The sequence below is a fragment of the Archangium violaceum genome (genome assembly GCF_016887565.1).
Classification (GTDB): Bacteria; Myxococcota; Myxococcia; order Myxococcales; family Myxococcaceae; genus Archangium; species Archangium violaceum_B.
Map to the genome: position 1 here is coordinate 9,075,639 of NZ_CP069396.1, position 228,321 is coordinate 9,303,959.

The 228,321-nt window shown below is 68.8% G+C and carries 190 protein-coding genes, 4 tRNA genes and 2 pseudogenes (2 of these 196 running past the window's edge); 95 read left to right on the forward strand and 101 right to left on the reverse strand.

What is annotated here, in order from left to right; genetic code table 11:
- Nucleotides 1–225: the 3' portion of a peptide-methionine (R)-S-oxide reductase MsrB gene (gene msrB, locus JRI60_RS36155; protein ID WP_204220471.1), read on the forward strand. Its footprint begins 198 nt before the window's first position; 225 of the gene's 423 nt are visible here — the last part of the coding sequence; its start codon lies off the left edge, out of view; it ends in the stop codon at nt 223–225.
- 19 nt (nt 226–244) lie between these two features.
- On the opposite strand, the gene JRI60_RS36160 is transcribed toward msrB, so the two are convergent.
- The 14 genes and pseudogenes from JRI60_RS36160 to JRI60_RS36220 all read right to left on the reverse strand — a co-directional run bounded on the left by JRI60_RS36160 (nt 245) and on the right by JRI60_RS36220 (nt 14,417).
- Entirely contained in the window at nt 245–1,129 is an 885-nt protein-coding gene (locus JRI60_RS36160) for a DNA-methyltransferase (RefSeq protein ID WP_204220472.1), read from the reverse strand.
- A gap of 278 nt (nt 1,130–1,407) precedes the next feature.
- A pseudogene (rpmE, locus tag JRI60_RS36165) lies at nt 1,408–1,626 on the reverse strand (50S ribosomal protein L31); the annotation flags it as partial.
- Nucleotides 1,627–1,750: 124 nt separating this feature from the next.
- Nucleotides 1,751–2,671, reverse strand: a complete 921-nt coding sequence (locus JRI60_RS36170; protein ID WP_204220474.1) for a 5'-nucleotidase — start codon at nt 2,669–2,671, stop codon at nt 1,751–1,753.
- A 69-nt stretch (nt 2,672–2,740) separates the two neighbouring features.
- Nucleotides 2,741–2,872 carry a hypothetical protein gene (locus tag JRI60_RS54710; RefSeq protein WP_257455477.1) on the reverse strand — a complete coding sequence of 44 codons (132 nt, stop codon included), beginning with the start codon at nt 2,870–2,872 and terminating at the stop codon, nt 2,741–2,743.
- Nucleotides 2,869–3,720: a tetratricopeptide repeat protein gene (locus tag JRI60_RS36175; protein WP_204220475.1), complete on the reverse strand. Its 852-nt coding sequence runs from the start codon at nt 3,718–3,720 to the stop codon at nt 2,869–2,871. The genes JRI60_RS54710 and JRI60_RS36175 overlap by 4 nt, the downstream gene beginning before the upstream one ends.
- A 76-nt stretch (nt 3,721–3,796) precedes the next feature.
- Nucleotides 3,797–5,137, reverse strand: a complete 1,341-nt coding sequence (locus JRI60_RS36180; RefSeq protein WP_204220476.1) for a CheR family methyltransferase — start codon at nt 5,135–5,137, stop codon at nt 3,797–3,799.
- 69 nt (nt 5,138–5,206) lie between these two features.
- Nucleotides 5,207–6,268 carry a chemotaxis-specific protein-glutamate methyltransferase CheB gene (gene cheB, locus JRI60_RS36185; RefSeq protein WP_204220477.1) on the reverse strand — a complete coding sequence of 354 codons (1,062 nt, stop codon included), beginning with the start codon at nt 6,266–6,268 and terminating at the stop codon, nt 5,207–5,209.
- Nucleotides 6,269–6,337: 69 nt separating this feature from the next.
- Complete coding sequence (locus JRI60_RS36190; RefSeq protein ID WP_204220478.1) at nt 6,338–8,791, reverse strand: hybrid sensor histidine kinase/response regulator; 2,454 nt, start codon at nt 8,789–8,791, stop codon at nt 6,338–6,340.
- Entirely contained in the window at nt 8,788–10,611 is a 1,824-nt protein-coding gene (locus tag JRI60_RS36195) for a methyl-accepting chemotaxis protein (RefSeq protein WP_204220479.1), read from the reverse strand. Before JRI60_RS36195 ends, JRI60_RS36190 begins: the two co-directional genes overlap by 4 nt.
- Nucleotides 10,611–12,407, reverse strand: a complete 1,797-nt coding sequence (locus tag JRI60_RS36200; protein WP_204220480.1) for a methyl-accepting chemotaxis protein — start codon at nt 12,405–12,407, stop codon at nt 10,611–10,613. The genes JRI60_RS36195 and JRI60_RS36200 overlap by 1 nt, the downstream gene beginning before the upstream one ends.
- Nucleotides 12,404–12,781, reverse strand: coding sequence for a protein CrdC (locus tag JRI60_RS36205; protein ID WP_204220481.1), 378 nt, complete (start codon nt 12,779–12,781; stop codon nt 12,404–12,406). Before JRI60_RS36205 ends, JRI60_RS36200 begins: the two co-directional genes overlap by 4 nt.
- A gap of 3 nt (nt 12,782–12,784) precedes the next feature.
- The gene (locus JRI60_RS36210) at nt 12,785–13,222 is read right to left on the reverse strand and encodes a chemotaxis protein CheW (protein WP_204220482.1); all 438 of its coding nucleotides are present in this window, start codon (nt 13,220–13,222) and stop codon (nt 12,785–12,787) included.
- Between the two features lie 27 nt (nt 13,223–13,249).
- Nucleotides 13,250–14,011, reverse strand: a complete 762-nt coding sequence (locus JRI60_RS36215; RefSeq protein WP_204220483.1) for an OmpA family protein — start codon at nt 14,009–14,011, stop codon at nt 13,250–13,252.
- A 175-nt stretch (nt 14,012–14,186) separates the two neighbouring features.
- A complete protein-coding gene (locus tag JRI60_RS36220; protein ID WP_204220484.1) occupies nt 14,187–14,417 on the reverse strand; it encodes a hypothetical protein in 231 nt (76 codons plus the stop codon).
- 296 nt (nt 14,418–14,713) lie between these two features.
- Between JRI60_RS36220 and JRI60_RS36225 the strand changes: the two genes are divergently transcribed.
- The 3 genes from JRI60_RS36225 (at nt 14,714) to JRI60_RS36235 (ending at nt 20,030) form a co-directional block, all read left to right on the forward strand.
- On the forward strand, nt 14,714–17,029 hold the full coding sequence (locus JRI60_RS36225) for a PAS domain-containing sensor histidine kinase (protein ID WP_204220485.1): 2,316 nt from the start codon (nt 14,714–14,716) through the stop codon (nt 17,027–17,029).
- A 305-nt stretch (nt 17,030–17,334) separates the two neighbouring features.
- On the forward strand, nt 17,335–18,351 hold the full coding sequence (locus JRI60_RS36230) for a class I SAM-dependent methyltransferase (protein ID WP_204220486.1): 1,017 nt from the start codon (nt 17,335–17,337) through the stop codon (nt 18,349–18,351).
- Between the two features lie 125 nt (nt 18,352–18,476).
- A complete protein-coding gene (locus tag JRI60_RS36235; RefSeq protein ID WP_204220487.1) occupies nt 18,477–20,030 on the forward strand; it encodes a polysaccharide lyase in 1,554 nt (517 codons plus the stop codon).
- Between the two features lie 23 nt (nt 20,031–20,053).
- Here the strand turns inward: JRI60_RS36235 and JRI60_RS36240 are convergent, their stop codons facing one another.
- Nucleotides 20,054–21,091, reverse strand: a complete 1,038-nt coding sequence (locus JRI60_RS36240; protein WP_204220488.1) for a LysM peptidoglycan-binding domain-containing protein — start codon at nt 21,089–21,091, stop codon at nt 20,054–20,056.
- Nucleotides 21,092–21,291: 200 nt separating this feature from the next.
- On the opposite strand from JRI60_RS36240, the gene JRI60_RS36245 reads away from it, so the two are divergent.
- The 4 genes from JRI60_RS36245 to JRI60_RS36260 all read left to right on the forward strand — a co-directional run bounded on the left by JRI60_RS36245 (nt 21,292) and on the right by JRI60_RS36260 (nt 24,790).
- Nucleotides 21,292–22,779: a sigma-54-dependent transcriptional regulator gene (locus JRI60_RS36245; RefSeq protein ID WP_204220489.1), complete on the forward strand. Its 1,488-nt coding sequence runs from the start codon at nt 21,292–21,294 to the stop codon at nt 22,777–22,779.
- A gap of 17 nt (nt 22,780–22,796) precedes the next feature.
- Entirely contained in the window at nt 22,797–23,171 is a 375-nt protein-coding gene (locus JRI60_RS36250; RefSeq protein WP_239469921.1) for a DoxX family protein, read from the forward strand.
- Nucleotides 23,172–23,394: 223 nt separating this feature from the next.
- On the forward strand, nt 23,395–24,285 hold the full coding sequence (locus tag JRI60_RS36255) for a sigma-70 family RNA polymerase sigma factor (RefSeq protein WP_239469922.1): 891 nt from the start codon (nt 23,395–23,397) through the stop codon (nt 24,283–24,285).
- Nucleotides 24,286–24,370: 85 nt separating this feature from the next.
- Nucleotides 24,371–24,790 carry a CBS domain-containing protein gene (locus JRI60_RS36260; RefSeq protein ID WP_204220492.1) on the forward strand — a complete coding sequence of 140 codons (420 nt, stop codon included), beginning with the start codon at nt 24,371–24,373 and terminating at the stop codon, nt 24,788–24,790.
- Here JRI60_RS36260 and JRI60_RS36265 read toward each other — a convergent pair.
- Nucleotides 24,774–25,301 (reverse strand): YkgJ family cysteine cluster protein, encoded by a 528-nt coding sequence (locus JRI60_RS36265; RefSeq protein ID WP_204220493.1) that lies wholly within the window; start codon nt 25,299–25,301, stop codon nt 24,774–24,776. The genes JRI60_RS36260 and JRI60_RS36265 overlap by 17 nt on opposite strands.
- Nucleotides 25,302–25,371: 70 nt before the next feature.
- Between JRI60_RS36265 and JRI60_RS36270 the strand changes: the two genes are divergently transcribed.
- From JRI60_RS36270 to JRI60_RS36280, 3 genes are read left to right on the forward strand one after another with little or no spacing between them, the layout of a single operon-like run.
- The gene (locus tag JRI60_RS36270; RefSeq protein WP_204220494.1) at nt 25,372–26,250 is read left to right on the forward strand and encodes an ABC transporter ATP-binding protein; all 879 of its coding nucleotides are present in this window, start codon (nt 25,372–25,374) and stop codon (nt 26,248–26,250) included.
- Nucleotides 26,247–28,103: an ABC transporter permease gene (locus tag JRI60_RS36275; protein ID WP_204220495.1), complete on the forward strand. Its 1,857-nt coding sequence runs from the start codon at nt 26,247–26,249 to the stop codon at nt 28,101–28,103. Before JRI60_RS36270 ends, JRI60_RS36275 begins: the two co-directional genes overlap by 4 nt.
- Nucleotides 28,100–29,983 carry an ABC transporter permease gene (locus tag JRI60_RS36280; protein ID WP_204220496.1) on the forward strand — a complete coding sequence of 628 codons (1,884 nt, stop codon included), beginning with the start codon at nt 28,100–28,102 and terminating at the stop codon, nt 29,981–29,983. The genes JRI60_RS36275 and JRI60_RS36280 overlap by 4 nt, the downstream gene beginning before the upstream one ends.
- Before the next feature lie 311 nt (nt 29,984–30,294).
- Here JRI60_RS36280 and JRI60_RS36285 read toward each other — a convergent pair whose 3' ends face one another.
- The 4 genes from JRI60_RS36285 to xth all read right to left on the reverse strand — a co-directional run bounded on the left by JRI60_RS36285 (nt 30,295) and on the right by xth (nt 34,476).
- The gene (locus JRI60_RS36285) at nt 30,295–31,938 is read right to left on the reverse strand and encodes a GMC family oxidoreductase (RefSeq protein ID WP_204220497.1); all 1,644 of its coding nucleotides are present in this window, start codon (nt 31,936–31,938) and stop codon (nt 30,295–30,297) included.
- 163 nt (nt 31,939–32,101) lie between these two features.
- Nucleotides 32,102–33,031, reverse strand: coding sequence for an acyl-CoA dehydrogenase family protein (locus tag JRI60_RS36290; protein ID WP_204220498.1), 930 nt, complete (start codon nt 33,029–33,031; stop codon nt 32,102–32,104).
- A 79-nt stretch (nt 33,032–33,110) separates the two neighbouring features.
- Nucleotides 33,111–33,611, reverse strand: coding sequence for a hypothetical protein (locus JRI60_RS36295; protein WP_204220499.1), 501 nt, complete (start codon nt 33,609–33,611; stop codon nt 33,111–33,113).
- 94 nt (nt 33,612–33,705) lie between these two features.
- Entirely contained in the window at nt 33,706–34,476 is a 771-nt protein-coding gene (xth, locus tag JRI60_RS36300) for an exodeoxyribonuclease III (protein WP_204220500.1), read from the reverse strand.
- A 262-nt stretch (nt 34,477–34,738) separates the two neighbouring features.
- On the opposite strand from xth, the gene JRI60_RS36305 reads away from it, so the two are divergent.
- The 13 genes from JRI60_RS36305 (at nt 34,739) to JRI60_RS36365 (ending at nt 55,362) form a co-directional block, all read left to right on the forward strand.
- Nucleotides 34,739–35,734, forward strand: coding sequence for a tetratricopeptide repeat protein (locus tag JRI60_RS36305; protein WP_204220501.1), 996 nt, complete (start codon nt 34,739–34,741; stop codon nt 35,732–35,734).
- A 31-nt stretch (nt 35,735–35,765) separates the two neighbouring features.
- Nucleotides 35,766–38,375, forward strand: coding sequence for a penicillin-binding protein 1A (locus JRI60_RS36310; protein ID WP_430384337.1), 2,610 nt, complete (start codon nt 35,766–35,768; stop codon nt 38,373–38,375).
- On the forward strand, nt 38,372–39,745 hold the full coding sequence (locus JRI60_RS36315; RefSeq protein WP_239469923.1) for an FG-GAP repeat domain-containing protein: 1,374 nt from the start codon (nt 38,372–38,374) through the stop codon (nt 39,743–39,745). The genes JRI60_RS36310 and JRI60_RS36315 overlap by 4 nt, the downstream gene beginning before the upstream one ends.
- Nucleotides 39,742–41,118 carry an ABC transporter substrate-binding protein gene (locus JRI60_RS36320; RefSeq protein ID WP_204220502.1) on the forward strand — a complete coding sequence of 459 codons (1,377 nt, stop codon included), beginning with the start codon at nt 39,742–39,744 and terminating at the stop codon, nt 41,116–41,118. The genes JRI60_RS36315 and JRI60_RS36320 overlap by 4 nt, the downstream gene beginning before the upstream one ends.
- Nucleotides 41,115–42,764 (forward strand): sensor histidine kinase, encoded by a 1,650-nt coding sequence (locus tag JRI60_RS36325; RefSeq protein ID WP_204220503.1) that lies wholly within the window; start codon nt 41,115–41,117, stop codon nt 42,762–42,764. The genes JRI60_RS36320 and JRI60_RS36325 overlap by 4 nt, the downstream gene beginning before the upstream one ends.
- Before the next feature lie 281 nt (nt 42,765–43,045).
- Nucleotides 43,046–44,719, forward strand: coding sequence for a nuclease-related domain-containing DEAD/DEAH box helicase (locus tag JRI60_RS36330; RefSeq protein ID WP_204220504.1), 1,674 nt, complete (start codon nt 43,046–43,048; stop codon nt 44,717–44,719).
- Nucleotides 44,720–44,734: 15 nt separating this feature from the next.
- The gene (locus tag JRI60_RS36335; RefSeq protein ID WP_204220505.1) at nt 44,735–47,881 is read left to right on the forward strand and encodes a helicase-related protein; all 3,147 of its coding nucleotides are present in this window, start codon (nt 44,735–44,737) and stop codon (nt 47,879–47,881) included.
- Nucleotides 47,878–49,764 (forward strand): DUF1998 domain-containing protein, encoded by a 1,887-nt coding sequence (drmB, locus tag JRI60_RS36340; RefSeq protein ID WP_204220506.1) that lies wholly within the window; start codon nt 47,878–47,880, stop codon nt 49,762–49,764. The genes JRI60_RS36335 and drmB overlap by 4 nt, the downstream gene beginning before the upstream one ends.
- Nucleotides 49,761–50,285: an AAA family ATPase gene (locus tag JRI60_RS36345; RefSeq protein WP_204220507.1), complete on the forward strand. Its 525-nt coding sequence runs from the start codon at nt 49,761–49,763 to the stop codon at nt 50,283–50,285. Before drmB ends, JRI60_RS36345 begins: the two co-directional genes overlap by 4 nt.
- A 197-nt stretch (nt 50,286–50,482) precedes the next feature.
- Nucleotides 50,483–52,027 (forward strand): IS21 family transposase, encoded by a 1,545-nt coding sequence (gene istA, locus JRI60_RS36350; protein WP_204220288.1) that lies wholly within the window; start codon nt 50,483–50,485, stop codon nt 52,025–52,027.
- Between the two features lie 127 nt (nt 52,028–52,154).
- Complete coding sequence (gene istB / locus JRI60_RS36355) at nt 52,155–52,895, forward strand: IS21-like element helper ATPase IstB (protein WP_204220289.1); 741 nt, start codon at nt 52,155–52,157, stop codon at nt 52,893–52,895.
- 278 nt (nt 52,896–53,173) lie between these two features.
- Nucleotides 53,174–53,614, forward strand: coding sequence for a 3'-5' exonuclease (locus JRI60_RS36360; protein ID WP_239470878.1), 441 nt, complete (start codon nt 53,174–53,176; stop codon nt 53,612–53,614).
- A gap of 29 nt (nt 53,615–53,643) precedes the next feature.
- Nucleotides 53,644–55,362, forward strand: coding sequence for a hypothetical protein (locus JRI60_RS36365; RefSeq protein WP_204220509.1), 1,719 nt, complete (start codon nt 53,644–53,646; stop codon nt 55,360–55,362).
- A gap of 291 nt (nt 55,363–55,653) precedes the next feature.
- Here the strand turns inward: JRI60_RS36365 and JRI60_RS36370 are convergent, their stop codons facing one another.
- The 3 genes from JRI60_RS36370 to JRI60_RS36380 form a co-directional block, all read right to left on the reverse strand.
- The gene (locus JRI60_RS36370) at nt 55,654–56,328 is read right to left on the reverse strand and encodes an Eco29kI family restriction endonuclease (RefSeq protein WP_204220510.1); all 675 of its coding nucleotides are present in this window, start codon (nt 56,326–56,328) and stop codon (nt 55,654–55,656) included.
- Nucleotides 56,318–57,496, reverse strand: a complete 1,179-nt coding sequence (locus JRI60_RS36375; RefSeq protein WP_204220511.1) for a DNA cytosine methyltransferase — start codon at nt 57,494–57,496, stop codon at nt 56,318–56,320. Before JRI60_RS36375 ends, JRI60_RS36370 begins: the two co-directional genes overlap by 11 nt.
- Before the next feature lie 92 nt (nt 57,497–57,588).
- Nucleotides 57,589–58,011, reverse strand: coding sequence for a very short patch repair endonuclease (locus JRI60_RS36380; RefSeq protein WP_204220512.1), 423 nt, complete (start codon nt 58,009–58,011; stop codon nt 57,589–57,591).
- A 575-nt stretch (nt 58,012–58,586) separates the two neighbouring features.
- Between JRI60_RS36380 and JRI60_RS36385 the strand changes: the two genes are divergently transcribed.
- Entirely contained in the window at nt 58,587–59,783 is a 1,197-nt protein-coding gene (locus tag JRI60_RS36385; protein ID WP_204220513.1) for a hypothetical protein, read from the forward strand.
- 112 nt (nt 59,784–59,895) lie between these two features.
- Nucleotides 59,896–60,705 (forward strand): ribonuclease E inhibitor RraB, encoded by an 810-nt coding sequence (locus JRI60_RS36390; RefSeq protein WP_204220514.1) that lies wholly within the window; start codon nt 59,896–59,898, stop codon nt 60,703–60,705.
- A 35-nt stretch (nt 60,706–60,740) separates the two neighbouring features.
- Here the strand turns inward: JRI60_RS36390 and JRI60_RS36395 are convergent, their stop codons facing one another.
- From JRI60_RS36395 to JRI60_RS36415, 5 genes are all read right to left on the reverse strand, one after another.
- Nucleotides 60,741–62,015 carry a DEAD/DEAH box helicase gene (locus JRI60_RS36395; protein WP_204220515.1) on the reverse strand — a complete coding sequence of 425 codons (1,275 nt, stop codon included), beginning with the start codon at nt 62,013–62,015 and terminating at the stop codon, nt 60,741–60,743.
- A gap of 56 nt (nt 62,016–62,071) precedes the next feature.
- Nucleotides 62,072–62,743 carry a hypothetical protein gene (locus tag JRI60_RS36400; RefSeq protein WP_204220516.1) on the reverse strand — a complete coding sequence of 224 codons (672 nt, stop codon included), beginning with the start codon at nt 62,741–62,743 and terminating at the stop codon, nt 62,072–62,074.
- Nucleotides 62,744–62,790: 47 nt separating this feature from the next.
- Nucleotides 62,791–63,726, reverse strand: coding sequence for a PD40 domain-containing protein (locus JRI60_RS36405; protein ID WP_204220517.1), 936 nt, complete (start codon nt 63,724–63,726; stop codon nt 62,791–62,793).
- Nucleotides 63,727–63,825: 99 nt separating this feature from the next.
- Entirely contained in the window at nt 63,826–64,362 is a 537-nt protein-coding gene (locus tag JRI60_RS36410; RefSeq protein ID WP_204220518.1) for a hypothetical protein, read from the reverse strand.
- Nucleotides 64,349–64,897: an RNA polymerase sigma factor gene (locus JRI60_RS36415; protein ID WP_204220519.1), complete on the reverse strand. Its 549-nt coding sequence runs from the start codon at nt 64,895–64,897 to the stop codon at nt 64,349–64,351. Before JRI60_RS36415 ends, JRI60_RS36410 begins: the two co-directional genes overlap by 14 nt.
- Before the next feature lie 166 nt (nt 64,898–65,063).
- On the opposite strand from JRI60_RS36415, the gene JRI60_RS36420 reads away from it, so the two are divergent.
- The 3 genes from JRI60_RS36420 to JRI60_RS36430 all read left to right on the forward strand — a co-directional run bounded on the left by JRI60_RS36420 (nt 65,064) and on the right by JRI60_RS36430 (nt 68,448).
- Nucleotides 65,064–65,687 (forward strand): TetR/AcrR family transcriptional regulator, encoded by a 624-nt coding sequence (locus JRI60_RS36420; protein WP_204220520.1) that lies wholly within the window; start codon nt 65,064–65,066, stop codon nt 65,685–65,687.
- Between the two features lie 462 nt (nt 65,688–66,149).
- Entirely contained in the window at nt 66,150–67,322 is a 1,173-nt protein-coding gene (gene tuf / locus JRI60_RS36425) for an elongation factor Tu (protein WP_204220521.1), read from the forward strand.
- A gap of 313 nt (nt 67,323–67,635) precedes the next feature.
- Nucleotides 67,636–68,448 (forward strand): slipin family protein, encoded by an 813-nt coding sequence (locus JRI60_RS36430; RefSeq protein WP_204220522.1) that lies wholly within the window; start codon nt 67,636–67,638, stop codon nt 68,446–68,448.
- Between the two features lie 13 nt (nt 68,449–68,461).
- Here JRI60_RS36430 and JRI60_RS36435 read toward each other — a convergent pair whose 3' ends face one another.
- The 3 genes from JRI60_RS36435 to hpf all read right to left on the reverse strand — a co-directional run bounded on the left by JRI60_RS36435 (nt 68,462) and on the right by hpf (nt 71,952).
- On the reverse strand, nt 68,462–69,358 hold the full coding sequence (locus JRI60_RS36435; RefSeq protein WP_204220523.1) for an NAD(P)-dependent oxidoreductase: 897 nt from the start codon (nt 69,356–69,358) through the stop codon (nt 68,462–68,464).
- A gap of 111 nt (nt 69,359–69,469) precedes the next feature.
- Nucleotides 69,470–71,482 (reverse strand): MXAN_5187 family protein, encoded by a 2,013-nt coding sequence (locus tag JRI60_RS36440; protein ID WP_204220524.1) that lies wholly within the window; start codon nt 71,480–71,482, stop codon nt 69,470–69,472.
- A 125-nt stretch (nt 71,483–71,607) separates the two neighbouring features.
- A complete protein-coding gene (gene hpf, locus JRI60_RS36445; RefSeq protein WP_204220525.1) occupies nt 71,608–71,952 on the reverse strand; it encodes a ribosome hibernation-promoting factor, HPF/YfiA family in 345 nt (114 codons plus the stop codon).
- Between the two features lie 152 nt (nt 71,953–72,104).
- On the opposite strand from hpf, the gene JRI60_RS36450 reads away from it, so the two are divergent.
- On the forward strand, nt 72,105–72,461 hold the full coding sequence (locus JRI60_RS36450; protein WP_204220526.1) for a response regulator: 357 nt from the start codon (nt 72,105–72,107) through the stop codon (nt 72,459–72,461).
- Nucleotides 72,462–72,520: 59 nt separating this feature from the next.
- Nucleotides 72,521–72,964, forward strand: coding sequence for a DUF2007 domain-containing protein (locus tag JRI60_RS36455; RefSeq protein ID WP_204220527.1), 444 nt, complete (start codon nt 72,521–72,523; stop codon nt 72,962–72,964).
- A 121-nt stretch (nt 72,965–73,085) separates the two neighbouring features.
- On the opposite strand, the gene JRI60_RS36460 is transcribed toward JRI60_RS36455, so the two are convergent.
- The gene (locus JRI60_RS36460) at nt 73,086–74,009 is read right to left on the reverse strand and encodes an N-acetylmuramoyl-L-alanine amidase-like domain-containing protein (protein WP_204220528.1); all 924 of its coding nucleotides are present in this window, start codon (nt 74,007–74,009) and stop codon (nt 73,086–73,088) included.
- A complete protein-coding gene (locus tag JRI60_RS36465) occupies nt 74,006–74,992 on the reverse strand; it encodes a HEAT repeat domain-containing protein (RefSeq protein ID WP_239469924.1) in 987 nt (328 codons plus the stop codon). Before JRI60_RS36465 ends, JRI60_RS36460 begins: the two co-directional genes overlap by 4 nt.
- A 159-nt stretch (nt 74,993–75,151) precedes the next feature.
- On the opposite strand from JRI60_RS36465, the gene JRI60_RS36470 reads away from it, so the two are divergent.
- Entirely contained in the window at nt 75,152–75,469 is a 318-nt protein-coding gene (locus JRI60_RS36470; RefSeq protein ID WP_204220530.1) for a DUF4398 domain-containing protein, read from the forward strand.
- A gap of 18 nt (nt 75,470–75,487) precedes the next feature.
- Nucleotides 75,488–77,089, forward strand: coding sequence for an OmpA family protein (locus JRI60_RS36475; protein ID WP_204220531.1), 1,602 nt, complete (start codon nt 75,488–75,490; stop codon nt 77,087–77,089).
- A 22-nt stretch (nt 77,090–77,111) separates the two neighbouring features.
- Here the strand turns inward: JRI60_RS36475 and JRI60_RS36480 are convergent, their stop codons facing one another.
- From JRI60_RS36480 to JRI60_RS36495, 4 genes are all read right to left on the reverse strand, one after another.
- Nucleotides 77,112–78,368 (reverse strand): alpha/beta hydrolase-fold protein, encoded by a 1,257-nt coding sequence (locus JRI60_RS36480; protein WP_204220532.1) that lies wholly within the window; start codon nt 78,366–78,368, stop codon nt 77,112–77,114.
- Nucleotides 78,369–78,450: 82 nt separating this feature from the next.
- Nucleotides 78,451–79,473 (reverse strand): tRNA pseudouridine(13) synthase TruD, encoded by a 1,023-nt coding sequence (gene truD / locus JRI60_RS36485; RefSeq protein ID WP_204220533.1) that lies wholly within the window; start codon nt 79,471–79,473, stop codon nt 78,451–78,453.
- Nucleotides 79,470–80,876 carry a DUF4388 domain-containing protein gene (locus JRI60_RS36490; protein WP_204220534.1) on the reverse strand — a complete coding sequence of 469 codons (1,407 nt, stop codon included), beginning with the start codon at nt 80,874–80,876 and terminating at the stop codon, nt 79,470–79,472. Before JRI60_RS36490 ends, truD begins: the two co-directional genes overlap by 4 nt.
- Before the next feature lie 7 nt (nt 80,877–80,883).
- Nucleotides 80,884–81,864, reverse strand: a complete 981-nt coding sequence (locus tag JRI60_RS36495) for a DsbA family protein (RefSeq protein WP_239469925.1) — start codon at nt 81,862–81,864, stop codon at nt 80,884–80,886.
- Nucleotides 81,865–81,934: 70 nt separating this feature from the next.
- Here JRI60_RS36495 and JRI60_RS36500 point away from each other — a divergent pair, with 70 nt between their 5' ends.
- Complete coding sequence (locus JRI60_RS36500) at nt 81,935–82,981, forward strand: asparaginase (protein ID WP_204220535.1); 1,047 nt, start codon at nt 81,935–81,937, stop codon at nt 82,979–82,981.
- 76 nt (nt 82,982–83,057) lie between these two features.
- A complete protein-coding gene (locus JRI60_RS36505) occupies nt 83,058–83,975 on the forward strand; it encodes a GGDEF domain-containing protein (RefSeq protein ID WP_204220536.1) in 918 nt (305 codons plus the stop codon).
- Between the two features lie 44 nt (nt 83,976–84,019).
- Here JRI60_RS36505 and JRI60_RS36510 read toward each other — a convergent pair whose 3' ends face one another.
- Together JRI60_RS36510 and JRI60_RS36515 are read right to left on the reverse strand one after the other, a co-directional pair.
- Nucleotides 84,020–84,925: a GGDEF domain-containing protein gene (locus JRI60_RS36510; protein WP_204220537.1), complete on the reverse strand. Its 906-nt coding sequence runs from the start codon at nt 84,923–84,925 to the stop codon at nt 84,020–84,022.
- A 67-nt stretch (nt 84,926–84,992) separates the two neighbouring features.
- Nucleotides 84,993–86,588 (reverse strand): HEAT repeat domain-containing protein, encoded by a 1,596-nt coding sequence (locus JRI60_RS36515; RefSeq protein ID WP_204220538.1) that lies wholly within the window; start codon nt 86,586–86,588, stop codon nt 84,993–84,995.
- A gap of 120 nt (nt 86,589–86,708) precedes the next feature.
- Here JRI60_RS36515 and rpsU point away from each other — a divergent pair, with 120 nt between their 5' ends.
- The 10 genes and pseudogenes from rpsU to JRI60_RS36565 all read left to right on the forward strand — a co-directional run bounded on the left by rpsU (nt 86,709) and on the right by JRI60_RS36565 (nt 95,477).
- Nucleotides 86,709–86,903, forward strand: a complete 195-nt coding sequence (gene rpsU, locus JRI60_RS36520; RefSeq protein WP_002621505.1) for a 30S ribosomal protein S21 — start codon at nt 86,709–86,711, stop codon at nt 86,901–86,903.
- Nucleotides 86,904–86,990: 87 nt separating this feature from the next.
- Nucleotides 86,991–87,452: a GatB/YqeY domain-containing protein gene (locus JRI60_RS36525; protein ID WP_204220539.1), complete on the forward strand. Its 462-nt coding sequence runs from the start codon at nt 86,991–86,993 to the stop codon at nt 87,450–87,452.
- 283 nt (nt 87,453–87,735) lie between these two features.
- Nucleotides 87,736–89,592 (forward strand): DNA primase, encoded by a 1,857-nt coding sequence (gene dnaG, locus JRI60_RS36530; RefSeq protein WP_430384417.1) that lies wholly within the window; start codon nt 87,736–87,738, stop codon nt 89,590–89,592.
- A gap of 89 nt (nt 89,593–89,681) precedes the next feature.
- Entirely contained in the window at nt 89,682–91,838 is a 2,157-nt protein-coding gene (rpoD, locus tag JRI60_RS36535; RefSeq protein WP_204220541.1) for an RNA polymerase sigma factor RpoD, read from the forward strand.
- Nucleotides 91,839–92,053: 215 nt separating this feature from the next.
- Entirely contained in the window at nt 92,054–92,365 is a 312-nt protein-coding gene (locus JRI60_RS36540; RefSeq protein ID WP_204220542.1) for an MGMT family protein, read from the forward strand.
- Between the two features lie 95 nt (nt 92,366–92,460).
- Nucleotides 92,461–92,533, forward strand: a tRNA-Ile gene (locus JRI60_RS36545).
- 92 nt (nt 92,534–92,625) lie between these two features.
- Complete coding sequence (locus JRI60_RS36550; RefSeq protein WP_204220543.1) at nt 92,626–92,787, forward strand: hypothetical protein; 162 nt, start codon at nt 92,626–92,628, stop codon at nt 92,785–92,787.
- Nucleotides 92,788–93,047: 260 nt separating this feature from the next.
- A complete protein-coding gene (gene sitA5, locus JRI60_RS36555; protein WP_430384338.1) occupies nt 93,048–94,496 on the forward strand; it encodes a SitA5 family polymorphic toxin in 1,449 nt (482 codons plus the stop codon).
- Nucleotides 94,481–94,840, forward strand: a pseudogene (locus JRI60_RS36560) (DUF2019 domain-containing protein); the annotation flags it as partial. The gene sitA5 and the pseudogene JRI60_RS36560, both read left to right, overlap by 16 nt.
- A 7-nt stretch (nt 94,841–94,847) precedes the next feature.
- On the forward strand, nt 94,848–95,477 hold the full coding sequence (locus JRI60_RS36565) for a hypothetical protein (RefSeq protein WP_239470943.1): 630 nt from the start codon (nt 94,848–94,850) through the stop codon (nt 95,475–95,477).
- A 272-nt stretch (nt 95,478–95,749) separates the two neighbouring features.
- Here the strand turns inward: JRI60_RS36565 and JRI60_RS36570 are convergent, their stop codons facing one another.
- From JRI60_RS36570 to JRI60_RS36590, 5 genes are all read right to left on the reverse strand, one after another.
- Nucleotides 95,750–96,364: a hypothetical protein gene (locus JRI60_RS36570; RefSeq protein WP_204220547.1), complete on the reverse strand. Its 615-nt coding sequence runs from the start codon at nt 96,362–96,364 to the stop codon at nt 95,750–95,752.
- 156 nt (nt 96,365–96,520) lie between these two features.
- On the reverse strand, nt 96,521–97,729 hold the full coding sequence (locus tag JRI60_RS36575) for a putative sensor domain DACNV-containing protein (protein WP_204220548.1): 1,209 nt from the start codon (nt 97,727–97,729) through the stop codon (nt 96,521–96,523).
- Between the two features lie 360 nt (nt 97,730–98,089).
- Complete coding sequence (locus tag JRI60_RS36580) at nt 98,090–98,284, reverse strand: helix-turn-helix domain-containing protein (protein WP_239469926.1); 195 nt, start codon at nt 98,282–98,284, stop codon at nt 98,090–98,092.
- A gap of 199 nt (nt 98,285–98,483) precedes the next feature.
- A complete protein-coding gene (locus tag JRI60_RS36585; RefSeq protein ID WP_204220549.1) occupies nt 98,484–98,849 on the reverse strand; it encodes a cupin domain-containing protein in 366 nt (121 codons plus the stop codon).
- Nucleotides 98,850–98,999: 150 nt separating this feature from the next.
- On the reverse strand, nt 99,000–99,203 hold the full coding sequence (locus tag JRI60_RS36590) for a cold-shock protein (protein WP_204220550.1): 204 nt from the start codon (nt 99,201–99,203) through the stop codon (nt 99,000–99,002).
- Between the two features lie 242 nt (nt 99,204–99,445).
- Between JRI60_RS36590 and JRI60_RS36595 the strand changes: the two genes are divergently transcribed.
- Genes JRI60_RS36595 through JRI60_RS54715 form a run of 4 tightly spaced genes read left to right on the forward strand, consistent with a single transcriptional unit; the run spans nt 99,446 to nt 102,328 of the window.
- Nucleotides 99,446–99,931, forward strand: a complete 486-nt coding sequence (locus JRI60_RS36595) for a periplasmic heavy metal sensor (protein WP_204220551.1) — start codon at nt 99,446–99,448, stop codon at nt 99,929–99,931.
- A 43-nt stretch (nt 99,932–99,974) separates the two neighbouring features.
- Nucleotides 99,975–100,238: a hypothetical protein gene (locus JRI60_RS36600; protein ID WP_204220552.1), complete on the forward strand. Its 264-nt coding sequence runs from the start codon at nt 99,975–99,977 to the stop codon at nt 100,236–100,238.
- A 15-nt stretch (nt 100,239–100,253) separates the two neighbouring features.
- Complete coding sequence (locus JRI60_RS36605) at nt 100,254–100,934, forward strand: response regulator transcription factor (RefSeq protein WP_204220553.1); 681 nt, start codon at nt 100,254–100,256, stop codon at nt 100,932–100,934.
- The gene (locus tag JRI60_RS54715) at nt 100,931–102,328 is read left to right on the forward strand and encodes a HAMP domain-containing sensor histidine kinase (protein WP_275439046.1); all 1,398 of its coding nucleotides are present in this window, start codon (nt 100,931–100,933) and stop codon (nt 102,326–102,328) included. Before JRI60_RS36605 ends, JRI60_RS54715 begins: the two co-directional genes overlap by 4 nt.
- A gap of 61 nt (nt 102,329–102,389) precedes the next feature.
- Here the strand turns inward: JRI60_RS54715 and JRI60_RS36615 are convergent, their stop codons facing one another.
- From JRI60_RS36615 to JRI60_RS36635, 5 genes are all read right to left on the reverse strand, one after another.
- The gene (locus tag JRI60_RS36615) at nt 102,390–103,229 is read right to left on the reverse strand and encodes a carboxypeptidase regulatory-like domain-containing protein (protein WP_204220554.1); all 840 of its coding nucleotides are present in this window, start codon (nt 103,227–103,229) and stop codon (nt 102,390–102,392) included.
- A gap of 121 nt (nt 103,230–103,350) precedes the next feature.
- Nucleotides 103,351–104,247, reverse strand: coding sequence for an ABC transporter permease (locus JRI60_RS36620; protein WP_204220555.1), 897 nt, complete (start codon nt 104,245–104,247; stop codon nt 103,351–103,353).
- The gene (locus tag JRI60_RS36625) at nt 104,247–105,257 is read right to left on the reverse strand and encodes an ABC transporter ATP-binding protein (RefSeq protein ID WP_204220556.1); all 1,011 of its coding nucleotides are present in this window, start codon (nt 105,255–105,257) and stop codon (nt 104,247–104,249) included. Before JRI60_RS36625 ends, JRI60_RS36620 begins: the two co-directional genes overlap by 1 nt.
- Nucleotides 105,258–105,264: 7 nt before the next feature.
- Nucleotides 105,265–106,149 (reverse strand): heme o synthase, encoded by an 885-nt coding sequence (gene cyoE, locus JRI60_RS36630; RefSeq protein ID WP_204220557.1) that lies wholly within the window; start codon nt 106,147–106,149, stop codon nt 105,265–105,267.
- Nucleotides 106,150–106,282: 133 nt separating this feature from the next.
- A complete protein-coding gene (locus JRI60_RS36635) occupies nt 106,283–108,637 on the reverse strand; it encodes a tetratricopeptide repeat protein (protein WP_204220558.1) in 2,355 nt (784 codons plus the stop codon).
- 169 nt (nt 108,638–108,806) lie between these two features.
- Here JRI60_RS36635 and JRI60_RS36640 point away from each other — a divergent pair.
- From JRI60_RS36640 to JRI60_RS36655, 4 genes are all read left to right on the forward strand, one after another.
- Nucleotides 108,807–108,882: transfer RNA gene (locus JRI60_RS36640), tRNA-Ala, on the forward strand.
- A 94-nt stretch (nt 108,883–108,976) separates the two neighbouring features.
- Complete coding sequence (locus tag JRI60_RS36645; protein WP_204220559.1) at nt 108,977–109,576, forward strand: DUF2760 domain-containing protein; 600 nt, start codon at nt 108,977–108,979, stop codon at nt 109,574–109,576.
- A gap of 17 nt (nt 109,577–109,593) precedes the next feature.
- Entirely contained in the window at nt 109,594–111,444 is a 1,851-nt protein-coding gene (locus JRI60_RS36650; RefSeq protein ID WP_204220560.1) for an Hsp70 family protein, read from the forward strand.
- A gap of 37 nt (nt 111,445–111,481) precedes the next feature.
- Entirely contained in the window at nt 111,482–114,259 is a 2,778-nt protein-coding gene (locus JRI60_RS36655; RefSeq protein ID WP_204220561.1) for an Hsp70 family protein, read from the forward strand.
- Nucleotides 114,260–114,270: 11 nt separating this feature from the next.
- Here JRI60_RS36655 and JRI60_RS36660 read toward each other — a convergent pair whose 3' ends face one another.
- The 7 genes from JRI60_RS36660 to JRI60_RS36690 form a co-directional block, all read right to left on the reverse strand.
- Nucleotides 114,271–115,071, reverse strand: a complete 801-nt coding sequence (locus JRI60_RS36660) for an amino acid ABC transporter ATP-binding protein (RefSeq protein ID WP_239469927.1) — start codon at nt 115,069–115,071, stop codon at nt 114,271–114,273.
- Nucleotides 115,068–116,525: an ABC transporter substrate-binding protein/permease gene (locus tag JRI60_RS36665; RefSeq protein ID WP_204220562.1), complete on the reverse strand. Its 1,458-nt coding sequence runs from the start codon at nt 116,523–116,525 to the stop codon at nt 115,068–115,070. Before JRI60_RS36665 ends, JRI60_RS36660 begins: the two co-directional genes overlap by 4 nt.
- Before the next feature lie 5 nt (nt 116,526–116,530).
- Nucleotides 116,531–117,736, reverse strand: a complete 1,206-nt coding sequence (locus JRI60_RS36670) for a sensor histidine kinase (protein ID WP_204220563.1) — start codon at nt 117,734–117,736, stop codon at nt 116,531–116,533.
- Nucleotides 117,737–117,756: 20 nt separating this feature from the next.
- Entirely contained in the window at nt 117,757–118,590 is an 834-nt protein-coding gene (locus JRI60_RS36675) for an alpha/beta fold hydrolase (protein WP_275439047.1), read from the reverse strand.
- Nucleotides 118,591–118,840: 250 nt separating this feature from the next.
- Complete coding sequence (locus JRI60_RS36680; RefSeq protein WP_204220565.1) at nt 118,841–119,245, reverse strand: hypothetical protein; 405 nt, start codon at nt 119,243–119,245, stop codon at nt 118,841–118,843.
- 230 nt (nt 119,246–119,475) lie between these two features.
- The gene (locus tag JRI60_RS36685; protein ID WP_204220566.1) at nt 119,476–121,320 is read right to left on the reverse strand and encodes a bifunctional metallophosphatase/5'-nucleotidase; all 1,845 of its coding nucleotides are present in this window, start codon (nt 121,318–121,320) and stop codon (nt 119,476–119,478) included.
- Between the two features lie 45 nt (nt 121,321–121,365).
- Complete coding sequence (locus JRI60_RS36690) at nt 121,366–122,646, reverse strand: myxosortase-dependent phytase-like phosphatase (protein ID WP_204220567.1); 1,281 nt, start codon at nt 122,644–122,646, stop codon at nt 121,366–121,368.
- 192 nt (nt 122,647–122,838) lie between these two features.
- Here JRI60_RS36690 and JRI60_RS36695 point away from each other — a divergent pair, with 192 nt between their 5' ends.
- Both JRI60_RS36695 and JRI60_RS36700 read left to right on the forward strand, forming a co-directional pair.
- Nucleotides 122,839–123,534 carry a hypothetical protein gene (locus JRI60_RS36695; protein ID WP_204220568.1) on the forward strand — a complete coding sequence of 232 codons (696 nt, stop codon included), beginning with the start codon at nt 122,839–122,841 and terminating at the stop codon, nt 123,532–123,534.
- Nucleotides 123,535–123,629: 95 nt separating this feature from the next.
- Nucleotides 123,630–124,685 carry a patatin-like phospholipase family protein gene (locus JRI60_RS36700; protein ID WP_204220569.1) on the forward strand — a complete coding sequence of 352 codons (1,056 nt, stop codon included), beginning with the start codon at nt 123,630–123,632 and terminating at the stop codon, nt 124,683–124,685.
- Between the two features lie 15 nt (nt 124,686–124,700).
- Here the strand turns inward: JRI60_RS36700 and JRI60_RS36705 are convergent, their stop codons facing one another.
- A complete protein-coding gene (locus tag JRI60_RS36705) occupies nt 124,701–125,786 on the reverse strand; it encodes a Kelch repeat-containing protein (RefSeq protein WP_204220570.1) in 1,086 nt (361 codons plus the stop codon).
- 241 nt (nt 125,787–126,027) lie between these two features.
- On the opposite strand from JRI60_RS36705, the gene JRI60_RS36710 reads away from it, so the two are divergent.
- Both JRI60_RS36710 and JRI60_RS36715 read left to right on the forward strand, forming a co-directional pair.
- Complete coding sequence (locus JRI60_RS36710; protein ID WP_204220571.1) at nt 126,028–128,613, forward strand: AMP-binding protein; 2,586 nt, start codon at nt 126,028–126,030, stop codon at nt 128,611–128,613.
- Nucleotides 128,610–129,518 (forward strand): alpha/beta fold hydrolase, encoded by a 909-nt coding sequence (locus JRI60_RS36715; RefSeq protein WP_204220572.1) that lies wholly within the window; start codon nt 128,610–128,612, stop codon nt 129,516–129,518. The genes JRI60_RS36710 and JRI60_RS36715 overlap by 4 nt, the downstream gene beginning before the upstream one ends.
- Here the strand turns inward: JRI60_RS36715 and JRI60_RS36720 are convergent.
- Both JRI60_RS36720 and JRI60_RS36725 read right to left on the reverse strand, forming a co-directional pair.
- Nucleotides 129,496–129,744 carry an acyl carrier protein gene (locus JRI60_RS36720; protein WP_204220573.1) on the reverse strand — a complete coding sequence of 83 codons (249 nt, stop codon included), beginning with the start codon at nt 129,742–129,744 and terminating at the stop codon, nt 129,496–129,498. The two genes, JRI60_RS36715 and JRI60_RS36720, sit on opposite strands and share 23 nt — an antisense overlap.
- Complete coding sequence (locus JRI60_RS36725; RefSeq protein ID WP_204220574.1) at nt 129,737–131,527, reverse strand: fatty acyl-AMP ligase; 1,791 nt, start codon at nt 131,525–131,527, stop codon at nt 129,737–129,739. Before JRI60_RS36725 ends, JRI60_RS36720 begins: the two co-directional genes overlap by 8 nt.
- Before the next feature lie 207 nt (nt 131,528–131,734).
- On the opposite strand from JRI60_RS36725, the gene JRI60_RS36730 reads away from it, so the two are divergent.
- Complete coding sequence (locus tag JRI60_RS36730; RefSeq protein WP_239469928.1) at nt 131,735–132,508, forward strand: acyl-ACP desaturase; 774 nt, start codon at nt 131,735–131,737, stop codon at nt 132,506–132,508.
- Here JRI60_RS36730 and JRI60_RS36735 read toward each other — a convergent pair.
- Nucleotides 132,501–134,330, reverse strand: coding sequence for an acyl-CoA dehydrogenase family protein (locus JRI60_RS36735; protein ID WP_204220575.1), 1,830 nt, complete (start codon nt 134,328–134,330; stop codon nt 132,501–132,503). The two genes, JRI60_RS36730 and JRI60_RS36735, sit on opposite strands and share 8 nt — an antisense overlap.
- Before the next feature lie 241 nt (nt 134,331–134,571).
- On the opposite strand from JRI60_RS36735, the gene JRI60_RS36740 reads away from it, so the two are divergent.
- Entirely contained in the window at nt 134,572–135,459 is an 888-nt protein-coding gene (locus tag JRI60_RS36740) for an alpha/beta hydrolase family protein (RefSeq protein ID WP_204220576.1), read from the forward strand.
- A gap of 94 nt (nt 135,460–135,553) precedes the next feature.
- Here JRI60_RS36740 and JRI60_RS36745 read toward each other — a convergent pair whose 3' ends face one another.
- The 9 genes from JRI60_RS36745 to JRI60_RS36785 all read right to left on the reverse strand — a co-directional run bounded on the left by JRI60_RS36745 (nt 135,554) and on the right by JRI60_RS36785 (nt 144,529).
- On the reverse strand, nt 135,554–136,579 hold the full coding sequence (locus tag JRI60_RS36745) for a hypothetical protein (RefSeq protein WP_204220577.1): 1,026 nt from the start codon (nt 136,577–136,579) through the stop codon (nt 135,554–135,556).
- A 113-nt stretch (nt 136,580–136,692) separates the two neighbouring features.
- Entirely contained in the window at nt 136,693–138,066 is a 1,374-nt protein-coding gene (locus JRI60_RS36750; RefSeq protein WP_204220578.1) for a cation:proton antiporter, read from the reverse strand.
- Between the two features lie 43 nt (nt 138,067–138,109).
- Complete coding sequence (locus JRI60_RS36755; protein ID WP_204220579.1) at nt 138,110–138,412, reverse strand: 2Fe-2S iron-sulfur cluster binding domain-containing protein; 303 nt, start codon at nt 138,410–138,412, stop codon at nt 138,110–138,112.
- 25 nt (nt 138,413–138,437) lie between these two features.
- Complete coding sequence (locus JRI60_RS36760) at nt 138,438–139,490, reverse strand: diiron oxygenase (protein WP_204220580.1); 1,053 nt, start codon at nt 139,488–139,490, stop codon at nt 138,438–138,440.
- A gap of 16 nt (nt 139,491–139,506) precedes the next feature.
- Nucleotides 139,507–140,016, reverse strand: a complete 510-nt coding sequence (locus JRI60_RS36765) for an acyl-CoA thioesterase (protein ID WP_204220581.1) — start codon at nt 140,014–140,016, stop codon at nt 139,507–139,509.
- Nucleotides 140,013–141,032, reverse strand: coding sequence for an ABC transporter substrate-binding protein (locus JRI60_RS36770; protein ID WP_204220582.1), 1,020 nt, complete (start codon nt 141,030–141,032; stop codon nt 140,013–140,015). Before JRI60_RS36770 ends, JRI60_RS36765 begins: the two co-directional genes overlap by 4 nt.
- The gene (locus JRI60_RS36775; protein ID WP_204220583.1) at nt 141,029–141,301 is read right to left on the reverse strand and encodes an acyl carrier protein; all 273 of its coding nucleotides are present in this window, start codon (nt 141,299–141,301) and stop codon (nt 141,029–141,031) included. Before JRI60_RS36775 ends, JRI60_RS36770 begins: the two co-directional genes overlap by 4 nt.
- Before the next feature lie 39 nt (nt 141,302–141,340).
- Entirely contained in the window at nt 141,341–142,999 is a 1,659-nt protein-coding gene (locus JRI60_RS36780) for a fatty acyl-AMP ligase (RefSeq protein WP_239469930.1), read from the reverse strand.
- Between the two features lie 438 nt (nt 143,000–143,437).
- The gene (locus JRI60_RS36785) at nt 143,438–144,529 is read right to left on the reverse strand and encodes a glycosyltransferase family 4 protein (RefSeq protein ID WP_239469932.1); all 1,092 of its coding nucleotides are present in this window, start codon (nt 144,527–144,529) and stop codon (nt 143,438–143,440) included.
- 43 nt (nt 144,530–144,572) lie between these two features.
- Between JRI60_RS36785 and JRI60_RS36790 the strand changes: the two genes are divergently transcribed.
- Nucleotides 144,573–146,816: a glycosyltransferase family 4 protein gene (locus JRI60_RS36790; protein WP_204220586.1), complete on the forward strand. Its 2,244-nt coding sequence runs from the start codon at nt 144,573–144,575 to the stop codon at nt 146,814–146,816.
- Entirely contained in the window at nt 146,813–147,307 is a 495-nt protein-coding gene (locus JRI60_RS36795; RefSeq protein ID WP_204220587.1) for a hypothetical protein, read from the forward strand. The genes JRI60_RS36790 and JRI60_RS36795 overlap by 4 nt, the downstream gene beginning before the upstream one ends.
- 15 nt (nt 147,308–147,322) lie before the next feature.
- On the opposite strand, the gene JRI60_RS36800 is transcribed toward JRI60_RS36795, so the two are convergent.
- Nucleotides 147,323–148,081, reverse strand: coding sequence for a class I SAM-dependent DNA methyltransferase (locus JRI60_RS36800; RefSeq protein WP_204220588.1), 759 nt, complete (start codon nt 148,079–148,081; stop codon nt 147,323–147,325).
- A 131-nt stretch (nt 148,082–148,212) separates the two neighbouring features.
- On the opposite strand from JRI60_RS36800, the gene JRI60_RS36805 reads away from it, so the two are divergent.
- From JRI60_RS36805 to JRI60_RS36815, 3 genes are all read left to right on the forward strand, one after another.
- Nucleotides 148,213–150,414, forward strand: coding sequence for a YfhO family protein (locus JRI60_RS36805; RefSeq protein ID WP_204220589.1), 2,202 nt, complete (start codon nt 148,213–148,215; stop codon nt 150,412–150,414).
- A gap of 33 nt (nt 150,415–150,447) precedes the next feature.
- Nucleotides 150,448–151,212: a glycosyltransferase gene (locus tag JRI60_RS36810; RefSeq protein WP_204220590.1), complete on the forward strand. Its 765-nt coding sequence runs from the start codon at nt 150,448–150,450 to the stop codon at nt 151,210–151,212.
- A gap of 102 nt (nt 151,213–151,314) precedes the next feature.
- Nucleotides 151,315–155,103, forward strand: a complete 3,789-nt coding sequence (locus JRI60_RS36815; RefSeq protein WP_204220591.1) for an FAD-dependent oxidoreductase — start codon at nt 151,315–151,317, stop codon at nt 155,101–155,103.
- A gap of 70 nt (nt 155,104–155,173) precedes the next feature.
- Here JRI60_RS36815 and JRI60_RS36820 read toward each other — a convergent pair whose 3' ends face one another.
- Entirely contained in the window at nt 155,174–155,854 is a 681-nt protein-coding gene (locus tag JRI60_RS36820; RefSeq protein ID WP_204220592.1) for a hypothetical protein, read from the reverse strand.
- 222 nt (nt 155,855–156,076) lie between these two features.
- Between JRI60_RS36820 and JRI60_RS36825 the strand changes: the two genes are divergently transcribed.
- Nucleotides 156,077–156,589: a SixA phosphatase family protein gene (locus JRI60_RS36825; protein WP_204220593.1), complete on the forward strand. Its 513-nt coding sequence runs from the start codon at nt 156,077–156,079 to the stop codon at nt 156,587–156,589.
- 25 nt (nt 156,590–156,614) lie between these two features.
- On the forward strand, nt 156,615–156,947 hold the full coding sequence (cyaY, locus tag JRI60_RS36830) for an iron donor protein CyaY (protein ID WP_204220594.1): 333 nt from the start codon (nt 156,615–156,617) through the stop codon (nt 156,945–156,947).
- Nucleotides 156,948–157,017: 70 nt separating this feature from the next.
- Here cyaY and JRI60_RS36835 read toward each other — a convergent pair whose 3' ends face one another.
- From JRI60_RS36835 to secA, 6 genes are all read right to left on the reverse strand, one after another.
- Nucleotides 157,018–157,959 (reverse strand): response regulator, encoded by a 942-nt coding sequence (locus JRI60_RS36835; protein ID WP_204220595.1) that lies wholly within the window; start codon nt 157,957–157,959, stop codon nt 157,018–157,020.
- A gap of 1 nt (nt 157,960) precedes the next feature.
- On the reverse strand, nt 157,961–158,515 hold the full coding sequence (gene frr, locus JRI60_RS36840; RefSeq protein WP_204220596.1) for a ribosome recycling factor: 555 nt from the start codon (nt 158,513–158,515) through the stop codon (nt 157,961–157,963).
- Nucleotides 158,516–158,555: 40 nt separating this feature from the next.
- The gene (pyrH, locus tag JRI60_RS36845; protein ID WP_204220597.1) at nt 158,556–159,308 is read right to left on the reverse strand and encodes a UMP kinase; all 753 of its coding nucleotides are present in this window, start codon (nt 159,306–159,308) and stop codon (nt 158,556–158,558) included.
- Nucleotides 159,309–159,473: 165 nt separating this feature from the next.
- The gene (gene tsf, locus JRI60_RS36850) at nt 159,474–160,127 is read right to left on the reverse strand and encodes a translation elongation factor Ts (RefSeq protein ID WP_204220598.1); all 654 of its coding nucleotides are present in this window, start codon (nt 160,125–160,127) and stop codon (nt 159,474–159,476) included.
- A gap of 144 nt (nt 160,128–160,271) precedes the next feature.
- Nucleotides 160,272–161,237: a 30S ribosomal protein S2 gene (gene rpsB / locus JRI60_RS36855; protein ID WP_204220599.1), complete on the reverse strand. Its 966-nt coding sequence runs from the start codon at nt 161,235–161,237 to the stop codon at nt 160,272–160,274.
- A gap of 225 nt (nt 161,238–161,462) precedes the next feature.
- Nucleotides 161,463–164,303, reverse strand: a complete 2,841-nt coding sequence (secA, locus tag JRI60_RS36860) for a preprotein translocase subunit SecA (RefSeq protein ID WP_204220600.1) — start codon at nt 164,301–164,303, stop codon at nt 161,463–161,465.
- Nucleotides 164,304–164,677: 374 nt separating this feature from the next.
- Here secA and rlmM point away from each other — a divergent pair, with 374 nt between their 5' ends.
- Together rlmM and JRI60_RS36870 are read left to right on the forward strand one after the other, a co-directional pair.
- A complete protein-coding gene (gene rlmM / locus JRI60_RS36865; protein WP_204229250.1) occupies nt 164,678–165,700 on the forward strand; it encodes a 23S rRNA (cytidine(2498)-2'-O)-methyltransferase RlmM in 1,023 nt (340 codons plus the stop codon).
- A 41-nt stretch (nt 165,701–165,741) separates the two neighbouring features.
- Nucleotides 165,742–166,431, forward strand: a complete 690-nt coding sequence (locus tag JRI60_RS36870) for a diguanylate cyclase domain-containing protein (protein ID WP_204220601.1) — start codon at nt 165,742–165,744, stop codon at nt 166,429–166,431.
- 81 nt (nt 166,432–166,512) lie between these two features.
- Here the strand turns inward: JRI60_RS36870 and JRI60_RS36875 are convergent, their stop codons facing one another.
- From JRI60_RS36875 to JRI60_RS36890, 4 genes are all read right to left on the reverse strand, one after another.
- Nucleotides 166,513–167,430: a M23 family metallopeptidase gene (locus tag JRI60_RS36875; protein WP_204220602.1), complete on the reverse strand. Its 918-nt coding sequence runs from the start codon at nt 167,428–167,430 to the stop codon at nt 166,513–166,515.
- A gap of 253 nt (nt 167,431–167,683) precedes the next feature.
- Entirely contained in the window at nt 167,684–168,445 is a 762-nt protein-coding gene (locus tag JRI60_RS36880) for a Stp1/IreP family PP2C-type Ser/Thr phosphatase (RefSeq protein ID WP_204229251.1), read from the reverse strand.
- A 93-nt stretch (nt 168,446–168,538) separates the two neighbouring features.
- Nucleotides 168,539–170,278 carry a DNA repair protein RecN gene (gene recN, locus JRI60_RS36885; protein WP_204220603.1) on the reverse strand — a complete coding sequence of 580 codons (1,740 nt, stop codon included), beginning with the start codon at nt 170,276–170,278 and terminating at the stop codon, nt 168,539–168,541.
- 149 nt (nt 170,279–170,427) lie between these two features.
- Nucleotides 170,428–173,739 carry a DEAD/DEAH box helicase gene (locus JRI60_RS36890; protein ID WP_204220604.1) on the reverse strand — a complete coding sequence of 1,104 codons (3,312 nt, stop codon included), beginning with the start codon at nt 173,737–173,739 and terminating at the stop codon, nt 170,428–170,430.
- A gap of 161 nt (nt 173,740–173,900) precedes the next feature.
- On the opposite strand from JRI60_RS36890, the gene JRI60_RS36895 reads away from it, so the two are divergent.
- The 8 genes from JRI60_RS36895 to JRI60_RS36930 all read left to right on the forward strand — a co-directional run bounded on the left by JRI60_RS36895 (nt 173,901) and on the right by JRI60_RS36930 (nt 182,665).
- Entirely contained in the window at nt 173,901–174,887 is a 987-nt protein-coding gene (locus tag JRI60_RS36895; protein ID WP_204220605.1) for a 2-hydroxyacid dehydrogenase, read from the forward strand.
- Entirely contained in the window at nt 174,884–175,444 is a 561-nt protein-coding gene (locus tag JRI60_RS36900; protein ID WP_204220606.1) for an adenine phosphoribosyltransferase, read from the forward strand. Before JRI60_RS36895 ends, JRI60_RS36900 begins: the two co-directional genes overlap by 4 nt.
- A gap of 43 nt (nt 175,445–175,487) precedes the next feature.
- The gene (locus JRI60_RS36905; protein WP_204220607.1) at nt 175,488–177,593 is read left to right on the forward strand and encodes a WD40/YVTN/BNR-like repeat-containing protein; all 2,106 of its coding nucleotides are present in this window, start codon (nt 175,488–175,490) and stop codon (nt 177,591–177,593) included.
- 173 nt (nt 177,594–177,766) lie between these two features.
- A complete protein-coding gene (locus tag JRI60_RS36910; protein WP_204220608.1) occupies nt 177,767–178,372 on the forward strand; it encodes a TetR family transcriptional regulator in 606 nt (201 codons plus the stop codon).
- A complete protein-coding gene (locus JRI60_RS36915) occupies nt 178,369–179,613 on the forward strand; it encodes an MFS transporter (protein WP_239469935.1) in 1,245 nt (414 codons plus the stop codon). Before JRI60_RS36910 ends, JRI60_RS36915 begins: the two co-directional genes overlap by 4 nt.
- Nucleotides 179,613–180,107 (forward strand): pantetheine-phosphate adenylyltransferase, encoded by a 495-nt coding sequence (gene coaD / locus JRI60_RS36920; protein ID WP_204220609.1) that lies wholly within the window; start codon nt 179,613–179,615, stop codon nt 180,105–180,107. Before JRI60_RS36915 ends, coaD begins: the two co-directional genes overlap by 1 nt.
- Nucleotides 180,107–180,853, forward strand: coding sequence for an MBL fold metallo-hydrolase (locus JRI60_RS36925; RefSeq protein WP_204220610.1), 747 nt, complete (start codon nt 180,107–180,109; stop codon nt 180,851–180,853). The genes coaD and JRI60_RS36925 overlap by 1 nt, the downstream gene beginning before the upstream one ends.
- A gap of 165 nt (nt 180,854–181,018) precedes the next feature.
- The gene (locus JRI60_RS36930) at nt 181,019–182,665 is read left to right on the forward strand and encodes a bifunctional metallophosphatase/5'-nucleotidase (protein ID WP_204220611.1); all 1,647 of its coding nucleotides are present in this window, start codon (nt 181,019–181,021) and stop codon (nt 182,663–182,665) included.
- 36 nt (nt 182,666–182,701) lie between these two features.
- Here the strand turns inward: JRI60_RS36930 and JRI60_RS36935 are convergent, their stop codons facing one another.
- Together JRI60_RS36935 and JRI60_RS36940 are read right to left on the reverse strand one after the other, a co-directional pair.
- On the reverse strand, nt 182,702–183,472 hold the full coding sequence (locus tag JRI60_RS36935) for a YdcF family protein (protein ID WP_204220612.1): 771 nt from the start codon (nt 183,470–183,472) through the stop codon (nt 182,702–182,704).
- A 5-nt stretch (nt 183,473–183,477) separates the two neighbouring features.
- Complete coding sequence (locus JRI60_RS36940) at nt 183,478–184,329, reverse strand: NAD(+)/NADH kinase (RefSeq protein ID WP_204220613.1); 852 nt, start codon at nt 184,327–184,329, stop codon at nt 183,478–183,480.
- Between the two features lie 100 nt (nt 184,330–184,429).
- Here JRI60_RS36940 and JRI60_RS36945 point away from each other — a divergent pair, with 100 nt between their 5' ends.
- Nucleotides 184,430–185,761: a replication-associated recombination protein A gene (locus tag JRI60_RS36945; RefSeq protein ID WP_204220614.1), complete on the forward strand. Its 1,332-nt coding sequence runs from the start codon at nt 184,430–184,432 to the stop codon at nt 185,759–185,761.
- Here the strand turns inward: JRI60_RS36945 and JRI60_RS36950 are convergent.
- The 3 genes from JRI60_RS36950 to JRI60_RS36960 form a co-directional block, all read right to left on the reverse strand.
- A complete protein-coding gene (locus JRI60_RS36950) occupies nt 185,758–187,227 on the reverse strand; it encodes a sigma-54-dependent transcriptional regulator (protein ID WP_204220615.1) in 1,470 nt (489 codons plus the stop codon). The genes JRI60_RS36945 and JRI60_RS36950 overlap by 4 nt on opposite strands.
- Nucleotides 187,224–188,774 carry a response regulator gene (locus JRI60_RS36955; RefSeq protein ID WP_204220616.1) on the reverse strand — a complete coding sequence of 517 codons (1,551 nt, stop codon included), beginning with the start codon at nt 188,772–188,774 and terminating at the stop codon, nt 187,224–187,226. The genes JRI60_RS36950 and JRI60_RS36955 overlap by 4 nt, the downstream gene beginning before the upstream one ends.
- Before the next feature lie 210 nt (nt 188,775–188,984).
- The gene (locus JRI60_RS36960; RefSeq protein WP_343213355.1) at nt 188,985–189,899 is read right to left on the reverse strand and encodes a GGDEF domain-containing response regulator; all 915 of its coding nucleotides are present in this window, start codon (nt 189,897–189,899) and stop codon (nt 188,985–188,987) included.
- Between the two features lie 167 nt (nt 189,900–190,066).
- On the opposite strand from JRI60_RS36960, the gene JRI60_RS36965 reads away from it, so the two are divergent.
- The gene (locus tag JRI60_RS36965) at nt 190,067–190,861 is read left to right on the forward strand and encodes a glycosyltransferase family 2 protein (protein WP_204220617.1); all 795 of its coding nucleotides are present in this window, start codon (nt 190,067–190,069) and stop codon (nt 190,859–190,861) included.
- Nucleotides 190,862–190,865: 4 nt separating this feature from the next.
- Nucleotides 190,866–191,732, forward strand: coding sequence for a ChbG/HpnK family deacetylase (locus JRI60_RS36970; protein ID WP_204220618.1), 867 nt, complete (start codon nt 190,866–190,868; stop codon nt 191,730–191,732).
- Here JRI60_RS36970 and JRI60_RS36975 read toward each other — a convergent pair.
- Both JRI60_RS36975 and JRI60_RS36980 read right to left on the reverse strand, forming a co-directional pair.
- Complete coding sequence (locus JRI60_RS36975; RefSeq protein ID WP_204220619.1) at nt 191,687–192,373, reverse strand: class I SAM-dependent methyltransferase; 687 nt, start codon at nt 192,371–192,373, stop codon at nt 191,687–191,689. The genes JRI60_RS36970 and JRI60_RS36975 overlap by 46 nt on opposite strands.
- Complete coding sequence (locus JRI60_RS36980; protein ID WP_204220620.1) at nt 192,370–193,500, reverse strand: mannosyltransferase family protein; 1,131 nt, start codon at nt 193,498–193,500, stop codon at nt 192,370–192,372. The genes JRI60_RS36975 and JRI60_RS36980 overlap by 4 nt, the downstream gene beginning before the upstream one ends.
- Nucleotides 193,501–193,666: 166 nt before the next feature.
- On the opposite strand from JRI60_RS36980, the gene JRI60_RS36985 reads away from it, so the two are divergent.
- Complete coding sequence (locus JRI60_RS36985) at nt 193,667–195,598, forward strand: CocE/NonD family hydrolase (RefSeq protein WP_204220621.1); 1,932 nt, start codon at nt 193,667–193,669, stop codon at nt 195,596–195,598.
- A 64-nt stretch (nt 195,599–195,662) separates the two neighbouring features.
- Here JRI60_RS36985 and fadJ read toward each other — a convergent pair whose 3' ends face one another.
- From fadJ to hemE, 5 genes are all read right to left on the reverse strand, one after another.
- Nucleotides 195,663–197,903, reverse strand: coding sequence for a fatty acid oxidation complex subunit alpha FadJ (gene fadJ / locus JRI60_RS36990; RefSeq protein ID WP_204220622.1), 2,241 nt, complete (start codon nt 197,901–197,903; stop codon nt 195,663–195,665).
- A complete protein-coding gene (gene fadI / locus JRI60_RS36995; RefSeq protein WP_204220623.1) occupies nt 197,903–199,207 on the reverse strand; it encodes an acetyl-CoA C-acyltransferase FadI in 1,305 nt (434 codons plus the stop codon). Before fadI ends, fadJ begins: the two co-directional genes overlap by 1 nt.
- A 122-nt stretch (nt 199,208–199,329) precedes the next feature.
- A complete protein-coding gene (locus tag JRI60_RS37000) occupies nt 199,330–199,899 on the reverse strand; it encodes a hypothetical protein (protein WP_204220624.1) in 570 nt (189 codons plus the stop codon).
- Nucleotides 199,896–200,459, reverse strand: coding sequence for a hypothetical protein (locus JRI60_RS37005; RefSeq protein WP_204220625.1), 564 nt, complete (start codon nt 200,457–200,459; stop codon nt 199,896–199,898). Before JRI60_RS37005 ends, JRI60_RS37000 begins: the two co-directional genes overlap by 4 nt.
- A gap of 82 nt (nt 200,460–200,541) precedes the next feature.
- Complete coding sequence (gene hemE, locus JRI60_RS37010) at nt 200,542–201,579, reverse strand: uroporphyrinogen decarboxylase (protein ID WP_204220626.1); 1,038 nt, start codon at nt 201,577–201,579, stop codon at nt 200,542–200,544.
- A 192-nt stretch (nt 201,580–201,771) separates the two neighbouring features.
- On the opposite strand from hemE, the gene JRI60_RS37015 reads away from it, so the two are divergent.
- From JRI60_RS37015 to JRI60_RS37025, 3 genes are all read left to right on the forward strand, one after another.
- Nucleotides 201,772–201,843, forward strand: a tRNA-Val gene (locus tag JRI60_RS37015).
- Nucleotides 201,844–201,877: 34 nt separating this feature from the next.
- Nucleotides 201,878–201,954: transfer RNA gene (locus JRI60_RS37020), tRNA-Asp, on the forward strand.
- A gap of 411 nt (nt 201,955–202,365) precedes the next feature.
- Entirely contained in the window at nt 202,366–203,103 is a 738-nt protein-coding gene (locus JRI60_RS37025; protein ID WP_204220627.1) for a hypothetical protein, read from the forward strand.
- A 145-nt stretch (nt 203,104–203,248) separates the two neighbouring features.
- Here JRI60_RS37025 and JRI60_RS37030 read toward each other — a convergent pair whose 3' ends face one another.
- Nucleotides 203,249–204,034: an endonuclease/exonuclease/phosphatase family protein gene (locus JRI60_RS37030; protein WP_204220628.1), complete on the reverse strand. Its 786-nt coding sequence runs from the start codon at nt 204,032–204,034 to the stop codon at nt 203,249–203,251.
- Between the two features lie 68 nt (nt 204,035–204,102).
- On the opposite strand from JRI60_RS37030, the gene JRI60_RS37035 reads away from it, so the two are divergent.
- From JRI60_RS37035 to JRI60_RS37045, 3 genes are all read left to right on the forward strand, one after another.
- The gene (locus tag JRI60_RS37035; protein ID WP_204220629.1) at nt 204,103–205,047 is read left to right on the forward strand and encodes an aminoglycoside phosphotransferase family protein; all 945 of its coding nucleotides are present in this window, start codon (nt 204,103–204,105) and stop codon (nt 205,045–205,047) included.
- A 105-nt stretch (nt 205,048–205,152) separates the two neighbouring features.
- On the forward strand, nt 205,153–205,929 hold the full coding sequence (locus tag JRI60_RS37040; protein ID WP_204220630.1) for a zinc ribbon domain-containing protein: 777 nt from the start codon (nt 205,153–205,155) through the stop codon (nt 205,927–205,929).
- 286 nt (nt 205,930–206,215) lie between these two features.
- The gene (locus JRI60_RS37045) at nt 206,216–206,812 is read left to right on the forward strand and encodes a hypothetical protein (protein WP_204220631.1); all 597 of its coding nucleotides are present in this window, start codon (nt 206,216–206,218) and stop codon (nt 206,810–206,812) included.
- A gap of 33 nt (nt 206,813–206,845) precedes the next feature.
- On the opposite strand, the gene JRI60_RS37050 is transcribed toward JRI60_RS37045, so the two are convergent.
- Complete coding sequence (locus JRI60_RS37050) at nt 206,846–207,580, reverse strand: SDR family oxidoreductase (protein ID WP_204220632.1); 735 nt, start codon at nt 207,578–207,580, stop codon at nt 206,846–206,848.
- Nucleotides 207,581–207,713: 133 nt separating this feature from the next.
- Between JRI60_RS37050 and JRI60_RS37055 the strand changes: the two genes are divergently transcribed.
- Nucleotides 207,714–208,556: a helix-turn-helix domain-containing protein gene (locus JRI60_RS37055; protein WP_204220633.1), complete on the forward strand. Its 843-nt coding sequence runs from the start codon at nt 207,714–207,716 to the stop codon at nt 208,554–208,556.
- 25 nt (nt 208,557–208,581) lie between these two features.
- Here JRI60_RS37055 and JRI60_RS37060 read toward each other — a convergent pair whose 3' ends face one another.
- From JRI60_RS37060 to JRI60_RS37075, 4 genes are all read right to left on the reverse strand, one after another.
- Nucleotides 208,582–209,232, reverse strand: coding sequence for a hypothetical protein (locus tag JRI60_RS37060; protein ID WP_204220634.1), 651 nt, complete (start codon nt 209,230–209,232; stop codon nt 208,582–208,584).
- Between the two features lie 447 nt (nt 209,233–209,679).
- Nucleotides 209,680–210,327: a LysE family translocator gene (locus JRI60_RS37065; RefSeq protein ID WP_204220635.1), complete on the reverse strand. Its 648-nt coding sequence runs from the start codon at nt 210,325–210,327 to the stop codon at nt 209,680–209,682.
- A gap of 74 nt (nt 210,328–210,401) precedes the next feature.
- Nucleotides 210,402–210,902, reverse strand: coding sequence for a GNAT family N-acetyltransferase (locus tag JRI60_RS37070; RefSeq protein ID WP_204220636.1), 501 nt, complete (start codon nt 210,900–210,902; stop codon nt 210,402–210,404).
- Between the two features lie 103 nt (nt 210,903–211,005).
- On the reverse strand, nt 211,006–212,529 hold the full coding sequence (locus JRI60_RS37075) for a carboxypeptidase-like regulatory domain-containing protein (protein ID WP_204220637.1): 1,524 nt from the start codon (nt 212,527–212,529) through the stop codon (nt 211,006–211,008).
- 212 nt (nt 212,530–212,741) lie between these two features.
- Between JRI60_RS37075 and JRI60_RS37080 the strand changes: the two genes are divergently transcribed.
- The 8 genes from JRI60_RS37080 to sitI6 all read left to right on the forward strand — a co-directional run bounded on the left by JRI60_RS37080 (nt 212,742) and on the right by sitI6 (nt 222,925).
- Nucleotides 212,742–213,902, forward strand: a complete 1,161-nt coding sequence (locus JRI60_RS37080) for a serine/threonine-protein kinase (RefSeq protein WP_204220638.1) — start codon at nt 212,742–212,744, stop codon at nt 213,900–213,902.
- Nucleotides 213,903–213,957: 55 nt separating this feature from the next.
- On the forward strand, nt 213,958–215,943 hold the full coding sequence (locus tag JRI60_RS37085; protein ID WP_204220639.1) for a serine/threonine protein kinase: 1,986 nt from the start codon (nt 213,958–213,960) through the stop codon (nt 215,941–215,943).
- 102 nt (nt 215,944–216,045) lie between these two features.
- A complete protein-coding gene (locus JRI60_RS37090; RefSeq protein ID WP_204220640.1) occupies nt 216,046–216,975 on the forward strand; it encodes a DUF2381 family protein in 930 nt (309 codons plus the stop codon).
- 60 nt (nt 216,976–217,035) lie between these two features.
- Nucleotides 217,036–218,220: an alpha/beta hydrolase gene (locus JRI60_RS37095; RefSeq protein WP_204220641.1), complete on the forward strand. Its 1,185-nt coding sequence runs from the start codon at nt 217,036–217,038 to the stop codon at nt 218,218–218,220.
- Between the two features lie 26 nt (nt 218,221–218,246).
- Entirely contained in the window at nt 218,247–219,548 is a 1,302-nt protein-coding gene (locus JRI60_RS53750; protein WP_239469936.1) for a hypothetical protein, read from the forward strand.
- Nucleotides 219,549–219,629: 81 nt separating this feature from the next.
- Entirely contained in the window at nt 219,630–220,529 is a 900-nt protein-coding gene (locus JRI60_RS37105; RefSeq protein ID WP_204220642.1) for a glycoside hydrolase family protein, read from the forward strand.
- Between the two features lie 124 nt (nt 220,530–220,653).
- Nucleotides 220,654–222,096 carry a hypothetical protein gene (locus JRI60_RS37110; RefSeq protein WP_204220643.1) on the forward strand — a complete coding sequence of 481 codons (1,443 nt, stop codon included), beginning with the start codon at nt 220,654–220,656 and terminating at the stop codon, nt 222,094–222,096.
- A 103-nt stretch (nt 222,097–222,199) separates the two neighbouring features.
- On the forward strand, nt 222,200–222,925 hold the full coding sequence (gene sitI6 / locus JRI60_RS37115) for a SitI6 family double-CXXCG motif immunity protein (protein ID WP_204220644.1): 726 nt from the start codon (nt 222,200–222,202) through the stop codon (nt 222,923–222,925).
- Between the two features lie 23 nt (nt 222,926–222,948).
- Here sitI6 and pdxY read toward each other — a convergent pair whose 3' ends face one another.
- Complete coding sequence (pdxY, locus tag JRI60_RS37120) at nt 222,949–223,806, reverse strand: pyridoxal kinase PdxY (protein WP_204220645.1); 858 nt, start codon at nt 223,804–223,806, stop codon at nt 222,949–222,951.
- Between the two features lie 39 nt (nt 223,807–223,845).
- Nucleotides 223,846–228,321: the 3' portion of a trifunctional serine/threonine-protein kinase/ATP-binding protein/sensor histidine kinase gene (locus JRI60_RS37125; RefSeq protein ID WP_204220646.1), read on the reverse strand. The gene runs 810 nt beyond the window's last position; the window shows 4,476 of its 5,286 coding nt (coding positions 811–5,286); the start codon falls outside the window, past its right edge; it ends in the stop codon at nt 223,846–223,848.

The window sequence follows — 228,321 nt, forward strand, 5'->3', positions numbered from 1 at the left end:
GGCTGGCCCTCCTTCACCCGGCCCGTCCAGCCGGACGCGGTGACGGAGTACCAGGATCGCTCGCACGGGATGCTCCGCACCGAGGTGCGCTGCGGCCGCTGCGATGGCCACCTGGGACACGTCTTCCCCGATGGCCCTCCCCCCACGGGGCTGCGCTACTGCATGAACTCCGTGGCGATGAAGCACGTCCTGGAAGGTCAGCCCTTCCAGCTCGTCACCAAGTGAGCCCCGGCGCGCGGCGGGCTCAGCGCGCCGCGCGCTCGGCCTCGACGAGCCGCTTCTGCGACAGGCTCAGGTACTTCTCGTCCAGGTCGATTCCCACGTAGCGCCGGCCCAGCTTCAGCGCCGCCACGCCCGTGGTGCCACTGCCGTTGAACGGGTCCAACACCAGCGCGTCCTCGGGGGTGCTCGCCTCGATGACGCGCTCCAGCAGCGACACCGGCTTCTGCGTGGGGTGGCTGCCGTGCGCCTTCTCCTCGCGCCGCGGCGCCGTCATCGTCCACACCCGGCCCGACTCGTCCGCCGTCAGCTCCTCGTCGCCCGTGCGCGGCAGCGCCCACACGTCGCGCATCTGCTTGCCGCCGTTCTCCGCCTTCATCTTCGCGTAGTTGAACGTGTGCTGCAGCTTCGCGGCCGGCTTCGGCGAGGCCCAGATGAGCAGCTCGGAGGAGTGCGTGAAGTAGCGGCACGCCAGGTTCGGGCTGGCGTTCGGCTTGTACCAGGTCACCGTGTTCAGCAGCTTGTAGCCCAGCTTCTGCATCGCGAAGCCGACCGAGAAGATGACGTGCTGCGTGCCGCTCACCCAGATGGTGCCCGTGGGCTTGAGCACCCGCTGGCACGCCTTCAGCCACGCCGAGGTGAACGCGTGGTCCTCCTCCACTCCGCGCGACACGTCCCAGCCGCCCTTGTTCACCGCGGCGCGCTTGCCGTTCTTGCAGGTGAAGCCGCCGTTGGACAGGAAGTAGGGCGGGTCGGCGAACACCATGTCGAAGGTACCGGGCTCGAACTGCTCGAGCAGCGCCAGGCTGTCGCCCTGGTACAGCCGGAACGCATCGCTCTTGGCGAAAAGGCTCTCGCGCAGCGAGGGCTGAACAAGCTTCAGGGCAGGAGCTGCGGCTTCCGCGGACATCTCGCCTCCGTCAGGGGTCGTCGTGACGGGGCGGACTGTGCGGTCAACACGCTGCTACGTCCAATTTCTGGTCTGTAGCACCCTGAAACTTGACGTGAATCGCGAGCGCCAGAAACGCCGCGAGCACGGTGGGAGTGTCTCTCGGGGAGACCTCCGGCACCGTGCTCGGCGGGTGCTACGAAGCGTGACGGAAGAGACTAGGCCTTGGCCTTCTTGGCGGTCTTCTTCGCGGCGGGGGCAGTGCCCTCGGCGGGAGCGGCGGCGGGACCACCCTCGGCGGCGGCGGCACCCTCGGCGGGCTTGGCCGCGTACTTCTTGCGGAACTTCTCCACGCGACCGGCGGTGTCGAGCAGCTTGTACTTGCCCGTGAAGAAGGGGTGGCAGTTCGAGCAGACTTCCACCGTGAACGAGCCACGGGTGGACTTGGTCTCGACGACGTTGCCGCACGCGCAGGTGATACGAGCCGGCGGATAGACCGGATGCATTTCAGGCTTCATGGTCAACGACTCCCGCGCCTTGCCCCCACCCCAAGGTGGGAGGTCTGGCGTTCTAGAGGTAGGCCGGCGCTTATAACGGCGGACCGGCCCCGGCACAAGGCCCGCCTCCGGGCCCCGTCCAGGACTAATGAGATGCGGAACCGGGCGGTTCGATTCGCTCCACCCGCTTCTTCAGCTCGGCATCATCCGTGACATCGCTCCCCAGCTGGATGTACGTGAGGCGGTGGGTGCGCTTGACCCCTTGTGTGCCCCCCCCCGCCTGCGCCGCCAGCGCCTTGCGCCGGGACTCGAAGTTGGTCACGGCCTCCTGGAGCGCGTTCCGGGCCGCCTCGTCCTTCATGGACGCCAGGCGCTTCTTCGCCTGCTGGATGTTGTCGTCGAGGATCTTCAGGTTTTCCCGGGCGCGATCCGCCTCGGTGAGGTCCACGAAGGGCCCCTTCCCCCCATCCAGCGAGAGCTCCAGGCGGGCGAGCTGCCGGCCCCGCTCCCCCGGAGCCACCAGGGTGGCGTAGTCGTTGCGCTGCGCCACGCCCTGGCTCCGCCCCTCGTGCGACTGCACGATGAAGTCCATGGCATCGCCCCCCTGGGTGGAGAGCGTCACGGCATCCATGTAGGGCACCGCGGCGAGCACCACCACCACGTCCACCTTCTCCTTCTCCCGGAGACGGCGCGACTCGGCGATGGCCGCCGGCACCGGGGGCCTGCCCACCACGCCCTTCTGCGTGGCCACCGGGCCCTCGGGGGAGATGCCCACCAGGCCCACCTTCACGCCGTTCACCGTCTGCACGGTGGACGCCGGGAAGAGCGGCTTGCCGTTCGCGTCCACCAGGTTGGCGGACAGCAGCTTCATCTTCGCGTCCGGTCCCTGGGTGGCCTTCACGAGGAAGTCCGTCCCGAGCGTCAGGTCGCGCAGGCCCACGGCCATGGCCGCGGTGCCCAATGCGTTCATCTGCTCGAGCAGGAGCTGTGCACGTGCCTTCTCCGTCGGATCTCCGCCGGGGTTCGAGGACTTGAAGAGCGCATTGCCCGCATCCAGCAACAGCACCGGCCCCTTCGCGCGCTCCCGCGTGAGGGCCGTCTTTCGTCTGGCCAGACCGCCAGACGGGTTGTGGCGTCAACCACAGGGGGCGATCTCGCCCCCGTTGTCTCCGGTGAACAGGAGCACCACCTGCTTGGGCGCCGCGCCCGCCACCAGGGGCGTCAGCAGCAGCGCGAGCAGGGAGAGCAGCGTCAGACGCAGTCTCATTTCTTGGTTCCCTTCTTCTTCGCCTTGTCCAGCTCCGCCAGCCGGCTCTTCGCCGTCTTCGCCGCTTCCGACTTCGGATAGGCCTTCACCAGCTCCTCCAACGCCAGCCGCGACTCCTCCTGCATCTTCAGCTTCTTGAAGCAGTCCGAGGAGCGCAGGTACGCGTCCGGCGTGGGCTCCGCCTTCGGGTACTCCTGCAGCAGCTTGCCGTACTCGGGCAGGGCCTCGCGGCACTTGTCCTCGGCGAAGTACGTCTCGCCCAGCCCGTAGTGGGCCTCGGCCGCCAGCGCGTCCTTCGGCCACTTCTTGAGGAACTCCGTGTACAGCTGCCGGGCCACCGCCGTGTCCCCCGCCTTGGCCTTCTCCTGCGCCAGCGCGAGGAACTCCTTCTTGTCCGCGGGCCGCTTCAGCTCCTCGGCCTTCTTCCGGGCCTCGGCCTCCTTGAGGGCCGCCTCGCCCTTGAGGGCCAGCAGCTTGCTCTCCGTCTCCTCGTTCGTCTTCGCGAGCGCCGCCTCCAGCTCGCCAATCTTGTAGAGGTACGTCTCCACCTGGCCGCGCAGCTGCGCCAGATCCTCCACCGTCTTCTGCAGCTGGACGCTGATGTCCGCGCCCGTGCGGCGCGACGCCGTGTCCAGGCTCTGCAGGGCCTTGGTGACCTCGGCGACCTTCTCGTCGATGCGCGGCAGCGTGGCATCGAGCTGCGCGCGCGTCTGCTTCAGCTCCGCCTGGAGCTGGGCCTGGGTGGCATCGATCTTCTCGAGACGGGCCTCCAGCGCGCGCCCACGGTCCGCGGGGTAGAAACAGCCGGAGATCGCGAGCGGGAGGGCGATCAGTGCAAGCCTTCGCATAGGGGGCGCATCTTACGGGCAAACCCTCCGGCCCGCGTGGGCTTCTTCACGCTCCCGGAGCCAGCCCGCCTGCCCGTCAACGCGGCGGGGTGGAGGCGGCGCGCTCCAGCCGCTCGATGGCCCGCGCGCAGGCCACCTGGAGCCGGGCGTTGTTGAGGTAGAAGGGCGTGGCGCGAGCCCTCCCCTCCTCCAGCGAGCGCAGGGCCTTGCGGTACTCCGCGGCGGCCTCGGCCAGCGCGCCCCGCTGCTCCAGCACCATCCCCAGCAGGTAGCGCGCCGAGGCCAGGTCCGGATCCAACGTGAGGCAGCGCCGCAGCGTGTCCGCCGTCTGCGGGCTCACGTCGCTCGCCTCCGCGGCCCACTCCAGCACCTGGGCGAAGAGGGCCTCCGCCTCCGAGTGCGCACTGTCCGCCACGGGCGCCCCCAGCGCCGGGGGCCGCTCGGCGCCAATGGCCGGGAAGCGTCCCGAGTTGCGTGCCTCCGGGGCCCTGTCCACGGTGGCGGCCGGAGGCGTGCCCGCATCCGGGAACGGCCGCGTCCCCACCGCCGGAAAGCCACTGCCGCTCGGCGTCCTCGGCGCCACGGGTGGCCGTGACCCCACCGCCGGAAAGCCACTGCCGCTCGGCGTCCTCGGCGCCACGGGCGGCACCGGGCTCGCGGCGGGCGCGGGCTCCAGCGCGCGGGCATAGAAGAAGGCCTGGTCACAGCGCACGATGCGCAGGCCCGGCGGGGTGCGCAGCAGCGGCTCGGTGGCGGAGAGCATCAACAGCCCCTCGGGCGCGAGCCGCTCGGACAGCAACCCCACCACCCGGTCGAAGGACTGCGTGGTGAAATAGATGAGGACGTTGCGGCAGGCGATGAGATCGAACCCCTGCCCCTCCGCCGCCGTCGGGTACGGCGAGTCCATCAGGTTGTGACAGGCGAAGCTGGCCCGATCCTTCAGGTGGGCCACCAGCGTGAAGCGGCCCCCGCCCACCGGGACGAACCACCGGTCCCGCACCATGGGGTGCACCCGCTGGAGCTGCTCCGAGGTGAAGCACAGCTCCCGCGCCCGGGCGATCGCCGTCTCCGAGATGTCCGTGCCCAGCACCGTGCTGCCCGTGTCCGCCCCCATCTCGGCGAGCATCACCAGCAGCGTGGCCACCTCCTCGCCCGTGGCGCAGCCGGCGCTCCAGAGGCGCAGGGGCCGGCGCCTGCGCGCCACCAGCGGCTCCAGCACGTGCGTGCGCAGCGCCGAGAGCTGGGACTCGTCCCGGAACAGGTCCGTCTTCTGGACCGTGATGGCGTCGATGAGCTCGGCCAGGTCCCCGGCGCCCGCGGGCGACTGCAGGAACAGCAGGTACTGCGCGCTCTGTCCCCCCGGCCGCGCCGCCAGCTTCTCGTCGAGCCGGCGGCACTGCAGATCACTCAAGGCCATGCCCGTCCGCCGCGCCACCAGGGCGTGGACGGGACCGTAGCCAGGAGGAAACAGAGGGGGCACCGGGTGTCAGCGCCCGACGGCGAGGGACTCACCCCGGGCCAGCCGCACCAGCGCGCCCGCGATGTCGTCGCCGTGGATGATGTGGTCCACCGCCTTGCGCGCCACCGCCGTCCCCGGCATTCCGAACACCACGCAGGACTCCTCGTTCTGGGCCACCGTCACGCCTCCGGCCTGCTTGATGGCCACCATGCCGTCCGCGCCGTCCTCACCCATGCCGGTGAGGATGAGCCCCATCGTGCGCCGCCCGTACGCCTTGGCCGCGCTCTCCAGCAGCACCGTCCCCGACGGCATGTGCCCGTCGCGCTCCACGCCCGGCTTGAGCGCCACCCGTCCCCGGAAGGGAATCACCAGGTGCTGCCCCGGCGGGGCGATCAGCACGTTGCCCGGCAGCAGCTGCTCGCCGTCCTGCGCCAGCCGCACCTTCAGCTTCGACGAGTTGGCCAGCCAGCCCGCCAGCGACTCGGAGAAGGCCGCGTTGATGTGCTGCACGATGACGATGGGCGTGGGGAAGTCCGCCGGCAGCTCCGACAGCATCCGGAAGAGCACCTGCGGGCCTCCCGTGGAGCTGGCCACCGCCAGCACCCCGTATGGCATCCCCATCACCGGGGCCGGTGTCGGCCCGGCGGTGCCCGGCAGCGGCGGCCGCCGCTTGCTGTGGATGTGCCGGATGACCCGCACCGAGGACAGCAGCTTCACCTCGCGCGACAGGTTCCACGCATCCGTCCCCGCATCGATGGCGGGCTTTATCTGCAGCGCCAGCGCGCCCAGCTCCAGCGCCCGGCACGTCAGCTCCGGCGCCTGATGCCGCGGATCCGCCGTCAGCATGAGGATGGGCGTGGGCACCTCCGCCATGATGTGCTCCACGGCCGTGAGCCCGTCCATCACCGGCATCTCCACGTCCATGGTGATGACCTGCGGGCGCAGCTCGCGGGCGGCGTCGAGGGCCTCCTTCCCGTTGTTCGCGGTCCCGACGACCTCCAGATCTGAATCCCTGCTCAGTGCTTCACAGATCAGCTGTCGGCAGATGTGCGAGTCGTCGACGACCAGCACCGACACTTTCTTGCCCATGTGGCTTCCATACCCCGTGCGCGTCCCCCGGAGTATACCCAATGTGGCCACGTGTCCTTCAGCCGCCCGTCAGCCCAGGAGCCGGCCCACCACGTCCACCAGATCCTGACGCACCAGGTCACCCTTGGTGATGTAGCCGTCCGCACCGGCGGACAACCCACGCTGCCGGTCCTCCTCTCCTCCACGGGTGGTGAGGATGACCACCGGGAGGACCTTGTGCGTCGGATGCTCCTTGAGCCGGCGGGTCAGCTCCAACCCGTCCACCCGGGGCATCTCCAGGTCGGTGCAGACCAGATCGACCTTCGTGTTCCCCAGCATGTCCAGGGCCTCCATGCCATCGGTGGCCATGACGACGTCGTACCCCACGGCCTCCAGCAGCGAGGCGATGAGCTCCCGGGTGAGGGGGGAGTCGTCCACCACGAGGATGCGGCGGCGGGGAGGAGGCGGAGGGCGGGGCGTGGCGGCGCGCGGGACCCGGAGGCTCGCGGCCCCCTGGGCGCTGACGATCAGGTGGGCGGCCGACAGCACCATGGCGAGCCGGCCGTCCGCCAGGGTGGTGGCGCCGGTGAGGTGCGGAAAGCGCGCCAGCAACCCCTTCAGCGGCAGGATGGCCTGGAGGCTCTCCTCCAACACCCGGTCCACCGCCAGCGCGGCCACGGCTCCCTGGCTGCGCACCACCAGCACCAGCGCCCCTTCGCCCGGCACCTGCTCCGGACACAGCCCGAGCAGGGCCCCCAGGGACGCGAAGGGCATGGGCTGCCCATCCACCTCCAGCACCGCCCGCCCGGCCACCTCGCGGATCTGCGAGGCCTCCACCTTCATGGCCCGCGAGACGTGCACGGCACTCAGGCAGAGCGTCTCCTCGGCCACCTTCACGAAGAGCAGCGGGGCCACCGTGAGGGACACCGGCACCCGCAGCTCGAAGCGCGTGCCCCGGCCCGGCGTGGACTCCACCAGCACGTCCCCGCCCAGGGCCCTCAGGGAGCTGCGCACCGCGTCCAGCCCCACGCCGCGCCCGGAGATGTCCGTGGCCACCTCGCGCGAGGTGAAGCCGGAGAGGAAGATGAGCTCGCGCGCGCCCTGGTCCGACAGCGCCGCCGCAGAGGACTCGTCCAGGAAGCCCTTGCGCACCGCGGCCCGGCGCAGCAGCGCGGGCTCCAGCCCCACCCCGTCGTCCTCCACCCGGAGCACCAGCCGGTTGCCGTCGCGCGCGGCGCTCAGCGTCAGCCGCCCGCGCGGGTGCTTGCCCGAGGCCACCCGGTCCACGCGCGACTCCAGCCCATGGTCCAGCGCGTTGCGCACCAGGTGCAGCAACGGATCCCTCAGCGCCTCCACCACCGCCCGGTCGGCGCGGGTGTCCTCGCCGTCCACCACCAGCTCCACTTCCTTGCCCAGCTCGCGCGCCAGGTCCCGCACCATGCGCGGATAGGGCTCGAAGAGGACGGAGAGCGGCAGCATGCGCAGGCGCTGCACCTCGTCGGACACGTAGCCCAGGTCGCGCAGCTCCTCGTTGGCCAGCAGCTTCGCCTCGCGGTGCAGGGTGGCGGCCAGCTCCTTCGCCTTGCCGAGCCGCTCCGCCAGTGCACCCGCCGCCGGTCCCAGGTCCTCCGCGGCGCGCGCCAGCAGGCTCAGCTCCCGGGCCAGCTCCAGGCGCCGGGCCGTGGCCAGCTCGCGCCGGCGCGACACCTGCGTGAGGTTGGTCACCGCGCTCGTCAGCAGGTCCAGGCTCGCCACGCCGATGCGCACCGAGCCGTCCGCGCGATCTCCCGAGCGCAGCCCCGGGACGGACGCCGTCCGGGGCGGCGACTCGGGCGAGGCCGGGGGCATCCGTCCGATGGTGGCCGCGACCGTCGCCGAGGACTGCGCGCGCGGAGGCTCCACCGCCACCGTCCGGCCCACCATGGGCGAGCGGGGCGCGGCGACGGGTGACGGCAGGGGCGGCGGCGTCGGCTGCCGGGACACCAACGAGGGAGCCAGCACGCTCAGCGGCGCCGAGCCCCACGCGGGGGTGACCTCCTCCCGGTCATCCCGCTGGGGCTCCCTGGCGTCCCGGGAGGTGTCCCGGGTCTCCTTGCGCGCGGGCGGGGTGGCCTGCGCCGGGCCCTGCGTGTCCGGCTCTCCGCCCGTGCCGACCCCCTCCGCCCGGATGCACTCGCGCAGCCAGCGCACCAGCTTGTCCACCGCGGGGGGTTCCTGCTGCGGCTCGGGCGCCGCTCCGGCCAGCGCCAGCGCCAGCACCGCATCCGCGGCATGGAGGAGCGCGTCGATGGAGCCGGCCGACAGCGCATGCTCGGCGCGCTCCGTGGAGCGCACCAGCTCCTCCATCTCGTGGACGACGGCGTTGATGTCGTCGAAGCCCATCATCCGGGCCTCGCCCTTGAGGCCGTGCAGCTCGCGCAGCACGGTGCGGCCAGCCTCCAGGTTGGCGCCGGACTCCAGCTCCATGACGCGGCGGTTGATGCGCTCCAGACGCACCCCCACCAGCTCGCGGAACTGCTTGAGCAGCTTCTCCCGCGCGCTCACACCTTGCCCCCTGGCGTGGCACCCGGGTCGATCTGGAAGCGCTCCACCACGCCCCTCAAGTCACGCGCCAGCGAGGAGAGGTCTCCATTGGCGCTGATGACCTGCTTGGTGGCGTTGTGGCTCTGCTGGGTGATGCGGAGGATGTCCGCCATGGCCTCGGCCAGCAGATCCGTCCCGCCCTGCTGCTGCTGGGTGGCCAACGAGATGGCCCGCACCGCGTCCGAGGTGCGCCCGGCCAGCTCCACGATCTGACGCAGCGACTCGGAGACCTGCTGCGCCAGCGTGGTGCCCGTCTCGGTGGCGCGCACGCCGCCCTCGGTGGCCAGCACCGCCCCGCCCGAGGCGTCGCGCACCTCCTCGATGAGTCCCTCGATCTCCTTGGTGGACTCGATGACGTTCTCCGCCAGCCGGCGCATCTCCGCGGCCACCAGCGAGAAGCCCTGCCCCACCTCGCCCGCCTTGGTGCCCTCCAGCTCCGCGTTGAGCGCCAGCAGGTCCGACTTGTCGGCCACCCCGTTGATGAACTCGACGATCTTCCCGATCTGCTGCACCCGCTTGTTCAACCGGGCCACCGCCGCGGCGATGGCCTGGTTGTCGTGGCGCATGCGGTTCATCGTCTCGAGGAAGGCCTCGGCGCTGGCCTGGCCTCCCTTGGCCGCCGCGAGCGTCTTGTGGGCGATCTCCGCCACCGAGCCGGCGTTCTCGGCGATCTGCCGCGCCGAGCGCGCCAGCTCCTCGGTGGTGGCGCTCGTCTCGTCCAGCGAGCTGGCCTGCTCGGCGGCGCCGGCCTCATAGCGGGCGGAGGTGGAGAGGATCTCCTCCGTGGTGGAGCCGATGCGGGAGCCGGCGCGCCGCAGTTGCGCCAGCACGTCGCCCAGGTGGGCCCTCATGGTGGAGAAGGCGGCGGAGACGGACCACACCTCGTCCTCGGCGGGGATGAGGCGCTGGCGGCTGAGGTCTCCCTCGGCGATGCGGTGGGCCTCCTCGCCCAGCTGGCGCATGGGGCGGCCGAGCAACGTGCCCCCGAGGTAGGCGGCGGCCAGCGCCACCCCGAAGATGAGCACGCAGAGCAACCCACCGGACAGCAGGGCCTTGGTGCGCAGATCATCCACCAGCGCCACCTGCCGCTCCGGGTGGACCTGCGCCAGCACCTGCTCGAACGCCCGGTCGGCCAGCGCCGAGGACACGTCCCAGATGAGCAGCGCCGGCGTCACCACGACGATGGCGGTGAAGACGACGAGCCTCAGGCGGATCTGCGAGCGCCGGGGCGCCACGGAGATGGCCAGCTCGGGCGTCAGCCCCAGGGGTCCCAGGTCCAACGCCACCTGCCGGACCCGCAGGGTGAGGATGCAGTAGGTCAGCAGCGCGGAGAGAGGACCGAAGAGCAGCCCTGGCCGACCGATGCGCATCACCATGGAGGAGTCCATGGGCGTGCCAGCCGCCCACATCCCCAGGTTGATGAAGACGGAGGAGAGCAGCCACACCACGAGCGTGGCCCCGAAGGCGAAGTCCGCGAGCCGGTGGAGCTCCAGCAGCGCCTGTTCGAGCCGCGCCGGCTCACACGGGCCCCGGGCCAGCTCCACGCTCCGCAGCACGCGCAACCGGCGGAGGCAGAGGACCACCGCCACCCCCATGGCGAAGAGGGAGAACACCCCCGCCAGCCGGAGGAACAGCGAGAAGCTGTCGTCCCGCTCCTCGCCGAAGATGAGCTGCGCGTAGCGTCCACTGAGGGCGGCGGTGGTGAAGTTGGCGTAGAGCACCGCCATCAACAGCTGGCGGCTGAAGGGGCGCCGGGCCCGGAGCAAGCGAGGGCCGACCATCACCCCTCCCTCTCCGCCACGCGGAAGCGCTGCACCGTGGACTTCAAGTCCCTGGCCAGCGAGGCCAGGTCCGTGTTGGCGGCCACCATCTGCTGGGTGGCCTCGGCGTTCTCCTCGGTGACGCGCAGGATGTCGCCCATGGCCGCGGCCAGCTGGTCCGTGCCCGTCTGCTGCTGCTGCGTGGCCAGGGAGATGGAGCGCACCGCGTGCGACGTCTGCCGCGCCAGCTCGAGGATGAGGCCCAGGCTCTGATCCACCTGCGCCGCCAGTGCCGCGCCGCGATCCGTCGTCTTCAGGCCCGCCTCCGTCGCCATCACCGCCGCCTGGGTGGCGTCACGGATTTCATCGATGAGCCGCTCGATGGCCAGCGTGGAGGACAGCACGTTCTCCGCCAGCCGGCGCATCTCCGCGGCCACCAGCGAGAAGCCCCGGCCCGGCTCGCCCGCCTTGGTGCCCTCCAGCTCGGCGTTGAGCGCCAACAGGTCCGACTTGTCGGCGATCTCGTTGATGAACTCCACCACCTTGCCGATCTGCTGCACGCGCTTGTTGAGCCGCACCACCGCGTCGGCGATGGCCTGGTTGTCCCCCTTCATGCGGTGCATGGCCGCGAGGAACGCCGCCGCGCTGCGCTGCCCGCTCTGGGCCGCCCCGAAGGTCGTCTCCGCCATGGCCGACACCGACTCGGCGTTGACGGCGATCTGCTGGGCCGAGCGCGCCAGCTCCTCGGTGGTGGCGCGCGTCTCGTTGAGCGAGATGGCCTGCTCACCCGCCCCGGACTCCTGGTCCGCGGACGTGGCCACCAGCTGCTCCGTGGTGGAGGAGATCTGCAGGCCCGCGCGCTGCAGCTGCACCAGCGCCTGGGCCAGCTGCGCCTGCATGCGGGTGAAGGCACCGGACACGGCCCACACCTCGTCCTCGGCGGGGATGAAGCGCGGGGTGCGCACCTCGCCCTGGGCGATGCGGGTGGCGTCCTCGGAGAGGGCGCGCAGGGGCTCGGCCAGCGCGGTACCGGCCACGTACGCCGTGCCCACCACCAGCGCCACCACCAGGCCCGCGAGCAACGCCAGGGGCAGACGGGTGTCCTGGCGCGCGCGCCTCACCACCTCCTGCTGCACCACCAGCTCCTTCGTCTCGAGGATCTGATCGAAGGTGTGCACCGTGCGCGTCACGGACACGTCGAGGATGAAGACGGACGGGCTGAGCACCGCCATGGCGGTGAAGAGCACCAGCCGCCGCCGCAACCGCAGCTTCTCGGGCGGGAGGGCGGCGATGATCTCCTGCGGGGACAGGCCCTGCTCGGCGATGCGCTCGGCGGCGCGGCGGCTGCGGCGCACCACCATGAGATACACGAGCATGCCGGACAGCGGGCCGAGCGACAGCCCCACCATCCCGATGCGCAGGCCCATGGTCCAGTGCGCGTTCGCCAGGGGAGTGAACGTCACCGCCAGCAGCAGCGCGCCGCCCAGCCAACCCTGAAGGGTGAACCAGAAGCAGCGCCCGGGGATGCGACGCACCTCCTGCAGCGCCCGGCGCAGGTTCTCCGGGATGGGCGTCAGGCGCCCCTGCTCCACCGCCCGCAGCACGCGCAGCGCGTGCCGCTCCTGGGCGATGGCCAGGGCGGTGTTCAGCGCCAGCACCGACACCATCAGCCCGAGGAAGAGCCAGCCACTGTCCCGAGGCAGCGAGTCGGTCAGCTGCCCATACACCAGGGCCAGCACCAGCCCCACCGTGCTGCCGAACAAGGACGGCTGCGTGGTCCAGACCGCCAGACCCTCCAGCCCTCGCGGTGCGCTCACGCCGCCTCCCGGGTAGAGGGCGCGAGGAAACGCCCGAACTCCGCCAGTGACATCAGCGGCCACAGCATGCCGTGCGCCTGGACGAAGCCACGCAGGCTGCCACCCGCCACCCGGCCCAGCACCGCCGGGGCCGGCAGCAGGACGAGTGGCTCGGCGTCGATCTCCAGCGCATCCACACCCACCGACTCCCCCGTGGCGGCCACGAGGATGCGCTCGGCGCCGGCGCACTGGCCGAAGCCCTGGCACGCCGAACCGGTGGTCCCTCCAAAGGTGCTGGGAGACTCGATGGTGGCCACCTCGTGCGCGCGGAAGGCCACCCGATCGGCGCCCGCCCGGCACAGGAGCATGCCCGTGATACGGCTGCCCGCGACCATCGCTCAGCCTCCCTGGCTGAGGTGATCGAAGAGGCCCTCGGGGTCGATGACCGCCACGTCGCGCTGGGCGCTGCGAGCGGGCCCGCGCAGGTGCAGGTGCACCCCGTTGGCGCCCAGGGGCTCCAGGCGGCCGTCCACCTGGGACACCCCGGCCACCCGGCTGGCGGTGAGGGCCAGCGTGCCGCGCCCCAACCGCACCAGCACGGCGCGGCGGGTGGGCTCGCTCTCCCCGGACACCAGCATCCCCATGTCCACCACGGGGATGACCTCCCCGCGGTGGGCGAAGACTCCCAGCAGGTGCCCGGGAGCTCCGGGCACCCGCGTCAGCTCGGGGAAGCTGACGACTTCCGCCGCGCACTCAGCGGGCACGGCGTACCAGCTGCTGCCACAGGCAAACACGAGGTAGGACTGCCGCGTCGTCTCGGTCTCGGTCGAGGCCATTTCGCGCGCAGCCTACCTCATACCCGGCTAGCGCACGAACTCGACGCGACGGTTGGTTGCCCAGGACTCCTCGTCGGCGCCCTGCGCGGCCGGCCGGTTCTCGCCGTAGCCCACCGTCTTCAGCGAGCCGGCGGGCAGGCCCAGGTCCACCAGGTACTTCTTCACCGAGGCGGCGCGCTTCTGGGACAGCTGGAGGTTGTACTCCTCGGTGCCACGCTCGTCCGCATGCCCGGCGAGCTGGATGGTGCCCTTGACGCCAGTGCTCTTGATGCACTGGGCCAGCTCGCTCAGCCGCGTCTGGTCCTCGGAGGTGAGGGAGGCCTCGTTGAAGCCGAAGCGCAGCGGCTCCCAGTTGCACTCACCGGCCTGGGCGGCGGCGGCCACGCACTTGTTGCCCTGGCACTCCTGGCCCTCGCCGCAGTCCGTGTTGGACACGCAGGCGCCGGGAGGCAGCGCGCAGCGGCCCTTCTGGCACTCCTGGGGCGCCTGGCACGGCGTGGTGGCGCTGCACTGCGGCGCCGAGCACTTGCCGGCCTCGCAGATCTGCCCACCCTGGCACTGCTCGTCACGCGAGCACTCGGGGCCCTTCGGCACGCACTTGTTGCCCTGGCACGCGAAGCCCTCCTTGCAGTTGGCGTCGGTGGAGCACTCCTGGCAGGTGCCATTGACACAGACCTCGCCCTTCTCCTGGCAGGTCTCGTCGCTCTTGCAGTTGGGGTACGTCGGCGGACAACCAGCCAGCACCGCCACGGCGAGGGCCAGCCCCGCGACCATTGAAATCCGACGCATTCTTCCTCCAAAAAAGATGTCGTCCAACGGACGAGTCAGCCGGCCCGCGTCTAGCCCGCACTGGAACGCTGAGTCAAAGCCTTTTGGCCCCGCCGGAAGGTTCCGATTCAGGGCCACCACCGACGTGCATCGGACCGAAGCGCCTAATCCGACCCATCAGGCGGGCTTTACCCGTTCAGCGCTCGGCCTCCTTGGAGCCGACGACGGTCAGGTTCATGCCGATCTGCACCGACAGCGGCTTGCCGTCGACGGTGACGGTCGTCTTGCCGTTGATGTACCAGCCGAACGAGCCGGTCGAGAACGCCTTCACCTCGGCGATCATCTCCTGGCCGTTGATTGTCACCTTCAGCGGCTCGGCCTTCTCTTGGAACTGCGACAGCGAAACGGGACAGGGGGACTTGGCCATGGGGCGCGGAAACTAGCACTGGGAGAGCGAGCCGGGCCACAGGCGCGTAAAGGCCCGCCCCGCCCAGCATCGGCCGGCCGGGCCCCGGGCGGCCGTCCTGGAGATGGCTCATCCCACCAGACCTCCTGGCATGTCGGACTCCCCCTGGCAGGTTTTCCCCCGGAACCACCATCCTCACACCACGGGATGGAGGATGAGGGGACTGCCCGGAAGGAAGGTGCCGATTGCCCCAGAGTGTCCACGGTGTTCCTGGAGAATGGGAACCCAGGGGAGAGCGCCCGCTGGCGGAAGAAGAGGTGGAGCCAGGGCAACTGGCCCTGCTGATGCTGACGCAAGGCGAGGATGGGGCCATGTCGGGCCTGGATGCCCGGGGTCATGTCCAGCTGTGGAGCCGGAGCGCCCAGGAGCTCACCGGACATGTGGTGGCGGACGTGGTGGGCGAGCCCCTCTCGGTCCTCTACGTGCCCGACGCACGGGAGCAGGCGGAGCGGGCGCTGCGGCGCGCCGCACAGGAGGGACGCAGCGAGGAGGTGGGCTGGCGGGTGAGACGGGACGGCACCCGCTTCCGGGCCCGGCAGATCCTCACCGCCCTGCATGACCCGGATGGTCGGCTGGTCGGCTTCGCCTGTGCCCTGCGGCCCATGGAGTCCCGGGGCGAGCAGGAGGAGCGGCAGCTCAGCCACGAGCAGGCCGCGCGCGCGCGGGCCGAGGCCATCCTGGAACAGCTCGCAGATGCCTTCATCGTCGTGGACCCGGAGCAGCGGCTCACCTACGTCAACCGCCGCGCGACGGAGGTGCTGCGCTGCCCGCGAGAGCAGCTGCTCGGCCAGCGGCTGGACGAGCTGCTCCCCTCGGACGAGCCGGGCGGGCTGGTGCAGGCCACCCGTCAGCTCCTGGCCGGGCAGTCCGCCGTGGACTGCGAGCTGGACCTGGCGGGCACCTGGTTCGCCTGTCACCTCAGCACCTCGAGCGAGGGCGTCTCCATCTACCTGCGGGACGTGACGGAGCGGAAGAAGGCGGAGCAGGTGCAGAGCCGCCTCACGACCATCATCGAGGCCACCCCGGACATGGTGGGGATCGCCGACGCGCAGGGCCGGGGCCTCTACCTCAACCGCGCGGGCCGGCGCATGGTGGGACTGAGCGAGACGGACGACGCCAGCCTCTGGCGCCTGGCCTCATCGCACTCGCCCAAGGCCGCCTGGCGCCTGCTCACCGAGGGGGTGTCCACCGCGGTGCGCGAGGGCGCGTGGACGGGAGAGACGGTCCTGCGCACCCCGGATGGCCGGGAGATGCCCATCTCCCAGGTGCTGCTGGCACACCGGGACGCGAACGGCCGGCTGGAGATGCTCTCCACCATCATGCGCGACATCTCGGACCGCAAGCGCGCCGAGGAGTCGCAGCAATTCCTCTCCGACGCCAGCCGGGTGCTGGTGGCCGCGCTGGAGTACGAGGCCACGCTCCAGAGCCTGGCCCGGCTCATCGTCCCCCGCCTGGCCGACTGCTGCCTGGTGGCGATGCTCGAGGGCGATGAATTGCGCCGCGTCGCCATGGCGCACAAGGATCCAGCCCAGGAGCCGCTGCTGGCCTACCTGGAACGGCTCCCGGTGCAGCCGAACGCGGCGGTGGGCGTGCAGGCCGTGGTGCGCACCGGCAAGCCGGAGCTCGTCCCCGAGGTCACCGACGCCTTCCTCTGGGCAACGACGGACAACGACGCGTACTACTCCATCCTGCAGCAGCTCGGCTGGCGCTCGACGCTGACCATCCCGCTCGTCGCGCGCGGACGCACGCTCGGGGCCTTCATCCTCGCCTACACGAACTCGGGCCGGCGCTACGGCCCCGCGGAGCTCGTGCTGGCCGAGGCGCTCGCGGCCCGCGCCGCCCTGGCCATCGACAACGCCCGGCTCTACCGGGCGTCCCAGCGAGCCACCGAGGCCCGCGACGAGGTGCTGGCCATCGTCTCGCACGATCTGCGCAACCCCCTCAACGTCATCTCCCTGGCGGCCAGCCGCCTCCAGCGGCCCCACTCCATCGAGGACACGGAGGTGTGGCGCAAACAGCTCGAGGTCATCCGCCGCTCGGCGGATCGGGCCGTCCACCTCATCCAGGATCTGCTCGACGCGACGAAGGTGGACGCGGGGCGGTTCACGGTGGAGCGGCGCCTGGAAGAGGTCGGGGGCCTGCTGGACGAGGCCGTGGAGCTGCACCGGCCACTGGCCGAGGCCCGCTCGCTCCGGTTGGAGCGCCTGGTGGAGGACGGGCTCCCCCCGGTGATGGCGGATCGCGGCCGGGTGCTGCAGGTGTTCTCCAACCTCATCGGCAACGCCCTGCGCTTCACGCCCGCGGGAGGCAGCATCACCCTCGAGGCCAGGCGCGAGGAGCAGGCGGTGCGCATCTCGGTCGTCGACACGGGGCCGGGAATACCCTCCGAGTACCTGCCCCACCTCTTCGAGCGCTTCTGGCAGGCGAAGGAGGGAGCGCGGGAGGGAGCGGGGCTGGGACTGCCCATCGCCCGTGGAATCGTCGAGGCCCATGGCGGCCGCATCGACGTGGCGAGCACTCCAGGACACGGCAGCACCTTCTCCTTCACCCTGCCGGTGGCGGAGCCGATTTGAAGGATCCGGGCACCGGCGTGGGATGAAATCACCGCGCCGGTGCCGCTTTCTTCAAAGAACGGGAAGTCCCCTTCAATCACAGGCGTCTATTACTAGCCGCGCCAATGCCAGGCATCCTGGCGGTGAGCGTGACGGGCGGCGGTAGCAACGACTCCTCTCGCTCCCCCGTATGCCAGACGAAGCTCGGGACGAGCCTCTCATCGGGCCCAGGGACAGCCACGAGGCGGACCTTCACGCTCCGTGATTCGCGATGCATACCTTAGAGGTTTTGCCCTTCAGCATGTAGAGACCCGGGAGAGACGGACATGCAAGAGTTCATCCGAGTGGAAGGCGTGGAGCGGGGAGACCATGAGGTCGGACTGGTCGAGCAGCGGCCATTGGGCCTCCTGGGGGATGGGTGGGCCTTCCATCGGAATGGGCTGGACCAGGCCTGTGACGCGCTCGCGCGTGGCGAGGCCCGGAGGGGCATGCAGCTCCTGTTCTCCACGCTGGGACATGCGCGCTCCGTGCTGGATGGCGAGGACTGGAAACAGTTCTGCCGCGCCTGTCTCACGCACCCGCTCCGGGAGCTCGTGCACCAGGATCCCATCGCCCGCCGCAGCTTCGCGAGACCGCGAGGCTACGCGGGAGACGCGGTGCTCCTCGATCTCATGTACCAGACCGAGATGCCGGAGCGGGCCCGCGCCTCGAAGCTGGGACAGGAGCTCTGCCAGTTCATGTACGAGCAGCCGAGTGCCGTCAGCCTCCGCGGGAGGAGGGACCTGCTGGCCCGGCGGATCAACGAGCTCTCGGAGGATGTCTCGGACGCACGCGTCCTCTCGCTGGCCTGCGGACACCTGCGGGAAGCCCACCTCTCCCAGGCCGTGCGAGAGCGGCGGCTCGGCCGGTTCCTGGCGGTCGATCAGGATCCGAAGAGCCTGGCGGTGGTCCAGCGCGAGCTGGTGCCGCTCGGTGTCGAGGCGATCCCCGGCTCCGTGAAGGCGGTGCTGAAGGGGCAGCTGGCCTTCTCCGACCTGGACTTCATCTACGCGGCGGGCCTCTACGACTACCTGCCCCAGTCCATCGCCATCCGGCTGACCCGGCTGCTCTTCTCGATGCTGCGCCCCGGCGGAAAGCTGCTGCTGGCCAACTACGTCGACACCACCTTCGACGCCGGCTGCAAGGCCTACATGGAAGCCTTCATGGACTGGTGGCTCATCTACCGGGATGAGCACGAGGTGCGCGAGTGGCTCCAGGACATCCCCCGGAGCGAGCTGGCCACCCACCGGCTCTTCCGGGACGAGGTCGGCAACCTCATCTACCTCGAGGCCGTGCGCCGCTGAGACTGCGGGCCGTCACCCTCCTGGAGGAGGTGGATGTTCCGCCGCGAACCGGAGCGTCGTTCCCACGCGAGGGTTGTTTCATTCTCTGCACGTGCGGAGATTCGAGGCGGGGGGAGGGAACCGGCATGCGGCCATGGAAGCGAGGTGGGTGGACGTTGCTGGTGAGCCTGGTGCTGGCGTTGCTGCCGGGCACCAGCCGGGCCGCGTTCGACCTGGGCGATGCGTGCAGGCTGGTGGACTTCCCGAAGGGAAACAAGAAGCTCCGCAAACCTCCCCAGTGGTTCATGGCGCAGATCGCGGACAGGGATCGGCTCGAGCTGGTCACCGACCCGGGAAAGCGGCCCCCCGGCTATCCGTGCGCGTTCAAGTTCACCGTCAAACCGGGCGACAGGCCCGTGGGCGGAAGCGAGCGCGCGGAGCTGTCCCAAAGCGATGTGACCCCCCTGGGCGAAGGCACGGAGCTCTACTACCGCTGGAGCACGATGTTCGATCCGTCGACCCTGCCCGAGGGGCCCGAGAAGGAGAAGATCAAGAGTCTGGTCTTCACCCAGTGGCACCACACGGGGAAGAGGCCCTCGGAGATCTCGGGCGCGCCGCCCATGGCGCTCGAGGTTCGCAAGCGCAAACCGCGGGAGGGGGGTGGATACTTCCTGGCGCTCATCGTCCGCCAGCATGGCAACCATGACGCGCCCCCGCTCTGGACCCACCCGGTGGAGCCCGGGAAATGGTACGACTTCACGGTCCACGTCCGGCTCTCCACCGGGAAGAACGGGCTCGTCGAGCTGTGGTGCAACGGCGAGCACTTCCGGAAGGACAACATCCAGACGCTGTATCCGGGGACTCCCTACGTCTATGTGAAACAGGGGTTGTACCGGAACAACGGCATCGGAACGGTCAACGTCGTCTACCACTCCCCGATGTTGACGGGCTCCACCCTGGAGCAGGTGCGGAGCGGCGCTCCCCTTCCACCCCCGCCACCACCCACCGAGGAAAAACCGGAGGCCCCCGCTCCAGGCACTCCTACCCCGGCCTGGAGCGGCGACTTCTCCACCGGAGACCTGTCCCAATGGACCAAGGTCCAGAGCCAGGATCAGCGCCCGGGCACGGAGCGGGTGAAGGTCGAGGGAATGCCGGCCCCGCTGGGCGGGCTGAAGCACGCGGCGAGGTTCACCGTCCTCCCCGGGGACAAGGTCGAGAACGGAAACCGGAGCCAGGTGCTCCGGTCGGATGTCCTCCAGAAGGAGGGCAGCGAGGCCTTCTACGGGTGGGCCACGTTCTTCCCCCAGGACTACCCCTCGACGCCCGAATGGCAGGTGCTGGTCTCCTGGACTCCCATCTCCGGAGCCACCGCGGCTCCGGTGGTGCTCGAGACCCGGGGCGACCGCATCCAACTCCGGCTCAGCTCCAGGAACGAGCCGCTGTGGAGCGCGCCGCTCCAGCGTGGGAGCTGGCAGCGGTTCGTCATCCACCTCGGGTTCTCGGAGCAGCCCACCCAGGGCTTCGTCGAGCTGTGGCACAACGACCAGCAGGTGCTTGCCCGGACTCCCGCGCGGACCGGCACCGACGTGTACATCAAGCTCGGGTTGAACCGGGCGCCGAACATCACGGTGCCCAGCACCGTGTTTCACACGGGAATGAAGCGGGGCAACACCCGGGAGGAGGTTGCCCCACTGCCGTAGCCCGGCGCAGGGGGAACCGTGCATCAGGTCAGCACGCCGAGCGCGCGTTTGTAGTACGCCTCGCGGCTGGCGAGCCCGTTGTAACCGCCGTTGATGCGGCGGGTGACCTCACGGAAGTTGCCCGCATCCGCGTAGGTGTTGAGCTTGCGGCTGTTCCAGAACCAGGCCGCGGTACGGAAGCCCACGTCCGGGTCGGCGGCGCGGGTCGGGTTGTTCTCCAGGTCGATGCCCAGCGCCTTGCCCGCGGCACGGTAGTTGGAGCGGCCGGTGAGCTGGATGGGGCCACGGCCCTTGAAGCGCTTGCCGTCCCCCGGCCGTGTGTTGCCCAGGTCCTTGCGGCCCTCGTAGGCGGCACCGGAGGCGATCTCCTCCATGTAACGGAACTCGCCGCTCTCGTGGGCCAGCTGCGCGAGGAAGGCGGCCCGGCGCTTGGAGGTGTTGATGCTGGCCTCGGCCATGGCCTTGTTGAGGTGAGGCAGGTACTGCCCGGCCTTGGCTTGCGAGAGGTTGGGCATGATCTTGCGCAGTTGCGCGAGCGACACGCCGCCCTGGGTGCCGGGCACGGAGGGGCCGGGGCTGGTGGAGCCGCCGATCCTGGCACCGAGCTTCTTGAAGGCGGCGCGCGTCTTGGGCCCGTAATAGCCAGTGGCGGGCACACCATGAGCGGCCTGGAACGCCTTGAGCGCCACCTCGGTCCTGGGACCGAAGGTGCCCGGGCCCGTGTTCATCTCCGCTTGGGTGAGGTGGCCCGCCTTCACCAGGGCACGCTGGAGCAACTCGACGTCGTTGCCGCCAGCACCCTCCTTCAGGTCACCCGCGGGCAGGGTCAGTCCCGCCATGAGGCCACTGCTCGCCGAGGGTGTGCTCGGGCGGCTGGTGGGACGGCCACCCGGTGAGGGGCGAGGCTTCTCGATGCTGTCGGGGACGGTCAGCTTCTGCCCGACCGTGATGCGACTGGGGTCCTGGATGCCGTTGTCCCGGGCGAGCCTGGCAACGGTGGTGTGGAACTTCTTGGCGAGGGCCGACAAGGTGTCCCCGCTGCGAACGGAGTAGGTGCTCACGGTGGGCCTCCTCTGAGTCCAAAGAGTCCATGGAGAAGGAGGGCCCCTGGAGCGGATGTGACGTGCGCTCGCCGTCCGTCTCCTCCCTCTCCGAGCGGATGTAGGACAAATCTGTACCCCCTTCGGAGTCGCCTCGGAGTGAACGGCCTGGGGCCCCGCGGCCCTTGAACGGCCAGCGGATTTCCGGAACGGTGCGCCCCATGCCCGCCACCGTCCTCATCGTCGATGACGAGAAGAACATCCTCCTGACCCTCCAGACGTCGCTGCAGCTGGCGGGCTACCGCACGGAGCTGGCGGCCAGCGGCCAGGTGGCCCTGGACGTGGTGTCCGCGCGCCCGGTGGACGTGGTGTTGATGGACGTGAAGATGCCGGACATGGACGGACTGACGGTCCTGGGCCGGCTGATGGAGAGCAAGCCGGAGCTGCCCGTCATCATGATGTCCGGGCACGGCACCATCGACACGGCGGTGAAGGCCACGCAGCTGGGGGCGCGGGACTTCCTGGAGAAGCCCATCGCCCGCGACCGGCTGCTGGTGGCGCTGCGCAACGCGCTCAAGCACCAGGCGGTCATGGAGGAGCTGCGCGCGCTGCGCGCGGAGGTGGGCCGCTACGACATGGTGGGCAATGGCCCGGCCATGCAGCGCATCTTCTCGCTCATCCAGCGCACGGCGCCCTCCGAGGGCCGCGTGCTCATCACCGGCGAGAACGGCACCGGCAAGGAGCTCATCGCCCGGGCGCTGCACCAGAACTCGAAGCGCAAGAGCGGGCCCTTCGTGAAGCTCAACTGCGCGGCGGTGCCGCACGAGCTCATCGAGAGCGAGCTGTTCGGCCACGAGAAGGGGGCCTTCACCGGCGCGGTGAGCGTGCGCCGGGGCAAGTTCGAGCTGGCCCACGAGGGCACGCTCTTCCTGGACGAGATTGGCGACATGCCCCAGGCCATGCAGGCCAAGCTGCTGCGCGTGCTGCAGGAGGGCGAGCTGGAGCGGGTGGGCGGCACGGAGACGCTCAAGGTGGACGTGCGCGTCATCGCCGCGACGAACAAGAACCTGGAGAAGGAGATCGAAGCGGGGCGGTTCCGCGAGGACCTCTACTACCGCATCAACGTGGTGCAGATTCACTCGCCGCCCCTGCGCGAGCGGCGGGAGGACCTGCCCGCGCTGATCGACGCCTTCCTGAAGGAGGCCTGTGCGCGCAACGGGCGCCGGCCGCTGTCGCTGTCTCCGGAGGCGCTGGCGGTGATGGCCGCCTATGACTACCCGGGCAACGTACGGGAGCTGCGCAACCTGGTGGAGCGGCTGGCCATCCTCTGCGAGGGCCCCATCGTCGCCGGATACGAGGCCGCCGAGCTGTTGCCGCGCGGCAGGGGCACCGTGCCGGCACCGCCTCCCGCCGATGCCTCCGCGCCGCGAGCCCCTTCACCCGCGATTCCCGCCGCGGCTCCGGTGGCTCCCGCGCCGCCGGCCCCCGCCACCGGCTTCCGGCCCCGGGTGGACCGTACCTTCCGCGAGCAGGTGGAGGACGCCGAGCGGGAGATCATCCTGCACACGCTCTCGCATACGCAGGACAACGTCACCGAGGCAGCGCGGCTGCTCGATCTCGAGCGCGGCCACTTTTACAAGAAGATGAAGGCCCTGGGCATCCGCCGCGGCGCGGAGAAGGACTCGGCCTCCGGCGGGGGTGAATCATGATGGGCTCGCGAGGAGGCATGTTGGGCTGGACGGTGGTGCGGGTGGTGTTCGGCCTGACGCTGGCATTGCTCCATGGGCTTCCGAAGGTGACGGGAGGTGTGGAGCAGTTCGCCAGGGGCGTCGCGGCGCTCGGCTTCCCCTACCCCACCTTCTTCGCCTGGTGCGCGGCACTGGCGGAGCTGGTGGGCGGCCTGCTGGTGGCGGTGGGCCTCTTCACCCGGCCGGCGGCGGCCTTCGCGGGCTTCACCATGATGGTGGCGCTCTACCGCCACCGGGTGGATCCGTTCGCACGCATGGAGCTGGCGCTGCTCTACTTCTCGGTGATGCTCGCGGCCGTGCTCATCGGCGCGGGCCCCCTCAGCCTCGACGCGAAGGTGCGCCACCGCGCCTGACGCCGCACCTTCTGCGTCCAGCCACACGCGGGCGTGCAGGATTTGCGGACGACGAGAGGCACCTCCCGGAGGAGCAGCAACTCGCACGCTTGCTGCATCACGGCGGCGGCGGTCGCAGATCGACCGTGACTCGCTGGGAGGTGCCCGCATGCCGCCGGACCACCACTTCCGCCCTGCCCGACTCGCGCGGTCGTCGAGGTCTCACCGCTCCCACCGGGGAGAGATGACACCGGGTGACCGGGTGCTGCTCGATACCTGGCTGGCGGAGGTGAGGCGCCATCCCCTCCTGTCCCGGGAGGAGGAGACCGCGCTCGCCCGGCGGTTCCGGGAATACGGTGACACGAAGGCCCGGGCCCGGTTGGTGGCCTCGAACCTGCGGCTGGTGGTGAAGCTGGCGCGCGAGCACCACCGCCCGCCCCTGCTCCTGATGGACCTCATCCAGGAGGGCAACCTCGGCCTCGTCCTCGCCGTGGAGCGCTTCCAACCCGAGCGCGGCGTGCGGCTGTGCACCTATGCCGCCTGGTGGATCCGCGCCTACCTGCTGCGCTCCATCATCGAGAACTGGCGGCTGGTGAAGCTGGGGACCACGGACGTGCAGCGCAAACTCTTCTTCCGGATGCGCGAGGAGGAAGGGCGCCTGCTCGCCTCGGGTCAGGAGGCGACCCCTCGATTGCTCGCCGCGCGGCTGGGCGTCACCGAGCAGGACGTCGTCGAGATGGATCAGCGGCTGCGCCAGGACGAGGTCCGGCTCGATGCCACCGCCGAGGATGACAAGGGCCGCCCGGTTCCGGGGCGGGCGTTGCCCTCGGGAGCGCCAACCGTGGACGAGGAGCTGGGGCAGCGGGAGCTCACGCGCTGGTTCCAGGAGAAGGCCCATGCCTTCGCCCGCGAGGTGCGCGACGAGCGAGAGCGCTACATCCTGGAGCACAGGTTGCTGGCCGAGGAGCCGGAGACGCTGAAGACCATCGGCGACCACTTCCGGGTCAGCCGCGAGCGGGCGCGACAGGTGGAGGCCGGGTTGCTCGCCAGCATGCGGGAGTACCTCCACGAGCGGATGCCGGACTTCGCGTGGCTGGGCCCGACCTCCGCGCCCGAGCTGCCAGCGCCGACCTGACGCCGGGGCGGCACGCAGGGGCATGGGCGTTGCACATGAGCAGCGAGGAGCGAACGGGGCACGTGCGGCCCCGAGGAGAGGTCGGATGCGAATCAGCGAGCTGATGACGAAGGACCTGGAGACGATCGAAGCGGATGCACCGTTGCGCCTGGCGGCCGAGCGGATGCGCTCGTTCGGCATCGGTGCGCTGCCCGTCATGGACGGAGATCAGCTCGTGGGGATGCTGACGGACCGGGACATCACCGTGCGCGCGACGGCGGCGGGCAAGGACCCGAACCGCACGCCCGTGCGCGAGGCGATGACCCATACCGTCATCACCTGCGACGCGGACGCTCCCCTCTCCGAGGCCGAGCACCTGATGGAGGAGAAGGCGGTGAGACGCCTGGTGGTGCTCGACACGTACAAGAAGCCGGTGGGCCTCATCAGCCTGGATGACCTGGCCACGGTGCCGGGCGAGGCGAAGCACACGGGCGAGGTGCTCCGGGAGCTCAACACCCCGCAGTAGGGTGGGCCTCGAACCACTCGAAGAGAGAGAGGGTGCCGCCACTGAGCCGCGCCAGGGTCTCCTCCAGGGAGTCCTGGTTGCCCCAGAGGATGTCTCCGTCCCCGTGCTGGTCGAGCAGCCCGCGGATGAGGTGGCACCAGTTGCCCGTGCCCCGGCTCAGGTAGAAGCCATACGTGCGGCAGAGCAGGGGCCGGTGCGCGTACACCCGGCAACCCCCGGACTCGCGGTCGAGGAACGGGCAGGTGTAGGGACGCTCCGTGCCGGACAGCTCGGCCACACGGGCGCGGATCTCCGCCTGGGCTTCCGGTGACAGGGCCTGGAAGCCCTCCCAGAGGTACGTCCACTCCCACCGGGTGACGGTCAGCGGCGCCGCCAGGTGGCGGCAACAGTGATCGCAGCCCTTGCGGCAGGGCCACCAGGCATGGCTCCCCGTGGTGGACGAGACCCGCTCGTCGATGCGCCGGTAGAGGGCTTCCAGTGTCTCCCGTTGGTCACCTGTGAGTGGCTCCATGGTGGAAGGCATTCTGCGGCCTGGTACTCGGAACGGGGTAGCGGTTCGAGCCCTGATAGAGTCCCGCCCCATGTCCGAGGTCCTCCTCCGTACCCATGGGCTCACCCGTTCGTTCGACCAATTCAAGGCCGTGGATGGGGTGGACCTCGAGCTGCGGCGCGGCGAGGTCTACGGCTTCCTCGGCCGCAACGGCGCGGGGAAGACGACCACGCTGCGCATGTTGATGGGCATCCTCCGCCCGGACCGGGGGGAGATCGAGCTGATGGGCCAGCGCGTCCGCCGGGTGCGCGCGGCCCAGAAGCAGCGGCTCGGCTACGTGTCGCAGGAGCAGGTCTTCTATCCCTGGATGACGGCGCTGGAGCTCGGGCGGTTCGTCTCCGGCTTCTACCCGGACTGGGATGACGCGGCGTTCCGGCGGCTCCTCCGGGTGCTGGACGTACCCGAGGATCGCAAGGCCGCGCAGCTCTCCGGAGGAACGCGGATGAAGCTGGGGCTGGCGCTCGCCCTGGCGCACCGCCCGCCGCTGTTGATCCTCGACGAGCCCACCGCCGGGTTGGATCCGGTGGCGCGGCGCGAGTTCCTCGACATCCTCCGCGAGCAGGTCCGGCGCGAGGGACAGACCGCGCTCTTCTCGTCCCACCTCGTCGGCGAGCTGGAGGAGGTGGCGCACCGCATCGGTATCCTCCACGAGGGCCGGCTGCGCTATCAGGGGAGCCTCGACACGCTGCGCCAGTCGGTCCGGAGGGTGGTGCTGGAAGCGCCACCGGAGCAGCTCCCTCCGGGCCTCTCACTCGTGAGACGCGAGCTCCTGCCGGAAGGACGCGAGGCCCGGGTGCTCTTCGGCGAACCGGAGGCCTGGACGGCCAGTGCCTTCGCCCCCGAGGCGGTGGAGTCCCTCTCGCTCGAGCACATCTTCCTCGCCTACGCGCGGCGGTCGGACGAGTCATGACCTGGGCCCTCCTGCGCAAGGAGTGGCGCGAGCATCGGGGCTCGTGGCTCCTCCTCAACCTCTTCTTCGGGGCCCTGCTGGTCCTCTTCCTGGTGGGAGAGGCGCGCTACTCGAGGAGGGGCAGCCTGTTCGAGCTGCTCCGGATGTCCTCCATCCTCCTGGCCACCGTGGGAGCCCTCTTCGTGGCCCACCGTCTGGTGGTGCGCGAGTACGGCCAGCGGACCCAGCTCTTCCTCGAGTCACTTCCGCTCTCGCGCACGCGGATCCTCGCCACCAAGCTGGTGCTCGGGGCGGCGGTGCTGCTGCTCCCGCTCGCATTGAACCTGCTCGTCCTCGGGAGCCGAGCGCGAGCGTACGAGGACGTCTCCCTCCGCTTCCTGCTCGTCCTGGTGATGCGGGCGGGGACCCCGGTGCTGCTGGGCTGGGTCTTCTTCGCGCTCGCCGGGCTGCTCGGCCGCTACCGCACGCCCCTCTTCATCTTCCTGACCATCGCCCTGTTCGCGGTGGACCACCTCACCGAGTTCAATTTCTCCCAGGCGGGGCCCTTCGCGCTGCTCGGCGCGGACTTCGCCTTCGAGCGCCACCGCATCCCCTGGAACCATCTCGGTCCGTGCTGGGCCCTCACGGTGGTGATGGTGGCCCTCTGCTTCGCGCTGGTCCTCTACGAGGATGGGACGCTGGCCGAGCTGCTCTCCCAGCGGATGAGCCACCGGGAGAAGGTGTTCATCGCGTGTGTCTTCGTCGGGCTCTTCGCGGTCATCTCGATGATGGATGAGGAGAAGCAACGCAAGCCCTTCGCCCTGCACACGGCGGAGCAGGCCAGCGTGAAGGGCTCGGCCCTCCAGGTGGCGCCCGGGGTGGGGTTCTCGCGAGAGCAGGCGCGGAAGATGGCGGAGCGGCTCGCGGGAGACCTGTCCGCGCTGAGTGACTACCTCGGGCTCGAACAGCTTCCGGCCGTGGCGGTGATGCCCATCCGCGAGCTGGATGCCGACGTGTTCCAGCGCGCGAAGCTCGAGAAGGCCGATGGGGTGGTCGTCCGGGCCAACCTCGCGGACCCGGGCTTCGACCTGCGCGCCTTCGAGTCCTTCCTCTTCCGCGAGGTGCTCATCCGGGCCAGCGAGGGCACCGTGCTGCGAGAGGAGCGCCAGTGGTTGCTCGATGGCTTCACCACCTGGTGGGCGAACCGGGACGAGGAGGATCCACGGCTGTCGCCGAGGGCCGCGGTGGCCTCGCGAGAGGACTTCGACGCCCGGAGCTGGTTGAGCACACGGGAGCGCCTCGGGCCCTGTCTGGCGGGGGCGTTGGCCACCCGGGGCGTGCTGACGCTGCGTGGACAGTTGGGTGAGCCCGCCTTCCGGACGCTGATGCAACGCACCCTGGCTCGAGCGCCGGGAACGGGCCTCTGGGGGCTCTGGCAGGAGCCACGTCTGGACGCGCTGCTGCATGAGCTGGGCAAGACCTCCGAGGAGGAGTTGTCGAAGCGCTGGCGCGAGGCACTCCAGCGGGACCGGGAGGCGCGGGCGGACCTGGTGCGGAACCTGTCCCGGCTGCAGCCGTCCCTCACGCTGGTGAGGGAGTCGGAGGAGACCTTCCGGCTGGAGCACACGCTCTCGGAGGAGGGCCGGACGGAGCCCACCGGGAAATACGCGCTCCTCTACAGCGAGCTCGAGCCATTCGAGAACGAGGTGGCCCACCATGAGCTCTCCCGGCAGGACGCGGTGGGCTCCAGCCAGGCCGCGGTGCTACCGCACGGTCTGGTGAAGGGCGAGCGGTGGCTCTTCGTGCTTCAGGTGGAGTCCGAGCCGCTCGGGTGCCCCATCCGCCTGCTGGCGGAACGGAAGGAGATCCGATGATCCGCCCGCTCGTGTCCAAGGAGCTGCGCGATCAGCGGCCGTTCCTCTGGCTCGCCCTGTTCTTCCTGGCGCTCGACGTGCTCTCGACCCTGTGGACCGAGGCACTGGGGCTCTCGCCCTACGAGGCGACCTTCGACGTCCAGTTCAAGCTGGATGGCAACCTGTCCATGCTGACGTTCATCCTCGCCTTCGCGCTGGGCAGTGGCCTGCTCGTGCGCGAGCAGGATGACCGGACGCTGGAGTTCCTGGATGCACTGCCCACTTCGCGGTGGAGCCTCTTCTGGGTGAAGCTGCTCGTCGCGCTCGCCACCGTGCTGGTGTACCCGCTCGGGACGAGCCTGTGGATGATCGGCCAGCACGCGCTCTCCGCCACCTCGCTCGACCCGGGTCTGCACCTGGATGTGATGGCCGTGGGCACGGTGCTGCGGGTGGTACAGGCGCTCACGGTGCTCGCGCTCGCACTGGCCCTGGCACCGCTGCGGCGGCTCTGCTGGACGGCGCTGGCGGTGCTGATGTTGAGCCAGTCGCTCCTCGAGGAGCGGATGCCCTGGCTGTCCGCCCTCAACCCGTTGCGCCTCACGGAGCCACGATTCGAGGGTCTGTATTGGCGCTGGCCCGTGAAGGCGCTGGGCCTCCAGCTCTCCGTGGCCTGCGTGCTGCTCGCCCTGGCGCTGGCGCAGTTCCTCGGCATGGGGGAGCGGCTCGTCGCCTCCATCCTGCGGCGGCTCCAGGGCTCGTGGATGGGGACGCTGGCCACCGTGGCCACCATCGGATTGTTCCTCGCGACCTTCGCCTTCTGGGCCAGGGACGACGACCCGGAGGAAAGGAGCGGCGGAGAGAAACCCCGGGTACGGTTCCCCACCACCGCCACCGCGCAGGCGGCGACCCGGCACTACCAGTTCACCTACCCCGCCAGTCAGAGGAAGCGCACCGAGCCGCTCGTGGGCGGGGCGGATGGTGTCTTCGATCAGGTGCGCACCTTCCTGGGCGTGGAGGAGGGGGTGCCCATCCGAGCGGATCTCGGCGGGAGCACACGACACACCGCGGGCACCGCGTACTGGAACACGCTGAGGATGAACCTCACCGGGCTCTCGAGCCCCGAGGAGGCGCTCGCCGTGCTCGGACACGAGACGACGCATGTGCTCGCCCAGCGCATCACCGGACCCGAGGCCGCCCCGCGTCTGTCGAGCATGAATCTGCTCAGCGAGGGATTGGCCGCCTATGTGGAGTACCGGCTCTTCCGAGCGCCTGGAGCGGAGGAGGAGTACCAGCTGATCGCCGCGGCGGCCCGAGCCCGGCGCGAGGTGAAGACCGAGGAGTTGCTCGAGCCGGAGAAGCTCGCGGCCGAGCGGGACGAGAACCAAGTGTACCCGTTGGGGAGGGCCTTCATCGAAGTGCTCGTGCGGAGGCATGGAGACGGAGCGCCAGCGCGAGTCCTCGCGGCGCTCGGGAGGAAGGACGCGCCCGAGAATCTCGACGGCACGCTGGCGTGGCAGGACGCCTTCCAGACGGCGGGCATCGACCTGTCCCAGGTGTTCGACGACTTCTTCGCCTACCTGGACGAGCAGGCGGAGCGACGACGCCAGGTCATCAACTCACTCCCGCGCCCGCGAGGGGCACTGGAGCGGGACGAAGAGGGACAGGTGGGCATCCGGGCCATCGTGGACGGGACGCTCCCCGAGGGCTGGGAGGTGGTCTGCCGTTTCCGCCCGGAGGAGAAGGCCAACCACCACGCGTTCGATGGGCCCTACTCTGGAGTCGGCCCTCACTGGCGGGATGCCTCGGACATCTCGGGAGGTCAGCTCTGGTACCAGTTCGGGCTCAAGGGCCCGCGAGGGCTGGTGCTCTATGAGCCCTGGACGATGGTGCGGGTGGAATAGTGGAGTGTCCACGAGGTCAATTGGACAGGATCCGCGGGGCCGTGGATGTCCCCTCTCCCTCTGGGAGAGGGCTAGGGTGAGGGTCTTTTGCCTGGACTGTGTGGCTCCAGGGACCCCAGTACACAGGGCGACGATGAGACACCCACGTGCCGCGATATGAGTCGGGGGCGGGGAACACGCGGGTGAAAACCCTCACCCCCCGCCCTCTCCCAGCAGGGAGAGGGAGCATGCGAAACCCGACCATGTCCACGAACTCCGTGGATGCTCCATCACACGAGGTCCCCCCACCAGCCATGCAACCCCGGTGAACCTCACGCCCCGAGCGCGACGGGCCGCGCGACCGCCTCCGTTGCTCGCGTCGTGTCGTCCACCTGCTGCCGGGCGGGGATGAAGGTCATGGCGCGCTCGGCCAGCGCGGTGATGGTGAGCGACGGGTTGACGCCCGGGTTGGCCGAGATGGCCGAGCCGTCGATGACGTAGAGGCCCTCGTAGCCGTAGAGCCGGTGCTGGGAGTCGATGACGCCCGTCTGCGGCGAGTCCCCCATGCAGCAGCCACCGAGGATGTGCGCCGTGGTGGGGATGCCCATCAGCGTCTCGGTGGCCATGGCCATGGCCATGCCGTCCAGCTTCTCCGCCACCCGGTGGGCCAGCTCGGTGGCCTCGGGGATGTTGGCGGTGGGAGCGGGGCCTTCCTGCAGGCCCGTGGTGAGCGCCTTGCGCCCGCCAGTGAAGAGCCCTCGCCCACGCCTCATGCGCAGGTGCCCGTCCAGCGTGCGCATGTAGAGGAGGATCATCGTCCGCCGCGCGAAATCACGGATGAAGAAGGAGCGCACCAGCTTGATGGGATGGCGCACGAAGAGGCCGGCCAGCTTCGCCAGCCGCGACAGCGCCGTGGCTCCTCCGACGTGGGGCGCCATGAGCGAGCGGAAGAAGTCCGAGCCCGCGCCATAGCGCACCGGCTCCAGGTGCGAGTGCGCGTCCGTGTGCAGGATGGAGCCGATCGCGATGCCTCGGGACAGGTCGTTCTGGCTCTGGCTCTTGCCGGCCACGACTCCGATGAGTGCCTCGGAGTTGGTGCGCACGCCGTCACCGAGCCGGTCCGACAGCCGGGGCAGCCCGTCCGGGCGCGCCTTCAGCTTGAGGAGCAGATCCACCGAGCCCAGCACTCCACCCGAGAAGATGACCTGGCGCGCCGTGAAGCGCCGCTTGCGGCGGGAGAAGCGCGAGGTGCCCTCCAGCGCCTCCACCTCGTAGCCCCCCTCGGGCAACGGACGCACCCAGCTCACCTCCGTGTCCGCGTGAATGGTGAGGCCCCGCTTCTCCGCGAGGTAGAGGTAGTTCTTGTCCAGTGTGTTCTTCGCGCCGAAGCGGCACCCCGTCATGCAGGCGCCACAGAAGTTGCAGCCGGTGCGCTCCGGGCCCTCGCCACCGAAGAACGGGTCCGGCACCGTCTCCCCGGGCTTGCCGAAGTAGATGGCCACCGTCGTGGGCTGGTGGTCCTCTCGCCCCATCTCCTTGCCCACCTGCTGGATGATCTCGTCCGGCAGCGTGCGCATCGGGTTCACCACCGCCCCGAGCATCTTCCGCGCCGTGGCGTAGTGCGGCGCCAGCTCCGTCTTCCAGTCCGCCAGGTGTCCCCAGGAGCGCGCCTGGAAGAAGTCGTCCTTCGGGATGGGCAGCGTGTTCGCGTAGACCAGCGAGCCTCCCCCGACTCCCACTCCCGAGAGCACCGTGACGTGGCGGAAGAACGTCATCTTGAACAGGCCGCGCCACCCCATCTGCGGCATCCACAGCCACCGCTTCAGGTCCCAGTTCGTCTTGGGGAAGTCCTTCGCCTGCAGGCGCCGGCCCTTCTCCAGCATCACCACCCGGTAGCCCTTCTCCGTCAGGCGCAGCGCGCTCACGCTCCCGCCAAATCCCGAGCCGATGATCAGCCAGTCGCAGTCGAACTCCATCTCGCGTCCTCTCCCTCTGTGGGGCTCCTGCACAGCGTATAAGGACCGCTCCAGATGCGCTCTTTGGCCCGGCTGGGGAGCACTCGGACGGCCGTGGATCCGTGAGCCACGATACCCTCACCCCGTCCCTCTCCCGAAGGGAGAGGGGAAGTGGGGGACGATGTCACTCGGGGGTGCTCAGTTTCTGGCGGGCCGCTTCCCGGCGCTTCGCTCGCACCTTGCCCGCGATGTTGAGCAGCAGCTTGTCTCTTTCCCAGCGCTCGAGCGTGGGCTCGTCCACTCGCTCCCAGAGCGGTCCCAGCTCCTCTACCCTTCTCCGGCACAGGTCGATCGCCCCGCCCAATGCCAGGTGCACCGCTGGTGAGGTCGGGTCCGATTGCGCGAGTCCTCGCATCGTCACCGCCAGGGCGAGCAGTTCTTCCCGCACCTCGTCCGCCCAGCCCGAGCGCCGCGCCACCTGCAGGAGCCAGCCGAGTACCGCCGCGAACACGTGGCAGTCCTCCACCGTGCGGAACGGTTTGACGTAGCGCGCATAGCCATCCCCGGGCAGCACGTCTTCGGGTGCCACCTCCACCTCGTGCAGCACCAGCTCGGCGTGGGGTACTTCCGGAACGAAGGGCGGTGGCGGCAGCTCGGTGAGCGTCACTCCCGGCCGGCGCGAGTCGAGCCGCACCAGCCGAAGCCGGTTGCGCCCCTGCTCGTCCTGTCCCTCGGTGGCCACCACCAGCAGCACGTCCGCCGCGGTGCCCAGGGTGACGAAGGCCTTGGTCCCCTCCAGTCGCAGAGGCCCCGCTCCAGAGCCGGTGAGCCGGGTCTGCATGGCGGCGGGATGTCCGCCTCCAGCCTCGGTGACGCACAGCGCGTACCGGTGCTCGCGCGACAGTTGAGGGAACAAGGCGCGCAGCGCGGAGTGGTAGCCCGAGGCGAATGCGTAACCCAAACGGTCCGCCGCGAAGCCCCCGGCGAACGCCACGTCCACCGGAAGGGGGAAGCGCGAGGACAGGCTCAGGTGCCGCGCCCACCAGTCCTCGACGGACCCTAGCGGCGTGGGAGCGGGTGACTCGGTGAGGAGGAACCGCAGGAGCTCTTCCATGGGGCGCCCACTCTAATCCGAAGCGCGGCTCCTGCCCGTCCCCATGTGTCCGCGCATGCGGCCCGGCCTGGTCCGATGGCTAACGGCTCCCGCGGGCCCGGCGGCTCGATGTGGAGCGCGCGGTCTTCCTGGCGGCCGTGGTCTTCTTCCGGGCCACCCTCGCGGCGGGCGTGTTGGCCACGAACTGCTTGCCCTTGCGCGAGCCCGCGCGCTTCTTCGTGTCGGTGGCGAGCTTCTCGCTCTCGCTCATCCGCGCCCAGGCCTTCTTGGGCAGGTAGCGCGTGGTGGTGCGGCCACGGCGCGCCCGGGTGCCTCCCTCGCGCGTCTGCCACTCCTCCTTCGTCCAGGACTCGAGCGACTTCTGCTTCTCGTCCTTGCCGCCTCGGTAGCCGCCCCCGGCCTTCTTGTACTCCTGCGCGAGCAACTGGGACTTGCGGGCACTCCACTCGCCCCGCTTGCCCCCCTTGTCGCTGGCCTGGAGCTTCTTCTTGAGCCGCTCACGCAGCTCGGGGCGCGTGTACTTGCTCGCGGACGAGCGGGAACTCCGGGTACTGCTGCGAACACTCTTCCTGGCGGCCATGCTCATCCTCCCCCGCATCACGCGAGCGCAGAGGTGGGAATGGCCCCCCGGAACGGCAACCCGGGACACACACGGCCCGTGTACCCCAGGACACTCAGTCCTTGAACTCGGCCCACACCGGCGCGTGGTCCGAGGGCTGCTTGCCCTTGCGCGCCTCGCGATCCACGTCCGCCGCCACCAGCCGCTTCGCCATCGGCTCCGTCGCGAAGATGTGGTCGATGCGCAGCCCCTTGTTCTTCGGGAACGCCAGCATCCGGTAGTCCCACCAGCTGAACCGCTGCTCGTCCGGGTGCAGCTTGCGGAACGTGTCCGTCAGCCCGAACGCGCACAGCTCCTTGAGCGCGTTGCGCTCCTTCGTGGTGAAGAGCGTCTGCCCCTCCCACAGCGCCACGTCCCATACGTCGATGTTCTCCGGCGCCACGTTCCAGTCACCGCACAGCACCAGCGGCTCGCCCGGCTTATGCCGCGTGTCCAGGTAGCGCCGCAGCCGCCCGTACCACTGCAGCTTGTACTGGTACTGCTCCGAGTCCACCTCCTGCCCGTTCGGCGCGTACACGCTCAGCACCCGCACCCCGTTCACCGTCGCCGCGATCAGCCGCGAGTGCGTGTCGTCCACCCCGTCCGACAGGCCTCGCACCACGTCCGTCGGCTCCGTCTTCGCCAGGATGGCCACCCCGTTGTACGTCTTCTGCCCGTGCACCGCGGCGTGGTAGCCCGCCTCCCGCACGGCCTCCATCGGGAAGTCGGCTTCGGTGCACTTCAGCTCCTGCAGGCACACCACGTCCGGTTGCGCGCTCTTCAGCCAGTCCACCAGCCTGTCCAGGCGGGCACGCACCGAGTTCACGTTCCAGGCAGCGATCTTCATCCCGCCCAACGTCGCACGTCACTTCCTCCCCCGCCACGGTTTTTCCTTTTCCCCTCCGGTGTGTATCTCCCTGGGTCCTGTAGCGCACTGTGGCACCTCGGCCCACGGGCTCTCTGGAGCCCCGGGTGTGGCCCTCGGGCCGCACCGCGCCCGCCCGGGGAGCGGGGAGCCGTCCTCCCAGACCCTCACCCCGGCCCTCTCCCAGAGGGAGAGGGAGGCTGGCACGGGCATCGCAGTGGGCTCCTCCCGACAAGGAGTCACCATGAAGAACCTCATCCTCTCCGCCTGCTTCGCCGCTCTCTCCCTCACCGCCTGTGATGCGAGCCCGTTCCGGCGTTCCCAGGGACTCCGCCCCTCTTCCACCCCGCACCTCGCGGCCACCTCGCTCCCCTCACAGCAGCCCCGCGAGGTCGTCTCCCGCCAGGAGCTGCCCCTCACCATCGAGGACGTCCCCCTGCCGGACGAGGTCCCCGAGGTGCCCGTCGAGGACCTCGCTCCCGCCGAGCCCGCGGACTCGGTCGCGCTCCCCCACGAGCAGCACCTCTATCCCGTGGACCACCTCGCCCGGGCCCGCGCGCTTCGCGAGGAGGGTGACCTCTCCGGTGCCCTCACCGAGGCCCGCCGCGCCGTTCACGACGCCGCCGACGACATCGAGGCCGCCGAGAATGCCCTCGACGCCCTCATCCGCCTCGCCCGCCTCACCGGCCAGAAGCAGCTCGCCGCCGACGCGTACGCGGAGCTCTCCCGCCTCTACCCCGACGGCCCCGAGCCCCTCGTCGAGCAGGCCCGCCTCCTCCTGGAGCTCGGTGACACCGAGGGCGCCCTCCACTCCGCCGAGGCCGCCATCGAGCTCGACCCCGAGTACCCGGAGACCTACCAGGTCCTCGGCCGCGCCCACCTGTCCGCCGGCCAGCTCACCGAGGCCATCGCCCGCTTCAAACAGGCCGTGCACCTCGACCCGTACCACGGGTACGCGCTCAACAACCTCGGGCTGGCCTACCTGCACTCCGGCCAGGACACCCTGGCCGCCGAGGCGCTCGCCCAGGCCGCCTACCTGCTGCCCCACGTAGGCTATGTTCACAACAACCTGGGTCTGGCCTATGAGCGGCTCGGCCGCTACGAGGAGGCCCGTATGGCCTTCGACACCGCCACGCGCCTGTCGCCCAGGGACCTCAAGGCCCGCCTCAACCGGGACCGGCTCAACCACGAGACCGGGCGGGCGACCAGCCCCATTCCGGTTCCTCGCCCGCCGGTCTAACGTCGTCCCTCCTTTGTTGTCCCCGCGTCCCATGAACCCGGCCCGCGAGATGAGCTCCCAGCCCGAATCCCCGTCCCCCTCCTCCTCTCCGGTGCCCCCCTCGCCCCCGGCCCGTCCCGGCCTGGGGGCCCGGCTGTGGCGCTGGACGAAGCGGCTGCTCGTGCTGGGCGCCGTGGGCCTGGTGCTGCTCGCGCTCGTCCTCGTGGGCGCCTACCTCTACTTCAGCCGCGACCTGCCCTCGCCCGAGGCGCTGCGCACCTACGCCCTGCCCCAGGTCACCAAGGTGCGGTGCGCCGACGGCTCCGTGTGCGCCGAGTTCTTCATGCCCCAGGGGCGCCGCACCGTCGTGGACATCAAGAAGCTGCCGCCCCACGTGCGCAACGCCTTCCTCGCCGCCGAGGACGCCGACTTCTACAAGCACGAGGGCCTCGACTTCATCGGCATGTTCCGCGCCGGCGTGAAGAACCTCATCCCCGGCAGCCGCAAGTCCGGCGCCTCCACCATCACGCAGCAGGTGGTGAAGAACATGCTCCTGTCTCCCGAGCGCAGCCTCTCGCGCAAGATTCGCGAGTGGATCCTCACCCCGCGCGTGGAGCAGACGCTCACCAAGGATCAGATCCTCGGCCTCTACATCAACCAGTCCTACTTCGGGCAGGGGCGCAGCGGCATCGAGGAGGCCGCGCTCTACTACTTCGGCAAGCACGCGGAGAACCTGAGCGTCGGCGAGGCCGCGGTGCTCGCGGGCACGGTGCAGTCGCCCAACCGCATCAACCCGGAGAAGAACATCGTCAAGGCCAAGCAGCGCCAGCGCTACGTGCTGGGGCAGATGATGGCGCAGGGCATCCTGCCCAAGGAGAAGGTGGAGCCGGAGCTGGAGAAGCCCATCGTGCTCGCCCCGCGGCCGCCCCCCGAGGTGGGCCCCTACTACGCCGAGGACATCCGCCGCACGCTCGTGGCCCGCTACGGTGAGGAGGCCGTGCTCACCGGCGGCCTGCGCGTGGACATCGCCATGCAGCCCAAGCTGCAGGCCATCGCCGACCTGGCGGTGCGCAACGGGCTGGAGGCGGTGGACCGGCGCCAGGGCTACCGGGGCGCCCTGGGCACGTTGGATCCCACGCGCTTCGCGCGCCTCGAGCCCCTCATCACCCGGCACATCGAGGAGGCGGGACGCCGTCAGAAGGAGGGCGCCTACGTGGCCGACCTCTCCACCCTGGTGCAATCCGGCGAGCAGCAGCCCGTGAAGCCGGCCGAGGAGCCGGTGGTGACCACCGTCGCCGAGGAGGAGGAGGAGGCCACGCTGTCCCCCGACGAGAAGCTCGCGCTGGACGTGCAGCTGCAGCCCCTCAAGGAGGGCCTGCGCGTGGCCGGATACGTCACCCAGGTGGATGACGCCGGCAAGAAGGCCCGCGTGAGCCTGGTGGGCCGCACCGCGGAGATTCCCTTCTCCACCGTCACCTGGGCGCGCCAGAAGGGCAAGGGCGCCCCCTCGAAGATGTCGGACGTGATGAAGGTGGGAGACATCGTCCTGGTACGCGTGCTGCGCGTGACGCCTGCCCCCGCGGTGCTGGAGGCCGCGCTGGATCAGGTGCCGCTGGCCCAGGGCGGCCTCGTCGTCATCGACCCGCGCAACCGCAACGTGGTGGCGCTGGTGGGCGGCTATGACTTCAAGCTCTCGCCCTTCAACCGCGCCACCCAGGCCCGGCGCCAGCCCGGCTCGTCCTTCAAGCCCTTCCTCTATGGCGCCGCGCTCGGCAGCGGGCGCTACACCCCCATCAGCACGGTGAACGACGCCCCCGAGGCCATCCGCGATCCGTACACCGGCAAGACGTGGAAGCCGCAGAACTACGACCGGACCTTCGAGGGCCCCATGACGCTGCGCGAGGCCCTCACCAAGTCCAAGAACACCGTCTCCGTGCGCCTCATCGAGGCGATTACACCCGCGGCCGCCATCGACTTCGCCCGCCGCGCGGGCATCCGCTCGCCGCTCCCGGAGAACCTCACCCTGGCCCTGGGCACCGGCGAGGTCTCCATCCTGGAGGCCGCCAACGCCTACGCGACGATCCAGGCCAACGGCCGCTACGCCGAGCCCCTCATGCTGCTGAAGGTGACGAACGCGCAGGGCAAGGTGCTGGAGGAGCACCAGCCGGCCTTCGAGGAGACGCTGCCCCCGGCGGTGGCCTACCTCACCACGTCGCTGATGCGCAGCGTGGTGGAGGAGGGCACGGCCCGCGCGGTGACGGAGCTCAACCGGCCCGCCGCCGGCAAGACGGGCACCGCCAGCGAGAACCGCGACGCCTGGTTCTCCGGCTTCACCGCGGACTGGGTCGCCAGCGCCTGGGTGGGCTTCGATGACCACTCGCCCCTGGGCAGCAGCGAGACGGGTGGCCGCGCGCCCCTCCCCATCTGGCTGGAGTTCATGCGCGCCGCCCACCAGGGCCTGCCCTCGCGCGAGTTCGAGGTGCCCCCGGGCGTGGTGCAGGTGCGCATCGATCCCGCCAGCGGCCTGCTCGCGGGCAACTCCGTGCCCGGCCGGCTCGAGTCCTTCCTCGACGGCACCCAGCCCACCGCCGAGGCGCCCCCGCCCGGCCACGTCAGCCCCAGCGACTTCTTCCTCCAGGAAGGTAGCCGGGGGGGTTTGTGAGCCGGGCCCTCGCCGCCGCGCTGCTGCTGGCCGCGCTCCCCGCTCCGGCCGCCAACCCCCTTCCTCCCCAGCTCGCTCCGGGCGCGCCCTCCACCCCGGCCGCCCCGGCGCTCGAGCGGCTCGCCCAGGCCGTGGCCGCGGACGTGCGCTCCGTGCGGCCCGAGCCGCCCGTGGCCCTGCACCTGTCCGGTGGCGCCCCCGAGCTGCGGCGCGCCTTCGAGACGCTGCTCGCCTCGCACCTCGCCTCCGCCCGACTCGGCCCGGTGGTGCTGGAGGCCCCCTCTCCCGAGGCCGCCGAGTCCCTCGCGCGTGAGCAGGGAGCCCGCGCCCTGGTGCGCATCACCCTGGGCGTGGAGGGCGGAGAGCTGCGCGCGCACGGCGACGTGTTCGGCACCTGGGTGAACTTCTGGTCCGGCCGCATGGCCACCCGAGCGCCCTCGCCCGGCGCGGCCATCGCCCAGTCCGTGGAGGCCGATGCCGCGGCCCTCGCGCTCGCCGCCGTGGAGCCTCCGCGCACGACGCCGCCGCTCCCCGAGGAGCCGCGCCCCCTGCGCCTGCTGGGCGCCGTGCTCGCGCGCCTGCCCTCCCCTCCCGCCGCGCTCGCCGCGGGGGACCTCGATGGGGATGGCAGGGACGAGGTGGCCGCGCTCACCGAGCGCTCCGTCTTCGTCTTCGCCGCGGATGGGCGCCTCGTCGCGGAGCGCTCGCTGGAGGCACTGCCCCCCGGCCCCGCTCCCACGCGCGAGCCCTTCGGTGCGCTGGCCATCCTCTCCGGGCCGCCGCGCCTCGCCGCCTTCTCCACCCGCTTCGCCCAGGGCGAGGTACTCGCGCTGGAGGGCGGTGCGCTGCACGCCGTGTCCCGGCTCGACGCGCCCCAGCTGAGCCCGGACGCGCGCGGCGGCTTCGTCCCGGGACAGACGGCCTTCGTCCCCGAGGTGCGGCTCGGCGGCACGGTGCTGCCCGGCGTGCCCGCGCGCTTCACCACCTTCAGCGCCGCCAACTCCCGCCTCCTCCTCATCCACCCGGACGGCTCGGCCTCCTTGTTCGCGCGGCTTCCGGGGGCGCCCCTGCCGCTCTCCGGACTCGGCGCTGGCAGCGCGCTCGGGGACCTGGACGGGGATGGGACGCCGGAGCTGCTCACCACCTCGCCCGAGCTCCAACCCTCGCCAGACACCCTGCGCGTCTTCAGGACCAACGGGAGCGACCCCACCACCCATGAGCCCCTCTGGCAGGGTGCCCTGCCCTCCGGCCGCGCCCTGCACGTGGTGACGGCCAACCTGGACGGGGACAAGCGCCGCGAGGTGGTGGTGGGCCTCACCCGGCCGGACGGCACCGGCGAGCTCTTCCTCCTCCGCCAGGGTGCGCCATGACGCTCCGCCACGCCCTCGCCAGCCTCCTCCTGCTCGGCGCCGCGCCGTCGCTCGCCGCCGGTCGCGTCCCCTACGGAGGCGAGCTGCGCGTCGCCTACACCGCGCCCGCCGAGCCCCCGGAGCCGGCCCTCGCCGACACGCCCACCGAGGCCACCCTCCTCGGGCTGCTGTCCCGGCCCGCCTGCAATCTGACGCAGGATGGGCACGCCTCGCCCGCGCTTGCCCGCGAGGTGTCGCGCCCCTCGTCGCAGGTGGTGCGCCTCGTGCTGCCCTCGCCCGCGCAGGCCAGCGCGCTCACCCGCGCCTGGACGCGGCTCCTCGGCCCCGAGGCCGCCTCGCCCTACCGTGCCCTCCTCTTCCCGCTGCGAGGCGAGGGCCGGCAGCTCTCCGCCACCGGGGACACCCTGGAGCTGGCGCTCTCCTTCCCGTGGCCGGACCTGGAGCGCGCGCTGTGCCACCCCGCGCTCGCTCCACCGCGCACCGTCCCCGCCGCGCTCGGCCCCTTCTCCGCCGCCGGCCCCAACGCCGTGGAAGCGCGGCTCGCCTGGACCGGGGGCCGGCCGTACGTGGACAGGCTGCGCCTCACCCGCACCGACGAGCGCGGCCTCTCGCGCCTGTGGTCGACGCAGGAGGCCCAGGTGGTGCTCGGCGTCCTCCCCGACGCGGGCACACCCTCGGGCGCGGCGCTGTACGCCACCTACCTGGCCTGGTCGCCCCGACGCGTGCCGCCGGACTTCCGCCAGGCGGTGGAGAGCGCCATCGACCGGGAGGACCTCACGCGCCTCTTCGTGCGTGGGCCGGCGGTGCCCATGCCGAACCTGCTGCCTCCGGCCCTCCTCCCGCAGGCGCAGGCGCCCCGCCCCTCGGCGCCGCCCCAGCCCCAGGCCGGCCGCAAGGTGACGCTCCTCTACGACACGACGAGCGAGGACCAGCGCGCGGTGGCCGAGCGCCTCCAGGTGAGGCTGCACGACCGGGGTTACGCGGTGGCGCTGGAGCCCCTGCCGCGAGCCGAGCTGCGCGCCCGCTGGGCGAAGGGAGACTACGAGCTGATGCTGCACTCGCTGCTGCTGCCACCCGTGCCGGGCCCGGCCCTGGCCGTGGTACTGGACGCGGCGGGCCGCAAGGACCTGCTCGGGGTGGAGCTGCCGCGCATCGGCGCCCTGGCGGACCCGGTGGCGCGCGACACGAGGGCGCGTGAGCGGGCGCTGGCGCTCGCCCCCTCCGTGCCGCTGCTGCCCCTCTACACGCAGGGGCTGGCACTGCGCGCGGCGCCGGAGGTGGGGGGACTCACCTTCGATGCCCAGGGGCTGCCCCTGCTGGACGGCGCCTGGCTCCAGCCGGCTCCGGCGGGTGTTCCGGGAGCCCGGAGATGAGACTGAGGACACGGCTGGCGCTCGCCTTCGCCCTGCTGGCGCTGGTGCCGCTGGCGGTGATGGTGCCCTTCACCCTGACGCAACTGCGCGCCACCCTGTCGAAGGGACTGGACGCGCGCATGGATGGGGCCACCGCCTCGGCGCAGGAGGCCCTCGAGCGGGCCGCCGCCAACGCGCGCCGGGCGGTGGAGGAACTGGTGGAGAGCACCGCCATGGAGGACCTGGCGCGCGACGCCCGCGAGTCCCCCGCCCGAGCCATCCGCGCGGATACCGCGCAGGCGCTGATGAAGAGCCGGGGCCTCACGGTGCTGTCCCTCTTCGACCGGAAGGGCACCACGCTGTCCTCCGGGCACCTGCCGGCGCGCCGTGGAGACCCGGATCCGGTGCTCTTCGCCGCCACGCGGGAGAAGTCCCCCAAGCCGGTGCCGGTGAAGGTATCGGTGCGAGGAGACCAGGGCCTGAGCGAGATACCCGCGCTCGTCACGGCGAGACCGGTGGACTACGGGGATTCGCGGCTCTGGGTGGTGGGCGGGGTGCTGCTGGACCAGGGGTTGGCGGCGCACCTGGCGCGGCTCACCGGGGCGGAGGTGTCGCTGCTGTCCGGTAAGGAGGTGGTGGCGAGGGCCGGGAGCGTCACACCGCCCACGGTGGCACGGGTGCTGCCGCTGGGCGAGGCCGCCACGGTGAGGCTCGTCTTCAGCCGCGCGGCCGAGCGCGAGGCCACGTTGGGAGTGCTGCGCTCCTTCCTGTTGCTGGCGGGACTGGGTTTGAGCTTCGCGGTGCTGCTGGGCCTGCTGATGGCCCGGCGCATCACGCAGCCGGTGGAGGCACTGACCTCGGGCGCACGGCGCGTGGGAGAAGGCGCGCTGGACGTACAGGTGCAGGTGCAGGCGACGGGCGAGGTGGGCGAGCTGGTGAAGACGTTCAACGACATGACGACGGAGCTGCGCTCGACCACGGAGCGGCTGGTGGCCAGCGAGCGCGTGGCCGCGTGGCAGGAGGTGGCGAGACGGCTGGCGCATGAGATCAAGAACCCACTGACGCCCATCCGCATGTCGCTGGAGACGTTGATGGCGGTGCAGGACGCGCAGGACGCGCGCTTCCCCGCCCTCTTCCGAGACAGCGCGGGAGTCATCCTGGAAGAAGTGGACCGGCTGAAGCGGATCGTCGACGAGTTCAGCCGCTTCGCGCGCCTACCCAAGCCGCAGTTGGAGCCGGTGGACCTGGGCGAGCTCGCGCAGAACGTGCTGTCGCTCTACGCCTCACCGCCGCCGGGAATCCAGATCCACTCGGAGATGCAGCCGGGGGTGGTGGCGAAGGCGGACAGGGATCAGCTCACCCAGGTGCTGGTGAACCTGGTGAAGAACGCCGAGGAGGCGATGGCCAAGGGAGGCGGAGACCTGCGCGTGCGCGTGCGAGCCACCGACCGGGAGGCCGTAGTGGAAGTGCAGGACAGCGGCCCGGGGATTCCACCGGAGCACCGGGCCCGCATCTTCGAGCCCTACTTCACCACCAAGGACGGCGGCACGGGCCTGGGACTGGCGATTGCGGCGCGCATCCTCCAGGAGCACGGCGGCAAGCTGGACGTCGGCGGCGAGCCCGGCCAGGGAGCCTGCTTCACCCTGTCCCTTCCTCGCGAGCACTGAGCCGAATTGACGCAGAGCGTCTGCCAATTGAACAAGTCGGAACGCGTACTCAGGTCGCTGTCGTTTGTAGACGGGGTGGGCCGCGATTCCGGGGACACTTTTAAGCCGTGGTGATGGAGCCCTGGGGTATCCGCGACAGAGAGGCTGGTCGTACAATCCTACCGCCCACGTAACCAGGGTGAGCCCAAATCCTCGCGTTGAGTCCGCCGTGACCCAACACCAAGGGCGTACAAGGCACTATTGATCATCAAGCGTGGCGTGAGTGATCGTTAACCATGCGCATGGTTCCACCGGTCATCTCCAACGGCACTCCGAGCAGTGCGGAGCGCGAGGTGTTCTCGCGGCTCGTAAGGACGGATTTTGGACCCAGCGCCCGGGCGCTGCACTCGCTCAACATCTCGGAGCACGACTACAAGAGGGTCGGCGAACTTGACTTCGTGATTGTTTGCGAGCGCGGTGTGCTCGTTCTTGAGGTGAAGGGCGGAGGCGTCGCGTGCGACGAGGATGGGATTTGGACCTTCACCGACCGCTATGGAAACACCTTCCACAAATCGGAGGGCCCATTCCAGCAGGCGCGCTCTGGGATGTTCTCGCTGAAGCGCCGCCTCGGCGAGCTTCTCGGTAAGGAGAGAGTTGCTCCCGTCCTGTTTGGATTCGGGGTTCTGTTCCCCGACTGTGAGTTCCCAGAACGAGGCGTGGAGTGGCCATCCGAGGTCGTGTTCGACGCAAAGCAGGGCGCTCGAGGAGAGGACCTTCGTACCTACCTCAATAAGGCGTTCCAGTATTGGGAGTCGAAGGAGCGCGTCCCGTTCACGGTTTCCGGCGACCTTTTGAAAGAGATCGCCCAGGCGCTCCGACCGAGCTTTGATCGTGTTCCCTCCCTCCGCGTCAAGTCTCACCGATTAACCCAAGCAATGGAGGAACTCACCGAGGAGCAATACTCCCAGTTGGATTGGATCGAAGAGAATCCCCGCAGCATATGCTCGGGAGGCGCTGGCACGGGCAAGACCTTCCTTGCCGCTGAGCTCGCGCGTCGACAAGCCGCGCGGGGGAAGCGTGTACTGGTCGCCTGCGCGAGCCCAGTTCTCGCAGCTTACTTGGGGTCTCGACTGGGCGATTCCAAGATCACCGTGGCGTCTCTCGACCACCTGCGACGTGACACTGGCGGACCGCGCACAGCGCCACGTCCGAGGTTCGATGCCCTTATAGCGGACGAAGGTCAGGACCTTCTCAACATGGATGCCCTCGGAACTCTTGAGGCGGAGCTCAAGGGTGGCCTCGCCAAAGGAGAGTGGTGCTTCCTGTTAGACACCAACCGGCAAACTGGCCTGTCCGGCTGCTACGAGCGGGAGGCGCACGACTACATCCTGGACCATCGGCCGGCTGCCGGAAGGTTGTCGCGCAACTGCCGAAACACTGAGCAGATCGTCATGCAAACCCGCCTTCTCACTGCGTCAGACCTCGGGAAACCCGTCGCCGGAGAGGGTCCTCCTGTGGAGTTCGGGTACTATGAATCCGACGAGCAACTCTCTCGTCTCATAGACGGCCATCTTGGGCGCCTTCGGGAGGAGGGCATCGCGCCATCCGAGATCACCATTCTCCTGGCTCGTCCGCTCGCTCGGTCCTCGATTCAACGCACTGAGGTTTGGCGCCGTCGGGCGATCACCGTCATTGATTCGGTGAACGCGGCGAACTGGCCCGCGCTGGGTTTAACGTGCGCGTGCGTCGCCGACTTCAAGGGTCTTGAGAACAAGTTCATCCTTCTCATCGACCTTGAGCTTGAGGGCCCCCCCGACTTGGTTACCAACCTGATGTACGTCGGCATGAGCCGGGCGCAGGTCGGCCTCTGGATGGCCGTGCCCATTTCCGCCAAGACCCGCCTCGCGGCGATGGCTCACGAGAACGCCCCCAAGGTGACTCGGCCTACGCCGCGTCCCAAGCGCTCCATGCCCTAGACAGGAGGATCCGCCATGAACGACATCCGCACCCAAGTCGTCCACTTCCTTCACGCGCACGCGGTAGGCCCCCTGAATGGAGCGAACGAGACCCTCCACGAGGCCCCTCACAAGCGCTACCTCATGGGGACGCTCTACCCCACGAACGCTAGTAGCGGTGAGCTCCTCACCGAGGAGGTCGATGACACGACGGGCGGCTCGGTCGGCGAGGAGCTCGCCGATGACCCCGTTACATTGGCCAACTCCTGGATGCCCAGCTCGATTGGCGTGAGCTTCTTTATCGTGGGCACACCCTCGCTCACATGCTGTGTGTGGGGCGCTCGCTACGAGGGAACACGCGTCAAGAAGAAAGAAGCCTTTCAACGCGAGCCCATCGCGGAGCGCTCCAATCCCGAGGTCGTCACCCTCGCGCGCCCGAAGGAAGGCCTTGAGGGCCACCTGCGGAGCCACGAGGAGGTGCTCGGGGGCCGTGCGCGCATTGAGGCACTCTGGCGACATGTGGGAGACGGGCATCTCGTCACCGTGACCTTACGCAACATCCAGAAGCAGGCGGACCCCGCCGTCGTGGAGTCATCCCTGTGCCTTCACCAAGTAGGCATTGAGTGCGTTCCCGTCGATGGGACAATTCGTGAGTACCCCTCGGTCGACTTCCTCAGTCGCGACCCGGAGGAAGCGGAGCTCCGCCTCCTGCACCGGCACGCCCGAGTCTTCGGGATTGGGCATGGTTGCGCGGCGGATTGGACACCCTCGGAGAACAAGCGGACCGCCATCAGCGTCCGAAGCGAGCTAATGCCCTCTTTCACGGTGCCCGATGTTGTCACTGGTGGTGCCGATGATGACATCCTTAGATTGTCAAAGCTCGCCGACACCTCTCTCGGAACAGCGGAGCTTAGCGCGGAGCTCGGCGCGTTCGCGGACAAGTACGGGAAGTGGATCGCTGACCTGAAGGCGGTTCACCTGGACATTCCCCCTTCGCTTCACGCCGCTCGGGATGCGCTCTTGGCGCGCCTCAAGGAGACGCTCGATCGAATCCGTCGTGGCATCGAGGTACTGACGAGCGAGCCAGACACACTGCATGCGTTCCGGCTGGCGAATCAGGCGATGCTCATGCAGATGCGACACGGGAAGGAGGACCTCGCGGGCGAGCGAAGGCCGCGCGACCAAGTTCAACTCCCGGTCATCGATTACGCCGCGCTCAACTATAAGTGGCGTCCCTTCCAGCTCGCGTTTCAGTTGCTTGCCCTCCCCTCGGTCGTGGACCCCGCGGACAGGGACCGCGAACTCGTCGATCTGCTCTGGTTCCCCACAGGCGGTGGAAAGACCGAGGCCTACCTAGCGCTCGCCGCACTCTACATCTTCCATCGGCGACTCAAGAACGGCGACGCTGGCGGAGGGACTGCGGTGCTCACTCGCTACACCTTGCGCCTGCTCACCGCACAGCAATTCCAGCGCGCTGCGGCGCTCATCTGTGCCTGCGAGATCTTACGACGCCAACAAAGCGCCGTGATGGGCCAGGACCCGATCTCGATCGGCTTGTGGGTGGGCGATGAGGTGGTGCCCAACCGTTATGAGAAGGCGGCACAGCGGTTCACGGAACTCTTCTCCGAGGAGTTCCCCTCCAATCCCTTCCAGCTAGAGCAGTGCCCCTGGTGTGGCACCAGTATCATTCCCGAACGCCGCAACGACGACGCCGAGAACTACGGTGTTCGAGCGGGGAATGCGTCCTTCGAGTTTTACTGTCCCACCGCGAAGTGCCCGTTCCACACGAGGCTTCCCATAGCCGTCGTCGATGATGCCCTCTACGACAGCCCGCCGACGTTCCTCTTGGCGACAGTGGATAAGTTCGCACGGCTCGCCTGGGAGGAGCGCGCAGGCGTCTTCTTCGGCGGAAGCGGCCGATTGCCCCCTGGACTCATCATCCAGGACGAGATGCACCTGCTCTCCGGTCCCCTGGGCACCACCATCGGCGTCTACGAGGGCGCAGTGGAGGCGCTGATGAGCTATCACGGCGCTCGCCCGAAAATCATCGCGTCCACCGCGACGATCCGGAATGCGACGGATCAGGTGCTGGGCCTATTCGGTCGGAAGGTTCAGCTCTTCCCTCCAGCGGGACTGACGGCGTCGGACTCGTACTTCGCGAAGACCGACGAAAAGAAACCCGGGCGGCGCTACATCGGGCTGATGTCACAGAGCCACACCCCTCATACGACTATCGTCCATACGGCCGCGGCTCTGCTACAAGCGCCGGTGGAACTCGGATTCAGTGGACAGGCTCTCGACGCGTATTGGACCCTTGTTGCCTACCACAACAGCATTCGAGAGCTTGGGCGAACCGTGACCCTGGCGCGTGACGACGTGCCTGCCCGCGCGAAGGTCATCGCCAAGGACGAGGCTAAGACGCGCAAGCTCGAAGAGCACACCGTGGTGGAGCTCACCAGCAACGTGGGGGGAGGCGACCTTCCCAAAATCCTCGAACGGCTCAAGCAAACGCACGAAAAACAGGACTCGGTTTCCCTCCTCGCCACGACCAACATGCTCTCGGTGGGCGTCGACATCCCGCGGCTTGGGCTCATGATCATGAACGGGCAGCCCAAGACAACCGCCGAGTACATCCAGGCGAGCAGTCGCGTTGGCCGTGGCGGGGCCGCAGGCTTGGTCATCGCGTTGTACGTCTCCACCAAGCCCCGCGATCGCTCGCACTACGAAGGATTCATCCCCTACCACTCCGCGCTCTATCGGCACGTCGAGCCCACGAGCGTAACCCCTTTCTCTCTCCCCTCTCGGGAGCGCGCGCTCCACGCGGCGCTCACGATCCTCGTTCGCCATGGCGTCGGACTCACCGCGAACAGCGACGCGTCGCGCTTCCGCCTTGACGATCCCCAGGTTGAGCGTGCGATCCAAATTCTCGAGGAACGAGCGCGCGCTATCGACCCAGACGAGGCGAAGTCAACCTCCGAGCATCTGAGGGCGCTCGCCGCGGAATGGGCGGAGCTCGCCAAGGAGACAGCCGAGAACAACCGGAGCCTGTACTACCAGGCCAGTAAGCCCCATACGGGCTTGCTCCGCAACTTCGGAGCTCAAGGAAGCGGTTGGGCCACGCTGCACTCGATGCGCAATGTCGACCGCCAGTGTCGAGTGCTGGTGATTGGAGAGGAACGATGAGCAATCAACCGCCACGTGGAGTTCGGCTGTCGCAGACGCTTGCCCCTTTCGGAGTAGGGGCGATCTATGACCTACGAGGCGAGAGCCTGGTCGCGTGCGACATTTCCCGCTGGAAGAGCCAGGGCCAACCCATCCGGAGCAAGCGACTCGCCGAGGCACTTGGCGTGGAGGGTTTCCGCAGCGCTCCCGCGAGCACTTCGCTGTACGGGGATGGTGGTGCCCGCGTCCCGTATTTCCGGTTTCCTCAGTGGCTCTTCTGCCCTAACTGCCGAGCGATGGCGAAATGGACCACTTCCAAGGAGGTGAACGACGAACCGCCTCGCTGCGAGAACTGCAACCGGCGCCCCCAACTGGTTCCGATGCGCTTCGTCATGGCTTGCGAGAAGGGGCACCTGGGCGACGTTTCCTGGGATTATTGGGCTCACTTCGGGGCGAAGGAGCCTAAACAGAAGGGTTGTAAGGACCGTGACAACCTGCGGTTTATCGCCCTCGCTGGCTCTGGGGCTGGACTTCAGTCCCTGCGCATCGAATGCAAAACATGTGGAGTGTGGCGCACGCTCACGGGAATCACCAGCAGGGACACGGTCAAGGCGATGAACCTCCGTTGTCCCGGGAAGCAGCCCTGGGAGTACATCGACTACAGCAACAAGGTCACCCCACATTGCGACGAGAAACCGGTCATCCTTCAGCGAGGGGCGAGTAACGTCTATTTCTCTAGCATACGGTCGGCGCTCGACATCCCTCCAGAATCGACGTACCAGGAGTTTGGCGAGCTAACCCTCGCGGTTACAAATCACGAACTCTGGGCGTTGATTCGGTCCGCGCCCAATGGACCGTTCGCCGGCCCCGCGATCGAATCAATTGCTCAAACGGTTGGCTGCTCGAAGGAACAGATCGAGCTCATCGTTCGCCAGGAGTTAGGCGATCAGAAGCCGCCGAAGCCGTCCAGTTCCGACGCCACAGACTTGGAAACGGATGAGTGGTTGGCCTTCATTACTCCGCAGGGGGAGCAATCAGAAAAGAGCACCTTCATCACCCGCCATGTCCCGCTCTTTGCCGAAGCCACCCATCCCGAGCCGACCTCGGCCCTCGGTCTCTTGGCGCAACTCATCGACAAGGTTGTTCTCGCCACCAAACTACGAGAGGTGAGAGCCCTCGTGGGGTTTAGCCGTTACAACGCCGCGGGTCCATTGGTGAAGCCGGACCTCGGCCGCAACCTGAAATGGCTGCCCGCGATCGAGGTCTTCGGAGAGGGCATCTTCTTCTCGCTCAATGAAAAGCGCGTGCACGAGTGGGAAGCGGAAAACTCGGACGTCGCGGAGGTTGGACGAATCCTTGAACAGCGTCGCCAAAAACACTTCATAGGGAGCAGGTTGAAGCCCGCCACACCGCGCTTCGTACTCCTCCACACCCTCGCCCACGTCCTCATCCGGCAACTTTCGTTCCAGTGTGGATACTCCTCCGCATCACTACGAGAGCGTATCTACGCGGGAAAGAACCCGGATGGTGAGCCGCAGGCCGGGATACTTATATACACGGCGGCGGGAGACGTTGAGGGGACGCTTGGCGGACTGGTTCGCCAGGGAACCCCGTCCCTTTTCGCCCACACGCTTCTGTCCGCCCTTGAGCGAGCCTCGTGGTGCTCATCCGACCCCATCTGCCGGGAAAGCCCGGGACAGGGTTTCGGGACACTCAATCTCGGGGCATGTCACGCTTGCGCATTGGTGTCGGAAACAAGTTGCGAAAACGCGAACGTCTTGCTCGATCGTGGACTTCTCGTGGGCACGCCGGGTGGAGTTACTGGCTTCTTCGCGGAGGTGCTCGCCGCCGCCCGTAGAGACAGCGCGCGCGCCACCGATGACGAAATGGAGGCAACCGCTTGAGACTCCCCGCTTACCAGGAACTCTCCCGCGAACAGGACCGAGTGAACAACCTGCCCCTCGACGATTCCTATTTGGTCGTGGGGCCACCCGGAACTGGAAAGACAGTCATGGCCCTTTACAGGGCCAATATGCTTGACAAGAAGCGGGTCAACGTCTCCCTTCTGATGCTCTCGCGGCTCCTCTCCCAGTACACCGACGATGCCGCTGAGAGCCTGGAGTTGGAGGCGGCAATCAGCACCTTCCACCGCTGGTTCTACGGCTTCTACTACTCAAGTTATGGACGTAAGTACCCGCAGGTAAGTAAGTTCAAGCCTGATTGGGCCGCGATCCTCAAACAAGTAGCGAAGAAGCCACCATCAGCGCACTCACTTCCTCATCTCATCGTCGATGAGGGCCAGGACTTCGCACCCGGTTTCTTCCCGCTTGCCCGCCATATCGCCCGAACAGTCACCATTTTCGCAGACGAAAACCAGCGCTGCGCGCGTCGGCCCATCGTGATCACCAGGATCGGAGCATCGTGATCAGCGAGATCGGAGCATCGTGATCACCGGGATCGGCCATCGTGCTCAGCGGGCCAAGGTGCCCGAGGACTACGCTGGAGGTCAGGTGGTTCGCCCTACGGGGCCCGTCGGCTGGTAGCAACCGGACGCGGGAGGGCGGGCGAGCCGAGCGAGCACGCTGGACGGCATTCGTCGACGGCCCTCCGCGAGGAGGGCCGATGGCCACGGAGCGACTGTCCATGCGTCACATACGAGAAGTGCTACGGCAGAAGTGGGAGCAGAAGAGAAGCCACCGGGAGGTGGCCAGCAGCCTGGGAATCAGCGCGGGGGCGGTGGGGAGCGTGCTGGCGCGCGCTGCGGCGGCGAAGCTGAGCTGGGAGCAGGTGGAGCAGATGCGGGAGGAGGAGCTGGAGGAGCGGCTGTATGGCGCCGTGCCGAAGCCCACGGCCCAGAGGCCCCTGCCCGACCCGGTGTACATCCACACGGAGAGAAAGAAGCCCGGCGTCACGCTGGAGCTGTTGCACCTGGAGTACCTGGAGAAACACCCGGAGGGGTACCGCTACACGCAGTTCTGCGAGTACTACCGGCAGTGGTTGGCCAAACACCGGCTCACCATGAGGCAGGAGCACCGGGCGGGAGAAAAGCTCTTCGTCGACTACTCGGGAAACAAGCCGCACCTGGTGGACGAGACAACGGGCGAGCGCGTGGAGGTGGAGCTGTTCGTGGCGGTGCTGGGGGCCTCCAACTACACGTACGCGGAGGCCACGCGCACGCAGCGAGGGCCGGACTTCATCGCCAGTCACCAGCGCTGCTTCGTGTACCTCGGTGGCGTGCCGGGAGCGCTGGTGCCTGACCAGCTCAAGAGCGGGGTGACGCGCGCGTGCCGCTACGAGCCGGGAGTGCAGCGCACGTACGAGGAATTCGCGCGGCACTGCGGCACGGTGGTGCTGCCAGCGCGCCCGCGCTCGCCCCGGGACAAGGCGAAGGTGGAGGTGGGCGTGCTGGTGGTGCAGCGCTGGCTACTGGCGCGGCTGCGCCACCACACCTTCTTCTCGCTGGAGGCGCTCAACGAGCGCATTGGCGAGCTGCTGGAGGACCTCAATAACCGAAAAATGAGGCTGTACGACGCGAGCCGGAGAGAGCTCTTCGAGCGGCTGGACAAACCGGCGCTGCGGCCGCTACCGGCCGAGGCTTTCACCTACGGCGAGTGGAAGCAGGTGCGAGTCAACATCGACTACCACGTGCAGGTGCACCATCACTTCTACTCGGTGCCGTACGCGCTGGTGCACCAGGTGCTGGAGGCGCGAGTGACGGCCACCACGGTGGAGCTGTACCAGCGCGGCGAGCGCGTGGCGAGTCACGTGCGTAGCGACGAGCGGGGCCGGCACACCACGCAGCCGGAGCACATGCCCAAGGCGCACCAGAAGCACCTGGAGTGGACGCCCTCGCGGCTGGTGCACTGGGCGGGCACCATCGGCCCCAACACCCAGAAGCTGGTGGAGAGCATCCTGCGCGAGCGTCCTCACCCGGAGCTGGGTTACCGCTCCTGCCTGGGGATACTGCGGCTGGCCAGGCGCTACGGCAACGAGCGGCTGGAGGCGGCGTGCACGCGAGCCCTGGCCGTGAGCGCCCGCTCCTTCCGGCACGTGGACTCCATTCTCCAGAATGGGCTGGACCGGCTCGCCCCACCAACGGACGAAGCGCAACCGGAGCTCGCCGCGCAGACGCACGAGAACGTGCGCGGCAGCGACTACTACCACTGACCCTCACGCTACCCACGAGCCTCGTGCGTGAGGGGCGCGCCGTCGCACTGCGTGCGCCGGCGCGCGACGACGAAGCTCTCCAACACCGCGGCACCCAAGCAGGTGCCACACACCCGAGGACAAGCACATGCTGAACGAACCGACGATGCAGAAGCTGCACTCCCTGAAGCTCTCCGCCCTGGCGGCCGAGTGGGAACGGCAGCAGAAGGACCCCGAGCTGGCGAAGCTGTCCTTCGATGAGCGGCTGGGGATGTTGGTGGACGCCGAGTGGCTGCACCGGGAGAACGCGCGTACGGCGCGCTGCCTGCGCGAGGCGAAGCTGCGGCTGAGCAGCGCGAGCCTGGAGGACCTCGACTACGCGCCCAAGCGCGAGCTGGACAAGAGTCTGGTGCGCCAGCTGGGCTCGTGCCGCTGGGTGGCCGAGCACCAGAACGTGGTGATTACGGGAGCCACGGGGACCGGCAAGACGTACCTGGCCTGCGCACTGGCGGAGGCTGCGTGCCGCAAGGGCTACAAGGCGCTCTACCGCAGAGCGCCCCGGCTCTTCGACGAGCTGACGCTGGCACACGCGGATGGCTCGTACGCGCGGGTGCTGGCGCGTCTGGCCAAGGTGGACGTGCTGGTCATCGACGACTGGGGGCTGGCTCCACTCAAGGAGCAGGAGCGCCGGGACATGCTCGAGATTCTCGAGGACAGGTACGGCAACCGCAGCACCCTCATGACCAGCCAGCTGCCCACCACGAAGTGGCACGACCACCTGGGGGACCCGACGGTAGCCGACGCTATTTGCGACAGGGTGCTACATAACTCCCATCGGGTCGTGTTAAAGGGCCCCTCCCGCAGGAAGGAGGAGTCTGCGGAGAAGTAGGTCCCCGGTCAGCGTCGCTTCGCTCCGATCACGATGACCGATCCACCTGATCACGATCGACCGATCTGGGTGATCACGATGGCCGGAATACGCACCAGCGCATCAACGAGGACAACTCCACCCTCGACACAATCCGCGCCTACACGAACATTCAGAAAGTCCACAAGCTCACCCGAAACTACCGAAACACGAAGGAAATCGCGGCGCTCGCCGCGTGCTTCTACACGGGCCTGGAAAGCGGCATCCCTGCCTCCCCGACCCGAAGTGGTGACTTGCCTGTGCTGCTCGGGCACTCGTCCGCCCAGAAAACCGCCGACTACATTCTCCGGTTCGAGCGCAATCATCCCGACCTGGAAATCGGGGTACTAGTACCCACCAAGCGAGTCCAGTCCCGGCTCTGGCACCTCCTTGATGGAAAGACACGAAACCCTATCGAGCGCTACGTGGGTGGGAAGGGAGCGAAAAGCGAGCCCTTGCGTTTCGGACGGCCAGGAATCAAGGTCATCTGCTACGCGAGCGCGAAAGGCCTCGAATTCGACGCGGTGTTCCTGCCTGAGCTCCAAGACTGCATGCAGGACATGGCCCGTCCAGAAGCCAGGATGATGTTTTATGTGCTCATCTCGCGGGCGAGAGATCAACTCTTCTTCTGTTATTCGGGCAAGGACGCTCCCAAAATCGTCGAGGCGTTCCCGAAGGAGCTTTTAGATTGGCGACCATGACAGATGTCCCAGGAACCATGGAGTTGGCGATGAAGGCCAAGGTACCGGCGAGCATGGCGGTTCGTTCCCCCGTCTTCCTTGTAACCAACCGATACAACCTTCTCGATGTCCTTTCCTCAGGACTCATCGTCCCATACGAAGGTATCGAGAAGTACTACCCCGACCTCCTCGAACGCACCCCAGGGCGGCTTCTCCTCGTTGGGGCACCCTTCAACGAGGGGGTGCTCGCCTTGGCAAGTGACGAGACAGACCCGACGTCTTTCCCGGTGGCGATCGAGCTCGACTCCAATCGGCTCTCCGCAGGCAAGGTCCCAAGCTTGGGGGAGGATGGCCAATCCATCGAGCAGTCCATCGGTGCCCCCAGCGCGATTGCCTGGGCTCCCCTGGGAGCGATTCCTCTCTCGGCTATCAAATGCGTGCATTTCGCCTCCGATAAAGACCGCGAAGAGCATGAGGCGAGGAGATACGAGAACGTCCGAGTCGATGCTCTCCCGACTCGTACATCACCAGAGCTTTTCTCCGAGGCCACTGCCCGCATCACTCCAGAGGCGTTCCTGGCCTGGCTCTCGTCGCTTCCCACTTCCCAGGGAGTCGACGCACGGACATTTGACACTCTCGACCGTCACGCGGGCGCATGGGCTGTCCTCGCATCGGCGCTTCCCGCAAGCGCCAATACCCTCGGGGCATTCGCGACACTCCTCACGGAGGCCACATCAAGCCGTCCGACAAAAAAGGGAGCGAAGCGAAAGCCGAAGGCCGCAGCAAAGCGTTCTGGGGTCTTCCCAGGCTGGCTAGAATTGACCCCCGCAGGGACCCGACTGGACGACACGCCGCCCGCTCAAGCAGATCTCGATACACGGCTCTTTCTCGCGGCATTGGGTGTGTTCCGGGCGAGCTCGCCACGGGAGCGGTGGCGTCCGTTGGATGTCCTGTCCAGCATCGAGGCGAGTGTCCGGGAGATGAGTCTGTCCGCGCAGGATGAAGCGGAACTATTGAGGAACCTCGAACCTATTCGAAGCATTCTCAGGAACGAGCGCGACTTCCGTCCGCTCAACACTGGCAAGGGGCTTCTCGTCGCGAAGGCACTGTTGCTGGTAATGCTAAGACCGGAGCCGCAGCGGCTTCTCGCCTGGGATCGCCAAGCGTCCGGTGCGAGCGACGCTATGATGATGACGGCGGCGGTCCTCTCCGGTCTGCTCTCCGGCCATAAGCGTCTCCCTATCTCACTTCGAAGCGAAGGACTGGACACCTTCCTGGCCGAGCACACCGCAGGGCTCCTCTCGCCTGCGGAAGGAGTATGGACCACCCCATCTCGCCCCGACCAGAACTTGTCAGTCGAGGAGATCACCAGTGAAAACGGCCCCACCTCGCTCGTAATCATGTGGCGTGGCCTTCCTCTCCTAAGCCGCACCAAGCCACCTCCGACGCTAGCGGAAACGATGCTCTCCATGAGTTTGAGCGATCCCGCCAAGAACGAACTCGCACTTCGAATCGTCCGTGCACTCGATTGGTCGGACTGCGTCAGATCCGTGATTAGTCTGCCGGCTGGCGAGTACAGTTTGAAACGGGGCAAGGGCTCAAGTCTCATGCTGACGACCACCGGTTTTCCAACGGTCACCCACGCTCTGGATGAGGCTCGCTTCAATGAGCGCATCACCAAGGAGGGAGTTCCCCCGGACCGGGAAAAACAACTGTGGGAGATCGTAACTGGCGAGGCGCCCGCGCCCCACTCCCCAGCGATGCCATGATGACGCTAGCGGCACGACCGCGATATCAGGTGGGCTCGCCACAGGCCTGCATCAACCATTCGTGGCGAGGGACGGCAGAGCAGGGCTCCCTGTGATAGCTGTCCTCATCTCGAAAGGGTCAATCCCTTTCTCCGGGCGACTCAAACCAGATGGAGTGCATGCCCGGCGCATCAAGAGGCTCGCTAGCGCTCAGCATGGGCTGAGGGTGGGGCGGAGTGCCTCCGTGTTGGCGCGCGAACTGCTAGTGAGGGCCATTTGGAGCTGTCCGTGGAAGCTTACCCGCTCCTCTGATCAGTCCTCGACGTCCTCGTCTTGCATGAAGACGGATGCATCATCCGGGAGGGGCGGCCGCTTCTTAACGCCCGGACGGTTGAGCTTCAGAAAGTCCTGGACGAGGGCCTCAGCCTCCTGAGGGGTGCGCGTCTTGTTCAGGTGCTTGGCCCAGGGTCGTCCCGGGTGCAGCGTGTCCCACCAACTCAACTTGCCCTCGTGGCGCCCCTTGCCCGGGTTGTGCAGGCCAAAGCCCTCCAGGGCCACGTTCCAGACTGGCCGATAGCGCTCGATGAGAAGTCGCTCGGCCATGGTTATCCAGAGTTCCTTCACCGCCAAGTAGCGACAGAGGAAGTCTTTCACCTTGAGGTTCGCAGCAGCATCAATGGACTCGCGGTGCTCCCCAAGACGCTTGAAAAGGGAGTTGGACATACCTGTGGCCGACTTAGTCCTCTCCCCCTTGCGAGCCCCCTTCGGCACCGCCTTGCCCACATAGATGGGCCAGCTCGCGTCCTTCAAACTGATGGGGCTATAAATATCAAAGCCCCCCTTGTAGTAGAGCGCATAGACGCCAGCGCCGGGAAAAGACTTGGGGAAGTCGAGTGGGACAGCGTCTCGACGCTCCAGTTCCTGTACACAGGTTCTGGCGAGATTGTCGTAGTCGAGCGGGTCGAATTCCCTGAAGTCAGTGGCCACCAGAACTCCTCAGCTTCTCGGCCACGCTATTGGCAACAACCGCCGCGAGATCTACCGGCACAGCGTTCCCGAGCTGGCGCATTGCCTCGGACCAAGCCCCTTCGAAATGCCAGGAGTCAGGGAACGTCTGGAGCCGGGCAGCCTCGCGCACGGTGAAATAGCGCAGTCGGCCATCGGGTAGGGCCAGCATGTTCTCTCCTCCCGGAACGCCATGCACACCGGCCTTCAGCGTCTTGGCGGGCATGTCCAAGGGACTACCGGTGTGCCCTGGGTACGCCTTCGCACCAGGGTTGAGCTTGTGGTTCGAGAACTTGCCGCACTCGCGACCCACACGCGGCTCGGGCAGATCCACGATGGCATCACGCACGGTCTTCCACGGCTTCGTCGGGAAGGGCTCGTCCCGCTCTTCCAGATCACTCAGCTTCAGACCCAATCGCGCGGGCTTGCTGGGAGGAGAGCGAACACCATGGCGCTTCCAGTAATCACCCGTGATGTACTGCTCCCAAACGAGGGCGTCGAGGCTATGGGTGGGCTCCGGGAAGTGCCATTTCAGGCCCGTATCATCCCGGAAGCCGACGAAGAACACGCGCTCACGCACCTGGGGCACACCATAATCGGCGGCGTTCAACAGCTCGGTGACGACGTTGTACCGCAGTCCCTTGTGACGCCCCTTCGTCTTCACCTCCTCCAATCGGTGGAGATGTGCGGTCCACTCCTCGTCGCGCTTCTTGGTGACGGTGGGATAGGTGAGTTGGAGGCGGATGTACTCGAAGTAGTTGCGGAAGCTCTGCCGGGTCAGCCCCTTCACGTTCTCCAGGATGAAGGCGCGCGGTTGCAGCTCGCGCACCGCCCGCACGAACTCCGGAATCATGTTGCGGGAGTCATCCTGGGCCTGGTGCTTGCCGCCGAGGCTGAACGGTTGGCACGGAGCCCCGCCAGCCACCAAGTCCAGCATCCCTTGGCCGAAGATCGCGTAGGAATTTATCCGCACGTCGGCTTGGTGAACGCGCCACTCGCGAATGCCCGGAAGAGCCTCCGCGCGGGCGTTCTCGCGAAGCGTCTCGCAGGCGTCCTCATCCCACTCGTACAGGCCGAGATGATGGAAACCAGCGACATGCGTACCGAGGGCCAGCCCACCAGCACCGGTGAACAGCTCGATGGAGTCCATGGTGCTCGATCCATGCAGCACCTCGCGTCATGTCGCAAGCTTCTGATGCACTACGGTTCACTTTCGGCCTGGTCCATGGGCGTGACCCCGGGTCAAGTCGCGGGGCCATCCAGGAAGAGGCGAAGGTCCTCGCGCAGGGACTCCTCGTCTCGTAGTTGGCACTCCCAGACCACGTGCACGTCCCACCCCAGCTCCTTCAGTTCCCGCTCCTTGCGTAGGTCCCTTGCCCTGTTGCCCTCGAGCTTCGGCAGCCAGAAATCGAGCCGCGATTTCGGTAAGCGCGCGAGCGGGCAGGCCGGGTCGGGATGGCGGTGCCAGAAGCAGCCGTGCACGAAGACGGCCTTGCTGCGACCCGGGAAGGCGAGATCTGGATGCCCAGGAACCTTCTTGTAGTGGAGGCGGTAGCGGTACCCCATCGAGGACACGAGGCGTCGAACGCGCAGTTCCGGCGTGGTGTCCTTGTTGCGAACCCGGGCCATCCGTTCGCTGCGCGCCGCGGGAGTCAGGGTATCCATGCGGAAGATCTCGCTGTTCCAGGGGGACAACCGACTACAGAGGTGAGGCCGTCGGAGTTATCTTTCAAGTAGTCCGCTGATTCAAGAGTTCAGCGTGAACTCGACTGGCCGCAGTTCAGTGGCTCGCCTCCTCGTTCCCTCCTCGACCAGCCGAACGTTCCATGGAGTCTCGGGACATCTCATCGGATTCCAACGCCATTCCGCCGCGACATTTTCCGGATGCGCCTGACGAACCGGTCGAACCCGAGGGCTATCTCCCACCAACCGTTGGTGGTAAGCCGTCTCCACGCGTCGTGAACCGCGAGCAGCCGCCGAGTCCAACCTCGCCCGCGGTTCTCCCCACTACGCGAGGCAGGGACCACACTCGGACGGCTCATTCACTTTTTTCATCGGCCCTCCGTCAGGTTCCCTGGTGCCCCTACGTACTGTGCGGCTCGATGACCCAGACCCGACTGTTTTCCCTCTTCGTTCTGCTCCTCGTTGCGTGTCATCCCCCCAAGACCGTCGACCCGACTCCCGACGGAGGCGGAGGGCAGAACCCCCCTCCCGGCACCCCGCCCACCTTCACCGTCCACATGTCGGACGAGATCAAGACCACCTTCCAGCTGTACAGCAGCGTCCACGTGCTGCTCGGTGATGGCAGCAGGTTCCGCGAGCGCCTCGACGACAGCGGCGTGGTGCGGTTCCATGACCCGGCCATCGCAGGTCCTCAGGACGTCAGTGTGGTGATGGTCCAATCCACCGGAGAGGTGAAGGTGAAGACCTACCTCGCGCTCGACGGGACCGAGGTCTGGTTACCCAGCTTCGTGGGATTCCTGTCGGCCCTCCCCTGGACGAAGCAGGGCACCGTGACGGGCCGGGTGACGGGTGCGACCCATGTCGGCAATCTGTCCGTCACCGCGGTCGGCAAGGGGCTCTCCGGCGTCACGACGCTGGCCGAGGACGGCTCCTTCAGCATCGACGTTCGCGGTGACGAACCCGGCCAGGTGGACCTCTTCGCCCGGGAGACCGAGGGCCCCGATGGAAAGGTCCTCCGGGTCGGGCTCGCGCGGGGCATCGCCGTAAGCTCCGGCACCACAGTCAGCGGGCTGGAGCTCGCGCTCGATCATCCGGTGGACCAGTCGCTCAACGTGACGGTGGAGGGCAGCCGCTACCAGGGCAGCTCGGTGAGCGCCGAGCTCTGGTACATCCTGGGCGGCCAGCTCCTCTTCCGCACGAACGCCTCCGGCACGATACCCCTCTCGGTCCCGGCGATCGCTCGGACAGCCCCCTTCGACACCATCACCCCGATGCTCCACGTCACCTCGGGTGACACGACGAATCTCCAGGGTGGAGCGGTCCAGACGAACATGCCCGTGAGCGACACCTCGTCCGCGGAGGTCTCGTTCCTGGCCCCCCTGAGCATCACCTCGCCGGCCGTGGGGACCTTGGAAGCCCCGGGCAGCGCCTCGCGCTCGGGCCTCGTCCTGCGCTGGAATCCCGATAGCTCCGCGCACCTGACGGAGGTGGAGCTCGCCGCGCTGGTCGGGCCGGGTTCCCTGGATTGGACCGTGGTGGCACCCGCTTCCATCACCTCGTTCACGCCCTTCCCGCTCCCCGCGGGCATCGCTCCGGTCACCACCTTCCCCGCGGGCTCCTACCGCGTGTGGGCGACCACCACCTGGCGGGCCAAGGCGAGCAGCTACGCGGACTTCTTCACCGGAAGCCCGACCCGCGACCCGTACGAGGAGACCCGGACGACCCGGCTCCTCACCTACGTCGAGCTCCAGTAGTCACCGGACGCCGGGCCCCAAAGAGGTTGGGAGTGGTAGCCGCGATAAGCTCTCGGGTGAATGGACCTCATTCCCTTCCTCCCTGCTTCGCGTCCACGCGCGGAACCGTGAAATGACCACCCAGCGCAAGCGGGCTCGACCCGGAGACATCCTCGAGGTCAAAACACCTCGGGGGTTGGCGTATGTCCATTACACATACGTCTCCAAGGATCCGTATTGGGAGGTCCTCCGGATCCTTCCTGGATTCTTCACCACGCGTCCGGCGGACTTCACGGCCCTGGTCAACAATCCGGGTGCATACTTCGCCTTCTACCCAGCTCGTGCCGCTGTCTCACAAGGGTTGGTCGATGTCGTTGCCCATCAACCGGTGCAACCGGGGCAGGAGTTTCCCGCCAGCTACAGGCGAGCTGGAGCAAGGAGCCGGAATGGCAGGATCCTCGCATGGCTGATCCACGAAGGCACGAAAGAAACCCTGGTCCGGGAACTCACCAAGGAGCAGCGCCATCTGCCCATCGCCTCCTTCTGGATGCACGACGTACTGGTAACATCCCTCACGGAGGAATGGCGGCCCGAGCAGGACATCGGCATTCCCCCGGAACCGGAGGGCACGGTTGCCTCGTCGGCTGAGCCAAAGTCAGAGGAGAGCCCTTCGGAAGACTCCAAGCCCCGGCATGTCAGGCACTACCTGTACTTCACCACCGCGAAGGTGGGCAAAGCGGTGGCCGCCCAGCTCACCACTCGCGGCTTCGAAGTAACGAGCCGCAAGAGCGCCGATGGGAAGAACTGGCTGGTGCTGGTCGAGCACTTCGTGAGCGATGGAGAGCAGTTCGACTCGGCGCGGGAATCCCTGGAGCACCTGGCACAGGAGCACTCCGGGCAATACGACGGGTATGAGCTGGAAGTCGCCTCCAACCCGAAGTGAACGAACCGGAGGAATCAACTGCTCGGGCGCGAGCGTCACTTCTCCGTCTGGCCCGAGCGTGAACCCTTTCCGTGCGTCCGCGCGTGCCGTCCCGGGGCCTGTCCCGGCTCCTTCTTGGACATACCGTGGTCCTTCTGCGGCGGGCCCGGGTCTCTCTGCGCGGCCTGGTGCCGCTCCCACTCCGCCTGGAACACGGGGTCCTCGCGCGGCACGGTCGCGCGGGGAATCCCCGCCCGCATGATCTTCTCGATGCGCTCGACCATCAGCCGGTCCTTCGCCGTGGCGAACGTCGAGGCCACGCCGCTCGCGGAGGCGCGCGCCGTACGGCCAATCCGGTGCACGTAGTCCTCCGGCGCGTGCGGCAGGTCGTAGTTGATGACGTGTCCCACGTCCTCCACGTCCAGCCCCCGCGCCGCGATGTCCGTGGCCACCAGGCACCGGTACGTCCCGTCCCGGAAGCCCTTCATCGCCTGGTTGCGCTGGTTCTGCGTCCGGTCCGCGTGCAACACCGTGCACCGGTACCCCGCCCGCTGCAGCGTCTGGTGCACCTTGTCCGCCCGCTCCTTCGTCCGCGTGAACACGAGCGCCGTCTCCTCGTCCCGCGCCAGCAGCGTGAGCAGCAGCGCCGACTTCTCCTCCGGCTTCACCACGTACAGCCGCTGCTCGGCGCGCTCGGCGGGCGTGCCACTGCGCGTCACCTCCACGCGCACCGGCCGGTACAGCTCCTCGCGGGCGAAGCGGCTCACGTCCGGCCCCAGCGTCGCGGAGAACAGCAGCGTCTGCCTCTTCCGGGGCAGCGCCGCGAGGATGCGCTCGAGCTGCGGCTGGAAGCCCATGTCCAGCATCCGGTCCGCCTCGTCCAGCACCAGGGCCTCCAGGTGCGGAAACGCCGCGGCGCGCGACTCCAGCAGATCCACCAGCCGCCCCGGCGTGGCCAGCACGAGCGTGGGCTTGCGCTTCAGCGCCTCCGCCTGCGCCCCCATGTCCTCGCCACCGATGACCACCACGTGCGAGACACCGCGCGACCCGCCGAAGAACTCCACCGGCTCGGAGATCTGCTGCACCAGCTCGCGGGTGGGCGCCAGCACCAGGCCCAGTGTCCCCTTGCGGCCCGCGAAGCGCTCCACCAGGGGCAGCACGTACGCGGCCGTCTTACCGGTACCGGTGGCCGCGCAGCCGATGATGTCCCGGCCCTCGAGCGCCGGGGGAATGGCCTGCGCCTGGATGGGGGTGGGCCGCGAGAAGCGCGCGCGGCGCAGGGCGTCGAGGGACTCGGGGGACAGGCCGAGCTGCTGGAAGGTATCGCTCACGACATGGGGGTACCACGCCGCCCCCGCGAGGGCCATCCAGCCGGCGAGCCGTTCGCTCAGAAGCGGCCAGCCAGCACCAGCGCCTGATGGTTGGCGCCGAGCACGAGGACCGGCTGCACCTGGAGCCCCCGCGCCTTCTTCCGAGCGCTGGAGGACAGCTCGTATCCCAGCAGGGCGCCCACCACCGACAGGGGGATGGGCGCGGCCACGAGGAAGCTGGCGAACGGCTCGCGTGTGTCCTCCGCCAGGTTCCACAGCCCCACCGTGGAGAGCGCCCCCAGGGCGAAACCTCCGACCGTCAACAACAGGCTTCCGTCTCCCGCCATCAGCTCGCCGCCCCACCAGACTCCCAGCGGAAAGCCGACGGCCATTCCCACGAGCGCGAAGGGAAGGACCCCCGGGCCGTCATCGCTCCCGAACAGCCGGAGGCCGCTCCCCATCATGTACAGCCCCACGCCCACGAGCCCTCCCGCGAGGCCGGTCCCCAACCCCGCTCCCGTCTCGACGAGCAACCGAAACCCCAGGGGCTGCTCGAGGGGAGCCATCTGCACGACATCCGGGATGCGCCTCGGCGCGTCTCCCGCCGGCTCCTCCACGAGCCGCAACCGCCACCGGTTCTCTCCTCCCCGAGTGGGCGCGTCCCAGCTCCGCCCCTGCTCCGCCCGAGCCATCGCCGGGAGCAGGAACAGAAGCGCCAACACACACCGCAAGGCCACGCAGCTCGACATGGGGAGCCTCCCACCGGCGTCGTTCACCCGTGGCCTTAGCACACGTGCTACTTGCCCGGCGCGGCCAGCCCCACGACAGCGAGCGGTACTTCATAGAAGTCACCCTGGCCATTGCCCGGCGCGGCCAGCCGCTCGGCGAACTCCTTCGTGGTCAACGCGCGCTCGGGCGGCGCGGTGGAGAAGAGCCGCCGTTGCGCGTAGACGAGTGTCCCCCGTGTGGCCACCACCGTGGGAGTGAAGGCTCCCTCGGTACGATTGACAGCGAGGCCGAGGTTGCGCGGGGCGCGCCACCCCTGCTCCTCGCGCTCACTGACGTACAGATCGAAGTCGCTCGAGCCCCCGGGCCGCTGCGAGGAGAAGACGAGGTAGCGCTCGTCCGGGTCCACGAAATGGTTGCCATCTCCCTTGCCGGAGTTGATGGACTCCGGCAGCGGCTCGCCCTCGGCCCACCCGTTGCCCCGGGGTGCGTGCCGCACGATGCGCCGCGCGCCTCCCTTCGGCGAGCGCGTCACGTAGACGGCCCCCTCCCGCGTCACCGAGGTGTTCGTCTCGTCCTCCGGGGTGTTGAGCCCCTCGGCCAGCCGCGGCGCTCCCCAGCCCTTCTCCGTGCGCTCGACGAGCCAGATGTCGAAGTCCGGGTGCACCTTCTCCCCCTCGGACTGGGGGCGCACGGAGGCGAAGAAGAGCCGCCTGCCATCCGGAGTGAACGAGGGGTCGATGTCCCGGTAGCGCCCGGAGAAGGGCAGCACCTCGGGAGCCGTCCAGCGGCCCTCCCGCCACTGCGAGACCATCAGCACCTGGAAGCCGAAGCGCGTGGGGTCCGCCCGGGTGAACACCACCGTGCGCCCATCCGGCGAGAACGTGGCGCCGAACTCCTCATTGCCCGTGGACACCACTCCCGGGGCGAAGACCGCTGGCTCGGCGGTAGCCGCGGGCGCCGCGTGCAGCAGCAACATCAAGGGAAGGGACAGGAGCGAGGACATGACGATGCCTTTCCGCCCGGGAGCGAGCCCGGGCCAGTGGAGACGACGAAGAGCGTGAAGTGAAGACGCGCGGTGCTCGCGCCGAGGCGGGACGGAGCCTCAGGCGCGGCGCAGGACGAGCACGGGGGTGGAGACGAGTGCCAGACCGGCCACCAGCCCGAGCACCCCACTCAGGCCGTAGAGGATGCAGGCCAGGGAGCCGCAGAGCGAGGCGACCGTCCCCGAGGCCAGGATGAAACCCAAGCGGCCCTGCTCCATCCGAAGGGCCTCGCGTGAGAGGAGCGCGCCGGCGAGGAGTCCGCCGATCACGCAGGACGCGAAGCAGAAGGAGCGACAGCCACCGCCGAAGCAGACGTGTCCCGCCGCGAGCACCAGGAAGGGACCGAGCAACGGGATGAGGCCCGCGAGCAGTCCCGGCGTCACCGCCCTGCCCCACTGCCTGCCCCGCCAGCCCAACCCGACGCACAGCAGCACCAGCGCGGCGCCCAGCGGCAGCGTGGCACGCGAGCCCAGCACCGCCGCCATCAGGGTCAGCCCCGCGGCGGGCAGCGCCCCGGGCACCGCGGCCCGCAGACGCCCCCACTCGTAGGCCAGGCGCGCGCGCCGCTGGAGGCGCACCGCTTCACTCGACACCATGACGCATCCTCCATGCCTCGCGCAGCCTCCCGAGCGCACGCTCGAGCCGCTTGCGGAACGTGGCGCCGGGGATCGCGGGCCGCTCCCGCTCTCCCATGGCCGCCTCCAGGGTCTCCACATCCTCCGGCCTCAGCCCTCCCATCACCTCCGCCAGCGCGCGCCGCAAATCCTCCGCGAGCAACCGCGCCTCGGGCCCCTCCGCCCCATCCACCACCTCCACCTGCTCCTCCTCGGGCGCCTCGCGCCGGCGCATCCGCGCCTTGCGCACGGTGCGGCACTCCCAGGCCGCGATGCCCAGCACCCACGGCAGCGCCTCGCGTGTCGCGTCGTACTCGGTGGCCCGGGCGAACACCTTCAGCAGCGCCGCCTGCGCCGCGTCCTCGGCGTCCTCGCGGCACGGCAGCAGCCGCGCGCAGAAGCCCTCCAGGAGCGGCTGGAGGCAAGCGAAGGCCGGCGTGAAGGCCTGTCGATCCCCCTCGGCGAGCCGCTCCAGCCATCGCCGCAGTTGCTGACGTTCGCTGTGGTCCAACCGCATCGTGTCTCTTCTAGGCCGCTGCCCGGAAAGCGTGACACCCGACCAGCGCCTTCCCGACCGACCAGGTAGCGGGCGGAACTCCGAGCATGCTCCAATCCACACCCTCGGTCCCAGTCCCCCTCGGGTTGACGAGCGTCCGGAGCGGAGCTAGGTCTGGACTCAGGAAATGAATCAAGCTTCAGTCAAAAAAGCGCCGGCGTCCCGGCTGCGCGCCCGCCTCCGGGAGGCGACCACGGACGCCATCCGGGCGGCGGCGGAGGAAGTGTTCGCCGAGCAGGGGTTCGGGGCCCGGATGGAGGACATCGCCGCGCGGGCGGGGGTGTCGGTGGGCACGCTGTACAACCACTTCGAGGACCGTGACGCGCTGCTGGTGGTGCTCATCCAGGCCCGGCGCGAGGCACTGCTGGCCCAGGTGGACCAGGTGCTCGCCGAGGTGGAGGGCCGCTCCTTCCGGGAGCAACTGCGCGCGCTGCTCGACAAGGTGTTCGGGCACTTCCACGAGCACTCCCGGTTCTTCGCCATCGTGGTGCAGTCGGAGGTCTTCCGCGGCCCTGGCTACCCCCAGCGCGCTGGCTCCCTGGTGGAGCTGACGAAGCGGGTGGAGCAGCTCATCCAACGCGGAGTCGCCGCGGGTGAGCTGCGCGGTGAGGGCTCGGAACTCTACGCGACGCTGCTGGTGGGCATGGTGCGAAGCGTGCTCATGCGGGTGGCGGAGACGAAGCGGGGCGAGGACCTGCGTCACGGCGCGGACACACTGATTCAAGTCTTCCTAAGGGGAAGCGAGGTCTGACCCCAGGTCACTACGCCGCCCGGGTGAAGCAGGCGGAGGCGGAGCTCGAGTCGGCCCAGGCGCAGGCTCAGGCCGCCGACGCGCGGGCCTCTCCGCCGAGGTCACCGTGCACACGGGCGGCTGAGCCCCCCGGTACACGGGCTCCCCGAGCCCCACTTCTTCCGCGCCCCGGTGCCCCCGCGCCGGGGCGTGTCAGTTTTTTCGACCCCCCGCGTCCGTGCTCCCTGGATTCCTCTTTCCTTCGACGGCCATGACCTCCTTCGCGCCCACGTCATCAGTCTCAGTCTCAGCGGCGAACCGCTCGTCGCGAGACCCGCGTGTGCGGCGCGAGGTGGCGCTCTGACCGGCTGAGTCCGTCAGCGCCTTCCCTGGCCGACCCCTCGGGCCCGCGTGGTCCGAGGGGTTTTTCTTTTTCCAGCGCTTTCACCCGGGCCGGCCCGGCCCACAACCAGGAGCACTCCCATGGGCACTCAGAAGACGCACGTCAACGTTGGCACCATCGGCCACGTGGACCACGGCAAGACGACCCTCACCGCCGCCCTCACCCAGGTGATGGCCGCGCTGCACGGCGGCAAGGGTCTGGGCTACGACCAGATCGACAGCGCGCCCGAGGAGAAGGCCCGCGGCATCACCATCAACATCACCCATGTCGAGTACGAGTCGGCCACGCGTCACTACGCCCATATCGACTGCCCTGGTCACGCGGACTACGTGAAGAACATGATCACCGGCGCCTCGCAGATGGATGGCGCCATCCTGCTGGTGGACGGCTCGCAGGGGCCGCAGCCGCAGACGCGTGAGCACATCCTCCTGGCCCACCAGGTGGGCGTGGCGCACATGGTCGTGTTCATCAACAAGGTGGACGTGGCGGACCCGGAGCTGGTCACCCTGGTGGAGCTGGAGACGCAGGAGCTGCTGGCGGCTCACGGCTACACGGACGTGCCGATGGTGAAGGGCTCGGCCTTGAAGGCGCTCGAGGCCGTCACCGCCGGGCGGGTGGAGGATGAGGCCACGCGCTGCATCCGCGAGCTGGTGGACGCGCTCGACAGGCACATTCCGGATCCGGTGCGGGACTACACCTCGCCGTTCCTGATGCCCATCGAGGACGTGTTCACCATCTCGGGGCGCGGCACGGTGGTGACGGGGCGCATCCAGCGCGGGGTGCTCACGGCGGGGGCGCAGGTGGAGCTGGTGGGGCTGGGAGGCCCGCGGGAGGTGGTGGTGACGAGCATCGAGTCCTTCCACCGTCAGTGCCCGGAGGCTCGGGCGGGTGAGAACGTGGGGTTGTTGCTCCGCGGGCTCAAGCGCGAGGAGGTGGCCCGTGGCCAGGTGCTCTGCGCGCCGGGCTCCATCCTCCCGCACGCCGCGGGTGAGGCCGAGCTGTACGTGCTGTCCGCCCACGAGGGGGGCCGCCACACGCCGTTCGGGACGGGTTACACGCCGCAGTTCTTCTTCGGGAGTACGGACGTGACGGGGACGGTGGAGGTGGTGGGCGAGGGGCTCGTCCAGCCGGGTGACAGGGCCCGGGTGGGCTTCCGCCTGCTGCGCCCCATCGGGGTCGAGCCGGGCATGCGCTTCGCCATCCGTGAGGGTGGGAAGACGATTGGCGCCGGCGTCGTCACGGCGGTGAGGTGACAAGGGAGCGCCGCTTCCGGCAACGGAGGCGGCGCTCCTTTTTCGCGTGCGTGTCAGGCCTCCACCCCGGGTGCGTCCCTGCCGCTGGGGAGGCCTCTCCAGCGCCCGCGGACATCGTCCGGGGGTGTCCTGCATCGGGGTCTCCCCTTCCTGGAAGCCTGTAAAGGCCGGGGTTCAACTCCCCAACGGCTGCTCCGGGGGCCAGCGTCCTCGGACGCACCGTGCGGAACGGCCATGCGGGTGGAGAACCCCCGCCGGTCCGCCGGGGCCCCCGGAGCGTGCGTCTTGTTCCGAAAGAGGTGCACCGGTGGACATGTTCAGACTCTTCCCGCTGGCGATGGTGGCGCTCGTCCTGGGCGTGGTGGCCTACAAGCTGCTCGTGCTGAAAGTGGTCGTCCCCGAGGGCTTCGTCACCCTGCTCTATCGGCAGGGGCGCTTCGCGCGCGTGTTGAAGCCGGGAGCCCATCGGGTGCCGCGCGCCGGGCGCGGCACGCAGCAGGTGGACGTGCGCCAGCGCTCCCTCACCGTGCCGGGCCAGGACGTGCTCAGCCTGGAGCAGGTGGGGCTCAAGGTGAGCGTCGCGGTGCGCTTCGCCGTGGCGGACCCCGAGCAGGCCCTGCACCGCGTGCAGAACTTCGTGGAGGCGCTCTACATGGCCGTGCAGCTCGCGCTGCGCGAGGAGGTGGCCCGTCATCCGCTGGAGGAGCTGGTGTCGGGGCGGCTCGACCTGGGGCAGCGGATGCGCGAGCGGGTGGCCAGCGAGGCGCGCGCCTTCGGGCTCTCCGTGGAGGCGGTGGAGGTGAAGGACGTGATGCTGCCCGCGGACCTGCGGCGCGCCTTCGCCGAGGCCCTCAAGGCGAAGAAGGAGGCACAGGCGCGGCTGGAGAAGGCACGCGGCGAGTCGGCGGCACTGCGCAACCTGGCCAACGCCGCGAGGATGGTGGAGCAGAACCCGTCCCTGCTCGAGCTGCGCGTGCTGCAGACGCTCGAGGGCGCGAGCGGCACGGCCGGTCACACCTTCGTCCTGGGCCTGGGCCCGGAGCTGACGCCGCTCGCACGCAGGCGCCGAGCCGGGAATGGCGCGCCGGTGCCCCCCGCCGAGGGCGAGGAGCCCGAGTCCACCTGAGCCCCCTCGGGGCCTACTTCGAGCCGGGCTCGTCCAATCCGGCCCGCTCCGCCGCCAGCGCCCCGAGCGCCGCCCAGTCCTTGTCCCCCATGCCCCGGGCCACGCCTTCGAGGAAGTGGTCCCGCACGAGGCTCGCCAGCGGCATCGGCACCTCCGCCGCACCGGCGGCCTCCAGCACCAGCCGCACGTCCTTGAGACCCAGCCGCAGCTTGAAGCCCGCGGGCTCGTACTGCTCCCTGGCGATCAGCTCCGCGTAGCGCTCGAAGATGGGCGAGCGCGCGAACACCGACTGGAACAGGGACAGGAACACCTGCGGCTCGATGCCCGACTTGCGCGTCAGCGCGAACGCCTCCCCGAGTGCCTCCGTCATCGAGGCGATCAGGAAGTTGCCCGACAGCTTCACCACGTTCGCCGCGGACGGGCGCTCGCCGAGCACCGTGAGCCCGCGTCCCACCGCCTCCAGCAGCGGCCGGCACCGCTCCACGTCTTCCTTCGCGCCCGCGGCCAGCACCCAGAGCTGCTTCGCCTGTGCCGCCTCCGGCCTGCCGAACACCGGCGCCGACACGTACCGCTGTCCGGCCTTCCCGTGCGCCTCGGTCAGCCGCTCCGAGAGCGCCACCGAGATGGTGCTCGACGAGACGTGCAGCGCCCCCCGACCCAGCCCGACCAGCAAGCCCGTGTCTCCGAAGACGACCCCCTCCACCGCGCCGTCATCCGCGAGCATGGAGAAGACGACCTCCGCCCCGCGCGCCGCGTCCGCCGGCGAGTCCGCGACCCGGGCGCCCTGCTGGCGCAACGGCTCGGCCTTCTCGCGCGAGCGGTTGTAGACGGCCAGCTCGTGCCCCGCGGCGCGCAGGTTGCTCGCCATGGGCTGGCCCATGTTCCCCAGTCCGATGAAGCCCACCTTCATGTGCTCTCCCTCCGGAAGCGAGGCGCCAGAGCTACCAGGAAAAAGAAGAGGGCCCCAGGTCACGTGGACCTGGAGCCCTCTGAAGACGACAGTTCTCGTCCGCGCCGCGCGTCAGTCCTTGACGGGCGTGGCCTTGAGGGCGGCCTTGCCCTCCTTCACGTACACCTGGAAGCGCACCGTCTTGCAGGCGTACTTCTGGACGAGCTGCTCCTTGTTCTTGCGCAGCTTGGCCACGAACTTGTCGTAGGTCAGGCCATCGTTGGGCTCGCTGCACTGCTCACGCGTGGCCACGAACTCCCGGAAGACGTCCTGGAAGTGCTGCTCCTCGGACCAGGCGATCGCGCCGCTGGGAGGAGGAGGCGGCGGCGGCATGGCCATGCCGGCCATCGGCGTGCCCATGACGGGCGTGGGCGCCAACGACGGAGCGGCCACTCCCGGGTGCCCGGGGCCGCGCTGGACGGGAATCTCGGTCGTCGCGGGACGGGCCGCGCGAGCCAGCAGCTCCTGAGGGATGGCCGCCACGCGGGTCCTCTCGGGAGGAGAGTCGTCGCCGCCGAAGTCCGAGGACGGCAGTCCGGCCTGTGCCGCGGCCGCCGCGAACGGATCCGCCGCCTGCTGCAGCGTGTAGGCCGCCGTCGGCTGGTCCTCGAAGGCGAACGCACCCCGAGGGGCCGCCGCCGAGGCAACGCCCGGGGCCGGGGGAGCATCCGCCGAAGGGAACGGGAAGGCGTCCGCCCCGGGCCGCGCGGCGAACGGATCGTTCCCGGGCACCGTCTGCGACGCATACGGGTCCACGCCCGGAGCCGGGGGGAACGGGAAGGCGTCCGGGGCGGGCGCCTGGGCCGCGTACGGGTCCGCGCCGGGAGCCGGAGGCGGCGGGAACGGGAAGGCGTCTCCCGCCGGAGCAGCCTCCGCCTGCATGGGCCGCGCGGAGGCGGGGGCCGCCGGGAAGGGGAAGTCGTCCGGGCCGGGCACGGGCGGCTCCGGCGTGGCCTGAAGGGGGAGCGGCGCCGCGACGGGCGCGGGAGCCGGCTCACTGTCCTCCTCCTGACCCTTCTTGCCCTTCTTCTTCTTCTTTTCTTCCTTCTTGACGGGGGCGGCCCCGGCCGAGGCGCTCTGGCCCGAGCCCATCACCAGCGTCCACACCAGGGAGAAGCCCAGCAGGCCCGCGAGGCCGAAGAAAGCGGTCTGCTGGTAGTCCGCCAGCGCGCTCATGAAGGGCCGCACACTGGACACGGCCACGACCTCGTAGCCTCCGTCCAGCGCCTTGCGCGAACCCACCGCGAGCGGAGCCTCGCCGCCCTTGAAGTCATCCGCCTGCGTCAGCAGCGGCAGCTTCACCTGGGGAAGCTGGGCGATGAGCCCGCGCACGCCACCGCGCTGCACCACGTGGCCCACCTGGCCCACCTGCAATGTCTTGAGGGCCTCGTCGACGAGCGCCTTCTGCGCTCCAGCCGAGCCCACCACCTTGTCGCCCTTCACCACCGCGAGCGCGGCGACGCCGGACGACAGGGCCGCGGACTCCAGGGCCTTCTCTTCCACCCCCAGCGGCGCGCCCACCACCACGGTCGCCGCCACCTGCGAGCGGCCGCCCTCGGCGTTCCACAGCACCGGCACGGAGAAGAAGACATGGGTCGCGTCGAACGCGTCCACCACCACGCCCTCGCTGCCCGCCTTGAGCAGCTCCTGCACGTTGAGCTTGTCATCCGACGCGGGCTCACCGTCGGCGCGCGCGTACAGCGAGCCGTCGTTGGTGGAGAGCGCGAGGACGACGGAGCCCTTGAGCGCCTCGGGCACCAGCCCCTGGGCGGCGGAGCGCAGGCCGGCGAAACGCTCGTCCGCGGGCGGCTCCACGATGCGGATGCCCTTGCCCCTGGGCAGCGGCACCACCTGGGGCTGCACCGCGGAAGCAACGTCCGGACTCGCCGCCAGCTTGAGCGCCAGTCCCTGCACCACGAGCCGACGCGCCTCCAGCGCTCGGGACACCTCGGAGATGGCCGCCAGGGTTGGCGCCGAAGCGCCCTCCGTGGCCCGGACACTCAGCGGTCCCGACAGCAGGGGGAGATGAGCCAACCCCAGTCCGAGGACCAGGAGCGCGAAGAGGAAGAACTTGAAGCGGACCATCGCCGACCTTTAGCCCGGGGTGAAGAGTCCCGCTTATAGCTTCCACCGCTCGGGGCCAGCAAGAATCGGGGCAGGTCCGCCTGGGAGCCCGGACACCAACCAGGGGTCCGGGCTCCGCCCGCCCGCTAGAAGCGCACGTCGTCCGGCAGGCCCTGGCTGCTCGCCTCCCGTCGCTTCTCCACGGTGCGTTTGACGGTCTTCTCCAGACGATCACGCGTCGCGTCGATCGCCTGGAACATGGTCTCCGCGGTCTCCGTGATGTGAATCCCCGAGAACCCAGGCATCCGCACCGTCACCCTGCACTCCTGGTCCACGCCCCCCTTGGGACCGTTGATGTCCACCAGGGCGATCTCGATCTCGGTCGCCTCGTCATCGATGTACCTGGCGATGGGGTCCACCAGATGCTGGTTGGCGTAGTCCCGCAACGAGTCGGTCAAATCCAGATGGACTCCTCGCATCAACACCTTCATGCCGTCACCTCCCCTTGGGCCTTCAAAATGGTCAGCCCGGGAGCATTCGGTGAGCGGCTTTCGTACGAGCTCCCTCGCCCGCCCTCCTGACGAGGAGTGGAGCGCCGGTCGGTCGTGGACGATTTCACCCGCCACTGGGGTTGCTCAGTCGCATGGGAGAGCGAATCAAGGTCTTGCTGGTCGAGGACGACGGCGACAGCCGGGAGCTCCTCGCGGAACTCCTCGAGGTGGACTTCGACGTCATCACGGCGCCGGATGGTGTCTCGGGGCTGAGGGCCTTCGAGGATGGTCACCCCGACGTGGTGGTCACCGACGAGTCCCTGCCGGGGATGTGTGGCACGGAGCTCGCCCACGAGGTGAAGAACCGTCAGCCGAAGGCGGGCGTCATCCTCGTGTCCGGCTACACCAACGTGGACTCCGAGTGCTGTGACGTGGTGCTGCGCAAGCCCATTGATGTCGAGCGCTTGTCAGCGGCGGTGGGAAGTCTGGGGGAAGCAGCCAGGCACTGAGGCGGTACGTGCTAAAATCGAGCCCGGTTGCCAGGGTGTGGTTCCTGGAGGGAGGCCCGATGAAGTACTGCATGCAGTGCGGTTCGGAGTACCAGGACGGCGTGAAGGAGTGCGCCGACTGCCCCGGCAGCGCGCTGGTGGACGCGGAGACCATGCGCCAGCGCCACATCCCGCTGCCCAGCGAGGGAGACACCCGCAAGTTCGTCCGGGCGGCCACGGCGGAGGATCCTCTGACCGCGGAGGACTACGTCCGCCTGCTGGAGAGCAAGAACATCCCCGTCTTCGCCCGGCCGCGTCGCACCGGCTCCGTGGACGTCCTCACCACCGGGGTGTTGGAGCCCTGGTGGGAGATCATGGTCGGCGAGGAGTTCCTGGAGCGCTCCGTCCAGTTGCTCTCGCTCGAGAAGGCCGAGTTGGACGCCACCGCCGACGAGGCCGCCCGCGCCGCCGAGGAGGAGGAGCTCGCGACGGAAGCCACCTCCCCTCCGCCCGGAGGCATCTGAGCGACTCCTCGAGTGCACCACTTCCAGTCGACTGGAAGTCGTGTACCCCCAAGACACACATCGCTTGTAGACGTCTACAAGCGAGCGGCGGCTGAGGGCGCATGGGCGGCAAGTGATGCCGTCAGGGGGAGCTGACGAGCTCGCCGTTGCCCGAGTCGGGGTTGCGGGCCTCGTAGAGGCTCACGCCGGAGACCTTCCACTTGTCGTACTTCGCGTTGCGCGCGAGGAAGGTCTCCAGGTCCTCGTCCACCACGCGGCCGTTGCCGTCGAGGCCGCGGCGCGCGTGGCGCAGCCAGGTGCGCTTGCCCTTCTGCACCACGAAGCCCAGGTGCGTCACCCGCGTGGCCTTCAGCGGCAGGTCCTCGCGCAGGACCACGAGGATGGTGCCCGAGGGCACCTGGCGCGCGTGCGCCATCACCTTGTCCAGCGGAATCATGTCCAGGCTGTAGGTGCCTCGCGGCTGGTGCGCCTTGTCCAGGCCCAGCGCCATGGAGGAGCGAGACGTCCAGGTGAGCGCGGTGAGCGCCTTCTGCACGCGCACCGTGTCCTCACCGCCGTAGCGCCGCGTCACGTCCGCCACGAAGCCCTTGCGCTGGTTGTTGGGCAGCCACTGGGCCTCCATCAGGTGGTTGCGGTCCTCGTAGGTGGGGGTGTTCGCGTACCGGAGGCGCTCGAGCAGCCTCGCCACCTCGGCATCGGCGCGGGCCATGCTCATGGCCATCGCCTGCTCCACGAAGGTGAGGCAGTCCACCGCGTCCAGCCGGAAGGTCGGGTCCGGATCCACCCCGCTCCCCTCCCCCAGCGGAGAGTGGACATAGGGTGTGCCCAGGAAGCGCTCGCTCACGCGCAGCAGCCGCTCCCGCAGCGGGAGGCGCGAGTCCTCGGAGATGAAGGCGGCGCGCTCCTGCTCACTGAGCGAGGCCCAGACCACCACCGGCGCCGTGGCGGGCTTGCGCGCCGGTGTACCGGGCGCGGCCGGAGCCGGGGAGGTTCCGGAGGCGGGCGCGTGTGCGAGCAACGCCCCGGCCAGGGCGAATGCCTTCATTTCACCACCCCTGCCTTGCGGAGGATGGCCTTGCGCTCGTCGTCCGCGAGCTGGAGCGTCTCCAGTTCCTTCTCGTAGGTGAGCTTCTCCTCGCCCTTGGCGTTCCACGAGGCGAGCACCAGCCACGCCATCATCGTCTTGTCGCCTCCCTGGTAGAGGATGCGGGCCGCGCCGGCCGCGAGCGTCCGGTCCTTGTCCTCCAGCAGCGGGCGGAGCGCGGGAGCGGACTGCTTCACCGGAATTCCCTCGTAGAGGGCCAGGCCCTGGCGGCGCACCAGCTTGTCCTCCGAGGCCAGCAGCTTGCGCGAGAAGTCGAAGCCCTCGGGGGCGCCCAGCAGGCACAGCCCGCGGGCGGCGGAGAAGCGGGTGCTCTCCGAGCTGTCGTCGAGGAAGGCCTTCAAGGCCGGCGCCTGCTTCTTGTCACCCGAGGCCCCCACCGCCTCCAGCAGCAGGACGCGCGTCTGGGGATCCGTCTCCGCGCGCGCCGAGGTGAGGAGCGCCGCGCCCACCTTGGGGTTGCGCGTGGCCCCCAGGGCACGGGCCACCTCGCGGCGCACCCCGAGCGACTTGTCCTCCAGCAGGGGCAGCATCACGTCGGTGCGCTGGCTGCGCAGCCTGCCCAGGCCCTGGACGGCGTACATGCGCACCGCCCCGTCCTCGTGCCGGGCCAGTCCCACCAGGGTGGGCTCCGCCGTGCGCACCTCCAGCCCGGCCAGCACGGCCGTCACGTCCCGCAGCCGCCGGGGCTCCAGCACCCGGGGGAGGGCCTGGGTGATCATCCCCGCCGCGTAGGGCTCCTCGCGCAGCAGACGCAGCCGGGAGATGGCGGTGGGCACGGCCAGCTTCCCCTCCAGCACCTGGAGGACGAGTTGCTCCGTCTCCGCGCGGCGCTCCACGCGCTTCTGCACGGAGGGCGGCGCGGCCAGGACGGACGAAGAGGTGAGTGCGAGGGCGAGCAGCAGGCAGGCGGGCAGGGTGCGCACGGCCGGCCACGATGACAAGCCCCGCGCCAGGCTGTCAAAACCCCGTCCCGGCCCGCTCCCTCCCTCGCGGATGTGGGAGTGCCCGATTCTTGACCCTCCCCGAGGCGATTGATACGACCGGGGCCAGTGTCTTCCAGCCCTTATCCCGAGGCCCCTCCCATGAAGCGACTCCTGGTACTGGTGGCTGCGGCGGGAGCCCTCGCCGGTTGTGGTCCCGTAAGGTCCACTTCGCACCTGCTGGACGCCGAGGTGCAGATCCAGGCCGCGCGCACCGCTGGCGCCGAGAAGCTGGCCCCCTACGAGTGGACGGCCGCCAACCTCTACATCCACAAGGCTCGCGAGGAAGTCAGCTACTCCGACTACCAGGCGGGTGTGGACTTCGCAGAGAAGGCCGCCCGCTTCGCCGCCGAGGCCCGTCAGCGGGCCATGGCCAACGCCAACGGCGACGAACTTCCTCCTTCCAGCCCCAACCCCTGACGCGAGAGCCCCCTCCCGATGCGACGTCTCTTCGCCTCCTCGCTGCTCCTGCTCTCCGCGGCCTGCGTGAGTGGTAACAAGGTCCGCGCGGACTCCGAGGTCATCCAGGCCGACATCGAGCGCGCGCGCCGCAGTGGCGCCATGCGCTGTGCCCCGGTGGACCTCGCCACCGCCGAGGCCCACCTCGACTTCGCCCGTGGCGAGCTGAGCCAGGGCACCAGCTACCGTGCCTCCGAGCACATCCGCACCGCCGAGACCGCCATCAAGAAGGCGCTCGAGTCCTCCCGGAGCTGCGCGCCCCAGAAGGTGCTGGTCAAGGAGAAGCCGGACACTCCCACCCAGCCCAACCAGACGCCCTCGCAGGTGGAGATCACCCCCAAGCCCTCGCAGCAGGTGGTGGTGCAGATCGAGGAGCGGGACTCCGACGGCGACGGCATCTTCGACAAGGACGATCCGTGCCCGGACCGCGCCGAGGATCGCGACGGCTTCGAGGACTCGGACGGCTGCCCCGAGACGGACAACGACAAGGACGAGGTGCTGGACGGCAACGACAAGTGCCCGCTCACGCCCGGCCCGCTGTCCAACCAGGGCTGCCCGGAGGACGCGCCCAAGGACAGCGACGGCGACACCGTCTCCGACAACGTCGACAAGTGCCGCGACCAGCCCGAGGACAAGGACGGCTACCAGGACGAGGATGGCTGCCCGGATCCGGACAATGATCAGGACGGCCTCATCGACAGCTCGGACAAGTGCCCCGACGCCGCGGGCGCCATCCAGAACCTGGGCTGCCCCCGGACGGACAAGGACGGGGACGGTGCCGAGGACTCGCAGGACAAGTGCCCGGAGGAGCCCGAGGACAAGGACGGCTTCCAGGACGAGGACGGCTGCCCGGACCTGGACAACGACGCCGACGGCATCCCCGATGGCATCGACCGCTGCCCGGTGACGTCCGGCCCGCTGGAGAACGGCGGCTGCCCGGATGACGACAAGGACGGCGACGGCGTCGTGGACCGTCAGGACGTGTGCCCCGAGCAGGCCGGCACGAAGGAGCTGCGTGGCTGCCCGGATCCGGACAAGGACGGCGACGGCCTGGTGGACCGCATGGACGTGTGCCCGGAGCAGGCCGGCCCGAAGGAGATGCGCGGCTGCCCGGATCCGGACACCGACAAGGACGGCATCCCGGACCGCGTGGACGTGTGCCCGGACGAGCCCGGCGTGAAGGACGAGCGCGGGTGCGCCAAGAAGTACAAGATGGTCGTGGTCAAGAAGGGCAAGATCGAGATCAAGAAGCAGATCAAGTTCGCGTCCGGCTCGGCGAAGATCATCGGCAAGGAGAGCTTCAGCATCCTCGACGACGTGGCGCAGGTGCTGCGCGACATGCCGACCATCAAGAAGATCCGCATCGAGGGCCACACGGACTCGCTGGGCAAGGATCTGGCCAACCTGAAGCTGTCGCAGTCGCGGGCGGACGCGGTGATGGCACAGCTCATCAAGCGCGACATCGACCCGGGCCGGATGGAGGCCGTGGGCTACGGTGAGGAGAAGCCGATCGCCACCAACGGGACGGCGAAGGGCCGCGCGGAGAACCGCCGCACCGAGTTCAACATCATCGAGCAGTAATCCCCTCTCCCCCGGGAGAGGGTCAGGGTGAGGGTGCCGTGACCTCCGGGCCGCGAGCACCCTCTTCCTTTTGCGGGGATGCCAGCTTCCGCAACACCCGTTCGAGGTGCTGCTGGAAGATGGGGTGCACGCGATCGGTCTGGATGCCACGCTGGATGGCGCGCGTGTAGCACTCGAGCGCCGCATCCAGTTGGCCCGCGGCCTCCAGGGCCTCTCCCAGGCCGTCGTGGACGATGGGAGAGTCGCCGTGCAGCTCGACGTTGCGCCGGAAGACGGTGATAGCGGCATCGACCCTGCCACTCTCCAGCAGCTGGTACCCCATGCGGCTGAGCAGTTCCTCGGGAGGATGGAGCTCGTAACCGAGCCGCTTCGTCACCCGGACGTAGTTGGCCTCCACCTTCTCCAGGTCGCCCGCGCGCATGAGCGGCTCGGAGATGCGCCAGTCCTCGAAGAGGGCCTCCAGTCCATCGTAGAGCGTCCGGAGGGGGGTGCTGCCGTGATGGTCGTTCGCGAGGAAGGAGTAGTGCCACACCAGCCGCTCCGGCCGGGCCTGCTCGAGCGTCCTCGCGAGCCGCTGGATGGGTTCCAGCATGTCGTCCCACTCGTCCCCCATGCTCATGTAGAGGAAGCGCTCCTGCGGGGGCAGGCGCTCGAGGGACCGCACCGCGCCGCTCACGAGCTCGCTCCCGTTCCACCAGAGGCTCGGGCTGATGGCGATGTAGGCGTGGAAGCTCCGCGGGTGGTTCATCAGCGTATGCACGGCGAAGAGTCCGCCCAACGAGTGCCCCACGAGGATTCGGTACGGCTGCGTGCGGTAGCGGGACTCGATGCGCGGAGCCAGCTCTTCCTCCAGGAAGCGCAGGAACCGCTCCGCGCCTCCGGCGGTGGGACGCAACTCCGCGACGGTCCGCTGGGAGGTGTCCCCAGGCCTCCGGAAGCCTTCCAACACCGGCGGGGTGAAATCCCTCGTGCGATCCGTGTTCGATACCCCCACCACGATCATCCGGGGGATGCGATGGCTCTCCGCGAGGAACCGCACGACGCCGGTGGCGTGGTGGAAGTACGCATCGCCATCCAGGAGGTAGAGAACGGGGTAGCGCTCCGAGGAGGTGTCGTACCCGGGCGGCAGGTAGACGAGGAAGCCACGCTCCTCCCCGAGGACGGTGGAGTGGAAGGTGTGCTTCACCCCGAGGGTGATGGGCGTTCCCTCCCGTGGAGAAGCTGCTCCCACGTGAGAGGGCCCGGACAGGCAGGAGGACAGCAGGAGCGCTGCACCCAACGGTGGAAGGAGTCGGCGCATGCGCCGTACGATGCCACCACCCCACCACGGCGGTCATGAGCGAACGCCGGGGCGGGGGTCTTCACCCGTCCTTGAGCAGCTCGTGGAGGACTTCGGTGGCGTAGGAGCCCTTGGGCAGCTCGAAGGAGAGCACCACGTCCTCCCCTTCCACCTCGAGCGAGGGATTGGAGAGCCGCACCCGGTAGGGCCTGCGCCCGCCCTGGGTCTCGTCGCCTCCGCGCTTGAAGTCGTCCAGCGTCACACCCTCGTCGGCGAGCAGCTTCGCCTCGGCCTCGGCCACGGCGTGGGCGGCCGCCGTCATCTTCGGCCCGAAGAGGGGCCCGGCGGGGCTCACCTCCCAGGAGGCCGCGCGGGGCCCGTCCACCTCGGGCGACTCGCAGACGAAGAGGCCACCCGTCTCCTCCTTGCGCAGCACGTCCCCGAGGAGCGCCGTGTCGAAGGTGCCCGCGCGCAGCCGGTCCACCAGGGCGCGGTTGAAGAGGCGGGACTGGAAGGCCGAGAGGTACAGCTTGCGCTGGAACTTGTCGGGACGGCGCGGCAGCCGCTGGCCCAGCACCAACAGGCGGCCGAAATCCGCGTTGTCGCCCTCGCGCCCGAAGCGCTGCTCGCCGAAGTAGTTGGGAACGCCCCGGGCGCCCAGCCGGGAGAAGCTCTCGCGCGCCGCCCCCACGTCCCGCACGCCCCTCAGGCGCAGCCGGAAGCGGTTTCCCCGCAGGTGCCCGGTGCGCAGCTTGTTGCCATGGCGCCGGGTCCACAGGACGCGCACGCCCTCCAGCGAGAAGTCCGGGACACGCGGCTCGGCCTTCGCGGGCACGGAGAGCAGCTGCCGGGTGATGGCCTGCCGGTCCTTCATGCCGGCCACCCCTATCTCTCCCTCGTCCACGCCCAGCGCGGTGGCCAGGGCACGCACCAGCTCACGGGTGTCCCGGCCGCGCTTCTCCACCCAGAGGTAGAGGTGCTCCCCCTCCCCCGAGGGCTGGTAGGCGGGGAGCTCCTCCACCTCGAAGTCCTCGGGGACGAGCTTGAAGGCGCCACCGCACCCCGGCACGTCCTCCGTCAGCCGGGGGAGCCGAGCGTCGCTCATGACCCGCCGAGCGTGGCGAGCATGTCCTTCACGCGCCGGGCGAGGTCCTCGTCCGCGCGGGATTCGAGCAACTCACCCGCCTGGAAGAGGAGGAAGAACATGACGTCGCTGAGCGCCTGCCGGAAGGCGGCGAGTGGCTCCGGCCCCAGCGTGGCGCGGTAGCGCTCGTAGGACTCCACCAGCCGGGCGTCCTGCAGGCTTCCGTCCTGCGCGAAGGCCAGCCCCGCCAGCACGGGCGACGAGGACAGCGCCTGTCCCGAGAGCGCGGCGTTGGCCGAGGCGATGAACTCGCGCGCCAGGCCCTGCTTGGACACCTCGGAGGCGATCTCCCGGAAGATGCGGTTGAAGACGCGCACCACCTCGCGCACGTCCAGCACCGGCGTCTGGGTCGCCTGCTGGGTGATGGCGCGCAGCCCGGACTGCGACACCCGCACCGCCGGGATGCCGGTGGAGGATGGGCGCACCACGGGAATCCCCATGAAGGTCTTCGGGCGCACCGCGGGGATGCCGGACAGCGACTGCGCCGTGCCGCCCATGGGCTTGTCGGACAGCTGCACGAAGCCGCCCTCCAGCAGACCGTAGACGACCTTGGTGACGTCGAACTCGGACAGCCGGGAGGCCTGCCCCAGGTCCAACAGCGTGCGGCGGCCGTCCACCAGGGCCAGCACCTTGTCCTCGTCCGCGTCCAGCTTGGCGTTCATCTGCCCCTTGCGCAGCACGTAGAGGCGGCTGTGGGGGATGCGCTTGCGGAAGTGCGCCAGCTCGTCGATCTTCCGGATGCTGTCCATCAGCAGGCTCTGCGTGGACAGCTGGATGTTGTGGCCGAGCTTGTCCTCCACCGGCTGGTCCACGAGGAAGAAGCTGCCCTCGCGGCACAGGACGATGGCGTGGAAGATCTCGCTCACCTGGTGGGTGACGCACTTGAACAGGTCGTGCGCCTGGAGCAGGCCGCGCTCCACCAGGGTGCGGCCAATCTTCGAGGGGGGCTGCTCGCGCAGCACGGTCTCCAGCTGGGAACGCTCCACGTAGCCCAGCCGGACGAGCACCTCGCCGAGCCTGTCGGCCACCACATCCGAGGTGGCGCCGCGCACCTCGCCCTCGCGCAGGATGACGGAGCGCTCGCCGCCGGGGGCCTGCACGCGGATGACGCCGCTCCAGCGCGACTGGCTGAGGAAGGCGATGAGGTCCGACAGCGGGAAGCCGGCCGCGTCCCCGGACAGCACCACGCGCGGAGCGGCCAGCGCACCGCCCTCGGCCGGGGTGCGAGAGAAGACGAGCAGGTCCGGCGAGGTGGGCTGCAACACGTACGAGCCCGTACGGCCCGCCAGCGTGGCGGCCTGCTGCGTGCCCTGGCGCTCGTCGGGGACGAGCTGGGAGCCGTCGATGCGGAAGCGTTGGCTCATGGCGCCATCAGTCGGCGGCCCACGCGTTCTTGTTCGCGCGCCACTCGAGCTCGTCCTCCAGGGTGTGGGTGAGGGCGTCCTCGGTGAGGCCCATGTTGGCGTCGTAGGAGCGGCCGTTGAAGAAGAGGCTGGGCGTGCCGTGGATGTTGGCCGCCTGGCCCAGGTTCTTGTACTTCTCCACTTCCTTCGCGTAGGTGCCGGCCTGGAGCGTCTTCTGCAGGTCCGCGCCCTTGAGCCCCAGCTTGTTGGCGATCTCCACGATCCTCGCCGGCGACAGGTTCTGCGCGTTCTCGAACAGGGCGTCGTGCATCTCCCAGTACTTGCCCTGGTCGCGCGCCCACATGGCCGCCTGGCCGGCGGGAATGGCGTTGGGGTGCATGGGCAGGGGGAACGGGACGGCGCACATGCGCACCCGGCTGGCGTTCTTCTTCGCGAAGGCCTCCAGCAGCGGGCGGGCCTTGCCGCAGTAGGGGCACTCGAAGTCGAAGAACTCCACCAGCGTCACCTGCGCCTTGGGGTCGCCCTGGCACATGCGCGGGTCCACCTCGAGCGTCTTCCGGGGGGCGCGGAAGGAGGCGTAGTACTCGGAGAGCGCGACGATGATCTCCGTGGCCGGCACGCCGGCGGCGGCCTGCTTCGCGGCGAGCCGGGCCATGCGCTTGCCGTGCTGGCACGTGGTGTGCCCCTTCAGGCACTGGCCCAGGGTGTGGGGGCAGCCGCAGTAGCAGAACTCATCGGACAGGACGGTGGACAGCTCGCGCTTGGCGGCGGGCGGCAGCGCGGAGAAGTCCATGCCCGGAATCCCGGCGAGCATGTCGCCACCCGGGGAGGGAGCGGCGGCCGGGGGAGGCGCGCTCGGAGCGGGGGCGGCCGGCCTGGGCGCGGCGGCCTGGGGCGGCGCGGCCGCCTCGGAGTTCTTGGAACAGGCGGTGGCCATCAGCGCCACGGAGAGCGCCAGGAGGACTCGGTTGCAGCGAGCAGGGAGCACGCGCCGGTCTTAGCCATGCGCGCGGGGCTTGTAAAGCAACCCCGGCTCTGCGAGGGAGGGGCCCCGCGATATGCCCAGAATCCTCATGCTGCATACCGGCGGCACGCTGGGGATGGCCGGAGGCCGGCCGTCCGCCCTGCGGCCCGCCGCCTTCTTCAAGACGCTCGAGCGCCGCTGCCCCGAGCTCTTCCAGCTCGCCGACATCGAGCTGGAGCTCTTCTCCAACCTGGACAGCTCGGAGATGCAGCCCGAGCTGTGGAGCCGGCTCGCCGAGCACCTGCACCGCCGGCTGCCGGAGTTCGATGGCGCGGTGGTGACGCACGGCACGGACACGCTCGCCCACACCGCGAGCGCCCTGTCCTTCATGCTGCCCGGGCTGCCCAAACCGGTGGTGATGACGGGCTCGCAGCGGCCCCTGGGAGAAATCCGCTCGGACGCGCGGCTCAACCTCATCGACGCGGTGCTCTCCGCCCTCCAGGGGCCTCCCGAGGTGAGCATCTGCTTCGACTCCCACCTCTACCGCGGCAACCGCACCCGCAAGGTGAAGGTGTCCGAGTACGACGCCTTCGAGAGCCCCAACTGCCCCCTGCTGGGCATACTGGGAGTGGATGCCACCTTCGCGCCGGGTCTGAGACAGAAGGGACCCTTCCGCCTGCGCGAGAAGCTGGAGCCTCGCGTCTTCCTGCTCAAGGTCTACCCGGGGTTGGACCCCGCCCTGCCCCTGGCCCTGCTGCCCCATGTGCGCGGCCTGGTCGTGGAGGCCTATGGCGCGGGCAATTTCCCCATCGATCCGTCGCTGGGGCGCTCGCTGCTGCCACTCTTCCGGCAGGCCCGTGAGCGCGAGGTGCCGGTGGTGGTGGTGAGTCAGGCGCACCGCAACGGGGTGGACCTCACGCTCTACGAGTCCGGGGCGGCGGCGCTGGCGGAGGGGGCCCTGAGCGGGGGGGACATGACGCCCTCGGCGGCGCTGGTGAAGCTGATGCAGGGGCTTGCCTACCACCGGCGGGACAGGGAGGCGCTGGCCCGGTTCATCCAGACGCCAATTGTCGGGGAGATGACCGAGCGCCCTCCGGCCGTGCAGGAGAGCCCGGCCAAAAACTCGAAACGCGCCCGTTAAGAGCGACCATCCGTGTGCGTCCGGTCCGAGGCCTGCTTGCTGGTAATCATCTCCGGCCCATAAGATGGGGGGCACGATGTCCGACGAGAAGACCGCCGTCCATTCGATTTCGGACCTGCTGGGCGCAGCGGCGCCACAGCAGCAGAGCGCGTATCTGATCGTCATCAGCACGAAGTCTCCGGCGGGCATCGGCCGGATGTTCAAGCTGGATCGATCGGAGACGGTGCTCGGCCGAAGCACGGAGGCGCAGTTCCAGGTCGAGGACGATGGCATCTCGCGCAAGCACGCGAAGGTGGTGTCGCTCGGGGATGGGCGCTTCCAGCTGGTGGATCTGGGCAGCACCAACGGCACGTTCCTCAACGGGCTGAAGGTGAGCGCCGCGCCGCTGTACGACGGCGACAAGATCCAGATCGGCTCCAACACGGTGCTGAAGTTCTCCATCCAGGATCAGCTGGAGGAGGCCTACCAGCGCAGCATCTACGAGTCGGCCACGCGAGACGGGCTGACGCGCCTGTACAACAAGAAGTTCTTCCTCGACACGCTGCGCAAGGAGTTCGCGTACTGCCTGCGCCACCGGGTGGCCCTGTCCCTGGTGATGTTCGACGTGGATTACTTCAAGAAGATCAACGACGTGTACGGGCACCCGGCGGGCGACTACGTGCTGGCGCGCATCGCGCAGCGGGTGAGCGACACCATCCGGACGGAGGACCTGTTCGCGCGCTACGGAGGCGAGGAGTTCGCCCTGATGCTGCGCGAGTCCGGTGAGGAGCAGGCGCTGTCGTGCGCCGAGCGCTGCCGGGTGGCGGTGGACCGCACGGACTTCATCTTCGCGGGCACGCCCATCAAGGTGACGATCAGCCTGGGCGTGGCCACGCTGCACGACTCTGACTTCGCGCAGGCGGAGGACATCATCGCCGCGGCGGACAAGTACCTCTACCGGGCCAAGCGAGCGGGACGGAACCGGGTGGACGGCAAGGCCATCAGCGGTCCGTGAGTCAGGCCCTCTCCCCCTGGGAGAGGGTCGGGGTGAGGGTCGTCCTAAGTCCCCTCGATCTCCAATTCGAGTCCCGGCGTCTCCGCGAGCATCTCCACGCGGTTGCCGCCAGCGGACCGGGCCGACTCCAGCGAGCTCTGGGCCTGGCGGATGAGGTCGGAGAAGGACAGCTCCCGCCCGGGAGCGAGCGCGGCCAGTCCCACGGAGACGGTGGGGCGGATGACCTTGTCGTCGAAGGTGAGACTGGAACGGGCCACGCGCTCGCAGACGCGGCGGGCCACGGTGTGGGCTCCGGCCAGGTCCGTGTGGGGAAGCAGCAGCAGCACCCGGTCCGCCGAGTATTGCACCGGGTAGTCCGTGTCGCGCAGCGAGCGCCGGATGGCGAGCGCCAGACCTCCGTGGAGCTGCTCGCGCAGCTCGCGGTCCGCCTGCACCTCGAGCGGATCGAAGGCCACCAGCGCGAGGGCCAGCGGCAGACCGTGGCGCCGTGAGCGCTTCACCTCGACGAAGACGAAGTCCTTGAAGTGCGCGAAGGCGTAGAACTGGGTGAGCGGATCCAACAACGCCTCTCCCGGGGCGCGCACCGGCTCGGGAGCGGACGCGGAGCGCCTGGCGCGGGAGAGCGTCCGCAGCTTCACCAGCTCGGGCAGGCGCACCCGCAAGTCCTTCGCGGAGACGGGGAGCGGAAGGATGCCCTCCGCGAAGCTGGCCTTCCCGGGCGTCTCCTGGGCGGCCAGCAGCAGCGCCTGGGGAAGCCGCTCCCGCACCGCGCGCGCCACCTGGGCCGGCCGCTCCACCGTGGGCCCCAGCACCACCAGCTGGGCCCTCCCCTCTGCCTCCTCCCACCCCGCCACGGCGGACACCCCGAGTCCCGCCTTCTCCAGTCCCTCTTTCAGCTTGCGGCGCCCGGCGGTACCCGGCTCGATGACGATGGCTCGTGTAATCCTCATTCCCACCTCTCCAGACCTCGTACCATAGCGACGTACCTGAACGGCCCGCAAGGGGCGCGCGAGCCGCTCAGGGAGGGTTGAAGCCAAGCCGCTCCAGTCCTCGCCGCGCCACGTGCTGGACGTGGGAGTCCGGGTCCTTCGAGAGGGCCTGACTGAGCGCGGAGGCGGCGAAGGGTCCCCCCAGCACGCCCAGCGTCCGGGCCGCGGCCACGCGCACCGCGGGCACGCTGTCCTCGTGCAGCGTCTGGGCGAGGGGCTTCACGTGCTGGGGCCGGCCGATCCACTCCAACGTCCGGGCGGAGGCCTCGCGCACGGTGGGGTGCTCGGAGCCGAGCAGCACCACCGCGGCCTCCGCCTGCCCCACCTGGCGCTGCTGGCCCACCACGTCGAGGGCGGCGACCACCACCTCCGGCGCGGAGTCCCCGAGCGCGGCGGCGAGGGCCTTGTCTCCCTCGGGCGAGTGCGGCACGGCGAGCGCCCGCACCGCCCCGGCCCGCACCAGCGCCTGCGAGTCCTGGAGGAAGGGAGTCAGCACCTGGAAGCGGCGCTTGCCACCACCGGCGCAATCGGAGAGCTGGCCCACCGCCTCCCCTCGGGTCTCCGCGGGGAGCCGCGTGTCGCGCGCCACCTCCAGGAGGAAGGGCTCACAGCCCTTGTCGGTCGCGGCCACCTGCAACCACGTGCGTTGGACGGCCGGCGTGGCCCCGTCCGCGCGGAGCCGCCGGGCGGCGGCCTCCATCAGCGGCAGGCCCTCGAGCTCGGCGAGCCCGCGCGCCGCCTGCCGGCGCACCAGCACCTCCGTATCCCCCAGGGCGCGCTCCAGCTCGCGCTGCGCCAGCGGGCCGTAGCGCCGCAGCGACTGCACGGCGCCGCGCCGCTCCGTGATGTCGGCGGAGGAGAGCCCCTTCTGAAGCTTCTCCAGGTGCTGGGAGTAGACGGCGAAGAGGCGGTTGATGAGGACCTGGTCCGCCGGCTTCGCCTCCTGGAGGAGCATCCGCCCCACCGAGGTGCCCTGCTTGTCGGCCACCAGGAGGAGCGCGGAGGCGGGGGCCTCGTCGGCGGATTCGGGGCGCCCCTCCATGGCCTTCAGCAGCACCCGGGCGGGTGGCTGGCCGAGGAAGGTGGCGAGGTGGGCGAGCGCCTCCCCCCGGAGCGAGGCGTTCTCGGCGTAAACCTCCACCTCCAAGGCCTGCCGGATGGCGTCCCGACGGGCCCAGATCCGGGCGGCTGCCTCCCCGCCCCTGCTCCCGGCCTCCTTCAGCAAGGAGGCGGTGGAGCGGCCCGTCTCCGCGGCGGCCCGTGCGGCGGTGAGACAGACGAGCACCTCCTCCTTGGCTGGGGCATCGGCGACCCAGTCGGCCAGCACGCGCGCTTCGGTGAAGCCCCGGACCTTCGCCTGGGCCCGCAGGGCCCCCCACCGGATCCGCCAGTCCGGGTCGGAGAGGGCCGACTTCAGCGCCGCCGCCGCCTGGAGACCGGGCTTCTTGCCCAGCTCCATCACCCAGGCATCGGAGCGGCCGGAGGTGACGCACAGCTTGCAGACCTGGGTGCGAAGGGCGGAGTCCTGGACGTGCCTCTGGCAGGATGTCCAGCAACCGAGCGCACCCTGGCCGCCATGCTGACCGGCGGACAAGAACAGGACGAGGAAGAGGGCGGGGGTCACGGAGGGTCTATTTTAGCCTACCCGGCAAGCCCTTTTCTGCGGGTGTCCTTGCGTTTTCACGCCCGCTGCGTCATATCGGCGCCCCCTAACATCTAGCGCACGCGGAAGGAGGTGACAGGCATGCCCGGCATTCGAGTGAAGGATGGTGAGTCCATCGAGAGCGCCCTCAAGCGCTTCAAGAAGGCCACCGAGAAGGCTGGTATCCTCTCCGAGATCCGTAAGCGCGAGCACTACGAGAAGCCTTCCGTGAAGCGGAAGAAGAAGGCTCTCGCGGCCAAGAAGCGCGCGGTGAAGAAGGCGCGCAAGACGTACTAGCGCCCCCGCGGGAGCCGGGGCCGCGTCAGTTCGCGCCCTGGCTCTCGTCCCTGTAGCACCCTTCCCACACATTCCTGGAGCCCTGTCATGGCCACCGTGAGAGAGCGCATCGACGCCGACCTCAAGGACGCGATGCGGTCGAAGAACGAGCTGCACACCAGCGTCCTGCGGATGCTCAAGAGCGCCATCAAGTACAAGGAAGTGGAGCCCGGCGCCACCGGCCCCCTCGACGAGGGCGCCATCCTTCAGGTCATCGGCACCCTCATCAAGCAGCGCCGCGACTCCGTCGAGCAGTACAAGACGGGCGGCCGCCCCGAGCTGGCCGAGAAGGAGGAGCAGGAGATCTCCGTCCTCCAGAACTACCTGCCCAAGCAGCTGTCCGCCGACGAGCTGCGCGCCGAGGTCCAGGCCGCCATCACCCAGGCGGGCGCCAAGAGCGCCAAGGACATGGGTGCGGTGATGAAGCTCCTCTCGCCCAAGCTGCAGGGCCGGGCCGAGGGCCGCGCCATCTCCGAGGAAGTGAAGAGTCAGCTGTCCAAGCTGTCCTGACGTTTCTGGCCTCGAACGGCGCCGGGCGGGTTCTTGAGAACTTGCCCGGCCGCTGATCGGCCATTAAGGGTATTCCGGTTGACTTCCCGCCCAGGTTCCGGGCGGCCCCCGAAGCGCCGGAAATGGCCCTCCCACTGAACACCTCCGACCCGAGCTGGACCTACATCGTCCCTCCTGCCCCGGGTGCGCGACCCCCGTGTGTCAGGGGAGCGCCCCATACTCGTCCGCTGGGGCTGGCACGCGGGCCATGTCGGTCCGGCCACGCCGGGCGGAGGGGGTGGCTGTGATCCCCGAGCACAAGATCCAGGAGGTCCTCGAGCGGGTGGACCTGGTGAACCTCGTCTCGCGCTACGTCGAGCTGAAGAAGGCCGGCCGCGAGTACAAGGGCCGCTGCCCGTTCCACCAGGAGAAGACGCCCTCCTTCTATGTCGTCCCGGAGAAGCGCTTCTATTTCTGCCACGGATGCCGGGCCAGCGGCGACGCCGTGTCCTTCGTCCAGCGCTACCTGGGGAAGACCTTCATCGACGCGGTGAGGGACCTGGCCCGCGAGGTGGGGGTGGACCTGGAGGCGGCGCAGGACCCCGGTGCCCGGGAGCGGCAGCAGCTCAAGGACGTGACCGACCAGGCGGCCGAGCACTTCCGGACGCTCCTGTGGGAGGAGGAGGGGCGCCGCGCCCGCGACTACCTCGCCAGCCGCGGCATCAGCGAGGACACCGCCCGCGCCTTCGGGCTGGGCTGGGCCCCGGCCGCGTGGACCTCGCTGGCGGATCGGCTCGCCAAGGTGGGGATGATCGACTGGGGCCTCAACGCGGGCCTCATCTCCAAGCGCCAGAAGGGCGACGGCTACTACGACTTCTTCCGCAGCCGCCTCATCATCCCCATCCGCGCCCCGGAGGGCCGCCCCATCGCCTTCGGCGGCCGGCTGGTGGACGCGGAGGAGGGCCCCAAGTACCTGAACTCCCGCGAGTCCCGGCTCTACAACAAGAGCGAGACCCTCTTCGGCATGGACCAGGCGCGCGATGAGATCCGCCGCCGCAAGGCCGCCGTCCTCGTGGAGGGGTACTTCGACTGCATCGCGCTGCACCAGGAGGGGGTGAAGCACACGGTGGCGCTGTGCTCCACCGCCCTCACCCCCGGCCACCTCAAGGTGCTCGGCCGCGCCGAGGCCCGGGAGCTCTTCCTCCTGCTGGACGGAGACCAGGCGGGTCTGGCCGCCGTGGAGCGTCTGGCCGGCCCCCTGCTGGCCGCGGGAGCGGCCGCCAAGGTGGCCCTGCTGCCCCAGGGCGACGACCCGGACACCTTCATCCGCCGCGAGGGCGCCACGGGCCTGGAGCGCCTGCTGGCCGAGGCCCGTCCCCTCACCCACCACGTCTTCCTCACCGTCCTGCCCCAGGGGAAGGAGGCCTCCTTCGAGGAGAAGATGGCCGCGCTGGAGCGGCTCAAGCCCGTGTCGGCCCAGCTGCCGGTGGGGCTGGTGCGCTCGGCCTTCTTCACCGCGCTGAGCGGCTGGTGTGGGCTGCCCGCCGCCGAGCTGGAGACCACGCTGCGCGGCAAGGCGCCTCCCCAGGTGAAGCCCGTCCCCAAGCCCGGCCAGGAGGCGTCCCACGCACCGGGCCGTCCCAACGGGCCGCCTGCCCGGGGAGCGGCCCCCGCGGCGCCCCGCCCGCCCCCTGTGAAGCCCCCGGACGCGCTGGAGGCCATGTACGTGGCCGCCGCCCTGCGCGAGCCCCGGCTGGTGGCCCGCGACATCTTCCGCGTCTGCGACGAGCTGGCCCACCCCGGCCTGCGCATGGCGCTCGCCCAGGCCACCTCCGGCATCGGCGCCGGGGACGCCCTCTTCGAGGCCCACGACACCGTCAAACGGGCCCTGGAGGCCGCCTGGCGCCAGCTGCCGGAAGGCGGCTCGGCCCTCGAGCATACGTTCCTGCTCGTCTGCCGGAACCTCATCCTCCGCCGCATCCGCGAGCAGTTGTCCTACATCGAGCGCACCACCCGCCAGACGGTCGGCGCCCATGACCTGTCAGAGGAGACCCGGCGCCTTCTCGCACAGCGAATCGAGCTGCTCGCACTGAAGAAAAGGGTGGAAGAGGAAATCCGCCCGCCTCCCCCGGGAACAAAGACACCGATGCAACCGGTTTGAGTTCGCGTTTGTAAGAATCCTCCACTTTGCGATAGATCGGCCGGCTCGCTCCAGGCCAGGTCCCTGTTTTTCCAAGGAGAAGTACCCGAATGCCGACGCAGAAGCCCTCCTCGAAGGTGGCCGTCAAGCCCAAGAAGAAGGTGGCCCCGGAGATCCGCAAGAAGAAGAAGCCGGAGGACGCCGCGGCCAAGGGTACCGAGACCGCCGACGCCAACGCCGTGTCCGCCAAGAAGGCCGACAAGAACGAGAAGGCCGCCGCGGCCGAGAAGGCCACCGAGACGCTCAAGAAGCGCAAGGCCGTGACGCAGGTGGACGACGGTGACGTCGATCCCGAGGAGGCCGCGGAGGAGGCTGCCGCCGCCGTCGAGGTCGATCCGGACGCCGTGGAGGACGAGGTGGACGAGGAGCCCATCGCGGACCGCAAGGAGGTCAAGGATCTCCTGGCCGCCGGTCGCGAGAAGGGCTTCCTCACCTACGACGAGGTCAATGACGCCCTGCCCGCGGACATCGTGTCGTCGGATCAGATCGACGACGTGATGAGCATGTTCGGCGACAACGACATCGAGATCGTCGACGCGCAGAAGGCCGCCCAGAGCACGGAGATCAAGCCCACGGTCGCGGTGGAGGAAGAGCGCGCCGAGGCCGAGGAGGACGAGAAGGACGAGGACGACGAGCCGGGTGGCAAGTCGAACGATCCGGTGCGCCTCTACCTGCGCAAGATGGGCAGCGTGAGCCTGCTCACGCGCGAGGGCGAGGTGGAGATCGCCAAGCGCATCGAGGAGGGCGAGAAGGAAGTGCTGCGCGCGCTGCTGGCGTGCCGCGTGGCGATGGTGGAGATCCTCGACATCGGCACCAAGCTCAAGAACGGCAAGCTGCGGGTGCGCGACGTCATCAAGGACGCGCCCGAGGAGGCCCAGGGCGAGGGCGAGGGCGAGGCCGAGGTGGAGGCCACGGAGGAGGGCGCCGAGGGTGAGGCCCAGCCGCAGCAGCTGGCGCAGAGCGAGCTGAACAAGATCGAGCAGATCAACAAGCAGATCGAGCGCATCCGCAAGTTCGCCAAGGACTGCGAGGCGCTGGACGCGGAGCTGCTCGGCAAGAAGAAGCTCACCGAGGTGAAGAAGAAGGAGCTCAAGCAGGAGGTGAAGGATCTCCGGACCAAGATGATGGAGGTCCTGGAGGAGATGCGGCTGAACAAGAAGCAGGTGGACCGCATCGTCGCCAACCTGAAGGGGCTCATCGAGCGGGTGGAGAAGGCGGAGGCGGAGCTGCGCGAGCTGGAGCGCCGCTACGGGGTGCCGCTGGAGCAGATGCGCGAGCTGCTGCGCGAGGCCAAGGAGGATCCCGAGGCCATGAAGAAGGCGCAGCGCAAGCTCAACGTCACCAGCGAGCAGCTGGATGCGTTGGAGCGCGACGTGCGCACCGCCACGCGCAACATCAAGCGGGTGGAGGAGGAGGCCAACCTCGAGGTGGAGGAGCTGCGCCGCAACTACGAGGCCATCCGCCTGGGTGAGCGCCGCGCCGAGCGCGCCAAGACGGAGCTGGTCGAGGCCAACCTGCGCCTGGTGGTCTCCATCGCGAAGAAGTACACGAACCGTGGCCTGCAGTTCCTGGACCTCATCCAGGAGGGCAACATCGGCCTGATGAAGGCGGTGGACAAGTTCGAGTACAAGCGCGGCTACAAGTTCTCGACGTACGCCACGTGGTGGATCCGCCAGGCGATCACGCGTGCGATCGCGGATCAGGCGCGCACCATCCGCATCCCGGTGCACATGATCGAGACGATCAACAAGCTCATCCGTACGAGCCGCTACCTGGTGCAGGAGATTGGCCGCGAGCCGACGCCCGAGGAGATCGCGGAGAAGATGGAGCTGCCGCTCGACAAGGTGCGCAAGGTGCTGAAGATCGCCAAGGAGCCGATCTCCCTGGAGACGCCGATTGGCGAGGAAGAGGACAGCCACCTGGGCGACTTCATCGAGGACAAGAGCCTGGTGTCGCCGTCGGACGCGGTGATCAACATGAACCTGGCCGAGCAGACGAGGAAGGTGCTGGCCACGCTGACGCCGCGTGAGGAGAAGGTGCTGCGGATGCGCTTCGGCATTGGCGAGAAGAGCGACCACACGTTGGAAGAGGTGGGCCAGGACTTCGAGGTGACGCGCGAGCGCATCCGACAGATCGAGGCCAAGGCGCTGCGCAAGCTGCGTCACCCGAGCCGCTCCAAGCGTCTGCGCTCCTTCGTGGAGAGCTGAGCGCCCCTGCACCACCAACCCCATCCCCTCCCTCTCCCTCCGGGAGAGGGTCGGGGTGAGGGTACCCGACCCAAGAGGTCGCTCCGTGAGACGGGGCGGCTGGAGTAAGAAGAAGCCCCCGCTCCCCCAGAGGACCGGGGGCTTTTTCCGTGTATGCCCCCTCTCCCCCTGGGAGAGGGCTGGGGTGAGGGTCTGCGCCGAGCCGAGGAGGTCCAATGCCGACGAAGCGTAAGACAGCCGAGCGCCCCCCACCCCTCCCCTTCCCCGAGGCGGTGCGCCGGGCGGTGCGAGCCATTCCGAGAGGAGAAGTGCGCTCATACGCGCAAATAGCCCTCTACGCGGGGCGACCAGGAGCGGCGCGAGGCGTGGGGAGGGAACTCAAGACGCTGGAGAACGTGCCGTGGTGGCGGGTCATCCGCGCCGACGGAACCCTGGCGCCGGGCGTGGCGGTGGAACAATCCCGGCGGCTGAAGGCCGAGGGCGTGCGCATGGAAGGAGAGGGCACGCGCTGGCGCGTGAAGCGCTGAGCAGCGCGGGCACGCGCCCCCTTGCGCCGGAGCGGGGTGCGCGATAGTTCCCAGGTCGGAACGGCGCCTCGGCGCCGTCCGTGGGTGGCATGTGGGGGCCCTTAGCTCAGCGGTCAGAGCTGTCGGCTCATAACCGATTGGTCCCTGGTTCGAATCCAGGAGGGCCCACTCCCCGTAACCCCGCCCCGCGCTTCGGGATTTTCCGCTGAGGAGCGGGAGCGGGAATCCTCCCTCTCCAGGTTCCGCACCACCGGCGCACCATGCGGGCCGCCCACCGCCAGCGGGAGCACCTCGGCAACCGGTGCCTCGGACGGCTGGAAGCTGAGCTGCTCCAGGCCCGCGCGCATGTCGTCAACGTCGAGGTGCCCGTAGACCCCCGCCGTGATGGTGGGCGAGGAGTGCCCGAGGATGCGCAGTCGTAGGGTTGGCGTCCTTGCAGAGCCCGCGCTGAATGGCCTTGGAGAAGACGGTCTACACGAAGCCCCGCAGGTTGTTGAGCGACTTGGCGAGAGCGCGTCCGCTGTGGCCGAGAGCGCCTCACCGATGCGGGCCGCATGCACTTGATCTCCTGAATTTCCAGCACCTCACCGGACCCGGTGGCTTGATCTTGCTGTCAGCTGATTTCTAGTAATCTTCGGGTTTGGGCTTCCAACTCAGGCGGCCCGCCCGGAGACATGTGGCGATGTTGAAACATTCCGACAAGTCGCGTCCTGTGGACACGCGGCGGTGCTTGCGCGTGGGGGCGCTGGCCCTGGCAGCGTTGATGCTGGTGACAGCGTGCGCCACGGGAGCCCCGAGGGGCGGAGGGTTGACGGCGTATCGTCATCGTTCGTCCATGCCGCATGATTCCCCCGAGGCGGAGCCGCTGGATGCGGAAGCCGACGACGGGGGCCAGGGAGAAGCTGTCTTCACCAAGCTGCCCACGGACTTTGCGCCTGTGCAGGTGAGTGACTCCGAGTTTACGGCAGCCCTGACAACATTTTGGCTGAACGCGCCGCTACGGGTAGCCACGTTCCGCCCCCCTCTGCATGTCGGCGGTCGGCTGGCGTTGGTCTCCGTGTCTTTGAGCGGGGAGGCTTTGAGCGCAGACCTGGCGCAGTCATACGGCCATTATTGCGAGCGGTGCGGCACCCCGGGGGATTGCCTGACACTGTTTGACGACGGGCCTCGCTTTCAAGATGACGACAAGCGCCGCCTTGCGGTTGCCCTGGCGGTAGGCCCTGCCCTGGAGGGCGTCAACGCGGAAGTGCGGGCAATGCTCGATCCCACGCGCGTCATGATGATGCTTAGCATCACCATCACGGTTTACATGGCGCTATTGTTGGCGCCCGTGCCCGAGCCCGTGACAAAGGGCGCGACCCTGGTTTTTAGCGCGGCCATGTGGGCTTATCTCGGGTGGGAATTCTTCAACCTGCTGAAAGCCTATGCGGAGCTTTACGAGGATGCGCCCCGAGCCTCTACCTTTGCCGAGTTGCGCCAGATAGGCGAGCGGTTCGGCCGTGTCATTGGCCCCAACAGTGTGCGGATTCTCGTGGTGGTGGCGACAACGGCGATAGGGGAAACGTCGGCGCTCGCATCCAAGGCTCCGAATCTACCGGGATTCGCGCAAGCTTCGGAGAGGTTCGCGGCCAATACTGGCTTGCGCTTGCAGGACGCGGTCACCGGAGCCGAGCGTGTCATTGTCTCGGTTCCCGAGGGAACGGTCCGACTCGTGTTGGCGCCTCAGGCCGTGGCCATGGCCGCCCGAGGCGTTGCCGCTGGGAGTCCTGCGCCGAGCCGGGGTAGGCTCCTCTCCAACGGACATAGAGCGTGGGGGTCGTATAGTGGCTTCAAATCGGCCATGGGGTCAGCGGGCCTGGGGAAGCAATGGCATCACATCGTGGAGCAGACACCGGGCAACCTGAGGCGGTTCGGGGGCGAGGCCTTACACAACACCGAGAACATCACCGCGCTCAACGCGGGGCTACACACCGACGTGAGCGCCTTCTACTCGTCGATCCGAGAAGGAATCACCGGCTCCACAACCCTGACGGTTCGGCAATGGATTGGCACGCAGTCATACGAAACCCAGCGTCAGTTCGGACTGAAGGCAATTGAGAACATCAGGAGAGGGATTTGGAGAGTCAGGTAGAACAGCTAGAAGAGCTGGCGGAAAGGTTTGCCCACCACACAGCGGAACAGACGGACGCAATCTTCAGAGGTGATGCCAGAACTGGAAACAGGCACGCGAAGCAGCGGCTCGCCACGTTCAAGAAGTTGCGCGCTCACGGGAACGCGGGACGGGACGCGCTCGCCCTGTTGCTCACGCATCCCCGAATGGACGTACGAGGCATGGCGGCGGTCTACCTGCTGCGCTATCGGACGGCGGAAGCCAGGGCCGTCTTACTGGAGATCGCAAAAGGTGAAGGGCTGGCCGCTTTTGAAGCTTCGGAGTCCCTGAAACGCTGGGACGAGGGCACTTGGGCACTCGATCCAGCCGAGGATGCCGCGGGGCAGCCAGAAGCATCCCGACCGACCGCGCATACCAAGCGCAGCCGACCACGCACGGAGTGCGCTGCTACTGACAAGCGGAGAGGAAGCAAGCGGGACAAAACCGGCGGTCGAGCTTGAGGGGATCACGGAGATCCTCGCGGACTACCAGACCCGTCAAGGCTTCATGGACGAGGAGTCGGAGGAAGATGCCCCCGCGTGCATCTTCTCCATGCTCTCTCTGGTGAGAGGACGCATCGAACAAGTGCGTCGGGTGATACGTGGAGAGGAGGACCCGGCGCACATCTGGGGGCCTCACAACGCGATCACCCTCCCCGAGTCACTGGCCGACGTTGACGGGGATATCGTCCTGTTCCCGTGGACCGCCCGTGGGATGCCGCTGGTGCTCGCCCGTCCCTCTGGCTGGGGCCTGGACCCGAAGGAACGGGAGGCGCGGCAGGCGCTGGGCCTGGAGGCGCGGAAGCCGAAGGGGCACAAGGAACGGAAGGCGAAGGAGCCGAAGGGGCACAAGGAACAGAAGGCGAGGCAGTCGGCCCCCGACGCAGAGGAGGAGAAACCGGCGCTCAAGTCCTCTCGCGTTCCGGGGGAGCAGCCGAAGGACCCACCTCCCGCTGCGTCCTAGTCATTCGGTAGGGGCTTCGACGTTCGACCGATGGGGCGCGCGGGGATGCTCCATCGGTCTCTGCTCCTGGGGCCTGGAACGACGCGAGCCGCCCAGCCTTGAGGAAACGTTGTGATGAACCGGCTTGGCCCCCAGCGGCGGGCCGGTGTCGTTCTCCGAACTGGAGCGGCTGAGGAATGCTTCTGGCTGGAGTTCGTCCGCCGCGACGCAGAACGCGAACTGCACCTGCAAGCGCGAGTCGCCAACCTGCGGACAGTGCCGCCGGACGCTCCTTAGGCCGATGTCTTCTCGTGTCCGGTTGCGAGGCTGGTTCGCGGAGATGCGCTAGTGCCCTTGCGGGCGGCCTCTGCCGCATCTTCCTTCTCCTCGCGCTGTCGCTGGAACGCAAGGCGACGGCGCCAGTACACCGCAAGTGGCACGACCTCCACATCGACGGACGGGTCGTAGTTACGTACGAATAACTGGTATCTCGTCTCCAGGGTCGTAGTGATGTCGTCCGGGACGGACCTCCACTTCCCGTCCGTGATCATGGCCCGCTGCTTCGCCAAATGCTCTGGCTCCGCGAACGGATTGCGTGCGGAGCGCTCCAGATCCTTGAGCGCCTCCGGCACGGTGTCCGGATGGAAGCGCATCTCCCACGTCGGACCATCGCGCCGCCGAAGTTCGAAAAGGTCGTGGCTCTCCGTCGGAGGCCAGTCGTACACGTTGTACTCGTAGACCAGAAGCATCTCTACGAAGTCGAAAGTCCACGACCAGTGGAATACGTCCTTGCGCTCGTCGATCTCGACTCGGCGGAGGGCAACCAGCCGCTCGTTGCGACGCTTCTTCCACGCGGACCGCGCCCACAGCAGGACGATGGCCGCCACGAGCACGTAGGCGAGTTCCATGCACGCCATCCTCGCCCACGGATCTGGGCAGTGCCACTGAGCGGGGGTTCAGAGGGGAGGGCCCGACGAGGAGCAAAGGCGGTTCCGGTTCCGCCTATAGGGGCGGGAACCGGGAACCACCGGCCCGCCTCCTCAGCGGCTCCCCCGGGCGAGGAGCTAGATCTCCGGAAACCGAACTTTCCAGAATAGGATCCGGCTTTGCTCCTTTATCAAGCACTTGATTGGGCCATCCTCCGATGCGACGAAGGCGAATCCGCCGGTCGAAGCGACGAAAGACGCAGCAGCCCTGTGCCTGGTCCCGTGAATCCCCAGGGGGTATTCGACAGGAGAAACACTCTGTCCCGTCGCGTCAAATGCTTCATAGAGTGGAAGGGTGTCGGACGAGCCCACCTTGTATCCGGCGCCGAAAACTCGAAGATTTGGCCCGAGTAGGAGCGCGCCATCCATGGCGGTAAGCCGCGCAATGTCATCCGACAGTGAGTCCACCTCGGACTGAGCCCACTCGCGGAGGCTCATTGCCTCATCCCACTCATCATTGCGCTCGTCCTCCCGGAAGGCGACTCCAAACCCGCGTTCGCTTGCTTCAAAGAGGTTCCGGATCTTGGCTGCCAGGATGTCGGGCTCGGTGAGCACGAGCTTCGGGATGTCCTGCTGCGAGTCGAGAGATGGAGTCGGCTGGACGAGAATGAGACCTCCGCGACCAGTCGCTCGCATGCCTCTGACGAGCCTTTCGAAAACGCGCTCGCCATGGCTGGGCATGAAGATCCGATTCTTCACCCCGCTGAGCAGATCCCCTAGCGACTGTAGGATGGTGGAGCGCACCACGCCATCGGAGATGAAGATGTCGGGAGCCGGTTCGGCAAGCTGCCCGCGCTCGTACCTCATGATCTCGGTGCCGGCATAAACGAGCGAGAGGGCTCCAGGGGCAGTGGTGGACAGGAAGAGAACGTTCCCGCCATTCGTGCTGGTGTTGAGCCTGGCAATTCCCACGGCCTGCCAGCCGGATGACTCCTCGTGCTCCAAGACAACGGCGGTTCGACCAGGCTCGGTCACGACTGAGAGCTTGACGAGCGCTTCCAGGTCGAGCCGTTGCGGTTTGAGCGGGAGCACAGACCAGGCTCGCTGTCGAGGTACATCCGAGCCCAGGTACTCAGAGCTGTCCTCGACATCCTGGAGAGGTATTCTCGGCGATACGACAACCTGCACGCGGGTGGCGCTACCCTCTTCGGTCGAGAGGCTCGCGAAGAAGAGGAGATCGAGAAGCTCGCCGACGACTTGCACTAGCCGCAGGTTGCCGAGCCAGTTTGGGGCTCGCCGCTTCAGCGCCTCCTGTAGGTGATCGCGCGGATACAGAAGAACTGCCATGGCTCCTCGCTCATGGAATGGGAGAGATGCCGTCACAAAGCGCCGATAACGATTCACCGTCCTCGCAGAGTGTCAAGGTAGATGTCGGGTGAGTCGCTTCAGCTCGTTCAAGCTGCCAGCACCCGCTCCCATTCCGCCCGTCCCTCCTCGTACTGCCACGAGGGCATCTCAGGGACGCCCGGGGGCGGTTCCACCTCGCGCACGGCGGCCCTGTCAGCCCGCTCGGCTTGGGTGGTGGTCCTCGGAGTCCCATGGCTCAGTCCTGGAAAAGCCCTCGATCAAAACCTGACGGCGTGTGCCGGAAGGGGGGCAGCGGTCTCTAGGGCGCAGCCCTCCAGAGATTCGACCCGCCCCTCCACCTCAGCGCCGCCCCCGGGCGAGGAGCGCCTCCAGCGAAGCGGCTGGGATGCGGATGGAGCGCCCGACCCACACCCGCTCCAGTTCCCCCCGTTCGAGGAGCGCGTAGACGGTGGCCCGGCAGACGGCCAGCTCCTCCGCCACCTCGCGCACCGTGAGCATCGGCGGGCCCACCGGCCGCACCATGTTCCGCACCACGGGCGCACCACGGCCAGTCGAAGCGGTGGAAACGGTGCCAACCGGCACCGCCCCCGCCCCTTGAGAAGTCCCAATCTTTTCCGTAGGTTGCGAGCCGGTGACAGGGGCGGCGACCCCCTGCCAACCCGCTCCCTCCCGGCTCATAACCGATTGGTCCCTGGTTCGAATCCAGGAGGGCCCACTCCCCTTCCCCCGCGCGTCAGGCCTTGGCCTGGTCGTCGCGAACCTTCTCGTCGCGTCCGTGCACGGTGGCGGGCGGGCTGGTGGCCTCGACGGCGGTGAAGGACTCGAGAATCTTGTACGTGTGGCTGGCGCCCCTGGGCACGAGCCACGAGTCGCCCGGGTTGAGCAGCAGCACCTGTCCCTCGAGGTGCAGCTCGGCGCGGCCCTTGATGACGTAGCCCACCGTCTCGTAATCGCGCGCGGTGGGGGGCAGCGGCTCGGCGGGCTGCTCGTTCTCCCACAGGCGCATGGAGACCCGAATGCCTCCGGCCAGGTACTTCTGCCCCATCTGCCCCTTCGGGGAGAATTGGGAGTCGACCTTCTTCACGCTGGTGTCGCCCATCTCGTCTCCTTCGCGGACGTTGGCGTTTGCCCTTTGCCGGACAAGGTAAGGAGCGAAGGGCGAGACGAACCCCGCAATGACACGCCCGCTCCCCCCTCGAAGGGAAGAGCGGGCGCGAAGGACACGGCCCGAAGGCCGTGGCCCGGGGACTCAGGCAGGACGCACGTTCTGCGCCTGCAGGCCCTTGGGGCCGCGTGTCACCTCGTATTGCACCTTCTGACCTTCGGCCAGGGAGCGGAAGCCATCCATGTTGATGGCGGTGTGGTGGCAGAAGACATCCTCGCCACCGTCGTCCGGCGCGATGAAACCGAAGCCCTTCGCGTCGTTGAACCACTTCACGGTACCCGTTGCCATACTCTTTCCTGCTTTCTGCGTTCTGCTTCTACGGACTGCTGAACAGACACCCCAGACGTTGGGGCGCCAGGGTGAGGTAACGGTCCCCGCACCTCCCCCATTCCCTACCGGTCTTCCCGCACCGGCCTTCACACTTCTTCATAAGTACTGGGCGCCCGCTTCACACCCCCCCCGTACCTTCTGCACCAACCGATGGATGTCGGGTCGCTGACCGCCCGGCCGCTCACGGAAGGAGCAGAACCATGTTCGGATTCGTTTTCGGTACCGCCTGCCTGGCTGGCCTCTTCTACACCCTGCGCGGCAACCGCCGCTGGGGCCACCGCCACGGAGGCCGCTGGAGCTGGCGCGGCCGGATGCGCTGGCTCTTCGAGCGCCTGGACACCTCGCCCGGCCAGGAGAAGGTCATCGTCCAGGCCGCGGACGACCTCACCGAGGCCTTCGAGAAGATGCGTGACGAGATGAGCGCCACGCGCGCCGCCGTCGCCCGCTCGCTGCGGGGCGAGGCGTTCGACAGTTCCAGCCTGCGCGAGCTGGACGCGAAGCACGACGAGCTCATCGACAACCTGCGCAAGACGCTGCGCACCTCGCTGTCGAAGATCCACGAGGCGCTGGACGCGAAGCAGCGGCGCGAGCTGGCGGACCTGCTCGAGCACGGCTGGGGATACGGCTACCGCCACTCCGGCTACGGGGGCGGCTGCGGTGGCTGGCGCGGCGCCCGTTCCTGCTGAGCCGTCCTGAACCCCGAATCCCGAACCCCGAAAGGAACACACCATGCGCCGCCGCGCCCTCATCATCCTGCTCGCCGTTGGAACCATCGCTGGCTACTCGTCCGGCTTCGCCAGCCTCTATCGCTGGCACCGCTACGGCCACGGTCATGGCCAGGGCTGGTCCTGCCAGCACGGACGGGGCTACGAGTACGACACCCGCACCGCGCCGTCATGGCCTCCGCCCCGGCAGCCTCCCGCGCCCCAGGCCCCCCAGGCCCAGGCCCAGGCGCCCCTCACCGACGCTCCAGGCGAGCCCGGCCCGCGTTAGAGTCGAAGCACGCCCATGGCCACCCGCGTCCTCCTCATCGACGATGACACCCGGATGTACGAGCTGCTCGCGCAGTACCTCGGGCAGAACGGCATCACCGTCGCCCACGCACCCGATGGAGGACGCGGACTGGCCGCGCTGGAGGCCAACACCTACGACGCCGTGCTGCTGGACGTGATGATGCCGGGCATGGACGGGCTGGAGGTGTGCCGGCGCATCCGAGCCAAGAGCACCCTGCCCATCCTCATGCTCACCGCGCGCGGCGACGAGACGGACCGCGTGGTGGGGCTGGAGCTCGGCGCGGATGACTACCTGGCCAAGCCCTTCAGCCCGCGCGAGCTGCTCGCGCGCCTGAGGGCCGTGCTGCGGCGCGCCCAGCCCGCCTCGGTGGCCGAGAAGCTGGAGTCCAGCGGCGTCTCCATCGACGTGTCGGCCCGCGAGGTGCGCGTGGGCGGCCGGCAGGTGGAGCTCACCGGGCTCGAGTTCGACATGCTGGTGGCCCTGGTGCGGCGGGCCGGGCGCGTCATTCCGCGCGATGCGCTGCTCGGCGAGGCCGGCCGGAGCGACACCGTGGTGGGCGAGCGCACCGTGGACGTGCACATCTCCCACCTGCGGCAGAAGCTGGGCGACGAGGGCTCGCGCCTCATCAAGACGGTGCGTGGCGTGGGCTACCTCTTCGCCAAAGAGGGCCCATGAGACGGGACTCGCGCTTCCACGCGGGCCGGCATCCTCACGGGCACAGGGGATGGGCCCGGCGCTGGCCCATGAGCCGGCTCGGCTGGTTCATCCGGGCCCACCTGCGCCGGCGGCTCTTCGTCTGGTTCGGTGTGTCCATCTTCATCACCTTCCTGGTGGTCGTCACCGTGATGAACGTGATGGGGGGCCTGATGGGCGGTGGCTCCTCCTGGCATCAGGAGACGGAGCGCGTGCGCACCTTCGTGGGCCACCAGCTCGCCGCGGTGTGGGATGACCCCGCGCGCCGGGACGCGCTCGCCCGGTCGGTCACCCAGGATCTGGCCTTCGACGTGGAGCTGCGGGATGCCTCCGGGGCGCTGTTGCTGCGTACCGGTGGGCCCTGTGCCCCCCACTCGGAGCTCACCGTGCCGGTGGAGCGCGAGGGCGTGAAGCTCGGCACCGCGCGGGCCTGCTTCGGGCGAACCCGGCCCCGGCAACCCTGGCGAGGGCCCATGGTGCTGCTGCTGGCCGGAGCCACGCTGTGGATGGCCACGGGGTGGCTCGCCCGGCAGCTGTCGCGCCCGCTGGACACGCTGGCTCGGACGGCGCAGGAGCTCGGCGAGGGCAAGCTGGACGCGCGCGTGCAGTTGGGCCGGCACGCCACCGGCGAGATGACCGTGCTGGCCGAGGTCTTCAACGAGATGGCCGCGCGCATCGAGCGGCAGATGGCGGATCAGCGCGAGCTGCTGGCCGCGGTGTCGCACGAGCTGCGCACGCCGCTGGCGCACCTGCGCGTCCTCGTGGAGCTGATGCGCGACGCCGGAGGCCCGGAGCGCACGGCGGACCAGATGGAGCGCGAGGTGGTGGAGCTGGATGCCCTGGTGGGCGAGCTGCTGGCGAGCTCGCGGCTGGACTTCGGGCAGCTGAGCGCTCGTGAGCTGGACGGGAAGGACTTGGCTTTGCGGGCGCTGGAGCGGATGGGGCAGCCGGTGGAGACGCTGGCGGTGGAGGTGGCCGACGCGAAGCTGGTGGGGGACGCCACGCTGTTGGGGCGCGCACTGGCCAACCTGCTGGACAACGCGCGCAAGCACGGCCAGGGCGCCGAGGCCCTGAGGCTGCTCGAGCGCGACGGTCAGCTGGCCTTCTGCGTGGACGACCGGGGCCCGGGGTTGCTGCCCGGCGAGGAGACGCGCATCTTCGAGCCCTTCTACCGGAAGGACCGGGGCGGAGAGGCGCGCGAGGCGGGCTCGCTGGGACTGGGGCTCGCGCTGGTGCAGCGGATTGCCCGGGCGCACGGCGGCGACACCTTCGCGGAGAACCGTCCGGGAGGAGGCGCCCGGGTGGGCTTCACGCTGCGGCGAGAGGGGCCCCCAGCGGTCAAGTCACCGCCCACAGCGACCCACTCTCGAGTGTGAGTCCCTGGTTCCGAGCACCCTCTCCCTCTGGGAGAGGGCCGGGGTGAGGGTATCCGGGCCCCTACTTCGCGCCCCCGGGAGCGGAGCCCCTGGCCTGAGCCGTCGCCGCGAACTCGAAGGAAACGGAAGCCGTCTCCCCGTCCTTCACGGACACCTCGGCCGTCTGGGTACCGAGCGTCTCGTGCCAGGCCTCGAGGGTGTAGCTGCCGACGGGCAGGTGCTCGATGGAGAAGGAGCCATCGGCGCCGGAGGTGGCGAAGTACGGGTTGGAGTTCACCACGACCCAGGAGACCATCCACGGGTGGATGTCGCACTTGAGGCGGACCACCTCGGCCTCGGCGGGCAGGTTGCGCTCCACGGCCTTGCCGTTGGGAGGCTGGGCCACGTTGAAGAGGGTCTTCGCCCCGGCGAGAGCGCGCGCGTTGTGCAGCGTGCCGTCGCTGTTCTTGATGAGGATGGGCTGACCGGTGGCGACGCCCTGCACACGCGGCAGGTAGGTGCACTGCTGCTGGTCGATGATCGCGGGCTTCGCCGGACGCGAGCGGGGCACCAGGCCGCGCACGCGCACGAGCACGTTGGCCAGCTTGCCGTCCTTCACCTGGAGGGACTGGTCCGTCAGCGCCATGCCCTGGCAGGCGGGATCCTCGCTGGGCGCGATGGCGGCGGACGCGGGCGGCGTGCCCTTGAAGGAGACGGTGCCACGCACGGTGCCACCACCGACCTCTGGGGCGGGAGCCTCCGGGGGGGCCTCGGCCTTCTTCACCTCGGCCGGAGCCTGCGCGGAGGACGGAGGGGTGGACCCCCGGCCGGCGGTCGACGGGGACTGCTCTTCCTTGCAAGCCGGAAGGGCGGCGAGCCCCACGGCACCGAGCACCGCGACGCCCAGCGTACGCAGCTTCATGTGAACTCTCCCTGGTGGCGCCCACGTATGTCGGGTCGGATGCGGGCCGCCTGATGTACTGGGTCCTCCCGTCGTAGCAGAAGAAAGGACCCGGAAGTCAACGCAAGACAGGCCTATCCAGTCACTCCCGGCGATTGACGCTGAAGGCGGCCAGAGCCAGGAAGACGGTGGCGAAGACGAACAGCACCGGCACCTCCAGACCCGCGCCGGAGGAGGCGGTCCCCACGGCGAGTGAAGCCTCGGCGCCGTAGAGCGCGCGCCGGATGCCTTCCACGGAGAAGCGCATGGGGTTGAGGCGCATCACCCAGGCCAGCAGCGGCCCGGCGCCCTTGAGGGGGAACATGGCGCCGGAGAGCACCCACATGGGCAACAGCACGATGCTCATCACCGCGTGGTAGCCGGCGGTGGAGCGCACCCACCAGGCGAGCGCGATGCCCATGCCGGTGAGGCCCAGGGCGGACAGCACCATCACCCCCAGCAGCAGCGGCACGTCCAGGGTGGCGGCCTTCACCCCGGCCAAGGGGGCGAAGAGGAGGAAGAGCGAGGCCTGCAGCAGGGCGATGGCCGAGGAGCCCAGCGCCTTGCCCAGCACCACCGCCAGGCGGGAGCCCGGCCCGGCGAGGACGGATTGGAGGAAGCCCTCGCGCCGGTCCTCGATGACGGAGATGGTGGCGAAGATGGCGCTGAAGAGCACCACCATGGTGACGACACCGGGGAAGGAGAAGCGCTGGTAGTCCAGGCCCTGGGCGCCCTCCACGCGGAAGGAGCCGGAGAAGCCCGCGCCGATGACGAACCAGAAGAGGATGGGCTGGGCGAGCGCCCCGACGATGCGGCTGGGCTGACGGAAGAAGCGCACCACGTCGCGCGCCAGCAGCACGCGCACGGTGGACCACTGGAGCGCGAGCGCGCTCGGGGCCCGGGCCTCCACGCGGGAGTCGCGTCGGATGTCCAGCTCCGGCCCGGACGGCCCCGTCTCGGGCACGTCGGAGTCGGGAGCGGTGGTGGCATGGGCGTTCATCAATGACGACTCCTACGGCGGACGGGCTCGGCGGCGGGCTGGTCCGCCCCGAGCACCCGGCCGGTGAGTTGGAGGAACACGTCCGCGAGGGTGGGACGGCGCAAGGACACGGAGGCGAGCCGGCCGGCCGGGAAGGCCTCCACCAGCCGGGGGACCAGCGCGTGCCCCTGCTCCACCTCCACCTGCACGCGGCCCTCCACCACGCGGGCCTCCAACCCCAGCCGGGCGCGCAGCTCGTCCGCGAGGGCCTCGGGCTCCCGGGCCTCCAGGGTGAGGATGTCCCCGCCCACCCGAGCGGCCAGCGCCGCCGGGGTGTCGGTGGCCACCAGCCGTCCGGAGTCCAGCACCGCCAGCCGGTCGCACATCTCCGCCTCGTCGGCGCGGTGCGTGGTGAGCAGCACGGTGAGGCCCTCGGCGTCGCGCAGGGCGCGCAGGTGCGCCCAGAAGGAGCGGAAGGAGGCCTCGTCGAGCCCCTGGGTGGGCTCGTCCATGAGGACGATGCTCGGCTGGTGCACCAGGGCGCGCGCCAGCTCCAAGCGCCGGCGCATGCCACCGGACCAGGTGGAGACGCGCTCGTCGCCGCGCGCCTCGAGGCCGATGAGCCGGAGCATCTGCTCCACGCGCTCGCGGGCCCACGCGCCCGTCAGCCCATACAGCCGGGCGCCGAGCATGAGGTTCTCCCGCGCGCTCATCAGGTCATCCAGGCTGCTGCGCTGGAAGATGATGCCCATGCGCTGGCGCAGGGCCGGGTCGTTGAGCGACAGGGGCCGCCCCTCGAACAGGACGCGTCCGGCATCCGGCGCGAGCAGGCCGGCGAGCAGCTGGAAGGTGGTGGACTTCCCGGCGCCGTTGGGGCCGAGCAGGCCGACGATCTCCCCCGCCCGCACCGAGAGGTTCAACCCATCCAGCGCCACCCGCTGCTTGAAGCACCGGGTGAGACCGTCGAGTTGGAGCAGGGGCGCCGCGGAGCGGCTGGCCGCCGGAGAGAGGGCCTTCAGGGCCGTGGACATCCTCGAATCAACCGTGTCCCCCGCTGTCGAGCATCAGCGCGGCGAAGAGGCCGGCCAGGTACAGCAGGCTGAACAGGAACGTCTGGCGGGCCCAGGACCTTCCCAGGCTCCGGAAGAGACCCGTGGCCCCCAGCCCGAGGAACGACAGGCCCAGCACCACGGCGGCCGCCAGGTACCAGCCCCCGGCGATGCGCAGCTGGAAGGGCAGCAGCGTCATGGGCACCAGCGCCACCAGGTAGAGGACGATCTGCAGCCGGCTGGAGTCATCGCCCCGCTCGAGCGGCACGGACTTGAGACCGGCCGCCGCGTACTCGTCCTTGCGGAACAGGGCGATGGCGATGAAGTGGGGGATCTGCCACAGGAAGAGGATGGCGAAGAGGACGTAGCCGCCCGCGTCGATCTGCCCCGTCACGGCCGTCCACCCCATGAGCGGGGGGAGCGCGCCGGGCACCGCGCCCACCAGCATGGCGGTCGAGGTGCGCGGCTTGAGGGGCGTGTACATGAGCACGTAGCTGAGGAGCGCCAGGAGCCCCAGCCCCGCGGTGAGCAGGTTGGCGCCCAGGGCGAGCGCGGGCAGGGACACGGCCGCCAGCAGCAGGCCGAAGCCCAGCGCCGTCGCCGGCTCCATGCGGCCCGAGGGCAGCGGGCGGTTGCGGGTGCGCGCCATGAAGCGGTCGCTGTGGCGCTCCCAGTAGCAGTTGAGCGCGTTGGCGGCGCCCACCGTGCCGGAGGTGGCCAGCAGCGTCACCAGGATGCGCGTCACCGTCAGCTCACCGGGGGCCAGCCACATGCCGCCCGCGGTGGTGGCGATGACCAGGCCCGACAACCTGGGCTTGGTGAGGGACAGCAGGTCCGAAGCGATGTTCGACTGGCTCACGGCTCGCGCGCTCACGCGGACTCCCCGGCTGGAAAACGCCACTCCCCTTACACAGAGGGACGGCCCACATCAAGCAAACGGGCGCGGGATGGATGCCATCCCCGCGCCCGTCGACATCAGTCCCGCTTGTGGGAAGCGGGAGCCCGGCTCACAGCGCCTGGGCCTGGGCCACGAACTCGCCCTTGGGCTCGCGCTTGATGTACTCCTGCGCCAGCAACTTGGCCTTGGCGGCCTGCTTCTTGTCCTTCGAGAGGAACGCCGCGTAGTGGTAGTAGGCCGGGGCGTACTCCTCGTCCGCGTTGAGCGCCTTCTGGTACGTCTCGTCGGCCTTGGCGGCGTCGCCCTTGCCCTCGAAGACGCGCGCCAGCTCGAGCAGCGTCGTGGCGGCCCGGTCCGGCTGGCCGATGAACTCGGTGGCCGCCTTCTCCAGCGACTCCTGCGCCTTCGCCCAGTCCGAGCGCTGGCGGTAGATGGTGCCGATGGCCAGACGGGCCTCCGGGTTCTTGGCGTTGGCGTCCTTCACCGCGCGCTCGTACGTCTTGAGCGCGTCATCCAGCTTGTTCTGCCGGCGGTAGGCGTCACCCAGCATGGTGAGCAGCTTGGGGCTGTCACCCATGGTCTTGATGGCGGTGGCGAGCGCCTCGGAGGCCTCCTTCTCGCCGCCCGGCTTGCCCATGAGGGCCTTGGCCAGCTCCACGTAGAACTGGGCGCGGGTGGGGTCGATCTTGATGGCCTTGCGGATCTCCGTGGCGGCCTCATCGAAATGCTGCTCGAGGATCAGCCGGCGGCCCTTGATGAGCGACAGCTCGGGGCTGAGCTTGTCCAGGGTGAAGCCGGTGTCCTCGGCCTTGATGAGCTCCTGACGCGCCTTTTCCTTGTCGGTGGGCACGCCGGTGACCTCGGAGATCTTCGTCTGCTCCTCGGGCTTGAACTTGTCCATGCCCGCGGACACGCGGGAGATGAGCAGCGAGCGCGCCAGGTAGGCCGCCGCGAGCTGACGAGGCGAAGGGGGCGGCTGGGCCTCCAGCAGCTTCTTCACCATGACGGCCGCCAGCTCGTAGTTTGGCGTGTCCTGCTCCAGCATCAGCAGCGACTTGCCGAGCAGCGACTCGGGGTGGTCCTTCTCGTAGCGCAGGGCGAAGTCGTAGTTCTTCCAGGCGGTGCCGTCCTGGCCGAGCCGGCGGTACACCGCGCCGAGCGCGGCGTAGATGCGCGGGTCATCCGGAGACAGGCCCTGGGCCTTCTCCAGGTTGTCCTTGGCGCGATCCATGTCGCCCGCGTTCATCTGGATGAGACCCAGCGTCAGGTACAGCAGCGAGCTGCGCTTGCCCTGCTCGTCGAAGGACTTCACGCGCTGCTCGAGCTCGGTGAGGGCCTCCTTGCCCTTGCCACCGTACGTCTTGACGAGCGCCTCGGCGGCGTAGAGGTGCGAGCTGATCTCCCCGCTCTTCTTGGCGGAGGCCAGATGCTCCTCGGCCCTGCGCTTGGCCTCGTCACCGCCGCCGTGCTCACCCCAGCGGATGGCGTAGGCGTAGGCCAGGTAGCCGTGCGCGGCGGTGGAGTCGGCGTCGACCTCGAGCGCCTTGTCGGCCGCCTCGCAGGCCTTCTTGTACGAGTCGAAGGAGTCGTGCTTGAGCTGCTCGGTGGCGGCCTCGAGCTGCTTCTTGATCTCCCGGTTGCGCTGAGCGGCCATGCGGCCCTGGACGAAGAAGCCACCCAGGACGATGGGCACGGCGATCAGCAGGCCGAGCGTGATGTACTTGCTGGAGCCGGAGCCGGACTTGCGCTTGCGGGGCGCGTCCTCGTCGTCGTCGTCGACGTCATCATCGACGACCGCCGCACGGGCGACCGGGCGCGCGGGCTGCGAGCGCTTGGGACGCGGCGCCTCCTCGTCGTCCTCGGCCACGTGCTTGCGGGAAGGAGCGGGAGCGGGAGCCGGCGCTGCGACGGGGGCCGCGGCCACCGGAGCGGGAGCCGGCGCTGCGACAGGAGCCGCGGCCACCGGAGCGGGAGCCGCCACGGGTGCGGGAGCGGCCACCACGGGAGCGGGGGCGGGAGCCGGCGCGGCGGCCACGGGGGCCTGCACCGAGTACTGCTGCATCGCCGCCAGCGTGTCGGCATCGCCAGGGTCCGCCTCGTACGCCTTGAGGAGGTTGGCCTTGCCCGCGTCGGCCTCGCCGGTCTTGAGTTGGAGCACACCGGCCATGCGCAGCGAGGCCTTGTCGGTGGGCTGGACCTGGAGGGCGCCGAGCACCTCTTCCAGGGCCTTCTTGTCCTTGCCCTGCTCGGAGTAGACGCGGGCGAGGAGGAGGCGGGGATCGGCACGATTGGGGTGAGCCTTCACCCCTTTCTTGCAGACGACCATCGCTTCCATGAAACGGCCCATGGCCAGGTAGGCCTCGGCCAGTGGCTTGTAGGCTTCAGATGAGGGGTCGGAAGCGAACGAGTGCTCCAGCTTCGCAAGCTCGGCCGGGCTCAACGTCTTCGATGATGGAGTAGACATTCCGAAAGGGGCGCCTGTGGAGGGGGTTCTTATGACACCCCGAGTTGCCGCGCGTCAATCGCACAAGAGGCCCCGAAGATTCCCGGCTTGACACGTGGAATAGGGTCCTGTAATTGCCCGTTCGTCTTTCGGCGGCGAGAAACCGCGTCGCCGGTGGGACACCCAATGTGGGGGTGTAGCTCAGTTGGGAGAGCGTCGCGTTCGCAATGCGAAGGTCGTCGGTTCGATCCCGTCCACCTCCACCACGAAGTGAGAAGGGCCTCACTGGAAACAGTGAGGCCCTTTTCATTTGGGCTTCGAGTTCGTTGAAAAGCTCCGGCGCTCTGTTATCCGGGGCCGATGACCGAACAGCCCTCGCTTTCGTTCTTCGCCCGTTTCTGGCTCGCGTTCGTGTGCTTCTGGCGGATCTGGTTCAACCCGCCATTCGCACAGGCCGTACTGCCGGTGCGTGAGGCCGACAAGGCTGGCCTGCTGCCGGCCGGGGCCACGCCCGCCGAGCTGCCGAACAAGACCGAGCCGGTGGAGAAGCAGCCGCCCGCCCCGCTGCCCCCCGAGCGGGAGCACGCCCCGGCCCTGCAGGTGCTCGCCATGCTGCAGCGGGAGGGGCGCCTCATCGACTTCCTCCAGGAGGACGTGGCCGCCTTCCCGGACGCGGACGTGGGCGCCGCGGCCCGCATCGTCCACGAGGGGTGCCGCAAGGTGCTGCGTCAGTACCTCACCCTGGAGCCGGTGCTGCCCCAGTCCGAGGGTGACGCGGTGAACGTGCCCGCCGGTTTCGACGCCCAGCGCATCCGCCTCACGGGCAACGTGGCCGGTCAGCCTCCCTATAACGGCGCGCTGAAGCACCACGGCTGGGTGACCACGGCCGTGAAATTCCCGTCCACCAGTCCGGCGATGGACCCTCGGGTCCTCGCGCCCGCTGAAGTCGAGCTGCCCTGACACCAGATTGAGCCCATATGGCCCGATACGCGATTGGAATCGATCTCGGCACCACGCACTCCGCGGTCTCCTACTTCAACCTGGAGGAGGCCAGGCCCCGGGGCCCCGCGCAGTCGATGCTGCCCATCCCGCAGCTGACGGCGCCGGGCACGGTGGAGGCCCGGACGCTGCTCCCCTCCTTCCTCTACCTGCCGAGCGGCCAGGAGTTCCCCCAGGGCAGCCTGGCGCTGCCGTGGAACCCGGGGGCGACCAGCATCGCCGGTGAGTTCGCCCGCGCCCATGGCGCCAAGGTGCCCACCCGGCTGGTGTCCTCGGCGAAGAGCTGGCTGAGCCACCCGGGGGTGGACCGGCGCGCCGCCCTGCTGCCCTGGCAGGCGCCCGAGGAAGTGCAACGAGTCTCGCCGGTGGAGGCCTCCACCCGCTACCTGCGCCACCTGCGCGAGGCGTGGGACCACACCTTCGCCCGGACGAAGGAGGACGCCGGCAACGCCATGGCCGCGCAGGACGTCATCATCACCGTCCCGGCCTCGTTCGACGCCGCCGCGCGCGACCTGACGCTCGAGTCCGCCCGGGCCGCGGGCCTGGAGAACATCATCCTCCTGGAGGAGCCGCAGGCGGCGCTCTACGCATGGCTGGAGGCTCAGGGCGAGACGTTCCGCAAGCGGGTGAAGGTGGGCGAGGTCATCCTCGTGGTGGACGTGGGCGGTGGCACCACGGACTTCTCGCTCATCACCGTGAGGGACAGGGCGGGTGACGTGGAGCTCACGCGCGTGGCGGTGGGCGACCACATCCTCCTGGGCGGCGACAACATGGACCTGGCGCTGGCGCACACGCTCAACCAGCGACTCACCGCCGAGGGCAAGAAGCTGGACGCCTGGCAGTTCAATGCCCTCACCTACGGCTGCCGCATGGCCAAGGAGACGCTGTACGGGGACCCGGCCATGACGAAGGCGCCCATCGCCATTCCGGGCCGGGGCTCGTCGCTCATCGGCGGCACGCTGCGCACGGAGCTGGCCCGCGAGGACCTGGACCGCGTCCTCACGGATGGCTTCTTCCCGCCCTCCCCCGTCACGGAGCTGCCGCGCATGGCCCGGCGCACGGGCCTCGCGCAGATGGCGCTGCCGTACGCGCAGGATCCGGCGGTGACGAGGCACCTGGCCGCCTTCCTCACCCGGCAGGCGCAGGCGCTGGCCAGCTCGCCGGACTCGCCGGTGGACGTGGGCGGCAAGTCCTTCATCCACCCCACCGCCGTGCTCTTCAACGGTGGCGTCTTCAAGGCGGGCCCGCTCAAGGCCCGGGTGATGGAGGTGCTCAACGCGTGGCTCACCGCGGACGGTGGCCAGCCGGCCCAGGAGCTCGCGGGCGCGGATCTGGACCTGTCCGTGGCGCGCGGCGCGGCCTACTACGGCTGGGTACGGCAGGGCCACGGCCTGCGCATCCGCGGCGGCACGGCCCGCGCCTACTACGTGGGCGTGGAGACGGCGATGCCCGCGGTGCCCGGCATGGAGCCCCCCGTGAAGGCCCTGTGCGTGGCCCCCTTCGGCATGGAGGAGGGCACCCAGGCGGACGTGCCTCCGCAGGAGTTCGGCCTCGTCACCGGAGAGCCCACCAGCTTCCGCTTCTTCGCCTCATCCGTGCGGCGCGACGACAAGGTGGGGACGATGGTGGACGACGTGGACGGCAACGAGTTCGAGGAGCTCGCCCCCATCGAGACGACGCTCCCGGGCACGCCCACGCCCTTCGGAGACCTCACGCCCGTCAACCTCCAGGCGGCCGTCACCGAGGTGGGCACGCTGGAGCTGCGCTGCCTACAGAAGGACGGCCCCGGCAAGTGGAAGCTGGAGCTCAACGTCCGCATGAAGGAGTAGAAGGGGCCCGCGGCCAGGGAGGGCCGCACGAACGCCTATGCACATCGTCGGCATCGACCTCGGAACCACCCACTGCGCCGTCGCCTCGGTGGACCCCTCGAAGGGGCCCGCCGCACCCGTGGAGGACTTCCCCGTCCCCCAACTGGTGCGCCAGGGCGAGGTGAGCCCGCGCTCGCTGCTGCCCTCGTGCGTCTACGTGCCCGCCGGCCATGAGCTCGCCGCCGAGTCGCTCCGCCTCCCCTGGGGCGAGAGCGGTCCGCACGTGGTGGGCGAGCTCGCCCGCTGGCAGGGAGCCCGGGTGCCAGGCCGGGTGGTGACGTCTGCGAAGAGCTGGCTGTGCCACCCGGGCGTGGACCGCTCGGCGCCCATCCTCCCGTGGGGTGCTCCGGCGGACGTGGCGAAGGTGTCTCCGGTGGAGGCGAGCGCCCTGCTCCTCCAGCACATGGCCCGTGCGTGGAACCACGCCCACCCGGACGCGCCGCTGGCGCAGCAGGAGGTGGTCATCACCGTGCCCGCCTCCTTCGACGAGGCGGCGCGAGCCCTCACGGTGAGCGCCGCGCGCAAGGCGGGCCTGGAGAAGTTCACGCTCCTGGAGGAGCCGCAGGCGGCCTTCTACGACTACACCGCGCGCCACCGGAAGGACCTGGCGACGTCGCTGGAGACGGTGCGGCTGGTGCTGGTGGTGGACGTGGGCGGAGGCACCACGGACTTCACCCTGGTGCACGCGGGTGTGTCCCCCGAGGGCCCCATGCTGCGGCGGCTCGCGGTGGGCGAGCACCTGATGCTCGGCGGCGACAACATGGACGCCGCGCTGGCGAAGCGCGTGGAGGAGAAGCTCTTCCCGGACGGCAACCGGCGCCTGTCCGCCACGCAGTGGACACAGGCCATCCAAGCGGCCCGCACCGCCAAGGAGGCGCTGCTGGGCTCCACCCCGCCCGAGCGCTACGGCGTGTCGCTGGTGGCCGAGGGCAGCCGGCTGCTGGGAGGCTCGCTGTCCACGGAGCTGGCGCGCGAGGAGGCGGAGACGATCGTCATGGATGGCTTCTTCCCACGCGCGGGCGCGAACGAGCGTCCCCGGCGCGTGTCGCGCATGGCGCTCCAGGAGCTGGGGCTTCCGTACGCACAGGACGCGGCCATCACCCGACACCTGGCGGCCTTCCTCGCGCAGCACGCGGCGGCGGGCTTCGCGGCGCTCGGGGAGACGGCGCCCGCGGAGGGTGCCCTGCCCCGCCCGGACGCCATCCTGCTCAATGGCGGTGTCTTCAACTCGCCCCAGCTGGCCGAGCGGCTGGTGGAGGCGGTGAGCGCGTGGTGGCCGGGAGCCCCGCGCATCCGGCTGCTGAAGCACGAGTCACTGGAGCTGGCGGTGGCACGTGGCGCGGCCTACTACGGGCTGGTGCGGCGAGGGCACGGCCTGCGCATCGGAGGAGGCGCGGCGCGGGCGTACTACGTGTCCCTGCAGCGCGCGGCGGACAGCGCGGAGCAGCCGGTGCTGTGCCTCATCCCGCGAGGCTTCGAGGAGGGCAACCAGGTCGACATCGGCGAGCGCTCCTTCACGCTCACGCTGGGAAGGCCGGTGCAGTTCACGCTGCACTCCACCACGAGCGACCGCATCGACAAGCCGGGCGACGTGGTGGCGCTGACGGAGGACCTGAAGCCGCTGCCGCCCATCCACACGGTGCTCAAGGGGGCGTCGGGGAAGACGGCGGAGGTGCCGGTGCACCTGCAGGCGGGGCTCACGGAGATCGGCACGCTGGAGCTCTTCGCGGTGTCGAACGTGGCGGACGAGCGCTGGCGGCTGGAGTTCGAGCTGCGGGGCACGGGTGGCGAGCGCGAGCTGACCGTCACCGAGTCCATGCCCGCGCGCTTCGCCGAGGCGAAGGAGAACGTGGAGCGGGTGTACGGCAACAAGCCGCTGCCCATTGGCCCCAAGGACGTGAAGCAGCTGTCGCGCACGCTGGAGAAGGTGCTGGGCCCGAAGGAGACGTGGCGGGTGCCGGTGCTGCGCGAGCTGTGGAGCTCCCTGTTCGCGGGGGCCTCGAAGCGGCGCCGCACGGCGGACCACGAGCGCGTCTTCTACAGCCTGACGGGCTTCACGCTGCGGCCGGGCTTCGGCTACCCGCTGGACCACTGGCGGGCGGAGCAGACGTTCTCGCTGTTCGAACCGCTGGTGCAGCACCACACCGAGAAGTCGGTCTGGATCGAGTTCTGGGTGATGTGGCGGCGGATGGCGGGCGGGCTGAACGAGGCGCAGCAGCGCAAGCTGTACGACTACCTGAAGCCACACCTGGCGCGGAGGGTGCCGCCGGAGACGTCGCAGCCGCAGACGAAGCTGAAGGGCATCCAGCCCGAGGGCCTGGACGAGATGGTGCGCACGGCGGCCTCGCTGGAGCACATCGCGCCGGAGGACAAGGCGGAGCTGGGTGGCTGGGTGGCGGCGCGGCTGAAGGCGGAGAACAAGAGCGGCGGCCCGTGGGCGTGGGCGCTGGGTCGGCTGGGCGCGCGAGTGCCGCTGTACGGCAGCGGCCACAAGGTGGTGGACGTGGAGGTGGCCGAGTCCTGGCTGTCCCTGCTGTTGGAGCTGGGCCTCGAGCGCATCGACGGGGCGCAGTTCGCGGCGGCGCAGCTCGCGCGGCTCACGGGAGACCGGACACGGGACATCAGCCCCGAGCTGCGAGCCAGGGCCGTCCAGGCGCTGCGCAAGTCGAAGGCGGCCGACACCTGGGTGCGGATGGTGACGGAAGTCGTGGCGCTCGAAGCCGCGGATGAGGCACGGGCCCTCGGCGACACGCTCCCGGCGGGACTGCGCCTGTAACGCCCCTCCGCTCAGGTCTCCGCCGGGCCGGTACCTTCCAGGCGGGTGTGGAGCACCTTGCGCAGGAACTCGCGGGTGCGCGGCTGCGTGGGGGTGGTGAAGATGAGGGAGGGCGGGCCCTGCTCGATGACGAGGCCCGCGTCCATCACTCCCACCCGGTGCGCCACCTCGCGCGCGAAGCCCATCTCGTGCGTGACGACCAGCATCGTCATCCCCTCGCGCGCCAGGTCCTGCATCACCTGGAGCACCTCGTCGGCGAGCTCGGGATCCAACGCGGAGGTCGGTTCATCGAAGAGCATCACCTCCGGCTCCATGGCCAGGGCCCGCGCGATGGCCACCCGCTGCTGCTGGCCTCCCGAGAGACGCGCCGGGTACTCGTCCTTCCTGTCCAGCAAGCCCACACGTCCCAACAACCGCAGGGCGAGCGCCTCCGCCTGCTCTCGCGCCATCCCCTTGACCCGGATGGGGGCCTCGATGACGTTGCCCAGCGCGGTCATGTGCGGGAAGAGGTTGAACCGCTGGAAGACCATTCCGATGCGCGCCCGCTGCCGATCCACCTCGGCCTCGGGGCGCGGAAGCAACCGCCCTCCCTCGTCGCGCGACCCCACCAGCTCCTCGCGGAACCAGACGCGCCCCGCCGTGGGCTGTTCGAGGTGGTTGAGGCAGCGCAGCAGCGTGGACTTGCCGCAACCGCTCGGCCCGATGATGACCACCACCTCGCCCGGAGCCACCGCCAGGTCGATTCCCCTGAGCACCTCCCGCCCACCGAAGGACTTGCGCAGCCCCTCCACCCTGAGAATCGGTGTGCTCATGCGCCGTGCGCCTCCAGCCGCTTCTCCAACCGCCGGGCCAGGGTCGACAGCGCCAGGACGATGAGCAGGTAGCCCAGGGCCGCCCAGGCGTACACCTCGGGCCGCAGGTAGGCCCCGGCGATCTGCTTCGTCTCGTACAGCATCTCGGGCAGCGCGATCACCATCACGAGCGAGGTGTCCTTGGAGAGCGCCGCCAGCTCATTCACGAGTGGCGGCAACAGCCGCCGGAACGTCTGAGGGAGGATGACGCGGCGCATGGCCAGCCCGTAGCTCATCCCGAGCGCCCTCGCCGCCTCCATCTGCCCCTTGTCGATGGACTCGATACCGGCCCGGAAGATCTCCGCGATGTAGGCCGCCGCGTTCAGCGAGAGCGCGACGATACCGGCGGCCATCGCGCCGAGCTTCACGCCGATCATCAGCGGCAGGGCGAAGAAGATGAAGAGGATCTGCAACAGCAGCGGCGTCCCGCGGAAGAGCGCGATGTAGAGGCGGGCGACGCCCTGGACCCCCTGCTTCCGGGAGATGCGGGCCAGCGCCACGAGCAGCCCCAATGCGATGCCGGACAGCCCGCTGCCGAGCGTCAGCAGGAGCGTCACCTGGAGGCCCTTGAACACGCGGGGCAGCACCACCGTGCGGGAGAAGTCCCAGAAGCCCAGCGGAGGAGCCACCTGACCCAGCTCGCCGCCGAACCACCGCTCGGACAACCGGCGCAGCTCGCCGTCCCGCCGCAATTGCTCGATCGCGGCGGCGATGCTCGCGGTCAGCTCCTTGTCCCGCTTGTCGATGGCGATGCCGATGGGCTCCGGCTCCAGCGCCTGACCGGTGACGGCGAAGGTGTCGTCGCGCAGGGCGAAGTAGCGGCCCACGGCCTCGTCCGTGACGAGGACCTCGGCCTGCTCGGACTTCATCGCGGCGAAGGCCTCCGTCATTCCGGGAAACGGCTTGATCTCCTCGAGGGCGATGCCCTGACGTTGGAGCCGCTCCAGCCAGCGGTGCGAGGTGGTGTTGACCTGGACCGCGACCACCCGTCCCGCCAGCTCCTGTTCCGTCCGCACCACGAAGCCCCGCCGGCAGACGAAGACCTGGGACATGCGCGCGTACTCGACGAAGTCGACCTGCTGCTGGCGCTCCGGGGTGATGTTCATCGAGGAGATGATGACGTCGTACCGGCCGGAGGTGAGGCCGGCGAGGATGCCGTCCCAGTCCATGACGATGAACTCGGCGGTGACTCCCAGGCGCCGGGCGAGCTCACGGGCCAGGTCGACGTCGAAGCCCTCGGGTTGACCCTCTCTCAGGGACTCCATGGGCGGGTAGGTCGCGTCGATGGCCACCCGCAGCACGCCCGCGTCGCGCAGGCGCGCTGGCACCGGGATGGAATCCGGCCCAGGAGCCCCGAACGAGGGCGAGGCCCCCACCGCCAGCAGCACTCCCACCGCGAGAGCAAGACACCGCATGGCCACTACTGACCCAGCGGCAGCAGGATCGTGAACCGGGCCCCGCGGCCCGGCTCCGACTCGGCCGAGATGGACCCACCGTGGCTCTCCACCACCTTGCGGCAGATGGCCAGGCCGATTCCAGGGCCCGGGGTGTTCGGGTCCAGCTTCCTCAGCGCCTCGAACACGTAATCGCTGTAGCGGCCATGGAACCCGACCCCGTTGTCCTCCAGCACGATCCTCGCGAAATCGACGTAGCGGTACTTGTCCTTGATCGCCCGGAAGCTGTTGAGCTGGATCACCCCGCACCCGATGTCGACCTGGGGGAACACCTCGGGAGTGCGGAACTTCACCGCGTTGTCGAGCAGGTGGTAGAACAACATCACCAGCTGCCGGCGCCGGCCCTGGATGACCGGAAGCGACTGGCTCAGCACCTTCGGCGCACCCCGCTCGGTCCTCTCGGACACCATCTGCTGGGCGCTGCGCACCACATCGTTCAGGTTCACCGCCTCGGTCGGCTCTTCGGTCACCTCCAGCGACACGAACTGCTGGAGCGCCGTGAGCAGCCCATCCATCCTCGCGCTCTCCGCCCGGATGCGATCCAACGAGCGCTGACCCGTCAAGGACAGCACCTGCCGATCCTCCTTGGTGAAGAGGGACCCGAACACGGAGAGCTTGCGCATCGGCTCCCGCAGGTCATGCGCCAGGATGGTGCTGATGCGCGTGAGCTCCTGGTTGTTGCGCTCCAGCTGGTGCAGCTGCTGGTCGAGCTCCTGGGCCCGCAGTTGCAACTCCTGCCTGGCCTGGATCAGCTCCTCGTTGCTGCGCAGCGCCTCCTCCGCCGCCCGCTTCGCCCTCAGCAGCTCGTCCTCGTACTTCCCGCGCTCGCGCACCGGCAAGAGCGCGCAGTCATTGACGATCGTCCCCTGGCGCTCCCGTCGCACGGCGCTGACGAGCACGGGGACGGACTCGCGGCTCTTCGAGCTCAGCGAGAGGGAGATCTCCTCCGCCTTGCCCTGCATCCGGAGCAGCGGGAAGAAGTGGGTCTGGTAGAACAGGCGGCTCGCCAGCGTCAGGATCCTGTCCACGTGGCCGCCCACCAGCTCGTCACGGGAATAGCCCAGCAGGCCGAGCAACGTGTCGTTGACGACCACGAGCGTCCCCTCATCGGTGAACGAGAGGAGACCGCAGGGCGCGAAATCGAACAGGTCGTCTGTTGGACCGGTCGCCATGTCTTCTCGACGCCGGGCGGTCAGAGCGCGCATGGGGAGCTCACGTAGTCCTTGATGAGACCCAGGGTCTCCTCGGGAGCACTCATGTGCGGGCAATGGCCCGTGGCCTTCATGATCCGCAGCGTGCTGCCCGGCACGTGGCGGTGGAGATACTCGCCCACCTGCCTCGGCGCGATGAGATCCTCCGAGCACTGGAGGATGAGCGAGGGCACCGTGAGCTTGGGCAGATCCTTCCGGTTGTCCGAGAAGAACGTCACCTCCGCGAACCGCCGGGCGATGTTCGGATCCGTGGAGCAGAAGCTCTCCCGGAGCTCGTCACTGAGCTCCGGCCGGTCCCCGTTCTGCATGATCGTCGGGGCCAGGAAGCTCGCCCAGCCGATGTAGTTCTTGTCCATCGTGTCCAGCAGCTCCTCGATGTCCTTGCGCTCGAAGCCGCCGAAGTAGTCCGGAGCGTCGTTGATGTAGCGGGGCGAGGGGCTCACGAAGACGAGGCGCTGGAAGCGCCTGGGCTCCTTGATGGCGGCCAGCAGTCCGATCATGCTGCTGACGGAGTGCCCGACGAGGATGACATCCTCCAGGTCCAGGGCCGCGCAGATGTCGAGGATGTCCTGCGCGTAGCCGTTCAGATCCGAGTACCGCTCGGCATTGTACGCGCGGAGATCCGACCGGCCCGAGCCGACGTAGTCAAACAGGATGACCCGGTAGTTCTCTTCGAAGGCGGGGCTCACGAAGCGCCACATGTGCTGGTCGCACCCAAAACCGTGCGCGAACAGCATCGGCTGCGTTCCCCGGCCCGTGACTTTGACGTTGTTCCTACGGAGGATGGTCGAATCCCTGGTGTTCAGAGCGATCACGCGTCCGTTGTACGCGCCCAGGACTGGTGGTGAAGCGGAGATGGGGAGCGCTGTCCGGTAGCATCCACTCCGGCCGCCACTCCCCGCGCTGGCGGACATGATGCCTCGCTCGGGGCATCACTTTCTCACACTCCGAGCATCACCCGGGCACCGCGCCCGGCACCAAGGACAGATCAGTCCATCCAGGGTCGAAGCGAAGCGCTCCGGCCCTCGGCGGACACGGTCCCCGGTGGATCAGCCCGACCCCGCTTCAGCCTTGGGAGGCGACGGCGATCGGCGCCTCTTCCTCGGAGGAGGCGACGGCCGGAACCGGCACGACCTGGAGGTTGGGCGCTTCGGGAGCCTCGGCCTCGGCGACGGCCTCGAGCACCTCGTTGGCCTTCTCCCCGGCCTTCGGCTTGCGCGTCCCCGCGCCGGAGCGGCAGGTGCGGCACCAGGGCTGGTTGCGGATGGCCCCATCCGCCATCTTGCGCAGACCGAACTGCGCGAGCGGCTTGAGCGAGCGGCATTTGATGCACATCAGCGAGATGAGCACCTCGTGCCCGTCGGCATCGTACACGGCCGACTTGCGCCGCTTGCGCGGCTGCCCCGGCTCACGCGCCTTGGCCTCCTTCGAGGCCGGCGGCGGCATCATCGGGGTCACCTTGTAAAGCATGTGTTTCCCTCCCTGCCGGCGGACCGTGATCGGGCCTTGAAAGGCTCGGCGAATCACGACGCACCTGCCCTAGAGTAAGGAGGAATCCGAGAGTTGGAAACTGATCCCAGGCCGATTTTTAGCCTCGGGCAGCGATCCGCCCGGATCTCGGCCACTTGCGCATGCTCCCGCGAGTCGCCCGACCGCGCGCGAGCCGATTTTCCGGCCCGCGCGCGGTGTCGGTCCCTTTGTCAAGGCCGCTCGGAGCGGGGGGCCGCGGAGCCCTTGGAGGCGCACTCGCCGCCGTCCACGAAGCTGATGCGGCCTGTAGCGGGCACCGAGATGGGCGTGCCGCGGCTCTTCCACCATGTGGCGAGCGCGTCACGAAGGATCTGCTCGCGGCCGAGGCCCAGATCGATGCGCTCGGGGGGCACCTGGGACAGCACGGAGCCGAGCCCGGCGGCGCCTCGGGCCAGGAAGTCCGGCAGCACCACCCGGTACAGGCGCTTGGGCTCGAGCGGCTTGCCATTGGCCAGGGTGACGTCGCGCAGGCGCTCGGGGCCAGGGCAGCGCGCCAGCTTCACCTTCAGCCCGGACTCCTGGAAGACGCCGGTGCCCGTGCCATAGGCGGCCACCAGCAGGCGCCGCAGCTCGTCCCCGGTGACGGTGACGATGGCCACCGTGTTGTCGAAGGGCAACACCTCGTAGAGGTCGCCATAGGTGAGCGGCCCCGCCTTCAGGTTGGCGCGCAGGCCGCCGGAGTTGAGCAGGGCCACGTCCACCTTCTCCATCTCCCGCAGCGCGTCCGTGAGCACATTTCCGAGCGCGCTCTCGCTCTCGTAGTTGCGCCCCAGGGGCGCGGTGACGGTGACGCCGAGGGGCCGGCGCTGCACCTCCTCCACACGCGCGAGCGCGGGGGCCACGAGCGCCTCCACCTCCTTGTCCGCCACCACGGGCCCCCCGAGGAAGGTGGAGGCCACGAGTTGCACCGCGGCGCCCTGCTCCTTCAGCTTGCGCGGGTCGCAGCTGCCGGTCTTCGCATCCACCTGGGCGCACACGGGAATGGCGGCCTGGAGGCGGGTGCGCTCGGTCAGCACCTTGCGGCTCGCCGGGTCCACGAAGAGCTCCACCACGCCGAAGGAGCGGCCCTGGCCCGAGGTGGACAGGACGGGCACGTTTCCGAAGTAGTGCCCCATGGCCTGGTGGGTGTGGCCGGCGAAGATGACGTCCAGGGTGCCCGGCGGCAGCGACTCGGCGAGCTCGTAGATCTCCCCGTCCGAGCGGTCACAGCTCGAGAGGTCGCGCGGGTTGGAGAGATCGGCGCACTTGCCACCGGCGTGGGCCACGCCCACCACCACCTCGGCGCCCTGGGCGCGCAGACGCTTCACGGCATCCAGCGTGGTGGGCACCATGCCGTCGAAGCGCAGGGTGGACACGAGCGCGGGGTTGACGATGCGCGGGGTGGACGGCGTGGTGAGGCCCACGATGCCCACCTTCACGCCCTTGAGCGTCACCAGCAGCGTGCCGTCATTGCCGAACCACGCGGGGTGCTGGCCGGAAGCGGCCTCGCGGACGTTGACGGAGAGCAGCGGGAAGCGCGCCTGGCGGATGCGCTCGACGAGGGCCCCGAAGGGATCCTCTCCCGGCCCGGGCACCGCCTTGGGCCCCGCCGGCCCGTAGTCGAACTCGTGGTTGCCGAGCGCGGCGGCGGCGTAGCCCAGCTGGTTGTAGACGTCGATGACCGAGGCGCCCTCGGTGAGGTTGGAGGCGAGCGTCCCCTGGAAGAGGTCCCCCGCGTCCAGCAGCAGCACGCCGTCCGGGTTGTCCGCGCGCAGCCGGGCCACGTAGCCGGCGAAGACGGCCGCCCCACCCTCCCGCAACTCCAGGCCGCCGGGCAGGGAGGTGGTGTGCGGCATCAACCAGCCGTGGAAGTCGTTGGTGCCCACCAGGGTGAGCCGCACGGGCTCGGCGGGGGCCTTCACGGCCTGGGACTGGGAAGGAGGCGTCTGGGAGGGCGACTCCGCGGGACGCGGAGCGCTGGCGCAACCGGAGGCCACGAGGGCCCCCAGCGCGAGGAGGAGTCGAGAGGGGTGCATGCGGGCGCCGAGTTGAGCCCAGCCGCCCCCCGGAGGCAACCGGCATCAGGCTCCGCGGCGCCGGCGCGAGAGCAGCAGCACGCCCGCCAGCACGAGCAGCACCGAGCCCGGCACGGACACCGAGGCGCAGTAGCAACTGGAGGGGCTCTCCGGCCGTTCTCTGTCCGGCGGCATCTCGCCCGGAAGGCCGACCGGCGCCCCGATGCCACCGGGGCTTCCCGCGTCCACGCCCGCGTCCGGCGTGCCCCCGTCCCCTCCCCCCGTTCCGTTGCCGGGAGCGGTGTCCACGACCAGGGGCGTGGGGAACCCGTTGGCGATCGCCGGCCAGGGGACGAGCTTGAGGTTCTCGTTGCCGGTGAAGTTGCTGCTGTCGTGCACGGCCACCAGCCCCAGGGGGAAGCGGCTGCCCAGGGCGAGGTTGCTCGCCACCACGAAGCGCGGACGTTCCACGGGGTCGATGCCACCATCCGCGACCAGGGTGACGCTGCCCCGGAAGGTATGCGCGGAGGGGTCTCTCTCGTAGATGCGCACGGAGTTGTCGCCGCCGCTCAGCGCCAGCAGATAGCCGCGGATACCGGAAGCCTTGTAGAGCGCCACCCCTCCCAGGGGTTGGAGGAGCCCGCCTCCCGTGACGGTATCCACCTCGGTCCGCGCATCCTCGGCATCGGGCTCGGCGCCGTACTGCCAGATGCCCACGCCCTGCTGGACGACGTAGAGCGTGCGCTGGGCATCGTCCACGGTCAGGCCCACCACGGCGCCCCCCACGTTCAAGGTGCGGACGGGATTGGACACCACTCCACCATCCGTCTGGGCGGAGAGCTCGAACTGCTGGACGAGTCCCGTCGCACTGCCCGCGAAGGCGAAGAAGCGTCCGGTGGTGGGGCTCGTGTACAGGGCCACGCTGTTGGGAATGAAGCCCTGGGGGGTGATGGGCGTCAGCCCGGCCCTGCGCACCTGGAGCGTCGAGGGCTCCACGACGTAGCCCACGAGCCCCTGGAGGGACTGGTTGGCCACCATCACCAGGGACTGGGAGATGCCCCCCACCGGGAAGCCCTCCTGCACGTCCACGCCCAGCGCGCCCCCCTCGGGGAGCTGCGCCAGCAGGGTGCCATCGAGCTGGTAGAGGAGGAGCCCGGCCTGGTTGTCCGCCACCAGCAGCAGGCTGCGGCCCGGATCCGTCGGGTGCACCCAGAGGACCGCGCCCTGGACCGCGGCCCCACCGCCGAGCACCTGCGCGGTCTCCGCCGAGGGTTGCACCTGGATGGCCTGCTGGGCCAGCACGGGCAGGCCGGTGAGAAGGACGGCCAGGGAAAGGAATGTTCGCAAGCGCACTGCGCCCTCCTGGGCGGTTTTCGCCGCAACGTGGTGTCCACGATTGACCGCCCGCGCAAGGAGGTGGTGCCCGGGAAGGTCGACCCCCGGTCAGGAGTGACGCGACCCGCCCCGGCATCCGTCCAGCGGCGCACGCGGGACGCCCACCCCGGCACTCCGATATCCTTCCGGAGGCAAGGAGCCGGCATGTCGAAGGGTCATAGGGGTCTAGGTAACTCGAGGCGGGTGGACGAGACGCGCATCGCCCCGCTGGAGGACGACGCGCACGTCCCTTCGCGGGGAGGGCTGTCGAACGAGACACGCATGGCGCCCCTGGAGGACCTGGAGGCCGACCGGGAGCCCGCGCCAGCGGCGGGCGAGTCCCACCGGACGCAGTTCGCCACGCACGCGGCGCTGTTCGCGGAGCGGCTCCGGGACAGGTTCTCCAAGAAGATCTACGGCCGCACACCGCACCGGGTGCTCCGCATCGACGAGCCCGAGGGCCCCAGCACCGCCGGAGGCCGCCTGGCCCGGCAGTCCATCTCCCTCATCCCCCGGCGCGGCACGGCGCCGACGATCGTCTGCGGCTGGGTGGACGTCTCCAAGAAGGAGGCGCAGCTGCGCGGCCACGAATCGGTCTCCAAGCGCTACGCGGCCCACCATGGCACGCCCCTCGACCTCCCCGCGGAGGACTACGAGCGCTGCATTGATGACCTGGTGGAGGCCCTGGCGGCGGGCGACATCAAGGTCCGGGTGCTCGTCCCCGAGGAGACCTCCTCCGCCGCCCAGGCGCCCTCCCCTCCCCCCTCGGCCGGCGCTCAGGGCTTCCCCTCCTGGATGGTGGGCACCATCGGCGCGGTGACCTTCATCCTGGGCCTGCTCCTGGGGCGACTGAGCCACTGAGCCCCCGGCCTCCCGCTCGGGAGCAAACGGCCCGGATTCATCCATCACAAGTCCGTCTGGAGCCCTCTTTCTCCACAGCGATGAGGAGAGGGTACATGGAGCAGTTCGACAAGGTGGATGCGGTATTCGAAGGCGGAGGCGTGAAGGGAATCGGCCTGGTGGGCGCGGTCGAGCACCTGGAGGAACTCGGCGTGAAGTTCCAGAACGTCGTGGGCACCTCGGCCGGAGCCATCGTCGCGGCGCTCCTCGCCTCGGGATACTCGGCCGCCGAGTTGGGCGCCATCATGGAGGATCTCGACTTCCGGCGGTTCCAGGACACGAGCACCATGGACCGGGTGCCGCTGGTCGGCCCGGCGCTGAGCGTGCTGCGTGAGAAGGGTCTCTACGAGGGGCAGTACTTCGAGAACTGGCTGCGCAAGCTGCTGGCCGACTCCCCCCGCAAGGTCAAAACCTTCCGAGACCTGCACATGGAGGGCGTGGAGCCCGGTTCGAAGTACTTCTACAAGCTCCAGGTCATCGCCGCCGACGTCACCCGGCGCAAGAAGCTCGTCCTGCCCCGGGACATCCTGGACTACGGCATCGATCCCGAGGACCTGGACGTGGCCCGGGCGGTGCGCATGAGCATGAGCATCCCCTTCTTCTTCGAGCCCGTCCGGCTCAAGTATGGCCAGGACGTCACCTGCTACATCGTGGACGGCGGCGTGCTCAGCAACTTCCCGGTCGACATCCTCGACGACGGGACGGCGCATCCCCAATGGCCCACCTTCGGCTTCAAGCTGGTGGACCGGGTGCAGGAGGATGGCCGGGCCACGGAGGAGCCGAGCCGCATCCGCGGTCCCCTGTCCCTCTTCCGGGCACTGTTCTCCACGATGATGGAGGCGCACGACGCGCGCTACATCCTGCAGAAGAACTTCGACCGCACCATCGCCATCCCCACCCTGGGCGTGAAGACCACGCAGTTCGGCATCAGCCGGGAGCTGAGCCAGTCCCTGCGGATGGCGGGCCGGGAGTCCGCGAGGCGGTTCCTCGAGACGTGGAACTTCGAGGCGTGGATCCAGAAGCACCGCATCCCCGAGCTCCTGGCCGTGAGGGCCGCGGAGACCACCGCGCGTTCCATCGGTGGCTCCGAGCCCGTGCCCGCGGTGATGTGAGGACCGCGGCCCTCCTCAGGGCTCGAGCAGCTCGACCGTGAGGAGCTGCTCCTCACCATCATAGCCCCCCGTGATGAGCACCCGGCCGTCGGGAAGCAGCGTGGCGGTGTGGCCGACACGGGGCGTGGTCATGCTGTCCGAGGAGGACCAGGTGCCGCTCTCCGGGTCATACATCTCCGACGAGGCCAGCCAGGAGCGACCATCGTAGCCCCCCGTCACGAGGATCTTCCCCGAGGGCAACACGAGGGCGGTGTGAGTGGCACGAGCCGTGTTCAGCTCACCGGTGGAGGACCAGGTGCCGTTGGCCGCGTCATAGAGCTCCGCGCCCGACAGGGAGGAGCCGTCCACCCCACCGCCCACGACCAGCACCCTGCCATCCGGAAGCAGTGAAGCCGAATGGTTCGCGCGAGCGGAGCCGAGGCCGCCAGTGGAGGACCAGGCGCCCGACTCCGGGTCGTACAGTTCCACCGTCGCGAGCGGGCTTCCCGCGGCGGTCCCCCCCGTCACCAAGACCCTGCCATTGGAGAGCACGGTGGCGGTGTGATCACGGCGAGCGGATGCCATGTTTCCGGCGGGAGACCAGAGGCCCGTCGCGGGGTCATACACCTCGGCGCTGGCGAGGGAGGAACCACCGCTCTCTCCACCCGTCACCAGGACCCGGCCATCGGAAAGCAGGGAGGCCGAATGGAAGACGCGAGGAGAGGACATGTCACCTGTGCGGGACCAGGTGCCCGACTCCGGCTCATACACCTCCGCCGAAAGGAGGACCTGCTCCACGCGGAGCCCGCTGCTCCCGCCCGTCACCAACACCTTGCCCGAAGGCAGCAGCGTGGCCGTATGACCGAAGCGGGAGGTCATCATGTTCTTGGCCGAGGCCCATGAGGCCTTGCCCGGGTCGTACACCTCCACCCTGGACCAGTAGGCGGTCTCATCGCGACCGCCCGTCACCAGCACCTTGCCGGAACCCAACAAAGTCGCGGTGTGCGAGACGCGGGCGACGGTCATGTTGTTGGCGGTCAGCTGGGGGTACTCCTGACAGGCGACGGCGCCCCCCAACAACAGCCCAGCGAGCAACACCACCAATCCTCTCGTCGCGTTCACGGTCTTCTCCGATGCGCAAATAGTGACGTGTCACGACATCATGCATGGAAGACGTGCGCCACCAGCCCCGAGCGAGGCCAACTTCCACGGGCAGACAATGCCCATGGAGCCTTTGCGTCACTTGGCCATCTGGAGCACGGGAAAGCCTGTCGCCAGCCTATCCGTCAAGGAATCGACGTGACGCAGGATGTGCCCGACATGCTGCCGCCCTGGCCGTGTAACGTCAGCGTGCGCTTCGAACATGACCAGACAATCGACAAATCATATCGCGGCGGAGATGCGCAGGCAGGCGGAGGAGAACCCGGATAAACCGGCGTTCGTCATCCAGGGCCTGAACTCACGCACGGTCGTGACGTACGGTGCGTTCGTCGAGCGCATCGCGCTTGCCACGGCTTTCCTGACGGAGCGCGGTCTGAAGCGCGGTGAGCGCTGCGCGCTGATCGGCGCCAACCATCCGGATTGGTGCGCGGCCTGGTACGCCATCGTCGGCCTCGGCGCCGTCGCGGTGACGCTGGATCCGCAGCTGTCCCCGGCGACGCTGGGTGCGCTCATGAAGGACGCCGACGCGCGCTTCGCCATCGCCGACGCGAAGGCCGCGGCCCAGAGCGCCGCGTGGACGCATCTCGAGCAGGTGTTCGGCCTGCACGAGCAGGCGAATGGCGTGTTTTCCAGTGACGCCGCCGCACCCGAGGAGCTCGTCGGCGGTGGCGACGAGCTGGCTGGACTGCTCTACACGTCGGGCACGACGTCCGAACCGAAGGGCGTCATGCTGACACACACGAATTTGATCGCGGCGGTGAACGGCACCGCACTCGCATTGCGCGCGGACCGCGGCGACGTGATCCTGTCGGTCCTCCCCTTCTTTCACATCCTCGCGCAGATCGGCGGCATGCTCGCTCCGCTCTCCGTCGGCGCGACGGTGGTGCTCCTCCCCGAGATCGAAGTCACTCGCATCACCGGCGCGCTGCGCGACGCTGGCATCACGATCTTCTTCTGCGTTCCGCAATTCTATCACCTGTTCCTGCGCCGCGTGCGCGCGCAGGTCGATGAGTCACCCAGGTTGCGACGCATGTTTCCGCGCCTGTTGCGCTGGAACCGCCGCGCCCGTGCCATCGGCTTCAACGCGGGAAAAGTCCTGTTCAAGAAGGTCCACGCCGCGTTCGGACCGAAGACGCGCGTGCTGCTCTCCGGCGGCGCGGCCCTGGATCCAGAAGCCGCGCGCACGTTCTACGCCCTGGGCATCGACATCCTGCAGGTCTACGGTCTCACCGAGACCGCCGGCACGATCGCGATCGGTCGGCCGGGCGAGACGGTCATCGGCACGGTCGGATGCGCGATGCCCGGTGCCGAGCTCCGCATCGACGTCCCGGACGGTAGAGGAAGCCCTCAGGCACCCGGCGAGGTGCTCGTCCGCGGTGCGATGGTGATGCCGGGCTACTACAACCGCCCGAGCGAGGCGACGATCGTGGACGGTTGGCTCCACACCGGCGACCTCGGGTACCTCGACGAGGACGGTCATCTCTATCTCCTGGGTCGCGCCGGAGACACCATCGTCCTTCCCAGCGGCAAGAAGATCCAGCCGAGCGAGCTCGAGACACACTTCGCGCGCTCGAAGCTCATCGCCGAGGTCGGCGTCACGCTCGCGCCCGGCGACGCGGGGAGCGACTCGCAGCTCCATCTCGTCGTCGTCCCCGACCTCGAGGCCATCCGCGCCGCGGGCACCGGCAACGTCGAGCAGGAGCTCCACGAGGAGGTCGCGCGCCTCTCCGCCGCGCTGCCGTCCTACAAGCGCGTCGCCGGTGTCACCATCACCCGCGAGCCCCTGCCACGCACCACCACGCGCAAGCTCAAACGCGCCGCGCTCCAACAATGGGTCAAAGCATCCAAGGGCGCCGAGCGCGTCGGATTGAAGCCGGTGTGGCGTGACACCGACCGCGCGTGGGCCGAGGACCCCGCGCACGCGCGCGCTCTCGAGCTCATCGCCGCGCGCGTGAACCACCCGCGCGCGGAGCTCCATCCGGATCTGCATCTCGACCTCGATCTCGGCCTTGATTCACTGGCGCGCCTGTCGCTGTTGTCGGATCTGCACGTCAACGCCGCGGGCGAGGTGCTGGCAACGGTGCAGTCCGTGCGAGATCTCGTCGAGGCCACGGCCAATGCCGCGCCCGCACCGGCCGCGCCCACTGCCGCTCACCCGCCGCCGCGAAGCCTGGCGCTGACCTTGCTCGCGTTCATGCTCCTGCGCTGCATCCGGGGCATGGAGTGGCTGCTCCTGGGCATGCGCGTCAAGAGCGCCGAGCATCTACGTCCACCGGGCGCGGCGCTGATCTGCCCGAATCACCAATCGATCCTCGACGTGTTCGTGATCCTGTCCATCCTCCCGTGGTCGATATTTCGCCGGACCTGCATGGTGGGGAAGCCGAAGTACTTCGGCGGGCTCCTGCTGCCACTGGTGCGTCGGATCGGCGTGGTGCCGATCGACGCCAGCCACAACCTCCCCGCGGCCATCGAGGAGAGCGCGGCGCAGCTCGAGCGTGGCGCGGTGCTGATCGTGTTCCCCGAAGGGACTCGCTCCTGGGACGGTGCCCTCCTGCCGTTCCGGCACGGCGCGGCGGTGATCGCGCAGCGCGCGCGGGCGCCCATCATCCCCGTGGCGATCGACGGTACCCACCGCGTCATGCCGCGCGGCGGGTTCTTTCGCGGCCTCCATCGCGTTACAATCCGCGTCGGTGCCGCGATCATGGATGACCCATCCGCCGACGTGAACGCGCGCACCGGTACGCTACGCTCGCGGATCTCCGCACTGCTGCAAGGAGCCCTCTCATGACCGAGCTGCCCACATGGATTCTTCGACAACTGCCCGAAGGCGTCGAGCGCCGCGAGATTCCCATCGCGGGCCATTCCATCCACGTCATGGAATTTGGCCAAGGGCAGCCCGTCTTCATGCTCCACGGTAATCCCGCCTGGGGCTTCCTCTACCGCAAGGTCATGGCCGCCCTCCGCGGCCAGCCGGTGCGCTGCATCGTGCCCGACCTCGTCGGCCTCGGCCTCTCCGACAAGCCGCGCGACCTGGGTGTGCACACGCTCGAGAACCACGCCGCATGGATCGGCGGCCTGATCGACGCTCTCGACCTCGACGACATGATCTTCGTCGGCCAGGACTGGGGCGGGCCCATCGGGATGCTCGCGCTCGCCGAACGGCTCGAGCGCGTGTCGGGCATGGTCATCCTGAACACCGTCCTCGGGCCGCCGCGCCCCGGGTTCCGTCCGACGCTGTTCCATCGCCTGAGCCAGATGCCCGTGCTCAGCGATGCCCTGTTCCGCGGCCTGCAATTCCCGCAGCTCGCGCTCTGGCTCGCGCAAGGGGACCGGAGCAGCATGCGCGGCGAGGTCGCCCGCGCCTATCGATGGCCGCTCCGGCACCTCCAGGACCGCACCGCGCCCCTCGCCCTCGCGCGCATGGTGCCGGACTCCATGGAGCATCCATCCATCGCGCCGCTCCGGCGCTGCCAGGAAGTCGCCGAGTCGTTCAAGGGCCCCATGCGCATCGTCTGGGGTGACCGCGATCCGGTGCTCGGACGCGTCATCGGGTGGCTCCAACGCCTCCTGCCACACGCGGAGGTCAAGCGCACCCAGGCCGGACACTTCCTTCAGGAGGAAGTGCCCGGCGACATCGCCAGCGCCATCACCTCGCTGGTCAACGGCGGGGCTAACGCCCGGGCTTCCGGATGATCGCCGCCAGATCCGTCACCGTCTCGATGCGGCTCAAGTCCTCGTCCTGAAACACGAATCCGATCCTATCCTCGAGGAACGTGATCATCCGCAGGTTGTCGACCGAGTCGATGCGGAGGCTCTCGAACCGCGTGTTCATGTCCACCGACTCGAAACCGGCGGCGAACTCCGGCCGCACCTTGATCAGCGCGGACTTCACCAGGTCGATGATCTCTCCGTCACTCATGTCTGTGCTCTTCCTCGTTCGTGTTCTTGGGCCAAAGCGAAAACCTGGCGCGCGCCCACCAGGACCGGGTCACCTGCAGCCCCAGGCGTAGACGCGCACCCATCGACCCCGCGTTGCGCGACCCTTCCCGCCCGAGCTTGCCTTCCAGATACTGCCGACGGGCCTTGCCGCGCTGAAGCTTGCCCGACGAGGTCTTGGGAATCGTCCCGGGTGGCAGACAGACCACGTCCGCCGGTGGAACGCCAATCACGCGCTTCACCGTCGCGGCGACCTCGGCCTTGAGGGCCTCCATGTCGCCGCCGCGCGTCTCGCACATGACCACCACGCCCTCGCTGTCATCGACTCGAACCGCGACCGCGATGGTCGTGCCAGCGCGCACGCCCGGGAGCTTGTTGACCTCCCACTCGATCGTCTGCGGGCTGATGTTGCGGCCGCGGATGATGATGAGATCCTTCGCGCGCCCCACCACGTAGAGCTCACCATCCACGAGGTAGCCGAGATCGCCGGTCTTGAGCCATCCGTCGGCGTCGATCATCTCGTCGGAGCCGCCCTCCTGATAGCCCTCCATCACCGACGGGCCGCGGAACACGATCTCCCCGCGCACGCCGTCCGGGCACGTCTGCCCCTTCTCGTTGACGACGCGCAGCTCGTGTCCGGGGATCACCTTGCCGCAGCCGATGTGGTACTCGACCTCTCCACCGTTGGGAGGCACGGACACGCCGTCGTCACGAAAGCGTTGGGCGTCGAGCGTCCGCACGTTCATCGGCTCGGTCGACGTCTTCATGCTGATCGCCAGCATCGATTCCGCCAGACCGTACGCCGGAAGGAGCACTTCGGGGCGCAGCCCGGTGCGCGCGAACTTGTCGGTGAAGCGCTTCAAGGTGTCGTAATGCAACGGCTCCGCGCCGACACCGAGGGCGCGAACGTGCCCCAGCGACCACCGCTCGAGATCCTCGTCCCTGGCGACGCGCGTCAGCCACCCGTAGGCGAAGTTCGGGGCGAAGGAGACGGTCGCCTTCTGGCGATGCATCGTCTCCATCCAGCACTCCGGACGCTTGAGGAAGCGCAGCGTTGGGATGAACGTCACCGCGACCTGCCAGTAGATCGGCCCGAGCACGAAGCCAATCAAGCCCATGTCGTGCTGGAGCGGAAGCCAGCTCACGCCGATGTCCACCCCCGGCTCCATGGAAAGCGACGCGCCCATGAAACCGTGAATGTTGGCGATGAGCGTGCCGCTGGTCGCCTTCACGCCTTTGGGCGTCCCCGTCGAGCCCGACGTGTATTGCAGGAACACCAGATCCTCCGGCCCCACCAACACCTCGCGCAGCGCCGACGCGTCTCCCGCGAGGGACGACGTCTCGACCACGCGCCCAAGGCTCGGCACGCGATCGACGAACGCCCAGAAGATGCTGGCCAGCCCGGCGCTCACCGCCAGTACGGTCGCGCCCGATGACGAAAGGATCGCCGCCGCCTGCCGCGTGTAGTTCTCGAGATTGCCGAGATGCATGGGCGGATAGAGCGGCACCGGGACGACACCCACGCGCAACGCGCCGAGGAACGTCGCGACGAAGTCCTCGGGGTCGATGACCACCATTCCCAGGCGATCACCCTTCTTCATTCCCAATGCTTGCAGCGCCGCGCCCCGACGGCGGCTCTCGGCATGAAGCTCGGGAAACGCGACGAAATGCTCCTCACCCCGCTCGTTCTGGAAGGTGAATCCACGCGTCGCCGGAGCCTCGTCCAACCTGAGCAATGCTTCATGCAGCGTGCGGCTTTCGTGCACGCCTCCAACCCTCGCGAGGAGACCAGGACTTTGTTTCATAACCCCCCCGGGCGGACCTACCCTCGGGTCGAAGGTTCATCGTCAGATTATGAAAGGATTCCTTATTCCAATGGCGGGCGAGGTGCAACTGCAATAAATACTCCCCGTGAATCGGGGGCAACCATGAGCGGATCCATTCGGTTTCGAGAAGAAGTTTACAGAATGTACATGAGCTTCTTCGAGACCGCCGAGAAGAAGCGGCGCTGGAGCGTGTATGAAGACATTCCGTGGGATCGCCTGAATCCGTCGGTCTACGACGAGGGGCGCGCGATGAACGTCGAGACGTTCTGCGGCGTCGAGCTCTACCTCCCCGATTATCTCGGCCAGGGCGTCAACCTCGTGCGCGAGAATTTCGGCCGGGCGTGGTTCCAGGCGAACTGGGGCTACGAGGAATCCAAACATGGCCTCGCGTTGAGGATGTATCTCCTCAAGACCGGACAGCGCACCGAGGAGCAGTTGCGCAACCTCGAGGACGCCATCGCGGCCCGGCCCTGGCGCCTTCCCTGGGACACGCCCCGCCGGATGACCTGCTACGGCGCCATCCAGGAGGCGAGCACGCTCCTCGCGTACGCACGCCAGATGGAGGACGCGCAGGGCGCCAACGACGAGGTGCTCGCGACCATCTACCGCCTCATCGCGCGCGACGAGGCGGCACACCAGCAGTTCTACCGCGCCGTCCTCAAGCTCGAGCTCGAGGAGCACCGCCATGAGACACTGGAGGATCTCGCCCTGGTGTCCGTTGGCTTCCGCATGCCAGCGATCGATCTCCTCCCCGACTCGGAGCGGCGCGTCGAGACGTTGCGCATGCACAACAGCTTCAATCGCTGGGGCTTCTTCCTGAAAGTCTGGATGCCGCTCCTCAAACTCCTGGGCGTATCGCGCCAGGAGTTCGCGGAGTATCAGCGACGAGCCATCGATCAGACGCGCGACAAGGCTAGCTGAACTTCCCCGGCAGGTCGGCCATCAGATCCGCCGCCGGGAGCAGCACCTCCGGGATCCCGAAGGAATCCACCAACAGATCGAGCTGCGGTGCCAGTCGCTGCGAATACTCCAGCACCGTGCGCTCGACGGAGATCCCTGAGAGCTCGAGCGATCCGTCGGAGACATCCCGGTACCAGCCGAGGTTGGCCGATACCGTCGACCACCCGTACAGCTCGCACAGCTCCACCAGGATGTCCTTCGCCGGACCCGGCTCGCAGGTGCCAATGACGCGCAGGAACTGCTTGTGCGTCTCGCGAATCGCGTACGCGCGGCCGACTTCGATGGCGAACGTGAGGATCTCGTTCCATGCATCGCCGCGATTCATTCCCGCGCCCAGGTGCTTCATGAACTCGCCACGCGTGTAGTCGATGAGCTGGTCGAACCGCGCCGCGAACAACGCCTGGTGCTTCGCGCAGGTGGCCGAGCAGGCGGTGGGATCGGGCTCGGCGGCATCCTTGAACGGACCTTTGCCCCCGGCGAAGTCCTCGAGCAGGATCCGCCCCGCGTACTGATACAGCACCACGTTGTCACCGGCCGCGTGCGCGAAGCCGTGCATGTCGAGCTGCGCCCGGGCGATCTTGTTGATGTGCCGGAACGAGTGCACACCGCAGCACTCGCGCGCGTTCTGGATGACCCGTGTCGCCGTCTCGTACGAATAGGCCTTGAACGACGCGCAGAGCGGTTGGAGCGGCGTGGGCAGCGGCTCGGGCATCGTGCGATCCGCCTCGAGGTGCATGCGCTCGAGCATGAGCGAGATCGCGTACGACTCGGCGACACCGGGCAGCAATCGCCGCTTGTGGCTGCTGTATTCGATGATGGGGCGTTCCGGGCCACCGCGCGGTCCGAACTGGCGCCGCTCCTTGCCATACCGCGCCGCGATGGTGAGGGCGACCTTCACTCCCGCCACCGCGAAGGGGACGAGCCGCTCGATCATGAGCGGTGAGATCTGCGCGCGAAAGAGATCGCCCGATGACGCGAACGACGTCACATACTTCCCTTCCGCCGTCACGTCCGCGAAGCGATTGAGCAGGTTCTCGCGCGGGATGCGCACGTGATCGAACATCGCCCCGCCGATCCCCACGCCGTTCAAGCCAATGAGCCAATCGACGTCGCTGATCTTCACGCCCGGCAGCGGACGTCCCTCTTCGTCCCGCACCGGCACCAGGAACGAGTGAATTCCCTTGCATTCTCCGTCGGGCATGTAGAGCTGCGCCATGACCGTGACGACCCGCGCGTTCCAGGCGAGCAAGGCGATCGCCCATTTCGCGTCGTGCCAGCTGGGCGTGTTGATGACGAACTCGCCGCGCTCGGGGTCGTACGTCGCGGTGGTGCCGAGACCCGCGAGATTGCTGCCGTGTCCGACCTCGGTCATGCAGAAGCACCCGGGGAGCCTGAAATCATTGGCGACGTCCACCAGGGGGCGATGCCGTTCGGTGCCGAGGAAGACCAGGCTTCCTCCGAAGATGAGGAAGTGACCGAACAACGTGGCCGCGACGCTTCCGTCGATCCAGCACGAATGCTCGCAGAACTTCATGTACTCGGATGGCTTCTGGTTCAGCTCGGCCAGGGACAGCAGGTCCGACTGGAGAAGCTTGCGCACCATGAAGTGCGTCTTCTCGCGAAACCCGTCGAGGTCCTCGTTCTGGAACGTCAGGGATGGATCCCACTGCTCATCGAAGTACCTGCGCAGCTTCCAGGCATAATCGGGGCGAGTGCTGTTCAGGATCCGGTAGAGCTGATCCTCGACGGAGGGCTGGGAAGCCAGGAGGGGCTGCATTGTCATGAGTGGGCCTCGGTGCGTCGACTATCGAGAACGAGGTAACCCACAACAAGACCGATGCGCAATCATTGTTCATCACGGAACGTCCTTCTTGATTGTTCCTCGTCGGTCGACCCGCTATCCTCGGGACCGTCATTGACCAGGGGGGGCGCGGTTCGATGGCGAGTCCCTGGGAAATTGGCTGATGAAAATATCTGGCGTTACCGGAAGATCGGCCGCGCTGGGACTCGTGAAGGAGACATCCATGAACATTCCGACGCAGACGTCAGCGAGCATCCGCGAACAAGACATCACGTTCAACGCGACGGACGGCTTCCCGCTCTCCGGGCGGCTCCTGGTTCCGGAGCGCCCGACCGCGGCCGTCCTGTTCTCCCCGGCGACCGGGTTGCCCAAGGAGTTCTACCTCCATTTCCTGCGCTACGGCGCGGAGCGCGGCGTGGCGTGCCTGGTCTACGACTACCGCGGCGTCGCCGCCTCGGCGCCCAAGGAGCTGCGCGGATTCAAGATGGATACTCCGGATTGGGGGCGCCTCGACATGTCCGCCGCTCTCGAGCGCTTGATCGAAGCCGCACCGGGCGTCCCCGTGTTCCACGTCGCGCACAGCATCGGTGGGCACATCACGGGGTTCATGCCCAACCATCAGAAAATCACCCGGCAGGTGTTCATCGGCGTCGGGTTCGGGACCTGGTGGAAACACCGCTTCCCGAAACAGCCACTGGTCGATCTCTTCTTCTGGTGGATTTACGGACCGCTTCAGCTGGCGACGAAGGGCTTCATTCCCTCCGGCGGACTCTGGGGCGGTTCAACCTTGCCCGCCGGCGCGTTCAAGACCTGGCGGCGCTGGTCGCACAAGGCTGATTACTTCCGCGGCGAGCTCAGCGATCGATTGAAGCCACATTATTTCAATGAAATCGCGACGCCGATCATCTCATACGTGTTCACGGATGATCCCTTGACGACCCCCGAAACCGCGCGCGCATTCCTCGAGTTCATGCCCAAGACGAAGAAGGACGTGCGCGTGCGCAGCCCTTCAGACCTCGGTGTCAAGAAATTGCAGCATCAGGATGTCTTCCGGCGAAGCAACTCGGCGGCGTGGCCCGAGCTGTGGCGAGCGGTGCTGGAAGGCGCTTGAGAACGGAGAGGCCATCCGAGCCCAGGGGACATCGCCGCTCTGCCTTGCTTCCAAGCGGCGATGCCAACCCCTGAGTGGATGGGGTTCGGACGACTCAAAGCCCCAGCCAGCACGACTCGAGGATCATCTGCCCCGGGACTCGCCTGGTCGAGCCCTTGGTCTCGACGGTCAACTCCGCGTCGGTCACCAGCGTGTGATAGATCTGCCTCGTCGTCGCCGACGGGAATGACACGAGCGGCGCGTTGCGCTGCGGGTCCGCCTTCACCGACAACTGGAGGCCGTTGTACGCGAAGCGCATCTCGCCGCCGCTGTAGATCTTGTGGTGCGGACCCTCGCCCGCTGTCGTGCGGTTCTTGAAACCCAGGCTCCTGTCGAACAGGTTGAAGCCGCTGAACACGGGCTTGTCCTCCTCCTTTTGCACGTACAGGAACACGCCCGGCGACCCGAACACGTTCCATTCGGGATGGAGGAAATGACACCAGAACCAGCCCTTCTTGCTGAGGCGTTCCGGCGCGTCATCGAAACGTCCCTGCTCGTGGTAGCCGTGACCGTCAATGGCGATTCGTTCCGAACCCCAGGACAGCTCACCGCTGGCCTTGCCGCGCGGCACCTGCGAGACGTAGCTGAACGCCTCGCCGCTCAGCGCTCCGCCGAGCAGCGCGGCGCGGCCCAGTCCGGGCAGCGTCCCCGTCGGGAACGCCGAGAACGGGCGCGCCACCGCGCGGACTTCCAGCTGCCCCTTCACCTCCTCCAGATCGAACACGAATCGATATGTCGCCGGGTCGGTGCCCTCGCGGACGATGGTCACGCCGGGGATCTCGAGGCGCAGCCCGTCTTCCGAGACGCGCATGCGCGACGAATCCAGCGTCCTGGTCACCGACCGTGACTTGCGGTCCTTGCCGTCGACCATCGCCACGAATACCAGCGCGTCGTCGAGATTCGCCTTGACCACGTCCGGCCACCACTTCTTTGGCACGAACGCCACGAGCAGCACGCTTCCATCGCTCGTCACGACGTCCACGTACCACCACTGCATTCTCGCTTTCTTCTCGAGGAAGTTCTTCCGCTCCAACTTCCTCAGCTCCCCACCCGATTGAATGCGCCGGTAATCAATCAGCATACGCTCAGTCTACACCAAAACCGCCCACAATGCTTTATCAAACGCTCCAAGTTTGATTTTCGCACTGTTGGCGGCGGTCAAGAGGAAGAGAAGCATGACGTGGGGCGGGCGTGCTACCGCTGGCGCCCCTCGTTGTCTCCATGAAGAAGGTTGGTCGCAACGAGATCCCGATTGGCTCCAGCGACTCGTGCCGTGGTCCGCTCATGAGGAACATTCGTCCGAGTGGCGGAGGGGGAGCTCGCAGCCGCGGACTCGGACTCGGGCATGTCGCTGAGCAGGGGTTGCCCGCGCCGCAGCACGGAGCTCAGCCAGGCCCCGGCCGCCTGGGAGGTCAACACCGCCACCGCGACCAGCGTGGTGTAGAAGGCGGGGCTGATGATGCCAGCATCGAATGCCACGCTGGCCACCGCGATGCCCGGTCCTCCGCGAGCGTTCGTCGCCACGGCGAGGTTGATGGCATCCGAGGGAGGGAAGCCGGCGAGCCGGGCCCCCAGTCCCACCGAGGCCAGTTTGATGACACAGGCGACCACGAGGAAGGCGAAGAGCATGCCTGGTGAGAGCGCATTGATGAGCGCCAGCTTGTAGCCGACCAGCGCGAAGTAGAGCGGGATGAAGAGCGCGTTGGAGAGCCCCGCGATGGAGTCCAGCGTCTCCTGGGTGAACGAGGAGCTCCTCGAGGCCGCCAGGCCGGCGAGGAAACCGGCGAAGACCTGGTTGATGTCGAGGAAGTCCGCCACCGCGGCATAGGCCAGGAGCAGCAGGACCACATTCGTCACGGGAGACATGCGCGCGAACGGTTTCCAGCGCGCCGCGTTCAGCCATTGAAGGACCTGGGGCACCAGGAACAGGCCCAGGACCATGTAGAGCACGGTCACGCTGATGTGCCGCGCGATGTCGCTCCAGGGCAGCGCGCTCGCGCGTGCCAGGGAGAGGGCCCCGGCCAGTCCCCCCCAGAGCGCGATGTCCTCCACCACCGCGACCCCCAACACGAGCCGCGCGAAGCGCGTATGCAGCACCTGGAGATCCTGGAAGATGCGCGAGATGACGGGGATGGAGGTGATGGAGACGGAGATGCCGATGATGAGCAGGAGCGCGACGGGATGCCCCGCCGGGCCCATGAGCGAGTCCAGGGGCAGACTCATGCCCAACGCGGTGGCCATGAGGAAGGGCAGCACCGTTCCGAGCGAGGTCAGCCAGGCAATCTTCCGTCGATCATCCGGGTGGAACAGGGAGTGGATGCCCGCCCCCGACAGGAACATCAACATCAGCAGCCCGAACGCATAGAGGAAATCCAGGGCGGGCTGGTGGTGGGTTCCAGGCCTTGGAAAGAATTCCAGGCGCCCCAGAAGCGCGGGTCCCGCGAGCACGCCCGCCAGTATTTCTCCCACCACGCGCGGTTGCCTCAACCGCACGCAGAGGGCGCCGAGCAGGTGGGCCAGGAGCAGCAGGACGAAGAGGAAGAGGACCAGCGATTCTGGCTTGGACATGGCTCCTGGTGGTCCTCTTCGGTTGTATGGCCAATATGGAAAGCTACGACAGCGGGCGTACGTACGCCGAGCCAAGGATTTGCACCTGGCACGCCAGGCGCACATTGGGGCGTCCCTCGGACACCTCCTCGACGACGATGGCCTCCAGCCCGTCCATGGGAGAGAGGTTCTCCATGCCCTGCTCGACAACGATGGCGCACGTGCCGCATGAAGCCGCGCGGCAACTGAACATGATGCACGTCTGGTGATGCTCGCAGATGTCGATGAGCATCTCCCCGGACCTGACCTTCAATACATCGTCCCCAACCCGAAGCTCGATCTCCTGCCCACTCCGCTCGGAACTCATGCTCGCCTCGCCCTGTCCTCGGGGCTCACACGGTGCCCTGCGCGTAGGACAGATACCGCTCGAAAGCCTCGCCCTGGGGAGTCAGCGCCAACTCCATGCTCTCGGCCAGACGGCGCAACTGCCCCGCGATCCACCGTCGCGAGCGCTCGAACTCGGCGCTGGCGGGGATCGTGATGCCCTCGGACTTCCATAGATCGCGCAGCGCCTCGGCGGTGAGCGGGAAGTCGGCGAGCTCGGGGTGCTGGAGCGCCCGATCGAGCACGCCCAGGCCCGTCTCGAAGTTCCAGGTAGCCGCCGCATCCCCGGAGAAGCGCTTGTCGATCATCGAGTACATCGTGATGCGCATCGCCCCCGAAATGAGCTCACGCGATCTGGGCGTGGCACGCCGGAAGAGGCCGAGCCCCAGCTCCAGTGAGGTGGTGAGGTGCCGGGCCTCGTCCTCCGCATGGCCAGCGACGATCTGCAGCGCCAGCGGCGAGGCGACCTTCTCGTCGATGCCGGCCGTCATGAAGCCCTCGAGCTGCTTGAGCGCCAGGTTGAGGATGTAGCGCATCAGCAGGTACATGGAGCCGAAGCCGTTGTCGCACAGCTTCCCCCGGTACCGCTCGAGCATGGCCGGGACGGCCTTGAGATGGGGGAAGAACTCTCCGCCAATGACATCTCCGCGCCCGATGAGCGCCTGGCAGACGTTGCGGAAGGTGATGATGTGGTCGAACTCCTCCGCCGTCTCGTGGAAGAGGACCATGTAATTGTCCGAGTACACAGGGAAGACCGCCGCGGACGCCTCCATGTTGTAGCGCAGCGCCACCGACTCCGAGGTGGCGATCTCCGAGTAGGCCCGCGCGAAGTAGTACGCGGTCAGCACGGAGAGCTGCTCGGGCCGGAGCGTGGAGAGGTAGGGGCACTCGCGCAGCGGCAAGAGCAGGAAGTCCGGGTTGCAGTACAGCTTGCTCTTGTCGATGCCCTCCTGCTTCATCGTCAGGCCAAGCCCCTTGAGCTCAAGGGGCGTGCGATGAGCGTGCTCGAAGAGCTTGATCTGCCTCCTCAACAGCTTGTCTACCGGGTCGACCTGATCCACGGAACGAGTCCTTTCTTCACGAATACGAGCGACCGCCGCCCAGGAGGCCGAGGATCTGCTCCTCCTGCCACCGGGGGCACGTCTCGAGGTAGCTCCAGACCGACTCCAGCCGACGCTGGACCTCGTCTGGTAAACGCGTCACGAGCTTCCCGCTCTGGGGCATGATGAGCTGCCGCGTCCGCCCGCGTAGAACTTCCTGGCCATCCCGCATCTTCACGATGCGATAGGCGAACTCGATGAAGGGGGTGCGCAGCGGCTGGCGCAGCAGGGAGATCTGGGTGATGAGCTCATCCTCCTCGTGCGCCGGCTTCTTGTACTCGACCCACAGATCCACCATGGGGACCGCCAGATGGAACTCCAGCAGGTCCGACACGCTCAGCTGGGTGCGGCGTGCCAGGTCGGCCCTCGCCGCCTCGAAGTAGGCGAGCGCATGGCCATGCCAGAGATACCCGTACCGGTCCACCTCACCGAAGCGGACGCGGCCGGGAGTCTCGTGGTAGCCGAGCACCTGCACCTGCTTGCTCATGAAGCGACCTCATCGAAGCGGGCCCGCACCTCCGGCGGAATCGAGAAGCCCAACTCCTGGCAGCCCGGGAGGTTGAGCGTGAGCTTCTGCCCCGGGTCATTCTCGAAGGGCACCTCGCTGACGGGCTTGCCGTCGCGCAGGATGGACAGGCACATCCGGCCCACCAGGCGTCCCACGGCCTCGAAGTCGCTGGAGAAGTCCGCCACGCCCGCCTGCTTGATGATGGCCGCGTTGTTGACCCAGAAGAGCGGGACGCGTCGGGCGCGGGAGTACTCGAGGAGCGCCTTCACCGCCCTGCCGCTGAGCACCGTGTCGTTGAATCCGATGAGGGCGCTGCGCTCCGCCTTCATCGTGTCCAGCCCGGCCTGCAGTTCCTCGAGCGTGGCGTACGGACCCTCGTGGTAGCCCACCCCCAGCCGCTCCGCCATGAACGCCACGCTTCGGTAGCCGACATGGCTGGAGGGGCTGGTGATCCAGAATCCCTCCTTTTTCGCCCGGGAGAGCTCGTAGTTCTTCTTCACGTTGGGGAACGCGAACTCGGAGCTCAGGTTGAGCGGGAAGTAGACCCGCTCCAGGTCGGGCACCACGCTCTTCAGCAGCGAGAAATTCTCATAACTCCAGATGAGCGGCAGGTTGAGCCGCACCCCGGTGATGTTCGGATGGCCGAGCAGCTCCATCCCGTTGTTCTCCGGGTGGGCCCCGAAATACACCACGGGGATGTCCCGGTTCACCTCCGCGACGCGCACCACCGAATCCGTGCCCGGGATGATGAGAACGCGAACGCCCTCTTCCCGGTAGCGGGCGAGCAGCTGGGTGAGCTCTTCACGGGTGGGGGGAATGCGCTGGAACTGGAGATCGAAGTCGCGCAGGCCCGATTTCAATCGGGTGATGGCCGAGACGAACCCCACCACCCAGCGGTTCTGCCGGCCCATGGTGGAGTAAGGAGCGCTGTCCTCCTTCTCATAGATGTACGAGCTGACGACACGGACGCGGTAGGGCAAGGAGCTCGCCGTCACGCGGCCCTCCGCTCTTCGATGAAGGAGATGAGCGAGGCCAGCTTGAAGGCGCTGTTGCCCTGTTTGGTGCGCTCCTGCTCCAGCCAGTTGTCGAAGCGCACGGAGTCGCCGAATGCATCCTCGAGCCGGACACCCACCTCGATGAGCTTGAGCGAGTCGAGCCCCAGCTCGGGCAGAGCCGTCTCCTCGGTGAGGTCCAGGTTCTTCAGTTGGGGCTCAACATCGGAGAGGCAGCGGTGGATGAGAGAGCGGATTTCCAGGCGACTCATAGGGTCATGCACTCCGACTGGGTCGAGGAGGTGGCTGGTTCACTTGAAGAGAACGGCCTTCAAGTAGTTGGTCTGGCTGATGACGACCTGCTTGAGGGTGTCGGTGACGTTCGTCTCTCGCGCGCTCTGCCGGCCCTGCAACTCGCCCCGCTCGTACAGCTCACGCGTCTTGGTGCGCTGCAGCTTGCCGCTGGACGTCTTGGGGAGCTGCCCTGGCTGGAGCACCACCACTTCGTGGAGTGCGATGCCCAGCGCGGTCTGTACCGTCCGGACGACAGTCAGGGGGTCGAACGAGGCCGGGTCGGCGATCTCCACCGCCAGGACGATCCGCTCGAACCCCTCGCCCGTGCCAGAGGCCTCGTGCGTGCCGAAGGCGACGAGGTTGCCCTTGCGCACTCCCGGTACGGTGGTGGCCACGTGTTCGATGTCCTGCGGGAAGTAATTGCGGCCGTTGAGGATGATCATCTCCTTGAGCCGGCCGCAGACGTGGAGCTCACCGTCGAGGATGAAGCCGAGATCACCCGTGCGCAGATACTCGCCAGCGAACACCTGGGCGGTCGCATCCGGATCTCCCCAATACTCCTTCATGACGCTGGGGCCGGCGATGCGGATCTCCCCGATATGCCCATCCGGCAGGGGGGACGCGCTGGTCTCATCCGTCAGGTCGAAAATGGCCAGCTTGTGTCCGGTGAAGGGCTTGCCACACGCGACGATTTCCGACGCCCCCTCCAATTGCCTTGTCGGGAGGGCGACGCGCTCCTCGCTCATGCGGTTGTGGTCCACGAGCGTCGAGGGCAACCCCGCGCCTGGCCTCCCCACCGCGATGGCCAGCGAGGACTCGGCCATGCCGTACAGGGGCAGCAGGGCTTCGGCTCGGAAGCCCTGGGGAGCGAAGGTCGCGGCGAAGCGCCGCAGGACTTCCGCACGGATGGGCTCGCCGCCGCATCCGGCGATGCGCCAGGCGGACAGATCCAATCCCTGCCGTTGCGCCTCCGGGATGCGCTTGACGGCCAGGGCGAAGGCGAAGTTGGGCGCGCAGGAGATGGTGCCGCGGGTCTTGCTGTGGATCTCCAGCCACGTCAGCGGCCGCTGCAGGAAGGTCAGCGGCGAGATGAACGTAACGGGCCGTTGGTAGAACATCGGGCCCAGCAGGAAGCCGATGAGCCCCATGTCGTGGAAGAGGGGAAGCCAGGAGACGCCCACGTCCTCGGACGTCACCCGGAAGCCTTCCTCCATGAAGCAACGGATGTTGGCCGCCAGGTTCCGGTGGGTGACGGTGACCCCCTTGGGATTGGACGTGGAGCCACTGGTGAACTGGAGGAAGGCCACGTCGTCCAGATTCACCTTCCGGGGCTGCATGGGTGCGGCGGCGTCCGCGAGCGACTCGACGGAGATGATGCTCCGCACGCTCTCGCACTGGCTCTGCACCGTGCCGAGCAGGAGCTTGATCTTCGCGTTCGTCACCACCGCCGCCGCGCCACTCCGCCTGACGATGTGCCGCACGCTCTCGAGATAGCCGTCCAACTGACCGAGCCCGTGCATCGGGTAGATGGGCACGGGGATGATTCCCACGCGAATCGCGCCCAGGAATGTGAGGATGAACTCGTCATTCTCCGGGAGGATGATGGCAATCCGTTCGCCCTGCTTCAGCCCCGCCGCCTGCAGCGCGCCGGCTCGGGCCGCGGTCTGCTCTGCCAATTCCGGGAATGTGATGAGCCGGGTCTGCTCGGTGTTGCCGCTTCGACTGACAAACGAGAAGCCACTGCGAGCATCAGCGCCCGTCAATCGTTCTACCGCCTCCGCGACAGTCACTTCCCTGGCCATCCGGAATGCCTCCGACGACGCGAACGACAAGTCGATGATGCGATGACGTCAGACCTGCTGACGTGTGTCCGAGGCTTCGACAAGCCAAGATGCCCGGAATGGGGACTCGCCTCGCCTGGAAATCACCTCGTGACAGCGGCTCCGTGCTCCCCCTACCGCGAATTCCCATGACAACCCGGAGTCACGTACCACTGAACTGCCAGTGAAGCAATACCGACCCCTTACCCACGAGGTGGAGACCCCATTCTGTTAAACGTTGAACCCGATAGGGATTGCCCAGCTAGAAACTTTCAAGAATGGGCGATGAGCACATCAACGCCGCAGTGCCGCCTCGTAGGCCGCGAGCGTCTCGTCCGCGCAGCGCGCCCAGGTGAAACGCGCCGCCTGCTTGCGCCCCGCCTCCGCCCAGCGCCGCCGCTCCGCGTCCGATTGCAGCAGCCGATCCATCGCCTCCGCCAGGCCCTCCGCGTCGTCCGGCCTCACCGCCGGAGCCCCCTCACCGCACACCTCTGGCGTCGCCCCCGTCGTCGACACGATGGCCGGCGTCCCCAACCTCATCGCCTCCAGCGGCGGCAGACCGAAGCCCTCGTAGCGCGAGGGGAACACGAACACCGTCGCCCTGCGCATCAGCTCGTAGAACACCTGCTCGGACTGGTACCCCAGCGGCCGGATGTCATGGCCCTCGGAGCGCATGCGCGCCACGCGTGACTCCACCGACCCCGAGCCGAACCAGCTCTGACCCACCAGCACCAACGCCGCCTGCCGCCCCCGCGCCTTCAGCCGCTCGAGCGCGTCCAGCACCAGGCCCACGTTCTTGCGCACGTCCAGCGAGCCCGCGTACAGCACGAAGCGCGACGGCAGCGACAGCGTGCGCAGGTAGGCCTCCGCGGTGGCGTCCGGCACGTGGCGATCCACGTGGTCCACCCCGTTGTAGGTCACCGTCACCTTGTCGGACACCTCGGGGTGGCGCGCCAGCAGGTCATCCCGGGTGCACGCGCTCACGCAGAGGATGCGGTCCGCCACCTGGACACTCCGGGCCAGCCACAGGCGGAACTGCCAGTGGTAGGCCCGGGACACCGTCTCGGGCATCGACAACGGAATCAGGTCATGAACGGTGAGGACGTAGGGCTTGCCGGGGGTGCGCACCAACGGGAGGTTGAAGTTGCCGAGCGCGTGGTACAGCCGCGCCTCCGTCTCGCGCAGCGCCCGGGGCAGCCGGCCCAGCACGTAGGCCGTGCGCCCCATGCGGCCACGCGGGTCCTCGCCGGACACCCGGGCCCCCAGCCGCTGCAATCGCACCCCTCGGGCCTCCAGTGCGTCGGCCAGGCAATGGGTGTACAGGCCGATGCCCGTGATGGGCTCGTCCCACAGGCTCGCATCGAAAGCGACAGGACCGATGGACACGGGGCGCCTCATAGCACGGCGCTGTGATAGGCAGGGTTCCCCTATGGCGGTCCATCAGCTGATTCCGAGCTTCGTGGCCGGAGACGCCTCCGGACAGGCGGCGCTGCACCTGCAACTCCTGCTGCGCCGGCTGGGCCACTCCGGCGAGCTGTACGCGGGCGAGGTGGGCCCCGGCCTGGACTCCCTCGCCCATCCCGTGTCGGCGCTGCGCCCGGGCCCGGATGACCTCGTCCTCTACCACCACGGCATCGCCTCGCCCCTGAGCAGCCGGCTGCTGCACCTGCCCTGCCGCCGCGGCATCGTCTTCCACAACATCAGCCCCGCGAGCTTCTACGCGGGCACCCCGCTCGCCGAGGCGCTCCTCACCGGCCGGGCGCAGCTGGCCGCCATGGCCCCCTTCGTGGACCTGGCCCTCGGCGTGTCGGACTACAACTCCGCCGAGCTGCGCGAGGCCGGCTACCGCGACGTCCACACCGTCCCCCTCTTCGTCGAGCCCGAGCGCTTCTCCGAGTCCAACGCCGACAAGGACCTGCTGCGGCGCCTGTCCGGCACGGGCCCCGTGGTGCTCTCGGTGAGCCGCGTGGCGCCGCACAAGCGCTTCGAGGATCTGCTCGCGCTGCACGCGGAGCTGCTGAAGCTGCGGCCCGAGGCGCGCCTGCTCCTGGTGGGCGGCTACGAGCCCGGAAGCCGCTACTTCAAGTCGCTCCAGCGCACGGCGCGCGAGCTGTCCGGGGTGCACTTCCTCGGGCGGCTCAACCACGCGGAGCTGGTGGCCGCCTACCGCACCGCGGACGTCTTCGTCTCCATGAGCGAGCACGAGGGCTTCGGCGTCCCGCTCATCGAGGCCATGGCGGCGCAGGTGCCGGTGCTGGCCTACGCGGCGGCGGCCGTTCCGGAGACGCTCGGGGGCGCGGGCATCGCCTTCGATCAGAAGCGCTTCGCCTTCCTGGCCGAGCTGGTGGTGGACATGTGCGAGGACCTGTCGCTGCGCGAGCGCCTGCTCGCGGGCCAGGCCAAGCGGCTCGAGCACTTCTCCGCCAAGGCGAGCCAGAAGGCCCTCGCCAGGGCCCTGGGCGAGGACAGGCGGCCCAGACCCCGAGTGCCGTCCAGGAAGAAGCCCCGGGTGGGCGTGGTGGTGCAGCGCTACGGCGAGGTGACGGGCGGTGCCGAGCGCCACGCGCAGCAGGTGGTGGAGCAGCTGGCGCCGCACTGGGAGCTGACGGTCCTCACCACATGCGCGAAGAACCACCTCACCTGGGAGAACGTCTTCCCGCCGGGCGAGGAGCAGGACGCGCACGTGAAGGGCGTGCGGGTGCTGCGCTTCCCGGTGACGCGCGTGCGCAACATCCGCCCGTTCAACGCACTGTCGAAACAGGTCTTCGACAAGCCCAACGAGCGGCTGCGCGAGGAGCACTGGGTGGCCGAGCAGGGCCCCCTGGCCCCCGGCCTGCTCGAGCACCTGGACACGCACGGGGCGGACTACGACGGCTTCGTCTTCTTCACCTACCTGTACGCGCCCACCGTCTGGGGCCTGCCCATGGTGGCGCAGCGCTCGCTGCTCGTCCCCACGGCGCATGACGAGCCGCCCATCCGCTTCGGCGTGTACGCGGACGTCTTCGAGCGCCCGCGCGCCCTCCTGTGCAACACGCCCGAGGAGGTGGAGCTCATCGGGCGCTACTACCCGGACCATGCACCCGCGCGGGTGGTGGGCGTGGGGGTGGACGTACCGGCGAAGGTGGACTCCCAGCGCTTCCGCGAGAAGTACGGGGTGCGCAACCCCTACCTGCTCTACGTAGGGCGGTTGGAGGCTGGCAAGGGCATCCCCGAGCTGCTCGCGCACCACCGGGAGCTGAAGGGGCGCTTCCACGACGCGCCGGACCTGGTGCTCGCGGGCGAGGCGCACATGGAGCTGCGCGGCGAGGGCGTGCGCCACGTCGGCCGCATCAGCGAGCAGGACAAGTACGACGCGCTGGCCGGCGCGCTGGCGGTGGCGGTGCCCTCGCGCTTCGAGAGCCTCTCGCTGCTCACCCTGGAGGCCTTCGCCTCGGGCACGCCGGTGCTCGTCAACGGGCACTCGGAGGTGCTGGTGGGCCAGGTGGAGCGCAGCCGGGCGGGCCGGACGTACACGGACCTCGACTCGTTCATCTCCGGCCTGCGCGAGGTGGGCGAGCACCGCGCCACCCTGAGCCGGCGCGCGAAGACCTTCGCCGCGAAGTACACGTGGCCCCGGGTGGTGGACGCCTACCGGGAAGAGCTGGATTCCATCCTCAGGGAGAAGAGCCGATGAAGCTGATGGGACGGGACATCCCCGCGCGCGAGCTGCTCGCGCGCATCGAGGAGCGCCTGCGCACGCGGGGGCTGCCCACCTCGGAGCCCGCGGACGTGCCCACCCAGGGCGTGGAGCCTCGGGTGGATCCGCTCTCCTTCAACCTCCAGGCGCTGGAGGAGAACGCGGACGCCACGCGTCCCCTGCCCCTGCACACCCACCGGGGTGGCGCGGGCCAGCTCGTGCTGGTGGCCAAGTGGGCCTTCCGCAAGACGTGCCAGGTGCTCATCAACGAGACGCTCTCGCGCCAGCGCGTCTTCAACGGCCACGTGCGCGACTCGTACGCGCAGCTCTCCGCCGAGGTGATACGCCTGCGCGGCGAGGTGGAGGCCCTGCGCGCCGCCCAGCCCGCCACGCCCCCGGCCAAGGCCCCGCCTCCAGCCGCGCCGACGCCCTCCACGCCGTCCCGCCCGAAGCGCACGGCGAAGCAGAGCCGGGCCTCCGAGGAGTAACCCGCGGGAAGGGCCTCAGCTCTCCTGTTCGGGGGAGGCCACCGCCACCAGCGAGACGCCGAAGGGCAGCGAAACGCGCGGTACCACGTGGCGCTCGCTGCTGAAGACGGCCTCCAGCACCTGGTTGGCCAGTCCCGAGCCGCGCCCCAGGTTGATGTCCGAGCGCAGCTGGTTCTTGCGCTGCATCGGCACCACGCGCTCCAGCAGGCGCACCGCGGCGATGGCCGGGAACAGGATGCTGTTGAAGTAGGAGGACCAGCGCAGGCGCAGCCCCGCGGCCGAGAGGTGCTCGGTGAGCAGCTCCACGGAGTAGCGGCGCTGGTGGTGGTGCACCACGTCGTGCTGGCTCCACATGAAGGCGTGCGCCGGGACGGTGAGCACCAGCCGCCCCTCTGGCCCCAGCACCGAGCGGATGCCTCGGAGCGCCCCCACCACGTCGGGGATGTGCTCGAGCACGTCGAAGGCCGTCACCACGTCATAGCGCCCCGGGGGGACGGCCTCGGGGAGGTGTCCCTGGTGGAGGGGGAAGTCCGGCCCGAGCCGCGCCCGGCACAGTGCCAGCGCATCCGGGGAGGCCTCGAGTCCCTCCACCTGACCGAACCGTTGGAGGAGCGGAATGTTGCCCCCCGTGCCGCATCCGACGTCGAGGATGCGCCGGTCCGGCGTGGGAGGCAGGTGCTGACGCAGCACGACCTCGATGACATTGCGGCGGCCCCGGAACCACCAGTGGTGGTCCTCGATGCGGGCCATCTCTTCATAGAGGTGGGCTTCCATGAAGGCCCCTCCATAGCCCACCCTTCCCACCTTGGACAGGGGCCCCTCGCCGCTCGGCCGGTGACCTTTTCAACAGTGGAAGGTAGACAGGCGAGGTGTCCACCCCCTCCCCGCCCGGTCTCCACCCCCTCGTGCGTCGCCTCTGGCCCCTGGCGCCGGGGCTGCTCGTGGCCGCCGCGGTGCTCGCCTTCCACCGCCGCGTGCTCGCCCCCGGCATGGCCTTCGGCAGCGAGGACCTGCGCGAATACTTCATCCCCGTCCGCGCCCTCCTCCAACACACCGTCCGGGGAGGGGACTGGCCCTTCTGGCAGCGCTCCATCTACGCGGGCTTCCCGCTGTGGAGCTCGGGCGAGGCGGGCCTCTTCCTGCCCACCACGTGGCTGTACTTCCCGCTGGAGGCAGCGCGCGCGCTGACGCTCGGCTCGCTCACCCACCTGGTGGCGGCCGCGCTCGGCATGTTCACCTGGCTGCGCCACCGGGGCCGGAGCCTGGGGGCCGCCCTGGCCGGTGCCTTCATCGTGGCGCTCGGCGGCTTCACCACGGTGCACCTGGACCACTGGACGTTCAGCGCGACGCTGGCGCCGCTGCCCTGGACGCTGCTGGCGGTGGACGTGGCCCTGCGGCGGGGCCTCTCCCCGGGCCTCTTCCTGGGCGCGGCCCTGGGGGTCGCCGGACTGTGGTACGGCGGCGCGGCGCAGCTCGCCTACTTCGCCACGCTCCTCGTCGGCGGCTACGTGGGCCTCCAGGTGCTCGGCACGCGGGGGCGGGCGTGGCCGTTGCTGCTCGTCCTCCCCGCGGGCCTGCTGCTGGCGGCCCCCCTCATCCTCGCGGGCGCCGAGTTCAGCGCGTACAGCCCGCGCGCCGGAGGCATGACGCTGCGGTGGGCCGCCTTCTACCACTGGCCGGATAAGCGAGCCCTGGCCCTGATGCTCTTTCCCGACGCCTGGGGCCCGGTGTCCTCCTACGGCGGGCCGTTCAACTACTGGGAGATGACGGGCTACGTCAGCCTGCCCGCGCTGGTGCTCGTCCTCACCACCCGGCCCCGGGGCCTGGGCTGGTACTTCCTGGCGGTGCTGGCCTTCTCGCTCCTCGTCTGCTTCGGCACCGAGACGCCACTCTACGGGCTGCTCTTCGACCACCTGCCGGGCTTCGACAAGCTGCGCGTGGCCACCCGCACGCTCTTCCTCGTCAACTTCGCCGCGGCCTTCCTCACGGCCGATGCGCTCGACGGGCTCGCCGAGCGGCGGAGGTGGTGGCAGGGCGCGCAGGTGGTGGCCGGGGCCCTGGTGCTGCTCGGGGTGGCGCTCTGGGTGGCGCGGCGGGCCGAGTCGCTGGAGTTCCGCGCGGAGGCCCTGCGCGCCAACCTGCCCTGGACGGTGGGCGTGCTGGCCGTGTTCGCCGCCTGGGTGGCCGCCCGGCACGTGCCGAGGCTGCCGGCGCTCCTCTTCCCCCTGGGCGCGGCGCTGCTCGTGCTCGTGGATCTGCACCACGTCTACGGCGAGTACATGCCCGTGTCCCGCGTGAGGCTCCTGGACCGGCAGTACCCGCGCCTGCCTCCGGACGGCGGCCGGGTGGTGCACTTCGGCTTCAACCCCAACCTCGCCGCCGCCTCGGGCGTCGAGGGGGTCAACGGCTACAGCCAGCTCCTGGTGGACCGCGTCTACGATTTGCTCTACGCGACGCGCGACGGGGGCTTCTTCGTCACCTCCCAGGCCCGCGTGGACGACGAGTACGGCAAGCTGCGGATGATTCCGGGCAGCCCGCTCTTCTCCCTCTTCGCCGCGCCCCGCCTCGTCACCACCAGCCCGGTGGGGGGCCTGCCGTTCCCGCCCCGCCGCGACGGGCCCTTCTGGCAGTACACGGTGCCGGCCTTGCCGCTCGCCTTCTGGAGCCAACGTTACGAGGTGCTGAGCGCCTCGGACTTCCGCCAGCAGGTGCACCGCTTCGAGCCCGGGGAGACGGTCACCGTGGAGCCCTCCAACGTCCCGCTCCCGCCCTCCTCCACCCAGCACCCCTTCCGTCCGGCCGCCATCACCGCACGAGGCCCCAACCACACGGAGCTGACGGTGGAGGCACCGGCCCCGGGGCTGTTGACGGTGATGGACCCGTGGTTCCCCGGCTGGAGCGCCGAGGTGGACGGGAAGCCCGCCCCCGTGCTGCGCGCCGACTATGCCTTCATGGCCGTTCCCGTCCCGGAGGGAACGCACCGGGTGGTGCTGCGCTACGTACCAGCCACCCTGTGGTCAGGACTGGCGGGCGTCCTCTGTGTGCTCGCGAGCACCTCGGGGTGGGCCTGGGCCCGGCGGCGCAAAGCCTCCGCTGCCAGTCGTTGACGGACCTGGGGGCCCGTGCTTCAAGACGGCCCCGTGACTCCACCAACCGTCAGTGTGGTGATTCCCGCGTACAACGAGGGCGTCCGACTTCCGGCCTTCGCGGAGCAGCTCACGCGGGTGTGCCTCGTCACTCCCTCGCCCGTGCTGGAGCTCGTCGTCTCCGACGACGGGAGCGCTCCGGAGCACGTGGAAAAGGAGCGGGCGAGCATCGAGGCGGCCCAGGCCCGGCTGACCGGGGCCGGCTCGCCCCACCGCTTCCGCTTCGTGGCGGCCGAGCGCAATGGCGGCAAGGGCTCGGCCATCCGGCTGGGCTGGCGGGAGTCCGACCCCCGGGCCGAGTGGCTGGCCTTCCTGGACGCCGACGGGGCCGTGAGCGCCGAGGAGTTCCTGCGCATGGCCACCCTGGCGACCACCACTCCGGACATCGACGTGGTGGTGGGCTCACGCATCCGGATGGCGGGGCGCCACGTGGAGCGCACCCTCTTCCGGCACCTGCAGGGGCGCATCTTCGCCACATTGACGGACATGCGCTTCCAGCTTGGCTACTACGACACACAGTGCGGGGCGAAGCTCTTCCGGGCCTCGATGCTGAGGCCACTGCTGGACCGGCTCCAGGAGCAGCGCTGGCTCATCGACGTGGAGCTGCTCGTCCTCATGGGCCAGCAGGGCGCCCGGCCGCTCGAGGTGCCTGTCGACTGGGCGGACACCGGTGATTCAAAGGTTCGTTTCGGGGTGGATGCGGCCCGCATGTTCTGGGGGTTGAGAGAAATGCACCGCCGGTTGAACCGTCCGCAGTAGTCAGTCTGATGAGTACGCTTGCTTTCCAATCGGTAAGCCGCGAAATAGGCGCGGTCTGGTGACCGTTTTTGCCTGGTTGCCTTCCCCAACACCCCCAGTGACATGCGTCCCTTGACCGCTCTTCCTACCAACGACGGCCCCACGCTGACTCTCGGTATCCCTGGCTTCGGCTTCGAGGACCTGTACCGCCCCCGCGGCCTGCGTCGCCTGTCGGAGCGCTTCGACGCGCAGCTCGCCGCCGACGAGCCCGAGCTCTTCAAGGCCTTCGAGGCCTACCGGAAGTCCGGTGGCAAGAGCGTCACCGGCCCCGCCGAGTCCGAGCTGCTCATCCGCGTGGCGCGCCACGTGTCCGCCTTCGTGACGAGGCTCTTCGGCCTCGAGACGGACGTGGACCGGCTGGCCCGCCACCTGAAGGGCGAGCTGCCGCTCTTCGACTTCAAGCGCGAGTTCATCACCCGCCGGGTCTTCAAGAAGGGCGCGGCGGACCGCCCCACGCTGGCCGAGTACCCCTCGCTGGACGCGCGGATGCGGCTGCTGCTGTCGCTCGCCTTCCCCGAGGCCCTGGCCAACGAGGACGTGGAGCGCGCCCTGGCCGAGGCCATCCTCACGCTGATGGACCTGGAGCGGCTCTTCTCGGGCAGCTCGGGCAACCTGCCGCCGCTGACGCCGGAGCAGTCCGAGGCGCTGCGCGCGAAGTGGACGGGCGTGCGGGTGGCGCTGCTGTCCTCGCCCGAGGGCAAGGAGGCCTTCGGTTCCAGCCTGGTGACCCAGGGGGATGACGCGGCGGAGCTGCAGTCGGTGCGCAACCTGCTGGCGCTGGCGGACCGCTGGACGTACGCCCGCGCGCTGCACCCGGAGATGAAGGAGCTGTTCCACAAGTGGCCCACGCACCGGGTGCCCAAGCCGCTGGTGTTCGACCAGCTGGTGCAGCTGGAGCGGCCGGACGAGAAGCTGCCGGAGATCACCCAGGGCTCGGACCACCACCTGCGCTACCGGGACGGCTTCAAGCTGACGGATCCGCGCGGCACGCCCCGCGAGGTGATGGGCGAGGTGGACTACTGCGTCATCTGCCACGAGCGCGAGAAGGACTCGTGCTCCAAGGGCTTCAAGGCGAAGGACGCGGTCATCGAGGGCCACTCCTTCAAGAAGAACCCGCTGGGCATTCCGCTCACCGGCTGCCCGCTGGACGAGCGCATCTCGGAAGCGCACGCGCTCAAGCGCGAGGGCAACTCGCTGGCGTCGCTGGCGGTGGTGATGGTGGACAACCCGATGTGCCCGGGCACCGGCCACCGCATCTGCAACGACTGCATGAAGGCCTGCATCTTCCAGAAGCAGGAGCCGGTCAACATCCCCATGGTGGAGACGGCCGCGCTGACGGACGTGCTGGCGCTGCCCTGGGGCTTCGAAATCTACGGCCTGCTCACGCGCTGGAACCCGCTGAACGTGCGCCGCCCGTACGCGCTGCCGTACGTGGGCCGCAACGTGCTGGTGGTGGGCCTGGGCCCGGCGGGCTACACGCTCTCGCACTACCTGCTCAACGAGGGCTTCGGCGTCACGGGCATCGACGGCCTGAAGATCGAGCCCTTCGACGACGAGCTGGTGGGCCGCAACGGCAAGGCGATGAGGCCCATCCGTGACTGGAAGGCGCTGACGCGCGAGCTGGACGAGCGCATCCAGGAGGGCTTCGGCGGCGTGTCCGAGTACGGAATCACCGTGCGCTGGGACAAGAACTTCCTCACGCTGATGCACCTGACGCTGGAGCGGCGGCAGAACCTGCGCATCTACGGCGGCATCCGCTTCGGTGGCACGCTGACCATCGAGGACGCGTGGAAGATGGGCTTCGACCACATCGCCATCGCGGCGGGAGCGGGCAAGCCCACCATCATCGGGATGAAGAACAACCTCATCCGGGGCATCCGCAAGGCGAGCGACTTCCTGATGGCGCTGCAGCTCACGGGCGCCTTCAAGAGGGACTCGCTGGCGAACCTGCAGGTGCAGCTGCCGGCGATCGTCATCGGTGGCGGCCTGACGGGCATCGATACGGCCACGGAGCTGCTGGCCTACTACCCGGTGCAGGTGGAGAAGACGCTGGAGCGCCACGAGAAGCTGGTGGCGGAGCTGGGCGAGGAGGCCGTACTCGCGCGGATGGACGCCGAGGAGAAGGTCACCTACCAGACGTTCCTGGAGCACGGCCGGGCGGTGCGGGCCGAGCGGGAGAGCGCGCAGGCCGAGGGCCGGGCGCCGGACTTCATCCGGCTGGTGCGCAACTGGGGCGGCGTGAGCCTGGTGTACCGGCGGAGCCTGACGGAGTCGCCTGCCTACCGTCTCAACCACGAGGAAGTGGCGAAGGCGCTGGAGGAAGGCATCCGCTTCATCGAGCGCATGAGCCCGGTGGAGGCGCTGCCGGACGAGAAGGGAGCGGTGAAGGCCATCCGCTTCGAGCGCATGGTGACGAAGGACGGCAAGCTGCGCGGCAGCGGCGAGTTCTTCGAGCTGCCGGCGCGCACGGTGTGCGTGGCGGCGGGCACGGCGCCCAACGTGACGTACGAGAAGGAGTACCCGGGCACGTTCGAGCTGGACGAGAACGGCGAGTACTTCAAGAGCTACGAGCTGGCGGAGGAGGCGGAGGGCTTCGGCCTGGCGCAGGTGGAGCCGGTGGAGGACATCGCGGCGAAGGTGGGCTTCTTCACCTCGTACCGCAAGGACGGGCACTTCATCTCGTACTTCGGCGACAACCACCCCACGTACGCGGGCAACGTGGTGAAGGCCATGGCGAGCGCGAAGGACGGCTACCCCGAGGTGGCGCGTCTGTACGCGAAGGAAGTGGCGGGGCTGGACTTCGACGACGAGCTGGCACAGGCGCGGCGTGACGAGAAGCTGGCGGCGCACTTCGCCAGGCAGGACGAGGCCTTCCTGGCGAAGGTGGTGACGGTGAACCGGCTCACGCCGACCATCGTGGAGGTGGTGGTGAAGGCGCCGTTCGCGGCGCAGCACTTCGAGCCCGGCCAGTTCTACCGGCTGCAGAACTTCGAGCGGACGGCGACGGTGGTGGACGGCGTGCGCCTGACGATGGAGGGTCTGGCCCTCACGGGCGCGTGGGTGGACAAAGAGAAGGGGCTGATGGGCACCATCGTGTTGGAGATGGGCTCCTCGTCCCGGCTGTGCGCCGCGCTGAAGCCGGGCGAGCCGGTGGTGGTGATGGGCCCCACGGGCGCGCCCACGGAGATCGGCCACAACGAGACGGTGTTGCTGGTGGGCGGAGGCCTGGGCAACGCGGTGCTGTTCTCGATCGCGCGCTCGCTGAAGGCGGCCGGGTGCAAGGTGGTGTACTTCGCCGGCTTCCGGCAGCGCGCGGACGTCTTCAAGCGCGAGGAGATCGAGGCGGCCACGGACCAGGTGGTGTGGTCGGTGGATGCCGGGGAGCTCATCGAGACGACGCGGCCCCAGGACTCGGCGTTCCGGGGCAACGTGGTGCAGGCGATGCTGGCCTACGCGAAGGGTGAGCTGGGAGTGGCGGCGGTGGCGTCCTTCAAGGACGTGAACCGGGTGATCGCGATCGGCTCGGACCGGATGATGAGGGCGGTGCAGGAGGCGCGGCACGGGGTGCTGCAGCCGTACCTGAACCCCGAGCACGAGGCGATCGGCTCCATCAACTCGCCGATGCAGTGCATGATGAAGGAGATCTGCGCGCAGTGCCTCCAGAGGCACGTGGATCCGCGGACGGGGAAGGAGACGTGGGTGTTCTCCTGCTTCAACCAGGATCAGCGGCTGGACCAGGTGGACTTCGTGAACCTGAACCAGCGCCTGCGAGGCAACACGGTGCTGGAGAAGGTCGCGGACCTGTACCTGGCGCAGCTCCTGAAGAAGGTCCCGGGTCTGCGCCGGGTGTAGTTCCCGGGGGGAAGAACCCCCAAACCCACCCCTCTCCCCCTGGGAGAGGGACGGGGTGAGGGTACCGGAGCTACTGCGACTTCGCGCCGAAGGACCGGAGCATGTCCTGGTAGTTGAGCATGAGCTCCTGCTCACGCGTGAGGACCAGGTCCACGTTGGCATCGCCGTGCACCTTGCGAACGCCCACGAGCTTCTCCGTCTCCTCGACGCGCTTGCGCATGGTGTCGATCTGCGGAGCCAGCTCCTTCTGCTGCTCGGGATTGAGGCGGGCGCGCATCTCCTCGAGCTTCTTGAGCTCGCCGGAGAGATCCAACATGGCGGACATGTGGCGCTGGGTGATGACGTCGGTCACCAGCGCGCCGATGCGGTTGACGTCCAGCTCGGTGAGGCCGGCCTCGCGGCGAGCCCTGGACTCGGACTCGGCCTTGCTCTCGATGGCCTTCATGGAGGCGCTCAGGTCGGCCACGTCCTTGCCCGAGTCCACGCGGGCCTTGGCGTCCTGGAGGGCCTTGTTCATGGCCGCGTAGGCATCCAGCACCTTGCGCTGGTAGCCGACGTAGGCGTCCAGCTTCGCCTGGGTGAGGACGTAGGGCTTGCCGTCATCGAGCTCCTGGAAGTCCTCGGCCGAGGCCTCCTTCGAGTCCTTGTCGGCCGCCACCCCGGTCTCCTCCCGGGCAGGCGCGGGGGCCGGGTCCTTCTTGCAGCCGGCCAGCGTCCCCGCGGCGAACAGCACCCACAGCAGCTTGCGCATCCACACTCCTCCAGGGGTTCTCCCGGATCGAGACAAGAGGCGGAGTATACGCTCGCACACGGCCCTCCACGGAGGGATCCCCTCCCCCCCGGCATCAGTCACCCTGGCCGCCTGCCCCCCAACGGGCAAGGCCCCACCAGCCAACATTCGCCGCATTACCTTTGACCAACCCGGTCGCGGTCGTGTACGAACCGCGGTTCGTTCGGTTGCGGTGGAGGCACCTTGAGGATCTTCCTGGTAAGGCATGGCGAGGCGGACGCGGAGGCTCCCGAGGGACTCGGGGACGAGGCGCGCTCGCTCACGGCCAAGGCCCGAGCCAGCACGGCCGCGCATTTCGCGTCGCTGGCGGAGCGTATCGGTCCCGTGTCGCTCGTGCTGACGAGCCCGCTGGTGCGCACGGTACAGACGGCACAGATGCTCTCCGCAATCCTCAAGCACGAGGGCACGCTGCGCGCCCATCGCTGCCTCCTGCCGGACATGCCGGTGGGGTCCGTGACGCCCGTCATCGACGAGCACGCCAACGAGAACATCGTGCTGGTGGGCCACCAGCCCTCCATGGGCGCCCTGGCCGCCCACCTGCTGGGCATGCAGTCCTTCCCCAAGCAGGTCAACCCGGGCACCGTCATCGCCATCGAGCGCCCCGAGCCCACCGAGCCCGGTGCCGCTCCCGCCCCCGCGAAGCTGCTGTTCTTCGCCGCCCCGGGCCAGCAGGTGCTCGACGTCATCCAGCCGTAGCCACTCCCGTCCGCTGGAGGGCGTGATGCTCGACGAAGCCATCTACAATCAGCTCATCGCCGCGGCGTTCAAGCGCATCGTCGCCGCCGCGGATGCGCTCGATCCCGACGTGCTGGAGGCCGAGAGCACCGGTGACATGGTCACCCTCACCTCCGCCTCGCGCGAGAAGTGCATCGTCAATACTCAACGCGCCGTGCGGCAGATCTGGGTCGCCGGCCGCAGCCAGGGCATCCACTTCTCCTATGACTCCGCCACCGGCTCCTGGCTGGACGACAAGGGCAAGGGGCTCGAGCTGTTCCGCTTCGTGGCGGACGTGGTGCGGGAGATCTCCGGTCAGGAGCTCGAGTACCACGACTGACCCTCACCCCAACCCTCTCCCAGAGGGAGAGGGAGGGTTGTTGTTTGTTGGGTTGGGTGGGTTTTCGGCACTACTCCGTCGGCTCTACAGGGGTCGGACGGCCGCCTTCGATCCGGTCTCCTCCCGCCGCCTGGGCCCTCCGCAGCGAGTCCCCGGCTTCCTTCATGAGCGTGCCGAAGCTCACCTGCGCCTGGCCCTTCACCGCCGCCGGCTCGAACACCGCCAGCCCCAGTGACGCCGTCAGCCCCGGCACCGACTCCACTTCCTTCACTCGCTGCAGCAGCCGCTCCGCCACGATCATCGCCCCTTCGTAGGGCGTGTGCGGCAGGAACACGATGAAGCGCCCCTCGGCGAACGGCACCGCCAGGTCGATGTCCCGCAACGCCTCGGACAGCTTCCGGAGGATCTCCGCCAGCGCGGACGTGCGCTGCGGCCCCGGCAATGGCGCCACCCGCTCCGCGAAGCGATCCGGCTCCAGCATCAGGAAGGAGATGGGGTAGCGGTAGCGTCGGCTCCGCTTCACCTCCATGAAGAGCAGCCGCTTGAGGAAGTCCAGGTCCGGTGATGAGCCCGCCGGCGTCGACTCGCGCCGGACACCCGCGGACTGCTGCATCTGCAGCTCGGCGCGGATCTGCGCCACCGCCTCCCGGGCGTGCGCGACCTGCATCATCAGGTTCACGCACGACACCACCGTGGCCCGCTTCAGCGGCCCCACCAGGCACGCCTCCGCTCCCGCGGCCGCCGCTCGCGACTCCGGCTGCTCCTCCTCCGGCAGGTACAGCAGGAGCACCGGAATACCCGGCGCCTCCTCCTTCAACTGACGGCAGAGCCCCTCGCCATCGAAGCCTTCCGACACGGAGGCCATCACCACCGCGGGCGCGAGCTCGCGCACCCGTGCCAACGCCTCCTGGACGTCACCCACCACCGTCACCTCGTGGTGGGCACTCTCCAGGAACCGGCGCAGCGCCCCGGCTATCGAGGCGGACGGCTCCGCGACGAGGATGAAGGCCATCTCAGACCTCCATCACTTCCTTCTCCTTCTTGGAGATGATCTCGTCGACCTTCTTCACCCCGTCGTCCGTCTCCTTCTGCACCTTCTCGGTCAGGCGCTTGGAGTCGTCCTCGGTGATCTTCTTGTCCTTGAGCTGCGCCTTGATGGCCTCGTTGGCGTCGCGGCGGATGTTGCGGATGGCGACCTTGTGGTCCTCGCCCTTGGTCTTCACCTGCTTGGCGATCTCCTTGCGCCGCTCCTCGGTGAGCGGCGGGAAGGGCAGGCGGATGACCTCACCGTCGTTCATCGGGTTGATGCCCAGGTTGGCCTCGCGGATCGCCTTCTCGATGTCCTTGAGCACCGTGCGCTCCCACGGCTTGATGACGATGAGCCGCGGCTCGGGCGAGGTGATGTTGGCCACCCCGCTCAGCGGCGTGGGCGTGCCGTAGTAGTCCACCCGGATGCCATCCAGCAGGTTGGGGCTGGCGCGGCCGGTCCGCACCTTCGTGAGCTCCTTGCGGAGATCATCGAGCGTCTTGTCGATACGGCTCTTCAGTTCGGTCACGGCGTCTGCCATGTGCAGGTCTCCTTATGAAGCGTCCGTGCTTCTTCTCAGCTCAGGCCCAGGCCGTCTCGCCCACGCCCACCACGGTTCCGATCTCTCCCGCATCGCCAAGGATGGCCTTGCGGATGTTACCGCGCTGGGTGAGGTCGAAGACGATGATCGGCAGCTTGTTGTCCATGCAGAGCGAGATGGCCGTGGAGTCCATCACGTTCAGGTTCTGCTTGAGAACGTCCATGTACGTCAGCGTCCGGTACCGGCGCGCCTCCGGGTCCTTCTTCGGATCCGCGTTGTAGATGCCATCCACCTTGGTGGCCTTGAGGATGACCTCGGCGTTGATCTCCATGGCGCGCAGCGACGCGGCCGTGTCCGTGGTGAAGTACGGGTTGCCGGTGCCCGCCGCGAAGATGACGATGCGGCCCTTCTCCAGGTGACGCACCGCGCGCCGGCGGATGTAGGGCTCGGCGATCTGCTCCATCTTGATGGCCGAGAGCACCCGGGTGTGGCACCCCTGCTTCTCGAGCGCGTCCTGCATCGCCATGGAATTGATGCAGGTGGCGAGCATGCCCATGTAGTCGGCGCTCGCGCGGTCCATGCCCTCGGTGGAGCCCGCCACGCCGCGGAAGATGTTGCCTCCGCCGATGACCACGGCCAGCTCCACGCCCGCCTCCGCCACCTCCTTCAACTCCGAGGCGATACGCGACAGCGTGGGAGGATGGATGCCGTACTTCCCCTCCCCCATCAGGGCTTCGCCCGACAGCTTGAGGAGGATGCGCTTGTAACGATGGGCCGTGGCTGGAGCGGACATTGGTTCCGCTTCTATCCCTCGACCCGGCGGCGATCAACGCCCGAGTGTCTCCGCCGTCCGCCAGTGGCCCCTCTCCTGCCCGGCCCCCGCAACGGCGAGGGCCGCGCCGCCCCGGAATATCCGGAACGCGCGGCCCCCCAGGGCGCCCCGTGGAGCGCCAGACGGCTAGGCCTGGCCCAGCGTCTTGGCCACCTCGGCGGCCAGGTCGTCCTTCTTCTTCTCGATGCCCTCGCCCACCTCGTAGCGGACGAAGCGGCGCACGGCGACCTTCTCGCCGATCTTCGCCGCGCGCTCGGTGATCATCTCACCGACCTTCTTCTTGTCGTCCTTCACCCAGAGCTGGTCCACCAGGCACACCTGCTCGAAGTACTTCTCCACCTTGCCCACGAGGATCTTGTCCCACATGGCCTCGGGCTTGCCCTGCTGCTTGAGCAGCGCGCGCTGGATCTCCTTCTCCTTCTCCAGCTGGTCGACGGGGACCTCCTCGCGGCGGACGTACTTGGGGCTGGCCGCGGCGACCTGCATGGCCACGTCCTTCACCAGGTCCTGGAAGTCGGTGTTGCGGGCGACGAAGTCCGTCTCGCAGTTGACCTCCACGATGACGCCGATGCGGCCACCGTGGACGTAGGTGCCGATGACACCCTCGGCCGCCACGCGGCCTTCCTTGCTGCCGGCCTTGGCGATGCCCTTCTTGCGCAGCCACTCCTCGGCCTTGGCGAAGTCGCCACCGGTCTCGGCGAGCGCCTTCTTGCAATCCATCATGCCCGCGCCGGTCTTCTCGCGGAGCTCCTTCACCATCGTGGCGCTGACCTCGGCCATGTTCGTCTCCAGTTACACCCTCCGCGGACACCGGGAGGGGCATTCAGGTTTGAGGGTACTGCGGGGATTGAAAACGAAAAGCCGGGCGGCGACCACGCGCCGCCCGGCTAAACTTCTCGCGCCCCGGCAAGGAGCGCGGCGGCGTTACTCGGCGGCGGTCTCCCCGCCCTCGCCGCCCTCGGAGCCCTCACCCGCGGTAGCGGCGGGAGCGGCACCCTTCATCTCCACGAGGGGACCGCGGCGGTCACCACCCCGGTCGCCACCACGGCGGTCACCACCCCGGTCGTTGCGGCGCGGCCCACGGCGGTCACCGCGGTCGTCGCGGCGCTCGTCACGGCCCTCGCGAGCCTCCTCCTCGTCACGATCGGCCGCCCCGCTGGCGCGGTAACGGGCCCCGCCCTCGATGCAGGACTCGGCCACGCGCGAGGTGAAGAGCTTGATGGAGCGGATGGCGTCGTCGTTGCCCGGGATGACGAAGTCGATGCCGTCCGGGTCGCAGTTGGTGTCCACCACGCCGATCACCGGGATGCCGAGGCGGTTGGCCTCGTGCACGGCGATGTGCTCCTTCTTCGGGTCGATCACGAAGATGCACTTGGGCAGCTTGGACATCTCCTTCACGCCGCCCAGGTTCTTCTCCAGCTTCTCGCGCTCACGCTCGAGGGCCGCCACTTCCTTCTTGGGGAGACGATCGAAGGTACCGTCCTCCTTCATCTTCTCCAGGGTCTTCAGCCGATCGATGCCCTGCTTGATCGTCTTGAAGTTGGTCAGCGTGCCACCGAGCCAGCGGCTGGTGACGAAGAACTGACCGGCGCGGCGCGCCTCCTCCTGGATGACGTCCTGTGCCTGCTTCTTGGTGCCCACGAAGAGCACCGAGCCGCCGCGGGCCGTGATGTCCGCCACGAAGCGGAAGGCCTGGCGGGCCAGGTTGACCGTCTTCTGCAGGTCGATGATGTAGATGCCGTTGCGGGCACCGAAGATGTACGGCTTCATCTTCGGGTTCCAGCGCTTCGTCTGGTGGCCGAAGTGAACACCGGCCTCCAGGAGCTGCCGCATCGTGATGCCGCCGGCGGCGGCCATGGCCTGCTGCTGCGTCGTGTCTTGCGTTTCCATCTCGGTTCTTCCTCCACGCTCGCGGGACAATCCGGCTGTTGTCTCCCTGACGGGAAGCACCGAGAGCCGGGACGAGCGTGTGCGTAGTGGGTTGACTGAAACAACGAACCCGCCATCAGCCAGGGCTGGCGGCGGGCGCGCTTCTCTAACAGAACCACTCCGGGCGGTGCAAGCTTCGCAACGCCCGGTGTGGGTCAATGAACGGCTGCCGGGCAGCCGGGGGGCCTAGACGCTCGCCTCGTCGGCGGCGCCGTGGCACTTCTTGTACTTCTTGCCGCTGCCGCAGGGGCAGGGATCGTTCCGGCCCACCTTGGGACCGCCGGCGGGACCGGTGGCCTGACGGGGGGCGGCCGCACGCGGGGCGGCGGGCTCGGCCAGCTTGCCCTCGGCGTCCGCGCGACCCTCCTGCATCTGGCGCTGCCGCTGGACCATCTGCCGGGCCAGCCGGGCCGCCTCCTCGGCGGCGGCGGAGGCGCCCTTGGCCTGCACGCGCATCATCTGGCTCACGAACTGCGAGCTGATGGCGCCGAGCATCTGCATGAAGCCGTTGTAGCCCTCCTTCTTGTACTCCTGCTTCGGGTCCTTCTGCCCGTAGCCACGCAGGCCGATGCCCTGGCGCAGGTGGTCCATCGCCAGCAGGTGGTCCTTCCACAGCGTGTCGATGGTGACCAGGTAGCGCACCTGGAGGAAGCGCAGGAACTCCTCGCCGAACTCCTCCTCGCGGGTCTGGATGACCTTCTCCGAGGCCTTGTAGATGTCCTCCTGGATCTCCTCGCGCGAGCCGGCCTTGAGGAAGGACAGCTCCAGGTTGAGCGTCTCCTTCACGCCGCGCGAGAGCGCCTCCAGGTCCCACGAGGCCGGGTTGCGCGACGGGCAGTAGGTGTCGGTGAGGGTGACGATGACGTCCTCCACCGCATCCAGCGTCATCTCCTTGAAGTCCGCCCACGAGATGGCCCGCTCGGTGCGCACCTTCACCCGCGTCTTCGGCTCCTCGTCGTACTCGACGAGCGGGATGCCGGCACCGGCGGCCAGCACCTTGCGGCGCAGCTTGTAGATGGTGCGCCGCTGCTGGTTCATCACGTCGTCGTATTCGAGCAGGTTCTTGCGGATGTCGAAGTTGTGACCCTCGACGCGGCGCTGGGCGCTCTCGATGGCGCGGCTGAGCCACACGTGCTCGATGACCTCGCCCTCCTCCATGCCCAGGCGCTCCATCAGGCCCGAGATGCGCTCGGACCCGAAGATGCGCATCAGGTCGTCCTCGAGCGACAGGTAGAAGCGGCTGCCACCGGGGTCACCCTGGCGGCCGGCGCGGCCACGCAGCTGGTTGTCGATGCGGCGCGACTCATGGCGCTCGGTGCCGATGATGAACAGACCGCCGGCCTGCGTCACCTCCTCGCGCTCCTTCGCCGTCTGCTCCTTGAACCGGGCCAGCGTCGCCTCGAAGCGCTGCTTGTGCTCGGCGAGCGCCGCCTGGTACGCGGTCAGGTCCACCGTCTGGCCATCCGCCGCCGGAGGAGGCGGCGGCTGGGGCTCGGGACCCACCTCGGCCTTGGCCATCACCTCGGGGTTGCCGCCCAGGAGGATGTCCGTACCGCGACCGGCCATGTTGGTGGAGATGGTGACGGCGCCCTTGCGGCCCGCCTGCGCGACGATGTCCGCCTCGCGCTCGTGCTGCTTCGCGTTGAGCACGTTGTGCGGGATGCCCTGCTTCTTGAGGAAGCCGGCCACCACCTCGCTCTTGGCGATGGACACCGTACCCACCAGCACCGGCTGCCCCTTCTTGTGCAGCTCCGCGATGTCCTTGGCCACCGCCTCGAACTTCTCGCGCTCCGTCTTGTAGACCACGTCCTGCAGGTCCTGACGGACCATGGGCCGGTTGGTGGGCACCACCCGGACCTCGAGGTTGTAGATCTTCGCGAACTCCTCGGCCTCGGTGTCGGCGGTGCCGGTCATGCCCGAGAGCTTGGAGTACATGCGGAAGTAGTTCTGGAACGAGATGGTCGCCAGCGTCTGGTTCTCGTTCTCGATCTTCACGCCCTCCTTGGCCTCGACGGCCTGGTGCAGGCCGTCCGACCAGCGGCGTCCGGCCATCAGTCGGCCGGTGAACTCGTCGACGATGACGACCTCGCCGTCGCGCACCACGTAGTCGCGGTCACGCTTGTAGAGCGTGTGGGCGCGCAGCGCCTGCTCCACGTGGTGGAGCGTCTCGATCTCGCTGGGGTCGTACAGGTTGCCGATCTTCAGCCGCTGCTGGAGCTTCTCGATGCCCGAGTCGGTGAGGGACACCGACTTGTGCTTCTCGTCCAGGATGTAGTCCTGGTCCGGCACCAGCCCGGGGATGACCTTGTCGACGTTGTAGTACTTGTCGGTGGTGTCCTCGGTGGGGCCCGAGATGATGAGCGGGGTACGGGCCTCGTCGATGAGGATGGAGTCCACCTCGTCCACCAGGGCGTAGTTCAGCTCGCGCTGGACGTAGTCCTGCAGGCGGAACTTCATGTTGTCGCGCAGGTAGTCGAAGCCGAACTCGTTGTTCTGCCCGTAGGTGATGTCCGCCCGGTAGGACTCCTGGCGCTGACGGTCGTTCAGCTCGTGGAGGATGCAGCCGGTGGTCATGCCCAGGAAGCGGTGCACGCGGCCCATCCACTCCGAGTCGCGCCGGGCCAGGTAGTCGTTCACCGTCACCACGTGCACGCCGCGGCCGGACAGGGCGTTGAGGTACGAGGGCAGCGTGGCGGTGAGCGTCTTGCCCTCACCGGTGCGCATCTCCGCGATGCACCCCTGGTGCAGGAACATGCCGCCGATCATCTGCACGTCGTAGTGCCGCTGGCCGATCACCCGGCGAGCGGCCTCACGCACGATGGCGAAGGCGTCGAACAGCAGGTCGTCCAGCGGGCGACCGTTCTGCACCTCCTGCTTCATCCGTGCCGTGGCGGCGGGGAAATCCTCATCCTTCAGCGCCCGCATCTTGCTTTCCAGCTCGTTGATGCGGGCTACCTTCGGGAGCGCTTTCTTGAGCTCGCGCTCATTCTTCGTCCCGATGATCTTCTTCAGCGTCCATTCGATCATGCGATTCTGACTCTCTCGCCGGAGAATCCTCGATAGGACGCGGCGAGTGAAGGGAAATCCCTGGATTGTAGGTGGGATGCAGGAAGGAAACCACGCGTTTCCCCCGCGTCATTCCACTTGGCAGGCAGCCGTGCGAGAGGCAGGACAGAGTAAAGCGGAACCGAGGCCAAGCAATGCCCTCCCGTAGAAAAGATGCTCGTCGCCCCACGAGGCGCCCGACTCCCCGCCCCCAGAAGGGCACAACCGCCCCCAAGCGGGGTTCTTCCTCCTCATCGAGAGGTGCCGCCCCCCCCAGGGGAGCCACCTCCCGGGGGGCGAAGTCTCCCCCGCCTCCACCGGCGCCCCCCGTCCCACCCCGGGTGAAGCCGCCGCCCATACCACCCGACACCCTCCCCGCACAACCCGGGCGGTGGCTGTGGACCTGCCGCGCCGGTTTCGAACCCCACCTGTTCGAAGAGCTGGCATGGGCGGGGGCATCCCCCCGGATGCTCGGCGAGGTGCTCGTGGAGAGCGAGAAGCGCCCAGCGGAGCCCCCGGCCTTCGCCCGTACGGGCATCCGCGTGGTGGCCTCCTTCCTGGCCGGACAGCCATCCGAGCAGTTGGCGCAGTCGATTGCCTCCCGGGTGACCGAGGCGGTGCCCACCGGCCCCCTCGTGCTGCAGTCCTTCACCCCGGACAGCCCGGCGGGCAACCGGCTGGCCGACGAGGCGGACGCCGTGCTGGAGGCGGTGCGCACGCGCCTGCCCGCCGACCGGCTCCTGGAGGAGACCTGGCGGGCCCGCGAGTCCGGCGCGACGCTCGTCGAGCTGTGCGTGGCCCCGGGGGTGGTGGTGGTGGGCTCGGTCCCCGCGCGGGAGGCGCTGTCGCTCTCCCCGGGTGGACGCCAACGCATGCGGCGCCCGGGCGATGCGGCCTCGCGCGCGGCCATGAAGCTGGAGGAGGCCCTGGTCAGCCTGCCCTTCGAGCCGGGCCGGGGCGAGGTGTGCGTGGACCTCGGCGCGGCGCCCGGCGGGTGGACGCAGCGGCTGGTGGCGCGTGGCGCGCGGGTCATCGCCGTGGATCCGGCGAAGCTGATACCGGAGCTGGCCGGGCTCCCCCGCGTGGAGCACATCCAGGAGAGCGCCTTCGCCTACACCCCGGAGGAGCCCGCCGACTGGCTCTTCTGCGACATGGCCTGGCGGCCCATCGAGGTGGCGCAGCTCCTGGCCAAGTGGGGCCGGCGCGGTTGGGCCACGCACCTGGTGGCCAACATCAAGCTGCCGATGAAGGACAAGAACCCCATCCTCCTGCGCGTGCGCCACATCCTCGTCGAGGAGGGGGGCTGGCAGGCGCTGACCATCCGCCAGCTCTACCACGACCGGGACGAGGTGACCGTCACCGCGCACCGGACGAGCTGAAGTCCCCTGCGCCCGTGGGGCACCCGCGCTAAAGAGCGGCCATGCCCTACGCCATCGACGAAGCCATGGCCACCGCCCTGGTGGCCCTCTACCCCCGGCTCGTGCAGCGCTCGCCCGAGCCGGTGAAGGTCGCCCTCCAGCGCCTGCTCGACGAGGAGCACGCGCGCCGCGGCGTCCCGGACGCGACGGGCGCGCTCAACCCGCTCGCCCTCACCCAGGGGACGCTCCTCAAGGAGGAGTTCGATCTCTCCACCCACGCGCACCACGAGGGCTGGACGCTGGGCGCGCTCCTCGTCGACGTGAAGGGGATGATCCACGTCAACGCGCGCCATGGCTTCCCCGCGGGTGACGCGATGCTGCGGGCCGTGGTGGCGTCGCTCCACGCGCAGCTGACCGGAGCGAAGGTGGTGCGGCTGCAGGGCGACAACTTCGCCGCGCTGCTGGTGCCCACCTCGGGGCTGTCGGTGACGGAGGGGCTGCGCGAGTCCGCCCGAGCCCGGCTCGTGGCCGACGCGCGCGCCGCGCTGCCCACGGGCGCCGAGGCCCCGGACTTCACGCTCGCCCTGCTGGAGCTGACCATCGAGCAGCCCACCCACTGGCAGGTGCTGGGACCCCTCGTGTGGGGCGAGCTCGAGCGCGCCTACACCCTGGAGCGCATGGGGAACGCCGGGGGACTCCAGCGCCGACGGCTTCAGCTCGGAGGGTTCGTCCCGGGACGCACCGAGCCCTGAAAACGCGAAAGGGGCGAGGGTTTTTCGACCCTCACCCCTGCCCTCTCCCAGAGGGAGAGGGAGCGCACACACGGGAGCGGACTACTCCTCGAGGATGAACTTGCGCGGGTTCTGCGGGATGCCGTTGACGCGCACTTCGTAGTGCAGGTGCGGACCCGTGGAGCGGCCCGTGTTGCCCACGTTGGCGATCAGCGCCCCACGCTTCACCCGGTCTCCCGCCTTCACCAGCAGCTTCGACAGGTGGCCGTAGCGCGTCTTGATGCCGTAGCCGTGGTCGATGACGATCACGTTGCCGTAGCCGCCCTCGAGCCCCGCGAACACCACCGTGCCATCCGACGGCGCGTTGACTTCCTTGCCGTGCGGGGCCGCGATGTCCATGCCGCCGTGCGACACGCGCTCGGCCGTGTACGGATCCAACCGCTGGCCGAAGTCGCTCGTCACCCAGCCGCGCGTCGGCCACATGGACGGCGTGGAGGCCAGCAGCGACTTCTGGTCCTGGAAGTAGGCCTGCATCTCCTGGAGGCTCTGCTCCTGGCGCGTGGCCTCGGCGCTCAGCCGATCCAACTTGCCCGCGAGCGCCTTGGGCGACTCCATGCTCGTCAGCTCGGTGAACTGCGTCTCCGCGGCGGGGGCGCCCACGCCGGGCTCCTGCTCCACCGGACCCATGGCCAGGTTGCGCTGGGGATCCGACAGCAGGGTCATCGCGCGCAGCTTCTGGTCGAAGCGCTCCACCCGGTCCAGCGTGGACCCGATGTGCTCGATGCGCTCGCGCACCGTCTTCAACTGGCTGCGCAGCGTCAGGTTCTCCTCACGCAGGATGCGGTTCTCCGCCGCGTCCCGGGCTACCTGGAAGTAGTGGAGCGTGGCCCCGAGGGCCAGGCCCGCCAGCAGCAGAAGACCTCCTCCAATCTGGAGGAACAGGCTCTTCTGCACGCGGTAGCGCTTGACCGGAGACTCGTGGTCCGGGACCACGATCAGGGTGTAGGACTTTTTCGCCAATGACAGCTCCCTTGTGCGCCTTCGCGCTTCGGCGTGCGAACTCGGGACCGGAATCTAGGTCGCTCCCGAGTCAGCCACATCTCCCCACGCCCCGCGGCCCATCCATCCGTTATCCACCGGGCCGATGAAGCCCGATGATACTTTGGGCAGCTACCACCCGACTTCTCAGGGTGTCAAGCAATGACACACGACACCCAACGTTCCACGTCCAGTCCGGTGGAACAATTCCAGGCGCCCTCTCCGAGGGCGCCGCTCAGGCGGACATCTGGACGACGATGACGGTGATGTTGTCGTCTCCGCCACGCTCGTTCGCCAGGTCGATCAGACGCTTGGGGATGTCCGCGAAGTTCCCGGTGGCCTGCACCACCTCATGGAGCTCACGGTCCTCCACCATGTTGGCGAGACCATCCGAGCACAGCAGGAAGACGTCTCCCGGCTCCGCCACCACCCCCATGACGTCCACCTGGACTTCCTCTTCGAAGCCCACGGAGCGGGTGATGATGTTCTTGTAGCGGGAGTGCTTGGCCTCCTCGGGGGTGATCATCCCGGCCTTGATCTGCTCGTTGACCAGCGAGTGGTCCTCGGAGATCTGCTGGATGAGGGGACCCCGGACGAGGTAGGCCCGGCTGTCACCCACGTGCGCGAAGAACGCCAGGTTGTCGCGCACGACGAGTGAGATGACCGTCGTACCCATGCCCGACAGGCGCGGATCCTCCTGCGCGGTGGTGAAGATGGCCAGACAGGCCCTCTCCACCGCCGTGCGCAAGGCATCCGGCAGGAGCGCGTCCTGCAGGTTGGGAGCGGTGACGAACGGGTTGTCCCGGCTGTCCCGGGCCCGTCTGAGCTCCTTGTCGATGGTCTCGACGGCGATGCGGGAGGCGGTACCGCCCCCAGCATGGCCACCCATGCCATCCGCGACGACGTACAGCTGCAGCTCGTCGTCGATCAGGAAGCTGTCTTCGTTGTGATTGCGCTTACGCCCCACATCCGTGAGGCCGGCCGAGACGACCTTCATGCGGGGAGCCGCGGTCTGCCCTGCGGTTCTGGACACGGCGTGGATGCTATGTGAGGGACCTTATCGGAGCAAGGAGGCGTTGCACGTACCTGACTACGCACTGCGCCGCAGCCTGCTCCGGGACCCACCGTCCGGAGTCGGTTCACGCCGGGCCCGGGGGGGTCCGGACGCCCGGTGGGCCGAACGCACCAGGGCCTCGGCCGCGCCCAGTGCCTCGCGCGTGACCTCCACCCCGGACATCATCCGCGCCAGTTCCTGCGTCCGCTCGGAGCCGGCCTCCAGGGACACCACCTCGGAGACGGTGCGCTCGCCCTTGAGTCCCTTGCGGATGAGCAGGTGGGCGTCCGCGTAGGCCGCCACCTGCGGCAGGTGGGTGATGCACAGCACCTGACGGTGGCCGCTGACGTCCTTGATCATCCGACCCACCACGTCGGCGATGGCACCGCTCACGCCCGAATCCGCTTCGTCCAGGATGTAACAACCGCACCCATCGCTGTCCGCCAGCGCACGCTTGAGGGCCAGCAGCAGGCGCGAGGCCTCACCGCCGGAGGCCACCTTGGCCAGCGGCCGGGGCGGCTCGCCCGGGTTGGCGCTGAAGATGAACTCCACCTCGTCCACGCCCTCGGCCTTGAGCTGGGTGCCGGGCGTCACCCGCACCTCGAAGGCGGCCTTGCCCAGCGCGAGCAGCCCCAGGCCCTCGCGCACCTGCGCCCCGAAGGCGACGGCGCACGAGGAGCGCGCCCTCGAGAGGGCCTCGCCACTGCGGCGCGCCCGCTCCTCCGCGGCCTTGCGCTCGCGGGCGAGCTGCTCCAGCACCTCCTGCCGGTTGTCCAGCGTGGACAGCTCCGTCTCCAGCGCGTCACGTTTCTGCAACACGCCTTCCAGGGTGCAGGCGTGCTTGCGGCACAGCCGCTTGAGGGCATCCAGGCGGTCCTCCACCTCGCCCAGCCGGGCCGGGTCGGACTCCAGTCCCTCCACGTACCGGCTGAGCCGGCGCTGCGCCTCCTCCAACTCGGAGAGAGCCGAGCCCAGCGCGTCCGCCACCGGGGCCAGCGAGGCGTCGCACTTGGACGCCTCGTTCACCAGCCCCAGCGCGCGGCCCACCGTCTCCACCGCGCTCGACTCCTCGCCGCCGAGCAACAGCTCCGCCTCGGCGCCGTGCCGCTTGAGCTTCTCCGCCCCGGCCAGCCGGCGACGCTCGGCGTCCAGCCGCACGTCCTCGCCGGGCTCCGGCTCCAGGCGCGTGATCTCATCCAATTGGAAACGGAGGAACTCGGCGCGCTCGCGCAGCCGGGACTCGTCCCCGCCCAGCGCCTCCATGCGCGACACCACCTCCGCCACCGCCGCGTAGTCCCGCCCGTAGGCGGCCAGCTGCTCCTCCAACCGCCCGTACCGGTCCAACAGCACCCGGTGCAGCCCGGCGTCGAAGAGGCTCACGTGCTCGTGCTGGCCGGCGATGTCCACCGCGCCGCGCATGAAGCGGGCCAGCACGCCCACCGTCACCAGCGAACCATTGATGTAGGCCTTGGCGCGGCCATTGCGGCCCACCACCCGGCGCACCAGCACCTCGTCACCGAGGTCCGGCACCCCCAGCTCCTCCATGCGCTCGGCCAGCACCGGGGTGCGCTCGAACACGCCCTCCACCGAGGCCTCCTCGCAGCCCGAGCGGATGGCGTCCGCATCCGCCCGTCCGCCCAGCAGCAGCCCGAGCGCGTCCACCAGGATGGACTTGCCCGCGCCCGTCTCGCCCGTGAGCACGGTGAGACCGGCCCCGAACGTCACCTCCACCTCCTCGATCACCGCCACATTCGAAATGCGCAAGCCCAGCAGCACGGTGCCCTCCTTCCGCCAAACGGCCCGTACCTGAACAACCTAGCAGTGGCCTCTGACACTGCACAAGCGTTCCGTCCCGTGGCTCGTGCGGCAGCTTGCATGCACGGAGGGTGATGTGAGCGGTCGGACTCTCGTGTAGTCCTCCAGGGTCATTCGCCCTGGAACAGGTCGACGATGTCCGCCTCCGTCAGGAGCTTGCCGAAGTCGCCATCCGCGCTGAGAACGCCCGCGGCCAGGTCCTTCTTTCTCCTCTGGAGGCTGAGAATCTTCTCCTCGACAGTGCCGCGGGTAATGAGCTTGTAGCTGATGACCGCGCGCGTCTGGCCGATGCGGTGGGTACGGTCCGTGGCCTGGTCCTCCACGGCCGGGTTCCACCACGGGTCGTAGTGGATGACGTAGTCGGCCGCGGTGAGGTTGAGACCGGTGCCGCCCGCCTTGAGGCTGATGAAGAAGAGCGGGGGGCCGTCCGCGCGGTTGAACTCGTCCACCTTGCCCATGCGGTCCTTGGTGCGGCCGTCCAGGTAGAGGTAGCTCAGCCCGCGCCGGTCCGCCTCGCCCTTGAGCAGCTCCAGCATCTCGGTGAACTGGCTGAACACGAGCGCGCGGTGTCCCTCGGCCACGAGGTCGTCCACCAGCTGGCCGAAGCGCTCCAGCTTCGCGCTGTTGGGCAGCAACGTGCCGGGAGGCATCTTGAGCAGGCGCGGGTCGCAGCACACCTGACGCAGGCGCATCAGCGCCGCGAGGATGGAGACGCGGCTGCGCTTGAAGCCCATCTTCTCGATGGACTCGCTCACCTTGCGGCGGCTCTCCTCGAGCACCTCGCGGTAGAGGGCGGCCTGACCGGGCTCCATCTCGCACCAGGCCACGCTCTCCGTCTTGGGCGGCAGGTCCTTGGCCACCTCCGTCTTCAGACGGCGCATGATGAAGGGCTGGATGCGGCGGCGCAGGCGGTCTCGCACGGCGCCGTCGTTGGCCACCTGGATGGGCTGCTCGAAGCGGTCGCTGAAGCCCTCCGCGCTGCCGAGGAAGCCCGGCATGAGGAAGTCGAAGAGGCTCCACAGCTCGCTGAGCCGGTTCTCCAGCGGCGTACCGGTGAGCGCGAGCCGCGTGTCGCTCGGCAGCGACTTGCAGGCCTGCGCCGTGGCGCTGTCCGCGTTCTTGATGTTCTGCGCCTCGTCGAGGATGACGTAGCGGAAGCCCACCTCGCTGAGCGCCTCCAGGTCGCGCCGCACCAGCGCGTAGGACGTGAGCACCAGGTCCGCGCCCTTGAGGTCCTCGACGCGCTCCTTGCGGTCCTGTCCGTGCCAGACGATCGTCTTGAGGCCCGGGGTGAAGCGCTCGGCCTCGCGCTCCCAGTTGGCGAGCACGCTGGTGGGGGCCACCACGAGCGACGGCTTGCGGCCCTCCTCGTTGGCCACCTTCTGCAGGAGGCTCAGCGACTGGATCGTCTTTCCCAGACCCATGTCGTCCGCGAGGATGCCGGACAGGCCGTGCCGGTGGAGGAACCACAGCCACGACAGGCCCGCCTCCTGGTAGTGGCGCAGCGTGGCCTGGAGACCGTCGGGCACGCCCACCTTGGGCACGCCGTTGGTGTCGCGCAGCTCCGTCATGGCCTTGCGCGCCTTGGCCTCCACCTCGGTGAACTCCCCGAGCTCGACCAGCAGATCCAACGCGACGGCCTGGTGCAGCGGCAGGCGCGTGCGGGTGCGGCCGGGCAGCGCACCGGCCTCCTCCAGGAGGTCCGCGGCGCGCTTGATCTCCGCGATGTCCGCCTCGGCGTAGGTGCCGTCCTTGAGGGGCACGAAGCGCCGGCCCGAGTCGAGCCACATGCGCACCGCGCCCAGGTCCACCGCCTGGTCATCGGTGATGAACTCGGCGTCCAGCTCGAACCAGCTCACCCCGCTCATGCCCACGCGGATGCGCGGCTTGAGCTTGGGCCGCAGGCGCACCTTGGGGGCCTGCACGCCGTAGCGCTCCCAGTCCTCGGGCAGCGACGCGAGGCCGCGCGCCCAGAACTCGATGGCACCATCACCACTGGCCTCGTAGGAGTGCGAGTGGCCGTCGTAGCGCAGCCCCAGCTCCTGCAGGCACTTGCCCGCGCCGCGCTCGAGCTCCTCGCGGCGCCGGTACAGCTTGCGGCCATCCGCGCCCACGCCGCTGGCGTAGCCGAGGTGCGAGGCGTTGGGGGACACGGGGACGGTCGTCTGCCCGTAGCGCGCGGCGAGCTGCACCTTCACCTTCTCGGGAGAGCCCTCGAGGGTGAGCAGGAAGCGGGGCTCCACGGACTCGTCCACGTCGATGTCGTCCGCCTTGAGCGCCATCTGGAAGCGCGGCAGGTGGGCGGCGAAGAACGTGAGCACCCGGTCGAGCTGTCCCACCGGGAAGGCCATGGTGGGCTCCAGCAACCACTTGCGCACCAGGCGGGGCGGCAGGTCCGGCTCCACCTGGTGGAGCGACTGCCCGGAGATGATCCACGTCCGCATGCCCGCCAGCAGGATGATGTCCTTGAAGGCCAGGCTCGTCCCGTCCGGCATGAGCAGCTCGATGCGGGCGGTGGCCCCGTCCGGGCGGGACTCGAGGTGGATCTGCGGCCGCACCGGCTCGTCCGCGTAGATGAGCGCGGTGCCACGATAGATGACGCGGCGCTGGCGCAGGAACTCGAGCAGCTCGCACAGGTCCTCGTCGGACAGGACGATGCGCGAGTCGTACCGGTGCTCGTGCCTGGCGAGCAGGATGAAGATGCGCTCGTCGGCCGGGGCGATGCGGGTGCCGGCCTGGAGCATGCGCTTGACGTGCACGGGCCCCTTCATCTGGGCGTCCTGGCGGCGCACGTCCACCAGCCAGTGCCGGCCACCGGGGCTCGAGTTGGAGGGGGTGAGCCGGTAGAGGAACTCGTAGTCCGGCAGGGCGGACAGGCCCAGCCAGCTCTCCACCTTGGCGAGCGCGGGGAGGCTCACCGCGTCCACCAGGGGATTCTCCCCCTGGACGACGGGCTCCTCCGAGTCGACGACCGGCTCGTCGTCCGCTGGGGGATCGGCGGGAGCGGCCTCTGGCTTGGGGGCCACCTCGAGCTTGGACGCCGCCTCGGCCTTGGGGGCCTGCGCGGCATTCGCGGCGCTCGCGATCATGGAAGCACGCAGGCGGGCGGCGTAGACGAGCGCCGCGGCCACCACGTGCTTGCAGTGCGGCCCGTAGACATTCCAGGACGCGCAGGTGCACTTGGAGGTCGGCTTGCCGTTGCCCACCTCGAGGGCGACTTCATAGCGCTCCTCGGGCGAGGTGGAGCCGGCCACCTGGGCGCGGATGCTGTTGCCCTCGCGTTGGAGGCCGAAGACCCGACGGGTCTCGGCGACTTCGCGGCCCTTCTTGAAGGTGGTGGGCTGGACCTCCGCCTTGAGGGCGCGCAGCCACTGGCCATCAAGCGGGAAAGAGGCGTCTCGTGTGTCGGCGGTGGAGGGCACGTTCTCTCAGGTCCCCGTTCCCCCCGGTACGAGGGGAATCCGTTCGAGTACCACAGACGGGGCATCCTCCGTCGTGGGAAAAATGAAGGGGGGTGGCCGGGCAGTGGGTTGCTCGGTCATCCACCGCACGGCTCGCGGCTGTGCGAGCATCGGCGGTCGAAATGGAACGCCCCAGACGCCCCCGAGTTTTCGTCACCCGACAACTCCCCGGAGACGGTCTCGCCCGGCTGGCCGCTCAGGTCTCACTCCGCGTGTGGGAGGAGCAGTTGCCTCCCCCCCGTGAAGTGTTGCTGGACGAGGCCCGGCGGTCCGAGGGGCTGCTCACCCTGCTGACCGACCGGTTGGACGAGCCCCTGCTCGCCCAGGCGCCCTCCCTGCGGGCCATCAGCAACATGGCGGTGGGGTACGACAACATCGATGTGGCGGCCTGTACAGCCCGGCGCATCCCGGTGGGAAACACGCCGGGCGTCCTCACGGAGACGACGGCGGACTTCGCCTTCGCCCTGCTGATGGGGCTGGCGAGGCGGGTGGCGGAGGCGGACGCGTACGTGCGCGCGGGCAACTGGCGGACGTGGGAGCCGGGTCTGCTGCTGGGCTCGGACGTGCACGGGGCGACACTGGGCCTGGTGGGGCTGGGCGCCATCGGGGAGGCGGTGGCGAGGCGGGCGCGCGGCTTCGGCATGCGGCTGCTGTACGTCAACCGCCGGCCCCGGCCGGACCTGGAGGTGGAGCTGGGCCTCACGCGCGTGGACAAGGCCACGCTGCTGGCCGAGTCGGACTTCGTCTCCCTGCACGTGCCGCTCAACGCGGAGACCCGGCACTGGATGGGACGGGCGGAGCTCGCGGCCATGAAGCCGGGCGCCCTGCTGGTGAACACGGCGCGAGGCCCGGTGGTGGACCAGGCCGCGCTGGTGGAGGCGCTGGCCCGTGGGCACCTGGGCGGCGCCGCGCTGGACGTGACGGACCCGGAACCCCTTCCTCCCGACAGTGCGTTGTTGAATCTCCCCAATGTCCTGCTCGCCCCGCATATCGCGAGCGCGAGCCACGCCACCCGTGGGCGCATGGCGTCCATGGCGGTGGACAACCTCCTCGCGGCATTGGAGGGGCGCAAGCCTCCCCACTGCGTCAACCCGGAGCTCTTCACATGAGCAACTCCCCTCTCTTCGTCCCCGGCCACGACTCCACCCTCCTCGAGGACGTGAAGGCGCGCATCCGAGACGTACAGGACTTCCCCAAGCCGGGCATCCTCTTCAAGGACGTGACGCCGGTGCTCGCGGATCCGCACCTCTTCGGGCGGGTGGTGAACGCGATGGCGGCGCCCTTCCGCGGCCGGCACATCACCAAGGTGGTGGGCGTGGAGGCTCGCGGCTTCCTGCTGGGCGCCCCCATCGCCCTGGCGCTGCACGCGGGCTTCGCCCCGGCGCGCAAGCCGGGGAAGCTGCCCTGGCACACGGTGACGGAGCGCTACGCGCTGGAGTACGGAGACGACGGGCTGCAGCTCCACGAGGACGCGGTGGCTCGCGGAGACCGGGTGCTCATCGTGGACGACCTGCTGGCCACGGGCGGCACGGCGGACGCCACGGCGAAGCTGGTGACGAAGCTGGGGGGCGAGGTGGTGGGCTACAGCGTCCTCATCTCGCTGGACTTCCTGCCCGGACGCGAGCGCCTGGGCCGGGAGAAGGTCTGCGCGCTGATCTCCTACTGAAGCGTGGATCCAACGAGGCCCCCTCCGGGCAATAGAGGTGACCATGACACGCAACCTTGCCTTCGCGGTGCTGCTGCCTGTCACCCTGGCCGCGCTCGGCCTGCTCCCGGCCTGCGGAAGCGGGGGTGACCCGACACCCGGCCCGGATACGGGCTCGCGCGACGCGGGCACGAACGAGCCACCGGACGCGGGCCCCTATGTGGAAGCCTGCCCCGTCGCGGGTGTGGGCTCCGACGTGGACGCGGGCACCGCGCCGGACGCGGGCACCACGGCCGATGCGGGCAGCACGGCCGATGCGGGCTGCTTCCCCCTGACGTGCGCGCGAGTCGAGGCCAACTGCGGCCCGGTGCCCAACGGGTGCGGAGGGACACTCGACTGCGGGACGTGCTCGGCCCCGGAGACCTGCGGCGGCCGCAGCAAGGCCAACACCTGCGCCATCCCAGCCGCCGACCGCTGGTGCAACGAGGACGGCTGGTGCTGGGAGTACCCCGTCCCCCATGGCTACACCCTGTCCGGGGCCCATTTCAGCGCCGCCAATGACGGCTGGGCCGTGGGCGAGGCGGGCCACATCCAGCGCTGGAACGGAACGAAGTGGGCACGCGTGTCGAGTGGGACGAGCACCCACCTCTACGACGTGCACGCCGTGTCCGCCACGGACGTATGGACGGTGGGCAGTGGAGGCATCGCGCTGCACTCCTCGGGTGGAGCCTTCTCTCCGGTCGCCTCGGGCACGAACCAGGACCTCCGCTCCCTCTGGGCCTCGGGTCCGAACGATGTCTGGGCGGTGGGCAACAACGGCACCGTGCGGCGCAACCAGGGCAGCGGCTTCCAGCCCGTGGACGCGAGCACCACCCAGACGCTCAACGGCGTGTGGGGCAGTGGCCCGGGCGATGTCTGGGCGGTGGGCAACGGCGGCACCGTGCGCCACCACGACGGCACCGCCTTCTCCTCCATCGACGCGGGCACCGCCCTGCCCCTCTACGAGGTGACGGGCTCCAGCCCCAGCGACGTCTGGGCCGTCACCTCCGAGGACCCCTGCCTCTTCTGCAACGACTACGGCATCGTCTACCGCGTCAGCACCGCCGGCCTCTCCGAGGCCTTGCACATCGATGACCAGCTCTTCCACGTGTTCGCCGCTGGCCCCTCGGCGGTGCTCACGGTGGGCGAGAGCTCGCGCTACCGCTGGAACGGCGCGGGCTGGCAGAAGACGAGCTCCGGCTACAACGGAGTCGTCGCGGGCAGCGGCCCCAACGACGCATGGCTCCTGGGCGCCAAGGGTCTCACCGAGCGGTGGAACGGAACGCAGTGGACGGTCCAGACTCCGCGCCGCGACTGGGGAGACATCTCCGAGGTGCATGGCAGCGGCGCCACCAACGTGTGGGCGGTGGAGTCCAACAGCGGCAACGGCCGGTTGCTGCACTGGACCGGCGGCGGCTGGGTCGAGCAGCACCTCTTCAGCGGCGCCTTCCCTTCCATCAGCGGCCTCTACGTGGCCTCGCCCACCGCCGTCTGGGTGACCTCCTCTGGCTCCAGCAGTAGCGAGCACCGCATCTACCGGTGGAACGGAACGGCCTTCACGCAGGAGCTGTCCGCGCACTCCAAGAGCCTGCTGGCGCTCCACGGCAGCTCGCAGACGGACGTCTGGGCCGTGGGAGCGGGCGGCATCGCCCTGCACAACGATGGCTCCGGCTGGGGCTGCCAGCCCACCGGAACGGGCGCGACACTTCATGACGTCTGGGTCCAGGGCCCCTCGCTGGCCATCGCGGTGGGAGCGTCGGGCACCGTCCTGCGCTGGAATGGCACCTCCTGGTCCACGATGCTCTCTGGCACCCGCGCGGAGCTGAGGAGCGTCTGGGGCAGCGGGCCATCGGACATCTGGGCCGCGGGCGCCAATGGCACCCTGCTGCACTACAACGGCGCCGTCTGGCTCTCGGTGTCCAGTGGCACCACGGCCACCTTGAGCTCGCTGTGGGGAGTCTCCTCGTCGGCGGTGTGGGCCGTGGGAGAAGACAGCACGCTGCTGCGCTACGACGGGTCGCGGTGGACCGCCGAGAGCACCGGCACCCGGCGTTCCCTGCAAGGCGTGTGGGCCGCCTCCCCGTCCGATGTCTGGGTCGTGGGCGAGTCGGCCATCCTGCACAAGCCCTGAGCGCATTTCCCCACAAGCCCTGAGCGCAACTTCCCTCCCCTCCCCTCCCCTCTCCCTTCGGGAGAGGGACGGGGTGAGGGTATCTCGCACCACGAGTTGAACCCCCGATCGAGTTGACGCCAAGGGCGTGCGGCCATATAAGTTGGTCAACCAACCTAGAAATGGAGCCGAGGATGGCCCGCCCATCGAACACGGAGGAGCGCCGGCAGCAGATCGTCCAGGGACTGCTGCGAGTCATGGCGGAGCGTGGCTACGAGCGAGCGTCCATCGCGGAGATAGCGAAGGCGGCGGGGCTGAGCGCGGGGCTGGTGCACTACCACTTCACGGAGAAGCAGGAGATCCTCCTGACGCTGGTGGAGCAGCTCGCGGCGCGAGTGCGCGAGCGGGTGAAGGCGCGGCTGGAGCGGGCAAAGGACGGAGCGCGGGCGCAGGTGGACGCCTTCCTGGATGCATTCCTGGCCACGGGAGACGGAGCGGATCCGGCCTCGGTGGCGGCGTGGGTGACCATCAGCGCGGAGGCGGTGCGGCAGCCCGAGGTGCGCGAGGCTTACGAGAAGGTGGTGCGCGCGGACCTGGAGCACCTGGAGGAGCTGGTCGGCGCGGTGGTGGGCCGCCGGAGGGCGCGGGCGGTGGCGGCGGGACTGTTCGCGGCGGTGCAGGGCTACTTCGTGCTGTCGGCGGCGGCGCCGGACGTGATTCCGTCGGGCTCCGCGGCGGGAACGGTGAAGCGCATGGCCGCGGGGCTGCTCGACGCGGCGGAGTCCTCGGAGGGCACATGAAGACCGCGCTGAAGACCCCCATGAAGCTGGGGCTGCTCACGAGCCTCTATCTCTCCCAGGGCCTGCCCTTCGGCTTCTTCACCCAGGCGCTGCCGGTGCTGCTGCGCAAGCAGGGCCTGTCGCTGCCCGCCATCGGACTGGCCCACCTGCTCGCGCTGCCGTGGGCGCTCAAGTTCCTCTGGGCCCCGCTGATGGACCGGTACGGCTCGGAGCGCCTGGGACGGCGGCGCGGCTACATCCTCCCGCTGCAGTTCCTCTCGGCGGTGCTGCTCCTGGTCCTCGCGCTGCCCGAGGGCACCGTGAGCGTGCGGGCGCTCCTCGTGGCCGTGCTGCTCGTCAACCTGCTGGCGGCCACGCAGGACGTGGCCACGGACGGGCTCGCGGTGGACCTGCTCGAGCCGAGGGAGCTCGGCTGGGGCAATGGCATCCAGGTGGCGGGCTACCGGGTGGGAATGATCCTCGGAGGCGGGCTGATGCTCGTCCTCTTCGACGCACTGGGCTGGCGCCTCACCCTGCTGAGCCTGGGCGCGATGCTGCTCGTGGCCACGGTGCCGGTGGCGCTCTTCCGCGAGCCGCCCTCCCCTGCCCCACCCCACGAGGGCACGGGACTGCTCCCCTGGCTCCGCGACTCCCTGCTGTACTGGATGCACCGTCCCGGCGCGGGCGCGTGGCTCACCCTGCTGGTGCTCTTCAAGGCGGGCGAGAACCTGGCGACGGGCATGCTGCGCACGTTCCTCGTCGACGTGGGACTGAGCCTGTCGCAGGTGGGGTGGATGCTCGGGTTCGTGGGCTTCACCACCGGGCTGCTCGGCGCGCTCGCGGGCGGGGCGCTCGTCAACCGGCTGGGGCGGCGGCGGGCACTGCTCGTCTTCGGCACCCTGCAGGCGGGCGCGGTGCTCCTCTACGCCCTGGCCGCGCGAGGGGCCTCCCTCCCCGTGCTCGCGCTCGTCTGCGGCGTGGAGCACCTGACGAGCGGCATGGCCACCGCGGCCCTCTTCACGGTGATGATGGAGACGTGCCGCCCGGAGCACGCCGCGTCCGATTACACGGTGCAGGCCTCGCTCGTGGTGCTGGCCACCGGCGGTGCCGCGGCCGTGAGTGGCTTCAGCGCCCAGGCACTCGGCTATGCGTGGCACTTCACACTCTCGGCGGCCGTCTGCGCCGTGGCCGTGGTCTGGGTGTTGTTCACCTTCCATCCGCCCCGGGCCTTCGTGTCCGGGGGACAACCGGAGGTGTCGTGATGTCCATCGCCGTCTATGCCGGCAGCTTCGACCCGGTGACCGCCGGCCACCTCTCCGTCATCCGCCAGGCCGCGCGCCTCTTCGGCCATGTCGTCGTGGTGGTGGCCATCAACCCCGACAAGCGCACGCTCTTCTCCGTGTCCGAGCGCGTGGAGTTGCTGCGCGAGGTGGTGGCGCTCCACCCCAACGTCACCGTGGCCAGCACGGAGGGGCTCATCGTGGAGTACGCGCGGGCCATCGGCGCGAGCGTGCTGCTGCGCGGGGTGCGAGGCGCCACGGATGCCCAGTTCGAGACGACGCTGGCACAGGCCAACCGGGCCCTCGCCCCGGACCTGTCCACCCTCTTCCTCCCCGCCGAGTCCCACCTCGCCGAGGTGAGCAGCAGCCGCCTCAAGGAGCGGCTGGCGCGCGGCGAGGACGTTTCGGACTTCTGCCCGCCCGCCGTCGCGGCGAAGCTGAGGCAGCGATTGAGTTCCCCAACCTGGAGTCCGTGATGAGCCTGTCCTTCGTCACCCTCGGCGTCGGCGACGCCTTCTCCGCACTGCGCTACTCCTCGTGCCTGGCGCTCGAGGCCGAGGGCCAGGTGCTGCTGGTGGACTGTCCGCACCCCATCCGCAAGATGATGCGCGAGGCCAGCCAGTCTTCGGGTGTGGAGCTGGACGTGGATCGCGTCTCGGGCCTCGTCCTCACCCACCTGCACGCGGACCACAGCTCGGGCGTGGAGGGGCTCGGTTACTTCTCCTTCTTCGTGCTGAAACGGAAGCTGCGGCTGCTCGCCCACCCGGAGGTGAAGCGCCGGCTCTGGGAGGGCCACCTCGCGGCGGGCATGGAGGATCTCATCCGCAAGCCGGGCGGAGAGCCCCAGCGGCACGAGTTCGAGGACTACTTCGAGCCGCTCGCGCTCTCCACGGAGGAGGCCGTGCACTTCGGGCCCTTCTCCATCGAGTGCCGCCGCACGTACCACCACGTGCCCACCACGGCCCTGCGCATCCGAGCAGGTGGGCGCTGCCTGGGCTACAGCGCGGACACGGCCTATGACGAGGGCCTCATCGCCTGGCTCGCCCAGGCGGATCTCGTGGTGCACGAGACGAACTACGGCGTGCACACACCTTATGAGAAGCTCGCCGCACTGCCGGTGGAGCTGCGCGCGAAGATGCGGCTCATCCACTACCCGGATGACTTCGAGCTCGACGCGAGCAACATCGAGCCACTCGTGCAGGGGCGCCGCTACACGGTGTGAGGCGCCCCGGGCTCAACCCTCCGAGCGGGGAACCTCGGGACCCACCCTCCGCTTCCAGGGCGGGGGGGTGAGCGAACCTCGCCACGGCGCGTTACGGACGGGTCACGCGGCGATGATGCACAACGGGGTCGGACGTGGGAGATTCGCCGCCCCAACGGCACGCCCATGTCCTTCCAGTCCCTCCTGCACCCGAGATCCCTGGCCTCGTCCCTGGCTGCCCTGCTCCTCGCTGGCTGCGCGTCGCTGCCGCGGAGCGGGTCCGCGCCCACCGCGAAAGCGGCCTCCGAGTCCGAGCAGGACGACGAGCCCACCGTCACGCTCACGCTGCTGCACGTCAACGACGTGTACCAGTTCACGCCGGTGGACTTCGGGGGCCGGGGCGGACTGGCGCGGCTGTCCACGCTGCGCAAGCAGGTGCTGGCCGAGTCCCCGAACACGCTCTTCCTGATGGCCGGTGACACGCTGTCGCCCTCGGTGGAATCCACCTTCCACAAGGGCAAGCAGATGATCGACGCGTGGAACGCGCTGGGCGTGGACTTCGCGGTGCTCGGCAACCACGAGTTCGACTTCGGTCCGGACGTGCTGGTGCAGCGCATGAAGGAGTCGCGCTTCACCTGGCTGGGTGCCAACGTGATGGACAAGCGGACGGCCCGCCCCTTCGGCGACACCCCACCCTTCGTCATCCGTGAGGTGGGCGGCGTGAAGGTGGGCATCTTCGGCGTGCTGCTGGGCAAGACGAAGTACAGCTCCAAGCCGGGACCGGACGTGTACTTCACGGACACGTGCCAGAAGGCCCGGGAGATCGTCCCGAAGATGCGGGCGGAGGGCGCCCAGGTCGTCATCGCGCTCACGCACCTGTTCGTGGCCGAGGACAAGGTGCTCGCCCGCTGCGCGCCCATCGACCTCATCATCGGAGGCCACGAGCACGTGATGATGCAGGCGGTGTCCAACGGCACGCCCATCGTCAAGATGTCGTCCGAGGCGCGGGAGCTGGGCCGCGTCACGATGCACGTGGGCACGCAGAGCCACAAGCTCAAGAGCATGGACTTCGCCGTGCTGCCGGTGACGCCCGACGTGCCGGAGGACGCCGCCTTCGCCCAGGCGATGCACGAGTACGACGCGCTGCTGGCCGAGCTCTCCCAGCCCGTGGGCCGCACGGCCGTGGAGCTGGATGCGATGGAGGAGACCAACCGCACCCACGAGACGAACCTGGCCTCCTTCGTGGCGGATGCGTACCGCAAGGCCACGGGCGCGGAGGTGGCGCTGATCAACGGAGGCTCCATCCGCTCGGATTCGATCCTGAGACCGGGCCCGCTGACCCGGCGCGACGTGCTGGCGATTCATCCCTTCCCGGGCTCGGTGGTGAGCATCGAGGTGACGGGCGCGGTGCTGCGCCAGGCGCTCGAGCAGGGCGTGAGCCGCAGCGCCGAGGAGACGGATCCTGGCCGCTTCCCTCAGGTCTCCGGCATCAAGTACGCCTTCGACGTGTGCCGGCCCGTGGGGGAGCGCATCGTGCGCGTCACCGTGAATGGCGAGCCGTTGGATCCGAAGCGCACGTACACGCTCGCCACCAACTCGTACATGTCGGGCGGTGGAGACGGTTACACGATGTTCAAGGGCGCGAAGTACCGCGTCTCGCCCGAGAAGGGCCGCTCCACGCAGGACGTGCTGCGCGACGCCTTCTCCTCGGCCGAGGCCATCGCGCCGACCACGGATGGCCGCATCGAGCGGCTGCGCGGTGGAACGCGGGACATCGCGACGAAGAAGGAAGACCAGGACGTACTGGACTGTCCGACCGTGGCGGCGCAGTGACCGTGTATGCCCCCTCTCCCGGAGGGAGAGGGGAAGTCAGGCCCAGCCCCGCAGCCGGTAGACGAAGCGCCCGAACAGCTCCCGCAGCGCGTCCGTCCCCGTTGACAGGTTCGCGGCCCTCGGCTGCCACCAGGTGCTTCGGATGATCCACTCGCGCGCGCGCACGTCCACCGCCAGCGTGTCCGGCTTCAGCCCCACCGCCGCGAAGGTCGCCTGCGCCCGGGGCATGTGCGCCGCGCTCGTCACCATCAGCAGGGTCTTCCACCCCTTCTCCCGGATGATGCGCTCCGACTCCACCGCGTTCTCCCGCGTGTTCCGGCTGCGTCCCTCGGTGACGATCCGCTCGGGTGGAATCCCCCACGTCTGGAGCTGCTTCGACAGCACGTCCGCCTCCACCAGCGCCTCCGGCCGCGTGTCGATCGTGCCCGCCGTGAAGAGCACCTGGCGCGCATGCCCCTCCCGCAGCAGTTCGAACCCGCGCAGGACGCGCTCCACCGCCGGGTTGTACTCGGGCATCCCCGAGCGCTCGATGGCGGACGAGTCCACCGCCCCGCCCAGCACGATGACGGCGTCATAGGTCACGTCCGGCCGGTACGTGGACACCGCGCCCGCCTCCACCCAGACCTGCAGGCCGTTGGCCACCGGATCCGTGGAGAAGACGTACAGCACCGCCAGCCCGAGCCCCTGCAGCCACGTCGCCAGCCTCGCCCGCCTCCGGCGCACCACCAGGCCCGCCACGCCCAGCAGCAAGCTCCAGGTGAGCGGCGAGAGCAGCAGATCCAATATCTTCGATAGGAAGACGAACACGCGCGCTACCGCTCGCCCCAGTGGAGCTTCTGCCGGAGGATGGTGAAGTAGCCCACCCGCGTATTGCGCACCAGGTTCACCCGGTTGGGCGAGCGCACCACCTCGATGATGTCCTCGCACTGCAGGCTGTGGCCCGTCTGCCCGTCCAGGGTGAGGAAGGTGTCCGCCGTCTCGGTGCGCAGCGCGATGCGGATGGTGCGGTCCGCCGGCACGATGATGGGCCGGTGCGTGAGCGCATGCGAGCAGATGGGCGCCAGCACCGTGCAGTCCACCGAGGGGTGCACGATGGGGCCGCCCGCCGACAGCGCGTACGCGGTGGAGCCGGTGGGCGTGGACAGGATGACCCCGTCCGCCTTGTACGTGGCGATGGGCACCCCCTCGATGGACACCTCGTGGTCCGCGATGCGCGCCAGCGCGCCCTTGTTGATGACCACGTCGTTGAGGATCTCGTCCTCCACCACCACCCGGCCCTCGCGCACCAGCCGGCACGAGAGCTTCATCCGGGAGTCCACCTTGAAACGGCCGGCGAGCACCTCGTCCAGCGTGGGGAACAGCTCCTCCACGGGGATTTCGGTCATGAAGCCCAGGCTGCCCAGGTTGACCCCCATGATGGGGATGGGCGTGGAGCGCCCCGCGAGCAGCCGCGCCGCGTGGATGAGGGTTCCATCACCCCCCAGCACCACGACCAGGTCCGCCCGGGCCGCCAGCTCGCGATCCTCCAGCCGGGGCCAGCCAAGTGCGTGGGCCAGGAGCCGGTCCCCCAGCACGTCCAGTGAGGGGTAGCGTTCCCGGATCCGCGCGGCGAGCTCCGCCGCCTCGGGCTTGTCCTTCTTCGCAACGAGCAACAGGGTCTGCACGATAAGTGTGCGTTCTAGTCCAGGCGACCAGGGGTGCGCTGGACGAAATGGCCCCTTCGATGACCCTGTGACACGTAGTACCCGGCAGCAGGATACCCCCATGGACCTCTTCGAGCATGCCAGCAAGAAGGACGAGGCGACCCTCGCCCCCCTCGCGGAGCGGATGCGTCCCTCGCGATTGGAGGAGTTCGTCGGCCAGGAGCACCTGACGGGCGAGGGACGCTTCCTCCGCCGGGCCATCCAGCACGACCAGGTCCCCTCGCTCATCCTCTGGGGCCCCCCGGGGACCGGCAAGACGACGCTCGCCCACCTCGTCGCCCGCTCCACCGGCGCCTCCTTCGAGTCGCTCTCCGCCGTGCTCTCCGGCGTGAAGGACATCCGCGAGACGGTGGCCCGGGCCCAGGAGCGTTGGCGGATGAACCGTCAGCGCACCATCCTCTTCGTGGATGAGATCCACCGCTTCAACAAGGCCCAGCAGGACGCGCTGCTGCCCCACGTGGAGAAGGGCACCGTCACCCTCATCGGGGCCACCACGGAGAACCCCTCCTTCGAGGTGAATGCCGCCCTCCTCTCCCGCGCCCGCGTCGTCACCCTGCGCGGGCTGGAGGAGGAGGAGCTGGTGGCGCTGCTGCGCCGGGCGGTGACGGACCCCAAGGGCCTGGGCGGCAAGGTGCAGGTGGACGACGAGGCGCTCACCTTCATCGTCCAGGCGTCGGGCGGAGACGCGCGCAGGGCGCTCACCGCGCTGGAGGCGGCGGCGGCGCACGGCGGCACCCGGGTGGACAAGGCCATCGCCGAGGAGGCCCTGCAGCACAAGGCGCTCCTCTACGACAAGGGCGGCGAGGAGCACTACAACGTCGTCAGCGCCTTCATCAAATCCATGCGGGGCTCGGACGTGGACGCCGCGCTCTACTGGATGACGCGCATGCTGGAAGCCGGAGAGGATCCGGTCTTCATCTTCCGGCGCATGGTCATCTTCGCCTCGGAGGACATCGGCAACGCGGACCCGCGGGCACTGAGCGTGGCGGTAGACGCGCTGCGGGCCTTCGAGCTGATGGGCCTGCCCGAGGGCACCCTGCCCCTCACCCAGGCGGTGACGTACCTGGCGCTGGCGCCCAAGTCGAACGCCGTGCTCACCGCGTACGCCGCGGCGCGCACCGCCGTCACCGAGGGCGGACCCCTGCCCGTCCCCATGCACCTGCGCAACGCGCCCACGAAGATGATGAAGTCACTCGGGTACGGCGCCGGCTACAAGTACCCCCACAACTTCGAGGGCAACTACGTCCCCGAGGACTACCTCCCCGACGCCCTGCGCGGCCGGCGCTTCTACCAGCCCACGCACAACGGCTTCGAGCAGGAGCTGGCGGAGCGCTACGAGGAGATCCAACGCCAGCTCGCGGGTCGTCCCCGCGAGCCGGGCGAGGAAGGCTAGGACGCCACCTCGAGGGCGTCGTCGTCGTCCTTGCCGCGCTTCATGGAGCGGCCCGCCACCTCGTACTGCTTGAGCAGGCGGCGGAAGTTGGAGCGATCGACGCCCGCGGCGCGCGCGGCGCTGGAGACGTTGTGGTTGTGCTTCTCGAGCAGCGCGGTGAGGTAGCGCCGCTCGAAGGCGCGCATGGCCAGCCGCTTCGCCTGGGCGTACGGCAGGTGCGCGAGGCTGAAGACCTCGACCTGCGCTCCGGCCTGGGGCGCGTCCTGGAAGCCCGGCGGCAGGTCGTCCACGTCCAGCACTTCCTTGGACGTGAGGACCACGGCGCGCTCGATGACGTTCTCCAGCTCGCGCACGTTGCCCGTCCACCGGTTGCAGGTGAGCGCCTCCATGGCGCGCGGCATGAAGCCCGTCACCCGCTTGCCCACCTTCCCCGTGTACAGCTTGAGGAAGTGGTGGGCCAGCAGCGGCACGTCCTCGGGACGGTCGCGCAGCGGCGGCAGATCGATGGTGATGACGTTGAGCCGGTAGAACAGGTCCTCGCGGAACTTGCCCTGCTCCTTGGCCCGGTTCAGGTCCACGTGCGTGGCGGCGATGACGCGCACGTCCACCTTCACCGGCTCGTTGGCGCCCACGCGCTTGACCTCGCCCTCCTGCAGCACGCGCAACAGGCGCACCTGGGTGGCGGGAGGCACGTCGCCAATCTCGTCGAGGAAGATGGTGCCGCCGTCAGCGGCCTCGAAGAGGCCCTTCTTGTTGGACGTGGCCCCGGTGAAGCTGCCCTTGATGTGACCGAAGAGCTCGCTCTCCAGCAGCGTGTCCGTCAGCGCCGAGCAGTTGACGGCCACGAAGGGCTTGTCCTTGCGCGCGCTGCGGTAGTGGATGGCGCGGGCCACCAGCTCCTTGCCCGTGCCGCTCTCGCCCTGGATGAGCACCGTGGCGGTGGAGTGGCTCACCGTCTCCACCAGCTTGAAGACGGCGCGCATCTGCGACGACTGGCCGATGAGCTCCTCGAACTGGTTGCGCGCGGTGAGCGCCTCCTCCAGCGCTCGGGCCCTGTCCCTCAGGGCCTTGCGCTCGGCGGCCTTGGCCACCGTCATGCTCACTTCGTCGATGTTCTCGAAGGGCTTGGTGAGGTAGTCGTACGCGCCGGACTTCACCGCCTCCACCGCCGTCTCCACGGTGGCGAAGGCGGTCATCATGATGACCTCCACGTCCGGACGCGCCGCCTTGATGCCGCGCAGCAGGTCCATGCCGGACAGGTTGGGCATCTTGATGTCCAGGACGGCCACGTCGATGGACGGATCCTTCGCCGCGGTCAGTCCTTCCACGGCATCGTCGATGGAGACGACCTGGTAGCCCTCTCGGGTGAGGATGACCGTGACCGCCTTGAGGACGATCGGATCGTCATCCACGACCAGGATCTTGGCGCGCTTGGGAGCGGCGGTGGTGGACGGCTGCGGGTTCACGGCAACCTCTCGAGCTGCAGGGGGATGGGGATGAAGACGGTGAAGCGCGAACCCTCACCGAGCCGGGTGTCCACCTTGAAGATGCCACCGTGGTCCTCGACGATGCGGTAGGCGATGGCCAGCCCCAGGCCGGTGCCCTGGCCGGGAGGCTTGGTGGTGAACGCCGGATCGAAGATGCGCGACAGGTAGCGCTCCTCGATGCCACTGCCCGAATCGACGACCCGGAAGTAGCACCGGTCGCCGTCGCGCCCCGTCTCCAGGGTCAGCACGCCCCCCGTGGGAGGCAGCGCGTGCAGCCCGTTCTGCAGCAGGTTGAGCATCACCTGCGACAGCTGGCCCGGGTCTCCGAACAGCTCCGGCAGATCCGACGCCAGCCTCAGCTCCATGCGCACCTTGGAGTACGACTTGAGCTGCGCCCCGAAGAGCACCGCCGAGTCTTCCGCGCACTTGTTGAGCTGGAAGGTGCGCCGGTCTTCCGTCTTGCTGTGGCGGCTGAACTTCAGGAGGCTCTCCACGATGCGCTTGCAGCGCAGCGCGCTCTCCTCGATGAGGTCCAACGACTCCATGTCGGAGGGGGTGCGCCCCTCATCGCGCTTCATCAACTGCGCGAAGGCGAGGATGCCGCCCAGCGGGTTGTTGATTTCGTGCGCCACGCCACCGGCGAGCTGGCCTACCGCCGCCATCTTCTCCGTCTCGATGAGCCGGCGCGTCATCTCGCGCTCGTCGGAGATGTCCCGATAGGAGCACACGGCGCGCCCCTCGCCCGTGAGCGGATAGGCGGACATGGCGTAGGTGCGTCCGCGCTGGGAGATCTCCGAGCGCGTACCCTTGCCGCTCTGGAGGGCCTCCGGCAGCGGGCAGCCCTGGCAGGGCGTGTCCCGGTCGAACAGCAGCTTGTGGCAGCGCTGCTCGGCCTCCTCCTCGGACAGCGGCTCCTTGAGCCGGTCGCCCGCCAGGTCGATGTACGCCCGGTTGGCCCGGCGCACCCCGTAGTCCTTGCGCACCACGGCCAGCGGCGTGTCCATGGAGTCGAACGACAGCTCCCACTCCCGCTTGGCCTGGCTCAGCAGGTGCGTGCGCAGCGCCACGCGCGTCTCCAGCTCCGCGTTGAGCCGCCGCAGCTCCTCGTTCTGCTGCTGCGTCACCCGGAGCAGCCGCTCGTTCTCCGTCTGGAGCGCGTACTGCTCGAAGGCGCTCTTGACCGTGAGCACCAGGTGGCTGTCGTTCCACGGCTTGGAGATGAAACGGAAGATCTCCGACCGGTTGATCGCCTCCTCGATGGCCTGCTGGTCAGCCTGTCCGGTGAGCATGATGCGCTGGGCCCGTGGCACCTGCGCCTTCACCCGGCTGAGAAACTCCACGCCGTTCATACCCGGCATGCGGAAGTCCGAGATGACCACCTCCGGAGTGAAGCGTTCGAGGGCCTTGAGGCCCTCCTCCGCATCGGAGGCCGTCTCGATCTGCCAATCGCCGCGACGGAGCACCCGCCGGATGGACTTCAGGATGTACTCCTCGTCGTCCACCAGCAGCAGCCGACCGCGTGGCACCGCTCCTTGTGTCTGCGCCAGTTCCAGTGGCAACCTCGTCCCGGGTCCGAGACCCTCGCTTTTGCAATGACGCTGCCAACGTCCGCCACACCGCAAAGCCCATAGATACCGGGTGTTTCAGCACCCGGGGCTTTCGCCCACCCTGGGTCTCTCCATACCCCGACCCGGCAATCGGGTCAATGATGACCCAGATGCGAGACGTAGGGTAGACTAGCGAGGGGTGGGACTGGCGAGGGGTGAGGGCGAGGAATGCACACAGATGCGATTCCGCCCTTCGCTCTTGGCGCGGTAGAGCGCCTGGTCCGCGGAGCGCACGAGCTGCTCGGCGCTGTTGACGGCGTGGTGGGGGAAGGACGAGACGCCGAGCGACGCGGTGACGCGCAACGTCCGCTGGGGCCCGGTGAGCAGGAGGCCCAGCTCCCGCCAGACACGCTCGGCCACCGTGAGGGCGCCGGCCAGCGGGGTGCGCGGCAGGAGGATGGCGAACTCCTCGCCTCCATAGCGGGCGAGCAGGTCCGTCTCCCGCACGCTGCGCTGGAGGGAGGCCGCCACGTCGCACAGCACGATGTCGCCCACCTGGTGGCCGTGCTCGTCATTGAAGGCCTTGAAGTGGTCCAGGTCGATGAGGATGAGCGACAGCGGGTCGTCATAGCGCTGGGCGCGCCGGAACTCCTCGCGCAGCCGGTCCTGGAAGTAGCGGTGGTTGTGGACCTGGGTGAGGCCGTCGGTGATGGACAGGCGCTCGAGCGAGGCCACGCGGGCCACGAGCGCGCTGAAGCGCTGCCGCTCCTGGATGCAGCGCGCCATGCGCGCCATGAGCTCCTCCGGGTCCACCGGGGTGCGCACCACCTCCGCGCCCAGCCTCAGCACGGCCAGCACCGCGGAGCGCTCGTCCGCGGGCACCAGCGCGATGACCGGAGGACCCTTGCCCTCGTCATCCTGGGCCATCAGGTGCTGCAAGAGCGCACGCGACGGCCCGCCAGCGGGACCCAGGACGAGAAGGACCAGGTGGGCCTCGTCGATGCGACGCTGGGCCTCTGGACCAGCTGCCACCAACCGTACGGAGAAGCCCTCCTGCTCCAACGCGCTCGCCAGGTCCGCCTGTCGTCCGGGTAAGTCGTCCACCAGCAGAATGAGGCGCCTGTCTCCCACATCGACCCCCGAAAACCGAGGAAGCCAAGCTAGCACGCCCTGGTGACTCCCGCGATGGTTGGATTGCACGCGCCGGCCAATGTTTGATAGCAGCCGCATCCACTCCGCTCTGTCACGGCGACGCACCGCCGAGGTCCATCGTGGGCAAATCCCCCAGCATCAGCCTCTTCTTTCCCGCCTGGAACGAGGAGGACTACGTGGAGCGCGCGGTGTCGCGCGCCCAGACCGTGCTCTCCCGGCTCACGGACGACTACGAGATCATCGTCGTCAACGATGCGTCCACGGACCGCACGCAGGAAATCTGCGAGCAGCTGGCGGCGCGCATCCCACAGTTCCGGTTCATCACCCACCCCGTCAACCTGAAGCTGGGCGGGGCGATGCGCACGGGCCTGTCCGCGTCCACCAAGGACATCGTGGTGTACTCGGACATCGACCTGCCCTTCGACCTGAACGAGCTGGAGCGGGCGCTGCACCTGATGAAGTACCTGGAGGCGGACATGATCTGCGCCTTCCGGTTCGACCGCACCAGCGAGGGACCGAAGCGCATCGTCTACTCGTTCGCCTACAACACGCTCATCCGCACGCTGTTCGGTGTCCACGTGAAGGACATCAACTTCAGCTTCAAGGTGATGCACCGGCGGGTGCTGGAGGCGGTGGAGCTCAACAGCCAGGGCTCCTTCATCGACGCGGAGCTGGTGGTGAAGGCCATCAACCAGGGCTTCCGCGTCTTCCAGATGGGCGTGGACTACTTCCCGCGCACGCGCGGCATCTCCACGCTGTCCTCGCCGTCCGTCATCGTGAAGATGGTGCGCGAGCTGGTGAAGCTGTACCCGGAGACGAAGACGCCCCAGGCGACGAAGCGTCCGGTGAGGCTGCCGCCCTCGGTGGCGCCGTTGCACGGCTCGCAGCGCGAGCGGACGCGCGGCCACGGGTAGCGCGGTGGGACGGGCCCCCACGCGCCTGGTCGTCAACGCGGACGACCTCGGGCTGCACCCGGCCCTGGACGCCGGCATCCTCCGGGCGCACCGCGAGGGCATCGTCACCAGTGCCACGGTGCTGGTGAAGGGCCCCAACGCGGCGCGGGCGGTGCCGAGCGCGCGGGCCCAGGGACTGGCCCTGGGTGTCCACCTGAGCCTCTCCACCCGGCTGCCCCCGGCGGCTCCCGCCTCGCACGTGCCCACGGTGGCGCCGGATGGGCGCATGCGCGGCAGCTGGGCGGACTTCGCGCGGGCGTGGCTCACCGGTCAGGTGCGCCGCGAGGAGGTGGAGCTGGAGCTGGCCGCGCAGCTGAGGCTCGCGCGGGAGCTGGGCGCGGAGGTGGACCACCTGGACGCACACCAGCACCTGCACCTGCTCCCGGGTGTGCGCCCGCTGGTGGAGGCCCTGGCCAGACGCGAGGGCCTGCCCCTGCGCTGGCCGGACCGGCTGCCCCGCGTCTCGTGGCTGCGAGCGCCCGGGCCGGCGGTGAAGACGACGCTGCTGACGCTGCTGGCCCGCGCCGCGCCAGGGCCGATGCCCGGAGTCCGGCGGGTGAGCGCGGGCGGCGTCTTCGAGGCGGGCCAGCTCACCGAGTCGGCCCTGCTCTCGCTGCTGGAGTCGCTGCCTCCGGGAGACTTCGAGCTCGGCTGCCACCCGGGCGAAGGCCGTCCGCACGTGCCGGAGGACCCGGGTTGGCGCTACGGCTGGCAGTCCGAGCTGGACGCGCTCACCAGCCCCAGGGTGTTGGCGCGCATCGAGCGGCTCGGCGTGCGGCTGACCACCTACGGCGCGCTGGCCGGGGCCTCGGCGACCGCCTCCGCCACATAGAGGATGTGGGGCGTGGAGTAGCCCGCCCCCAGCGCCACCGTCTCGCGCGGGGCGAAGCCGGTCCGGCGCAGCAGGGCCTCCACCGCGCCGCGGGACTGAAGCACCAGCGCGCCACCGGCCTTCGTCCGGCCGAGCAGCTTCACCATCACCACCTCCTGCGCCAGGCACTTGAGGTGCTTCCAGGTGCCATCGCCCTCGGCCTCCTTCACCAGGAGCCGCCCACCGGGGCGCAGCAGACGCCGGGCCTCCCGAAGGAAGTCCGGCCAGCGCTCCACGGGCAGCAGGTAGAGCACGTCGCTCACCACCACCGTGTCGAAGTGCCCGGGCAGCCGCTCGGCCAATGTCTCCACGGTGCCCACCTCGACCTTCACGTTGGGCAGCCAGCCGGGTCCCTGGCGGGCCCACTCGATTTTGCGTGGGTCAGGATCGACCCCATGTACCGTCCGCTGGGAGTCGCTCAGGGCGAGAAGCCCGGAGAACAGCCCATGGCCGCATCCCACATCGGCCACGGTGCCACCGGGGGGTACACGGGCGGCGATGGCTTCGAGCGGCGCGGAGAAGGCACGGGCGTGGACGTGGAAGCGCTCGGCGGGGGGCAACCGGGAGAAGAGCGAGAGGGCGGCGGAGATGGGAGCGTTCATGACACGTAGGCTCCCGCACCGTAGGCGGCGGCGAGCGCTATGAGCAACACGGCACTCGTGGAGAGCACCCCCCAGCGAAGGCGAGGCCGCTCGCGCAGCAGCAGCGCGAGCGTGAGGAAGAGCGGAAAGGCGGCGAGCAGGTAGCGCCCCATGCCCATGAAGTCCTTGCTGGAGAGGGTGGGCATTCCGACCATGGCGGCGACATAGGCGCCGTAGCCCCAGCCGAGCCGCTTCACGGTGGGCCACACCAGGGCGAGCGCCCCGAGGGAGAAGGCGGCATGCCCCACCAGCCGCAGCCCGTCCGCGAGCGTCATGGAGGAGCTGAAGCCCTGGAACCAGCGCACCTTGAGCCAGGTGCGCCAACCGGGCCGCTGGTCCCACCCCGGAGCGGACTGCACCTTGGCGAAGGCGAAGGGCTCACCGAAGGCGTGCCAGAGGTAGAGGACGTAGAGCACGAGCCCCAGGCCAGCGAGCACCGGGAGCGCGTCCCAGAGGGTCCACTTCTCGCCGCGCTGGTGCTTCCACTCGAGCCGGCGCGCGAGCAGTCCGAGCACCAGCGCCGGAGCGACGGGGCGCGCGGCGGTGGCCACCGCGCCCAGCAGCACCGCGGGCAGGAGCTGGCCGCGCTCGAGCAGGTAGAAGGCGCTCACCAGCAGCAGGAGGAAGAGCGCGTCCGAGTACATCGCCCCGTAGAGGAAGAAGGCGAAGGGATAGAGGACGAGCAGCAGCCCCGCGTCGCGAGCGGCGTCCTCTCCCTTGAGGTGGGAGGCCCAACGGGTGAAGAGCACCACGGCGGCCCCGCCACAGAGCACGGTGAGCAGCACGCCGGCGATGAAGGTGTCCACGCCCAGCACGCCGAGCCCGCGGATGGCGAGCGGGTAGGCGGGGAAGAAGGCCACCGAGCTCTGCTGGCCAGGGGTGTACCCGTAGCCCTGGGTGGCGATGTCCGCGTACCAGCCCGCGTCGAAGCGGGCCCAGCCCAGCAACAGGGACGCGTTGGGCCAGGAGAGCCGCGCCGGGCTGTAGCTCTCGGGGAAGGAGCGCGCGGCCACCACCACGGCGACGGTGCAGGTGAGCAGGGCGCCAAGCGCGGCGAGGGCGACGGTGCGGGACGCGGAGCGGGGCATGGGCGCCGGGGGCATCGTCCAGAAACGCGCCAGGGTCAAGCTCCGCGCGCGATGGGCCTGGACGCGGAGTGCGGGTGCGAGGCCTCCCATGTCCCCTCCGGCTCACACGAGACTTTCCGCCCCCCGACCCTTCACCGAGAATGCCACTCCCTCATCAGGAGAGTGCATGCCCCTCACGTTCCGCAGCCTCGTGGTGCTCGTGTGCGTCGCGCTTGCCGGCCCGGCCCGGGCGCAGGCCGCGAGGCCCCAGCAGCCCTATGGCGATTCGTCCGAGCGCGCCGAATACATCCGCTCGCACTACACCAAGTTCGAGTACCGCGTTCCGATGCGCGACGGCACGAGGCTGTTCACGTCCGTCTACGTCCCCAACGACGCGAGCCCCGGCAAGCGCTACCCCGTGATGCTCGTGCGCACGCCCTACTCGGTGGCGCCGTACGGCCAGGACCGGTACGCGCGCAGGCTCGGGCCCACCGAGCAGTACGAGAAGGACGGCTTCATCTTCGCCTTCCAGGACGTGCGAGGCCGCAACATGTCCGAGGGCGAGTTCGTCAACGTGCGCCCGCACCTCGCGAAGAAGAGCGGGCCCAAGGACATCGACGAGAGCACCGACACGCACGACACCGTCGAGTGGCTGGTGAAGAACGTGCAGGGCAACAACGGGCGCGTGGGCCAGTGGGGCATCTCCTATCCGGGCTTCTACACGTCGGCGGGCGCCATCGACTCGCACCCGGCGCTCAAGGCGGTGTCGCCGCAGGCCCCCATCGCCGACTGGTTCTGGGACGACATGCACCGGCACGGCGCCTTCAACCTGGTGCTGGCGTTCAACTTCTTCTCCACCTTCGGCAAGCCCCGCCCGGTGCCCACCTTCAGCGAGGAATGGAAGCGCTTCGAGCACGGCACGCCGGACGGCTACCAGTTCTTCCTCGACCTGGGGCCGCTGAGCAACGCGGACACGCGCTACCTCAAGGGGGACGTCGCCTTCTGGAAGGACATCACCGCGCACCCCAACTACGACGAGTTCTGGCAGTCGCGAAACCTCCTGCCACACCTGAAGAACATCAAGGCCGCGGTGATGGTGGTGGGCGGCTGGTTCGACACCGAGGACCTGTACGGGCCGCTGCGCACCTATCGCGCCATCGAGAAGCAGAACCCGGGCATCGCCAACACGCTGGTCATGGGTCCCTGGCCGCACGGAGGCTGGACGCGCGCGGACAGCTCCGCGCTGGGTGACGCCGAGTTCGGCTTCCAGACGAGCGAGCTCTACCAGGAGCTGGAGCTGGCCTTCTTCAAGCACCACCTCAAGGGGGGAGAGAAGCCCAACCTGCCCGAGGCCCTGGTGTTCGAGACCGGCGCCAACCGCTGGCGGCGCTTCGAGACGTGGCCGCCGAAGCAGGTGCGCGAGCAGAAGCTCTACTTCCAGCCGAAGGGAGGCCTCACCTTCGCCGCCCCCACGGCCAGGGAGGAGTCCTTCGACGAGTACGTGAGCGACCCGAACAAGCCGGTGCCCTACACGACGGAGATCACCACGGCCTGGACCAAGAACTACATGACGGAGGACCAGCGCTTCGCGGCGCGCCGGCCCGACGTGCTCGTGTACCAGACGGAGCCGCTGCAGAACGATCTCACGCTCGCCGGGCCGCTGGAGGCGGAGCTGTGGGTGTCCACCACGGGCACGGACGCGGACTGGGTGGTGAAGCTCGTCGACGTCAATCCGGGCAAGGTGCCCGGCTTCTCGAGGGAGGACGAGGCGGCGGGCAAACGCAACCGGGGTGGCCAGCAGACGCTGGTGCGCGGTGAGCCGTTCCGAGGCCGGTTCCGCGACAGCTACAGCGAGCCCAAGCCGTTCAAGCCGGGAGAGGTGACGAAGGTGCGCTTCGTCATCAACGACGTCTTCCACACCTTCGAGCGGGGGCACCGGGTGATGATCCAGGTGCAGTCGAGCTGGTTCCCGTTCATCGACCGGAACCCGCAGACCTTCGTGCCCAACATCTTCGAGGCGAAGGAGGAGGACTTCGTGCGCGCCTTCCACCGCGTCTACCGCTCGGCGGCGCACCCGAGCTCGCTCAAGGTGAGCGTGCTGCCCGCGCTGGACGAGTGACGCGAGCCCGGGACGAAACCGGAGGGCAGGAGGAACGACTCCCCTGCCCTCCCGGTCCCCGGGGTCAGCGCGGGTAGAACGTCTTGCCCGCCTTCACCATGTCCACCAGGTACGGCGCGGGGGTGAAGCGCTCGCCGTACTTGTCCTGGTAGTGCTCCAGGCGGCGCAGCAGCTCGGCGGGGCCGAGGCTGTCCGCGTAGCGGAAGGGGCCACCGAGGAACGGCGGGAAGCCGAGCCCGAAGATGGCGCCCACGTCGCCGTCACGCGCGCTGCGCAGGATGCCCTCGCCCAGGCAGCGCACGGCCTCGTTCACCATCTGGAGGGCGCAGCGCTCGGCTATCTCGCGCGAGTCGAGCTGCTTGCGGTTCTTCCCGTGCGGCAGCAGCTCGTAGACGGAGACGTCCACCTCCTTCTTCTTCTTGCCGTCGTAGGTGTAGAAGCCCTTCTTGTTCTTGCGGCCCAGGCGGCCCTCGGCGACGACCTTCTCCAGGGCCTTGGGCGCGGCCATGCGCTTGCCGAAGGCGGCCTCCATGATGGGGCCCACCTTCTGGGCCACGTCGATGCCCACCTCGTCCAACAGGGTGATGGGGCCCACGGGGAAGCCGAACTCGACGAGCGCCTTGTCCAGCGCGGCGATGTCGGCACCATCGGCCAGCAGGTGCGCGGCCTCGTTCATGTACGGCGCGAGGATGCGCGAGGTGTAGAAGCCCGGCCCGTCGTTGACGACGATGACCGTCTTGCCCTGCTTCTTGCCCACCTCCACGCAGGTGGCCGTCACCCAGTCGGCGGTGCCCTTGTGGGTGATGATCTCCAGCAGCGGCATCTTGTTCACCGGGCTGAAGTAATGCATGCCGATGACCTGGGCGGGCCGGCGCGAGCCCTTGGCCAGCTCGGTGATGGGGATGCTGGAGGTGTTGGAGGCGAAGATGCAGTCGGCGTGGGTGACGGCCTCCACCTCGCCGATGATGCGGTGCTTGAGGGCCAGGTCCTCGAAGACGGCCTCGATGACCACGTCCGCGTTCTTGAAGCCCTCGTAGCCGGTGCCGCCGGTGACGAGCGCCATCTTCGCGGCCGCCTCGCGCCACGTGAGCGAGCGCTTCTTCACCCGCTCATCGTAGATGCCCTGCACCTGCTTGAGGGCGCGGCCCACGCCGGCATCGTCCTTGTCCTTCACGCGCACCGGCACGCCCTGCAGCGCCGAGCTGACGTAGGCGATGCCACCGCCCATCAGACCGCCGCCGAGCACGCCCACCTTCTTCACCTCGCGCGGCTTCACGTCCGGGTTGGAGGTGCCGTTCTCCTTCTTGAGGGCGGTGGTGGCGAAGAAGACCTCCACCAGCCGCTTGGAGACGTCGGACACCACCAGCTCGCCGAAGAAGCGGGCCTCGGCCTCCAGGCCCGCCGCGTGACCGGACTCCACGCCGATGCGAATGGCCTCCAGCGCCCGCTCCGGCGCCGGGTACTTGCCGCGCGTCTTCTTGCGCAGCTGCTTGCGCGCCTGGTCGAAGAGGATCTTCCGGCCCACCGGGTTGTCCTCGAGCGCGACCTCGGCCCACAGCTCCTTGTTGGCCAGCCCCGCCAGCAGCCCGCCCAGACCCTTCTTGCCCTGCTGCGCCACCGCCTTGAGGCCCTGACCGCGAGGACGCTCCACCTTGAGCATGCCCTCGGACAGCTCGCGGGCGCGCCGCACGGCGACAGCGCGGAGGATGGGCGCGGGCACCACTTCGTCCACCAGGCCCAGCTTCTTGGCCTTGGAGGGCTTCACGTTCTTGCCGGTGAGGATGAGGTCCAACGCGGCCTGCACGCCGATGAGGGCCGGCAGCCGCTGGGTGCCACCCGCGCCGGGGATGAGGCCGAGCTGCACCTCGGGCAGTCCGAGCGTCGTCTTCGGGCTGTCGGTGGCGATGCGGTAGTCACACGCGAGCGCCCACTCCAGGCCGCCGCCCAGACACGCGCCGTGGATGGCCGCCACCACCGGCTTGGGGAACGCATCCAGCCTGTCGAAGCCCTGCTGCCCCTGGCGCGAGGCGGCGGTGGCGTCGGTGGCCGTCTTGATGGTCTGGAGGAAGTCGATCTTCGCCCCGGCCACGAAGCTGTCCTTCTTGCCGGAGGTGAAGACGACCGCCTTCACCGCGGGGTCCTTCTCCGCGCGGCCGAGCAGCGCGGCGAACGCCTCGCCCACGTCGGGGGAGAGCGTGTTCACCGACTCGCCGGGCAGGTCGAAGGTGAGGACCGCGACGTTGTCCTCGACCTGGTAGGTGAAGCCCTGCTTCGCCTCGAGCTCCTGTGCCTTCATCGCAGCCATCACGCACGCTCCAGGACCACCGCGGCACCCAGGCCGCCGGCGGCGCAGACGGTGCACAGCACCGTGTTCTTGTTCTGACGCTTCAGCTCATGCAGGGCCTGGGTGACGATGCGCGCCCCCGTGGCTCCGAAGGGGTGACCGATGGAGATGGAGCCACCGGCCAGGTTGAGGCGCGTGCGGTCCACCTCGCCCACCGGCGCGCTCCAGCCGGCCTTCTGAGCGAACTCCTTGGAGGCCAGCGCCTGGATGTTGCTGGCCACCTGGGCGGCGAACGCCTCGTGCATCTCCACGATGTCGATGTCCGAGAGCTTCATCCCCGCGCGCTGCAGCGCGATGGGGGCCGCGTAGGCCGGGCCCTGGAGGAGCTGTCCACCCGGGTCGGTGGCGGCATAGGCGTGGGAGCGCAGGTAGCCGAGCGGCTCCAGGCCGAGCGCCCTGGCCTTCTCCTCGCTCATCAGCAGCAGCGCGGCGGCGCCGTCGGTGAGCGGCGAGGCGTTGCCCGCGGTGATGGAGCCGTACTTGCGGTCGAACGCGGGCTTGAGCTGGGCGAGCGCCTCCAGGCTCGTGTCCTCGCGGACGATGTTGTCCTTCTGCGACACCTTCTCGTACTTCGGCGGCACCACGACGTGCATCACCTGGGGGTCGAAGAAGCCGTCCTTCCAGGAGCGCGCGGCGTTCTGGTGCGAGTTGAACGCGATGCGATCCTGCTCCTCGCGGGAGATGCCGTTCTCCTTGGCCATCTTCTCCGCGCTCTCCCCCATGGTGAGGCCGGTGGAGTACTCGGCGATGGCCGGGGGCACGGGGACCAGGTCGCGCGGCTTGAGCGCCTGGAAGGCCCTGAGCTTCTCCGTGAGACTCCGGGCCTTGGAGGCGGCCACCAGCGCCTGGGCCAGCGGGCGGCTGGTGAAGATGGGCGCGTCCGACATGGACTCGGTGCCACCGGCGATGACCACGTCCGCCTCGCCCACGGCGATGGCGTTGGCCGCCGTCGTCATGGCCTGGATGGAGGTGGCGCAGGCGCGCGCCACGGTGAACGCTTCAATCTTGCGCGGCAGCCCCGCGGCGAGCACCACCTCGCGCGCGATGGACGGCGCGGTGAGCGTGGGGATGACCTGGCCGAACACCAGCTGGTCGATCTCCTGGGGATCGATCTCCGCGCGCTGCACCAGCTCCTGGACCACCATGCGGCCCAGGTCCAGCGCGGTGAGCTTCGCGAAGTCGGTTCCCGCCTTCACGAAGGGCGTCCGCAACCCGCGGACGATGGCCACCCTGCGGTGACCGTTGCGCTGCTTCTCGCGTGCCATGTGTGCCTCACCCTCCTGCAGAATGAGGCGCATCTAATGACCCGTGGCGCATCGCGTCAACGGGAGATTGACTCCAGAATCAACACGGACACGCCCCCTGGCTGCTCCCCCTCGGAGCGAGGTCAGGGAGCCGTGCCCGGCTGTTGAGCAGCCGACTTTTCGAGGAGGAACTCCTCCAGGGGGCGGAGCTCCGGAGCGACCCAGAGCGAGGACACGTCGGCCTGCTTGAGACGCTCGATCAGCGCGTCCGGGAAGGGCTGCGCACCCGCCTGCGCGAACAGCTCGGCGAGTACCCGGTTGGGCTCGTAGCGACCCCGGATGAGCTGCTCGAACGAGGGACTCACGGGCACCAGGGAGCGCAGCAGTGACTCATCACGGAAGAGGAGCACGGCGACCTCGGGTGCGATCAACAAGACCCGCCATTCACCCGAAGGCGCCGCGTCGCCCAGGAGATACTCCATCAAGCCCCCCTGCTCCGCCATCATGGCTGGCGAGAGCGTATCCGCGTCGGCCACCACGGCCACGGGGACCCGCCGCAGCGCGAGGATGCTCCGCGCCGTGGATACAGTTCCGCCACGGCCTTCATCTGCCCGAACCTGGATGGCCCGATCGCGCAGGCGGGGATGACCGTCCACCAGACGCTTCATGAGCCACCCCGCCACGAGTCCCGAGGTCACGATGAACGCACTCATCCAATCTTCCTCCCGTCCATCAGGTTCAGCTCCACGAGCCCCATCTCCACCGCGTACCGCAGCTTCCTCCTCATGCCCTCGATGAGCCGTCGCTCTCGTAGGGCCACATCGATCTCCGAGCCTCGCCACAGCAACACATCCGGCGGCGGCAGCATCCGCGCCAGCGTGAGCGCCGTCGAAGAGAACTCGCCCGTATTGAACAGCGCCCCAATGGCCGTTCGCGGGCGACGCAGAAGTTGTGATTTCAGCTTGACGATGGCAACGGCATCTACTGGTCTGGTCACATCTTTGAACTCTACCAGACAGGACTCCCCATCGAAATAGACCACCCCGTCGATCTGCTCCAGGAGGACTCCATCCTGGTAGACCCGGTAAGGCCAGGTCACCTCGGCGCCCTCCAACTGGAAGGCCCGCAGGATGAGGTACTCCAGCAGCACACCAGCGGGCCAATCGGCGGTCGTAACACCCGCTCGAAGGCCCTCCCACAGCTCCAGCAATCCTCGATGTTCGAGCGCGAGTACCCTGCGCTGGTACTCACCACTCCTGCCCTCGTCCGTCACGGCGCCCGTCCCCTTCCCCAACACCTCACGCCACCCTACCGGGCGCCTCTGACATCCCCGGTCGACCCACGGGGTGACATCATCAGGTGCCCTGGCGGAGCGCGATGCCGTGCTTGTGGACGGCATCCACGAAGAACTTCGCGGCCTCCGGATCCGTGGGCGGGAGGATGCCGTGGCCGAGGTTGCAGATGTGTCCCACGGGGCCGGCTCGGCGGAGGATGTCCACCACGCGCTGCTCCAGCTCCTCGCGCGGCAGGAACAGGTGAAGCGGATCCAGGTTGCCCTGCACGGCCACATCGGGGCCGAGGACGCGGCGGGCCTCGTCGATGGGCGTGCGCCAGTCCTGCCCGATGACGTCCGCGCCGGTGCGCTTGAGCAGCGGCAGGTGGTTGGACATGCCGGTGCCGAAGACGATGACGGGCACGCCCTTGGCCTGGACCTCCTTCACCATGCGCGTGAGGTACGGCAGACAGAAGCGCTCGTAGTCCCAGGGCGAGAGCTCGCCGCCCCACGAGTCGAAGATCTGCACGATGCTCGCGCCCGCCTCCACCTGCATGAGCAGATACGGGATGAGGGTGCTCGTCAGCTTCTCGAAGAGGGAGTGGGCCAGCTTGGGCTGCTCGAAGAGGAGCCGCTTGATGAGGATGTAGCTCTTGGAGCCACCGCCCTCGACCATGTACGCGGCGAGGGTGAAGGGAGCGCCGGAGAAGCCGATGACGGGCACCGAGTCATTGAGGGCGCGCCGGGTGCGGCGGATGGCCTCGGCGACGAAGCCGGTGCCCTGGACGGGGTCGGGCACCGCGAGGCGCTCGATGTCCGCGGCGGTGCGCACGGGGTTGGGGAAGTGAGGCCCCTTGTCGCCGAGCTCCAGCTCGATGCCCATGGCCTCCACGGGGATGAGGATGTCCGAGAAGATGATGGCGGCATCCACGCCCAGGCGGGTGATGGGCTGCACGGTGACCTCGGCGGCGAGGTCCGGGTTCTTGCACAGCTCGAGGAAGCCGATGTTGCCGCGGATGGCGCGATACTCGGGCAGGTAGCGGCCGGCCTGGCGCATGAGCCACACCGGGGTGGTGTCGGTGGGCTGGCGGCGAGCGGCGCGGAGGAGGCGATCGTTCAAGGGGTGGGCTCCATGTGTGCCCCCTCTCCCTCGGGGAGCGGGCGGGGGGCGAGGGTTGTCAGGAGCAACCGCCAGGGTCAACGCTCCTGTCAGGGCGCTGCGGAATGATCCGTCCCCTAGAAACGTATGCTTGACAGTGACGGTCGTGGTCGATACAAGGCCGCCCCGTCGCAACGCGGTGACGCAAGCGAGGGGCGGATAGCTCAGCGGTAGAGCGTCGCCCTTACAAGGCGAGGGTCACAGGTTCAATCCCTGTTCCGCCCAAGCAGCAGTTGTAGTAGTGAAAGAGCAGTGTCGTGGGGAGTTAGTTCAGTTGGTTAGAACGCCGGCCTGTCACGCCGGAGGCCACGGGTTCAAGTCCCGTACTCCTCGCCAATAGAAGGGCCCGGAATCGCAAGGTTCCGGGCCCTTCGTCTTTGCTCACCCACCTGTCTTTCCCCGCGTCGAGGAGCCTGTCTCCAGAATGCTGGGCGCCCGTCGCGTCGAGCAGGCTGATGGCCGCGTCCTTCGCCGCCGGGGACAGGTGCATGTACCTCTGCGTGGTGAAGAGGCTCTCGTGGCCCGCCAGCCCTGGCCACGGGCTCGCCGTCGTCTCGGTAGAGCACCCAGGCCCCTCGCAGGTGACGGTTGGCCGCCAACAACGCCGCCAGCCGCTTCGTCATCGGCACCCGGCGGTCCCGTCGGTTGGCCCTCGCGCCGGGGCCAGGCTCGCACCTGCCGTGGGCAAGCCCAGGTGCTCCACAATCATGCTACCCAGAAGTCCTTTCCTCCCATCCTGGAGCCCCCATGCTCACCGCGATGACCGTGGCGCTCGGTGTCCTGCTGTCGGCGCCGCCCGAGAAGCCCTCTGGAAAGCCTTCCACCGTCCATGCGGCGAAGCCAGCTCCCGCTCCCGTCGACGGAGTGTCTGCCATCATCGAGGCCGCGCAAGACCATCTCATCGTCGGGGTCGGCGAGCGGCACCACAGCGCGCCCACCCACGAGTTCCTGCACCGCCTCGTGCATGACCCGCGCTTCCCCACCGCGTTCCAGGACATCGTCGTGGAGTTCGGCAACTCCCGCTACCAGGGCGTCATGGATCGCTACGTGGCCGGAGAGTCCGTCCCGGCCGAGGAGCTGCGGCTCGCGTGGCGCAACACGACCCAGTTGCTCGTCTGGGATTCGCCCCTCTACGAGCAGTTCTTCACCACCGTGCGGGACGTCAGCAAGGGAGGGATTGCCTCGCGCGTGGCGTCCTGGCGGCCAGGAACCCTGGCGCGACTGGCGGGCACGTCGCTGGGCGCGGAGAGCTCGGCCCTGCTCATGTCCGGCACGATCCGAATCCTGCGCATGGTCGACGGCAAGCACGTGCCGGTGACCCTCGAACCGAAGGACTGTCCGCCACTGGAGGAGCACGGAGATCGACGAGCTCGTGAAGGCGGCGAAGAAGGCCCAGCGCCGTTCCCGGTAGGGCCCTCCGCAGCTCGCGCACGTCCCGAGCGCCCCTCCGTGCATCCACGCACCAGCCGGTCCCTGCCTGGTTGAACAGCCCGAAGAAGCCGCCTTTGCGGAGGACGCTTTGCTTCGACCCGGGACGGTCCTCGGGTGCTGCCTCGTGAGCGACCAGGGCCTGTGTTGGGGCCTGCTCGCGCACCGTTATCGATGGACTCGGCACAAAGGCGCAACCGGCTCAGGCGTGCAGCAGCCGCGCGGCGATCGGGAGGTGATCGGAGGGCTCGGTCTCCGACGGCATCGGCGTCCGGTCGTCCAGCTCCGGCAGCCGGACCGGCTGCGCCTGGAGCGCGCGCGAGTGGAAGAGGAAGTCGATCGCCTTGGGTATGCCGTTCGCGTTGCAGGTCGGCTGGTGCCGCCCCTCGTAGGCATCGAGCAGCCCGGCCGCCGCGAACGCTCGGACCAGCGGCTCCCCGGGCTGCGCGTTGAAGTCGCCGCACACGACCCACAGGGCCTCCGGGTCCCGCCGGACCAGCTCCTCGAGCAGCTCGGCCGCCTCCTGCATCCCCTGGTGCTGCTCCACGGGCCTGTCCGGCCGGTCCCAACGCAGGTGCGTGCACGCCACGCGCAACCGGTCCCCTCCGGCGTCGAAGTCCACGACCAGCGCCAGGTGCCCGGAGATGCGCCCGTCCTCCAGCCGGTCCTTGAAGTAATGGGCCCGGTGGCCCAGGCAACGCTCCAGGCGGTGGAACACCGCGCAGCCGTCGGGCCGGCCCTGCTGTTTCAGGGCCAGCACGCCCGCGTACCCGCGCGGCTCCAGCGCCCTCTGGAGCGCGGCGAAGCTGCCGGGCTCCACCTCCTGCAGGCAGACGATGTCCGCGTCCAGCCCCGCGATCCGGCGGGCCAGCGCCTCCTGGCGCCTCTGCGGCTGGAAGACGTCCGCGGGCGTGTGCGGGAACCACTCGGGCTTGACGTAGGCGTCCGCCAGGATGTTGTACGAGGCAATTCGCAGATCCACCGCCATCGGCGGAAGTATAGCGGGCTCCTGCTGTTCTGCGCCCCCGCGGCCCCTCCCGGGGTTACGAAACTTCCATGTCTGATCAACCCAAACCCCAGGTCTCCACGTTGGTCCAGCAGAAGGCCGCCAGCCTCGGCGAGGAAGGCGAGGCGTGGTTGGCGGGACTGCCCGATGTCATCGCTCACCTCGAGGAGCGGTGGTCGGTGACGGTCGGCGAGGCGCTCGGGGGCGGGAGCGCGGCCTTCGTCGCGCGGGCGCGGACGGCCGACGGTGGAGAAGCCGTCCTCAAGGTCGCACTTCCCGACCCGAACTTCCGGGCACAGGCTCAGGTGCTCGAACGTGCGCGAGGCCACGGCTACGCGCGTCTGCTCGGGGCTGACCTCGAGCACCGCGCGCTCCTGCTCGAGTCCTTGGGGCCTTCGATGGAGCAGCTCGGGATGCCGGCGGAGCGTCAGCTCGAAACCCTGGCCGCCATGCTCGAGCGGGCGTGGGAGGTACCACCCCTGGTGGAGCCGACGCAGGCGGCGGTGGAAGCGAAGGCACGCGAGTTGCACGAACTGGTGAGTCGGCTATGGGTGGAACTCGGCCGGCCCTGCTCGAACGAGGCGTTCAGCCAGGCGCTGCGATTCGCCGAGCGACGCGTTGCGGCGGCGGAGCCTGGACGAGCCGTGCTCGTCCACGGAGATCCTCACCCCGCGAACGCGCTGCAGGTGAAGACGCCAAGAGCCGGCGCGGAACTGGGCTTCGTCTTCGTCGACCCGGACGGATTCCTCGCCGATCCGGCGTACGACCTGGGCGTGGTCCTGCGCGAATGGTGCTCCGAGCTGCTCGCGGGAGACGCCTCCACGGTGGCCCGGAGGTATTGCCATCTCCTGGCCAGCCACACCGGCGTCGATGAGCAAGCCATCTGGGAGTGGGGCTTCCTCGAGCGCGTGTCGAGTGGCCTCTACGCGTTGGCCTTCGGCGCCGAGGAGCTCGGGCGTCCCTTTCTCGTGACGGCCGAGAGACTCCTCGATTGACCCGTGGGCACGCGGTGCTCGGTGAGCCTTCTTCGGGATTCCTGGTGGAGTACCTTTGCCACCGCCCCTTCGCGCCAAGGGCTGCTTGCGGTAGAGAAATGGCCCATGCACAAGAGCCGATGCACCAACTGCAACGCGCCCATGGCCGAAGGCACCACCTTCTGTGACCACTGCGACCTGGGCCCGGGAGGGGCCGCCCGTCCTCCGCCGCCCGCCCCCTCCGCGGTGACGAAGGCCGCCAGCAGCGGGGGCATCTTCCTCATCGGCCTCGTGCTGTTCCTCTCTCGGCAGCTCTGGCGCCTGGTCGTTTTCCTCTTCAGTCAGCTCTGGCGCCTGGTCGTGTGGCTCGTGCCACCATGGTCCCGCAGGACCAAGATCGCCCTGGGCGTCGTGGGGCTGGCGTTCGTCGGCCTCGTGGGAGTCTCGGTGGTGCTCCACGAGACGGTGTACTCCATCCGGATGGATGCGCCACGGTACAGCGCCAACCCGCTCCCGCCCGGGCAGCGTCCGATCGAGGCCATCGAGGCGGCGCAGGTGGTCCTGGACATGCGCGACACTCCCGACCGGACCCTCGAGCAACGCAAGCAGGCGTGGCGGGAGAAGTACGAGGGGCACTGGGTGTCCTGGAAGGGCACCGTGGACAAGGTGTATCCCGGTATCGGTCGTCTCCAGTTGCTGTCCGCGGGGGACCAGCACTTCCAACTGGAGGTGGACTTCGACCCCATCCACGCGGCCCGGCTGGAGAAGCTCCAGAAGGGACAGGAGGTCCGCGTGAGCGGCATGCTGTGGGGTTACTACTTCAACCTGGACACGTTCCGGCTTGCCGAGGGCGCTCTGGTGGACGAACTCGCACCGGGACACGTCCAGGATGGTCCCCTGTAGAAACATCTCCAGGGAAGCAAGCAAGCCTTTGCCGCGTGAATCGCTCCGTCGGCGACCTTCCGGACCCGGGTGATGGCCCACGCGCATCCGTTGGCGCCCTGTAGACCGGACTCATAGCTTTGACGATGAGCGCGCCGGTCCACGCGCAACCCTCGTTCGCCAGCCCATGCCTGGCGCGCCGGGAGGGCAAAGGGGAGTCCTCTCCTCGGACAGTGAGTCCGCATCGCACTCGCTTCTCGAGCGGGCGACGAGCGCATGGGGCTTCTCGCGCCGCGAGAGGTGGGCGATGACCCTCAAGAAGAATCTGAAGAAGCGCGTCCGGGCGCGTCAGGAGAAGACGGGCGAGTCGTACACGACCGCGCGGATGCACGTGTTGAACCAGGAGCAGGCCAGCAGACCGAAGGTGAGCCAGGAGTCACTCCGGGAGGTGACTCCGCTGGTCGACGAGGTGGGGCTGACGGGCCAGGCGTTCCTCATGCCGCGCTTCCTCGAGTCGCTCGCCCGGCCGGCCCTGAAGCGCCTGCGCGAGTTGCTCCTGGCCACCAGGGACGAGCCCGCGACGCAGCGGATGCGTGCGGTGCTCCTGAACGGCGAGCCGGACACGATGGACTTCGCATCCCTCTCTCGGGAGTGGGTACAGACGCAAGCGTTCCTGCGGAACCTGCGGCTCGGCATGCGGGGCCCCAGCCGGAGCGGGCGCCTCCTCTCGTTCGAACTGAGGGCGGATGGCATGCCCGTCACGATCGTGGTGGCGCTCATGCCGTCGCTGAAGGAGACGCCGAAGCTGCTGCTCGGCGCGGCCGAGGACTTCTTGCATGCCGTGCACACCCTGAGCAACCCGGCCGTGCTGAGCGGGTCATTCTTCTTCCCGGACGTGTGGTAGGCGGCATGAACAGACTCGCTCGGAGAGGCGGCGTCACACCTGCGCGGTGGGACGGATGACAATCTCGTTCACATCGACATCGGCCGGCTGCTCGATCGCGAACGCAATGGCGCGGGCGATCGCATCCGGCGGCATCGCGAGCTTATCCCGGGTGGCGGCGAGCTGGGCTCTCACCTCCGGATTCGTCACGCCCTCCGCGAAGTTCGTCCGGACGATGCCAGGCGAGATGATCGTCACGCGCAGCTTGTCGCTGGCCTCCTGGCGCAACCCCTCGGAGATGGCGCGCACGGCGAACTTCGTGCCGGAATAGACAGACTGGTTCGGCACGGTGCGATGTCCCGCCGTGGAAGCGATGTTGACGAAATGCCCGAAGCCCTGCGCACGGAAGACAGGCAGTGCCGCGGCGATGCCATACAGAACGCCTTTGATGTTGATGTCGATCATCTCCTCCCAATCCCCAACGCGCAGGTCGTCGAGGGGAGAAACCGGCATGATGCCGGCATTGTTGACGAGAACGTCGAGCTTGCCATACCGCTCACATGCCAGCTTGACGAGGCCAGCCAGATCGTCGCGCCGTTTGACGTCTGTGCGTGCATGGGCTGCCTCGCCACCCGCTCCCACGATACGGGAAGCGAGAGCCTCGAGGCGATCCGCCCGGCGCGCCCCGAGTACGACCTTCGCACCGCGCTCGGCGAGCAGGAGCGCGGTCGCCTCACCGATTCCGCTGCTCGCGCCCGTGATGACGACGACCTTGCCTTCGTTCCGCACGGAGAAACTCCTTCTCTTGGGTTGCGGTGCGAAGGATTGAACGGCGGATGCACGGCGGGCTTGGGCATTGTTGGCGGACAGGTCCCGCCAAGAACGCCCAAGCCACGGTGGCGGCTCGCGGTAGAATCGAAGCGTGAGCCCTCCCCTTCGCGCCGTCTCCGATGGCCCGCACACCATCCGGGTCTTCCTGCCCCCCGAGTTGCCGGGCCTGCGGGTGGTGCGCTACAGGACCGACGAGCGGCTGTGGTACTCCGTGAAGGAGCGCTTCTCGGTGACGATGACGTACTCGGGCCGCGCGGAGTGGTGGAGCCGAGGCAGGGTCTGGTCCACCACTCCCGGGACGCTCGACCTCAAGCAGATCGGACAGGTCCACCGCGATCTGCGCCGCGAGGGTCCCTCCCGCTTCCAGGTGATCTCCTTCGATGAGGCGCTCGTCACCGAGGCCCGTGAGGCGCTGGGCCATCCGGCCTCATCCCAACTCCGACGGGTACAGTTCGAGCGCGAGCAGCCCGCGGCGGCCCCCTTCGTCCGTCTCCATGCCTTGCTGGGTGAGGACAGGGCGGATCCATCCAACACACTGGTGCTCCAGACGGCGCTGACCGAGGCGCTCTCCGCGCTGGCCACGTGCTTCGGTGACACGGACGAGTCGGAGCGGCGCACTCGCTGGCCCGTCCGCCGGGCGCTCGAGGCGCTGCACGACGCCCTGGAGGAGGGCATCACGCTGGACGCCCTGGCCAGGCAGGCGGGACTGGACAAGTTCCACCTGTGCCGCGCCTTCCGGGAAGAGGTGGGAATGCCTCCCCATGCGTACCTCACCCACCTGCGCATCTCCCGGGCCATGGGGCTGCTGACCCAGCGCCTGACCCCCTCGGAGGTCGCACTCCGGGTGGGGCTCTACGACCAGAGCCAGCTCAACCGGCACTTCAAGCGCATCACCGGGCTCACCCCGGGCCAGTTCGCGCGCGCCGTGCAGTGACGGTCGCGCGGGGCAAGTCGAGGTATTACGGCTGGGGGGGCGAGATATTCTTCAAGTGCGTGGGCGGCGAGACGGTCGAGGGTGGTGCTTGCCTCGGTTTCTTCCTCGCGGCTCCAAGGCCATTCTGGATGCCACGCTTTTTTCCAGGGCTCATATGTGAGCGCGGCTTCACGGTTGTCTCATCGCTCTTTCCGGGAGCCGAGGGCGCCCGGGAATCATCGGTGTCCCGGGAGCTCCCGTCACGTGGCCTGCTGGGGGCAGACAGGGCGACGTTCACGACCGACCGAGGCTCACTGCATATTATGACAAGTGAAAAGCCCAATCCCAACGTAATGATCACCAATCCCGGGGAGGATGTCTTGAGAGCGGACCCGACCTGACCGCCTCCAATGCGGAGCTGGTACCTGGCCTGGATCCGCATCAGCATGAACAACATTCCCAGGAGCGCGATGAGAATGCCCACGAGCGCGAAGGCGCATCGCGTGGGGCCTGAAATCTGTCCGTGCAGCATGCTCAGCAGTGGAGCAATGGATTCCACCCGTATGGGGTAGGTCATCTCGCGCTCGATGAGTTCACCTACCTTGATGTCGTGTTCGACGCCCTTGTGGCTGAACCAGACAATCCCCACGAGGATGAAGAGCGTGGTGAGGCACAGGATGAAATAGAGACAGAACATCTCCCCTGAGTATCGGACTGGAGGCGGCTGACTCGCTTCATTCGAGCCCTGGTGCGAGGAGGCGTACTCACCAGAGACACAGACAAGCTGGGGACGATTGCCCATGGGCCTGCATCTGTCATTTACCTCTAGCATCAACCAACCTCCGGTTCAGGATTGACGCGGGAGATTAATCATCTGATGAAAAGCATGATTCAAGGCCGGCCTCCCCTGGAGCTGACATGGACTCGGTGCCCTGAGCGGATGCTGATTCCCAGAGGGTTGCTCTACCCATCCAGAAGAACGGATCGGCGCAGGGTTGCTTGCGCACCCTGCTTCGGAAGGGGAAGACCCTCCCCCCAGCCCTCTCCCAGCGGGAGAGGGAGTAGAGGGGAGTGAGCGCTCACGGAAGATCCGGGTGGCCAGAGCAGGCCCTCTACCTCGAGCCGGAGCAGATCGGCCGCGCCCCTACCCCGCGACCAGCAGGCGAATCCCGTAGACCACCAGCACCAGCGCGAGCACCTGGCGGATGAGCGGCTCCCGCCGGGAGTACGCCCGCCGGACGTGCCCGGTGGACAGGCCCCAGGCCAGCGTCCCGTACCACGCCATGGCGATCATCACGATGCCCGCGGCCGCCGCCACGCGCACCCAGAGGTGGATGCCCGGCACCACCGTGGGGGCGAGGATGCTCAGGTAGAAGGGCATCGTGTTCGGGTTGGACAGACTGGAGAACAGCCCGCTGCGAAACGGCCGGTCTTCCTCCCCCGCCAGTGCCCGCTCCACGAGAGCCTTCTCCGGAGCAGCCTCGGAAGTCCGAGAGGCCGCACGCGCGGAGCGCAGCCCCCGCACGCCCAGGTAGAGCAGGTACAACCCGCCGATGTAGCGCACGGCGCGCATCCCTCCCGGGAGCTGCTGCAGGAGCACGGCGACGCCGCCCAGGATGACGCAGAGCCACACCGTGTTCCCCAGGGCAATCCCCAGCACGGCCCGGGCCGCGTGACGACGCGTGGCGGACAGCGCCAGGCGCGTGACGATGAACGTGTTCGGACCGGGCGTGATGACCGCGAGCAGGTACAGGCCGTAGATGGAAGCGAGCAGCGGGCCGGGCGGAGTCATGGCAGCGGCCCCGACCTAACACCCGGCGATACCCGGGCGCAACCGGAGGTGGCCGGCGCTCGCCGGTCAATCGGTCAAAGGACCAGCTCCAGGTATGCGGTGTCGGGGATGGGGCTCGGGTAGTAGGGCGGGATGTCGACGAAACCCATCGACCTGTAGAGCCTCATCGCCGCGTCCATCTTGCCGGCGATGGTATCGAGTCTGAGACGCCGGTAGCCCAATGCGCGTGCCTCGGCGAGGATGGCGACGGCGAGTGCACGGCCGATGGAAAGCCCTTCGCCGGTGCGCAGTCCGCGATAGGCCGGCCGCACATAGAGTCGCTTCATCTCACAGATTTCCGGCGCCAGTTGCCGAAGTGCAACGGTGCCGGCCGCCGCGCCATCGACGCGCGCGAGCAGCAAGGCGCCCGTGGGTGGCGCATACTTGCCCGGAAGTTCCGCGAGCTCGGCCTCGAAGCCCTGATAGCCGAGCGAAAAACCAAGCGATTCAGCATACTCGACGAACAGCGCCCTGACCGCCTCATGGTCCGCCGGGTGACGAGGCGATGCGATCACGATGCTCGTGGGGTCGGCCATGCACGCCATCTTCCCTCAAGGTAGAGGGAGGCCACGAGGGCCCAGCGGACGGCACGACACCCATGAGCCAACCCCGGTAACGGGTCGCGTCCGGCCGAGCCGCTCAGGGCGCCGCTTTCTTGCGCGGGCGCACGCGCAGCTCCACCGAGGTCTTCTGGCCCGCGACGATCTCGACCACCCGCTCGCCCCGCTGGAAGCTCGAATCGACGACGACCTTGGCCTTCCCCGGCGCGAGGCCCTCGACCACGAGCTCTCCGTCGGCCCCGGTCATCCCCACGAAGTCCCAGTCGGTCTTGCCCCCTCGCGAGAGATCGGGATGGACGTCGGCCATCGGCTTTCCGTCTTCGCCCACCACCCGTACCGCGAGCGTGCCGCCTTGGGTGAACCGCAGCTCGCCGAGGTCCAGCTCGCGGCCCGGCTGGAGCGCGATCTTCCTGCGCACGACGGGAGAGCCGGGCACCCGGGCGATCACCGTGTCGAACCTCGGCAACCCGTCGACCGAGAACCGGCCGTCGGCGGTGGTCAGCTCGAGGTTGGATTTGTCGGGGCAATGAATGTCCGCGTCCCGCGTTGCCTCGAACCTGAGCTCGAGCTTCTCGACGGGCTTCCCGTCGGGGCCGAGCGCGCGGGCCTTCAACCGCGCCATGGGCGGGAGGCGCAGCTCGACGGCGGGGCCGCCCGCCGAGACCGCGACCTTCTCGCTGGCCACGCACCGCGCGAGCGCCTCCACGACGATCGGGCCAGCGATGGGGACGAAGCCGTCGAAGGCGCCCTGCGCGTCGGCGTCGAAGCCCTTCCCATAGTTCTCGAGGTTGAAACGCTCGGGGATGGGATCGAAGAGCCGGGCGTAGGCCTCCTTCGAACCTTCTCCACCGCCCTTCGGACGAGGCGACACCTTCGCGCGCGGAGACAGCGCCACGACGATCCGTGCATTGGGAACCGGTCTCCCCTCCGCATCCACCACCCGTCCGCCGAAGCGGAACCGGGTGAAGAGAGGAACCCTCACGTCCCGCGCTCCGGCCTGGACCTCGACCGCCGGCGCGGGAACGCCGTCGAAGCCGTCCGCGACGATGGCCCAGGTCCCCTCGCGCAGGCCCCAGAACTCGAAGGTGCCGTCGGGCTGCGACAGCCGGGAGCGCTCGGCGTAGGCGGTGTGCCCGGACCTCGTCTCCACCAGGGTCCGGTAGCCTTCCTCGAGCTCGACCTTGGGGACCGCGTACACCCGGGCCTCGGCGACTCCCCTTCCCTTCTCGTCGACGACCTTTCCGCTGAGCGACAGGCCGGTGGGAAAGACGATGGTCGCGGTCTCGTCGGTGGCTCCCGGCCAGACGGAGGCGGAGCCGAGCGCCGGGTGCTCGGCCTGGACGTCCCTCACCGCACCGACCTTCTCGAAGGTGACCCAGCCCTCGGCGTCGGGGTGGCGCAGGGGCGCAGTGCTGCGCTGGCCGGTGCCACAGAGGATGCTGGGCGCGTACAAGCGCACCTCGGTCTCGAGCGGCGCCGGCTTGTCGCCGACGAGGACGCGGACCCTCAGCGTGTGCTCGGACACCTCCGCCGAGTCGCCGTAGGGCCAGGGCGCCGCGGCGGATGCGAGCACGAGGAGGGCGGTCGCCAGGGGCAGGTGCATGGCGAAACACCAGCGCAGCCTCCTGGTGCTGTCAACGCGGCGGGATGGCAGCCTCGGTGTGCCTACTTGCTCCGGCGGCCCCGACTTCCAGACCTCGCCGGTAATGTGGCTTCCATTCCGCCTCCCTTCCGTGTTACCTGTCGGAGCGTGGTGGCGGTAACCCATGAGAGTACACGTGCCTCTCGCACGCATCCTCGACCGAAGGTGAGCACATGGCCGGACCCCCTACCCCGCCCCGGGAGACCGGGCGCTTCACCTTCGAGTCGGACGGACTCCGCTACGAGGTCCGCCGTCCCCTCCTCCAGCACGAGGACCACGACACGCTGTTGCTCGCGTGGTGCGGCCCCTTGAAGGAGAAGGGACCCCGTCGGCTCGTCGTCCTGAAGCAGGTCGAGGTTCCTCCTGGCCGCGAAGGCCGCATGCGCGCCGTGGAAGAGGTTCGACTCGCCGCCCACCTTCACCATCCGGCCATCGCCCGCGTCTTCGGCCTCGCGGAACGAAGGGGTTCACCCTACGTGGTGATGGAGCACACCCGAGGCGCCTTCCTGGCCACCCTCCTCAGCTCCGCGTCGCTGCTGGATCGCAAGCTCTCCCCGGCCTTCGCCGCCTTCATCACCGCCGAGGTGGCCAACGCTCTCGACTACGCCCATCACCGCCAGGACGACAGGGGCCGCCCACTTCACATCATCCACCGTGCCGTGAGCCTCTCGACCATCCGCCTGGGGCGCAACGGCCGGGTCAAGCTCACCCACTTCGGCGCCGCGTTCTCCGAGCTTCTCGGGCGCATGCCCACTCCGCCACGGGTGCTCCGCGGAAACATCGCCTACGCGGCTCCCGAGCTCATTCGCTCCGTCTCCGAGAAGGGCAAGGAGGGTCTTCTCTCGCCCCATGGGTTCGACAGTCGAGCGGACCTCTTCTCGCTGGGCCTCGTCCTGCTGGAGATGATTGCTGGCCATCATCCGCTCGATCCACCCGACGTACTACCGCCCAAGGTGTCCAGGCGCGCGCTCCGGCTCGTCTCCGGCATGCGCGCCGAGCATTCCGCCTGGGCCTCCATCGAGGTCCTGGCCGACCGTCTCTTGCGCTTCGGTCCCGAGGATGTCGAGCGCATCGCCCGCGGAGCCCCGGCCCCACTGAAACAGGTGGTCCATCGGGCCCTTCGGAGTGACCCCTCCAGGCGTTACCCGTCGGCCGCCGAGCTGCGCGATGACCTCCGCGAGTATCTCGCCAGCCTCCGGCGGCCCTTCGGTGCACCCGAGGCGGCGGCGGAACTGGCGGACATCGTCAAGAGCGCGTCCATGATCCAGCGGATGGATGCCAATCCCGTCGAGCTTGGAGTCCTGCCCTGGCCCAAGGCTTCGAGCATCCGATAGTCCCTGGAACGAATGATGCGACTGCCAGGCGCTCCGCGCTCTCGGAGGTGTTCGCGTGGGATTGGTCTACAGGCTGCCTGAAATCGGTGAGCTGGTGGGCGGCTACCGCATGGTCGAGAAGCTCGGCTCCGGTAGCTACGGCCACGTCTACAAGGCCGAGCAGGCGCAGTGCTTCTACGCGGTGAAGTTCCTCCGCGGTCGCCTGTTGCATGACCGGGCCCGGCGAGAGATCCGCATCCTGCTTCACCTGGAACATCCCGATGTCGTCCGCTTCTACGGGTGCGGCTACTGGCCGGACCCATTCATCGGACATTCCTATCTCGTGATGGAGTTCGCCGGAGGGCGGACACTGGAGGCATACGCCTCGGAGGAGAACCCATCCGCCCGCAGGTCCGCGCGCATCGTGCTGGATACCGCGCTGACGCTCGGTGAGGTGCTCCGGCAGGGGGTCATGCACCGGGACCTCAAGCCGGACAACATCATCATCCGCGATGTGAATTCGCGGCCGCTCCTCATCGACTTCGGCGTGGGCACTCTCGTGGGGGCTCCCGCCGTCACCAGCTCACGCCTTCCTCCTGGCACCCTCGAGTTCCGCGCGCCCGAAGCGTGGCGCTTCAGCCAGGAGAGTGATTCCGAGCACTACGAGTACGGCCCGGCGGACGAGTTGTGGGCTCTCGGGGTGACGTTCTACTGGCTGCTGACGGACGTCCTTCCCTTTGGCGACAGGGATGACGAAGAAGACGGTGGTCTGGCCGAGCGCATCCTCCACCAGACGCCTGTCGCCCCCCACCTCCTCAACCCGCGCGTGCCACGAGCGCTCTCCGACATCTGCATGCGGATGTTGGAGAAGGAGCCGACGGCACGTTACGCGAGCGTGGTCGAGTTCTGCGCGGCGCTCGATGCGGCCATGGCCGAGGCCGAGCCTGATTCGTGCTGGGACCTGCCACTGTTCGAGCCGGACGCGCTTCACGCCAGGACCACGGAGGAAGATCCAGCGCGTGTGGATGTGAACGACTCGACGCGCTGGCTCCGGCGTTGGATGAAGGAGAAGCGCCGGAGAGGCCTGAAGCCCCCGGAGAAGACAGACACAACTCCCACGCCCGTGGCCGGAGTCCTCGCCACTGTCCCGGAACAGAACGAGCCCGTTGTCGCGCCAGTCCCTCCGCCGGAACCGATTGCACCCCCTGTGTCTCGCACGCCGGCTCCGTCTGAACTACCGCGAGCGATACCAGCTCCACGCCCTGCGATGACACGTCATCGCACTCGCCTCGCGACGGCAACCGGGCTCGCGGCCGTGGTGCTCGGCATCTCCCTGCTCTCCAGCTCGATCCTCTTCCCTCCTGTATCGGCCCCACTCGACACGTCATCCAAGGCCACCACGACTCTACAATCCGAGTCCGGCCATGAAGTGGCGTGGTCCGCGAAGCCGCTGGATCCTCCAGGCGGAGAAGGCGCCGAGCCCGCGATGGGCTCCATCTCCGCGCCTGTGATGATCACGATGCTTCCCAAGGACCACACCAGCGAGAAGCCCCAGGAGAAGAAGCAGAAGGTTCTCGAACGCGCCGCCAAGGTCATCGGTACGGGACTGGTCTGCAAGGCGCTGGCGGGATGCCCCGCCCCACAACAGGTGCGCCCGACTCCGGAGCCCGCTGCATGTCCAGCCGGTTCCACTGAGGCCATGGCCGACAAGCTCGGTGTCCGTGTCGGGGAAATGGTCTCCGGGTACCTTTCAACCAAAGGGGGTGCTCAGGACATCACCGTTCGCCAAGGCGCTACTTCCATCGAGTTGGGTCCTCTCAAGCCCGACAAAGAGGGAGGGGACATCTTCCTGTCTGGCATACTCACCATCGGGGAGGAGCGCGTGTACGGCCAATTCACCCAGGCGCGTATTCGGGACGGGCAGCCGTTCCCGGTCTGCTTCGAGATGAGAGACATCTTCAAGAGGGGCAAAGGTAGTGCCATCAGTGAGCGACACGGAGACCCCGATTCCGCCCGCATCTGGTCCACGGTGGACCTGAAGGCCGTTGACAGATTCGAGTGAGCGCCAGGCAACCGGGTGGAAGAGATGAATGGGACCCAGACACGACAGGGCCCAGAGGCGAAATGGATGCGAGCACCGTTTCCGCACCGGAGTTCCCGTCTCGTGTTCACGTTGCTGTCTGCCGCGCTCCTGATGATGGTGCTTGTTGCAGGGGGTTCCGCCGCTGCCCAGACGTGTCCTCCGCTTGGAGAAGCGGAAGGCCGTTGCATCGAGTTGACGGCGGACGGGGCTGGTGAAGTATCCGAGGCACAGCTCAGCCCGGGACTGGCCACGACATTCCTCTTCGACTCGGATGTACGCGCGGACAGTGTGCTGCCGGAGAATCGCGAGCACTTCGAGGTGATGGACCTCGGGAAACGCACTCTTACGCTCGTTCCATCGGAGAGGATGCTCGGCAAGAATCCCAGCACGGTGACGGTGTGTTTCGCGAGCAACGAGGCCCCAGCGTGCGCGACCTTCCGGCTGCTGCTGCATCCCTCGATTGGCGAGCGGCAGGTGAGGATCTTCCGCCATCCGCGTCCAGTGGAGTCCATTCAAGCCGAGTTGAAGAAAGCCTACGCGGAGAGCGCGAAACTGCAGGCGGAACTCGTACAGATGCGCGCAGAACAAGGCGAGCCGGGCGGACTCACAGGCATGTTCGTTTCCGGCATGGTGGACACGAGGGGCATTCACTGTTCGGAGGTCCGTGTCGTCCAGAGACCGGGAAATGCGCTGTCCGCGCTACGTATCATTACCTGCCGCGCGCGAGGGCGGATGGTCATGCTGGTGGACTTGAAGAACGACGACGCGGCGCCCTGGATGCCGCAAGGTGCCCGGCTCACTGGCCCCAAGGGAGAAGAACTCAAGGGCGCCGTGTGGACACCAGAGCCCGTCCGTCTGGGCAAATCTCGCCCCCTCTACATCGAAGTACAGGCCGAGGACGCGCGGACCGTGGGCCCCTTCACCCTGAAGCTCTGGGAGGCGGATGGGCCACGCACCGTCACTCTCGGCAACGTGGCATTCCCGGTTCTGACGGAGGGGCCGGGGCTCTGAATCGAACCCCACCCGCGCCTCTCTCCCGCCCAGGCACGATCAGGGGTAATGTTCCTTCATTTGGAACCGCTCGACACCCTTCGTCTGATTCTCGCCGGCCTGCTCTTCGGGCTGGGACTGCTGGGCCTCTTCAAGGCGCCCCTGGGCTCCCTCTGGAAGCCCGCCGTGGCCGCAACCGAGTGGGGCCACGTCCTGGCCGTCTTCCCGCTCCTCTTGTTGCTGCTGCCCGGTGGAACAGGCTTCGGCGCCCGGGTCGCGTGGTGCCTGGCCGCGCTCGCCGTGATTCTCCTGCTCTCCTCCCTGATCCGGGCCCTCAGGTACGTGAAGGGACTGGAGGCGGACTTCGCCAAGACCTTCGGTCCCGTCCAGCCTCGCACCCTCCCCGGGGCTCCAGCACGAACCGCGCCCCTCGTCCTGGGCGATCTGCTCTCGGTCTCCACCCCCGTGGTGACCCCCACCCGGCACACCTACCGGGAAGTCGACGGCCATGTTCTGCAGCTGGACCTGTACCGAAGCCCCGGGGCTCCCCGGCCGCTGCCACTCGTCGTGGTGATCCACGGAGGCTCCTGGAACAGCGGGGACAGCTCCCAGCTCAACTGGCTGAACAACTACCTCTCCGCCCGAGGCTTCGCGGTCGCGGCGATCAACTACCGGCTCGCGCCCCGTCACACCTTCCCGGCCCAGCGCGATGACGTGCTCGCCGCCCTCTCCTGGCTGCGAGAGAACGCCTCCCAGCTGGAGCTGGATCCCTCCCGCATCGCCTTCCTCGGGCGCTCCGCTGGAGGCCAGCTGGCGCTGCTCGCCGCCTACACGGCACGCGATCCGGCGATCCGCGCGGCCGTCGCCCTGTATGCGCCCACGGACCTCAACTGGGGCTGGGCCAACCCCACCAACCCCCGGGTGATGGACAGCCCCAAGACCCTGAGCGAGTACCTCGGAGGAACGCCTGCCCAGGTCCAGGCGCACTTCGATGCCGCGTCGCCCATCGACTTCGTGCTCCCCAGTTCGCCCCCCACCCTGTTGGTTCATGGGACCCGGGACGAGCTGGTCCTCGCCGAACAGAGCCGGCGTCTGGCCAGACGTCTGGAACAGGCCAACGTCCCCCACCTGCAGCTCGAGCTCCCCTGGGCCACGCACGGCTGTGACGCGAACCCCGCGGGACCGGGAGGACAGATCACCACCTGGGCCGTGGAGCGCTTCCTCGCCGCCGCCTTTCAGGACGCTCCGAGACCCTCCGCGGGTTAGACCCAGAGAAAGTGCGACAAGGCTCCATGCCCAACTGGAAACGACTGCAGCAGCTCAACGCGGGTGAGGCCATCTGGTACTCGGACCCTCAGCTCGACACCAAGGACGAGGTCTGGTTCTACAACCAGGGCGGTGCGTTGCGCATCTGGAGCGAGGGCACGCTCCACAAGGAGGACCCGAAGGTCTTCAAGGGCCTGAAGCCCGTCGAGCGCAGGCACACCCTCTACCGGCTCAGCAGTCTCCTCCACGTCGATGTCGAGGTTCGGGGCGAACAGTCCCTCATCTGCCGGGGCACCCTGAACGGCGCGCACCTCGTCTCCCGCATCGAGACCTCGCGGATCGAGGCGCTGCTGGCGCGCTACCGGAAGCTGGGCTTCAAGGACGGCGCGCCGTGGAATGCGTCGGCGAAGTACGTGACGCGCCGCGAATACCACCTGAACGACTCCAAGTACTGGGACATCCGCGTGGACGGCGAGCATGTGTTCGAGGACTACTCGAAGCAGACGACCCTCGCGAGCCGTGAAGCCGCCCTCGCGCGGGCCGAGCAGCGCGTCCGTGCCAGGGAAAAAGCCGGCTTCCAGCTGCGCAACATCGAGCTCGAGAAGGCCCGCTTCTCCAATCCGGAGCCCAAGCCCGCGCCTGGCGCCCCCAAGCGCGCGCCTCCGCCCAAGGGCCCAGCCTTCCCGAAGCCCCAGGACGCCTTCGAGGCCGTGGACACGGCCATCGCGATGCTGAAGGACCTGCACACGCGCTACCCCACGGGGCACTTCGTCGCGGAACAGCTCGACGTGGCGAAGGAGAAGAAGCGCATCGCCTCGGTCGAGGAGCATGCGTCCTTCTTCAAGCGCATGCACAAGGAGCGCATCGGCCGTTGGCAGACGGCGAAGCCGGGCAAGCCCAAGAAGCGCGAGTCGAGCTGGGACTACTTCCTGCGCGTCTACGGCTCCATTACCTGGATCGTGGGCAGCGGCGCCGACGACGACCTGCCCATGTTCCTGTGTGGCAACGTCACGGGTGGCGGCTGGAGCTGCCTGGAGGTCAGCAACGACCTGTATGAGATGGACGACCTCGTGGAAGCCACCGGCAACACGGACCTGGAGGAACTCCTCGTGTTCCACGGCGGGTGGCATACCCGCAAGTCCTTCGCATTCGACTGTCGCGTCGCCTCGCCCTCCGGGGAACTGGCCATCATTCCCTTTGACGAGAGCATCGAGAAGCTGCCCCGCCCCATGAAGCCCGAGCGCGTGCAGCCCTTCGGCACGTGGCTCCACAAGCGCGTCTCCGAGCTGATCCGCACGGCGGAGGCGAACCTGCACGAGGCACAGTGAAGAATCCAGTCCAGCCCCGCGCCCCCCGACTACACTGAGTCACGGAGTTCGCTCATGTCGCACCGTCGGAGGCAAAGACACATGAGACGTCTGGTCGCGCCGTCATTCATCGTGATTCTCATGTTGCTGGGTTGTGAGACGAGCACGCCAGCCACGGTCGAACCCACGCCAGAAGACGCGGGCACCCAGACGCCTCCCCTCCCCACCAAGAGCGCCAAGCGGGGAATCGCCTTCGACCTCGCGACTCCGGAGGACCTCGCCGCCCTCTCCCCAGGGGTGAGCTGGTGGTACAACTGGAGCCCCCAGCCCCATCGGAATGTGCCCACGGACTACCGGTCCCGCTACGGCATGGACTTCCTCCCCATGCTGTGGAACGGGAACTTCGACGCCACGAGCATCGAGGCGTTCCTCAAGGCCCATCCCGAAATCAAATACTTGCTGCTCCTCAACGAGCCCAACCTCACGGACCAGGCCAACATGTCGCCCCAGGACGCGGCGCGGCTGTGGCCCAGGTACGAGAGCGTCGCCGCGAATACGGGGGTCAAGCTGGTCGGCCCCGCGATGAGCTGGGGAACCTATCCGGGCTACTCGGACCCGGTCGTCTGGCTCGATGCGTTCTACGCCGCCTACCGCGCGGCCAACGGGAACCGCGACCCGCGCATCGATTACCTCGCGTTCCACTGGTACGACTACGGGCTCGCGGGTCAGCTGGACCGGCTCAAGAAGTACGGCAAGCCATTCTGGGTCACCGAATTCGCCAACTGCCACAGCCAGAAGGATGGCGCGCAGATCGACTCGGTCGCCAAACAGAAGGCCCAGATGACGGAAATGGTGGCCGTCTGCGAGAGCCGTGAGGACGTGTTCCGCTACGCCTGGTTCACGGGGCGATGGACGAACGATCCGTGCTTCGCCAGCCTTCTGGGCGCTCCGGGAACCCTGACGGAGCTGGGCGCCCATTACCTCGCCCAGCCCTTCCACTGACGACACCACCACTCGCGACGGCGCGAGCTACGACCCAGAGTGTGTCAGCCTATCACTATAGGATGATCGCCCTCATGAGTCGGGGCAGGCGCACAGGAGCGCCTTCCGCACGTTGGAGTGGAACATGATCGCAGTCCACCTGGGCCGACGTTCTTCATCTTGGATTCTCATCCTGGGGCTCTCTGTCACGGGAGTGCTCGCTGGCTGCAGCTTGTCGTCGGATGACCCGTCCGACGAAAATCCGCCACCCGACGCGGGAAGTCCCGATGCGGGAAGTCCCGACGCGGGGCCGCCTCCTGATTTCACCTGGGGCAGCGGCACGGACACCGGCAAGCTCGAGGGCAACGTGTGGACCCCTGGGCGTGACGCGACGGGACTCGTGAACCAGGCGTCGTGGGCGCTCGTCCCCAAGGGGCGGTGGATCGAGGTCGCTGGTACGCCGCTCACCTCGCTCGACGCGGACGTCAAGGCGGCGCTTCCTGGCTTCCGGGATCTAGGCTCCGGGGGTATCGCCGCGGTCATCAACGCCTACTCCGGCGTGGCGGTCGACGCGCCTCGCGCCCGCTGGTGGGCCTTCGGCGGCGGGCACGCCGACAGCTCCAACAACGGCCTCTACCGCTTCGACATGGCGAAGATGCGCTGGAGCATCGAGCAGCTCCCCGACAACTCGGCGAACTGGACGAAGGTCGTCTATGGGGGCACGTACAGCTACTACCCGCCCGCCGCGGAGTACTCCAAGGCCCACCCGGACAGCGACGTCTACGCGGATGAGTTCTTCGACCCGGACCGGCCCGCCGCGTCGACTGGCAACCCGGTGGCTCGCCACACGTACAACGGGCTCGTCTACAACCCGGACCTCCAGGAGGTGGCCTTTGGCGTCCGGCGGATGTGGCGCTACAGCCTGACCACCCACACCTGGAAGCGCCACAACCCCTTCAACACCCCAGGGGCCATCTACGACGGGGTGACCGGATATGGCGGCTCGTCCGGCTGGACGTTCTGGGACGAGGTGAAACACCGTTACCTCTTTGGCCCCACGGAGAACTACAGCTATTCGAGGTGGTGGTCCTTCGACACCGACGACCAGTCCTGGAACTGGGAGACCGTCACTCCCCCCGCGTGGTTTTTCGCCCAGATGGTCAGGCTCGATCGGAAGCTGGTGAGCTTCCCCTACCCGGAGTCGGAACACGGCACCTTCCCTCCGCAGTTCATCACGTACGACATGGATACGGGGAAGTGGGAGCGCCTGCTCCTGGAGCACGACCTCGAGCTCTCACGCTGCTACACCGATTACTTCGAGGGAATGATCTTCACCTACGTGCCACCGCTCAAGCGCTACATCGCCGCGTTCCCGTACGACCGCGACGGGGATGGGCGCTTCGAGTACCGGACCTTCGAGGTCGACGCGACGACCCTCAAGCTGAGCGAGGCGCCGCAGTGGGAGGCCGGCGCCTTCGGCGGGTGGCACGACCTCGTCAAGAACCGCTTCTTCTACCTGGAGACGCACAACGCCCTCGTCTACGTGCGCAAGGGAGAAGAGAACCTGCGCGTCTTCCGGCTCCCCTGAGCCAGCACCCCGCCTTCCGCGCCCCGGGAAGTTCCTCCTGGGCGGCCACGAGCCAAGGCTCCCGTGACACCGCCGCATGTGTGGCGGCGGTGTTGCCAAACGTATGAAGTTCTACGAGCTCAACAGAGATCCCTCACCGCGCAATACGGGCAACCTGAACGCCGCTCACGCGTGGAAGCTGCCCGGTGTGGAGCCCTGCCCGGCCTGTCATCTGCAGCCCGAGATGCATACATTCGCTCAATACCCATGCGTGGACCTTTCGGGGCTACCACTGGAGGAGCAGAAGAAGCTGTCCAGTGCCTGGCCCGTCCCGCACGAGGAATTCATCCGGCGGCGCGAGCTCGTGCGTCCGCTGGCGCCTCCAGGCGCCGTGCTGCAGCCAGGAGCGGTGTTCGGCCCGCTCCAAGGTACGGGTCAGGGCTACTTCGGCCAGCTCAGCATGCAGAACGCCATGTCCCTCTGCATGCGCCGCGAGGCCCTGGAGCGATTGCAGGACGCGGGTATCCGCGGCCTCCGTGGCTGCCCCACCCAGGTGCGCTTCCGCACCAAGAACGCACCCGAACTGCGGGACATCCAACTCGAGTCACACGGGCGGCTCCACCCGGACTGCCTGCCGCCCGAAGAGCCTCGATGTCCCGTGTGCAATGTCGACAAGGGTTTCGTGCTCCCGGACCTGTACTGGCTCGACGCCACACGGATGCCGGAGCACGTGGACATCTTCCGCCTGGGCGAGGTCTCGGGAATCATCGTCGCCAATGAGCGCCTGGTGGATGCGGTGCACCACCTGGAACTGGATGGGGTCGTCTTCAAGGAGCTGGAGGCCCGTTGAGCCGCGCGGGCGTCCTTCCCGGCTCAGGCCACCCGCTCCACGGAGAAGCGCCGGGAAGGAGAGACCAGTTCCTCCTGGGCGGCCACGAGCCGCAGCTCCCGTGAGCCCGCCGCGTGCGTCGCGGCGAAGATGCCGAAGATGGAGGCAGCCGTCTCCCCGAGCGCCTCCCCCGCCTCCCGGCCACTCAGCAGGTGCGAGAGGAAGAGCGCCGCCACGGCGTCTCCCGCGCCATTGGGCGGAGGCTGCATCGGCAACTGCGGGGTGAGGACCAGCCAGGCGCCCGCATCCGTGGCCGCCAGCATCTCAATGGTCCCCGGCGCCGTCTCCTCCCGCAGCAGGCTCGTCACCAGCACCACGCGCGGGCCCTTCTCGCGCAGGGCCGCGGCGGCCTTCAACGCGTCGTCCAGGGTGCGCACCGTGCGGCCAGTGAGGTACTCCAGCTCGAACTGGTTGGGCGTAGTGATGTCCGCGGCCGGGACCGCCCGATCGCGCATGAACTCGGGGATGCCCGGCCGCACGAACATGCCTCGGCCCACGTCCCCCATCACCGGATCGCAGCAGTACAGCGCCTTCGGGTTGGCCGCCCTCACCTTCGCCACCGCATCGAGGATCGCCGAGCCCGTCTCCGCGTTCCCCATGTAGCCGGACAGCACCGCCTGGCACTCTCCCAGCACACCCCGCTCGGCGATGCCGTTCACCACCTCCGCCACGTGCGAGGGCTCGAATACCTGCCCACGCCACTGGCCGTAGCCGGTGTGGTTGCTGAACTGCACCGTGTTGACCGACCACACGTCGTGACCGAGGCGCTGCAGCGGAAAGGTCGCCGCCCGGTTGCCGACGTACCCGTAGGACACATGCGATTGAATGGAGAGGATGGCCACGAGCTATTCACTGCCACGGGCCAGCCCTCGCGTCCACCCCTACGACAGTGGGAGCTCCAACGTGGCGGTGGCGCCCCTACCCGGTCCCTCGCTCTCCAGGGAGAGGTTGCCTCCCAGCATCTTCGCCGCCAGCGCGCTGGAATGCAGGCCCAGGCCATGGCCGCCCTCGCGCGTCGTGAAGCCTTGGGAGAAGAGCCGCTCGCGGTGCTCGTGCGCGATGCCGATGCCGTTGTCCTCCACCAAGATGCGCGCCACGTGGCCCACCGCCTCGAGCCGCACGCGCATGTGACGCTGTCCGGCGGGTAGCGACTGCGTGGCGTTCCGGGCGTTGCTGAACAGGTTGATGAGGATCTGCAACACCTTGTGTTTGTCCACACGAACCCTGGGCAGCGAGGGGAACTCCTCCCGGGTGACGATGATGCCGTGGCGCTGGAGCGCGGGCCGCTGGATGCTCAACGCATCCTCCAGGAGCTGGGAGAGGTCGCACTCCTCGGTGACGAGCGTGTTGCTCGCATAGTTCTGCTGGACGTGGACGATGGCGCGGATGTGCTCGATGTGCAGGCCCATCGCATCCAGGCCATCCTTGAAGGACCCCCGCTCCTCGAGCAGCGCGTCGGCCAGGGCGGAGAGGTAGCTCGACAGCCGGGAGCCATTGGGATCGCGGGTGAGGAAGTCCGCCAGGTCGTCCCGGTGCTCCTCGAGCAGCGAGGTGGCCTGCTTCAACCGCCCCATGCGTGAGGAGCCCACCATCTCGCGCATCGTCTGGAGGTTGATGACGGCGCTGGTGAGGACGTTGCCCACGTTGTGGAGCACGTTGGCGGCGATCTCCGCCATGCCGGCCGCGCGAGCCATGTCCACCAGCCGGGATTGGGTCTGCTTCAGCTCCCGGGTGCGCTCCTCCACCCGCTTCTCCAGGTCGTCATTGGCGCGGCGCAGGGCCGTCTCGGCGCGTTGGACCTCGGTGTACAGCCGGGCATTCTCGATGGAGATGGCGGCCTGGGAGGCCAGCTGGCCGAGCAGCGACAGGCGCGCCGGGGTGAAGGCGTTGGTGGCCAGGTCGTTCTCCAGGTACAGCACGCCGCGAAACTCCTCCTGGCGCAGCAGGGGCAGGCAGAGCACGGAGCGGGCACGGCCACGCGCGAACCACGCCTCGGAGGAGAACGGGTGGGGCTGGGTGACGTCGCCGATGAGCACGTGCTCCCGCGTGCGCTTCACGTAGGAGATGACGGACCACGGAAGCGAGGGCTCGTCCGCGCCCGGGGTGGAGCCCTCGGGCGAGGTGCCCGAGACGGCGACGACCAGGAGCTTGTCTCCGTCGGGCAACAACAAGGCCCCGCGCTGGGCTCCCGCGTTCTCCATGGCGACACGCAGCAGCGTGTTCGCCAGCCGCTCGAGGACGATCTCCCCGGAGATGGCTTGCTGGGCCTTCACCACGGTGAGCGCGTCGATCTGCGAGGAGCCCGTGTCCGTGGTGGTCTCATCGGCGGTGTCACTGGAGGCCAGGTGCGGCCACCACGTCTCCAGATGTCTGGCCTTCCCCCTCGCGCCCCAGCGCAGCCAGTCCTGCCGGGACTTGCGCGCGTAGGAGTCCGCGATGGAAGGCATGCGCTGGTCGCGCCAGAAGCGGGCCGCCAGCTCACTCGCGAGGGCCGCGTAATGGTGGAAGCCCCGCGCCCGAGCGGAGTGGAGAGCCTCCTCGTAGGCCCGGAAGGCGTCATCCTGGCGGCCCGAGACGCGCGCCAGCTCCCCGAAGGCGAGCCTCTCGGGCACCTGGAAGGTCTCGGGACAGGCGCTGACCCACTCCGCCAGTTGCCGATGGTCCCCGCGCAACTGCTCGAGGGCCCGGTCTCGCTCCCCGGGCGGCAGCTCCTCCATGCAAGCGGCCAGGGACAGAGCCCGGAAGAGGTGGAAGTCCAGCAGTTGGATGTGGCCGAGCGAGGACCAGAGCAGCTCGCTGGCCCTGGCTCCCGCGGAGAGCGCCTCCTGGTAGGCGCCGCACATGAAGCGCGACTGCATCTTCAGGATCCAGTACCAGCACCGCAGGGTGCTCATGCGCTCCGGCGACAGGGCCGCCTCGAACGCCTCCTCGTCGAAGTCCTCCCCGCTCAGGGAGCTGAACGAGGGCGTGAGGCCCCGGAGCTGCTGCACGTAGCGCTGGGTGAAGTGGATGATGTCCCGTGAGTCCACGAAGCCGGCCCGGCGGGCGAAGTCCAGACGCGCCACCGACTCCTGATAGACCTCCCCCAGGTCGTGTCCCAGCGAGAGACGATCCGTGACGATGTGGTTGCTGCAGTAGCCGGCCACCTGGATGTCACTGGCCTGGAGCGCGGCCTGGAAGGCCTCGCGGATGAGCTCCAGGCAGGTGGAGAGCGGCTGGGTCCAATAGCTGATGATCTCCATGCCATAGAGCGCCTTGCCCCGAAAGGCGGTCAGCGCATGGCGCTCGACGAGATCACACGCGAGCTGACCGAAGGCCTGGGCCTCCCGGTAACGCTTGAAGGCGGGTCCCAGCACGATGCCGTACCAGGAGTACCCGTGCACGGAGGCGGCCGTGTTGCCGTGGCGGAGGCTCAGGGAGACCATCCGGCTCAGGTGGAGGATGAGCAGGTTGGAGTCCGTGACGTACGACGGCGCGAACAGGGCGCCGAGCATGCTCATCACCGCCTCCAGGTCCGGGTCGTCCGTGAAGGGCAGCTCGATGAGGCTCTCGATGGAGCGGCCCCCCAGCAGCGTCCGCACCTCCTCTTCGGCCGCCACCACCTCCTCCCAGGTGGGATGGGGTGACATCGGCATGCCCATCAGCGCCAGGCCCTCCAGCAGGCAGGTGATGGCGCTCTGGAGGTCTCCCGTCCCGGCGAGGATGTTGGTCTTCAGGCAGTAGGCGGCCGCCGTCTCCACCCGGGTGCGGGTCCGGGCCAGGAGCTCCTCCACCAGGCGGAGCGCCTCGGCGGCGTTGCCGTTCATGAACTCGCAGTTCGCGTGCTCCAGACGCAGCTTGAAGGCCAGCTCCGGTTCCGTCTCCCAGGGATTGCCGGGCAGCAACTGGAAGGCCTTGGAGAGATAGGCGACGGCCGAGCGGAACGCGGTCGACGCCTTGGCCCGCCTGCCCGCCTCGGCGTTCAGACGCGCCACGTGCAGGCGCTCCTCGGGAGCCTCCAGGAGCTCGAACCCCGCGTTGAACTGGCCCACGACATCGAAGAGCTTCTCCTGCACCTCTTCCGGCGACAGGCTGGCCAGCAGCAAGCGGCCGATGCGCAGGTGGATGACCTTGCGCTCCTGCTCGGGGATGAAGTCGCGGGCCGCCTGCTGGATGCGGTCATGGAGGAACCGGTACTGCTCCGGACCGACGTGGACCAGCAGTCCCTCCAGGAACGCGGGCTCGAGCCCCCGCTCCACGTCCGCCGTCTCCGCGATGCTGGAGACCCTGGCCAGCAGCGGGAGCGCGAAGACATTGCCCACGCAGGCGGCCAGCCGCAGCAGGTGTTGCGTCTCCAGGGGGAGCTGACGCAGCTTGCCGGCCAGGAAGTCGACGACGTTGTCCGAGTAGCCCTTGCGCCCGACGGCCTCGGCATCCCAGCGCCACCTGCCCTGCGGCGTGCGCGCCAGGAGCCCGTCCTCGTGGAGCGTCAGCAGCAACCGCCGCAGGAAGAAGGGGTTGCCGCCCGTCTTCTCACGCGCCAGCGCCGAGAGGGGCTCGACGACCTCCGCGCCCGCTCCGGGCAGCGTGTCGGCGACGAGCTGCCGCACCTCCTGGAGGCTCAACGGCTCCAGGTGGAGCTCCGTCATCCGCGCGCCGGCCTCGCGCAGCTCCTCCAGCGCCAGCGTCAACGGGTGGGAGGGGGTGACCTCGTTGTCGCGCCAGGCGCCGATGAGCAGCACCGGAGGCGTCTCCGGATGGGTGAGCAGGTGATGGATGAGCCGGAGGCTCGCCTGGTCCACCCACTGCAAGTCGTCCAGGAAGACGACGAGCGGGTGCTCGGAGGTGGCGAACACGCCGAGGAACTTGCGGAACACCCGGTTGAAGCGGTGCTGCGCCTCGGAAGGAGGCAGCTCCGGGCAGGGAGGCTGCTTGCCGGTGATGAGCTCGAGCTGCGGCACCACGTCCAGGAGCACCTGGCCATGGCCTTCCCAGGCCCCCACCAGGTGCTCGCGCCAGCGGGCCAGCTCCTCGTCGCTGCCGGCCAGCAACTGCTGCGTCAGCCCTCGGATGGCCTGGGCCAGCGTGGCGTAGGGGATGGCCTGCTGGAACTGGTCGAACTTGCCGCTCATGAAGAAGCCACGCTGGCGCACCACCGGCTTGTGCAGCTCGTGCACGACGGCGGACTTGCCGATGCCCGAGTAGCCACGCACCAGGACGAGCTCCGGCCGCCCGTCCCGGGCGACGCGCTCGAAGCCCTGGATCAGGGCGGTGGCGTGCGTGTCCCGCCCGTAGAGCCGCTGCGGGAGCTGGAAGCGGGTGGGATGGTCATACACGCCCAGCGGGAAGTCCTCGTACAGGCCCCGGAGCAGGTTGTC

What these genes read in the sequence shown, in the direction of transcription:
- JRI60_RS36160 (WP_204220472.1), bottom strand. Translation starts at nt 1,129, where the DNA reads ATGTCCGCGGAAGCCGCAGCTCCTGCCCTGAAGCTTGTTCAGCCCTCG.
- JRI60_RS54710 (WP_257455477.1), bottom strand. Translation starts at nt 2,872, where the DNA reads ATGAGACTGCGTCTGACGCTGCTCTCCCTGCTCGCGCTGCTGCTGACG.
- JRI60_RS36175 (WP_204220475.1), bottom strand. Translation starts at nt 3,720, where the DNA reads ATGCGAAGGCTTGCACTGATCGCCCTCCCGCTCGCGATCTCCGGCTGT.
- JRI60_RS36180 (WP_204220476.1), bottom strand. Translation starts at nt 5,137, where the DNA reads ATGGCCTTGAGTGATCTGCAGTGCCGCCGGCTCGACGAGAAGCTGGCG.
- cheB (WP_204220477.1), bottom strand. Translation starts at nt 6,268, where the DNA reads ATGGGCAAGAAAGTGTCGGTGCTGGTCGTCGACGACTCGCACATCTGC.
- JRI60_RS36195 (WP_204220479.1), bottom strand. Translation starts at nt 10,611, where the DNA reads ATGGTCGGCCCTCGCTTGCTCCGGGCCCGGCGCCCCTTCAGCCGCCAG.
- JRI60_RS36205 (WP_204220481.1), bottom strand. Translation starts at nt 12,781, where the DNA reads ATGGTCGCGGGCAGCCGTATCACGGGCATGCTCCTGTGCCGGGCGGGC.
- JRI60_RS36210 (WP_204220482.1), bottom strand. Translation starts at nt 13,222, where the DNA reads ATGGCCTCGACCGAGACCGAGACGACGCGGCAGTCCTACCTCGTGTTT.
- JRI60_RS36215 (WP_204220483.1), bottom strand. Translation starts at nt 14,011, where the DNA reads ATGCGTCGGATTTCAATGGTCGCGGGGCTGGCCCTCGCCGTGGCGGTG.
- JRI60_RS36220 (WP_204220484.1), bottom strand. Translation starts at nt 14,417, where the DNA reads ATGGCCAAGTCCCCCTGTCCCGTTTCGCTGTCGCAGTTCCAAGAGAAG.
- JRI60_RS36230 (WP_204220486.1), top strand. Translation starts at nt 17,335, where the DNA reads ATGCAAGAGTTCATCCGAGTGGAAGGCGTGGAGCGGGGAGACCATGAG.
- JRI60_RS36235 (WP_204220487.1), top strand. Translation starts at nt 18,477, where the DNA reads ATGCGGCCATGGAAGCGAGGTGGGTGGACGTTGCTGGTGAGCCTGGTG.
- JRI60_RS36245 (WP_204220489.1), top strand. Translation starts at nt 21,292, where the DNA reads ATGCCCGCCACCGTCCTCATCGTCGATGACGAGAAGAACATCCTCCTG.
- JRI60_RS36250 (WP_239469921.1), top strand. Translation starts at nt 22,797, where the DNA reads ATGTTGGGCTGGACGGTGGTGCGGGTGGTGTTCGGCCTGACGCTGGCA.
- JRI60_RS36255 (WP_239469922.1), top strand. Translation starts at nt 23,395, where the DNA reads ATGACACCGGGTGACCGGGTGCTGCTCGATACCTGGCTGGCGGAGGTG.
- JRI60_RS36260 (WP_204220492.1), top strand. Translation starts at nt 24,371, where the DNA reads ATGCGAATCAGCGAGCTGATGACGAAGGACCTGGAGACGATCGAAGCG.
- JRI60_RS36265 (WP_204220493.1), bottom strand. Translation starts at nt 25,301, where the DNA reads ATGGAGCCACTCACAGGTGACCAACGGGAGACACTGGAAGCCCTCTAC.
- JRI60_RS36270 (WP_204220494.1), top strand. Translation starts at nt 25,372, where the DNA reads ATGTCCGAGGTCCTCCTCCGTACCCATGGGCTCACCCGTTCGTTCGAC.
- JRI60_RS36275 (WP_204220495.1), top strand. Translation starts at nt 26,247, where the DNA reads ATGACCTGGGCCCTCCTGCGCAAGGAGTGGCGCGAGCATCGGGGCTCG.
- JRI60_RS36280 (WP_204220496.1), top strand. Translation starts at nt 28,100, where the DNA reads ATGATCCGCCCGCTCGTGTCCAAGGAGCTGCGCGATCAGCGGCCGTTC.
- JRI60_RS36285 (WP_204220497.1), bottom strand. Translation starts at nt 31,938, where the DNA reads ATGGAGTTCGACTGCGACTGGCTGATCATCGGCTCGGGATTTGGCGGG.
- JRI60_RS36290 (WP_204220498.1), bottom strand. Translation starts at nt 33,031, where the DNA reads ATGGAAGAGCTCCTGCGGTTCCTCCTCACCGAGTCACCCGCTCCCACG.
- JRI60_RS36295 (WP_204220499.1), bottom strand. Translation starts at nt 33,611, where the DNA reads ATGGCCGCCAGGAAGAGTGTTCGCAGCAGTACCCGGAGTTCCCGCTCG.
- xth (WP_204220500.1), bottom strand. Translation starts at nt 34,476, where the DNA reads ATGAAGATCGCTGCCTGGAACGTGAACTCGGTGCGTGCCCGCCTGGAC.
- JRI60_RS36305 (WP_204220501.1), top strand. Translation starts at nt 34,739, where the DNA reads ATGAAGAACCTCATCCTCTCCGCCTGCTTCGCCGCTCTCTCCCTCACC.
- JRI60_RS36310 (WP_430384337.1), top strand. Translation starts at nt 35,766, where the DNA reads ATGAACCCGGCCCGCGAGATGAGCTCCCAGCCCGAATCCCCGTCCCCC.
- JRI60_RS36320 (WP_204220502.1), top strand. Translation starts at nt 39,742, where the DNA reads ATGACGCTCCGCCACGCCCTCGCCAGCCTCCTCCTGCTCGGCGCCGCG.
- JRI60_RS36325 (WP_204220503.1), top strand. Translation starts at nt 41,115, where the DNA reads ATGAGACTGAGGACACGGCTGGCGCTCGCCTTCGCCCTGCTGGCGCTG.
- JRI60_RS36330 (WP_204220504.1), top strand. Translation starts at nt 43,046, where the DNA reads ATGGTTCCACCGGTCATCTCCAACGGCACTCCGAGCAGTGCGGAGCGC.
- JRI60_RS36335 (WP_204220505.1), top strand. Translation starts at nt 44,735, where the DNA reads ATGAACGACATCCGCACCCAAGTCGTCCACTTCCTTCACGCGCACGCG.
- drmB (WP_204220506.1), top strand. Translation starts at nt 47,878, where the DNA reads ATGAGCAATCAACCGCCACGTGGAGTTCGGCTGTCGCAGACGCTTGCC.
- istA (WP_204220288.1), top strand. Translation starts at nt 50,483, where the DNA reads ATGGCCACGGAGCGACTGTCCATGCGTCACATACGAGAAGTGCTACGG.
- istB (WP_204220289.1), top strand. Translation starts at nt 52,155, where the DNA reads ATGCTGAACGAACCGACGATGCAGAAGCTGCACTCCCTGAAGCTCTCC.
- JRI60_RS36365 (WP_204220509.1), top strand. Translation starts at nt 53,644, where the DNA reads ATGAAGGCCAAGGTACCGGCGAGCATGGCGGTTCGTTCCCCCGTCTTC.
- JRI60_RS36375 (WP_204220511.1), bottom strand. Translation starts at nt 57,496, where the DNA reads ATGGACTCCATCGAGCTGTTCACCGGTGCTGGTGGGCTGGCCCTCGGT.
- JRI60_RS36380 (WP_204220512.1), bottom strand. Translation starts at nt 58,011, where the DNA reads ATGGATACCCTGACTCCCGCGGCGCGCAGCGAACGGATGGCCCGGGTT.
- JRI60_RS36385 (WP_204220513.1), top strand. Translation starts at nt 58,587, where the DNA reads ATGTCGGACGAGATCAAGACCACCTTCCAGCTGTACAGCAGCGTCCAC.
- JRI60_RS36390 (WP_204220514.1), top strand. Translation starts at nt 59,896, where the DNA reads ATGACCACCCAGCGCAAGCGGGCTCGACCCGGAGACATCCTCGAGGTC.
- JRI60_RS36400 (WP_204220516.1), bottom strand. Translation starts at nt 62,743, where the DNA reads ATGTCGAGCTGCGTGGCCTTGCGGTGTGTGTTGGCGCTTCTGTTCCTG.
- JRI60_RS36405 (WP_204220517.1), bottom strand. Translation starts at nt 63,726, where the DNA reads ATGTCCTCGCTCCTGTCCCTTCCCTTGATGTTGCTGCTGCACGCGGCG.
- JRI60_RS36410 (WP_204220518.1), bottom strand. Translation starts at nt 64,362, where the DNA reads ATGGTGTCGAGTGAAGCGGTGCGCCTCCAGCGGCGCGCGCGCCTGGCC.
- JRI60_RS36415 (WP_204220519.1), bottom strand. Translation starts at nt 64,897, where the DNA reads ATGCGGTTGGACCACAGCGAACGTCAGCAACTGCGGCGATGGCTGGAG.
- JRI60_RS36420 (WP_204220520.1), top strand. Translation starts at nt 65,064, where the DNA reads ATGAATCAAGCTTCAGTCAAAAAAGCGCCGGCGTCCCGGCTGCGCGCC.
- tuf (WP_204220521.1), top strand. Translation starts at nt 66,150, where the DNA reads ATGGGCACTCAGAAGACGCACGTCAACGTTGGCACCATCGGCCACGTG.
- JRI60_RS36430 (WP_204220522.1), top strand. Translation starts at nt 67,636, where the DNA reads ATGTTCAGACTCTTCCCGCTGGCGATGGTGGCGCTCGTCCTGGGCGTG.
- JRI60_RS36435 (WP_204220523.1), bottom strand. Translation starts at nt 69,358, where the DNA reads ATGAAGGTGGGCTTCATCGGACTGGGGAACATGGGCCAGCCCATGGCG.
- JRI60_RS36440 (WP_204220524.1), bottom strand. Translation starts at nt 71,482, where the DNA reads ATGGTCCGCTTCAAGTTCTTCCTCTTCGCGCTCCTGGTCCTCGGACTG.
- hpf (WP_204220525.1), bottom strand. Translation starts at nt 71,952, where the DNA reads ATGAAGGTGTTGATGCGAGGAGTCCATCTGGATTTGACCGACTCGTTG.
- JRI60_RS36450 (WP_204220526.1), top strand. Translation starts at nt 72,105, where the DNA reads ATGGGAGAGCGAATCAAGGTCTTGCTGGTCGAGGACGACGGCGACAGC.
- JRI60_RS36455 (WP_204220527.1), top strand. Translation starts at nt 72,521, where the DNA reads ATGAAGTACTGCATGCAGTGCGGTTCGGAGTACCAGGACGGCGTGAAG.
- JRI60_RS36460 (WP_204220528.1), bottom strand. Translation starts at nt 74,009, where the DNA reads ATGAAGGCATTCGCCCTGGCCGGGGCGTTGCTCGCACACGCGCCCGCC.
- JRI60_RS36470 (WP_204220530.1), top strand. Translation starts at nt 75,152, where the DNA reads ATGAAGCGACTCCTGGTACTGGTGGCTGCGGCGGGAGCCCTCGCCGGT.
- JRI60_RS36475 (WP_204220531.1), top strand. Translation starts at nt 75,488, where the DNA reads ATGCGACGTCTCTTCGCCTCCTCGCTGCTCCTGCTCTCCGCGGCCTGC.
- truD (WP_204220533.1), bottom strand. Translation starts at nt 79,473, where the DNA reads ATGAGCGACGCTCGGCTCCCCCGGCTGACGGAGGACGTGCCGGGGTGC.
- JRI60_RS36490 (WP_204220534.1), bottom strand. Translation starts at nt 80,876, where the DNA reads ATGAGCCAACGCTTCCGCATCGACGGCTCCCAGCTCGTCCCCGACGAG.
- JRI60_RS36500 (WP_204220535.1), top strand. Translation starts at nt 81,935, where the DNA reads ATGCCCAGAATCCTCATGCTGCATACCGGCGGCACGCTGGGGATGGCC.
- JRI60_RS36505 (WP_204220536.1), top strand. Translation starts at nt 83,058, where the DNA reads ATGTCCGACGAGAAGACCGCCGTCCATTCGATTTCGGACCTGCTGGGC.
- JRI60_RS36510 (WP_204220537.1), bottom strand. Translation starts at nt 84,925, where the DNA reads ATGAGGATTACACGAGCCATCGTCATCGAGCCGGGTACCGCCGGGCGC.
- rpsU (WP_002621505.1), top strand. Translation starts at nt 86,709, where the DNA reads ATGCCCGGCATTCGAGTGAAGGATGGTGAGTCCATCGAGAGCGCCCTC.
- JRI60_RS36525 (WP_204220539.1), top strand. Translation starts at nt 86,991, where the DNA reads ATGGCCACCGTGAGAGAGCGCATCGACGCCGACCTCAAGGACGCGATG.
- rpoD (WP_204220541.1), top strand. Translation starts at nt 89,682, where the DNA reads ATGCCGACGCAGAAGCCCTCCTCGAAGGTGGCCGTCAAGCCCAAGAAG.
- JRI60_RS36540 (WP_204220542.1), top strand. Translation starts at nt 92,054, where the DNA reads ATGCCGACGAAGCGTAAGACAGCCGAGCGCCCCCCACCCCTCCCCTTC.
- JRI60_RS36550 (WP_204220543.1), top strand. Translation starts at nt 92,626, where the DNA reads ATGCGGGCCGCCCACCGCCAGCGGGAGCACCTCGGCAACCGGTGCCTC.
- sitA5 (WP_430384338.1), top strand. Translation starts at nt 93,048, where the DNA reads ATGTTGAAACATTCCGACAAGTCGCGTCCTGTGGACACGCGGCGGTGC.
- JRI60_RS36565 (WP_239470943.1), top strand. Translation starts at nt 94,848, where the DNA reads ATGCCGCGGGGCAGCCAGAAGCATCCCGACCGACCGCGCATACCAAGC.
- JRI60_RS36570 (WP_204220547.1), bottom strand. Translation starts at nt 96,364, where the DNA reads ATGGAACTCGCCTACGTGCTCGTGGCGGCCATCGTCCTGCTGTGGGCG.
- JRI60_RS36575 (WP_204220548.1), bottom strand. Translation starts at nt 97,729, where the DNA reads ATGGCAGTTCTTCTGTATCCGCGCGATCACCTACAGGAGGCGCTGAAG.
- JRI60_RS36585 (WP_204220549.1), bottom strand. Translation starts at nt 98,849, where the DNA reads ATGGGCGACACCAGCGTGAAGAAGGTCGACTCCCAATTCTCCCCGAAG.
- JRI60_RS36590 (WP_204220550.1), bottom strand. Translation starts at nt 99,203, where the DNA reads ATGGCAACGGGTACCGTGAAGTGGTTCAACGACGCGAAGGGCTTCGGT.
- JRI60_RS36595 (WP_204220551.1), top strand. Translation starts at nt 99,446, where the DNA reads ATGTTCGGATTCGTTTTCGGTACCGCCTGCCTGGCTGGCCTCTTCTAC.
- JRI60_RS36600 (WP_204220552.1), top strand. Translation starts at nt 99,975, where the DNA reads ATGCGCCGCCGCGCCCTCATCATCCTGCTCGCCGTTGGAACCATCGCT.
- JRI60_RS36605 (WP_204220553.1), top strand. Translation starts at nt 100,254, where the DNA reads ATGGCCACCCGCGTCCTCCTCATCGACGATGACACCCGGATGTACGAG.
- JRI60_RS54715 (WP_275439046.1), top strand. Translation starts at nt 100,931, where the DNA reads ATGAGACGGGACTCGCGCTTCCACGCGGGCCGGCATCCTCACGGGCAC.
- JRI60_RS36615 (WP_204220554.1), bottom strand. Translation starts at nt 103,229, where the DNA reads ATGAAGCTGCGTACGCTGGGCGTCGCGGTGCTCGGTGCCGTGGGGCTC.
- JRI60_RS36620 (WP_204220555.1), bottom strand. Translation starts at nt 104,247, where the DNA reads ATGAACGCCCATGCCACCACCGCTCCCGACTCCGACGTGCCCGAGACG.
- JRI60_RS36625 (WP_204220556.1), bottom strand. Translation starts at nt 105,257, where the DNA reads ATGTCCACGGCCCTGAAGGCCCTCTCTCCGGCGGCCAGCCGCTCCGCG.
- JRI60_RS36635 (WP_204220558.1), bottom strand. Translation starts at nt 108,637, where the DNA reads ATGTCTACTCCATCATCGAAGACGTTGAGCCCGGCCGAGCTTGCGAAG.
- JRI60_RS36645 (WP_204220559.1), top strand. Translation starts at nt 108,977, where the DNA reads ATGACCGAACAGCCCTCGCTTTCGTTCTTCGCCCGTTTCTGGCTCGCG.
- JRI60_RS36650 (WP_204220560.1), top strand. Translation starts at nt 109,594, where the DNA reads ATGGCCCGATACGCGATTGGAATCGATCTCGGCACCACGCACTCCGCG.
- JRI60_RS36655 (WP_204220561.1), top strand. Translation starts at nt 111,482, where the DNA reads ATGCACATCGTCGGCATCGACCTCGGAACCACCCACTGCGCCGTCGCC.
- JRI60_RS36660 (WP_239469927.1), bottom strand. Translation starts at nt 115,071, where the DNA reads ATGAGCACACCGATTCTCAGGGTGGAGGGGCTGCGCAAGTCCTTCGGT.
- JRI60_RS36665 (WP_204220562.1), bottom strand. Translation starts at nt 116,525, where the DNA reads ATGCGGTGTCTTGCTCTCGCGGTGGGAGTGCTGCTGGCGGTGGGGGCC.
- JRI60_RS36670 (WP_204220563.1), bottom strand. Translation starts at nt 117,736, where the DNA reads ATGGCGACCGGTCCAACAGACGACCTGTTCGATTTCGCGCCCTGCGGT.
- JRI60_RS36680 (WP_204220565.1), bottom strand. Translation starts at nt 119,245, where the DNA reads ATGCTTTACAAGGTGACCCCGATGATGCCGCCGCCGGCCTCGAAGGAG.
- JRI60_RS36685 (WP_204220566.1), bottom strand. Translation starts at nt 121,320, where the DNA reads ATGCACCCCTCTCGACTCCTCCTCGCGCTGGGGGCCCTCGTGGCCTCC.
- JRI60_RS36695 (WP_204220568.1), top strand. Translation starts at nt 122,839, where the DNA reads ATGTCGAAGGGTCATAGGGGTCTAGGTAACTCGAGGCGGGTGGACGAG.
- JRI60_RS36700 (WP_204220569.1), top strand. Translation starts at nt 123,630, where the DNA reads ATGGAGCAGTTCGACAAGGTGGATGCGGTATTCGAAGGCGGAGGCGTG.
- JRI60_RS36710 (WP_204220571.1), top strand. Translation starts at nt 126,028, where the DNA reads ATGACCAGACAATCGACAAATCATATCGCGGCGGAGATGCGCAGGCAG.
- JRI60_RS36715 (WP_204220572.1), top strand. Translation starts at nt 128,610, where the DNA reads ATGACCGAGCTGCCCACATGGATTCTTCGACAACTGCCCGAAGGCGTC.
- JRI60_RS36720 (WP_204220573.1), bottom strand. Translation starts at nt 129,744, where the DNA reads ATGAGTGACGGAGAGATCATCGACCTGGTGAAGTCCGCGCTGATCAAG.
- JRI60_RS36730 (WP_239469928.1), top strand. Translation starts at nt 131,735, where the DNA reads ATGAGCTTCTTCGAGACCGCCGAGAAGAAGCGGCGCTGGAGCGTGTAT.
- JRI60_RS36735 (WP_204220575.1), bottom strand. Translation starts at nt 134,330, where the DNA reads ATGACAATGCAGCCCCTCCTGGCTTCCCAGCCCTCCGTCGAGGATCAG.
- JRI60_RS36740 (WP_204220576.1), top strand. Translation starts at nt 134,572, where the DNA reads ATGAACATTCCGACGCAGACGTCAGCGAGCATCCGCGAACAAGACATC.
- JRI60_RS36745 (WP_204220577.1), bottom strand. Translation starts at nt 136,579, where the DNA reads ATGCTGATTGATTACCGGCGCATTCAATCGGGTGGGGAGCTGAGGAAG.
- JRI60_RS36750 (WP_204220578.1), bottom strand. Translation starts at nt 138,066, where the DNA reads ATGTCCAAGCCAGAATCGCTGGTCCTCTTCCTCTTCGTCCTGCTGCTC.
- JRI60_RS36755 (WP_204220579.1), bottom strand. Translation starts at nt 138,412, where the DNA reads ATGAGTTCCGAGCGGAGTGGGCAGGAGATCGAGCTTCGGGTTGGGGAC.
- JRI60_RS36765 (WP_204220581.1), bottom strand. Translation starts at nt 140,016, where the DNA reads ATGAGCAAGCAGGTGCAGGTGCTCGGCTACCACGAGACTCCCGGCCGC.
- JRI60_RS36775 (WP_204220583.1), bottom strand. Translation starts at nt 141,301, where the DNA reads ATGAGTCGCCTGGAAATCCGCTCTCTCATCCACCGCTGCCTCTCCGAT.
- JRI60_RS36790 (WP_204220586.1), top strand. Translation starts at nt 144,573, where the DNA reads ATGGCGGTCCATCAGCTGATTCCGAGCTTCGTGGCCGGAGACGCCTCC.
- JRI60_RS36795 (WP_204220587.1), top strand. Translation starts at nt 146,813, where the DNA reads ATGAAGCTGATGGGACGGGACATCCCCGCGCGCGAGCTGCTCGCGCGC.
- JRI60_RS36800 (WP_204220588.1), bottom strand. Translation starts at nt 148,081, where the DNA reads ATGGAAGCCCACCTCTATGAAGAGATGGCCCGCATCGAGGACCACCAC.
- JRI60_RS36815 (WP_204220591.1), top strand. Translation starts at nt 151,315, where the DNA reads ATGCGTCCCTTGACCGCTCTTCCTACCAACGACGGCCCCACGCTGACT.
- JRI60_RS36820 (WP_204220592.1), bottom strand. Translation starts at nt 155,854, where the DNA reads ATGCGCAAGCTGCTGTGGGTGCTGTTCGCCGCGGGGACGCTGGCCGGC.
- cyaY (WP_204220594.1), top strand. Translation starts at nt 156,615, where the DNA reads ATGCTCGACGAAGCCATCTACAATCAGCTCATCGCCGCGGCGTTCAAG.
- JRI60_RS36835 (WP_204220595.1), bottom strand. Translation starts at nt 157,959, where the DNA reads ATGGCCTTCATCCTCGTCGCGGAGCCGTCCGCCTCGATAGCCGGGGCG.
- frr (WP_204220596.1), bottom strand. Translation starts at nt 158,515, where the DNA reads ATGGCAGACGCCGTGACCGAACTGAAGAGCCGTATCGACAAGACGCTC.
- pyrH (WP_204220597.1), bottom strand. Translation starts at nt 159,308, where the DNA reads ATGTCCGCTCCAGCCACGGCCCATCGTTACAAGCGCATCCTCCTCAAG.
- tsf (WP_204220598.1), bottom strand. Translation starts at nt 160,127, where the DNA reads ATGGCCGAGGTCAGCGCCACGATGGTGAAGGAGCTCCGCGAGAAGACC.
- rpsB (WP_204220599.1), bottom strand. Translation starts at nt 161,237, where the DNA reads ATGGAAACGCAAGACACGACGCAGCAGCAGGCCATGGCCGCCGCCGGC.
- secA (WP_204220600.1), bottom strand. Translation starts at nt 164,303, where the DNA reads ATGATCGAATGGACGCTGAAGAAGATCATCGGGACGAAGAATGAGCGC.
- JRI60_RS36870 (WP_204220601.1), top strand. Translation starts at nt 165,742, where the DNA reads ATGCCCTACGCCATCGACGAAGCCATGGCCACCGCCCTGGTGGCCCTC.
- JRI60_RS36880 (WP_204229251.1), bottom strand. Translation starts at nt 168,445, where the DNA reads ATGAAGGTCGTCTCGGCCGGCCTCACGGATGTGGGGCGTAAGCGCAAT.
- JRI60_RS36895 (WP_204220605.1), top strand. Translation starts at nt 173,901, where the DNA reads ATGGAACGCCCCAGACGCCCCCGAGTTTTCGTCACCCGACAACTCCCC.
- JRI60_RS36900 (WP_204220606.1), top strand. Translation starts at nt 174,884, where the DNA reads ATGAGCAACTCCCCTCTCTTCGTCCCCGGCCACGACTCCACCCTCCTC.
- JRI60_RS36905 (WP_204220607.1), top strand. Translation starts at nt 175,488, where the DNA reads ATGACACGCAACCTTGCCTTCGCGGTGCTGCTGCCTGTCACCCTGGCC.
- JRI60_RS36910 (WP_204220608.1), top strand. Translation starts at nt 177,767, where the DNA reads ATGGCCCGCCCATCGAACACGGAGGAGCGCCGGCAGCAGATCGTCCAG.
- JRI60_RS36915 (WP_239469935.1), top strand. Translation starts at nt 178,369, where the DNA reads ATGAAGACCGCGCTGAAGACCCCCATGAAGCTGGGGCTGCTCACGAGC.
- coaD (WP_204220609.1), top strand. Translation starts at nt 179,613, where the DNA reads ATGTCCATCGCCGTCTATGCCGGCAGCTTCGACCCGGTGACCGCCGGC.
- JRI60_RS36925 (WP_204220610.1), top strand. Translation starts at nt 180,107, where the DNA reads ATGAGCCTGTCCTTCGTCACCCTCGGCGTCGGCGACGCCTTCTCCGCA.
- JRI60_RS36930 (WP_204220611.1), top strand. Translation starts at nt 181,019, where the DNA reads ATGTCCTTCCAGTCCCTCCTGCACCCGAGATCCCTGGCCTCGTCCCTG.
- JRI60_RS36945 (WP_204220614.1), top strand. Translation starts at nt 184,430, where the DNA reads ATGGACCTCTTCGAGCATGCCAGCAAGAAGGACGAGGCGACCCTCGCC.
- JRI60_RS36975 (WP_204220619.1), bottom strand. Translation starts at nt 192,373, where the DNA reads ATGAACGCTCCCATCTCCGCCGCCCTCTCGCTCTTCTCCCGGTTGCCC.
- JRI60_RS36980 (WP_204220620.1), bottom strand. Translation starts at nt 193,500, where the DNA reads ATGCCCCGCTCCGCGTCCCGCACCGTCGCCCTCGCCGCGCTTGGCGCC.
- JRI60_RS36985 (WP_204220621.1), top strand. Translation starts at nt 193,667, where the DNA reads ATGCCCCTCACGTTCCGCAGCCTCGTGGTGCTCGTGTGCGTCGCGCTT.
- fadJ (WP_204220622.1), bottom strand. Translation starts at nt 197,903, where the DNA reads ATGGCTGCGATGAAGGCACAGGAGCTCGAGGCGAAGCAGGGCTTCACC.
- fadI (WP_204220623.1), bottom strand. Translation starts at nt 199,207, where the DNA reads ATGGCACGCGAGAAGCAGCGCAACGGTCACCGCAGGGTGGCCATCGTC.
- JRI60_RS37000 (WP_204220624.1), bottom strand. Translation starts at nt 199,899, where the DNA reads ATGAGTGCGTTCATCGTGACCTCGGGACTCGTGGCGGGGTGGCTCATG.
- JRI60_RS37025 (WP_204220627.1), top strand. Translation starts at nt 202,366, where the DNA reads ATGCTCACCGCGATGACCGTGGCGCTCGGTGTCCTGCTGTCGGCGCCG.
- JRI60_RS37030 (WP_204220628.1), bottom strand. Translation starts at nt 204,034, where the DNA reads ATGGCGGTGGATCTGCGAATTGCCTCGTACAACATCCTGGCGGACGCC.
- JRI60_RS37035 (WP_204220629.1), top strand. Translation starts at nt 204,103, where the DNA reads ATGTCTGATCAACCCAAACCCCAGGTCTCCACGTTGGTCCAGCAGAAG.
- JRI60_RS37040 (WP_204220630.1), top strand. Translation starts at nt 205,153, where the DNA reads ATGCACAAGAGCCGATGCACCAACTGCAACGCGCCCATGGCCGAAGGC.
- JRI60_RS37045 (WP_204220631.1), top strand. Translation starts at nt 206,216, where the DNA reads ATGACCCTCAAGAAGAATCTGAAGAAGCGCGTCCGGGCGCGTCAGGAG.
- JRI60_RS37060 (WP_204220634.1), bottom strand. Translation starts at nt 209,232, where the DNA reads ATGTTCTGTCTCTATTTCATCCTGTGCCTCACCACGCTCTTCATCCTC.
- JRI60_RS37065 (WP_204220635.1), bottom strand. Translation starts at nt 210,327, where the DNA reads ATGACTCCGCCCGGCCCGCTGCTCGCTTCCATCTACGGCCTGTACCTG.
- JRI60_RS37070 (WP_204220636.1), bottom strand. Translation starts at nt 210,902, where the DNA reads ATGGCCGACCCCACGAGCATCGTGATCGCATCGCCTCGTCACCCGGCG.
- JRI60_RS37075 (WP_204220637.1), bottom strand. Translation starts at nt 212,529, where the DNA reads ATGCACCTGCCCCTGGCGACCGCCCTCCTCGTGCTCGCATCCGCCGCG.
- JRI60_RS37080 (WP_204220638.1), top strand. Translation starts at nt 212,742, where the DNA reads ATGGCCGGACCCCCTACCCCGCCCCGGGAGACCGGGCGCTTCACCTTC.
- JRI60_RS53750 (WP_239469936.1), top strand. Translation starts at nt 218,247, where the DNA reads ATGCCCAACTGGAAACGACTGCAGCAGCTCAACGCGGGTGAGGCCATC.
- JRI60_RS37105 (WP_204220642.1), top strand. Translation starts at nt 219,630, where the DNA reads ATGAGACGTCTGGTCGCGCCGTCATTCATCGTGATTCTCATGTTGCTG.
- JRI60_RS37110 (WP_204220643.1), top strand. Translation starts at nt 220,654, where the DNA reads ATGATCGCAGTCCACCTGGGCCGACGTTCTTCATCTTGGATTCTCATC.
- sitI6 (WP_204220644.1), top strand. Translation starts at nt 222,200, where the DNA reads ATGAAGTTCTACGAGCTCAACAGAGATCCCTCACCGCGCAATACGGGC.